This window comes from Acinetobacter sp. Ag2, assembly GCF_001005515.1.
In the GTDB taxonomy this organism is placed as follows: domain Bacteria; phylum Pseudomonadota; class Gammaproteobacteria; order Pseudomonadales; family Moraxellaceae; genus Acinetobacter; species Acinetobacter bereziniae.
Map to the genome: position 1 here is coordinate 1 of NZ_LBNA01000050.1, position 168,257 is coordinate 168,257.

General features: G+C 38.2%; 158 protein-coding genes, 7 tRNA genes, 2 pseudogenes and 1 riboswitch. Of the genes and pseudogenes, 56 read left to right on the plus strand and 111 right to left on the minus strand.

Translation table 11 applies throughout. From position 1 onward, the window contains the following. The 3 genes and pseudogenes from fadA to AAV97_RS11035 form a co-directional block, all read left to right on the plus strand. Window positions 1-125, plus strand: a pseudogene (gene fadA / locus AAV97_RS20895) (acetyl-CoA C-acyltransferase); the annotation flags it as partial. Window positions 126-465: 340 nt separating this feature from the next. Continuing rightward, a complete protein-coding gene (locus tag AAV97_RS11030) occupies window positions 466-834 on the plus strand; it encodes a hypothetical protein (RefSeq protein WP_046760598.1) in 369 nt (122 codons plus the stop codon). A 193-nt stretch (window positions 835-1,027) separates the two neighbouring features. Then, on the plus strand, window positions 1,028-1,915 hold the full coding sequence (locus tag AAV97_RS11035) for a hypothetical protein (RefSeq protein ID WP_046760599.1): 888 nt from the start codon (window positions 1,028-1,030) through the stop codon (window positions 1,913-1,915). A 163-nt stretch (window positions 1,916-2,078) separates the two neighbouring features. On the opposite strand, the gene AAV97_RS11040 is transcribed toward AAV97_RS11035, so the two are convergent. Then, complete coding sequence (locus AAV97_RS11040) at window positions 2,079-2,588, minus strand: hypothetical protein (protein WP_046760600.1); 510 nt, start codon at window positions 2,586-2,588, stop codon at window positions 2,079-2,081. 659 nt (window positions 2,589-3,247) lie between these two features. Here AAV97_RS11040 and AAV97_RS11045 point away from each other — a divergent pair. Further along, window positions 3,248-3,601 (plus strand): MerR family transcriptional regulator, encoded by a 354-nt coding sequence (locus AAV97_RS11045; protein WP_004826266.1) that lies wholly within the window; start codon window positions 3,248-3,250, stop codon window positions 3,599-3,601. Window positions 3,602-3,719: 118 nt separating this feature from the next. On the opposite strand, the gene AAV97_RS11050 is transcribed toward AAV97_RS11045, so the two are convergent. Both AAV97_RS11050 and AAV97_RS11055 read right to left on the minus strand, forming a co-directional pair. Further along, window positions 3,720-4,571 (minus strand): DKNYY domain-containing protein, encoded by an 852-nt coding sequence (locus tag AAV97_RS11050; RefSeq protein WP_228136541.1) that lies wholly within the window; start codon window positions 4,569-4,571, stop codon window positions 3,720-3,722. Window positions 4,572-4,594: 23 nt separating this feature from the next. Further along, complete coding sequence (locus tag AAV97_RS11055) at window positions 4,595-5,344, minus strand: hypothetical protein (RefSeq protein WP_046760602.1); 750 nt, start codon at window positions 5,342-5,344, stop codon at window positions 4,595-4,597. 177 nt (window positions 5,345-5,521) lie between these two features. Between AAV97_RS11055 and AAV97_RS11060 the strand changes: the two genes are divergently transcribed. Continuing rightward, window positions 5,522-6,223, plus strand: a complete 702-nt coding sequence (locus AAV97_RS11060) for a DsbA family oxidoreductase (RefSeq protein WP_004826262.1) — start codon at window positions 5,522-5,524, stop codon at window positions 6,221-6,223. Between the two features lie 642 nt (window positions 6,224-6,865). Next, complete coding sequence (locus AAV97_RS11065) at window positions 6,866-8,017, plus strand: hypothetical protein (RefSeq protein ID WP_081409741.1); 1,152 nt, start codon at window positions 6,866-6,868, stop codon at window positions 8,015-8,017. Window positions 8,018-8,097: 80 nt separating this feature from the next. On the opposite strand, the gene AAV97_RS11070 is transcribed toward AAV97_RS11065, so the two are convergent. The 4 genes from AAV97_RS11070 to AAV97_RS11085 all read right to left on the minus strand — a co-directional run bounded on the left by AAV97_RS11070 (window position 8,098) and on the right by AAV97_RS11085 (window position 11,705). Continuing rightward, window positions 8,098-8,502 carry a hypothetical protein gene (locus AAV97_RS11070; RefSeq protein WP_009584432.1) on the minus strand — a complete coding sequence of 135 codons (405 nt, stop codon included), beginning with the start codon at window positions 8,500-8,502 and terminating at the stop codon, window positions 8,098-8,100. Between the two features lie 61 nt (window positions 8,503-8,563). Next, window positions 8,564-10,495: a molecular chaperone HtpG gene (htpG, locus tag AAV97_RS11075; RefSeq protein ID WP_046760604.1), complete on the minus strand. Its 1,932-nt coding sequence runs from the start codon at window positions 10,493-10,495 to the stop codon at window positions 8,564-8,566. A gap of 94 nt (window positions 10,496-10,589) precedes the next feature. Beyond that, on the minus strand, window positions 10,590-10,931 hold the full coding sequence (locus AAV97_RS11080; RefSeq protein WP_009584443.1) for a lysozyme inhibitor LprI family protein: 342 nt from the start codon (window positions 10,929-10,931) through the stop codon (window positions 10,590-10,592). Window positions 10,932-11,093: 162 nt separating this feature from the next. Next, window positions 11,094-11,705, minus strand: coding sequence for an OmpW/AlkL family protein (locus AAV97_RS11085; RefSeq protein ID WP_009584462.1), 612 nt, complete (start codon window positions 11,703-11,705; stop codon window positions 11,094-11,096). A 584-nt stretch (window positions 11,706-12,289) separates the two neighbouring features. Here AAV97_RS11085 and AAV97_RS11090 point away from each other — a divergent pair. Beyond that, window positions 12,290-12,493, plus strand: a complete 204-nt coding sequence (locus AAV97_RS11090; protein ID WP_227510919.1) for a hypothetical protein — start codon at window positions 12,290-12,292, stop codon at window positions 12,491-12,493. A 77-nt stretch (window positions 12,494-12,570) separates the two neighbouring features. Here AAV97_RS11090 and AAV97_RS11095 read toward each other — a convergent pair whose 3' ends face one another. The 3 genes from AAV97_RS11095 to AAV97_RS11105 all read right to left on the minus strand — a co-directional run bounded on the left by AAV97_RS11095 (window position 12,571) and on the right by AAV97_RS11105 (window position 15,697). Next, on the minus strand, window positions 12,571-12,966 hold the full coding sequence (locus AAV97_RS11095) for a hypothetical protein (protein WP_009584457.1): 396 nt from the start codon (window positions 12,964-12,966) through the stop codon (window positions 12,571-12,573). 315 nt (window positions 12,967-13,281) lie between these two features. Then, window positions 13,282-14,697: a Na+/H+ antiporter family protein gene (locus AAV97_RS11100; RefSeq protein WP_046760605.1), complete on the minus strand. Its 1,416-nt coding sequence runs from the start codon at window positions 14,695-14,697 to the stop codon at window positions 13,282-13,284. Between the two features lie 130 nt (window positions 14,698-14,827). Then, on the minus strand, window positions 14,828-15,697 hold the full coding sequence (locus tag AAV97_RS11105; RefSeq protein ID WP_004826252.1) for an alpha/beta fold hydrolase: 870 nt from the start codon (window positions 15,695-15,697) through the stop codon (window positions 14,828-14,830). Window positions 15,698-15,817: 120 nt separating this feature from the next. Here AAV97_RS11105 and AAV97_RS11110 point away from each other — a divergent pair, with 120 nt between their 5' ends. After that, window positions 15,818-16,306 (plus strand): PaaI family thioesterase, encoded by a 489-nt coding sequence (locus AAV97_RS11110; protein WP_046760606.1) that lies wholly within the window; start codon window positions 15,818-15,820, stop codon window positions 16,304-16,306. 138 nt (window positions 16,307-16,444) lie between these two features. Here AAV97_RS11110 and AAV97_RS11115 read toward each other — a convergent pair whose 3' ends face one another. Then, entirely contained in the window at window positions 16,445-16,801 is a 357-nt protein-coding gene (locus AAV97_RS11115) for a hypothetical protein (protein WP_009584442.1), read from the minus strand. Window positions 16,802-17,067: 266 nt separating this feature from the next. Between AAV97_RS11115 and AAV97_RS11120 the strand changes: the two genes are divergently transcribed. After that, window positions 17,068-18,432, plus strand: coding sequence for an amino acid permease (locus AAV97_RS11120; RefSeq protein ID WP_009584433.1), 1,365 nt, complete (start codon window positions 17,068-17,070; stop codon window positions 18,430-18,432). A gap of 87 nt (window positions 18,433-18,519) precedes the next feature. Here the strand turns inward: AAV97_RS11120 and AAV97_RS11125 are convergent, their stop codons facing one another. The 29 genes from AAV97_RS11125 to AAV97_RS11265 all read right to left on the minus strand — a co-directional run bounded on the left by AAV97_RS11125 (window position 18,520) and on the right by AAV97_RS11265 (window position 47,506). Then, entirely contained in the window at window positions 18,520-19,077 is a 558-nt protein-coding gene (locus AAV97_RS11125; RefSeq protein WP_046760607.1) for a hypothetical protein, read from the minus strand. Between the two features lie 84 nt (window positions 19,078-19,161). Beyond that, the gene (gene rpoC, locus AAV97_RS11130) at window positions 19,162-23,355 is read right to left on the minus strand and encodes a DNA-directed RNA polymerase subunit beta' (RefSeq protein ID WP_004826243.1); all 4,194 of its coding nucleotides are present in this window, start codon (window positions 23,353-23,355) and stop codon (window positions 19,162-19,164) included. A gap of 143 nt (window positions 23,356-23,498) precedes the next feature. Further along, window positions 23,499-27,587, minus strand: a complete 4,089-nt coding sequence (gene rpoB, locus AAV97_RS11135; RefSeq protein WP_004826241.1) for a DNA-directed RNA polymerase subunit beta — start codon at window positions 27,585-27,587, stop codon at window positions 23,499-23,501. A gap of 307 nt (window positions 27,588-27,894) precedes the next feature. Beyond that, window positions 27,895-28,266, minus strand: coding sequence for a 50S ribosomal protein L7/L12 (gene rplL, locus AAV97_RS11140; RefSeq protein WP_004826239.1), 372 nt, complete (start codon window positions 28,264-28,266; stop codon window positions 27,895-27,897). 48 nt (window positions 28,267-28,314) lie between these two features. Then, window positions 28,315-28,821, minus strand: coding sequence for a 50S ribosomal protein L10 (gene rplJ / locus AAV97_RS11145; RefSeq protein WP_004826238.1), 507 nt, complete (start codon window positions 28,819-28,821; stop codon window positions 28,315-28,317). Between the two features lie 363 nt (window positions 28,822-29,184). Then, window positions 29,185-29,880 (minus strand): 50S ribosomal protein L1, encoded by a 696-nt coding sequence (gene rplA, locus AAV97_RS11150; RefSeq protein WP_004826236.1) that lies wholly within the window; start codon window positions 29,878-29,880, stop codon window positions 29,185-29,187. Window positions 29,881-29,883: 3 nt separating this feature from the next. Then, complete coding sequence (gene rplK / locus AAV97_RS11155) at window positions 29,884-30,312, minus strand: 50S ribosomal protein L11 (RefSeq protein ID WP_001074682.1); 429 nt, start codon at window positions 30,310-30,312, stop codon at window positions 29,884-29,886. Between the two features lie 117 nt (window positions 30,313-30,429). Next, entirely contained in the window at window positions 30,430-30,963 is a 534-nt protein-coding gene (gene nusG, locus AAV97_RS11160) for a transcription termination/antitermination protein NusG (protein WP_004718486.1), read from the minus strand. Between the two features lie 7 nt (window positions 30,964-30,970). Continuing rightward, the gene (gene secE, locus AAV97_RS11165) at window positions 30,971-31,411 is read right to left on the minus strand and encodes a preprotein translocase subunit SecE (protein WP_004826233.1); all 441 of its coding nucleotides are present in this window, start codon (window positions 31,409-31,411) and stop codon (window positions 30,971-30,973) included. Window positions 31,412-31,485: 74 nt separating this feature from the next. Continuing rightward, window positions 31,486-31,561: transfer RNA gene (locus AAV97_RS11170), tRNA-Trp, on the minus strand. Window positions 31,562-31,612: 51 nt separating this feature from the next. Beyond that, on the minus strand, window positions 31,613-32,803 hold the full coding sequence (gene tuf / locus AAV97_RS11175; RefSeq protein ID WP_004718491.1) for an elongation factor Tu: 1,191 nt from the start codon (window positions 32,801-32,803) through the stop codon (window positions 31,613-31,615). 144 nt (window positions 32,804-32,947) lie between these two features. After that, a tRNA-Thr gene (locus AAV97_RS11180) sits at window positions 32,948-33,022 on the minus strand. A gap of 12 nt (window positions 33,023-33,034) precedes the next feature. Next, window positions 33,035-33,110: transfer RNA gene (locus AAV97_RS11185), tRNA-Gly, on the minus strand. A 34-nt stretch (window positions 33,111-33,144) separates the two neighbouring features. Continuing rightward, window positions 33,145-33,228 (minus strand) — tRNA-Tyr (locus tag AAV97_RS11190). Window positions 33,229-33,282: 54 nt separating this feature from the next. Next, a tRNA-Thr gene (locus tag AAV97_RS11195) sits at window positions 33,283-33,358 on the minus strand. A gap of 98 nt (window positions 33,359-33,456) precedes the next feature. Next, entirely contained in the window at window positions 33,457-34,950 is a 1,494-nt protein-coding gene (gene trpE, locus AAV97_RS11200) for an anthranilate synthase component I (RefSeq protein WP_046760608.1), read from the minus strand. A gap of 129 nt (window positions 34,951-35,079) precedes the next feature. Next, window positions 35,080-35,748 (minus strand): HAD-IA family hydrolase, encoded by a 669-nt coding sequence (locus tag AAV97_RS11205; RefSeq protein ID WP_005035275.1) that lies wholly within the window; start codon window positions 35,746-35,748, stop codon window positions 35,080-35,082. 128 nt (window positions 35,749-35,876) lie between these two features. Beyond that, complete coding sequence (locus AAV97_RS11210) at window positions 35,877-36,635, minus strand: FHA domain-containing protein (protein ID WP_046760658.1); 759 nt, start codon at window positions 36,633-36,635, stop codon at window positions 35,877-35,879. A gap of 174 nt (window positions 36,636-36,809) precedes the next feature. Beyond that, on the minus strand, window positions 36,810-39,059 hold the full coding sequence (gene gspD, locus AAV97_RS11215; RefSeq protein ID WP_046760609.1) for a type II secretion system secretin GspD: 2,250 nt from the start codon (window positions 39,057-39,059) through the stop codon (window positions 36,810-36,812). Window positions 39,060-39,100: 41 nt separating this feature from the next. Next, complete coding sequence (locus tag AAV97_RS11220) at window positions 39,101-39,952, minus strand: type II secretion system protein N (RefSeq protein ID WP_046760610.1); 852 nt, start codon at window positions 39,950-39,952, stop codon at window positions 39,101-39,103. Further along, window positions 39,952-40,695 carry a type II secretion system protein N gene (gene gspN / locus AAV97_RS11225; protein WP_046760611.1) on the minus strand — a complete coding sequence of 248 codons (744 nt, stop codon included), beginning with the start codon at window positions 40,693-40,695 and terminating at the stop codon, window positions 39,952-39,954. Before gspN ends, AAV97_RS11220 begins: the two co-directional genes overlap by 1 nt. Before the next feature lie 163 nt (window positions 40,696-40,858). Beyond that, the gene (locus AAV97_RS11230; protein WP_004826222.1) at window positions 40,859-41,185 is read right to left on the minus strand and encodes an H-NS family nucleoid-associated regulatory protein; all 327 of its coding nucleotides are present in this window, start codon (window positions 41,183-41,185) and stop codon (window positions 40,859-40,861) included. A gap of 226 nt (window positions 41,186-41,411) precedes the next feature. Beyond that, window positions 41,412-41,849 carry an acyl-CoA thioesterase gene (locus AAV97_RS11235; protein ID WP_004826221.1) on the minus strand — a complete coding sequence of 146 codons (438 nt, stop codon included), beginning with the start codon at window positions 41,847-41,849 and terminating at the stop codon, window positions 41,412-41,414. Between the two features lie 9 nt (window positions 41,850-41,858). Further along, a complete protein-coding gene (locus AAV97_RS11240; RefSeq protein WP_009585527.1) occupies window positions 41,859-43,052 on the minus strand; it encodes a hypothetical protein in 1,194 nt (397 codons plus the stop codon). Window positions 43,053-43,056: 4 nt separating this feature from the next. Next, on the minus strand, window positions 43,057-43,887 hold the full coding sequence (locus AAV97_RS11245; protein WP_009585525.1) for a hypothetical protein: 831 nt from the start codon (window positions 43,885-43,887) through the stop codon (window positions 43,057-43,059). Continuing rightward, complete coding sequence (locus AAV97_RS11250) at window positions 43,884-44,666, minus strand: uroporphyrinogen-III synthase (RefSeq protein WP_009585523.1); 783 nt, start codon at window positions 44,664-44,666, stop codon at window positions 43,884-43,886. Before AAV97_RS11250 ends, AAV97_RS11245 begins: the two co-directional genes overlap by 4 nt. 10 nt (window positions 44,667-44,676) lie before the next feature. Continuing rightward, window positions 44,677-45,603, minus strand: coding sequence for a hydroxymethylbilane synthase (gene hemC / locus AAV97_RS11255; protein WP_171064889.1), 927 nt, complete (start codon window positions 45,601-45,603; stop codon window positions 44,677-44,679). Window positions 45,604-45,699: 96 nt separating this feature from the next. Beyond that, window positions 45,700-46,437 (minus strand): LytR/AlgR family response regulator transcription factor, encoded by a 738-nt coding sequence (locus AAV97_RS11260; RefSeq protein WP_004826215.1) that lies wholly within the window; start codon window positions 46,435-46,437, stop codon window positions 45,700-45,702. Between the two features lie 52 nt (window positions 46,438-46,489). Continuing rightward, window positions 46,490-47,506: a sensor histidine kinase gene (locus AAV97_RS11265; RefSeq protein WP_009585473.1), complete on the minus strand. Its 1,017-nt coding sequence runs from the start codon at window positions 47,504-47,506 to the stop codon at window positions 46,490-46,492. 134 nt (window positions 47,507-47,640) lie between these two features. On the opposite strand from AAV97_RS11265, the gene argH reads away from it, so the two are divergent. Together argH and AAV97_RS11275 are read left to right on the plus strand one after the other, a co-directional pair. Continuing rightward, window positions 47,641-49,071 carry an argininosuccinate lyase gene (gene argH, locus AAV97_RS11270; RefSeq protein WP_004826213.1) on the plus strand — a complete coding sequence of 477 codons (1,431 nt, stop codon included), beginning with the start codon at window positions 47,641-47,643 and terminating at the stop codon, window positions 49,069-49,071. Between the two features lie 11 nt (window positions 49,072-49,082). Next, window positions 49,083-49,352: an oxidative damage protection protein gene (locus AAV97_RS11275; protein ID WP_004826212.1), complete on the plus strand. Its 270-nt coding sequence runs from the start codon at window positions 49,083-49,085 to the stop codon at window positions 49,350-49,352. A 653-nt stretch (window positions 49,353-50,005) separates the two neighbouring features. Here AAV97_RS11275 and AAV97_RS11280 read toward each other — a convergent pair. Next, window positions 50,006-50,644, minus strand: coding sequence for a sterol desaturase family protein (locus AAV97_RS11280; RefSeq protein ID WP_004826210.1), 639 nt, complete (start codon window positions 50,642-50,644; stop codon window positions 50,006-50,008). Between the two features lie 216 nt (window positions 50,645-50,860). Between AAV97_RS11280 and AAV97_RS11285 the strand changes: the two genes are divergently transcribed. Together AAV97_RS11285 and aqpZ are read left to right on the plus strand one after the other, a co-directional pair. After that, the gene (locus AAV97_RS11285; RefSeq protein ID WP_046760612.1) at window positions 50,861-51,865 is read left to right on the plus strand and encodes an AraC family transcriptional regulator; all 1,005 of its coding nucleotides are present in this window, start codon (window positions 50,861-50,863) and stop codon (window positions 51,863-51,865) included. Window positions 51,866-52,148: 283 nt separating this feature from the next. After that, window positions 52,149-52,841 (plus strand): aquaporin Z, encoded by a 693-nt coding sequence (gene aqpZ, locus AAV97_RS11290; protein WP_042087893.1) that lies wholly within the window; start codon window positions 52,149-52,151, stop codon window positions 52,839-52,841. Window positions 52,842-52,957: 116 nt separating this feature from the next. On the opposite strand, the gene AAV97_RS11295 is transcribed toward aqpZ, so the two are convergent. Next, complete coding sequence (locus AAV97_RS11295) at window positions 52,958-53,203, minus strand: hypothetical protein (RefSeq protein WP_004826204.1); 246 nt, start codon at window positions 53,201-53,203, stop codon at window positions 52,958-52,960. A gap of 190 nt (window positions 53,204-53,393) precedes the next feature. Next, entirely contained in the window at window positions 53,394-54,440 is a 1,047-nt protein-coding gene (locus AAV97_RS11300) for a DNA/RNA non-specific endonuclease (RefSeq protein WP_046760613.1), read from the minus strand. 521 nt (window positions 54,441-54,961) lie between these two features. On the opposite strand from AAV97_RS11300, the gene AAV97_RS21420 reads away from it, so the two are divergent. Further along, on the plus strand, window positions 54,962-55,123 hold the full coding sequence (locus AAV97_RS21420; RefSeq protein WP_228136542.1) for a hypothetical protein: 162 nt from the start codon (window positions 54,962-54,964) through the stop codon (window positions 55,121-55,123). A 49-nt stretch (window positions 55,124-55,172) separates the two neighbouring features. On the opposite strand, the gene AAV97_RS11305 is transcribed toward AAV97_RS21420, so the two are convergent. Beyond that, entirely contained in the window at window positions 55,173-57,053 is a 1,881-nt protein-coding gene (locus tag AAV97_RS11305) for a potassium transporter Kup (RefSeq protein ID WP_004826198.1), read from the minus strand. A gap of 120 nt (window positions 57,054-57,173) precedes the next feature. Here AAV97_RS11305 and AAV97_RS11310 point away from each other — a divergent pair. Both AAV97_RS11310 and AAV97_RS11315 read left to right on the plus strand, forming a co-directional pair. Further along, window positions 57,174-57,264, plus strand: a tRNA-Ser gene (locus AAV97_RS11310). Between the two features lie 229 nt (window positions 57,265-57,493). Beyond that, entirely contained in the window at window positions 57,494-58,321 is an 828-nt protein-coding gene (locus AAV97_RS11315; RefSeq protein ID WP_046760614.1) for a TIGR02391 family protein, read from the plus strand. A 41-nt stretch (window positions 58,322-58,362) separates the two neighbouring features. Here the strand turns inward: AAV97_RS11315 and AAV97_RS11320 are convergent, their stop codons facing one another. The 5 genes and pseudogenes from AAV97_RS11320 to AAV97_RS11340 all read right to left on the minus strand — a co-directional run bounded on the left by AAV97_RS11320 (window position 58,363) and on the right by AAV97_RS11340 (window position 68,461). Further along, window positions 58,363-61,500: a type I restriction endonuclease subunit R gene (locus tag AAV97_RS11320; protein ID WP_046760615.1), complete on the minus strand. Its 3,138-nt coding sequence runs from the start codon at window positions 61,498-61,500 to the stop codon at window positions 58,363-58,365. 78 nt (window positions 61,501-61,578) lie between these two features. Then, window positions 61,579-62,832: a restriction endonuclease subunit S gene (locus tag AAV97_RS11325; RefSeq protein WP_046760616.1), complete on the minus strand. Its 1,254-nt coding sequence runs from the start codon at window positions 62,830-62,832 to the stop codon at window positions 61,579-61,581. A gap of 1 nt (window position 62,833) precedes the next feature. Beyond that, window positions 62,834-65,590: pseudogene (locus AAV97_RS11330) on the minus strand (type I restriction-modification system subunit M). A 268-nt stretch (window positions 65,591-65,858) separates the two neighbouring features. Further along, entirely contained in the window at window positions 65,859-66,269 is a 411-nt protein-coding gene (locus AAV97_RS11335) for a hypothetical protein (protein ID WP_046760617.1), read from the minus strand. A 125-nt stretch (window positions 66,270-66,394) separates the two neighbouring features. Beyond that, a complete protein-coding gene (locus AAV97_RS11340; protein WP_046760618.1) occupies window positions 66,395-68,461 on the minus strand; it encodes a DUF262 domain-containing protein in 2,067 nt (688 codons plus the stop codon). A gap of 640 nt (window positions 68,462-69,101) precedes the next feature. Between AAV97_RS11340 and AAV97_RS20905 the strand changes: the two genes are divergently transcribed. The 4 genes from AAV97_RS20905 to AAV97_RS11350 are packed head-to-tail and all read left to right on the plus strand — an operon-like array spanning window position 69,102 to window position 70,347. Continuing rightward, on the plus strand, window positions 69,102-69,356 hold the full coding sequence (locus AAV97_RS20905; protein ID WP_081409744.1) for a hypothetical protein: 255 nt from the start codon (window positions 69,102-69,104) through the stop codon (window positions 69,354-69,356). 3 nt (window positions 69,357-69,359) lie between these two features. Next, window positions 69,360-69,488: a hypothetical protein gene (locus AAV97_RS21555; RefSeq protein ID WP_009585514.1), complete on the plus strand. Its 129-nt coding sequence runs from the start codon at window positions 69,360-69,362 to the stop codon at window positions 69,486-69,488. Further along, window positions 69,489-69,713: a hypothetical protein gene (locus AAV97_RS11345; protein WP_046760619.1), complete on the plus strand. Its 225-nt coding sequence runs from the start codon at window positions 69,489-69,491 to the stop codon at window positions 69,711-69,713. It abuts the gene before it with no gap. Between the two features lie 49 nt (window positions 69,714-69,762). Beyond that, entirely contained in the window at window positions 69,763-70,347 is a 585-nt protein-coding gene (locus tag AAV97_RS11350; protein ID WP_046760620.1) for a hypothetical protein, read from the plus strand. 161 nt (window positions 70,348-70,508) lie between these two features. Here AAV97_RS11350 and AAV97_RS11355 read toward each other — a convergent pair whose 3' ends face one another. After that, complete coding sequence (locus AAV97_RS11355) at window positions 70,509-70,856, minus strand: hypothetical protein (protein ID WP_171249371.1); 348 nt, start codon at window positions 70,854-70,856, stop codon at window positions 70,509-70,511. 255 nt (window positions 70,857-71,111) lie between these two features. On the opposite strand from AAV97_RS11355, the gene AAV97_RS11360 reads away from it, so the two are divergent. Next, complete coding sequence (locus tag AAV97_RS11360) at window positions 71,112-71,339, plus strand: hypothetical protein (protein WP_004826172.1); 228 nt, start codon at window positions 71,112-71,114, stop codon at window positions 71,337-71,339. Between the two features lie 666 nt (window positions 71,340-72,005). Continuing rightward, window positions 72,006-72,081: transfer RNA gene (locus AAV97_RS11365), tRNA-Thr, on the plus strand. Between the two features lie 112 nt (window positions 72,082-72,193). Here AAV97_RS11365 and AAV97_RS11370 read toward each other — a convergent pair. From AAV97_RS11370 to AAV97_RS11380, 3 genes are all read right to left on the minus strand, one after another. Further along, window positions 72,194-73,009 carry an SAM-dependent methyltransferase gene (locus tag AAV97_RS11370; RefSeq protein ID WP_046760622.1) on the minus strand — a complete coding sequence of 272 codons (816 nt, stop codon included), beginning with the start codon at window positions 73,007-73,009 and terminating at the stop codon, window positions 72,194-72,196. Between the two features lie 54 nt (window positions 73,010-73,063). Beyond that, window positions 73,064-74,362: an FAD-dependent oxidoreductase gene (locus AAV97_RS11375; RefSeq protein WP_009585502.1), complete on the minus strand. Its 1,299-nt coding sequence runs from the start codon at window positions 74,360-74,362 to the stop codon at window positions 73,064-73,066. A 719-nt stretch (window positions 74,363-75,081) separates the two neighbouring features. Then, the gene (locus AAV97_RS11380; RefSeq protein ID WP_046760623.1) at window positions 75,082-75,957 is read right to left on the minus strand and encodes a pirin family protein; all 876 of its coding nucleotides are present in this window, start codon (window positions 75,955-75,957) and stop codon (window positions 75,082-75,084) included. Window positions 75,958-76,233: 276 nt separating this feature from the next. On the opposite strand from AAV97_RS11380, the gene ycaC reads away from it, so the two are divergent. Beyond that, a complete protein-coding gene (ycaC, locus tag AAV97_RS11385) occupies window positions 76,234-76,860 on the plus strand; it encodes an isochorismate family cysteine hydrolase YcaC (protein WP_005035223.1) in 627 nt (208 codons plus the stop codon). A gap of 117 nt (window positions 76,861-76,977) precedes the next feature. Beyond that, window positions 76,978-77,901, plus strand: a complete 924-nt coding sequence (locus tag AAV97_RS11390; protein WP_046760624.1) for a LysR substrate-binding domain-containing protein — start codon at window positions 76,978-76,980, stop codon at window positions 77,899-77,901. Window positions 77,902-77,970: 69 nt separating this feature from the next. Here AAV97_RS11390 and ahpC read toward each other — a convergent pair whose 3' ends face one another. After that, window positions 77,971-78,534: an alkyl hydroperoxide reductase subunit C gene (gene ahpC, locus AAV97_RS11395; RefSeq protein WP_009585469.1), complete on the minus strand. Its 564-nt coding sequence runs from the start codon at window positions 78,532-78,534 to the stop codon at window positions 77,971-77,973. A 200-nt stretch (window positions 78,535-78,734) separates the two neighbouring features. On the opposite strand from ahpC, the gene AAV97_RS11400 reads away from it, so the two are divergent. Continuing rightward, entirely contained in the window at window positions 78,735-79,070 is a 336-nt protein-coding gene (locus AAV97_RS11400) for a hypothetical protein (RefSeq protein WP_004826157.1), read from the plus strand. Window positions 79,071-79,239: 169 nt separating this feature from the next. On the opposite strand, the gene AAV97_RS11405 is transcribed toward AAV97_RS11400, so the two are convergent. After that, window positions 79,240-80,115 carry an AraC family transcriptional regulator gene (locus AAV97_RS11405; protein WP_046760625.1) on the minus strand — a complete coding sequence of 292 codons (876 nt, stop codon included), beginning with the start codon at window positions 80,113-80,115 and terminating at the stop codon, window positions 79,240-79,242. Window positions 80,116-80,298: 183 nt separating this feature from the next. Between AAV97_RS11405 and AAV97_RS11410 the strand changes: the two genes are divergently transcribed. Further along, window positions 80,299-81,204, plus strand: coding sequence for a DMT family transporter (locus AAV97_RS11410; protein ID WP_046760626.1), 906 nt, complete (start codon window positions 80,299-80,301; stop codon window positions 81,202-81,204). Between the two features lie 147 nt (window positions 81,205-81,351). On the opposite strand, the gene ssb is transcribed toward AAV97_RS11410, so the two are convergent. The 3 genes from ssb to AAV97_RS11425 all read right to left on the minus strand — a co-directional run bounded on the left by ssb (window position 81,352) and on the right by AAV97_RS11425 (window position 84,574). Beyond that, window positions 81,352-81,936: a single-stranded DNA-binding protein gene (gene ssb, locus AAV97_RS11415; protein WP_004826134.1), complete on the minus strand. Its 585-nt coding sequence runs from the start codon at window positions 81,934-81,936 to the stop codon at window positions 81,352-81,354. A 51-nt stretch (window positions 81,937-81,987) separates the two neighbouring features. Beyond that, window positions 81,988-83,352: an MFS transporter gene (locus tag AAV97_RS11420; protein ID WP_009585507.1), complete on the minus strand. Its 1,365-nt coding sequence runs from the start codon at window positions 83,350-83,352 to the stop codon at window positions 81,988-81,990. Window positions 83,353-83,491: 139 nt separating this feature from the next. Further along, window positions 83,492-84,574, minus strand: coding sequence for a DUF475 domain-containing protein (locus AAV97_RS11425; protein ID WP_171249373.1), 1,083 nt, complete (start codon window positions 84,572-84,574; stop codon window positions 83,492-83,494). Between the two features lie 237 nt (window positions 84,575-84,811). Between AAV97_RS11425 and tenA the strand changes: the two genes are divergently transcribed. Then, window positions 84,812-85,483, plus strand: a complete 672-nt coding sequence (gene tenA, locus AAV97_RS11430) for a thiaminase II (RefSeq protein ID WP_004826128.1) — start codon at window positions 84,812-84,814, stop codon at window positions 85,481-85,483. A gap of 122 nt (window positions 85,484-85,605) precedes the next feature. Here tenA and AAV97_RS11435 read toward each other — a convergent pair whose 3' ends face one another. Further along, window positions 85,606-87,414 (minus strand): choice-of-anchor I family protein, encoded by a 1,809-nt coding sequence (locus tag AAV97_RS11435; RefSeq protein ID WP_046760628.1) that lies wholly within the window; start codon window positions 87,412-87,414, stop codon window positions 85,606-85,608. 324 nt (window positions 87,415-87,738) lie between these two features. On the opposite strand from AAV97_RS11435, the gene mdtD reads away from it, so the two are divergent. The 4 genes from mdtD to dinB all read left to right on the plus strand — a co-directional run bounded on the left by mdtD (window position 87,739) and on the right by dinB (window position 92,071). Continuing rightward, window positions 87,739-89,130, plus strand: coding sequence for a multidrug transporter subunit MdtD (gene mdtD / locus AAV97_RS11440; protein ID WP_046760629.1), 1,392 nt, complete (start codon window positions 87,739-87,741; stop codon window positions 89,128-89,130). A gap of 42 nt (window positions 89,131-89,172) precedes the next feature. Next, the gene (locus AAV97_RS11445; RefSeq protein ID WP_009585508.1) at window positions 89,173-90,141 is read left to right on the plus strand and encodes a hypothetical protein; all 969 of its coding nucleotides are present in this window, start codon (window positions 89,173-89,175) and stop codon (window positions 90,139-90,141) included. A 13-nt stretch (window positions 90,142-90,154) separates the two neighbouring features. Beyond that, complete coding sequence (locus AAV97_RS11450) at window positions 90,155-90,898, plus strand: GH25 family lysozyme (RefSeq protein WP_009585484.1); 744 nt, start codon at window positions 90,155-90,157, stop codon at window positions 90,896-90,898. 117 nt (window positions 90,899-91,015) lie between these two features. After that, window positions 91,016-92,071: a DNA polymerase IV gene (gene dinB / locus AAV97_RS11455; protein WP_046760630.1), complete on the plus strand. Its 1,056-nt coding sequence runs from the start codon at window positions 91,016-91,018 to the stop codon at window positions 92,069-92,071. Here dinB and AAV97_RS11460 read toward each other — a convergent pair. Both AAV97_RS11460 and AAV97_RS11465 read right to left on the minus strand, forming a co-directional pair. After that, window positions 92,060-92,674: an alpha/beta fold hydrolase gene (locus tag AAV97_RS11460; RefSeq protein ID WP_046760631.1), complete on the minus strand. Its 615-nt coding sequence runs from the start codon at window positions 92,672-92,674 to the stop codon at window positions 92,060-92,062. The genes dinB and AAV97_RS11460 overlap by 12 nt on opposite strands. Window positions 92,675-92,702: 28 nt before the next feature. Next, complete coding sequence (locus tag AAV97_RS11465; RefSeq protein WP_009585462.1) at window positions 92,703-93,344, minus strand: glutathione S-transferase family protein; 642 nt, start codon at window positions 93,342-93,344, stop codon at window positions 92,703-92,705. A 148-nt stretch (window positions 93,345-93,492) separates the two neighbouring features. Here AAV97_RS11465 and AAV97_RS11470 point away from each other — a divergent pair, with 148 nt between their 5' ends. Then, window positions 93,493-93,939 (plus strand): surface-adhesin E family protein, encoded by a 447-nt coding sequence (locus tag AAV97_RS11470; protein WP_046760632.1) that lies wholly within the window; start codon window positions 93,493-93,495, stop codon window positions 93,937-93,939. Window positions 93,940-94,027: 88 nt separating this feature from the next. On the opposite strand, the gene AAV97_RS11475 is transcribed toward AAV97_RS11470, so the two are convergent. From AAV97_RS11475 to AAV97_RS11550, 16 genes are all read right to left on the minus strand, one after another. Continuing rightward, window positions 94,028-94,426, minus strand: a complete 399-nt coding sequence (locus AAV97_RS11475; protein ID WP_046760633.1) for an OsmC family protein — start codon at window positions 94,424-94,426, stop codon at window positions 94,028-94,030. 149 nt (window positions 94,427-94,575) lie between these two features. Beyond that, window positions 94,576-95,523: a pirin family protein gene (locus AAV97_RS11480; protein ID WP_046760634.1), complete on the minus strand. Its 948-nt coding sequence runs from the start codon at window positions 95,521-95,523 to the stop codon at window positions 94,576-94,578. A 264-nt stretch (window positions 95,524-95,787) separates the two neighbouring features. Further along, window positions 95,788-96,069 (minus strand): DUF2798 domain-containing protein, encoded by a 282-nt coding sequence (locus AAV97_RS11485; RefSeq protein ID WP_046760635.1) that lies wholly within the window; start codon window positions 96,067-96,069, stop codon window positions 95,788-95,790. A gap of 34 nt (window positions 96,070-96,103) precedes the next feature. Next, window positions 96,104-96,406 (minus strand): DUF3861 domain-containing protein, encoded by a 303-nt coding sequence (locus tag AAV97_RS11490; RefSeq protein ID WP_004826114.1) that lies wholly within the window; start codon window positions 96,404-96,406, stop codon window positions 96,104-96,106. Between the two features lie 18 nt (window positions 96,407-96,424). Continuing rightward, complete coding sequence (locus tag AAV97_RS11495; RefSeq protein WP_004826112.1) at window positions 96,425-96,820, minus strand: Fur family transcriptional regulator; 396 nt, start codon at window positions 96,818-96,820, stop codon at window positions 96,425-96,427. A 22-nt stretch (window positions 96,821-96,842) separates the two neighbouring features. After that, window positions 96,843-97,385, minus strand: coding sequence for a PadR family transcriptional regulator (locus AAV97_RS11500; RefSeq protein WP_046760636.1), 543 nt, complete (start codon window positions 97,383-97,385; stop codon window positions 96,843-96,845). A gap of 320 nt (window positions 97,386-97,705) precedes the next feature. Then, window positions 97,706-99,409: a single-stranded-DNA-specific exonuclease RecJ gene (gene recJ, locus AAV97_RS11505; protein ID WP_046760637.1), complete on the minus strand. Its 1,704-nt coding sequence runs from the start codon at window positions 99,407-99,409 to the stop codon at window positions 97,706-97,708. Continuing rightward, window positions 99,410-100,066 (minus strand): pyridoxamine 5'-phosphate oxidase, encoded by a 657-nt coding sequence (pdxH, locus tag AAV97_RS11510; RefSeq protein WP_009585520.1) that lies wholly within the window; start codon window positions 100,064-100,066, stop codon window positions 99,410-99,412. A gap of 33 nt (window positions 100,067-100,099) precedes the next feature. Beyond that, a complete protein-coding gene (gene glmM / locus AAV97_RS11515; protein WP_004826105.1) occupies window positions 100,100-101,431 on the minus strand; it encodes a phosphoglucosamine mutase in 1,332 nt (443 codons plus the stop codon). A gap of 117 nt (window positions 101,432-101,548) precedes the next feature. Continuing rightward, window positions 101,549-103,015 carry an IMP dehydrogenase gene (gene guaB / locus AAV97_RS11520; RefSeq protein ID WP_004826103.1) on the minus strand — a complete coding sequence of 489 codons (1,467 nt, stop codon included), beginning with the start codon at window positions 103,013-103,015 and terminating at the stop codon, window positions 101,549-101,551. A 301-nt stretch (window positions 103,016-103,316) separates the two neighbouring features. Then, window positions 103,317-103,682 carry a YkgJ family cysteine cluster protein gene (locus AAV97_RS11525; RefSeq protein WP_026040289.1) on the minus strand — a complete coding sequence of 122 codons (366 nt, stop codon included), beginning with the start codon at window positions 103,680-103,682 and terminating at the stop codon, window positions 103,317-103,319. Window positions 103,683-103,772: 90 nt separating this feature from the next. Further along, window positions 103,773-104,570: an MBL fold metallo-hydrolase gene (locus AAV97_RS11530; protein ID WP_004826099.1), complete on the minus strand. Its 798-nt coding sequence runs from the start codon at window positions 104,568-104,570 to the stop codon at window positions 103,773-103,775. A gap of 216 nt (window positions 104,571-104,786) precedes the next feature. Next, window positions 104,787-105,365, minus strand: coding sequence for a TMEM165/GDT1 family protein (locus tag AAV97_RS11535; RefSeq protein ID WP_004826097.1), 579 nt, complete (start codon window positions 105,363-105,365; stop codon window positions 104,787-104,789). 89 nt (window positions 105,366-105,454) lie between these two features. Beyond that, a riboswitch (yybP-ykoY riboswitch) is annotated at window positions 105,455-105,611 on the minus strand. 133 nt (window positions 105,612-105,744) lie between these two features. Beyond that, window positions 105,745-107,733, minus strand: a complete 1,989-nt coding sequence (locus tag AAV97_RS11540; protein WP_171249374.1) for a 2-oxo acid dehydrogenase subunit E2 — start codon at window positions 107,731-107,733, stop codon at window positions 105,745-105,747. Window positions 107,734-107,735: 2 nt separating this feature from the next. Beyond that, window positions 107,736-110,444, minus strand: coding sequence for a pyruvate dehydrogenase (acetyl-transferring), homodimeric type (aceE, locus tag AAV97_RS11545; RefSeq protein ID WP_005035172.1), 2,709 nt, complete (start codon window positions 110,442-110,444; stop codon window positions 107,736-107,738). 282 nt (window positions 110,445-110,726) lie between these two features. Further along, window positions 110,727-111,404 (minus strand): M23 family metallopeptidase, encoded by a 678-nt coding sequence (locus AAV97_RS11550; RefSeq protein WP_004826089.1) that lies wholly within the window; start codon window positions 111,402-111,404, stop codon window positions 110,727-110,729. A gap of 105 nt (window positions 111,405-111,509) precedes the next feature. Here AAV97_RS11550 and AAV97_RS11555 point away from each other — a divergent pair, with 105 nt between their 5' ends. Then, window positions 111,510-111,959, plus strand: a complete 450-nt coding sequence (locus tag AAV97_RS11555) for a hypothetical protein (RefSeq protein WP_004826088.1) — start codon at window positions 111,510-111,512, stop codon at window positions 111,957-111,959. A 98-nt stretch (window positions 111,960-112,057) separates the two neighbouring features. Here AAV97_RS11555 and lpxC read toward each other — a convergent pair whose 3' ends face one another. The 8 genes from lpxC to gshB form a co-directional block, all read right to left on the minus strand. Then, window positions 112,058-112,960, minus strand: coding sequence for a UDP-3-O-acyl-N-acetylglucosamine deacetylase (gene lpxC, locus AAV97_RS11560; RefSeq protein WP_009585483.1), 903 nt, complete (start codon window positions 112,958-112,960; stop codon window positions 112,058-112,060). A 125-nt stretch (window positions 112,961-113,085) separates the two neighbouring features. Beyond that, entirely contained in the window at window positions 113,086-114,279 is a 1,194-nt protein-coding gene (gene ftsZ / locus AAV97_RS11565) for a cell division protein FtsZ (RefSeq protein WP_004826084.1), read from the minus strand. A gap of 163 nt (window positions 114,280-114,442) precedes the next feature. Continuing rightward, on the minus strand, window positions 114,443-115,705 hold the full coding sequence (gene ftsA, locus AAV97_RS11570) for a cell division protein FtsA (RefSeq protein WP_004826082.1): 1,263 nt from the start codon (window positions 115,703-115,705) through the stop codon (window positions 114,443-114,445). A gap of 63 nt (window positions 115,706-115,768) precedes the next feature. Further along, window positions 115,769-116,623 carry a cell division protein FtsQ/DivIB gene (locus tag AAV97_RS11575; protein ID WP_004826081.1) on the minus strand — a complete coding sequence of 285 codons (855 nt, stop codon included), beginning with the start codon at window positions 116,621-116,623 and terminating at the stop codon, window positions 115,769-115,771. A gap of 3 nt (window positions 116,624-116,626) precedes the next feature. Then, window positions 116,627-117,556, minus strand: coding sequence for a D-alanine--D-alanine ligase (locus AAV97_RS11580; RefSeq protein ID WP_004826080.1), 930 nt, complete (start codon window positions 117,554-117,556; stop codon window positions 116,627-116,629). An 83-nt stretch (window positions 117,557-117,639) separates the two neighbouring features. Then, window positions 117,640-119,088 (minus strand): UDP-N-acetylmuramate--L-alanine ligase, encoded by a 1,449-nt coding sequence (murC, locus tag AAV97_RS11585; protein WP_004826079.1) that lies wholly within the window; start codon window positions 119,086-119,088, stop codon window positions 117,640-117,642. Window positions 119,089-119,101: 13 nt separating this feature from the next. After that, the gene (murG, locus tag AAV97_RS11590; RefSeq protein WP_009585475.1) at window positions 119,102-120,199 is read right to left on the minus strand and encodes an undecaprenyldiphospho-muramoylpentapeptide beta-N-acetylglucosaminyltransferase; all 1,098 of its coding nucleotides are present in this window, start codon (window positions 120,197-120,199) and stop codon (window positions 119,102-119,104) included. A 323-nt stretch (window positions 120,200-120,522) separates the two neighbouring features. After that, window positions 120,523-121,467: a glutathione synthase gene (gshB, locus tag AAV97_RS11595; RefSeq protein WP_004826075.1), complete on the minus strand. Its 945-nt coding sequence runs from the start codon at window positions 121,465-121,467 to the stop codon at window positions 120,523-120,525. Between the two features lie 110 nt (window positions 121,468-121,577). On the opposite strand from gshB, the gene AAV97_RS11600 reads away from it, so the two are divergent. From AAV97_RS11600 to AAV97_RS11610, 3 genes are read left to right on the plus strand one after another with little or no spacing between them, the layout of a single operon-like run. Continuing rightward, window positions 121,578-121,778 (plus strand): DUF3565 domain-containing protein, encoded by a 201-nt coding sequence (locus AAV97_RS11600; protein ID WP_046760659.1) that lies wholly within the window; start codon window positions 121,578-121,580, stop codon window positions 121,776-121,778. A 33-nt stretch (window positions 121,779-121,811) separates the two neighbouring features. Further along, the gene (locus AAV97_RS11605) at window positions 121,812-122,507 is read left to right on the plus strand and encodes a class I SAM-dependent methyltransferase (protein WP_042087838.1); all 696 of its coding nucleotides are present in this window, start codon (window positions 121,812-121,814) and stop codon (window positions 122,505-122,507) included. A gap of 24 nt (window positions 122,508-122,531) precedes the next feature. After that, the gene (locus tag AAV97_RS11610; protein ID WP_004826070.1) at window positions 122,532-123,251 is read left to right on the plus strand and encodes a VanW family protein; all 720 of its coding nucleotides are present in this window, start codon (window positions 122,532-122,534) and stop codon (window positions 123,249-123,251) included. Window positions 123,252-123,440: 189 nt separating this feature from the next. Here the strand turns inward: AAV97_RS11610 and AAV97_RS11615 are convergent, their stop codons facing one another. Continuing rightward, complete coding sequence (locus tag AAV97_RS11615) at window positions 123,441-123,974, minus strand: hypothetical protein (protein WP_042087835.1); 534 nt, start codon at window positions 123,972-123,974, stop codon at window positions 123,441-123,443. Window positions 123,975-124,049: 75 nt separating this feature from the next. Further along, the gene (gene pyrE / locus AAV97_RS11620; RefSeq protein WP_004826066.1) at window positions 124,050-124,700 is read right to left on the minus strand and encodes an orotate phosphoribosyltransferase; all 651 of its coding nucleotides are present in this window, start codon (window positions 124,698-124,700) and stop codon (window positions 124,050-124,052) included. A gap of 40 nt (window positions 124,701-124,740) precedes the next feature. Between pyrE and AAV97_RS11625 the strand changes: the two genes are divergently transcribed. Both AAV97_RS11625 and AAV97_RS11630 read left to right on the plus strand, forming a co-directional pair. After that, on the plus strand, window positions 124,741-125,559 hold the full coding sequence (locus AAV97_RS11625; protein WP_004826064.1) for an exodeoxyribonuclease III: 819 nt from the start codon (window positions 124,741-124,743) through the stop codon (window positions 125,557-125,559). A gap of 493 nt (window positions 125,560-126,052) precedes the next feature. Further along, on the plus strand, window positions 126,053-126,409 hold the full coding sequence (locus AAV97_RS11630; RefSeq protein WP_004826062.1) for a Spx/MgsR family RNA polymerase-binding regulatory protein: 357 nt from the start codon (window positions 126,053-126,055) through the stop codon (window positions 126,407-126,409). A gap of 71 nt (window positions 126,410-126,480) precedes the next feature. Here the strand turns inward: AAV97_RS11630 and AAV97_RS11635 are convergent, their stop codons facing one another. Then, window positions 126,481-126,912 (minus strand): DUF2147 domain-containing protein, encoded by a 432-nt coding sequence (locus AAV97_RS11635; protein ID WP_004826060.1) that lies wholly within the window; start codon window positions 126,910-126,912, stop codon window positions 126,481-126,483. Window positions 126,913-127,071: 159 nt separating this feature from the next. Here AAV97_RS11635 and AAV97_RS11640 point away from each other — a divergent pair, with 159 nt between their 5' ends. The 3 genes from AAV97_RS11640 (at window position 127,072) to AAV97_RS11650 (ending at window position 130,621) form a co-directional block, all read left to right on the plus strand. Beyond that, window positions 127,072-127,980, plus strand: coding sequence for an alpha/beta hydrolase (locus AAV97_RS11640; RefSeq protein WP_046760639.1), 909 nt, complete (start codon window positions 127,072-127,074; stop codon window positions 127,978-127,980). A gap of 674 nt (window positions 127,981-128,654) precedes the next feature. After that, window positions 128,655-129,260 (plus strand): GGDEF domain-containing protein, encoded by a 606-nt coding sequence (locus AAV97_RS11645; RefSeq protein ID WP_046760640.1) that lies wholly within the window; start codon window positions 128,655-128,657, stop codon window positions 129,258-129,260. 173 nt (window positions 129,261-129,433) lie between these two features. After that, window positions 129,434-130,621, plus strand: a complete 1,188-nt coding sequence (locus AAV97_RS11650; RefSeq protein WP_046760641.1) for a GGDEF domain-containing protein — start codon at window positions 129,434-129,436, stop codon at window positions 130,619-130,621. 9 nt (window positions 130,622-130,630) lie between these two features. Here AAV97_RS11650 and AAV97_RS11655 read toward each other — a convergent pair whose 3' ends face one another. The 4 genes from AAV97_RS11655 to AAV97_RS11670 all read right to left on the minus strand — a co-directional run bounded on the left by AAV97_RS11655 (window position 130,631) and on the right by AAV97_RS11670 (window position 133,298). Then, window positions 130,631-131,314: a glutathione S-transferase family protein gene (locus AAV97_RS11655; RefSeq protein ID WP_046760642.1), complete on the minus strand. Its 684-nt coding sequence runs from the start codon at window positions 131,312-131,314 to the stop codon at window positions 130,631-130,633. Window positions 131,315-131,442: 128 nt separating this feature from the next. Further along, window positions 131,443-132,210 carry a transporter gene (locus AAV97_RS11660; RefSeq protein ID WP_009585528.1) on the minus strand — a complete coding sequence of 256 codons (768 nt, stop codon included), beginning with the start codon at window positions 132,208-132,210 and terminating at the stop codon, window positions 131,443-131,445. 15 nt (window positions 132,211-132,225) lie between these two features. Further along, entirely contained in the window at window positions 132,226-132,768 is a 543-nt protein-coding gene (locus AAV97_RS11665; RefSeq protein ID WP_005035149.1) for an ankyrin repeat domain-containing protein, read from the minus strand. 176 nt (window positions 132,769-132,944) lie between these two features. Continuing rightward, entirely contained in the window at window positions 132,945-133,298 is a 354-nt protein-coding gene (locus AAV97_RS11670; RefSeq protein WP_046760660.1) for an HPF/RaiA family ribosome-associated protein, read from the minus strand. A gap of 499 nt (window positions 133,299-133,797) precedes the next feature. Here AAV97_RS11670 and AAV97_RS11675 point away from each other — a divergent pair, with 499 nt between their 5' ends. From AAV97_RS11675 to AAV97_RS11685, 3 genes are all read left to right on the plus strand, one after another. Beyond that, window positions 133,798-134,520, plus strand: coding sequence for an outer membrane protein OmpK (locus AAV97_RS11675; RefSeq protein WP_046760643.1), 723 nt, complete (start codon window positions 133,798-133,800; stop codon window positions 134,518-134,520). 112 nt (window positions 134,521-134,632) lie between these two features. After that, complete coding sequence (locus AAV97_RS11680) at window positions 134,633-135,151, plus strand: GNAT family N-acetyltransferase (protein ID WP_009585467.1); 519 nt, start codon at window positions 134,633-134,635, stop codon at window positions 135,149-135,151. A gap of 162 nt (window positions 135,152-135,313) precedes the next feature. Further along, window positions 135,314-136,054 carry a hypothetical protein gene (locus tag AAV97_RS11685; protein ID WP_046760644.1) on the plus strand — a complete coding sequence of 247 codons (741 nt, stop codon included), beginning with the start codon at window positions 135,314-135,316 and terminating at the stop codon, window positions 136,052-136,054. 63 nt (window positions 136,055-136,117) lie between these two features. On the opposite strand, the gene urtE is transcribed toward AAV97_RS11685, so the two are convergent. The 7 genes from urtE to AAV97_RS11720 form a co-directional block, all read right to left on the minus strand. Beyond that, window positions 136,118-136,816, minus strand: coding sequence for an urea ABC transporter ATP-binding subunit UrtE (gene urtE / locus AAV97_RS11690; RefSeq protein WP_005035141.1), 699 nt, complete (start codon window positions 136,814-136,816; stop codon window positions 136,118-136,120). A gap of 13 nt (window positions 136,817-136,829) precedes the next feature. Further along, window positions 136,830-137,666 carry an urea ABC transporter ATP-binding protein UrtD gene (gene urtD, locus AAV97_RS11695; protein WP_004826035.1) on the minus strand — a complete coding sequence of 279 codons (837 nt, stop codon included), beginning with the start codon at window positions 137,664-137,666 and terminating at the stop codon, window positions 136,830-136,832. Next, a complete protein-coding gene (urtC, locus tag AAV97_RS11700; protein ID WP_005035138.1) occupies window positions 137,666-138,736 on the minus strand; it encodes an urea ABC transporter permease subunit UrtC in 1,071 nt (356 codons plus the stop codon). The genes urtD and urtC overlap by 1 nt, the downstream gene beginning before the upstream one ends. Before the next feature lie 4 nt (window positions 138,737-138,740). Further along, entirely contained in the window at window positions 138,741-140,390 is a 1,650-nt protein-coding gene (urtB, locus tag AAV97_RS11705) for an urea ABC transporter permease subunit UrtB (RefSeq protein WP_009585466.1), read from the minus strand. A 98-nt stretch (window positions 140,391-140,488) separates the two neighbouring features. Next, the gene (urtA, locus tag AAV97_RS11710; protein ID WP_046760645.1) at window positions 140,489-141,778 is read right to left on the minus strand and encodes an urea ABC transporter substrate-binding protein; all 1,290 of its coding nucleotides are present in this window, start codon (window positions 141,776-141,778) and stop codon (window positions 140,489-140,491) included. A 606-nt stretch (window positions 141,779-142,384) separates the two neighbouring features. Beyond that, window positions 142,385-144,265, minus strand: a complete 1,881-nt coding sequence (parE, locus tag AAV97_RS11715) for a DNA topoisomerase IV subunit B (protein WP_046760646.1) — start codon at window positions 144,263-144,265, stop codon at window positions 142,385-142,387. 16 nt (window positions 144,266-144,281) lie between these two features. After that, on the minus strand, window positions 144,282-144,866 hold the full coding sequence (locus tag AAV97_RS11720; protein ID WP_009585495.1) for a YqiA/YcfP family alpha/beta fold hydrolase: 585 nt from the start codon (window positions 144,864-144,866) through the stop codon (window positions 144,282-144,284). A 243-nt stretch (window positions 144,867-145,109) separates the two neighbouring features. On the opposite strand from AAV97_RS11720, the gene AAV97_RS11725 reads away from it, so the two are divergent. Continuing rightward, entirely contained in the window at window positions 145,110-146,441 is a 1,332-nt protein-coding gene (locus AAV97_RS11725; RefSeq protein ID WP_004826023.1) for an alpha/beta hydrolase, read from the plus strand. 55 nt (window positions 146,442-146,496) lie between these two features. Here the strand turns inward: AAV97_RS11725 and AAV97_RS11730 are convergent, their stop codons facing one another. From AAV97_RS11730 to gshA, 3 genes are all read right to left on the minus strand, one after another. Beyond that, window positions 146,497-147,012 (minus strand): hypothetical protein, encoded by a 516-nt coding sequence (locus AAV97_RS11730; protein WP_227604775.1) that lies wholly within the window; start codon window positions 147,010-147,012, stop codon window positions 146,497-146,499. Between the two features lie 401 nt (window positions 147,013-147,413). Further along, window positions 147,414-147,908, minus strand: coding sequence for a disulfide bond formation protein B (locus tag AAV97_RS11735; protein WP_042087820.1), 495 nt, complete (start codon window positions 147,906-147,908; stop codon window positions 147,414-147,416). A 29-nt stretch (window positions 147,909-147,937) separates the two neighbouring features. Then, window positions 147,938-149,515, minus strand: coding sequence for a glutamate--cysteine ligase (gene gshA / locus AAV97_RS11740; protein ID WP_046760647.1), 1,578 nt, complete (start codon window positions 149,513-149,515; stop codon window positions 147,938-147,940). A 211-nt stretch (window positions 149,516-149,726) separates the two neighbouring features. On the opposite strand from gshA, the gene AAV97_RS11745 reads away from it, so the two are divergent. The 4 genes from AAV97_RS11745 to AAV97_RS11760 all read left to right on the plus strand — a co-directional run bounded on the left by AAV97_RS11745 (window position 149,727) and on the right by AAV97_RS11760 (window position 153,574). Further along, on the plus strand, window positions 149,727-150,266 hold the full coding sequence (locus AAV97_RS11745) for a DUF924 family protein (RefSeq protein WP_046760648.1): 540 nt from the start codon (window positions 149,727-149,729) through the stop codon (window positions 150,264-150,266). Between the two features lie 315 nt (window positions 150,267-150,581). Further along, on the plus strand, window positions 150,582-151,265 hold the full coding sequence (locus AAV97_RS11750) for an alpha/beta hydrolase (protein WP_009585396.1): 684 nt from the start codon (window positions 150,582-150,584) through the stop codon (window positions 151,263-151,265). Between the two features lie 393 nt (window positions 151,266-151,658). Continuing rightward, on the plus strand, window positions 151,659-152,225 hold the full coding sequence (locus tag AAV97_RS11755; protein WP_046760649.1) for a CC0125/CC1285 family lipoprotein: 567 nt from the start codon (window positions 151,659-151,661) through the stop codon (window positions 152,223-152,225). Between the two features lie 29 nt (window positions 152,226-152,254). Beyond that, window positions 152,255-153,574: a DUF445 domain-containing protein gene (locus AAV97_RS11760; RefSeq protein ID WP_046760650.1), complete on the plus strand. Its 1,320-nt coding sequence runs from the start codon at window positions 152,255-152,257 to the stop codon at window positions 153,572-153,574. 139 nt (window positions 153,575-153,713) lie between these two features. Here AAV97_RS11760 and AAV97_RS11765 read toward each other — a convergent pair whose 3' ends face one another. Continuing rightward, complete coding sequence (locus AAV97_RS11765) at window positions 153,714-154,472, minus strand: SIMPL domain-containing protein (protein WP_004826006.1); 759 nt, start codon at window positions 154,470-154,472, stop codon at window positions 153,714-153,716. A 151-nt stretch (window positions 154,473-154,623) separates the two neighbouring features. Between AAV97_RS11765 and AAV97_RS11770 the strand changes: the two genes are divergently transcribed. Next, the gene (locus AAV97_RS11770; RefSeq protein ID WP_046760662.1) at window positions 154,624-155,061 is read left to right on the plus strand and encodes a GNAT family N-acetyltransferase; all 438 of its coding nucleotides are present in this window, start codon (window positions 154,624-154,626) and stop codon (window positions 155,059-155,061) included. Window positions 155,062-155,261: 200 nt separating this feature from the next. On the opposite strand, the gene AAV97_RS11775 is transcribed toward AAV97_RS11770, so the two are convergent. Further along, entirely contained in the window at window positions 155,262-155,699 is a 438-nt protein-coding gene (locus AAV97_RS11775) for a hypothetical protein (RefSeq protein WP_046760651.1), read from the minus strand. A gap of 541 nt (window positions 155,700-156,240) precedes the next feature. Between AAV97_RS11775 and AAV97_RS11780 the strand changes: the two genes are divergently transcribed. The 3 genes from AAV97_RS11780 (at window position 156,241) to AAV97_RS11790 (ending at window position 158,969) form a co-directional block, all read left to right on the plus strand. After that, window positions 156,241-157,221, plus strand: coding sequence for a DUF1852 domain-containing protein (locus AAV97_RS11780; protein WP_004826000.1), 981 nt, complete (start codon window positions 156,241-156,243; stop codon window positions 157,219-157,221). 23 nt (window positions 157,222-157,244) lie between these two features. Then, the gene (locus AAV97_RS11785; protein WP_005035105.1) at window positions 157,245-158,273 is read left to right on the plus strand and encodes a methionine synthase; all 1,029 of its coding nucleotides are present in this window, start codon (window positions 157,245-157,247) and stop codon (window positions 158,271-158,273) included. A 204-nt stretch (window positions 158,274-158,477) separates the two neighbouring features. Then, a complete protein-coding gene (locus tag AAV97_RS11790) occupies window positions 158,478-158,969 on the plus strand; it encodes a flavin reductase (protein ID WP_004825996.1) in 492 nt (163 codons plus the stop codon). Window positions 158,970-159,041: 72 nt separating this feature from the next. On the opposite strand, the gene AAV97_RS21425 is transcribed toward AAV97_RS11790, so the two are convergent. The 6 genes from AAV97_RS21425 to AAV97_RS11815 all read right to left on the minus strand — a co-directional run bounded on the left by AAV97_RS21425 (window position 159,042) and on the right by AAV97_RS11815 (window position 162,709). Further along, window positions 159,042-159,287, minus strand: coding sequence for a hypothetical protein (locus AAV97_RS21425; protein ID WP_228136543.1), 246 nt, complete (start codon window positions 159,285-159,287; stop codon window positions 159,042-159,044). A 111-nt stretch (window positions 159,288-159,398) separates the two neighbouring features. Continuing rightward, window positions 159,399-159,677, minus strand: coding sequence for a hypothetical protein (locus tag AAV97_RS21430; RefSeq protein WP_228136544.1), 279 nt, complete (start codon window positions 159,675-159,677; stop codon window positions 159,399-159,401). A gap of 18 nt (window positions 159,678-159,695) precedes the next feature. Next, the gene (locus AAV97_RS11800; protein WP_046760652.1) at window positions 159,696-160,211 is read right to left on the minus strand and encodes a hypothetical protein; all 516 of its coding nucleotides are present in this window, start codon (window positions 160,209-160,211) and stop codon (window positions 159,696-159,698) included. Between the two features lie 113 nt (window positions 160,212-160,324). Then, a complete protein-coding gene (locus AAV97_RS11805; RefSeq protein ID WP_046760653.1) occupies window positions 160,325-161,218 on the minus strand; it encodes a hypothetical protein in 894 nt (297 codons plus the stop codon). Further along, window positions 161,202-162,359, minus strand: a complete 1,158-nt coding sequence (locus AAV97_RS11810; protein WP_171248710.1) for a DUF2515 family protein — start codon at window positions 162,357-162,359, stop codon at window positions 161,202-161,204. The genes AAV97_RS11805 and AAV97_RS11810 overlap by 17 nt, the downstream gene beginning before the upstream one ends. A gap of 2 nt (window positions 162,360-162,361) precedes the next feature. Continuing rightward, on the minus strand, window positions 162,362-162,709 hold the full coding sequence (locus AAV97_RS11815) for a hypothetical protein (RefSeq protein ID WP_046760654.1): 348 nt from the start codon (window positions 162,707-162,709) through the stop codon (window positions 162,362-162,364). Between the two features lie 88 nt (window positions 162,710-162,797). Here AAV97_RS11815 and AAV97_RS11820 point away from each other — a divergent pair, with 88 nt between their 5' ends. From AAV97_RS11820 to AAV97_RS11830, 3 genes are all read left to right on the plus strand, one after another. Next, the gene (locus AAV97_RS11820) at window positions 162,798-163,487 is read left to right on the plus strand and encodes a hypothetical protein (protein WP_042087805.1); all 690 of its coding nucleotides are present in this window, start codon (window positions 162,798-162,800) and stop codon (window positions 163,485-163,487) included. Window positions 163,488-164,159: 672 nt separating this feature from the next. Beyond that, window positions 164,160-166,361 (plus strand): calcium-binding protein, encoded by a 2,202-nt coding sequence (locus AAV97_RS11825; RefSeq protein WP_046760655.1) that lies wholly within the window; start codon window positions 164,160-164,162, stop codon window positions 166,359-166,361. A 404-nt stretch (window positions 166,362-166,765) separates the two neighbouring features. Then, window positions 166,766-167,011: a hypothetical protein gene (locus AAV97_RS11830; RefSeq protein ID WP_046760656.1), complete on the plus strand. Its 246-nt coding sequence runs from the start codon at window positions 166,766-166,768 to the stop codon at window positions 167,009-167,011. A gap of 169 nt (window positions 167,012-167,180) precedes the next feature. Here AAV97_RS11830 and AAV97_RS11835 read toward each other — a convergent pair whose 3' ends face one another. Then, the gene (locus tag AAV97_RS11835; RefSeq protein WP_046760657.1) at window positions 167,181-168,005 is read right to left on the minus strand and encodes a hypothetical protein; all 825 of its coding nucleotides are present in this window, start codon (window positions 168,003-168,005) and stop codon (window positions 167,181-167,183) included. Between the last annotated feature and the right edge of the window lie 252 nt (window positions 168,006-168,257).

Consider the following 168,257-nt stretch of genomic DNA (forward strand, 5'->3'; position numbering starts at 1 on the left):
GTTCTGGTGCGCGTATCACTACAACATTGTTGAACGTGATGGAGCAACAAGATACACAAATCGGTCTTGCAACCATGTGTATCGGTCTTGGTCAAGGTATTGCGACCATTATCGAACGTGTTTAATTTTGAATTAAAACACTAGATAAAAAAATCCCCGCTTATTGCGGGGATTTTTTTATTAGAAATAGATGAGATTATTAATTTAAAATAATGAGAAAAGATTTGATTTCTATCAATCTCTATCAATCTCTATCAATCTCTATCAATCTCTATCAATCTCTATCAATCTCTATCAATCTCTAACAATCTTTATCAATCTCTATCAATCTCTATCAATCGAAAATCTCACACATTGAAATTCCTTTATCAACGTTTTTTTCACATTTTTCTTGATATCACACTTGACCTGTTACAAATTCAAGGTAAAATAAAGTGAGCAAAATAAATACAATGGTAGAGATGAATGACAAACTATATTGATGATATAAAAGACTCACCTCTTTACTTAAAACCTGAAGATTTAGAGGATTTACCACCAGAACTAATATCTCAATTAAATATCACAGAATCTGATAAAAAGGATATGTATTTAATTAAGTTAATTGAAAAATGTGGTGGAATCATTGGCTTAGATAAACTTCTGATTGCAATATATAAAGATTCAGGTGAGATTTACGAAAGAAATAAATTGATGGCGCGTTTATATAGAATGTCTTTAAAAGGATTAATTCACACACACCCATCAAAAAAAGGACAATATTCCATAACAAAATGGGAAATCAATGAAAATGACAGTGATTTAGAAGAGGAGGCAAAAGATGAAAATCTTTGACAAAATATTAAAAACGGCTTAAGTACTGCAATACTTAAGCCGTTAGATGATTTTTATAAAATCGTAAATATTTCAAATATCTAAAATTTAAAGTAAGACAAATGAAATAATTCTCTTTGGTAGGAGAAGTTCATAGTAGTCCAACTTTAGATTTTAGGCAATACACGCATCTAAATTTTAGAGGATTGCTATTATGCAATTTACAAAAAAATTCGGTATAACCGACCAAAATATAGAGTTTTTTGACATTAATATTTATGGAGATACAAAGAAATTTGTAGACCCATATTGTATTAGCCAAACCCCTAACCCAACAGGTATTGCCTCTCAGCAATGTATTAACTACTTCATGAGAGAGCTTTTAACATCAATTCAAAATCGTGCGGATAATAGATCAGTCTATCTATGTTCTAAGTTCAATGAGCCAAATGGGACAAGATTAGGTTATTCAAAAATTAGACTCGATGGTAGTGGTGCTGGCGAACATCTAGCGACATTATTTCTTCAAGAATTAAAAAGAGTACGCCATTTGATAAAAAATGGAATTTTTAATTATCTCGAAGAATGTTCTCTTCTATGTGATGAATTAAAATTTGATAGAATTTCTGATATTACTATTGATATTATTAAACTTCCATTGATTAAATTTACTCAGGAACAATGCCTAAAGCATGGTATTCCAATGAGAAAAACTAAATCAAAATTAAATTACTTCTGTATATCTAGTGGTCATTGGAATGAAGATTTTTTTGAATTACCTCATATCGACGATACAGACGAGTTCTTAATTCTTATCCCAAGAACATTTATTCCAAATGTGCCAACATACAATCCTATGTATTTTTACACAAATACAGCTCAAGAACATTTTAAAAAACAAGCAATTTTTAATAATGATTCCTGCGTAAGTAAAGATCGAAAAGGAAATATTCAAGTGTTAAGTAAAGATCTCAGAGGTTCTGAGCAGTACAAACCTAATAAAGGAAATATTAAAAGAGTTATTATTGAAAACCCTCAACTTTTAATTAAGTTTAGAAATGAAGTTGCAATGGATATTTATATGAGAAACTTTAAAAAGTAAGTGAGCGGAGATTTATAATTTTCTCTTGCTTATATAGATAGCATTTATTGATAAAGATTCAATAGGCACAAAATTATTTCAAAATATAGATTCAAGCTATAAACTCAAGTAAAGCCAATCAACAGATTGGCTTCAAAATATATTTAAAACACTGTTATATTGATTATTTAGGCAGACCACTTTGCCACTTATCACCTAACATCAAGTCTAAACGTGCTTTATCAAAATTCAACTGAAACGTTCCATTACGAACAGCCTCTAAAGCTTTATCACGGTTCATACCCATTGAAAGTGGTTCAATCATGGTAAATAAACCTGTAGTCGGGTCAGAAGACTGTAAACCATTTGCAACAGCTAACACATATTCTCTGAGTAATGCTGAAGGAATTTGATTAAAATTAGGTTCAGGCGCTTTAGGCTGAATATCCAATACACCGATATTATAGCCAATACTATAGTTTTGAATTTCGTTCTCTTTTTTAATAACTTGATGTTGCAATGCTCTACGCACGGCTTTGTCTTCTTGATAAGGCGTAACACCTACCGCTTCCTGACGAAGCTCAGAATCTGCCATCACTTTAATTGTCGGCAATGACGCAACTTCTTCCGCCTGTACAGTGGGTAACCAAACAGACAATGCCGTTGCAAGTATAGAAACTTTGATAAAGTTCATACATTTCACCTAAAAAAATAAATCAGATTATCAATGCAATAAAATGATTTTTATATGTTGAATATTGTCTATTAAATAGGCTATAACAATTTAAAGTTGGATTCACTAACGCTCAGATAAACGGTAACGAGGTTTAATTTTCTTATTAAAAAACATATATATTTTCTTATTGAACATTCTAAATAAAAAAACCATCATTTATATTTTACTGAGAGATTTTGTATTTTTTGGCATCTTTAAGATTTATAAATTTTCATTTTCAAGTGATCAATCAACTAAAATATTCAATAACCTTAGGCTTATAATTTTCATTCATCGACTTTTATAAACGTCTTGGCTTAGTCAAAAAACAGCATTCTAAGCCGATAAATATTATTGAAATATAGATGGTCTGCCTATCTTGGGCGATATGGATAATCATTCAACAAATATTTGAATTGATTCTTTTCCATGATGTCGTCCAAATTTAGGAAAAAATAATTCAATATCTTCTGTATATGGCTCAAGTACTCTTTAATCTAGGTCACCGATATTCAATATATTGAAAAGATTTTCAGATCAGTTGTTGCTTCTGTTCAAAGTCCATCATTGCTTCAGCTTGTTTGGTCAATGTATTGACGATAAACTCAAACAGTACTGTTACAGTCAAGAGGTATATGATGAACCTTGCTAAAGTTGCTGCACTGACTCAAATCAGTCCTCGTATGCTCCGTTATTATGAAGAATTAGGATTAATTCATCCTCTACGAACAGCAAATCATTATCGCTTTTATAGTCAAAAAGATATTGAAGATATTCATAAAATTAAAGTGCTCAACGATGCTGGAATGCATCTAAAAGACATTAAACTTTTACTGCCCTGTTTTGACTTGGGTGAGGAAAAATTTACTTTATGCCCAATTGCCAAACAAGCATTAAACATGGAGTTAAAGAATATTTCAGAGAAAATTTTCAAGCTAAAACAATCAGAAGACTTATTAAAATCTTTTCTAATCATGGGAAAGGTTGAGTAAGAATATAATTTTCTAAAACTCACTTTCACTCATTTTATTGCGCTCAGATCATTCGTTATTTGATTGAAATAAACTGATCAATACATCAATGACTGTATTGATCGGATTGCTTACACTTTCAATGTTCAAGCACGCTGACCCGTTCTCTTTCTCCAGAATCCAAATCATCCCAAGATTTTCGCTCATCCCAAAACCAATAACCATTTTTATCCTTTGCGACACATCCAACATCAGCGCCACTTTTAAAAGTGGCATAATCAGCATCCTTAAGCTGACCAAAACGTTCTTCGTAAATATGATGGCGATCTTTGGCATAGCAATCGCCTAATAACTTAAAGGTTTTTGGATCTGCATCTTCCAAAATAGAAAAATTACCACCATCAAGCATGTTGAAATAACCATAAACATGACGTTTATCTTGATAAAAGTTGGAAGGGTTTAATCTCTTAAATGTCGAGCTATCAATTGTTCCTGTCAATGAAAGCTCGTTATCCCCACCGAAACCGAAATGTGTATAAAAACGATCGCTAAACATAGACAGACTCTTGCTGGGCTGAACATGTTCAGAGAATAAATGGCTGCAACGATTTGCGTAGGGAAACTTTAATGCCAATTGATGATGAGCATTAACATATAAATTATCCCGTACATGGACCCATTGTTTATTTTCCTGCTCGGCATTCAAGGCTGCTTGCTTCTCTTCGCTAACACATTTGTCGTACTCAATTTGTTCAGCACAGAGAATGGCTGCTATACCTAAAAACTGTTTCCAGCCATAAACCTTTTTATAACGATCAAACCCAAGAATTGGATCACGATCAATTTGATAGATACCAAAATGATAACGATATAATGCAACACTTTTGCAGTCTTGTTTAACCAAAAATGGCGTCTGATAGACATAACTTATGCCACCAACCAATAGCAGTATAAATATTGCAATAGACATCCATCGTTTTATATTTCTCATTGATCCAATTCTATGTATTGAGTTCACAAAGCTTCTTGTAACACCTCAGCATTCTGTTCCTTTTTCTGATTGATCTGACTATTTAGTTTAAGGACGTCTTGATACAACTGGTTAAACTGTTTGACCTGGGCATCTTCTTTAAACAAAATTTGATTGCCTTGTTTCTGCCATTGATATTTTTTCAGCATGTCAAACATGGTCTCAGCTTTTCCTAAAATTTGTAATTCATTTAAAATCAACGCATTTTCAGGATCAAGTTGTGCACTTTGTTCAAGTTTATCTTGTAAAGGTTTTTTCAAATCTTTACGTAAAGTAGATTTTTTTAATTCAGCAAGCGCCTCGTTTTTATTTTTCATATTGTTCTGCTGATATTGTTGCATGGCTTGACGCACAGTCCCTAGCATCTGAGTGGTTTCAACATAATTTTGCTTACGGTCTGCATCCAAACGATTTACATCTAAAAAATGGTCCCACTTAGCCGCTGCAAGCTGATTTAAATAAGCATTTCGTGTATCAATATTTTTGATCCAATATTTGAGCAAGAACTCAGACAAAATTTTATAGTCACCTTTTAATCGAGCATCGTGAATATCAATATTAACAGGCTTAGCGCGATCTTGTGCTTGCTCCGAAAGTTGGCGCATCTTGTCGGTCATGACTAAATCAAATGCTTGGCGATTTGCTTCTTCATTTTTAATTGAAGTATGGTCGTAGTAGAAAAACCCAATAACTGCCAGAAAAATGATACCGAACACGATCAAAATTCGACGCATACCAGTCTCCAAACCATGTTATAGATATCTTAGAATATCCTAAGCAACTCATTTCTGTATATTATTTCTACAAAATTATGATAAATAACGTAGTCTACTTTTGATGATCAAAATTTGACTTTAAATTTTCCTTACTGAACCCCATCATAAGCAGTAATTAGATTGTAGAGATTTCCTATGCGCGTAGATATTTGGTCAGATGTAGTTTGCCCATTCTGTTATATCGGTAAAAAACGTTTAGAAGCAGCGGCAGAACAAGCAGGTATCGAACTTGAAGTCCATTGGCATAGTTTTGAACTTGATCCAGATGCGCCACCACGCCAAGAAGTTTCAAACTCAGAACGTCTTGCGCAAAAATATGGTCGTACTATTGCAGAAGTTGAAGACATGCAACGTAATATAGCAACCATGGCACTTGAGGAAGGCATTCAATTTAATTGGGAAAATGCCAACTCAGGCAATACATTTAACGCCCATCGCATCATCCATCTTGCACAAAGCAAAGGACTTGGTTCAGAAGCGGAAGAAGCATTTTTCTATAGTTATATGACACAAGGCTTACCGATCGGTGAACGTGAAACCATTGAAGATGTAGCATCACGTATAGGTTTGAACCCTGTAGAAGTCGATGATGTATTGGACTCTGAAGAATATGCCGACTTTGTAAAATTTGACGAGCAAGTTGCCCATGAGCAATTGAAAGTCACAGGTGTACCATTCTTTGTATTTGATCAACGTGTTGCTCTTGCAGGTGCTCAACCTCGTGAAGTATTTGTTCAGGTCTTACAAAAAGCACTGGAAACTGCAAGTGATGAAGATGTTGAACAACAAGATGCTCCTGTCTGCAATGATGACGCTTGTGATGTACCGAATAAATAAATAGCAATATTGAAGAACTCTTCAAATGGAGTTCTTCAATATATTTAGATGAAAGTTGAATATTCATTATTTGAAAAGTAAAATAAATTAGCATCTAAGAGCACAATATTATCAAACATTTCGATTACTTATTTTGAATTGACTTTTTAGATATATTTACGTGTCATTTTTGCAATACAGCGTTGCAAAAAAGCAACTATTCAGACTTTTTTTCTTAGATTATGATCAGCACATATTTTTCGTTTCCACGAAATTCTTGCGCTGTAGTTTCTTATTTTTTCTTATTTTATAAGACAGAAGAGCCTCCCTTTGGGAGGCTTTTTTGTATATCACCAGATAAAATATCACTTGAGGATAAAAACAAAGTTATCCACAATCCTGAATGATTTTTAGACATTGAAGTGATTTTTCATACTTTAAAATATATTCAAAATAAATCCTTCATTTTTAATTAATAATCAGTTTTACTGATGAAATGTACTTTTTGCATGGTTCTGCCCTTTGATTTATACACTTCATTTATCAATACTTTATGTTTTTTGTACCTATTCTCAGTATTGAATTGAAATTTACTGTTTTTTTCAGGCATAGTGATGTTGAAAATTAAAAACTGAATGACTCAACGTTTAAGAAAGTATGCATATGAAGAAAATTCCATCGTTAATTTTCTCAAAATTACCTTATGCCTTATTATTAGGTGGTCTTTTGGGGAATTCTGCTTTTGCAGAGCTAAATCATAGTCTCGATGCCAATGTCGATGCAAAGAAAGCTGACTCAAGCAAATCATTATCTTCGATTGAGGCAGAGGAAAAAGGCTTACTCAACTATATTCCAAAAATCGTTGACTCAACACCAACGATTTTTCCTGAACAATCTGATCAAGTAATTGTGCCTCCAACACAAGCCACAGAAGACCAGACATGGGCGGATAAAAAGCAGAAAAAACTCAGCGATTGGGTAGATCGTACAGCCAATAAAATGGATGGATGGTTTGGAGAAACTGACCCAACTCGCCCTGCAACTGCAACATTACGTATTCTGGTTGATAATCAGTGGAATAAGCATGATGGCTATGATGTAAATCCACGTATCCGAGGTAAGATTAAACTCCCTACCTTAGAAAATCGTTTAAGTGTGGTTTTTGGTGATGATTCATTAGATGATGAAATTGCCAACAATATTGCGATTTCAAATAATCATTCGGATGGTGATCCAAACAAAAGAATCGATGGTAAACAAATCAGAGATGATAATAGTTCGATTGCACTCCGTTGGTCACAACTGTCAAAGCGTTTGCCCTTTGATTTAGATGCAGACTTAGGTATCCGTTCAGGGGATGATGTTTATGCGCGCTTAAAAGCACAAAGAGACTGGTCTTTGGGAAATGATTTTACCTTCCACGCTGAACAGATTTATCGTTATGGGATCGACAGTGAGAACTACCTAAGAACCAACTTAGAATTGACTCACGCACGACCAAATCAGCCGTTTATTTCCAACCAATTTTATCTGACCTATGCCGATGAACAAGACGATGATCTAACTTGGGATAACCGCACCTATCGTCAACATCAATTCTTTAAAAACAATCGTTTTAACTACGGTATTTATACTGGAGGTTATTATAATAATAATGACCTTAAACTGAACAGTTGGGGACCGTTTATCTCTTGGCGACAACCTGTTTGGCGTGAATGGTTCTATGTCCAAGGTGATTTAAATTATTTTAATGACCGTCGCGAAAACCGTAGCCACTTTCCAAGTGCCTTGGTTCGTTTAGAAGCGTTATTTTAAGCATTAGATGAATATTTAAACGCAACTGTGGATAAGTTCTTACTTATCCACTTCGCTTGAGACAAGTCTGTTGATCCGCACTAGCGTATGGCTTCTATAGTATAAAGTTCTAATTTAAAACTATATAAAGTTCCAATTGAATTCGGCATCGACATCGTTTCATAAGTCATGCGTCCAATCGCTCGGACTTCTTTTCCCACTAAATCATCATCTATTTTAAGACTTGGATGCACAGCTATTGGAAATGAACCACCACGCTGACCATCCGAGCTCGCCAATTCATAGTTTTTCCCACTTTTTTTTAATATTCCCAATACAGAAGTTTCAGTGCCTTGTCTTAGAAACATCGCATTGTGTACAGATAAATCTGTAGTATTGGCACGGCGTTTTTCAACAGCAGGAAGTTCATATGCGGATACTGGGGTTATCAGGGTAGAACTCAAGACTAAACCGCTGATCAATTGAATTCTTTTAAGTTTGATCATTTTATATTTTTTCAACAAAAAGCCTATCTTAAAGATAGGCTTTCTGAAAAACAACAACGATTTATTTCAATAATAAATTATTGATACGTTTTACATACTCAGCAGGATCATCTGGTAAACCGCCTTCTGCGATTACCGCTTGATCGAAAATCACATTGGCTAGATCATCAAACTGCGCAGAACCATCCAATTTTTTCACCAAAGGATGTTCTGGGTTAATTTCCAAAATTGGTTTAGATTCTGGGACAGCTTGCCCTGCTTGCTTCAACATACGAATCAATTGTGGAGAAAGCTCACCTTCGCTCGTGACTAAACATGCAGGTGAATCGACTAAACGAGTCGTTACACGCACTTCTTTAGTTTTGGCTTTTAAAGAATCTGATAGTTTCTCAACCACTGGCTTGAATTGCTCAGCCGCGGCTTCAAGTGCCTTTTTCTCTTCAGCATCTTGTAAGTCACCGAGATCAACAGCTCCTTTTGCGACATTCTGCATCGGTGTGCCATCAAACTCATGTACAAATTCCATTGCCCATTCATCAACACGATCTGCCATCAATAGCACTTCAATGTCTTTTTTACGGAACAATTCTAATTGTGGTGAGTTTTTAGCAGCAGCAAGGCTATCCGCAGTCACATAATAAATCGCCTTTTGCCCTTCTTTCATACGTGCTTTATACACTTCCAATGAAGTTGAAACATCATCATTGGTCGATGTAGAGAAGCGTAAAAGTTTAAGAATTCTTTCGCGATTACCAAAGTCTTCACCCAGACCTTCTTTGATCACTGAGCCAAATTCAGCATAGAAAGTTTTGAACTTTTCTTGATCTGCTTCATCTTCAGATTTCGCCAAAGCATCTAATGTGGTTAAAACACGGCGTGTGTTGCCTTCACGAATGGTTTTCACATCACGACTTTCTTGTAGAAGTTCACGACTGACATTTAATGGAAGATCTGCACTATCTACAACACCTTGCACAAAACGGAGATAATTTGGAATCAAATTATCTGCATCATCCATAATAAACACGCGTTTTACATACAATTTAATGCCAGCTTTCGCTTCACGTGTGAAAATATTGCTTGGTGCTTTGCTTGGAATATAAAGTAGTTGGGTATACTCCGTACTTCCTTCAACACGATTGTGTGCCCATGCAAGTGGTGCTTCGAAATCATGTGTCAGGTTCTTATAAAACTCAACATACTGCTCTTCTGTGATGTCGCCTTTACTGCGTGTCCACAATGCGCTTGCAGAGTTAATGGCTTCCCATTCATCCGTTTTAACGTATTGACCAGGCTTTTTCTCTTCGCCTTCAACCGCTTCTTCTTCCTGCCATACCTCTTTCTGCATTTCGATTGGCAAACTGATATGATCAGAATATTTATTGATAATTTGTTTTACTTTATAGGTTTCTAAATAGTCCAGAGCATCATCACGTAAATGCAAGATGATATCTGTTCCACGTGAAGCCTTATCAATTTGAGCGACTTCAAAATCACCCGTTCCACCACTGATCCAACGGACACCTTCAGATTCATCCAGACCCGCACGGCGAGATTCAACTGTGATTTTGTCTGCAACAATAAAGCCTGAATAAAAACCAACACCGAATTGACCAATCAACTGTGCATCGGCTTTTTGATCACCAGACAGCTTAGACATAAAGTCTTTGGTTCCAGACTTGGCAATCGTACCCAAGTTATCAATCGCTTCTTGTTGGCTTAAACCAATGCCATTGTCTGAAATCGTAATGGTTTTCGCATCTTTGTCTAGACTGACACGTACGTGTAGGTTCGGATCATTTTCATAAAATTCTGGATGATTAATTCCTTCAAAACGCAATTTATCACATGCATCTGAGGCATTAGAAATCAATTCACGCAGGAAAATTTCAGGATTTGAATACAGTGAATGCGTCACTAAATGTAAAAGCTGAGCCACTTCTGCTTGGAAGCTGTGCTTTTTTGAATTTTGTTGTGCGTTCTGTTCGCTCATAAAATCACTCCGTAAATTCATAACGCTTTTTTATCGAATGCTGTATGAAATGGAGTGGTTTAAGCATATTTCAATAGTAAAACCAAATTTTTTTTTAAAATGGACCCTGTTCATAGACTCGATTCATATAAGTCTCAAGTTTTTGTTGTCGCATTTGATATGCATCAGTCAAACAACGCACATTATCCTGACATTGATTGCGCAGTTGTAACCATTTCACTTGTTGGTCTTGAATGACTCCACGTGTTCCCATAGGAACTAATTTTCGAATAATGTTGTAGGTTGTCGCCATTTTAACATCTGCATCATTTAGACTGCGTTGTTCGCAGATACGGTGCTCTGTTTTGGTTTGGGCATGATCACAGTTAAAACTGGCTGCATGAGTAATTGAAATGCCGCTGCTAAGTAAAAATATTATTGGAATTCGTAATTTCATATTCATTCAAAAAATAAAGTGATGAGTTTTAGATTAAATTGATTTTGTACATTGTTATATAGTCAAAAATGACTATTTTTTATGGTTTCTTGTTTCAAACAAAAAAAAGATCGGTTTAAAAATAAAAAGCTCGGTATGTACCGAGCTTTTTAATGTATCTACTTAGAATCTATAGCTATAACCTAAAGTGTAGATTACTGGATCAATATCTAAGTCAAATTTTGCAGCAGTTGCGCCACCCGCAGTCACTTTCACTTCTGGGCTAAGTTGCGCATAACGTGCATCAAAGAAAACACCCCAGTTTTTCGCATCGGCTGGTTGGAAATTAAAACCAATTTGACCAGCAAAACCAAAGTCATCTTTCACTTTTACTTTCGTGCCAGTTAGTGCGCCAGTTGATTCTTCATCCCACGCAACAAATGCTGTACCACCTACACCAATGTATGGTGTAAAACGTGTTGAGTTTTTAAAGTTATATTTAAAAGTAACAGTTGGTGGTAAATGTTTAAGTTTAACTGCTTTTTCACCATCCAAATTTACATCATGGCTGATCGGTGCAGCTAACAAAAGCTCAGCTGAAAATGGTGTTTCACCAAAGAAATATTCTACAGATGGTGTAAAAGCATATTCATGATCAGCTTTCACAGTACCAACACCTGCAACATTGGTGTCTTGAGTAGGTGAAATCACCGAACCACCAACTTTGACTTGCCAGTCTGCAAATGAAGCAGAAGAAATTCCCATTAATGTAATAAGAGCAAGTTGCTTTAACATTATAAATACCCCGCGTTGTTATTAATTAACATTAAACATAGGTATTAATTATTTTGCAACATCTATTTAAATACAAAAATAATCTTTATTTTTAAGTAATTGTTATATAAATAAATTTATTTTAATCATATTAAAATAGTTGGTTTTAAAAACCAACCAAATTAATCAAGATTATTGAGCAATTTTTCATAAAATAATCAGTTTATTATTATAAATTAATAATGCATACAAAATACATGTTATATTTAAAATATAAAATGTATTTGATCGGATTAAAAAACCAATCTGACCAATTATCCACCAACTTAATTTGACTCATTTTCACTCCATACAAAGCTAAAAGTGAAAGAACTTATCGTTATCATAAGTAGCGTTTTATTTTCTATCTTAACGATAATGCTGCCTCAAAATGATATTCTGATCTGTCAAAAATTGAGAGCAATCTCATTCCACTGGCGCCGATTAAAAGAGTTAAAATCTAAGCCCATTGCCTCAGTTCCATAACTAAGGCATATTGAAAGCATTAATAGTGTTGAAAACTACTGAAAAGTCTCACAATTACCTACTTTATGGTTTTACAAAATATGAATAGTTTAGAAAGTGAAAATTTAGAGTCACAAGAACAATCGGAACAAAAAGAATCTAGCACTGTAAGTGATATAATTAATTCTGCGGATCCTATCGACCTTGTCGATCTAGTGGTTGAAACGAGTAAAATTGTAGTCAATACCAGTAAGGATATTGTGTCTAACCTTGCAGATCACATTGATATTGATATCAGTTTTTAGAAAATTTAAAGATAGAAAACTCAGCAAAAAATCTAATTTAAAAGTGATTTGAAAATTAAAGAAAAAATCAGACTAAGCTATAAATTCATATAAATTTCACTATAACCCTGTGGAATCATCGTACCTTGTTGAATACCTGCAATTAAATCAGCCCATTTATCTTCAACAAAATCCACTAAAGGCTCTGGATAATTTCCCGTTCGATTATAATTTTCCCACTGATCTATTGAAAGCCCTAGAAATTGCTCAATTGATTGTATAGCTGTATCGAGTGACTCATATTGAAGTTTAATGTCCACACCAGTGTCATCATCACTTCCATCATAAAAATAGTAAGATATTAATATTTTATTGTCTTTTAAAAAACCAATAACCCTTATGTACCGCCCATACTCTGTTAATAAGGTTCGATCTACGACAACAGGCTGAGTCATACCTACTTCAATATAATTAACTAATTCTTCTATATTCATATTTATGATTTTCCAATGATAACAATTGATGTCTTATGGCATCTGAAAATCTTATATTAGATGTCTGACAAAAGTATATTTTAAGCCACTTCGATATGAGCTCAGATCTTTAAAATTATCGAATCGAACAATACCATAGAAATGATTGATTAGACTTAATCAAGAGCTACATCTTATTTTGAAACCGTTGACTCGGCTGTTATTCATAGATAGATATCTCACTTAACATGACAAAAATAGTTCTTTTGAATCAAACCAGCAAAAAAAGCTGTTTAGATTGCATCATAAACAGCCTCAAATATTCGCTATAACACTCTATAAAACCATAGCTGCAATCCAGCCAAAGACCAATAAAGGAATATTAAAATGGATAAATGTAGGTACAACAGTATCCCAAATATGATCATGCTGCCCATCCACTCCTAAACCTGCTGTAGGTCCGAGTGTAGAGTCTGAGGCAGGAGAACCCGCATCACCAAGCGCTGCCGCAGTACCGATGAGTGCGACCGTTGCCAGTGGCGAAAAACCAAATTGCACACACAATGGTACATAAATCACTGCAAGCACAGGTACGCTTGAGAAAGATGAACCGATTCCAATTGTCACAAATAAACCAATGAACAGCATCAAAAATGCCGCCAAAGCTTTATTATCACCGATCAGATGTACCACACCATTGACCAAATGATTGATATCTCCTGTATGCGTCATAACTGAGGCAAATCCAGCAGCAGAAATCATGATAAAACCGACCAATGCCATCATGCGCATACCTTGCACAAAAACATCATCCGCTTCTTGCCATTTAAAAATTCCTGCCGCAGACAATACAGCAAAACCAACCAATCCCCCAAGGATCATTGAACCTGAATACAGTTGCGAAATCAGCGTTAGACCAATTGCCAACAAAGCCATTAAAATTGTTTTCGTTGCAATTACAGGGGCTTGTTTGGCTTGCTGTTCTAAAGCAATACCATCTGCTTTGAGTTCTTCCACATTGACTGCACGAAGCGGTTTGTCTAAATCAATGGTGGTGATGGGCGCAACATCACGATCAACATATAGACGAGGTTTACGGTAACTGATAAATACTGCAACCAAAGTGCCGATCACCATACCAAGCACAGGAATTGCCATCCCGATAGGCATCATGCTTCGTTCTACATGAAGTTGATATGCTGCTCCGATTTTATTGATGTTCCCCATCAAAATTTGCTCTAAGAAAATGGCACCAAAACCAACAGGAAGGAAAATGTAAGTTCCAACTAACCCTAATGTCAGGACACATGCTGCCGCACGACGATCGAGCTTCAAGTGATTCATCACTTTTAATAATGGTGGAACCAGTACTGGAATAAAAGCAATATGGACAGGAATCAAGTTTTGCGAACAAATAGCGGCAATCAACAAAATTCCCAACAGTAAAAATTTTACTTTTGTTGCTTGTTTTTGAGTCGCTTCCATCCCCAACAGACCAATTAACTTGTGTGCCAATAAATCAGGTAATCCTGACTTGGACAATGCCAAAGCAAAAGCACCTAATACAGCGTATGCCAATGCCACTTCAGCACCATCACCCAAGCCCGCATTAAATGCTTGAACAGTGTCAGCTAAGCTTAAACCAGCGACCAAACCACCTATAATTGCTGAAATGACCAATGTTAAAACAACAGAAACTCGTGCCAGTGATAAAATAAACATCACGGCAATCGCAATAACGACAGCATTCATAGAGAAATTTACGAAAATTTGAAAGGCGATATTTTATCAGATTCATATCAGCGAAGCTGTAAATTCATCCAATTGATGGTGAAATAACGAGGTAACCAGTATTGATCACCTCGATTCAGGGTATCAGCTTTTAATTATTTTTCAGTGCAAATTCTTGAATATATTGTGCAATTTCTTGAGGTCGACTCAGTACCGCCCAGTGATTTGCATTAACCTCAACACGTTCAAATTCAGTTGCCCACTTTGGCACTTCATCAATCAACGCAGGACTGACAAATTTATCTTTTAAAAGAACCACTGCTTGCACAGGGCAGATCGCAAAACGCTGACGTGGACGTGCTAAACGTGGTAAAAAATTAGCGCGATATAACCCAATACCATGTTCACCATCTTTCGCAATATTTGAGTTTAAAGGTAGATCTTTCGTCTTCTCCAATTGCGCTAAAATTGCACCCCAACGCTGTGGACTGAAAAAATGCCAGACGGTAGGTGCAAGAATCGGAAGTTGAAAAGCAACAATGTACCAAGATTTCAATAATTGTTTAAAAAATTTAGGTTTTTCATGTAAGAACTGCTCACGCATCCAAAATGCGGCATGATCTAAACATGGTCCCGACATGGTGGTATAAGACAAAATACGATTTTTAAACTTTGTTTCAGTAACCGACTCCCAAGATTGAATTGACCCCCAGTCATGGGCAGCTAAATGAAACTGACGTTCGGGCAGTAATTCATTGACCACACATTCCAAATCTAGCGATAACCGTGGTAAAGCATAATCACGGATACGTTTTGGAATAGAGGATTGCCCTGCACCACGAACATCATAGGTCACAATATAAAATTGTGAAATCAATTGCTCTATAATCGGTTCCCAAACTTCCTGATTATCAGGATAACCATGCACCAAGACCAACGCGGGGTTTTCAGCATTCCCCCATGTTTTTGCATAAAGTTTTTGCTTATCCTGTGTCGAGATCCAATAAGTTTGCGCTTGCATTGAGTCACCTTTTATTGTTTTCACCATTGGCTATGATTTCGCTCTAGAGGGCATTTCGATCAATGCCACTTTGCCTTGAGTTCTTTATTATGGTTGAAAAATAGATAACTAGAATTGACCATGAATTTGCTAATCAAGAAACTACAGACAATCCCATTTGTATCTAGATTTATGTTGAATCATTTTTCTCCATACAAAGGTGCAGGAATTGAAATCGAAAAAATTGATCTGAAAAACTATCATATTCGGGTCAAAATGCCACTGACACGCAACAATCAAAACATTGTTGGGGTTCACTTTGGTGGCAGTTTATATTCGATGGTCGACCCATTTTATATGCTTCTTTTGATGCATCACCTTGGTCCTAAATACATGGTGTGGGACAAAGCTGCGAGCATTAATTTTCTATCACCCGGACGCAGTACGGTTTATGCCGATATTCGATTAGATGCTGCTGAAATCGAACATGTTAAAGATCTGGCACAGAACTATAAGCCTGTGTATCGTAACTACACATTAAATATTTTTGATGATTCAGGGTTACGAATTGCTGAAGTACAAAAAACCGTTTATATCCGTCGTAAGAATCCACATCCGTTAAAACGTTAATGACTTTAGTAGACGACATTCAATATCGTTTAAACCTGTTTTAATGGTCTACTAAATAAGTTAAATATAAACGATAGAAATAAAAAAACGCTATGCTGAATCAATACAACATAGCGTTTTTATCGTTCATTGAGTGACTTATTTGTTTTGCTCAATGGCTGCACCTGCGCCACCACCGATTGCACCACCAATTGCAGCACCAGCGTCACCGCCTAGAATACCTTTACCAATCACTGAACCAATACCTGCACCAACACCACTATAAGTTGCGTTGCGATTTGAACCATTACTTGCCTTGCTTCCTACAGCCGCGCCACCACCAGCACCGACAGCCGCACCAATACCATTACCTGCATGATTACCTAAGCCACCACCAACAGCACCACCAAGCGCTGCGGAACCGATACGCTTATCATTTGCAGACATGTTTTCACAACCTGTCAGCATCACGATAGGTAAAGCTACACACATTATGGTCATTATTTGCTTTTTCATGCTCTTATTCCTTCTGTTATTACAAAAAGTCAATCAAACAGCTCTTCCACTTGAAATTATCTCATGGAAAGTAAAGATAAATTCGTGAGGAAATGATTGCTTTATTGCATCCATTTGTAACTTTGTTTAACACTCGGCAATGACTTAAGCTTTGATCCAATCGCTACACATGGTGCATTCGTGGAAGGTAAATTGCTTATTTTACGGATAAAAGCATGAACTCGTTATCAAGCTCCTATAAACTATAGCTAAGACTGGAGCTTATCATGTCACAAACTTCCACTTTAAAACGGGGACTCAATACCCGCCACATCCGTTTCCTTGCTTTAGGTTCTGCTATTGGCACAGGTTTATTCTACGGTTCAGCCTCGGCTATACAGCAAGCAGGTCCATCTGTACTACTGGCTTATATGATTGCAGGCATTGCAATTTATATTGTGATGCGTGCACTAGGTGAAATGGCTGTCCATAATCCTGTTTCAGATTCTTTTAGTCATTACGCTTCTGAATATATCAGTCCATTTGCAGGTTTTACCACAGGTTGGACCTATGTCTTTGAGATGGTCATTGTTGCGATCGCCGATGTCACTGCCTTTGGAATTTACATGGGTTTTTGGTTTCCCGATGTTGCACGTTGGGTTTGGATTCTGTCTTTAATTTTCTTTTTGGGTGCGATTAACCTGATCCATGTCAAAGTCTATGGTGAGTTGGAATTTTGGTTATCCATCGTTAAGGTCACTGCCATTATTGCCATGATTTTGGGTGGTTTTGGCATCATGCTCTACGGTTTGCATATTCCACATACTGAATTTAGTTCAGGTATATCGAACCTTTGGACACATGGTGGTTTCTTTCCCAATGGTATTGCCGGTTTTATTGCCTGCTTTTCTGTGGTTGTATTTGCATTTGGTGGTATAGAAATCATTGGTGTGACTGCTGGAGAAACCAAAGATCCTAAAGTGGCAATACCTCAAGCCATCAATGCTGTTCCTTTTCGCATCATCCTATTCTATGTATTGACTATTTTCGTACTGATGTCGATTTTCCCTTGGAATCAAATCGGTTCTCATGGCAGTCCATTTGTGCAAATATTTGAAAGCCTAGGGATAAAATCAGCGGCTGCCGTTCTAAACATTGTGGTGATTACTGCTGCTGTTTCTGCAATTAACAGTGATGTTTTTGGTGCCGGGCGAATGATGTATGGCATGGCAATCAAAGGCAAAGCGCCAGCAAGTTTTGCCAAAACATCAAAAAATGGCGTACCGTTTATGACCGTAATCGTCATGGCAAGCGTGCTTTTGGTTGGGGTACTCTTAAATTACCTGATTCCTGAAAATGTGTTTGAAATCATTGCCTCAATTGCAACATTTGCAACTGTTTATGTGTGGTTAATGATTTTATTAGCCCAGTTTGGTATGCGGAAAAAACTCAGTGCTGAAGAAATTAAAAAGCTCGATTTCCCTGTAGTTGGATGGCCTGTTGCACCGATTTTAGCCACAGCATTTATGGTCTTTGTCATTGCCATGATTGGTTATTTCCCAGCCTCACGTCCTGCACTTTATGTTGGCGCGATTTGGCTTGCCTTATTGGCTGTTGCTTATCAACTTTGGGTGAAACCACGATCTTCATAAATAAAAATTTGGGTTTCACTGAACTTAAAACCGCTGAATTCCAGCGGTTTTTTTTGTTCCCTTAGTTCTGCGATTTATTAAAATTTATCATTCCGACTTGTACATTAATCGTTGTTTGATATTGATGATGATGGCAAAGATAACGCCTAAAATAGCGGTTAGTGCTAAAAGTAAAATGCCAAAGTAAAACAGTTCAGCCAAAATAATTCCCAATTTGTACTCATACAAAATTCTAAATAAATAACTGTTTTTAACACGGATAGACACCAATGAAGGATTTAAATGCCATAGGCTCAGTATCGTTGCAAAGCCAATGCAAAATGAGAAACAAGCAAAAATGATCACCGCATCTAAAGGTTTAAACTGATTGAGTTTAGGTTGCTCAACTTTATCGTCTTTATCTATCGCATAAATAATCAGTAACGCCCACAGTGGACACAGCAAGCTCAGGTAGGTCTTAACAAACAGGCTAAATTGTTCCAGCTCACCTGTGGTGGTACTTTGAATTTTTAAAAATTGATTGATCCATTGCATCATATCAATTTGCCAACCATGTTCCAGTGCAGGTGCAGGCAGCAACATCATGAACAATAATGGACAAATCGTCATCAAAGTTAAGGTCTTCACTACAGTATTTATTTTCATTCTAGATTGATTTTAATTTCCATTTTTTGATTATATAAAAAAAGACGCCCTAAGGCGTCTTCTTCATTTCAAAAGCTGTTTAACTTAGAAAGAATCTTCGTTTAAAGCCTGAGAGAATGCTTGATCAACTTCGGAGAAGTCATTTACAAGCTCATGCTCAGCAGCTTCTGCTTCTTGACGACGACGTTCTAAGTGGTATGCAAGACCAGTACCTGCTGGAATCAAGCGACCTACAACAACGTTTTCTTTCAAGCCACGTAAATCATCTTCTTTACCTGTTACAGCCGCTTCAGTTAACACACGTGTGGTTTCCTGGAACGATGCAGCAGAGATGAACGAGTCAGTAGAAAGCGATGCTTTGGTAATACCCATCAATTGACGTTCATACTTCGCAGGGAACTTGTTCTGAGCCAATACCGCTTGGTTTTCGCCCACAACGCGGATGTAATCCACTTGTTCGCCTTTGATGAAGCTTGTATCGCCGCCATCAGTAATGTCAACTTTACGCAACATTTGACGCACGATCACTTCGATATGCTTATCGTTGATTTTTACACCTTGTAAGCGGTAAACGTCTTGAACTTCGTTCACGATGTAGTTGGTTAATGCAACTTCACCTTTCAAACGTAAGATGTCATGTGGGTTCTGTGGACCATCAGAAATGGTTTCACCACGGTTCACATGCTCACCTTCAAACACGTTAATGGTACGCCATTTAGGAATCAACTCTTCATAAATTTCAGAGCCATCATCTGGTGTAATCACTAAGCGGTTCTTACCTTTGGTTTCTTTACCAAAGCTTACAACACCTGAAATTTCAGCAAGGATCGCATGCTCTTTTGGCTTACGTGCTTCGAACAAGTCAGCTACACGTGGCAGACCACCGGTAATATCACGAGTACGTGAAGTTTCTTGTGGTACACGACCAATGACATCACCCACACCAATCGTTTCGCCATCACGAACAGTCACGATTGTGTTTTGTGGCAAGAAGTAGAACTGTTCGCCACCATCGGTAGTATCCAACACGATTGCAGGACGTAAATCTTTACCAGAAGCAGGACGAGCTGTTACAGGTAAGATTTCAACAGTCGTCATACCTGTTGCATCATCAGTTTTCGATGTTGCAGTTACACCATCAGCAATTTGGCTGAAACGTGCTTTACCAGCAACTTCTGTTACCAATGGATGTGTATGCGGATCCCAAGTTGCAACAATACCGCCGCCTTCTACAGGTTGACCATCTTTGATTAAGATCGACGCACCGTATGGAAGTTTATAACGTTCACGCTCACGACCTAAGTCATCCGCAATACCGATTTCACCTGAACGTGAAACAGATACCAAATGACCTTTGGCATGTTGAACAGTTTTAACGTTATGGAAACGAACTGTACCTTTGTTACGTACTTGAACACTGTTTGCAGCAGAAGTTCGGCTTGCAGCACCACCCACGTGGAATGTACGCATGGTTAACTGTGTACCAGGTTCACCAATTGATTGTGCAGCCATAACCCCAACAGATTCACCTGGATTCACCAAGTGACCGCGAGCCAAGTCACGACCATAACATTTCGCACATACACCGAATGTTGAAGCACAGTTTACAACTGAACGTACTTTAACTTCGTCAACACCGTTATCTTCAAGGAACGTTGCAAGTTTCTCGTCGATCAATGTGTTACGTGGAAGAAGGACATCATCTGTACCTGGTTTCTTGACATCTTCAGCAAGTACACGACCCAATACTCGAGCACCTAAGTTCTCGATGACATCGCCACCTTGAATGAATGGAGTCATTACAAGACCGTCATAAGTACCACAATCTGGCTCAGTAATGACCAAATCTTGTGCTACGTCAACAAGACGACGTGTTAAGTAACCTGAGTTCGCAGTTTTAAGTGCTGTATCTGCCAAACCTTTACGCGCACCGTGTGTTGAAATGAAGTACTGAAGTACTGTCAAACCTTCACGGAAGTTTGCTTTAATCGGTGTTTCAATGATCGAACCATCTGGTTTAGCCATCAAACCACGCATACCTGCAAGCTGACGAATCTGAGCTGCCGAACCACGGGCACCAGAGTCAGACATCATGTAAATACTGTTGAATGATTTTTGCTTCTCATCTTCACCCTGTTTGTTTTTAACAGTTGTGAATGACAAGTTATCCATCATCGCTTTTGCAACTTGGTCGTTGGTACGCGCCCAAATGTCGACAACTTTGTTATAACGCTCACCAGCAGTTACGAAACCTTGCTCGAATTGTTGTTCAATTTCACGAACTTCAACTTCAGCTTTTTCAATAATTGCTTGTTTTTGTGGTGGAATCAACATGTCTTCCATACCCACAGAAACACCTGAACGTGTTGCTTGGCGGAAGCCCAAGTACATCAATTGGTCAGCAAAGATAACAGTATCTTTCAAACCTAATTTACGGTAGCAAGAGTTAATCAATTTAGAGATGTTTTTCTTGGTCATCTCTACGTTGATTTGTTGGAAATCCATACCTTCAGGAACAACTTCCCAAAGTAAGCAACGACCTGGTGTTGTATCTACAACAATAGTTTGATGTTCACGGTTACCGTTGTCATCAATCACTGTTTGGTGTACACGCGCTTTAACACGAGCATGTAAATCAACTTGACCTGTCGCAAGTGCACGGTTTACTTCATGTGTGTCCGCAAACACCATGCCTTCACCTTTGGCGTTTACAGCATCACGTGTGATGTAGTAAAGACCCAATACAACGTCCTGAGAAGGTACGATGATTGGCTCACCATTTGCAGGTGACAAGATGTTGTTTGTCGACATCATTAACGCACGAGCTTCTAACTGAGCTTCAAGTGTTAATGGTACGTGAACCGCCATTTGGTCACCATCGAAGTCGGCGTTAAACGCAGCACATACGAGTGGGTGTAAACGAATCGCTTTACCTTCAATCAAGATAGGTTCAAATGCTTGAAGACCTAAACGGTGAAGTGTTGGCGCACGGTTCAACATAACAGGATGTTGACGAATTACAGATGCAAGAACGTCCCATACTTCTGGTGTTTCACGCTCAACCATTTTCTTCGCAGCTTTAATGGTTGTTGCTTGACCTGAAGCTTGTAATTTCGCAAAAATGAATGGCTTGAATAATTCAAGTGCCATTTTCTTTGGAAGACCACATTGGTGCAAACGTAATGATGGACCTACAGTAATCACCGAACGACCTGAATAGTCAACACGCTTACCAAGTAAGTTTTGACGGAAACGACCTTGTTTACCTTTGATCATATCAGCCAAAGATTTAAGCGGACGTTTGTTCGAACCTGTAATCGCACGACCACGACGACCGTTGTCTAACAATGCATCGACAGACTCTTGTAACATACGTTTTTCGTTACGTACGATAATGTCTGGCGCAGCAAGGTCAAGAAGACGTTTTAAACGGTTATTACGGTTAATCACACGACGGTAAAGATCGTTCAAGTCAGAAGTCGCAAAACGACCACCTTCAAGCGGTACTAACGGACGAAGATCAGGTGGAAGTACTGGAAGTACATTCATCACCATCCATTCTGGCTTGTTGTTTGACTCTTTGAACGCTTCCATCAACTTCAAACGTTTAGACGCTTTTTTAAGCTTAGTTTCTGAAGTTGTGTTTGGAATTTCTTCACGTAAACGAGAAATTTCAGCTTCAAGATCGATATCTTTCAACAAGTCTTGAACTGCTTCAGCACCCATTTTAGCGCTGAATTCATCACCGTGTTCTTCTAACGCAGTAAAATATTCTTCATCATTAAGAAGTTGGTACTTCTCCATTGGCGTCATGCCTGGATCAGTCACCACATAAGATTCGAAATACAATACACGTTCGATATCACGCAAAGTCATATCAAGAAGTAAACCGATACGGCTTGGTAATGATTTCAAGAACCAAATATGAGCAACAGGAGAAGCCAATTCGATGTGACCCATACGCTCACGACGAACTTTCGCAGTTGTTACTTCAACGCCACATTTTTCACAAATGACGCCTTTGTATTTCATACGCTTGTATTTACCGCACAAGCATTCGTAATCTTTTACTGGACCAAAGATTTTGGCACAGAATAAACCATCACGTTCTGGCTTAAACGTACGATAGTTAATGGTTTCTGGTTTTTTAACTTCACCGTGAGACCATGACTTAATCATTTCTGGTGACGCAAGACCAATACGGATGCGATCAAACTCTACTGGAGCATGACCGTCTGAGTCCGTCTTTTTGCGCATGATATCGAGCAAGTCTTTCAATTTTTTTCTCCGTGTGCCGAAGAGGCATTTTCTCTACGGCTGGGTCACAAATATTGTTTTTTCACTGAGATTTGGAATCTCCCCTGCCCCTCTTTAAGAAAGAGGGGAAATCCCCCCTTTAACAAAGGGGGATCAAGGGGGATTTAGTCACCATTTTTCAGTTCAATGTTGATACCTAAAGAACGGATCTCTTTGGTCAATACGTTGAACGATTCAGGCATACCCGGATCCATATAGTGGTTACCATCTACAATGTTCTTATAGATGCGAGTACGACCTTCAACGTCATCCGATTTCACAGTTAACATTTCTTGAAGTGTATAAGCAGCACCATAAGCCTCAAGTGCCCAAACTTCCATCTCACCGAAACGCTGACCACCGAATTGTGCTTTACCACCAAGCGGTTGCTGAGTCACGAGTGAGTAAGAACCAGTAGAACGTGCATGCATCTTGTCGTCAACCAAGTGGTTCAACTTGAGCATGTACATATAACCTACTGTTACTGGGCGGTCAAAACGCTCACCTGTACGTCCATCATACAATACTGTTTGACCTGTACGTGAGATACCACCAAGTTCAAGTAACTCTTTGATTTGTCCTTCTTCTGCACCATCAAATACTGGTGTAGCTAAAGGAACACCTTTACGCAAGTTACCTGATAACACCAAGATTTCTTCATCGGTCAAGCTATCAAGATCTTCTTGCTCGCCACCAACTTTGTTATAAATCTTGTCTAAGAATTCACGAAGTTCAAGAACAGTACGTTGCTCTTTCATCATCTTGTCGATCTTATCGCCAAGACCTTTCGCTGCCATACCCAAGTGAGTTTCAAGAATCTGACCCACGTTCATACGTGATGGTACACCGAGTGGGTTAAGTACCACATCCACTGGAACACCATGGATGTCATGCGGCATATCTTCAACTGGTAAGATGTTTGATACAACACCCTTGTTACCGTGACGACCCGCCATCTTATCACCAGGCTGGATACGACGTTTAACAGCAAGATAAACTTTAACAACTTTCAACACACCAGTTGTCAGTTCATCACCCGTTGAAAGTTTACGTTTTTTCTCAGCAAACTTCTCATCGATCTCGTGGCTCTTCTCTTTCAAGAACACTTGAATCTGCGTTAAACGCTCAGCAATACCTTCGTCTGCTGGTTGAACTTCTAACAGATCAACAAGCTCTAAGTTAGACAATACGTCTTCAGTTAGCTTGTCACCACGTTTCGTTGTACCACCACCATTTGACTCTTGACCTTTCAATAAACGCACAATACGTTCACGAGCAGCTTCTTCGAAGATTTTGAATTCTTCTTTCAAGTCTTTACGGTAAGCATCAAGTTGCGCTTTTTCAATTGCTTGAGCACGCTCATCTTTCTCGATACCGTCACGTGTAAACACTTGAACGTCAATCACTGTACCTTTTACGCTTGAAGAAACACGTAAAGAAGAGTCTTTTACATCCGCAGCTTTTTCACCGAAAATTGCACGAAGTAATTTTTCTTCAGGTGTTAATTGTGTTTCACCTTTAGGCGTTACCTTACCAACAAGGATGTCACCTGCTGAAACTTCAGCACCGATATAAACAATACCTGATTCATCAAGTTTAGATAAAGCTGCTTCACCCACGTTAGGAATATCTGCAGTAATTTCTTCTGCACCTAACTTGGTATCACGCGCTACACATGACAACTCTTGGATGTGAATCGAAGTCAAACGGTCTTCTTGAAGTACACGCTCAGATAATAAGATCGAGTCTTCGTAGTTATAACCGTTCCACGTCATGAACGCGACACGCATGTTTTGACCAAGCGCTAATTCACCACCGTCAGTCGATGGACCATCAGCAAGAACGTCACCACGACCTACTTTATCGCCCAAGCTCACAAGAACTTTTTGGTTGATACAAGTGTTTTGGTTTGAACGTGTGTATTTGATCAAGTTGTAGATATCTACACCTGCTTCACCCGCGATCATTTCATCTTCGTTCACACGAATAACAACACGAGAAGCATCAACGAACTCAATACGTCCGCCACGTTTTGCGATTACACACACACCAGAGTCATGCGCTACGTTTGCTTCCATACCTGTACCAACAAGTGGCTTGTCAGCAAGCAATGTAGGAACAGCCTGACGTTGCATGTTTGAACCCATTAATGCACGGTTCGCATCATCGTGTTCAAGGAATGGAATAAGTGATGCAGCAACAGAAACAACCTGTTGAGCAGATACATCCATATGCGTCACTTTTTCAGGAGGCATACGAACGAATTCACCTTGATGACGTACAGAAACGAATTCTTCAGTCAAGTGACCGTCTTTATCTACACCAGAATCGGCTTGTGCAATTACAGTGCCTACTTCTTCAATCGCAGATAAATACTCAACATCATCCGTTACACGACCATCAACCACTTTACGGTATGGAGTTTCCAAGAAACCGAAGTTGTTGGCTTTTGCATATACAGAAAGTGAGTTGATCAAACCAATGTTTGGACCTTCAGGTGTCTCAATTGGACATACACGACCATAGTGAGTTTGATGTACGTCACGTACCTCAAAGCCTGCGCGTTCACGTGTCAAACCACCAGGACCAAGCGCTGAAACACGACGTTTGTGTGTAATTTCAGACAATGGATTGTTTTGATCCATAAACTGAGACAATTGGCTTGAACCAAAGAATTCTTTGATTGCAGCTGCAACTGGTTTCGCATTGATCAAATCTTGTGGAGACAAGTTATCTGTTTCAGCTTGGTTTAAACGCTCTTTTACAGCACGTTCAACACGAACTAGACCAACACGGAATTGGTTTTCTGTCATTTCACCAACAGAACGTACACGACGGTTACCTAAGTGATCGATATCGTCGACTTCACCTTTACCGTTACGGATTTCTACCAATGTTTTCAATACATCAATGATGTCATCGTTAGAAAGAATACCTTCTACTTCACGAGACTTCTGATCTGTACCGACTTCATAAGGACGACCCAAACGACGGTTAAACTTCATACGACCTACAGGAGACAAGTCATAACGCTCTGTAGAGAAGAATAAGTTATTGAATAAGTTTTCAGCCGCTTCTTTTGTTGGTGGCTCACCTGGACGCATGACTTTGTAGATTTCTACAAGTGCTTCTTCACGACCTGTTGTCGTATCTGCACGTAATGTATCTGCAACAAACGAACCACGATCGATATCATTGGTGAACAAGATGTTAAATTGTTTAACACCACCTTCAGCGATTTTAACCAATACTTCATGGCTTAAAATGGTATTGGCAGCAATCACTTCACCATCACGTAAAGTAATATCTTCAGCTGTAATACGCTCATACAAGTATTCATCAGGAACAGAAAGTTTAGTTAAACCGGCAGCTTCCATTTGACGCACATGACGTGCATTGATACGTTTACCTTGTTCAACAATCACTTTACCGTCATTGTCTGCAATATCGAACTGCGCCATTTCACCGCGAAGGCGTTCTGGAACAAGGTCAATCTGATAGCTACCCATATCAAGATATACAGGTACTTTCTCATAGAACATATTGAGAATTTGTTCATTGCTATAGTTCAATGCACGTAGAATGACAGTCGCCAACAATTTACGACGACGGTCAATACGAACAAATACTAAGTCTTTAGCATCAAATTCAAAATCCAACCATGACCCACGGTAAGGAATGATACGTGCTGAATAAAGCACTTTACCACTTGAATGAGTTTTACCCTTATCGTGATCAAAGAAGACGCCTGGAGAACGGTGTAATTGAGATACGATTACACGCTCAGTACCATTGATTACAAAAGTACCATTCTCAGTCATGAGTGGCATTTCACCCATGTACACTTCTTGTTCACGTACGTCTTTGATAGATTTCGTTTCACGATCTTTGATGATCAAACGAATTTTAACGCGCATTGGTGCCGCAAAGGTTGAACCGCGAAGAATACACTCGCGAACATCAAACTCTGGTTTACCAAGACTATACTCAACGAATTCTAAAGCAGCATTGCCCGAATAACTTTCAATAGGAAAAACTGAACGAAATGCAGCTTGGAGACCGATATCTTCGCGATTTTTTGGAGTTTTGCCATCTTGCAAGAATGTTCTGTACGAGTCGACTTGAATCGCGAGCAAGTACGGAGCATGCATGACTTGGGGCAATTTACCAAAATTCTTACGGATCCGTTTCTTTTCGGTATATGAGTATGCCATCTGGAGTCCTCGGAAAGTAAACTAAGCCCGCCTGCAGAACGAACTTAGAAGGAATTACGCAGGTCGATATGACCACCACTTTTATACAAATGCTGCAAATTTCAGTGGTACAAAACGCTTAACAATATTTTTAAAACTGAAAAATATTGGTAAGCGTTTGATTATGTTTATTTATTTTAAAAATTGATGATTTTTATATCAATCAATCTAAAATCGAGCCGATTATTGTAACGCAAAAAGGCTGATGACCCAAGAGCCATCAGCCAATTTGTGGAGCCGATTATAAAAAAATCGACTCCCCTTAAGATTACTTAAGTGTAACTGTAGCACCAGCTTCTTCAAGTTTCTTCTTAAGTTCTTCGCCTTCTTCTTTAGAAACCGCTTCTTTAACAACTGAAGGAGCGCCTTCAACAAGATCTTTAGCTTCTTTAAGACCAAGGCCAGTAGCTTCACGAACTGCTTTAATTACAGCAACTTTGTTAGCACCGAAAGAAGTCAACTCAACGTTGAATTCAGATTGCTCTTCAGCAGCAGCAGCGCCAGCACCTGGAGCAGCAGCTACAGCTACAGCAGCTGCAGATACGTTGAATTTTTCTTCGAAAGCAGAAATAAGTTCAACAAGTTCAAGAACAGTTTTTTCAGCAACTGCGTTTAAGATTTCTTCGTTAGTTAAAGCCATGAGAATAACTCCAAATGGATATTGAATGGTGTGTGAAAATTTTTAAGCTTAAGCTGCTTCTGACTCGTTTTTCTCTTTGAGTGCTGTAATAAGGCGACCCAATTTCGAAATAGGAGCTTGAAGAACATTGGCAAGCATAGTAAGTGCTTTTTCTTGGTTTGGAAGATTTGCGATAACGCTAACATCTGCACCTTGATAAACTTTGCCATCAAATGCAGCAGCTTTTAGTTCAAATGCTTTGTTAGTTTTAGCAAAATCTTCAAACAAGCGAGCAGCTGCGCCCATGTCGTCTTCAGAAGTTGAAAAAGCTAGAATAGTTGGACCAACAAGGTTCTCATCTAAAATAGAGAATTGAGTACCTTCAAGTGCACGCTTAGCCAAAGTGTTACGCACGATACGTGTCTTAACACCTAACTTACGAGCTTCTACGCGAAGTGTAGTCAATTGTTCTACTGTTAAACCTTGGTAGTCAGCAACAACAGCAGCAAACGCTACAGAAGCAACTTCATTTACTTCAGCAACGATCTGTTTTTTGTCTTCGATAAGAAGAGCCATTGTAAAACCTCCTAACGGTGATTTATGCAATCCACAAATGGACTGCACTCCCAATTCGCAAGTCAATTTCTCAACTTACACGCGGAGGAGGAATCAATCACACCACCGCGTCTACTCAGACTGGTATTTTAAGAAGCAAATCCTGAGACCTGCCTCGCCTGAGGTCTTTGACGCTGATAAACTTACATCTATCAATTCAAAGTCCGCCTGAGAACCCATCAGCAAGTAAACCTTGCCAACTCACAAGATGAGAAAAACCTCGAATGAAGCTTTCCTCATTTTGCGCAAAGTTTAAAAACCATGTTTTAAACTTCACTCAGGACTTTAAAATTCTTTTATTGCAAATAATTATCTATAAAATAATTATTTAGTAACGTTCTGTACGTCTACAACAAGACCAGGACCCATAGTTGAGCTCAAAGTGATCTTTTGGATGTAGATACCTTTAGAAGTCGCAGGTTTTGCTTTCTTAAGGTCAGCAATAAGTGCTTCAACGTTTGAACGAACAGCTTCAGCAGTAAAACCTACTTGACCGATCGCAGCGTGGATGATACCCGCTTTGTCAACACGGTAACGTGCTTGACCTGCTTTTGCATTTTTAACTGCAGTTGCAACGTCAGGAGTTACTGTACCCACTTTAGGGTTTGGCATTAAGCCACGTGGACCAAGGATCGTACCTAACTTACCTACAACGCGCATTGCATCTGGAGCAGCAATCACAACATCAAAGTCTAAGTTACCTGCTTGAATGCTTTCAGCAAGATCATCAAAACCAACAACGTCCGCGCCTTCAGCTTTAGCAGCTTCAGCAGCAGCGCCTTGAGCAAACACAGCTACACGTACAGTTTTACCAGTACCTGCAGGAAGTGTAGTCGCGCCACGAACAACTTGGTCAGATTTACGAGGATCAACACCTAGGTTTACCGCAACATCCAAAGATTCTTTGAATTTTGCAGCAGGAAGGCTGCTAAGAACTTGTACCGCTTCTTCCAAAGTATAAACTTTGTTTGCTTCTACAGCAGCAGCAATGGCTTTTTGACGTTTAGTTAACTTTGCCATGTCTTATAGCTCCACTTCCAAGCCCATAGAACGCGCAGAACCAGCAATGGTACGTACACGTGCGTCTAGATCAGCACCAGTTAAATCTGGTTCTTTAGTAGTCGCAATTTCTTCTAATTGAGCACGAGTCAACTTACCAACTTTAGTTTTGTTTGGTACAGATGAACCCTTTTGAATACCAGCAGCTTTCTTAAGAAGAATAGATGCAGGTGGAGTTTTCATGATGAATGTGAACGACTTATCGTTGTACACAGTGATCACTACAGGAATTGGAAGACCTGGTTCAACTTTTTGTGTAGCAGCATTGAATTCTTTACAGAATGCCATGATGTTCACACCACGTTGACCTAGTGCAGGACCGATTGGTGGAGATGGATTCGCTTTACCAGCTGGAACTTGCAGCTTGATATAGCCGTCAATCTTCTTAGCCATTTCAAATTACCTCTGGGTACAAACGCCTTTTAGAGCTCCCCAAGTTTTCAAGTAACGATACCGTTACAACAACAATGCCCGATCCATAACAAATCGGGCGCTTTTGAACAATTCAAATTAAATTGTTTTTTCGACTTGGCGAAATTCCAATTCAACTTGAGTTGGTCGATTAAATACGTTAATCGTCAACGTTAAACGTGATTTTTCGTACTGAACTTCTTCCACCACACCTTTAAAGTCTGTGAATGGACCGTCAGTAACAAGTAATTCTTCACCCGGCTCGAACATCGTCTTAGGACGAGGTGCTTCACCTTTGTTGTGCACACGTGCAAGAATCGCATCAGCTTCTTTTTGCGTAATTGGTGCTGGTTTTTCAGCTGTACCACCAATGAAACCCAATACTTTTGGACATTCTTTAACAATGTGCCAAGTTTCATCATTCATTTCCATTTCAACTAATACATAGCCTGGAAAGAATTTACGCTCTGATTTACGTTTCTTACCATCCTTCATTTCTACCACTTCTTCGGTAGGAACAAGGACTTCACCAAAACTATCAGCAACAGCGCTACGCTGGATTCGATCATTAAGTGAACGCATCACTTGTTTTTCATAGCCTGAATAGGCATGAATAATGTACCAACGTTTCATAGCTCTCTTACCCGATAATAAACTTCATAAACCAACCGATGATATAGTCAAAACACCACAAAATAATTGCGGCAACTACAACAACGAGGAGAACCTGCCATGAAGTGGTTACTGTTTCATGTTTCGTAGGCCAAGTGACTCGACGCAATTCGATACGCGAATCTTTAAGCAAACGAACAAAGCCTTTGCCTTGATGGGTGGCGTATAATAAACCTAAAGCTACGATGATACAAGCTATAATTACCCCAATACGCACCCAGATACTATTTGCTGGTGCCCAATACGCTGGAAGATATTGATTTGTCATCAAAGCACAGCCAAATAAAGCCAATGCAATGATCCACAAAATAAAATCAAATGGAGAACTTGTCTTCACCATTTCAGCTGAATTGTTGCTTTGAGGAATTGCCGCGCCGCCTGTTGCGTCACGTGATTTATCGTTCGACATTTTTGTACTCGTCGTAGGTTTCGCGACTTATTATATGACCAGTTTAGCCGACATCAAGTTTTTTATTTAAAAACTGGCAGGTCAGGAGGGACTCGAACCCCCAACATTCGGTTTTGGAGACCGACGCTCTACCAATTGAACTACTGACCTAATAAGCAAACCGAGAGCCGAAACTCTCGGTAAGAATAAACATTTTAGCGATTATGCAGTTACTTTAGCAACTACACCAGCACCAACTGTACGACCACCTTCACGGATCGCAAAACGTAGACCTGGGTCCATTGCGATTGGGTGGATCAATTCTACTGACATTTCAACGTTGTCGCCTGGCATTACCATTTCAACACCGTCTTGTAATTGGATTGCACCAGTTACGTCAGTTGTACGGAAGTAGAATTGTGGACGGTAACCGTTAAGGAACGGAGTATGACGACCACCTTCTTCTTTAGAAAGTACATATACTTCTGCATCGAATTTAGTGTGCGGCTTGATTGTACCTGGTTTAGCAAGTACTTGACCACGTTGTACGTCTTCACGCTTAGTACCACGTAAAAGTACACCACAGTTCTCGCCAGCACGACCTTCGTCTAGAAGTTTACGGAACATTTCTACGCCAGTTACAGTTGTTTTAACTGTATCTTTAATACCAACGATTTCAACTTCTTCGCCTACTTTAACGATACCAGATTCTACACGACCTGTTACCACTGTACCACGACCAGAAATTGAGAATACGTCTTCGATTGGCATCAAGAATGCTTTGTCGATTGCACGCTCTGGTTCTGGGATATAAGAGTCAAGCGCTTCAACAAGTGCAAGAACTGCAGATTCGCCATACTGACCAGCATCACCATTAAGTGCAGCAAGTGCTGAACCACGGATGATTGGAGTGTCATCACCTGGGAAGTCATAAGTAGAAAGAAGTTCACGAACTTCCATTTCTACTAATTCAAGTAATTCTTCATCATCAACAAGGTCACACTTGTTAAGGAATACAAGAATATAAGGTACACCTACTTGGCGAGAAAGAAGGATGTGTTCACGAGTTTGTGGCATTGGACCATCAGTCGCAGCACATACAAGGATCGCACCGTCCATCTGAGCAGCACCAGTGATCATGTTTTTAACATAATCGGCGTGTCCTGGGCAGTCTACGTGAGCGTAGTGACGGATTGGAGAATCGTATTCTACGTGTGAAGTATTAATTGTAATACCACGTGCTTTTTCTTCTGGTGCAGAATCGATTGCTGCGTAGTCTTTAGCTTCACCGCCGTAAGTTTTTGCACAGATAGTTGCAATTGCAGCAGTTAAAGTTGTTTTACCATGGTCAACGTGACCAATTGTACCCACGTTTACGTGTGGCTTATTACGTTCAAACTTAGCCTTAGCCATTTGCTCTTCCTCGTTTATGTCGAACACGAGTTAAACAACTCAGCATCGACAATCGTCTAAAAAACTAGACACCTAATACTTGAAAAGCAGACTAATAAGCCTGCTTTTTAAAAACTGGTGTAGAATAATCTACTAAATTGTATCTGGAGCTCTTATCGAGATTTGAACTCGAGACCTCTCCCTTACCAAGGGAGTGCTCTACCACTGAGCTATAAGAGCAATCATCTTCGATGGAGCGGGAGACGAGGGTCGAACTCGCGACATGTAGCTTGGAAGGCTACCGCTCTACCAACTGAGCTACTCCCGCTTAATGTTGGTAATTAACCACTTATCGAAGTTAATGGTGGTGAGAGAAGGATTCGAACCTTCGAAACTTTCGTGGCAGAGTTACAGTCTGCTCCCTTTGACCGCTCGGGAATCTCACCATTTACACTTACTTTCAGTGCCGTTCCTCTACATTATAACACAAAACTTTAAGATGGTGCCGGCACACGGATTCGAACTGTGGACCTACTGATTACAAGTCAGTTGCTCTACCAACTGAGCTATGCCGGCGTTTCTTAGTGTTTCGTACGTTTCGTATCGGAACGGTGTGCAGTTTAGCAAAACTCAGAATCCTTGCAAGTGTTTTTTTTAAAAAAAACCTCAAAAACTCATAAAATCAATCCGTTTGATGATAATTCAACCGCTTTGATCACTGCGCGAGCTTTTATTTGGGTTTCATTCCACTCTGATTCAGGATTTGAGTCCACAACAAGCCCTGCTCCAGCCTGTACATAGACTTTATTTTCACGAATTACACAGGTTCTAATCGCAATCGACATGTCCATTTCACCATGCCAGCCTAAATAACCAACAGCGCCACCAAAAATACCACGCTTTACTGGTTCCACTTCGTCAATAATTTCCATCGCGCGAATTTTTGGCGCGCCAGAAAGCGTCCCGGCTGGGAAAGTTGCTTTAAAAACATCCAAAGCGTCAACATCATCCAACACTTCACCCTGCACGTTAGAAACAATATGCATCACATGCGAGTAACGCTCGATCACCATTTGATCAGTCACTTGCACTTTACCGATTTTTGAAACGCGTCCAATATCGTTACGCCCCAAATCAATTAGCATTAGATGTTCTGCAATTTCTTTTTCATCAGAAAGCAAATCTTTTTCCAGTGCCAAGTCTTCTTCTTTGGTTTTTCCACGAGGGCGTGTTCCCGCAAGTGGTCGTACAGTCGCAATACCATTTTCAAGGCGGGAAAGAATCTCTGGTGACGAACCTACAATATGAAATGGTTTTTGGTCAGCAATGGTCTGTCCTTGTACTAGGAATAAATAAGGAGAAGGATTCAAATGACGTAACGCACGATAAACCTGTAATGGATCACCATCGAAATCCGAGACCATTCGATGCCCAGGTACAACCTGCATCACATCTCCAGCACGAATATATGCTTTGACTTTTTCAATCGACTCTAGAAAACGGTCATGCCCAGTTAAAGATTCAAAATGTGGTGCTGTATGTTTTTTTGCAACCAAACTGATCGGCGTTGCCAATATGGCTTCCAAAGCATCGAGTTGTTGTTGTGCCTTGTTATAAGCTTGTGGATCATTAACATCTGTATGTACGATCAAAAACAAAGTGTCTTTTAAGTTATCAAACACCACCACTGTCTTTGACAGCATCATCCATAAATCAGGTAACCCAACAGGGTCAGCTTCAGGCACATTGCTTAAGCGTGGTTCAATATAACGCACTGCGTCATAACCAAAATACCCAACCAAGCCGCCTGTAAAATTTGGCAACGCAGGTAAATCTTGTTGCGTAGGCACTTTAAACTGTGCCTGAAAGTCACGAATATATTGAAATGGATCAGTACACGTCTGTGTCTCAACTCGTCCATCTGGAAATTTAACTGTAAGTTGTCCAGCATTGCAGGAAAATACAGTTGACTCACCCAGACCAATAATCGAGTAACGTGCCCAGTTTTCGCCCCCCTCGACAGATTCAAATAAATATGCCTGTTGGTGCTGTTGTAACCGTGCAAATACAGACAATGGCGTATCCGTATCTGCTAAACGTTGGCGATAAACAGGAATCAGGTTATATCCCGCCGATGTTAATTGTTCAAATTGCGCTAAAGTTGTCATGAGGAATTCTCTCTATTTTCGATATTACTAAGTATTGATTTGCATACAGCTCACTTAGTGACGCCATCGAAAAGTACCTTTTCCATTCATTCCTCTTTCCTTTTCTCACAACAATTTCAAATATAGGGGTTAAGCCAAAAGCTCTGTTAAATCGTCGACCACCTGTTGCGGTTGACAAAGATGAATATCTTCACCGTGATTATAGCCATAGCTGACCACAATACAATCAACCTCTGCACGGCGGGCAGCTTCTACATCATTACTTGAGTCACCAATCATCAATGTTTTATCGACTGAAGATTGGTATGTTTCCACACAATACAACAATGGTTTTGGGTGTGGTTTTCGTACTTCAAAACGATCTCCACCAATCACATCAACAAAATAGTGATCCATTTTTAATTCTTCTAAGATTTTTCTGGCAGGCTGTTCAGGTTTATTGGTCACACAAATCAGCTTCTTGTTATTTTGTATTCCCCAATCTAAAAACGCTAAAATCCCAGAGAATGGCTGAGTATCTACACATGGTTCGGCATTGTAAATTTCCAAAAATGTATCAAGCAACTGCTGATGCAATACGGGATCAACCTCGCCTTTTAAATATTTTAAAGTACTTTCACAAAATAATGATGTGCCTTTGCCAATCCAAACGCGGACTTGTTGCTCAGTGACTAAAGGAAGATTTAAACGTGCCAAACTCAGATTCATAGCACGATATAAATCAAATGCTGAATCAACCAATGTTCCATCCAAATCAAATAAAATAAGTTCACGTTGGTCTAGCTTTGCCACATTCATGCTGTACACCTAAAATAATTTTTTAAAACTTATCGCACTAAAAATAAAATCCAACTTTAGTCTTTGTATAGACTTTACATAAAACAAAGGCATGCGATTGCATGCCTTGAGTGTATCGCATTCACAGATTATTTAAACAACAGCCATGCAATAATTGCCAAAATGATTAAGACAACCACCGTCATCAAGCCAACTTTGGCATTTTTCTGAGTTTCTATTTCTTTTTCAACGCGTGCTTCTGGCGCTTTAACTTGTTCAATGTCAGGTTTTATTGGCGTATGAATGTCAACACCATCAGGAATTGGAGCTGGCTTAGGTACAGCTACGCCTGATGGCATTCCTTCACGAGTGATTTGTACATTGCTATCTCGTGCCGAAAGCTCTGGCATGCCCTGTTCACTCATTTTTTCTGCCGCACTCGGTTCAATTGATACAGGTGTATCAAGTTCTGCGGTTGCAATAGCCTCAGCAGGTTGTTGTACTTGTTGTTCGGCGAGTTGTGAAACTGATGGCTCAACTTGTGCAATCGCTGGTTCAGCATCTGCAATGATAGATGTAGGCTCTACGATAGATTGCTCAGCCACTTCAACTGCTTTTACAGGTGCAAGTACATTGAATTTAATACTGGCAAATTGAACAATATCACCATCCATCAACATTTTATCCTGATCGATACGTATATCGTTCACAAAAGTTCCGTTTGATGACTTTAAGTCCTGTACCCATAATGCATCGTCTTTCAATAAAAATGCGGCATGGCGACGTGAGATTTCCGCAGACTGCAATAAAAGATCCGCATCTTGATGGCGACCCACCAACATGTCACGGTCAATCGTCACTTCCTGTCCTTCTAACTCACCCGAAATTGCTTGTAATTTCCAAGTCATCGTCATTCTCTCATTCCAATTTACATTTATTTTAACACGACATATCTAGAGTTCTAAATCAACTTAAAACCATACTTTAGCTCATGAATCAAACAAGCCATTGCAACAAATTAACTGTAAATCTTAAACATTCAATCAAACAGCTGATCTAATTTTAACACTCAAAAATATCCGCTACTGCTTACGGATATCATTTGGTTCCTCTGCAACAGGGGTTGTAACCGCATTGCTTTTGTTTGGATTTGTTGCTACGCCACCTGCGGGTACTTTCTGATATTGACTGGATGGCTGTGCCGTCGGCTGTGGTTGAATCAGTTTAGGCTGAGTATTTGGTGACGAGGTAATAGGCAAACGCTGTTGGAATACATCATCAACATTGGCAGGCAGTTTGGCAAAATTCCCATCTTTATCCATCGCCAATTGCAAGCTGTATAGCTGGTCATAACGTTGCTGAGATAAACGACGTATTTCTGTATCGCCACCCACAATTGTTGGATGAATAAACACTAAAAGATTACGTTTAACATTTGACTTTGCATCTGATCTAAATAAACGTCCCAAACCAGGAATATCTCCTAAGAATGGCACAGATTGACGACCAAGAACCGTATCATCAGAAATCAGCCCACCCAATACGACTGTTTGTCCATGATCAGCTGTTACTGTTGTTTTGATAGAGCGTTTACTGGTGACTAAGTCCTGAGCTTGCCCTTTACTAGATTTGACCCCTGAGACTTCTTGCTCGACTTCCAAACGAATTGAACCACCTTCACCAATATGTGGAACAACTTTTAAGGTGACCCCGACATCTTTACGTTCGATCGAAGTATAAGGATTGACCGTTCCGCCGGTACCTGTAGATACAGACCCTGTTACAAAAGGTACATTTTCCCCCACAACAATATACGCTTCTTCATTGTCCATGGTCAGAATAGACGGCGTAGAGAGCAGATTTGATTTAGTTCGTTCTTTTAATGCCTGAATCACTGCACCATAGAGCTTGCGTGAACCATCAGCGCCTTCTTTATAATCGCCTAAAATAAGTGAAGTTCCGGGTTTAACTGCATTACCCAAACCAGCCGCACCACCAGATAAATAACCCGCAGCTAGTGCCGCTAAACTACTGCCGATATTATCAAAATTAATCAGCCCCACACCACTACTAATATCGCCTAAAGCCCATTGCACACCCAATTGATCTGTATCATTCCCTGATACTTCAAGAATAGTCGCTTCAATCAACACTTGTTGACGACGTACATCCAATTGCTGGATTGCGGCTTCTATTTCTCGCATCAATTGTGGTTCGGCTTTGACCACCAAGGCATTTTGTGCACCATCAGCAATAATGCTGACACCATTGGCATTAAAGCTGGTGACATTGTTTTGATTATTGTTATTGGAATTGCTATTTAAATTAATCCCCGGCGTTGAAATACTGCTACTGCCTGAGCTGGAATTTGAAGAAGAGTTATTACTGTTATTATTTAAATTACTGCTATTACTAGAATTATTATTGGTCGAAGAATTATTTGAGTTTGAATTGACTGCTTGCCCAGTGACTAAGCCTTGTAAAATTTCAGAGAGATTTTTTGCACTGGCGTATTTGAGTTTAAATACTTTTAGTCCACCTAAACGATCTGCTGATGGCACATCAAGCATTTCAATCATATTACGAATACGTTTGCGTGTACCTGTATCGCCTTTAATTAAAATACGGTTGGTGCGTACATCTGCAATAATACGTACCCGTGCCCCTGCGAAATCTTTTGATGCGCCAGTCGCACTCATTGCATCCAATTGTTTAATGATTTCTTCAGCCTGACTTTGCTGCAAAGGTACAGCTTCAATATCATTTTGTCCTGTACCATCCAAATTACGAATGATGGTTTCAAGTTGATAAATATTTGCCGCTCGATCTGAAACAATTAACGCATTGGTGCCTTGTATGGCTGCCAAATGAGCAAATTGAGGCATTAACGGTCTAAGTGCAGGAATTAAATCATTTGGATTGGTATTTTCTAACCAAATTACCCGTGTGACCACCTGATCACCGCGTGCATTGTTGCGTGGATCATAAGGAACACCAGAGTTTTTAACATTACTGTCAGGCACTAAACGTATGGTATTGCCTGATGGAATCGCCACTACACCATTGACATTGAGCACACCTAAAAATAGGTCATAAACTTCGTTTTTATTGAGTGCTTTGTTTGAAATAACAGTTACATTGCCACGTACGCGCGGATCAACAGCAAAGTTTTTACCCGTAATATCTGCAACTTCATTGATAAAAGCCGTAAGATCAGCATCGCGTAAGTTAATCTTCCACGTCTGAGCATATGTTGCTGTACTAACTGCAACCATCATGGGTGCTGCTGCAACGATAGCCCAGAGTGGTCGATTGTGAGTCAAAAAAGCCATAACTTATTATCTATCCTAATTTTATTTGTAGTCCTAGCCACTTACAAACTTTGCTGAATGGTCATCACCTGATCACCACGCTTAATTTCAATTTTTACTTTTCCTTCACGCTTTGCTTGTTCTAGCAGTTGAACATCACTCTGTCCTTGACCGACTGACTGCCCATTGAGTGAAAGAATGCGATCCCCAGACCGAAGTCCTAATTTATTTCGAAGTGCTGCGGGGGTTTGTTCTGTCACCTCATAGCCTTGTCCGCTATTGGTGTTCACCCCCATGCTCTTTAGATATTGTTCTCGATTTTCATTCATTCGATCAATTGCCTGCCCCAACGCATTCTGACTGGTATTTTGTGGTGGCGGTACAGCTTGATCTGGATTACTGGTTGGTGTTGCCATATTCGAATCTGCAGGCTGCCCAGGTAAAGGCTGATATAAATTATCCAAACCTGTAAAACGTAACTCTTTACTATTATTGCCACCTTGGCTTAAAACAATATGATCCCAATATACTTCTGACAACTGATAACTGGTGCCTTCTATGGTTTCACCAACCACATAACGATCTGCCGTTTCCTTTACTTTAATCACAGCCGATGAAAAGCGTGCAGGATAACTCACCACAACACCCTGCAATACCATTGGAATGCTGTCATCTGCTGTTGCGCTTGAACCCACTTCATTAAACAAGGAAAAACTTGAAATATTAGGAACTTGTGCTTGTTGCGAGCCTAGACTCACTTGTTCAGGTTGCATCACTTGAGGCGGTGCGACCACCCACCAAAAAATAGAGGCTAATTTCCAACACAATGCCAAAATCAATATAAATAAGGCAACAGGTGCGAGATGTTCTGCTTTTTTCCAAGAAATGTTTTCAAACTGTTCTTTTATATTCATTAGAAACCACCTTGAATCAGTGGTTGTCTTGAACTGATCACAAATGTATCCAGTCCAGCTTTCCCATCATAAGATGGAACATTAAGTAACATTCTTTGGGTCAATTGTACATCCAACATCATACTTGGATCTAAACTGATATTCGCCATTTTTTGGCTGCGTTGATCTTGAATATCAAAAATCAGTTTACCTGCTTCATCTTTTAGCTGTGCATTTAAAGAAGGGATATTCATTTGATCTTGTCGTTGACCAAAAGTATAGCGAAGTTCACCACCAGCCCAATGCAGCTGACCATCAACATCACTAAATCCAGCATCTTTTTTAAAACGAAGGCTCATGTCCGAAATCTGTATGGCATTTGCAGGCCATTGCCAGTTGGCGATATTTTTCAATGTTTCAGGAGCAATCTGACCTTGCATTTGATTAACAATAATTTTTTTACCCAAGCCATAGCCCACAACCCCATTGAGTTGCGTTTGTCCACTATGAACTTCAACATTTGCCCCAACACGCAATAAGATTAAATCCCAAGGACGCGTACGCCATGAAACTGACCCACGTAAATTACCTTTATGCCAATCCGCTTGCCCTTGCCAAATATTGCCACTGACATTGTGTAAGGTTTGATTATTTTTATAAAATTTAGCAATTAACCATGTTGCAGGAACTTGTAAAAGTACAAAAATTAAAAAAGCGACAACTCCAGTAATCCACCAGGTCATCTGTTTTGATTTTTTATTCATCCAGCTTTACCATCATTGATTTATTCTTCCATGCAAGATGATGCCCTCTTGTTTATACATTATGCATAATTTTTTCATATCGCCAATTCACTCGTATAAAAAAACCAAGCAGTTTTGCTTGGTTCTTTTATTTTATCGTCATTGAATGACACTTAGATGAAGATTAGATCAAGAAATCTTCTAATTTAGCGCCTTTTTCAATTTCAGCAACCAACCAGCGAGGTTGCTTACCACGACCCGTCCAAGTTTCAGCCGTATTTTTCTTATTGCGGTAGCGTGGCTCAACAGCTTTACGTGTTGTCTTTTTACGTTTTTGAGCACCATACTCAATAAACTGCTCTAGGCTTAAACCCGCAGATTCTGCAATTTCAACAATCTTATTATAAGCATCTTCGATCGCTTGATCTTTTTTACTTTCAATTAAAGCTTCAGCTTCAGCTGTTAACTTTCTTAACTCTTCAACAGATAAATTACTAATATCAGGCATCATTAACACTCCACATTAAACTTCGCAAATATATTTAAAATAAATTCACAGCAATAGTATTTTTATTTATACCAATTGGCAATACATATATTCCCCAATAAATACATAAAACAACAAAAAATGATTATAACACGCCAAAAATGTTTATTTATCCCAGTCAAAATAAACATACAACAAAAAGTAATTTTTGATACACGTTTTAAATATAATGATGATAACTGTAGCGTTTTTATAAATTCAGCAAATTGTTTTGAACTGTTGCTTCGAGATCAATTATAACTTTTCTTAAATTTTCAGGTATTAATGCTTTTTTCATAGAATCTTTATCTACAAATACGATGACCGCTTCACCATCGGCAACAATCTCCTGTTGCTGTTCACTGAATAATACATAATGCATGCGTATTGCACTATTGCGCATTTCCGCTATACCTGCACCAATATGTAGCACATCTGGATAAAATACTGGTTTTAAATATTTACATTGACTTGAAGCAACCACAGTTAAAACATCTTGTTCAAATACATTTAAACGATCAAAATATGCAATACGCGCACTTTCTATATAACGATAATACTGCACATTATTCACATGACCAAAAGCATCCATATCTCCCCAAGCGACCTTTTGTTCATAAACGATAGGGAATTGTGCCAATAGATTCATAATGTGTTCTCAAATTTTAAACTGAATGTAGTTGCTGTCTTTTTCAAAAATTGAATTCAATTGCTGAATTAATTCATCATTGCCATTTAGAGTGGCTTTAATCCGTAAATAATTCATCAAAATATCATTTGGATATAATGCTAAGAGCTGATCCGCTTCTGTTTCACGTTGTGTCGCCGTATATATATGCCACTTTGCAAAACTAAATACAGGAATATTTATATACTTACTTTCCAGATGAATAATCTGTTGTTCCAGATATTCATAATCTGGATTTTGCCGAAGCAACTGTTGTTGAAACCATAAGTAGAAAACATCCTGATCGAATTTCTCATCCAGCAATTGAATGGCAAGTTGTTGCTGTTGCTGTGCCAGCTCAGGTAGACGAGTAATTAACTTCAACCATAATACTTTGGTGTCATAGGGCATTTGATCAAGTAAAGGTGCGATTTCAAAAAACTTGTGCTGTAATAACTCCAAGTCCTCAAATTGCGCTTGGTCATAGCAACCTAAAAGCTGAATCAACCATTGTTGTTTGGTCGCGACTTCCAACTGTCCAAATTGACTTGAATGTAAATAGTGCCAAGGTGACTGGATTGCAAACTGTCCCCATAATTTTTGTACTGATAATTTATAACTTTCTGAAAGTTGACTCAGCCATGGCGACAACTCATGACCATTTAAAAACTCAAGATGTGTCAAAGCTTGCTGACTGTCATGCTGCGCCAAATAAATTTCGATACGGAGAATTTCGGCTAATTCAAATGCTGAGGGTGGGCTATTTTCCAAAACTTGCAAAGCTGCTGCATAATCACCTTGCTTGAACAATATTCGGGATTGAATAATCGCTTTTAATAAACCCGATTGATCAAAAATATTTTGAATAACCTGTTCTTGCTCATCTTCACCATCTAATAACCACAACACGCCCAATTGCTCAAAGGGATGCAAATCACTAAAGTTTAAAACTTGTTCTAATTTTCTTTTTTCTCTACGCAGATAGCGATTCAAGGCATACCACATCACATGCATAAGAAAGCTGATGATAACGCCTAGAAATAACAATACCCATAAGTTCGTCTGGATTTGAATATTATGCCAAAGCACATAAACATAACCAGCCCCTGCGGCATAACTCAAGACACTCAAAATCGCAAAAATAATCAGGCTAATAAAGGCATAGATCAAGAAAATATGTTTCATCCCACTACCCCAACACTGCCAAGCTATTCAGCTTAGGAACAGGAGATTGTGAGCTCTGTTTAATTTTTAATAATTGTTGTTTGATGTTCTGACTTGCAGCATCAGGCAACAGATCAAGTTGTTGAATCGCCTGATTCAGCATGGCTTTATATTCAATATTTTGACCTTTAATCAGAAGTTGTTGAGCGAGCAAAAGTCTCAATTGAGTTTCTTTTAAAATAAAGCGGCGATTGCTCAATTCTGGTGCATCCGTACTAAGTACATCGACCTTGAACCATTTCTCCCAAAAGTGGGCGCTCTGACTGGTATTTAATTTAAGTTGATTATTTTTCAGTTCTGCAGTCAAACTTTGATCAACTTGTTTGATTAAGCTATCCAACTGATCTTGCTGTGCATTTCTTTCAATCACAAACTGTTGGATATTCTGCATATCTTGAACAATGCTTTGATGCAGACTTTGCTTGACTGCCTCTGCCAATGCGTATTGATCTAAAGATTGGTTAATTTGGGTTAAATGCTCCAGCGCATAGACAAATTGCTGTTGTTGTATCGCAAACTGGACCAACTCAAGTTGCTGTTTAATCAACACACTTGGGTTAATTCCCGTACTGGGTTCTTTGAGTACAGGAGGTTGCTTGCTTGTTTCTTGACTCGGTTCATCCGCTTGTCTTTTTACTGCCACCAATTGATCGTTCAAACTGGCATTTTTTTGTTCACTTTTATGCAGTGTTTGTTGAATCTCATCCAACTGTTGTGAAACATGATAGAAGTCATAACTCAACTTAATGAGCCATCCTAGAGCGATCAACAATAAGATATAAATAAACTTCTTCATAATTTCCTTTGCAACTGCACAATGCTGTGTAGAATTGCTTTTGGTTCTAGCGTTAAAATTTGAGTGATATTAAAACATTTTTGAGTCGTATTTTTATCATGCATTAATAATTGATACAAACGCTCACCCAAAACTAAATAATGACAGGCATTAACCAAATGAGAATGCTTTTCTGTCAACGCCAACCAATTCCGCCAGCTTGCTTCACTACTGATACAAGTCCAGTAAGGCGGCTCAAATTGATTTATTTGATTGAGCAAAGCAGAAAACTGTATTTGGGTTTCTGGTGGGCATAAACGCTCGTATAAAACAAAGTTTAAAACATCAATATGACGTTCTTGGCACTGTTGCATCATAAATTGGCGACCACCTTTACCGCGCCAAAATGCAATTTTCTGAATATTCTCTATGCTGTTAAATATCGGTAAACTCAGCATACCTTCGGAGCTTTCCACCTCGGGTACATGACTTGCTATCCCAAATTCAGCCAAGCATTGAGCAGTTTTTTTTCCAACAGCAATCCATTGAATATGCTGAATCTGTGTAAGACTCATCCCAGACTGTTGAAGATACTGCATTCCCATTTGTACAGCCATTGGACTGACTACAACGATGATTTGCGTCGTTAAAAGTTTTGAATACAGTGTAGCTAAAGTACTGTCATATGGACGGGGCTTTAACGCTAATAAAGGCAAATCAACCACAGTAAAACCTGATTGACGCAAGCATGCTGTTAAAGGCTCAGCTCGGTCAATCGGACGTGTATTGATAAACAGCATCGGAACCCGATTACTGTGTTTGATACAGTGCTTTGAGTAAATCTCCAGCACCAAGTTGCAATAAATCTTTTGCGAGTTTTACACCCAACTGCTCTGCTTGTTCGACAGTACCACTGACCTTGCTACACAGCAATGTCTGACCGTCCGTACTTCCAACACGGCCTTCTAAAGACAATACTTGATTGTCCAGTGTTGCAAAGCCTGCTATTGGAACCTGACAGCCGCCCTCAAGATAAGCATTGAAGGCGCGTTCAGCACGTACACACGCATTGGTTTCATTGTGCATCAAAGGCAGAATCAAATTCAAAGTTTCAGGGTCATTAGAACGACACTCTAAACCTAATGCACCTTGTCCCACAGCAGGCAAGCTGAGTTCTGGTGCGAGACTATGACGGATACGTTGTGCAAGCCCTAAACGCTTTAACCCAGCACTGGCGAGAATAATCGCATCATACTGACCTGCATCAAGCTTAGACAAGCGTGTACCGACATTGCCTCGTAAATCAATCACATCCAAATCAGGACGCTGTTTAAGAATTTGACATTTACGGCGTAGACTGGAAGTACCAAGTTTGGCACCTTGAGGTAAATCTTCAAACTTTGCATAATGATTTGAAACAAAGGCGTCAAATGGATCTTCACGCTCACAGATCACCGCCAGCTCTAAACCTTCAGGCAATTGCATAGGGACATCTTTCATAGAATGTACAGCTAAATCTGCACGTCCATCCATCAATGCTGCTTCAAGCTCTTTGACAAATAAACCCTTTCCACCAATCTTAGCCAAGGGCGTGTCTAAAATTTTGTCGCCTTGAGTGACAAAAGTCACCAACTCTACTTTGATATGCGGATGCAATTGTTCTAAACGATCACGAATATGTTCTGCCTGCCACAATGCAAGCGGGCTTTGTCGAGTTGCGATTTTCAAGGTTTTCATCATTTCAGTTTTGCCAAACTTTTAAACACTCTAAACTTACCCTGCAATCTTAAAAATGCAAGTAAATTATCAAAATGATTTATCTTTCACACAAAACTATAAATTCTGCATGCGTTCCCTAAGCAAAGGTAAATGTCGACGACTCACCGCCAGACGCTCCTCAAGCTCACGGCATCGCGCTTGATACTGTCCTGAAGCAACCATTTCCAGACCATCCAAATAATCTAAAGAAATGAGTGCATTACGATGTATTCGTATAAAACGATCTGAAAATTCAGTTTCCAAATCCTTTAAGGTTTCATCAATCAAAACGCTCCCATTTTTATGGCGAACGGTGACATATTTTTGATCTGCTAAAAAATAATAAATATTTTCAACAGGGATCAGTTCCAAACCTCGATAGGTTTTTGCAGCAATTTGCTGCCTTTGCACTTTTTCTTCCATGAGTTCTTTTTTTTCTATCTGAGTTAATTGAGCTTGCGTCAGTTTAGTCACATTCCCTAAAACTGTTTCCAATTCATCCTTGGCAATTGGCTTTAACAAATATCCTTTTGCTTGAGATTGAATCGCCTGTAAAGCGTGCTCATCAAACGCTGTACAAAATACGATTGCAGGCATCGGGTTAAAATGCGCCAAATGTTGCGCACAACTTAAGCCATCCATTTCTGGCATCTGAATATCCAGCAACACGACGTCAGGCTCAAACTGTTGAACCATCTCCAATGCTTGCTTTCCATGTTGTGCTGTGGCAATAACCTGATGCCCAAGTTGCGACACCAACCGTGATAAGCGTTCCACTGCAAGCGGTTCATCATCACAAATCAGGATGTCCATTGCTCCTCCTTACCCAAATACCTACATTATTTATTTTTAATACATGTCTCAATCATCTATTTTTATACTGATATTGAATGACCATCGTAAATAATCCATTCCCTGCATAATTCCGAAAATAAACAGAATCGCCAAAATGTGCTTTTAAACGCTGTTTTACATTTTCTAAAGCAATTCCATGCCCTTGTCTCACTTTTATTCTATCTTGTAAAAATGGGTTGGTAATGACTATATTGACTTGATTTTGCAATATTTCAACCAGTATCCCAATCTTGGCATCTTTCATTTGGTTTTCGACCCCATAAAAAATACTGTTTTCAATTAAGGGTTGCAGGGTTAATAATGGAATTTGCACATATTCCAATAATCCCGGCTGTGGAATATTCCACTCAACATTTAAACGCTCGCCCAAACGGATTTGTTCAATGGCAATATATTGTTTCGATAATTGTATTTCTTCTTTTAAGGTCACCAATTTTAATTCTTGAAAGCTTGCTCTAAACAATTTTGACAAGTCAATCAGCATTTGTTCTGCTTTATCTGGATCAATTGCAATTAAACTCACCACACTGTTTAAACTATTAAATAGAAAATGAGGATGAATTCGCGCCTGCATGGCTTGAACCCGTGCATTTAATTCACTGTGTTGTTGTAAAACGGCTTGCTCGCGAATATACATATAACGCAAACAAAATGCACCGAGTAATATCCCATAACTTAAATGCAAAATAAGATTATGACTGATATCGTTTGTCGAAATATTTTGTAAAGAAAAATGAACAGCCCAATAATGCACAATATTCAGCACCAAAGTTGTGCACATGACGATGACCTGTAAAAGTATAAAACTGAAAATCATCGCCGACAAATAAGTATATTGCGCTAACCTTTTGGCAAATAGATCTTGAAAGGCAGCAAATGCCAATAATATCCAGTTAATATATAAAATATATTCTAAAACATGCCAAACATTTAAATTACTCCACGACTGTGCTTCTGCCAGTGCCAATAAAAAAGCCAATACATTACTGGAAATAAATAATTCCAATAAATACTGACGATGCCCCATTTTGCTAAAAAAATACGAAGGCTGAAAATGCAAAGTAGATTTTCTTGATGAATGATTGTGCTTTACTTCGGCAAGTGAGGCTGAATTTGTTATACTGCGTTTAGTTCTACTGCTTTTTTTCCTACTGAGCCGATATGACCACATCTTCTAATTCCTCTAATCCGTCACAAGCCCAAACTTCAGGCATGTGGGGCGGTCGTTTCTCTGAAGCTACTGATGCCTTTGTTGCTGAATTTACTGCTTCTGTCCAGTTTGACCAACGCTTTTATAAACAAGATATTGCTGGCTCTATTGCACATGCAACTATGTTAGCAAAAGTTGGGGTGCTTACAGAACAAGAACGTGATGACATTATCAATGGTTTGAATACAATTAAAACTGAAATTGAAGCAGGTCAATTCGAATGGCGCATCGATCTTGAAGATGTGCATATGAATATCGAATCTCGCTTGACTCAGCGTATTGGTATCACAGGCAAAAAGCTACACACCGGGCGTAGCCGTAATGACCAAGTTGCGACAGATATTCGTCTCTATGTTCGCGATGAAATTGACGCAATTTTAAAATTACTGGAAAAACTACAAAAAGGTATTCTTCGCTTAGCCAGCAACAATACCCAAACCATCATGCCTGGGTTCACGCATTTACAAACTGCACAACCTGTGACTTTTGGTCATCATTTAATGGCTTGGTTTGAAATGTTGGTACGTGACTCTGAGCGTCTGATTGACTGTCGTAAACGTGTTAACCGTATGCCTTTGGGTTCAGCGGCATTGGCAGGTACGACCTATCCGATCGATCGTGCGTTCACTGCGGAATTATTAGGTTTTGAAGCAGTTGCTGAAAACTCGCTAGATGCTGTATCAGACCGTGACTTTGCCATTGAATTCAACGCAGCTGCTTCACTGATCATGATGCATTTATCACGTATGTCAGAAGAATTGATTCTTTGGACGTCTGCACAATTTAAATTTGTGAATATTCCAGACCGTTTCTGTACTGGTTCTTCGATCATGCCACAAAAGAAAAACCCAGATGTTCCAGAATTGGTTCGTGGTAAAACTGGTCGTGTCTATGGCGATCTTATGAGCCTGTTAACCTTGATGAAAGGTCAACCTTTGGCATATAACAAAGACAATCAAGAAGACAAAGAACCATTATTTGATGCCATTGATACCATCCGTGGTTCATTGATGGCTTTCGCAGACATGATTCCTGCACTGGTACCGAATGTTGATGTAATGCGTGAAGCAGCACTTCGTGGCTTCTCTACTGCAACAGATTTGGCAGATTATCTGGTTAAAAATGGAGTCGCTTTCCGTGATGCCCATGAAATCGTAGGTAAGGCAGTTGCATTGGGTGTTCAGGAATCTAAAGACCTTTCCGAATTAACACTTGAACAATTACAGCAGTTCTCTGATTTAATTCAGGCAGATGTATTTGAAAAAGCATTGACATTAGAAGCTTCAGTGAATGCCCGTAACCATATTGGTGGGACTGCACCTGCTCAAGTGGCAGCGGCGATTGAACGCGCTCATACACGTTTAGAAAAACTTTATGCATAAGGAGTTTTGATATGACTCGACAAGTATTTTGCCGTAAATATCAAAAAGAGTTAGAAGGTTTAGACTTTGCACCTTTCCCAGGCGCAAAAGGACAGGAATTATTTGACACTGTGTCTAAACAAGCTTGGCAAGAATGGTTAAAGCATCAAACCACATTGATTAATGAAAAACGTTTAAATGTATTTGAAGCGGATGCTAAGAAGTTTTTAGAAGAACAACGTGAAAAATTCTTCAATAATGATGAATCGTTGGAAAAAGCTGAAGGGCTTAAACCAGAGTAGTATTCAAAGATCTATACAATGGTCATTTGAAAGCAACCTGTGTATTGTGCTTCATAAAGAAATCCCCTGATGGGGATTTTTTATAGTCTATTGATGCTCAAAAGAACAAAGCACTTAAAACATTGCCAGAATCTAATCGCATTTCTCTAAATGAGATTAAATTAATATACGTTCAACTTAACGCTATTCTTTCAAATATTTTATATAGCGCTTAGGTTGTAGAAAGATTTTGTTTTCCCTTCTACCAATTTGACCGACATCTATCAATTTGACCAGCATCGCTATCGCGTTTGGCGACATGGATGCCATAGATTAAGCTGTACTAGCTTAGCTCTGATTTGATACTCATCAAACCCCATTAGCTACGCTGATCGTGCCATGTGAGAAGTGCGATTTTTGTTTTTGTAGACATAAAAAAAGGAGTCTTGGAGACTCCTATAAACTTCAGAAACGACAGCTATTTGCATTCTGAAACATATCTTGATGCTAGCCAGTATAATCATGAAAACATGTTATACATTGACCAAACATACATATTTTGTGACAAATCACGACAATCGAACTGATAATTCGCGCTTTCAGATCAATGGAGACAAGAATAGCGCTCCAAACCAATCAGATGAGTCAAAGCTAAACTTTAACAAAACACAAGATCAGGCGACTGAATCTACACGGTTCGCCGAATGTTCTTCAATCACTTGTGGTTTTTTCTCAACCCATTTTGCAGGAAAATACTTTTCAACGGTTGTTGAAACCCAGTGTGCAATCGGCTGAGGTAGCGTGATTCCCAACGGATTTTGCTCTTGTAAATCTGCGGATGAGATCACCCGTGTTCCCATCAGATAGTCAAACCACGGCTTGGTCACACACCAGTTTGCATCTTGATTTGCATTCATATGATGATCATAGTGCCAAGGAATTTTCTTCATCGCCCATGCTGGCTCTAAATGTGCACGGCGGTGAATATAATAATAATTACATGCACTATATAAAGATGCAGCCACCATGCCTTTTGAAATCGGATAAAAAATTAAACTCGCAGCACCTGCAACCACTGCCAATGAAACAATTTCATTTTTGGTGCGCCAATTCGATATACCTTGCACATAACCATCATCATGAAAATCCTGCTTACGGACTTCGCGGTGATGTTCCCAATGCGATTTCATACTTCTTGGAACAGGGCTAAAACGTGGCTTTCCAGGACGGTGCTGACCATGCAAAATATAATTATGTGCAATCCACTCAAAGCCGTTCGCAAAGACCAATCCAACTAAAAAGCCTTTTAACATGTTTTTTCTCCTCTGCTTATTTTTTAATATAAAACTGTGCTGAAAAAAGATATTGACATGGAAAAGTATTTTCATTGACAAATCACGACATGAACACTATAGAAAATCTATCACCAACCCCATAAAATGCGACTTGTTTGCTGGATTTAAACTCGCTTAAAATAGCGCCAAGTTTGATCTTACATGATGTAAATCGTACAACAACAAGATGTGTCAATGATGCTATTAAAGGATTATGCAGGCTCCGTTTATGGAGGGCTTGGGCAATTACTCTATACCTTTAGCGAAGCTAGAGGCTTAAACATTTCACCCAAGTTACAACAGGTTCAAAATCTTGAACGCTTTGACTATACCGTTTGGCGTGAAATTTTGGATGAGATACAGTCACAAGTACAAAGCCCTGCTTTAGGGTTAGAAATCGCACCTTATGTACAACCGAAGCATATAGGCATTATTGCCTATATTGCACAGTCCTGTGACAGTTTAGGAGAAGCCCTCAGCCGTTATCATGATTTTCATCGTTTAATTTATGATGGTAGCCCACTCAAAGTCGAATATTATGATGAACAACATATTTCGGTAGGTTGGGCAAATCTACCGGCTCACTTCACCACTCAAATCACGGATGAAATCGCGATTGCTGTGATGATTCAATTTTTACGTTTATTTGTTTCTGACAATATTCAACTTTATCAAGTCAATTTTATTCACCAAGTACCCAAAAATAGCATGGCATATGAAAGCTTTTTCAATTGTCCAGTAAAGTTCCAACAACCAAAAGTTGAGATGATCTTCCCTATTTCTGCTTTAACCATTCCAGTTAAACAAAGTGACCAAACCTTACAAAAGTTGCTGATGCAACAAGCACAAGCTCTACTGGACAGCTTGCCGAATACCACCCAATTAGATGAGCGCTTACAACAAAGTATTTTATTGGGACTACAAAAAAATAATTATCAAATTAAGGAAGTTGCCAAGCAGCTCAATATGTCTACACGCCAATTACAACGTCATTTACAAAGTCAAAATACCACCTACCAACAACGTGTCCAAGATGTTCGGCAACTACTCGCCTTTCAATATTTGCAGGATCGCTATTTAGGGCTACATGAAATTGCTTTGCTTTTGAGCTACTCAGAACAAAGTGCCTTTCAACGTGCTTTTAAACAATGGACCGGGCTCACACCGCAACAATGGCGACTTCAAAATCGAAATACTTAAACATCATCATGCCTGATTTAAATGATAAATATTTATTAAATTTCCTCTATTAATACTTTATTTAGATCATATTTTTGGCAAATCTTTGCAGTTTTTTCCACAATTAAATCAAAACATTAAGTGATAGTATTATCAAAAAATTATATTTGTGATTCAATTTTCATATTTTTAAACTATGATAATGATGCTGAAAATATAAAGTTGTACCTCATCGAAAGGTTATCAACTATTAAAAAAATAGCGACATAACCCATTCCGTTAAAAAAAATAAATAGGAATCAATATGAATAAATATCTTGCAGAATTTATCGGAACCTTTTGGCTGGTCTTTGGAGGATGTGGTAGCGCGGTACTTGCTGCTGCTTTCCCAGAATTAGGTATTGGTTTTGCTGGTGTAGCACTGGCATTCGGTCTTACAGTACTTACTGGTGCTTATGCACTCGGTCATATTTCAGGTGGACACTTCAATCCAGCAGTCAGTGTTGGTTTATGGGTGGGTGGTCGTTTTGATGCCAAAGACCTCGTTCCATATATCATTGCTCAAGTCGTCGGCGGTATTCTCGCGGCTTTTATCTTATATTTAATTGTTCAAGGACAGGCTGGGTTCGCTGGAACAGGTGGCTTTGCAACCAACGGTTATGGAGATTTGTCTCCTGGAAAATATTCTTTGGTTTCAGCATTGATCATTGAAATAGTTTTAACCGCAGTATTCTTAATCGTAATTTTAGGTGCAACGGATAAACGCGCACCAGCAGGCTTTGCACCGATTGCGATTGGTTTGGCGCTAACCCTAATCCATTTAATCAGTATTCCTGTAACCAACACTTCCGTCAATCCAGCACGCAGTACCGCGGTCGCTTTATTTGCAGAAACCGCTGCATTGAGCCAACTGTGGTTATTCTGGGTTGCACCGATCGTGGGTGCTATAATTGGTGCAATTATTTATAAAGTCGTTGGAAATGAAGCACGCAATTAAATGCTGTGGTTTAAACCATGCACATTGAACTTTAATTCAATCCGTTAAATTTTAAAAAACCTGCTTCAGCAGGTTTTTTTATCTCAATCTTTAAATAGAAATTAAATCAATAGCGCTTAAAGAAACGGATTTTCTATTTCACCTTCATTTTGACGAACAATCTGCGCGGGCAGATCACTTTGCTTCTCCAAAGTTGCCACAATGTCATTCAAATAACTTTGTAAAACTTTAGCAGCTTTTAAGCCTGCTTGATCCTTAGTAATCTGCAAATTACCATAGACATTGACACAATCCAGTTGATTTTCTAAGGTCAAATCATGAATTGCATGCGATTCCGTATCATTTTCAAAAGCTTTAAACATTTTAATTTTCTCTATTGTTAACGTTATAAACAAAAACCTGCTTGTATATACTCTTTTAAGCGCCATCATACCCAGCCTCTCGCAAAACGAGTAGCCACTTTCAATATCCATATGATTGAGCTTTGATCATCATTTTTTGCTGGATAAAACAGCTCTAGTATAGATAGATTCTCCTCTAATACTGCTTTAATTATTTCAAAATTTGTAAAATATAATGCAACAAAGCTTCAGCCAATTGTTTTACCAAGGCATCTTTGGTTTCTTCATCTACTTTAGGCAACTCAATATTGCTGGTCGATGTAGAACGACTGGCAGGCTGGAATTGCTTTTGTACCGTAGTAATCTGATCCTGTGGCACAGCTTCAGCACACTGACTTTCCGCATCCCAATGAGAATATTCGATTTCTTTATTGGCTTTTACTTGATTGGCATTTAAAGGCAATTTATAGGTATTGCGCTTTTGTTCTTCGGTGAGCTGTGGAAATAAGTTCATTCCTAGCTGCTCTTCCAAATAGCACACGCTGACCACTTTGACCTGCAATGAATTATTATTAGGCGCGTAATAAGCACCGATAATGCCATGTTTAGGCAAATAGATCGCTTTAAAGACAGCGGTTGGAACAATCACACCACGACCAATGGTTTTAAGTTTTTTGCCGCTAAATAATGGTCCCGTAACCACATAAACATCTTTCTTTTGTTTGGTCACAATCGCACGTGTTGCTTCTTCTAACTCTCGCCAGACTTGCTGATTATTTTTAGGCGCTTGGGGCACCATATTTGCCAAAGAAAAGCTATCAAACTGAGAGGCTTTGGTCGACATATCGGCATTGGGCGACATATGTCCACGGTCATAACCAGAACCACGATAATCAGACAGTAGTGCTCGATGCTGACTGCTGATTCGCTCCTCTTCATGGAAGCTGTCTTCACGTTTAATCTTTTGGCTTAACCGTTGTGGTGATAAATACTCCGCTGTCCATAGTGGTGTTTTGGAAACGCCCGAATACATCACATTAAAGCCATTGAAACACAAAGGATAACTGTTCTTTTTTAAACTGTCTTTCATCAAGATCGGCGGTTGATCTCGATAGAACTGATTTAAGCATTCAGAATTAAGAGAACTGCCTTGAGTAAAAGGCAATAACTGCAAAATTTTTTCTTGACCAAATGCAATCGCAAAGCTTCCAGTAGCCACTAGACCCAACACCAATTTAACTACTGAATTTTTCAACAAAAATCATCCTAAGCCACATAACAGACAAGATATTCAAAACCAATCCATACTTGGTTTTGAATTCAATAAAACAGCTTAACAAGCTCAGGCAACGAAAGATATTATGTGAATATTCAACTGAATAAAGCTTCTACAATTTTTACCTATTCAAACAATTTTTTAAATTTCTCAAGTATTGATTGCTTGCAAAAAAATTAAGAAATTAAATTACTTCCATCGTATGACTTGCTGCTGTCATCGAAATTATGGCATGTTAAAGTCAGATCTTCGACAGCTTTACGACACAATTTGTCGCAGGGTTTATATTCATCCATCATGTTTATGGAATAACAGACAGTGCAAATATTCCGACGATTCAAACTTCAAGCAAAATATGGAATGATACTGCTCTGTGCTTTGCTAAATTGCGCTGCTTTTGCTGCTTCACCAACGGCTAAGCAAAGTATTGAAAAGCAGTCTAAACTGACAACAAAACCTCATTTACAGAATAAAAGCCAACACCACCAGCACTTAAAACCACAGTGCCCCCAATTAAACCTGCTCCACGCATATTGGAAACCATCCCGAAAGATCCGAACTCAACTGAACCACGCCGAATTATCGATATTGCCCCACCTCCTCAACATCAAGACCTCTCGCAACACCCATCGTCCGCACCAACGTCAACGCAAGCCAATGATTGAAATAAAAAAAAGCCAGAATGATTTCTGGCTTTTCATATTGTGAGATTTTTTAAATCTCGATTTGACTACCCATTTCAACTACACGGTTCGGTGGAATTTGATAGAAATCACTCACAGGGCTGGTATTACGTTGCATTGAAATAAACAGTTTTTCACGCCATGGTGCCATACCCTCACCCACGGTATGAATTAAACGATCACGTGAAATAAAGAAGCTGATATGCATCATATCGAACTCAACTTCAAGTTGCTTATATGCCAATTCAAGTGCATTCGGAATATCTGGCTGATCTTTAAAACCATAATAAACAAAGACACGTTGGAAGCGATCATCTAAGACTTCAACACGAATCCGCTCTTGCTCAGGTACATAAGGTACATCACGGGTAATCACCGTCACCATGATGTTACGTTCATGAAGCACTTTATTATGTTTAATATTATGCAACATCGCATGCGGTACAATATTTGGATTACCTGTTAAGAATACTGCTTGTCCGGGTACAAACTGAGTTTCATCACTCAAGCTAACGCTTTTAATAAACAAGTCCAGTGGCAGTGCATCTTTTTCCAAACGGTTAAAGACAATTTCTCGTCCAGTTTTCCATGTCATCAGAATGGTAAACACGATTGCACCGATTAGGATCGGCACCCAGCCCCCAGAGATGATTTTTAATGAGGTTGAGCCAATAAAAACACTGTCTATCACTAAAAATGGCACAGCAAATAATGCCACTTTCCACTTTGGCCAACGCCAGAAACCATAAGCTAAAAATGCGATTAAAATCGTGTCACACAGCATAGTCATTGTGACCGCCACACCATAAGCATTGGCAAGGTTGGCACTGTTTTGGAAAATCACGATAAGCAATAGGATCGAAACAAATAGAATCCAGTTAATAAACGGCAAGTAAATTTGTCCCTGCTCAACATCAGAGGTGTGATGTACGGTTAAACGTGGTAAGTAGCGCAGTTGAATGGCTTGGTTTGCCATTGAAAATACGCCCGTAATCACCGCTTGCGAGGCAATCACTGCCGCTGCTGTTGCCAAGGCAATCATCGGATATAAACCCCACTCAGGCACCAATAAGTAGAATGGGTTTTCGATCGCACTTGGATCACGTAGCAACAGCGCCCCTTGCCCTGCATAGTTGAGTAAGAGGCACGGCAATACGATAATAAACCAACCTAAACGAATCGGCAGTCGCCCAAAATGTCCCATATCAGCATAGAGTGCTTCACCCCCAGTTACGGTTAGAATCACCGCTCCCATCGTTAAGAAAGCAACGAATGGCTGATGAAAAATAAAGTTCAATGCCCAATGTGGACTCAGCATAGTCAAGACATAAGGTGTTTGACTAATACTGTGAATACCAATTAAACCGATGGATGCAAACCAAGTCAGGGTGATTGGACCAAAGAATTTACCCATCGTCCCTGTACCATGTCGTTGTACAAGAAACAATGCGGTAAGGATACCAATCGCCAATGGCATTAACCATTTATTAAACATCGGTGTAGCAATACTTAGCCCTTCAATCGCAGAAAGCACTGAAATCGCTGGGGTAATGATACCATCGCCAAAAAACAACGATGCCCCGATAAAACCTAAAGCAATCAGAAAAATTTTTCGGTTATCTGGAATTCGGTTGGAACGCAAGTTGAGCGCCAGCAAAGACATGATCCCGCCTTCACCATTGTTGTCTGCCCGCATGATGACGGTGACGTATTTAAAGCTGATGGTGAGCATCATGCACCAGAAGATCAGCGATAAGATCCCCAGCACTGTTGCTTCAGTGATGGCGATGTGTGCGGTGAGAAAACATTGGCGTAGGGCGTACAAGGGACTGGTTCCGATGTCTCCAAATACCACCCCTAATGCTGCGAGTGTGATCGCAGGTAACGCGGCTTTTTTTGCAGTACTTTGCATAGATTCGTCTTCAAAAATTAGACACTATTTTTGCGCAATCATATCACTGTGAAATTTTTTTTGCTCTAACTCAATTGTTGCTTGGCAGAATTCTTTTTTTTGGTTATTATCCGTCGCCTTGGTGAAGTGTCCGAGTGGCTGAAGGAGCACGCCTGGAAAGTGTGTATACGTTTATAGCGTATCGAGGGTTCGAATCCCTCTTTCACCGCCAAATTTATTCCAACCTCATCCATTGGAAGCTGAAAAGCCTAAACTTTCGTGGTTTAGGCTTTTTTGTGTTTTAAAAAGATTTTAATGATGTGTCTCTATAAAAATATTGAGCAACTTCTAAATGCTTTTTTCCCCAAATATAATTATATCTTAATTATTCAAAATTATAGATTTTTACTTATTTATACTCCATCATTCACTCTACCACTGATAAAAAGAAATGGTAAACTATGTTTCAAACTAAAAATTATTATCACATTGAGTATTTAGGAGAGGTTGGTATAACACAAACCTGCTTGTTGAGCCTTTATAACCTACTACAAACTCATTCTGATCTTTCCTATGCTTTACTTCTGACTTCTGATCAAACCCACGCATTAATCCTCAAGGATCGGTTTGAAAGTTATTATATTATCCGTTCAGGATTTACATCTGGTTACTCAGGCGAAGGACCAAAAGGATTAGCAACAGCTTTAACTATATTAAATAGACATGAAATCGAAACTGAAGAAATTCTAATTGCATCAAAAATGATGAATAAGCTGAATAGTTCATCGCTAAGTGTTGGTGATATTGATTTTATTTTCAAACAAAAAATTATCCGTCCTATACGATTACATGACTATATCTATTCTTTTAGAAATGAAGTCTCAACAACGTTTAGTCTAAAACGTTATTATCCACTTGAACTTCCCTATTCAATCATTGATGACAGAATTTTTGATTTAGCATTGCTCTTTAAAAATGATCCAGATTCTGCACTGTTAAAAGCTTATAAACGCTTAGAAGATATTGTAAGAACAAGAACAGGACTAAGTGAACACAGTAGTAAATTATTCTCTCAAGCTTTTGCATCACTTAATGCTCCTCTTACTTGGAATTTACCAGACAAATCTGAAATCATAGGTCGTGCAAACTTATTTATTGGTACATACCAAGCTTTTAGAAATGCACGTACACACAGAGAAAAACCTCAAGAAAATTTAGTTCATCAATATCGAGAATTTTTATTGATTAATGAACTGTATTTGCTCGAAACAGAAGCAAAAAATATATAGCTCATAGAGAAAAGGTCTTTATGACCCTTTCTCTATTCTTATTAAGATAATTCTTTACCATTACTTAAAATAAATGTTCGTAAAAGCTTCTCAACTTTTACATTGACTTTAAAAGTAGGAATTTTAATTCCTTCTTCCTGCTCAAAATATTGTTTAGCCTTTACCTTATCAACAGAATTCAATAATTGCCCAAAGCGCCCAAATTCATCAATATTGCTTTCGTTTACATGTGCGTTAATCAACTGTCTAAGTTTGGACTCATTTAAACCAAAAGAAGTCGCAATAGCATATATTTCATCTTCTTTGGCTTTAAATTGATACTCTGTAATATAGTCTCTAAATGACTTAGCTTCTTGCAATTTCACGTCACCACGTTGAACGTCATGCAAAAAGATATTTGCAATTCTTTGCTCATCATGCGTTAAAGCTGCAAAACTCTTATGCAGTTCATTTAATGCGGCTTCAAGTGATATAGCTTTTTCACCATCATACAATGCTTTCAAATATTTGGTAAATCGACTGTTCATGTAATCTGAATCAATCTTATCAGTATCAATTTCAGTTAAATATCCCTCAACTTCAAATGGAACACTACCGCCACCACCACCGCTTCCAACTTCAGAAAATAACTCTTTGTATCGTAAAGCTAAAATTAAATAAGTCTGTTGGTCTATACTAACCTCAAATGGTGGCTCATTTGATTGTTTATCATCAAAGCAATAGGTAAGTTGCTTCCAATTAAAACCTTGAATTTTTGCAGCCTCAAGATGCTCATTGAACTGCTTAAATAGTTTTGCAAACTGACCACAATCATCTTTGTCTTCAGGTAACTTTTCAAAGTTTTCGATACCCGCACTTTTAAACAGTTGTTCTATATCAGTAAAAATCGCGTTTAATTTATTTAGGTTATCTTGCAGTTTATCTACAAATAAAGCCAAAGGCTTATCGCCTGAATACAACTTAACTGCTGCATCAATATTACGTTTCATCGTATGCGGACGTCGGTAATATCGAATGATACCGAATGGTTTATCTTTACCAAATAAGCGGTTGGTACGTGAGAATGCTTGAATCAAGTTTGCATACTCAAGCATCTTATCCAAATACAAAGTATTGACCCATTTAGAGTCAAAACCTGTCAGCATTTGATCAACAACAATCAATAGCTCAAGCTGTTTTTCAGGGGTATGTTCAACACGCTTATATAATTCTTTATGGGCTAAACGGTCAGCAATATCACGCTTCATTTTGGCGTGGGTGGCTAAACTGAACTCCATGCCATAACGATTATTATAGTCGCTTATGATCTCAACCAAGCCATCTTCTTTGAATTTAGCATTTTCATTATTATCAATATTTGGATCAAACAATGCCGTAATTTTTAGCTCAGGTTTTAATTTTTTAAATAAACGATAATATTCAATTGCTTCGGCAATACTACTGGTGGCAAACATGCCATGAAATTTATTATTTTGGCTATATTGAATCCAGTTCTCTAAAATATCTTCAACCACTTTATTTTGATGCTCAGGACGACGATACTGCTCTGTTGGCAAGTAATCTTCAATTCCTCTGATATAGTTGTTGGCTTTATCCCAATGACCTGCCATAGCAACCTGACTTTTATCCATAAAGCGTAAATAAATTTCTTTCTTTTTAGGATCAGCCATAGCCTCTCGAACAGTATTGGCTTTTGCTTCATCCAAAGCCACAGCTTCTCGTAATTTTGAATCTTTATAAGTTGAAATCAGGTAAGGATCAAAACCGAGTACGTTTTTATCTCGAATACCATCTGCAATACTGTAACGGTGCAACTCATGACCGAATACTGTTGCGGTGGTATTCATATTCTTTTCATTTTCGTCTTGAATCGGCGTCCCTGTAAAACCAAAGAAGACTGCCTGAGGAAAGGTTTCTTTAATGGTAATGAGCATATCGCCAAAGGTTGAACGGTGTGCTTCATCTACAATAATGACGATGCGCTTTTTCTGCATCTGCTCAATATCATGGGCTTTGAGACCACGCTCTTCTTGCTTGATATTACTCATTTTTTGAATTGAGCTAACAATCAGGACTTCGTTCGGATTGGTACTTTTGAGTTTGCTAATCAACGCATAAGTATTTTCAGTAGATTGTACAAAGTCGTCCGTGTCTGCAAAGTTATTGTATTGCTCTAATGACTGCGTGCCGAGTTCAATACGATCCATCAAGAAAATCACTTTATCTGCATCTTTCGAAGTTGCGATCAGATAAGCCGATTTAAAGCTGGTCATGGTTTTACCCGAACCAGTGGTATGCCAAATATAACCACCTAAACGGTCTCTTCCATCCCACTCTATACGAGCGACACGGTCGGAAATTGCACGAACTGCAAAATACTGGTAACTGCGCATGACCTTTAAAACGCCATCGGTTTTATCCGCTACGGTGTAAAATCCAATGAGCTGATGTGCCATTGGGATAGACAAAAGATCTGCTGCAATATCTTTCCAGTAATTTATTGGTTCGTTGTTAAAATCTGCCCAGTTAAAATAGTAATCTGAGTTAAATGATCCATCTGGACCGGGATTGGCAAAGTATTTAGTTTCTTCTGGATTCATGGCAACAAAGATTTGCACCAATGAAAACAGCCCCGAAAATATGCCTGAACGCGCATAGTTTTCGATTTGATATGCGGCTTGACTGACAGGTACACCTGAACGTTTAAGTTCAACATGAAATACGGGCATGCCATTAATGAGCAACATAATGTCACCACGTCGATCATTTAAAATCGTTGAAGACGTTGGGAATTTGGGCTGTTGTACGATTTGGTAACGGCTTTGCCCTGCGGCAATTTGTTGACGATCATAAATACTGAGACTGACTTCTTTACCCAAGTGTGATGGATCATTAGGGTTGTCTCGTTTAATTGCAACGGATTTACCATTAATGAAACCGTTCAAAGCCATAGGTGTACGCAACTCTTTGATTTGTTCTAATATCTGCGCCATTTCGGAGTCAGTAAGTGGCTGACCATTCAGCCGATCTATACCGCTATTATTTTCAAAAAGAATATTTGCCCAGTTGTTGATTAAATCCTGTTCCGTAGGATTTTTTAAAACAGTACTTTCCCAGCCCTTGTTAAAAAGAGTTTCAATAAATGCCTGTTCAAATTCTTTTTCGCTTTTAAATGTCATGGTCGATTTGCTTTTATCAAGTCAATTTATAAAAAGTCTCCCTTTTACAAAGGGAGACTTAGAGGGATTAATATAAATTCAAACAAACATCTTTTCTAAAAAAGCCTGTTTTAGATTTTTTAAGGTTTGAAGCTGTTGCTGTTGTAATACTAGAGTTTCATCGAGCTCTTTGAAAAAACTCGCAATAGCTTTTTGCTCATCATATTCAGGCACATCACAAACAAAAGCCAAAATTTTATTTGGGGAAGTATGTTTTACGGTTGTACCTGTGGCAGATAAAACAATATATTTATGATACGACTCAGTTTGTAACAAATAGAAAAGAAAACCTTTGTCTAATTCATCGTTCTCAAAAGTTATTAATCCTAACCGTTGATTATGGAGTAATATTTTTCCTCGAATTAAAGGAACCAAAGCAGGTAAACCCAAAGTGTCACTTTCTTTACTCAAATCAGTCATCGTTACTAACAGATCATTTTCTTGAAGTATATAATTTTTAGGTACTGCACCATTATAGTAAATGAACTTCTCAGCTTTGAAGCCACCACCAATCATAAAATTGCCAGGAGTCAATAAACATAAATTTGTCTCAGTTTCACTGAAATATGTCCCATCAAATGCAAAGCCATGTTTAATCGAAATAAAATTGGATAATTGAAAATTCCTCCACTTCTCACTAAACCCTTTTAAACGAATCTCAGGTTGCGTACTTCCTGCTTTTGGAAACATTTTTTCCAGCATGGCTTTTTTAAGATTTTGTGTTTGAGTCAGTTTCTTTTCGTTTAAGGCAATAGATTGGTCTAGATTTCGGAAAAAATTACCGATTTGGGTTTGTTCACCTGATTCAACTGATGGGGCAAAAAACTCCATTTGAGCAAGCTGATTTCTTGAAATTTCTAAAAAAGTAGACCCTGAAGCTTTACTCAAGGCAAACTTCTTGATTTTAGCTCCCATCGAATAGAGGAAATAAACATCAATACTATTGGCAATAAAAGATTGAAATCCTTGATTCGTTGCAGCTGGTTTACCCAATATTGCCATATCGCCAATGCCAGCTCTTGAACTGAATAACACTGTTTTCTTTGCAGGCAATACTTTTGCAGAACTATTTTTTAACCCTGATGCCGTGATCTTTTTTAGACTTCCATTAACATAAACATTCTCACCAATTTCAGTAGGCGAATACCAATCTATATCACCATTCCAAAATTCAGGCACGTTAGTATCAGGTGTTCCACCGCCTACAATATCAACAACTTCTCCTAATGTTGTTTCATTCCAATCATTTTTATATTGACTAAAACGAAGCTCAGGACACGTTTGCTTTTCCAAATTAAGCCCCTTTTAACAATGCTTGAAACTGTGCCAAACCTTGCATATCAAAATCATCACCTGTTAAATCATCTATCAAGTCAGCAAGACTATGCTCCGCTTCAATCAACTTTTGCGTGGTTTCAGTATAGGTTACGGCATACTTATCTGCCAAAGCCTGTACCACATCAGCCAAATGCTCAATCACTTCATTCGGCAACGCCAAAATTACAGATAGAATTGGTTGTACCCACTTCGCTTCCAACAACTCTAAAATTTGTGAATTTTCTAGTGCTTCAATCGTAGTTTTGGTCAACAAATGCAAGGTATTGGCATCGGCTTTAATCTCGGTTTTCAGCTCTTTTTCCTGTGCAAGCAAATCTTCCACTTGGAACAACTTCGCTTCCAGAGAGTCTTCCGCAAAAGTAAAATTAGCTTGTAACGTTTTTAAATACGCTTTCACTTTTCCTACTGCATAAGTACCGTTTTTATTGGCTTCAATCTTCGCCCACTGTACTTCAGGATGTGCCTGTACAAACTGTTCCTGTTCTGGCTTTTTCGCTTTATTGGCAAGCAATTCTAATAATTCATTAATCGCACGGATTTCTGGCGTTTCAATATATTCGAATGCCTGTTTCAATGCTTTAGAAATTTCTGCTGTAACAAACGCATCATTGGCATCGTTCAACAAAGTATCTTTATCTTCCTCAGACAACGAGTCCATGATCGCTTCAATTTCAGCACTGGCTTCAGTTAAAGCACGTTCTTTATTTTGCAACGCAGTGAGTTCATCAATCAGTAAATGTTGTTGTACCAAATCAAATGGCAACACATAACCCACCCAACCGTCTTGAACTTCCTGCTCTTTACCATCTTTCTTTTTTAAGACCATGTTAGGATTTACGACTTTGACTTTGTTCAAACCTTCTGTTTGGATAATTTCCAAATCTCCTATAATGGTTTGCCATTGATCATCCAAGGCTTGATAGGCTTGATATTTGTCAACTAAAGCAATATTTTCCAAACGCTTGAAAATATCCTGACTTAAAACATTTTCCTGCTGTGCAATATGCAAAGACTGCATCTTACCAATGAGTTCAGCTTTTAAATAATCATGGAAATTGGCAAAAGCCGTATTAAATTGCGTTTTAAATGTTTGAACATTGGCATGCTGATGAATAGCGTTACTGATTTCTGTCGTGGCTAAATCGACATAAGGTGTATCGCTGTCAGTAAATAAGTCTTGGCGTAACTGAGGGAACGCCTTCCAATACTCGGCATAAGCATCAATTTCTTTCTTTGGAATACCGCCAAACATGGTGGCATAAATATCCCAAGTTTCTGCTGTTGCAGACGAGTCTACATAACGAGGAATATTTAAGTTATAACCTTGCTCACGGATTTCTTCCAAGCTGACCAATTTAGAAAATTGCTCAATGTCTTCACGCTGTACAACGGCATCAACAATTTTCTTAATGTTGGATGCTTGTAGATGGTTATTTTTACCAACCTTGATAAAGCCTTTCGATGCATCAACAAAAAGCACATCACTGCTTTGTCGACGTTGTTTTAAAATTATGATTACAGTTGGAATACCTGTACCAAAGAAAATATTGGCAGGTAATCCAATGATTGCATCTATATGTTTATTTTCAAGCAAGTTTTTACGAATACGTTCTTCTTCACCACCACGGAACAATACGCCGTGTGGCAAAACAATCGCCATGATGCCATCAGGTTTTAAATGATATAGATCATGTAGTAGAAACGCATAGTCCGCCTTGGTTTTTGGTGCTAAACCAAAACGAGCATAACGTGGATCAGATTCTTTATTCGCTGAATCCCATGCTTGAGAATAAGGCGGATTAGACACCACAGCATCGACATACAACGGTGTATAAGTACTGATTGGATCATGGTCTTCAAAATACGGCCAATCATCCTCTAAAGTATCGGCATTTCGAGCCACAATGTTCGCAGGCAAAATACCACGCATCACCAAATTCATACGGGTTAAGTTATAGGTATTTTCCTTTAACTCTTGTGCGTAATATTTGATTTTATTTTCATCGTTGACGTGCTAGGCAACTGAACTACCAATATTAATCAATAGCGACCCAGAACCACTAGTTGGATCGTAAATTTTGATTTCTTGCTGATCTTTTAAGTGATGCGCAATGATTTCAGACATCAACACAGATACTTCATGTGGAGTATAAAACTCACCTGCTTTTTTACCTGCATTAGCAGCAAATGAACCAATCAAATATTCATAAATAAAACCAAGTACATCGTAGTCTTGCTTGTTATTCATCGGAATAACTTTGATCAATTGCAATAAATCACTGATTGCTTTGGTTTGATCGTTAGAACTGTTACCTAACTTGCTTAACCCCGTTTCTAGCGTTTTAAAAATGCCATCAAATACTTTTTTATGCGAGGGGCTGATTAAACGAGAAAAGGCAGACAATGCATCACGAACATTGGCAACATTGAAATCATTACCCTTTTTCAACCATGTTGAAAATAAATTATCATAGGCAATGAAATAACCAACACCATTTTTTATAAATTCAACTGTTTCAGTATCTTCTTCAGTAAGTGCTTCAATATCAGTCGGACGAAAGTCATTGGCTTCCAAAAAAGCTTGTTCTTTATCCGACAAAAATTTGTAGAACATGAACCCCAAGATATAGTCTTTATATTCATTTGCCTCAATTTTTGAGCGCATTTTGTTTGCGGATTCCCAAATTTTGGACGCGAGTTGTTGCTTGTTCATAGGTTATCTACAGTTGTTTAATCAGATTAAAACTTATTTCATTTCTTTGTGCATTTTGAGCACGCAAAGAAATTCTTATTCTTAAGCATTCTCGCTAATTTAAAGGAGGTTCTCAACTTATAGTTTTTTATTTTTAATCAATCAACACAAAAAGCGCTTCACAATATGAATATCGAAGCAACAATGCCGTAGATGATCAGGATTACCTAACTTGCGATGAATATATTGAAAACAACTCTTTAACCAAACTTTCATATATCAATAGAATTCAATGATCGAGCCTAAATTCAATTTCAAAATGAATACCATCCCAAACTTTTAACTCTCCTACCCAATCTATTTTTGCATTGAATCTTTTAGGATATTGACTGGCATCTTTGCCGTCTAAAATATACTGAAAGTCACTTGAGTTATTGAGCATTGATATAATTGGTCTTATCTTTAATTTTTGAAAAAAAGTAAGATCAAGGTTTTTTTTAAGCTCATTACATCCATTACCTGACCATCTATCAATACAATCACGGTAAATTTGTTTTCTTTCAGTTGGATGTCGAGTGAGTAATGGTTTATGTCCCCATAAGCTTACAATTAGTTCATTATTGGAGCTAATTGAAGATACAGACCAATTTGGGTTCTTTAATTCTGCATTAAACTTTTTAAACTCATCGACAATTCCCAAAAGACAATCCTCATTTAAATAAATATTGTTGAAAAACGGTCAATATTTTTAATTACCATAAATTTATTATAAAAAAATTAAGTGAGATTTGTTTAAATCTCACTTTAAGATACACATCACCAACTTTAAATATTACCATCCTTTTTTATTAAAAAACTTAACTCAGACTCTTCAACATTACATTGCTCGAATACTTTTTTAAGAATATTTATCTTGGTTTTAGTTGAACAATTTGTATATAAAAAAACAGACCTACTGATTTCAGTAAAACTATTTGTCGTTTCTTGTAAGGAAAGATCATAAAAGGTTTGATCAGCACATAAACTCATAATCTTCGTCGTGTTCTGCTCTAATAAATATTTTACAACATCTATCTGCATTTCTTTCCATGATTGTACTTTAGATTCAAAATCATATAACGTATAAGAAACCAAAGTGTATCCTGTAAAATCAAAGTCATCTTCCAATAGATATTCATTCGTCTCCTCTACAGGTGGAGCATAACTTGTTGTTGGGTAATACCAGAGTTTAAGTGAATTTTTAGACAGATGATTTTGTCGTTCAATCAGCTCATCTTCTGTCCACTTTAAGCATTCTCTTACATATTGATTTAAACGTAAATTACTGTCTTTAAATCCATTTTCAATATCTAATTTATCTTTAAAAGGTCTATTGCTATATTTACTGTTATAACCCGTTAGTGTCAAATTAGGCAAAGTATGTAACCATTTCTCATGAATCTGTTGTGATTTTTCACCCAGTTCTTTTTGCCAAATCTGCGAAAGCGTTTGGGGCATAATATGCTCTATGGTGTATATACCATCTTTAATTCTTTCGATTACATTAACTTGTTCTTTGCTTTCCCCGTTTTCGAGAAAACTAAATAAATATGCTTTATTTTTTGAACTCATGGCATAAATATTACGACCAAAAAGAGCCTGCTCAAATTCTTCATCATTAGGAAAACGACTAGATTCCTCTTTATTCAACAGTACATATTTATAAATTTCAGTATAAGTAGCTCGTGGATTGGATTGTACTTTCTTAGTCACATCTTTATCTAAAGTTGCAAAAATTTTAGACAAAGCATTTGTTGCCAAGCCAACAATCAAACGTCTGAATAAAAATATTTCCGTAACTCTTAGAATTTCAGTGACCTCTTGATCGGTCAGATTTTTTTCAGTCCAACGTTTTAAAATTGCCAATAATATTGGATAGATAACTGTAAACTCTAACTGACCAAGTCGTATCAACACAGAAGTGAAATTGTTTTGATATTGTATAGGATTTAAAATAATTGCATAAAGCTTTGAATAATCTAATAAATCTTTTAACAGAGCCTCAATATCATGATTATTTTTTTTCACATAATCCTTAAAAATAAAATATATGTCTTTAATAACAACAGTACGATTTAATTTTAAGGTTAAATAATCTTTAAAAAAGTCACTCACTTTGAAATTGGTATTTTTTTCGATTTTGTTCCAAAAAGCCTCATAATATTTTTCTTGTAAATCTGGAGAAAGTCCCATCAAAATAAAATTTCGAATTTTATCTCCCTCTTCAAGTTCAAGTCCCGTCGAATTTAAACTTTCAAATATTAGTTGGGGATCGTCATCCTTTTCTAAGAAAATATCAATAATGTGTAATCTTGAAATTGCGTCATACAAATCATCAATGTCGATATTTTCATTGACTATCCTATCTCGAAAATACCTAAAATTTGAAGTTACATTAGAACCATCCACAAAATCAGACTCATCACCAAACAATGCATCAAAGGCTTTACAGTCATCTTTGATTGGTTTTAGCCTTATTTTTCGTTGATCTCCTTGATATTCATCCACTAGATGTTTTTTAGTAATTTTATCAATTAAACGATTATCTTTAGGAATAACTTTTTTATGCTTCAGTAAATCTACAATAGCAATCAATAAAATTGAAATTGTTGTTAAACGTTGTTGCCCATCAATAATTAAAAAATCTTCTTTTTTCCCGCCCTGCATATGGCTTGAAACAATACTACCAAAAAAATGAGGAGCATCAGCTTTTTTAATTAACCCTTTCAAATCATTAAGTAGCTGAGCACAATGTTTATTCTGCCAATTATAGTTACGTTGGTATACAGGTATAATAAATCTCTTATCTGAACCATCAATAAATTTCACAAATTGTTTTGCTTCACCCTTCATCCTTCCCCCACTCTTTTAAATATAGACTTTAATAATCATAAAATAATAAGGCTAATTCTATAACAATTAGAATGATTTAATACATCTTCATACTTTTTTATTAATTTTTCAAAAAATGTTTCATAATGCATTTCAATTTTAATTTTACTTATTCTTTGCATTCATGTTTGATTGACTAAACCCACCCCAAAACTTATCATTCAACTGCTGACCTACATTGTCAGTCGGTTTTAGCAGACCGTTCTACAAAAGGCGCACAACAACGCGATATTGGTTTTGTGCGTTCTCCTAAGTCACGCCTTTATGGTGAGGCTAGGAGGGGCACGCTTGCGTGCGCTGGTTTCCTTTTGTACCAGTCTGCTAACCCTTCTAGTCTTGCCTCCATTATTTAGCAGTAAGTTGGTAAGACTCTTTCTAATCAAAAGGAGTCAACCATGACTAAACATTTCTTATTTTTATTCCTTTCTCAAAAACGTTTTAGGCATATCCCGTGCCTTTGGCAAAATTTATAGATTTTATTTCAGCTTAGATTGATCTAAAGGCATAACTGCTCTTTGGACAGGCAAGCTACGCCTTGAATTTGATCAAATTGCTGAATCTAAATTTAAAAAATAACCACAACAATAAAAGAGAGAGAATGATGAACATTCACACTTCAATTTTAATCATCACCTGTTCACTCCTGACACTCGGTTGCGCCAGTAAATCAGAACGTGAGTTTATCAGTGGCTGTCAGTCTACAGGTATGGACCGCAGCGCATGCAAATGTGCCTATAAAAAACTCGAAAGCAAATACGGAGAAGATAGTTTAAAGAACAACCTCTACACACTGCCCCAGAGCGAATCATTTCAATACGACTTGATGCAAAGCGGTCTGCAATGCTTGAGGGAGTAAGTCATGAGAACGATAGCAGCAATCGTTTGTGTGATCGTGATCATCTGTTTTCTAGGGCTTCCCTTTATCGGCTTGATGATCATGTTTGGACTGTTTTACCTACTTCTTAAATTTGCACTTGGGGGAAAATAAATGAATACATCCATTACATCTTGGCTCATCCGTGGTTACTTCATCATTGGCTTACTATTTGCCCTCTACCAAAACTATTGGGGATCACAAAGCTATAAATCATTTGCCTATCATTTAGGGCAAGGCATTGTTTGGCCTGCGGTGATGTTTCCTTCTGTGGGTAAATTTATTGGTGGTGTACTGATTCTTTTGATTGTGGGCGGATTACTACTCAAGCCTAAATAAACTTTAGCGTTGATCAGCTATTAATAAAAAACTAAAAAAGGAGAATGACATGAAACTTCAGCCACAAATCATCATCAATCTAATTATGATCGTCGCACTGATCGCGATTATTTATATTTTATTCAATCAATCCAAGTCAAACCCACAAGAAAATGATCATGAGACAACCATCCAATCTGAACCAACACAAAAGTCAGCGTCAGAAGCCGCAATAGATAAGGTATCTGCACAGCCTTCCGCTAGCCTTACTTCATCAGCTCAACCAATACAAAGCGTTAAAAAGTCATCAAACTCAGTGATTAAAATGCAGCATTGTGGAGCAAATGAATACAGTGTTGATTGTTCTAACACTGCATATCCACTGATTTGGTTTATGTATAGCGCTGACCCTAGACCCAATGTTGATCAGATCATCAGTATTGAATTTATGAAAGCCAATCAATTCAAAGATCTGTGGATCGACGAATTAAAAATTTCGACTCAAGATAACAAATCATGTCAAGTGGTTACGTGGGGAGCGGATGGTGAAAATTTAACTGATGAAGGCTTAAGTATTATTTTAGATCACTGCCCGATGAAACAAATCAAATCTGTAGACCTTAAAATAGAAGGTCAGGTTTATCGGTTCACTTAACTGTGATTGATCTGCTTAAAACATCAAGCACAAGTAACCTGTAATTTTTAATGAGACCGATCTGTTTTAGACACATCGGTTTTATTTCAATCTGATCGAATGGGATAATCTGAAATTGTCTGACTTCAACAAACTTCTTAGCTTGATCGAAAAATAAGAGCTTATCTCGTTTCAGTCGGCGTCACTACATCTGCTGACTGACATACTTCTTGCCACTTGAGTTTAAAATCATCAATGGCTTTTTGACGGGTTAAAGGAATTTGATAGATCGGAACAACCTTTGCATCGTCAATCATACCTTGTAACAATACCTGTTCTTTTGCAGACAAGGCTTCAGGATTAAAATCCACATCATCCAGCGACAAACCACTTTGACGTAACTGCATTAACATTGCGGAGGTTTCTTCAACCAACTGACATTCGTTCGAAACTTCAGCATGTGCAACCGAAACCAAAAATAATAAAATACTGAATCTTTTCATTCTCAATTGTTCTGTTTTTGACTTCATTGAGTTATACGATATTTAAACTGTTTTTTGAAGCAAATAGATACATATCCACTGAATGAATCAGACAATTCCCTATTTCAATTCATACTTTCTTGAATTAGTATCAAGTGAAAAGAACTTCTCGATATATGCAAAGGAGGTGAAATACAAAATAAAAATCATATAGATGTAATATTCTCTTTAGATAATGATGATGCAGTACCTATTAGCGATTCAAACAAGTTTATGACATAAAACTGCTATTCGGGAGCAACAATGAATAACAGCGCCAATTATGTAAGACAAGTCAAAAATGCTAAACGTGGTGGATACACCCCAACTATTGCCAAGGATGTAAATAAACATAAAATTCAGAAAGCTATCCAGTTGATTGAGCAATGGAGAAAACTCGCAAACGAATTGAAACCCCAAATGCAATTTGATATGGCAATCACTCTAGAAGAATGCGCACAAGATTTAGATCATATTTTGAGGAGAAAATAAGTCTATATTTTTAAATCGGATAAAGATTTATTCAAATTCACTAAAAACCATAAGGCTTACATTTCAGTAAGCCTTTTTGCCAGTACACAACCATTTCATCTCTATCGTATACATCCACTTTAACTCATTTTGGCTGAGTGATTGATCCAACGAGACCATCCTAGAAGATGTTTGATACACAACCAACAATTCTAAGGAAAATCAAATCATTCAAGATCAAAAAATATGTTTTGGATTTAAAAATACTTAAAAAATAATATGTTTTTTTGAAATAATAAATGCTTCACTATTTACTTATCAATTCAACTTTGATAAAAATAATGCATATTATTTCACACTAAAAAATAAATACTATGAAAAACTTCCAAATCGTTTTATTTGCAATTTTATTGCTTGCCAATAGTGTGGTTTTTTCAATGACAATTTTTGGTTAAGTTTCTAAAATCAGCACAATTCTAAAATTAGATGACCGATTGCTTAAAAAACCAATCTATACTGTACAAACTGGCATTTACTAGTTTAATTCTTTTAACCTCTCTTTCAATATTACAGCTTTCCCAAACATTTTAAAAATCTTTGATTTTAAATAAGAAAACTTTAACTCACTCAAGTGCTTATTTTTTGGCTTGCATTCTTATCATTTTTCTGTAGAATTCTCGCCACGTTGCCGGCATAGCTCAGTTGGTAGAGCAACTGACTTGTAATCAGTAGGTCCACAGTTCGAATCCGTGTGCCGGCACCATTTTTTACTTAGCCTCGCTTTTTAGTGAGGCTTTGTTGTTTCTGAATGATGCTTTTTGCATCGTCATATTCGGTCTTCTTTTGCTGATTTCTTCAATTGAAAAATCTTATCTTTATACTTTTATCGCACTGATCTGTATATAGCGCACGACGCCCTCGTTAAATAGTGTTTCGCAGAGCTTGGCGGTCATCTGTATTTTGAATTGATCCAACCCTCGACCCATGTCTTTTCTAGCAGCAATATATTGACTAAACCCAGCAAATACCGCTGTAGAAATATCTTGAATCTCAATCTGGTTAAAATGATGTTGTGCTAGTACTTGATGAATTTGCTGTTCTGTCTTTAAAGTTTTGAATCGAACATCTGCTGCTTTGAGTAAGTATTGATATTTGAGTTTTTGTTTTGAATTTAAATGGACATCTGACAGCATCAAATAATGAAAAGCTAAACGTCCTTTTGAATTTAAAAGTGGTGCAACTGAAGTCAGAAATGAATTTAAATCACTATGGTAGGCTGCATCAATACACATCACCACATCAAAAGCTTGAGAGAAAAGATTTTTATTTAAATTCAAAAAGGATTGGCAATGAACTGCTTTAACACGGGGAAGTTGCTTTTGAATTTGTTTGACGCAGTGTGGTTGTAGCTCTACTGCTTCAAGATGCTGAATCTGATAATGCGTTAACCAATATTTTAAACTCGCACCTTGCCCACAACCCAAATCTAGTACACGATCATGCGATTGAAGTTGCACGGCGTCTGCAAGTCCTTGTGCAAGCTGTTGGCAGGCTTGGGGGTAGGAAGACGTTGTTACTGTCCACAAGCCGAGATTGGTCCAAGCACATTCAGCGGTATCGCCCAACATCTTTGCATTGATTGCATATTTATGTTTGGGAAGTTGTTGCTGAATTGCTTGAATCCATTTCATGTTTAAATGCTCAATCTGAAAGTGATGCTGACACACCACCCATCTGATTTAGCATTAATAACCGAGTTGTGGTGCGACCTCAACATTAGGCTTTAAACCTTTAAATGGCAATGGTGCATTAAATATCTCTGCAATATGCATTGCCGAAGTGACCGCTGACTCAAGGATAGGTAAGCCATCACATGACCATGAACCACAATAAAAGACTTTGCGATTTGCCACTTTATGGCGCGCTTGCAACTCTTTATTCAATGCAACAGTTTCAGAGTCTACCACAGCGCGCGTTAAGGTCACTGTTGAAATAATTTTCTTAGGATCAATTGTCGTAACTGGACGCCAAGTTTGGAAGACTGGAGACTTGCCCACCAGACTCGGTTCAATCGAGTTGAGCCAAACCGTGAACTGTTGCTTGGTAAATTTACGGTCCATCATATAGCTCAACACGGACCAGTCTTTACGGTTTGGAGGCATCACCGTTGGATCGGTGTGCATGACCAATTCACCCTGCTCAAATTTAAACTTTTTCAAAAGTTCAATATCATCAGCAAACTGTTCAACATTTAAAAAACTGTCCAATTTGTTGGTCGGGGTTGCAACCACAACACGATCAAACTGGAATTGCTCGCCTTGGGCATTTTTAACCAAAACACCTTCGCCCTGTTCTTCAACCAGCGTAATTTCAGAACTGCTATGTATATCAATGCCTTCGATTAATTTATCGACAAAAGCAGGTGTACCGCCATGTAAACGAAGCAATGCATCGCCATCAGTTAATTGCTTTAAAAAGATTAACAACGGCTTTGCTGGCCATTCACCAATCGTTTTAGGGTCACAGGTACAAATTGTATAGAGCACTGGCATTACCGCACCATGCCAAAATACTTCTTCGATTTCATTCTGATTGATAAAATCTGCGAGGGTAATCTCTTGATTTTTAGATTTAAAAAACTGAGAAATTGCTGTTTTAAGTTGCAACATCCCTTTCACCAAACGCCATCCGTACTGCTTAATGCCTTTGCGGTTATTGATAATCGGAAAATTACCAATCCGAGTACGAGAGGTGGTCAACCATGTTTCTGTTTTATCTTCAAATAACCAACTGCACGCCATAAAAGTGCGTACAGGAAATGTTTTTATACCCAAATGTGTCGCTAGGCTAAGCGTGTTTTTCCATAAATGTGGATTCATCACACGTAATGGCGCATCAATTAAGCCACCTTCAAACTCAATACTGTGACTATCCATCCCACGACCAGGTAATGCTTCAAAGATGGTAATGTGATGACCTGCATCTTTAAGAATTCTTGCGGTAGCTAGGCCAGCCATACCACTACCAATCACTGCAATATCCAAAGTTATTATCCGTGCGTAACCATTTTTTTTATTATGAGCTATAGCGGATTAAATCACGGTATTAAAAAGTTCCACATTTAACTTTTTTTGTTGGAATTTTTTTAGAAAAAAATGCCCATTTTAAGCTTACCATTCATCGGAATCCTAAATATTGCGAATGTATGCGATCTACATGATTTATATTTCATTTTTATTTTCATATATTGAAAAATTCTGTTAAAAACATAAAGATAATTTAACTATTTATTAAAAAATCGTTTACAAACCGTATTTTCTTATTTAAAATTTACAGCATAAAAATGATAAGCAAATCACATTTATAATAAAAACAAATAATTATGACTATATCGACAATAAAAGAAACTACAGCACAAAAAGGATCTCTATAGTGTGGAATAGAGATCCTTTTTTTTCACTTTGAAATTTACCTATAGGATGAAAATTTTTGCTGTTGTTCGCATAATAAGCCTTGATCAATTTTTATCATTATGCTCAGAATTTAGGCAAACAACCCAATATGTGCTTTACTTCACATTTTTCATTTATTATGATGCATGCAACACATTAAAACCATCATATAAGAATAGCGATTTCGAATACAAGAAAACTACAGCGTAAAGAGCTTTTGATTGATGAGATCAAAGCTCTTTTTTCTTTTTCAGACCCGAACTTCATACAATTTCGAGTATAAAAAAGCGGATTTTACAATCCGCCTTTGTTTAAGCTTCTGCTGCAATTTCGCCGAATTTACCTTGATTGAAATCGTTAAAAGCTTGCACGATCTCTTCCTTGGTATTCATCACAAATGGACCATAACCCTGAATAGGTTCATTCAACGGTTTACCAGTCAACACCAAAAACTTAGCATCTTGCATCGCTTCAAGTTGAATTGCTACATCGCCATCTTGATCAAACATGACGATCGAACTGTCGAGTACTTTTTGCGTACCGTTGAGTAGCATTTCACCTTCAAGGACAACCACCAACGCATTATGGTCAACAGGAACATGAACAATTTGCGTATGGTCTGCTTTTAATTGACCATCCCATACATTCACAGGGCTAAATGTTGAAGCAGCGCCTTGTTGTTCAGCATATTTTCCAGCAATCACACGCAAATGCCCTGCATCATCATCAAAATGAATCACAGGAATATCTTGTGCAGAAATGGCTTGGTACTTCGGTTGAGTCATTTTATCTGCCGCAGGTAAGTTTACCCAAAGCTGAACCATTTCAAACAGACCGCCTTTTTCGGTAAACTCATGTGAATGGAATTCTTCATGAACCAAACCAGCGCCCGCAGTCATCCATTGCACATCGCCAGTTTTAATCGTTCCACCACCGCCATGTGAATCCTTATGAGTCACTTCACCTTGATATGCAATAGTTACGGTTTCAAAACCACGATGAGGATGCGAACCCACACCATGCTGTTCATGACTCGGTGCAAATGTATAAGGTGCGGCATAGTCTAAAAGTAAAAACGGGCTGATTGCCTGACCTAAACGATCATAAGAAAACAAGCTTTTTACTGGAAAGCCATCACCCACCCAATGCATATTTTGATTGCGGTATACACCGATAATTCTTTTCATCTCAATTCTCCTATCTCTAGGCTTTAATATGATTGTATTTTATGTTTTTTAAAGTGCTGAATACAGCAACCCATCAACACACTGTATCTCAAATATAGGACATTAAAGCTCAATACTCCCCCTTACATGCCCGATAATAATCTTATATATGGGATTATTTATCTCATTTTTTAGACTTATTTGTTCAATATAAACACCCTAAGATAAAGTCCATACAAAGCAATTTGTTTTGTTTTTAAGCACAATTTAAACTTTTTTAAATTCAGGATATAAAAAATGGGCAAACCTTACGTTCGTTTAAATAAAGAAGATGCAGCCGTATTATTAGTCGATCATCAAACAGGATTGTTGTCTTTAGTACGTGATATTGATCCAGATAAATTTAAGAACAATGTATTGGCACTCGCAGCAGCAGCTAAATATTTTAACCTTCCAACCATTTTAACCACCAGTTTTGAAGATGGTCCAAATGGTCCGCTTGTACCAGAGTTAAAACAACTCTTTCCAGATGCGCCTTATATCGCTCGCCCTGGTCAAATCAATGCTTGGGACAATGAAGACTTTGTGAAAGCTGTAAAAGCAACTGGCAAAAAGCAATTGATTATTGCAGGGGTTGTGACTGAAGTTTGTGTGGCTTTTCCTGCCCTTTCAGCCCTTGAAGAAGACTTTGATGTGTTTGTGATTACCGATGCTTCTGGCACTTTCAATCCACTCACTCGTGATTCAGCTTGGGATCGTATGAGCAGTGCAGGGGCACAGTTAATGACTTGGTTTGGTGCTGCCTGTGAATTACATCGTGACTGGCGCAATGATATCGAAGGTTTAGGTACATTATTTGCCAACCATATACCTGACTACCGTAACCTGATCAACAGTTACAATCAGAATACTTCTCAAAAATAAGACAATCTGCTCTCAAATAGAAATGTAAGCGCTTACATTTCTATTTTGAGTGGATATGATTGAGTGTATTTTCCTATCAGTGATATGATCTAAACAACCCAATTTAGAGATATAGCTGTGCATTCTTTTGACGACTACTATTATTTTTATTTGGTTGTAAAGCATGGCGGATTTAGTGCTGCAAGTGAAGCCAGTAACATTACCAAGTCAAAACTTAGCCGACGTATTTTGGATTTGGAAGCAAAATTCAATGTCACTTTAATTCAACGTTCGACACGGCATTTTAAAGTCACACCTTTAGGGCAAGAATTTTTTGAAGAATGCTCCAAGATTATTGATCAAGCTGATACTGCACAGAATGTATTATTAAAACAAAAAGTTGAATTGCAGGGACTGATTAAAATTAGTTGCCCTCCCGTGATGTTAGAACACCAAGTTCGTCCTATTTTAAATCAGTTTTTAAAAAAATATCCCAAGGTCAATGTTGAATTAGCATTGACCAGTCGACGTATCGATGTTTTGCATGATGATATTGATTTGGCGATTCGTACCAATTTCACCATGAATGAAGACTCTAGTATCATTGTGCGTGACATTATTAAAACCACGCATTGCTTAGTCATTAGTCCTGAACTTTTAGGCGACCGTGAAATTCAGCATGTCACCGAGTTATGTGAATTTCCAAGCATTGTTTTAGGTACAGACAAACAGCATTATCATTGGCATTTACATCATAACGAGCAACAAGAGGAAATCGATATTCCTCTGCAACCGCGTATCAAGAGCAATGACTTGATGGGTGCCTATTATGCAGTTTTGGATGGTTTAGGCATTGCCGATCTGCCTTATTTAACCGTAGAACAAGATATTCTTTCGGGTCGTTTGATTCATATTTTACCTGAATGGTGTTCCAATATCGGGACTGTACAATTGGTTTATGCATCCAGAAAAGGACAACGCTTAGTGATGGAAAAACTCATTGAGGACCTTGTTGAAGGCATCCGCGCTTATGCCCCTCAACAAGAGGGTTATGTTCTCTAAAGCCAATTTAAAAATAAAAAACCAGAAGTTGAACTTCTGGTTTTATTGAGACTCAAAATGATTAAACAATTAGATTTTACCAATCAGGTCAATTGATGGTGCAAGTGTCGCATCACCTTCTTTCCATTTTGCTGGGCAAACTTCACCTGGGTGAGTATGGACATATTGTGCAGCTTTGACCTTACGCAATAGCTCTTGTGCATCACGACCAATACCGCCGGCATTGATTTCTACGATTTGAATCTTACCTTCAGGATCAATGACAAATGTACCACGGTCTGCAAGACCTTCAGCTTCAATCAGCACTTCAAAGTTTTTTGCCAATGCCCAAGTTGGATCACCAATCATTGGATATTGAATCTTTTTGATTTCGTCTGAATTGTCATGCCAAGCTTTATGGGTAAAGTGAGTATCTGTAGAGACTGAATAAATTTCGACACCCATTTTCTGGAATTCTGCATAGTTATCGGCGAGATCACCTAACTCTGTCGGACAAACAAAGGTGAAATCCGCAGGATAGAAAAATACAACTGACCATTTACCAAAGAAATCTTTTTCAGACACTTCAATAAATTCACCGTTTTTATATGCTGTTGCGTTGAATGCTTTAATTTCAGTATTGATTAAACTCATGTGATCTTCCTTCAATTTGTTTCAGGGATTGCTTATCTGTGAAGCCACTATACGAAAAATATTTAAATCGGTAAAACTGTAGTTTTTAATAAAATAAATCGGTTTTATGAATTAAAAAGGCTTTTCATGTTGTTCTTGCAAAGTGACTTGACCTCGCAAGAATTAATCTGTAGATTTTCTTTTTGCGTGGACTTTAAAAAATGACGTTCTCAGCTATTTTGGAGCAATTCCAAAACCTTCCTTTTGGTACAGATGCCTTTAAACAACTGAAAATAAACTGTGAAGATCAAATTCTTGATTGCGAATCAGACTTTGAGAAAACAGCATTGTTTATCATTTATGGCTTTGCCAAAAACTATGTTTTACTCTATGAAGATCAAGCCATCACTGCTGAGTTTGCAACCAAAGCAAAATCACAATTACTCGATTATATGCATCAATTTAATTCAGCACTGAGCAGTAATAATAGCCAACAGATCATGCAAAGCTATAATCAAGTGAGCAATCACTATATGCACAGCTCACGTATTTTCTAAGCCGCTTTCAAAATACTGCCTTTTAGTTTTAGTGTCATCCCATACAACAAGGTTGATCATTCGACCTTGTTGTAATATCCGTAACGCCTCAGAATAGAAAACCCGTGATGATTGAAAACTACAAAATAAGTAAATTACCCAAAGCTTCTATTTCAAAGCCTCGATCATATTAATAACGACTTTTTTCAGCTTTTCTCATTTGAGATGGAGAATACCCAAATTGCTTTTTAAAACGATTGCTAAAATGACTACTTGAGCTGAATCCGTATTGTTCTGAAATGTCCATCATACTCGCTTTGGTTTGTTGTAAAGCTTGATGAGCCAATTCCAGACGACGTTGCATCACATATTGATGTGGTGGGATCTGCATGGATTGCTTAAACATATGTGCAAAATGATATTCGCTCAGTTGAGCTTGTTGAGCCAAATCAGATAGGGTCAAGCTTTGCTGAATATGCTGATCAATCCATTCCAATACGTGTTTGAGTGTATAAGGCGACAAGCCCCCTTTGATCTCTGGCGCCTGCCACTGAGCAGCACTATAATTTTTAATCAAATGATTGAGCAGTAGTGTCGTGGCTGTACTCATTTGCAAGTGGTTTTCACTGTCCTGCCAAGCCGTATTTAATAAAAAATGACGATAGATCATGGCAATCTGTGGATCAGCAACAAAAATTTGCGGATCTAATATAATTTGACTCGGCTCACGATCCCACACTTGTTCTGCTACACGTTGTAAGTGTTGCTTGGTATAGTAAAGATGCGCAAAAGTGAGCAGATCTCGTAGATCCCAAGTTGACTCAAAATCTTGAGGCATTAAGCACATATGGTCAGGTCCACCACCATTGTGCCAACCCTGTGCTGTCTTTTGATAACTGTGATACCCACCTTGAACATACATACTCAGGGTATGGTGGTTACTGCATACACTTACACGATCTTGGTTATTTTGCCACATGGCTAATTGCATACCAGAACCCAACTCGACCGAATCCAGCAGTTGAGCTTTATGCTGTTGCAATTGATCGAAAATCTGATATTTCATCTTCTATACGCAGTACCAAATTTGAATATTGAGTGTAAGACTATAAATTTATTTTATCATTGATATAAAAATGTGAGTAGAAAAAAACCACAAGCTTATGATAGGCACCGCAAGCAGGTGCAAGAAATAGGTGGCTTAAATCAAGCACAATAGTGCTGATCGTTTGAGTTTGGTTGAAAGAATATGAATGCACTCCTATATGTATTGGTCGTGGTGATTTGGGGAACGACTTGGATTGCAATTACTCTGCAACAACAAAGTGGCATATCGGTCAATGTTGCGGTGTTTTGGCGCTTCTTTATTTCAGCAATGTTCTTATTTGCATTGATTATGTTGTGCCGAAAAAAGCAAAAGTTAGCTTTAAACGACCATTTATTTTGTATGCTGCAAGCTTGCTGTATTTTTGGTTTTAACTTTGTTTGCTTTTATTATGCAGTTCAATATATCAGTAGTGGTTTGGAAGCTGTCATTTTTTCGATGGCAGTGATTTTTAACACACTGAATGCCAAAATTTTCTTTAAACAGCAGGTTTCTACATATTTTTATCCTGCGGCTTTGCTCGGTGGATTAGGTATTATTGCCTTGTTTTGGCATGATGTCGTGGGAAACAGTTTAAATCAATATACGCTGATAGGAATAGGTCTGTGTATATTGGGAACCTACGGCTTTTCTCTGGGGAATATGATCAGTGCACGCCATCAAAAAAAGGGATTGGATATTTTTACCACCAATGCTTATAGCATGTTGTACGGTTCAATCTTAATGGCACTGATCGCGGTGATCAAGCAAGATGAGTTTTTCCCAAATATGCAATTCAGTGCAGTGAGTGCTTTACTATATTTGGCTATTTTTGGCTCAGTGATTGGCTTTACTGCTTATTTCTATTTAGTTGGGCGGATTGGTGCAGCTAAAGCGGCGTATAGTACCTTGTTATTTCCATTGGTCGCTTTGCTGATTTCGACCTTTTGGGAAGGGTATCAATGGCATATCAATGCTGTGATCGGAGTAATTTTAATTTTATCTGGTAATGCAATTTTCTTTATTAAATTGCCAAATTTTAGACTACCTCGAATACTCAACCGAAGCTAAGTGAAAAAACGATAGCTTACGCTCTGCATGAAATAAAAATAGCCTCTCTTATTTACAAAATAACAGAGGCTATTTGTTGCATTAAATATTTGAGTTTAAATAAATTTAAATTAAATCAACTTCAAATAAATAATTGAGATATTTGATCTAGAACGGCAGATCATCATCTAAATCTGCTGGAGCAGTTGCAGGCGCTTGTTGTGGTTTAGGCGACTGGAAACCCTGATTAACATTGTTTCCACCATTGCCATAACCACCTTGTGGAGCTGCATTACCATAGCCACCTTGGTTGCCTTGATTATAACCACCACCTTGGTTGTTATTAAAACCACCTTGTTGATTGTTATTGAAACGTGGTTGGTTATAGCCCCCGTTTTCACCTGCTTCACCTTGCTGACGGTTGTTATCCAACATCTGCATTTGCTCACCACGGATTTCCGTTGTGTAGCGTTCTTGACCATTTTGATCTGTCCACTGACGTGTACGTAAAGAGCCCTCAATATAAACTTTCGAGCCTTTACGTAAATATTGCTGTGCAATTTCACCTAAGCGGTTATGCAACACAATACGATGCCATTCCGTTTGTTCTTTTCTTTCTCCGGAATTTTTATCTGTCCAAGATTCACTGGTCGCTATTGAAAATTGAGTGAGAGACCCCCCATTTGGGAATGTTTTCGTCTCAGGATCACGACCCAAAGTACCAACTAAAATAACTTTATTTACACCACGCATTAGATGTTATCTTCCTATTCGATTCTATGTTTTACTTTATAAGAGTTATGTTTAAATGGCTACCTCTTTCCCAAACAACTGCGTTAAATGTTGTCGCGCAGCATCATCAATCTGCTGTTTATCAACCTTTATATACGCCACTTGCTGGTCAGACATCACCACGACCTCTTCAATACCACGAATTGACAATAACTGAGAAGTCCAATTATCGGTTTGTTTATCCTCAGGTAATCGCAAAACGATTGATGTCAAATATCGTGGTTGAGCCAGCCCAAAACTAATGAGCAACCAAAGTATAGCAATAGCTGCTAAAACACTCCAACCCATTGTTGTATTATTGAGCAAAATTAATTGCCCACCGAGTGTACCACCAAAAAAAGCACCTAAAAATTGAGCACTTGCGTTGACACCCATTGCTGTTGCTTTGGACTGAATCGGTGCAGCTTTGGACAACCATGAAGGTAATAAGGCTTCCATCACATTAAAAGCAATAAAGAATAAGCCCAGACCGAGCAATAAAATATATTTGGATTCATAACCAAATATAAGAATAACCAGACCAGCAATAATGCCTGCAATCGCTGTCAGAAAAATACTGCGCATCTTGCGATATTTTTCAGCAAGAATAATGCTTGGAAAAGCAAAAAATAAGCTAATCACCAACAGTGGTAAATACACAATGCCATGTTTGGCTAAAGGAATACCTGCAAAGTTAATCAACTGTGAAGGCACATAAATAAACATAGCAGTGAGCAATAAATGCAACGCGAAGACTGAAACATGCAAACGATTCAGATCACCCATTTTTAACACTTGTTTGAGCTGATTGAGATAGCCTTGTTTAAAGTTCTTATGATGACGAGTAGTTTTTGGCACCAAAAACAACATTGAAATTGCCAACAACCCCATCACGGTCGTGACCCAAAAAAGTCCTGAAATACCGACTAAACTGGTTAGCCAAGGTCCAAGGCTAAACGCGACTACAAAAGATAAGCCGATACTCATGCCCATCACAGCCATGGCTTTGGTGCGATTTTCTTCGCGAGTCACATCTGCAAGCAATGCCATGACAACCGCTGATACAGCGCCAGCCCCTGCAATCGCCCGTCCAAGGATCACACCATAAATGCTTTCAGACATGGCTGCAATTGCGCCACCTAAAGCAAATAGCAGTAACCCAAATACAATCAATGGTTTTCGACTAAAACGGTCTGCCCATAAACTGAAAGGAATTTGCAGAATTGCCTGACTTAAACCATAGACACCCACCGCCAAACCAATCAAGGCTGGTGTCGCATATTGATAAGACTGCCCCACCACCGAAAACACAGGGATAATCATGAACAGCCCCAACATGCGTAAAGCAAAAATACTACTTAATGCAAAAGTCGAGCGGCGTTCTAAAGGATTCATCATATCTACTGGCTTATCAAAACTGGCGAGCTAATTTTCAAACACATCATCGCATATTGTGGCAACTTTGTGGAAACATTGCGCATAAAAAAGAGCACTTTCAAAGTGCTCTCCCATTGTAATCTTTTTTATTAAAAAAGGATTAATCTTGTTGTTCAATTCGCTTGTTATATTGGATTGATGCGATCACAGCCCAGACAATAAAGGCAACACCGATCAATCCTGTCACCACTTCAGGTACATGGAGTCCAGTACCGCTTGCAATCATAATAAAAGCTAAAGCACCAATCGCATAATGTGCGCCATGCTCAAGGTAGACATAAGCATCAAGTGTACCTTTATCAACAAGATAAATCGTCATTGATCGAACGAACATTGCGCCGATGGCCAAGCCCAACATGATGATGACCACATCAGAGGTAATTGCAAAAGCACCAATCACACCATCAAAACTGAAGGAGGCATCAAGGACTTCTAAATAAATAAAACCACCGATACCTGCTTTGATGACGCCTGTTGGAGCACCATTGGCATCGTGTCCTACGGCATTGCCCTCTTCATCAACTTCAGGTTCACCACCCAATAAATGACTCAGCACTTGTACACCAATATAAATGACAATACCCCAAATACCTGCCATGGTCACTACAAGACGTTTTGCCTCTTCAACATTGGCTGCCATCACCAACAAAGCAATGAGTGCGAGGAAAACCGACATCGCAGGCACATTGGCTAAATTTGCTAAACGCTTTTCAACCCACTTAAACCAGTGCGTGTCTTTACCTTCATCCAAGAAGAAGTTTAAGAAAACCAACAATAAGAATGCTCCACCAAAAGCAGCAATTTCTGCATGATGCGCTAATAATTTTGCTGAATATTGGATTGGATCATTTAAAGCCATTTTTACAACTTCAATCATGCCCATATCTGCGGTCACTGCAACGATCACAACAGGGAAAACCAGTCGCATACCAAATACGGCAATCAAGATCCCAACTGTTAAAAAGATCATTTTCCAAAAATGATCCCAATTGCGTAATACAGAGGCATTGACCACAGCATTGTCAAAAGACAAAGACACTTCCATCACAGCCAAAATCGCTGTAATCGTCAGTGCAGACAGCATGGCTTGGACACCTGCATTGGGACCATGGGTAAAGCCCCAATATGCAGATATAGCCAAACACACAACCGTAAAAAAAATTGAGAAACCAAAATGTTTCATCATGAGAATACGACCTACGGAGAATAGTTTTTTAATCAGAACACTGAAATAAAAATTGGGTTTTTAATGCGCACATTATGACGACTTTTTTAGGTTTCTCCAAAAGTTCTTTGTCATATTTTTATGCAAACTCAGTTGAATTTTCTGCATTCAAATACCTAAACCAACCTAGAGTTGTTATAGTCTTGCCAGTTCAAAATGACTTTAATTGCTTGAATGATCGCATAGGAAAATAACATGAGTTTTTCTCAACAGCTTTGGCAACGTAATCTTGCCTTATATAACAAAACATTAGCTTTACCATTTAATCAAGAACTTGCTACAGGCACATTAAGCAAAGACGTTTTTTGTCATTATGTGATCCAAGATGCCCATTATTTAGTGGCGTATGGACGTGCGTTGGCTATATGTGGTGCAAAAGCCTTTGATGCTGACGATATCATTCAATTTACACAAGGTGCGAAAGAAGCCATTGTGGTTGAACGCAGTTTGCATGATGGATTTATGCAAAACTTCGGCATCAGCAAAGTTGATTTTGAAAACACACCACTGACGCTTGCTTGCCATCACTATACCTCTTTCTTAACAGCGACAGCGTGGTCAGAAAGCTATCCTGTTGTATTGGCATCATTACTGCCTTGTTTCTGGATTTATGCTGAAGTCGGTAAAGATATTGTCAACAAATCTGTCGCCAATAATCCTTATCAAGCATGGATTGATACTTATTCTGGTGAAGAGTTTAATGAAGCGGTTAAAAATGTTTTGGCAACTATTGACCGTATTGCTGAACATTGTGATGCCGCAACACTTGAGAAAATGCATAAGGCCTATACCAAAGGTGCTGAGTTAGAATGGTTATTTTGGGATGGTGCTTATCATCAAAGACAATGGTTAGGCTTAGATCAGTAATTTATAGATATATGCTTCCCACTCTCCCTTATACATATTAAGTTTTGGGGCAGTGGGCGTTGAAAATGTAATAAAAAAGAGTGCCAAAGCACTCTTTAAAACGAAGGGATTAATTTAAAATTCTACTTTAAATTAATCTGATAAATTGCTGTACTACCGCTCACCTCGTTACCCACAATCAACATTGGTTTAGCATTCGGTGAATCTTTCGCAGAAACAAACGTCAGTCCTTCAGGTCCTAGATCACTCTTTTCAATTAAAATAGATTCACCTTTGGAATTGACATAAGTTTGATCTTGTTTAAAAGTACGGTTGTTAAAATACTGCACAAAAGCAGGTTTTTGAGGGTTACTAATATCATAAACCATAATCCCACTTTGACGCTCTAAGCCAATAAAGGCAAAGGTTTTCTTACCAATCGTCCCTAAAGCCAAACCTTCGGGTTCAGGTCCTTTATTATCACTACGGTCATCAAAAGCAGCCGCTTCATGATCACTGTTAAAGTAATTTGGAAATAACTCAGCGACTTTACGTTCAAATTCACTGCCTGAGTCCCAAACCAATTTACCTTGTGTGTCCCAAATGCTAAATGAACGTGCGCCATAGCTATACAGTTTGTTATAAGTCAATAATCCATTGGCATCCAGTTTTGGAGAACCATCGATATTGGTTTCATACCCCATATTCCATGCAATATTTAAACGCCCCAATTGATCGTCCTCACGGCATAAACCTGGACCAGTTGCTGTTGCTCCACAATATGCAAAGACTGTGGCATCCAATTTGGCTCCTTTTACCCCAGCAACAAGATGAGTCAAATGTGCAGGATAATCCCCTTTATTATTAAAACCTTTGACATTGAATAAATGCTTCATTCGAATTGCTTCTGCAAAACCTTTACTTTGGTCTCCAGCATAATATGCAGTTGTGTCATTTAACCATTCACGTGAGTCACCCTCATTTGCGGTCACTAAGTAACTGGTACCATTGGCTTGATAGTGGGCAATTGAATCTGGTTGATACATTCCCATCAAACCTGGCCAAGCTTGAATATTAATTTTTTTATCTTTATCACTGACATCTAAAGCATTATTTGCCAGACCATGATCTTTATAACCCAATGGTAAAATATCAGTCACTTTTTTCGCAACAATATCAATTTTTGCAATGGCATTATTTTCTTGTAAGCTTGCCCAAGCAGTTTTTCCATCTTGGCTAACTGTAATGTATTCAGGTTCTAAGTCTTGAGCGACTGTCGCTTTTGGACCAAAAATTCGTACACCTGATTTAATCAACTCTGCTTTTTTATCATTAAATGCTTTGAAGTCTGCAACAGTTGCGGTTGGCTGACGAATATTCGTGATATCAATAATGCTGATTGAGCCTTCAGGATCAATACTATAATCATCATTAGGTTCAGCCTCATTGGCAACCAAAACTGTTTTACCATCTGGGGTAAAAGTCAGCATATCTGGTAAAGCACCCACTTCAACTTTACTGATGAGTTTTAAATCCTTAGCATCAAAAAATGCCACCATCCCTTTGTCAGTTTTTTGCTTGGCTTGAACGGCAAGCGCAACAATACCATTTTTGATCGCCACAGAATTTACTTCTGACTCTGCCAAGGCTTCACGTGCAGAGAGCTCGCCAATATGCACAGGTGCATCTGGCTTAGACACATCAAGTACATCGACCAAACCTTTTTTGGCGTTGACTACAAATACTCGTTTGGTGCTTGCATCATAAGCAGGAATTTCTGCTGCGCTTTCAGCAAAAACACCTGTCTCATAACGACCTAATAGACTTAGGCTAATACTTTCAGGTGTTGCCTCCTCAACCACTGGTGGTGTTGATTGATCATTGTCATCATTACATGCCACCAGTCCCACAGAAAGCATTGCTAAACACAATGCAGAAATCTTTAAGTTCATGCGCCAATCCGTTGTAGTTTAAATTTTCACCACTATAAGGATTAGGGGTGTAAATTTCATGACCAACACATTACACTTTTATTGCAGTTTCTTGACCTTTGACACAGTATCTTTGGCAAAAGCATTTTAAATGTGGATAAACTTACTCAGTGATCAAATTTTAACTTTGCACAGAAATCAGTGCATTCAGATCAACTGTACAATGCCTCATTTTTTGACTCATGTACCAAAGCTCATTTATCTCGCTGGTTCAACAACGATTTCATACAGATTTAAGCTGAGCATTGTTTTAAACTATTCACAAAATTGACTTATTTCAGTTCTATGACTGCAACGCCATCGCACAGCAAATTACAGCCTAAATTTTATTTATTGGTTTTTTTAGTTTCGATCGGCTTTTTCATGCAAGGCTTGGATACCACCATTATCAATACTGCCTTGCCTGCAATGGCAGAAAGTTTGCAAGAAAATCCATTAAAAATGCATGGTATTGTCATCAGCTATGTATTGGCTGTTGCCGCCTGTATTCCTTTGAGTGGCTGGTTGGCTGATCGCTTTGGAGTACGTAATACTTTTTTTATCGCGATTGTGATTTTTACCAGTGCCTCTTTGGGTTGTGCGCTATCCAACAATTTCAATTTGCTGATCGCATTCCGAGTCATTCAAGGCATAGGTGGTGCACTACTGGTTCCAGTAGGTCGTTTAGCCATGTTAAAAATTATTCCTCGTGAACAATTTCTTTCAGCAATGAGTCTGATGAGTTTGGCAGGGCTACTCGGACCATTGATGGGTCCTGTTTTAGGAGGGTGGCTGGTTGAATATGCCTCGTGGCATTGGATTTTTTTGATCAATTTACCGATCGGAATCTTAGGGACATTTGTCACCTTTAAAGCCATGCCCAATGTCAAAGAAGCTTCAGTGAAATCTTTCGATTTCAGCGGTTTTGTTCTTTTAGCCATCGCGATGGTGGGTATGGCTCTCGGTATTGAAAATATTGCCAGTAAAGATATCTCTCGAAACTTGAGTATCGGCTTACTTTCTATCGGCATCATTGCAGCATGTATTTATGCTTATCATGCCCATACGCATCAGAATGCACTATTTCGTAGCCGTTTATTTAAAAATAAAATTTATGCCATCGGTGTATTGGGAAATTTCTTTGCTCGTTTTGGTGGCAACGCAGTGCCTTTCATTTTACCGCTCATGTTACAAGTGGCTTTTAAAATGGAGCCTTTGATGACAGGGATCATGATGACACCAATTGTATTAGGCTCATTATTTTCCAAACCCATCATCCGCCCTATTTTACAACGCACAGGCTATCGTCCATTTTTATTGGTCAATACCTTGTTGATTGGTGCATGTATTGCCAGCTTTGCCTTGCATACCGTCGATACGCCACTTTGGCTGCGCACTCTACACTTCTTTGTTTTTGGTGTACTCAATTCATTGCAGTTTGTGACCATGAATACGTTAACGCTGAAAGATTTAACTCAACAAGACGCCAGTAGTGGTAACAGTTTCTTATCGATGATTATGATGCTTTCAATGAGTATTGGTATTGCCTTAGCAGGCACATTGTTGAATACTTTTACCGTATATTTTACAGAGACACATATTACTCAAGCTTTTCACTATACGCTGATCTGCTTAGGTGCGATCAATATTATCACTGCTTTAATTTTCTTTCAGATCCCAAAAGATACCCGAGATTAAACTGTTCAAAATAAAACTGAATAAAGAATAAGGACACATCATATGATCATTCCAAGATATTGGGCGGAAGCAAAAATAACAACACAGTACGAAAAACGCCAAGTCACCATCAAACGATTTGGTTGGTCAGATTTGAGTATGCATGATGCACTAATACATGCAGAAACACGTGTTAAAGAGGCACTTGAGCAACTTAGATCAGGACAGAACATTCGCAAACTTGACCATAAAATTCCTTATAATGGCAGTGAAGGTTTGCCCATTCGTGAAGAAATTATTCAACAACACGATGATGTGGTGATCACACGTAATTCTTATGGTGCACTCTGTCTCAATACGCCCGATGTTTTATTTGCAGATATTGATTTTAATTACGCGCCGAATAGTCGACTGTATTTTTTTAGTTTTATATTGCTCTTTTTCATCAGTATCGTCTGTACTGTATTACTTAAAACATGGTGGATATTGCTACTCGGCGTGTTTTTTTCCATTGTACTCAGCAAACAAACTGCCGAAATATTGTTGAGTATTCAAAATAAATGGAAGGGTTCACCAGAACAACAAGCCTTAAAATCCATTCGTCAATTTTCTATGCAACATCCAACTTGGCATTTACGTGTCTATCAAACCCCAAAAGGCTATCGGGTCTTGGTCATGCATCAGCTCTTTGAACCTCGCAGTGAAGAAACTCAACAGTTTTTTATTGCACTACAAGCCGATCCAAACTATGTGCGTATGTGTAAGAACCAAAACTGTTTCCGAGCAAGGATTAGTCCGAAACCGTGGAGAATTGGTATAGATGCCTTACGTTTAGGGGTTTGGCCAGTTCAAGAAAACCGTATGCTTGACCGAGACAGATGGATTACTGAATATCAAGCACGTGCCAAAAAATATGCGTCATGTAAATTTATTGAACAATTGGGTAGTCAAATGACGCACCCTAAAGCGAAACGCGTACAATCAACACATGATCAATACTGCAACGCGACGATTAATCTAGAAATTGCATAACATTGGCAACAGGATGATTTTTGTGAAACACCAACCTAAATATCGTTCTATCTTCACCAGTATCGGATGTATCAGTTTATTGGGTATCGCCAGTTACTTGGCTGTGTTTTATCCACAAAATGCTGGTGCTCAAGATTATGTTATTCGTGGTTTCGATGTATCACATCATCAAGGTGAGATCGATTGGAAAAAAATCTCTCCTCAGCAGTATCAATTTGTTTATCTCAAAGCCACTGAAGGCGGAGATTATCAAGATGATAAATTTCAGGATTACTGGTTAGAAGCACGTGAACGTGGTATGCGTGTAGGTGCATATCACTTTTTCCGTTTGTGTCGAGACGGCGCAATTCAAGCACAAAACTTTATCAAAACAGTACCCAACAAAAGTAATGCCTTGCCCCCTGTCATCGATTTGGAATATGACAGTGCCTGTATCAACACTTACACCAAAGAGCAATTACTGAAACAAATCAAAATCATACATGATCAGTTGCATCAACATTATGCTAAACAACCCATTTTTTACACGTCCAAAGTATTTTATAACATGGTTCTTACAGGCGAATTTAAGGACACACCGATTTGGATTCGTGAGTATAAAGATAAGCCTGATTTAAAAGATGGTCGTGAATGGACTTTTTGGCAAAATACCAATCAGGGAACAATTCAAGGCATTGCTAAAAATGTTGATTTAAATGTTTTTTATGGAGATGCTGAACAGTGGAAACAGTTTTTACAACAGAATAAGTTAAATTAGCCAACCATCATCTCGACACAGACTGTCGCAGATTCGCTACCAAACACCAAATTCACCACTTACAACAAATCAAGATCGGTTAGAATAAACACACAGCGCTGTAACACTGTGTCATTCATGAGAAAAATCATCCATATCGACATGGATGCATTCTATGCATCTGTGGAACTACTTGAACGTCCTGAATTAAGGCATTTACCTGTGGTGATTTCTTCACATCACCCTCGGGCGGTGATTGCTGCGGCATCTTACCCTGCCCGTGAGTTCGGCTTACGCTCTGCCATGTCGATGTCACAAGCGAAAAAACGTTGCCCACAAGTCTATGTGATTGAACCTAATTTTGAAAAATACCGTGATGTTTCTCGTCAAATTCATGAAATTTTTCAAAAATATACATCACTCATTGAACCTTTGTCTTTAGATGAAGCTTATCTTGATGTGACTGAAAACTTACTCAATATTCCCAGTGCCACAGAAGTCGCTGAACGAATTCGTGCTGATATTTTCCAACAAACGGGTCTTACTGCATCCGCAGGCGTTGCACCAAATAAATTCCTTGCCAAAGTCGCTTCAGATTGGAACAAGCCCAATGGGATTTGCATCATTAAACCCAGCCAAGTGCAAAACTTTATTCAAGGTTTAGCCCTGAAAAAAATTCCTGGCGTGGGTAAAGTTACTCAAGAAAAACTCAAAAGTTTAAATTTAGAAACATTGGGCGACTTGCAAAAAATTGAAGAAAACATCTTAATTCACCATTTCGGTAAATATGGCAAACAGTTGTTTTTATATGCTCAAGGCATAGATGATCGACCTGTACAAGCAGAACGGCAACGTCAGCAAATTTCAAAAGAAACCACATTTGATGACGATTTTAATCTCGAACAATGTGCAATCTATTGGGACAATTTAATCTCACGGGTTTGGCTCAGTTTAGAAAAGAAACAGATGCAAGCACGAGGTGTGACCGTCAAACTAAAATTAAAGAATTTTCAGGTACTACAACACAGTAAGAGTTTTAAGACTGCACTTAAATCACCACAAGAAATGACTCAAGTGGTTCAAATCTTATTGAATGAAATGCAGATTCCTGAGCATTTTCAATTCCGTTTAATTGGCGTGGGTCTATACCAACTCACAGATCTACAAGACGAGTCACAATTGTCATTGTGGTAAAGTACATTCATGTTCGGAAAGAAAATCTTCAACCCATCCTGCCACTTGATCTGCAAAAACATGGGCTAAATCATGCTCACCCTGTGGAATGACATGCAATATTGAATTTTTGATTTTGTCCTGCAAATATTCACCGACTTTAACTGGACTGATTGGATCTGAATCACCCCAGATTAATAGAACAGGGCAAGAAATCTGGGTTAATACATCATCCAAATAAGATCGATGATCCATAAACCAACTTGGAACAGCAAAAGTTTGGCGATAGTCTTCTCGCCAATCCGCCACATGAAATGGAGCTAAATTGATTCCTCCTGAAGTTGCAACCAATACCAGTCCCTTAACCCATTCTGGTTTTTGTAATGCTGCTTGGACAGCAAAGATGCCTCCCATAGACTGCGCAATCAATATCGATGGTTGTTCAATCTGATTGAGGACATAAGTTTGTAGATCTTCAAAACTATGAATTTGAGGATGATCTGGGCATCCCCCAAAGCTTGGATAGGCAATCACGGTTTTTGCATAATTCATCGACAAGCTTTGCATCACAGGTTGCCAAAATTCAGTACTTCCAGATGCACCCGGTAAAAAGATCAAATTCATTTAGACTTCACTTTGAGCTCTCAAATAATTAATCTCCGCTTTTTGCTTTAGCACGTTGATAAGCAGGTCGCTGTTGAATGCGTTCCGCATAAGCTGCAATTTGAGGCATCTTATTTTGAGTACGTTGCTGCATTGCTATCACAGGGAAGCTCATCTGAATATCAGCAAAAGAGAACTCCCCTGCCGCATAATCATGCTGGCTAAAATAGTCTTCCAAGAATGCAGAATGCTCTTTTAAACGTGGATTGATAAAACCACCACGTACCCCTTCGGAGATTTTTTTTGCTATCGGTCGAATCAAAAACGGTACATGTTTCGGCATATTGGTCATCACCAAAGTCATCACCAAATAAGGCATTAAAGAACCTTCTGCATAATGCATCCAATAGTTATATTGCATCAGATCTTGAGGATTCTGAGGTTTAAACTGATTTTTGCTATCATAGGTCGTTTGAAGATAGTCTAAAATTACCGCAGATTCAGCAATTGTTAAATCACCATCCGTCAACACAGGAGACTTTCCAAGTGGATGAACAGCTTTTAACTCTGGCGGTGCAGCTAAGGTAGGCAAACGCTTATAATGCTTAATTTGGTATTCAAGCCCCAACTCCTCCAAAGCCCAAATAATCCGTAACGAGCGTGATTGATCCAGATGATGTAATGTAATCATTTTTATTGCCTCAATTATTGTGTTCTGACTATAGATTGATCTTGGCTTTTCAACAATTGAATTACTCTATTTTTAACACTTTTTTAAGTGTGCTCTGGAATGACTGTGTTTATAATCTGTCTGAATATCAGCCATACTGAAAATAAAAATGAAGCATTTACTCGGTTTAACTCTATTATTGACATGCGCCAATGCATATTCCTATCAGCCCAAACTTATTTTGCTTGGAGCTATTGAGCCTCAAGGTCAAGCCTTTATTGACAGTAAGGCAAATAAAGTGATTCGTGATTCATTTAAACAAGCGGTGATCTACGAAAAATATACTGCGCCAATCAAACGAAACACTGATCTGCCTTATCAATCTGTGATTAAACAACTTATTGTCGACTGTAAAGGGAAAACTATTGCCCTTCGAGGTGCTGATTACTTTGCAGGACAAACCTCAAACAGCAAACTCGTAAAAAAATTTGATGACATTACCTTGAGTCATGACGGCGAAACTGGTGCTGCGTTTTATTCTTTTGATGATTTAGATTTTAAGCCCTTAAACCAAGCTCAGTTTTATACACAAATTTATAACATCAGTTGTAAATAAGTCATCAGCAATATTGACCATATAAAAAAAGACACTTTGTTGCTCAACAAAATGTCTTTTCCAAATCAAATTATTTTTTCAATATCACTCAAAGAATCGAAGTATTGATTTCTACACTACGTAACAAGGTTTTGGTGACAGGTGTTTTTTGGCAAATGTCTAATACCTTTTGGTGCAATTCTTCTGATAAAGCATTGGCAAATGATAAACGGCGTTCAATCCATTCTTTACCTTCTTTGTTGACATTAAAATCTGCTTCTACTGTAAACTCGCCCAAATCAAAGCCTTTATGTTGCGCATACATCCGTAACGTAATCATCGTACAGGAAATCAAACCCGAACAAACAAAATCATAAGGTGCTAAACCTTTGTCTTGCCCACCAAAAGATTCAGGTTTATCAGTAATCAGTTGGTGCTTACCACTGAGCACTTCACCTGACCATGGTTCTGGATAAGTTTTTACTTTTGCATTTGCAATAATTGCCATTTTATTTTCCTATAATATTGAAATTTTTATTTAACCTTCGTTTAGATGAAACTTTGTAAGCTCAGTATTTGCGCTAAGGGATGAGCCTTTAACGCAAATTGTTTAATTTAAGCTCCTGTCTCAAGATCAGCAATCAATCATGGCACCGATTACTTCGATGGTCGCATCTTATCTGGAAATGCTGGGGCTTCTAAACGTGGACCATCATAATCAGGAATTGTTCCAAAACGGGCATCTTGATTGATCCATTGCTCTGTCGCTGTTTTCAGTTCCTCTTGAGTACGCCCCACAAGGTTCCACCACAATAAAATAGGTGACTCAAAGGGTTCTCCACCAATCAACAACAAACGAGAACCTTTCGGAAGTTCCACTTCAATCTGGGAGATTCCTGGTTCCAGCACCACCATATTGTCACTATTTAAATCATGACCATTGACGATTGCATCACCCTCTAAAGCCATAAATCCATACTCAAATTTAGGATTGAGCGGAATACGGGTTTTGGTCTGTTCTTTGGCAAAAAAATCAATGCCCAATAATTCTGTATGAACTTGGACTGGAGACACGGTATTCATAAATTCACCAACTAATACAGTGAATTCAATATTGTCCTTTTCGACCACAGGCAATACAGGATAATGGTCAAATTGAGGTGCCATATTGATTTTATCATCAGGCAAGGCGATCCACAGTTGTGCCGCATGCATTCGGGTTTCGGTATCAGGTGCAACTTCTGTATGAGAAATTCCGTAACCTGCCGTCATCAAATTAACTTGCTTTGGGCGAATCAATTGTTTTGAGCCAATGCTGTCTGTATGCATCATTGTGCCTTCAATCATCCACGTAAAAGTCTGTAGCCCGATATGTGGATGTGGTCCAACATCCAATCCATCTCCTTGAGGAAATGTCACTGGTCCTGCGTGATCTAAAAAGCACCATGCTCCTATCATACGTTTCTGACGACTTGGTAATGCACGTTTAATGACGGTGCCTCTGCCTATTTCTGCTGAGCGAATTGGAAAATCTTGAATAAATTGATTCACGTATTTTTCACAATCGTCAGAATTAGAAATCTCGGTATAGTTGGTATTGGTCATTTTGTTATCCTAAAGTTGTTCATCAGCTCAGGATGTTCTTTCAACATCTGCCATTTCAATATATCTAGCCTAGCGGTTTTATATCCATCAACCTATAGCTATCTTAATACGCTGAATACTATGAATAGGACAATAATAGTGTGGTTTTTGTTATGAGGATGGTGATGCTCAACTGATGATGTTGTATTTTCTGATATTGGCTTGCGCTTAAAATGCTCTACACCTAATCTCCATCCAACACCATCCATTTTCAGAACTTTTTGTTTAAGGTGCTGGCGGCGGTGTGAGATTTACAAATAGTCCAGTAAATCGACGGACGATCGGTAAAAATATCAATACCGTTGGAAAGGCAATCATCCATGAAAATAGCCAGACATCGAACCATTTTGTAAAAAATGCATCAAACCATCCCACATTTTTCCATAAATTAATCATAGAAATAGTGGCACTCATTAATCCTGAAAGGAAAAATGGCATCAACCAAGTGGCATATTTTGCGGGTAATTTGGGAATTTTACCCACGATCATTGTAGATTTTGCTTGCATTATACCAACACTCTAAATGTATCTGTTTTAATCATCATGCCTCTTTCTTTACATTTTGCTTTAAATTTTTCATAAATTGTTTTACTGCGGGTTCAAAGTCTTTAAATAAAATATGATCACGATGGGTAATCATCACTTCTAAAAACAATTTGAGTCCTACTGCAAATGCCTTTGTTGTCTCATCATCAAAAAACTCAGCTTTTTTTAAACGTTCAACAATTTCAAAAATATCGTCGTGGTTTCCCACATTAAATTCGATATTTTCACTGTAGTTTGATGGTTGACCTTTGGCATCTGCAAGATGCTGTACACTCACGTGGTATTGATGTTGTTTCATACTATTTCTCTAAACCTTCTAGTGTAATGTGTTGTTAAATTCAATCTCTAAAATATCGATATTGAATTGTTGGAAAACCTTTTCCAGTGATTCAATCAAAGAAGATTTATTGATCTGTTTCAGATCAGCACAATGAATGTTGAGAAATTCAGCTTCGGACTTGTTAATCAAGGCATAGCGTGCTTCATCTCTACCATTCAATTTTTGACTCACCAAACCCGCCCTTTCTAAGTCACTCACTACACGATAGATGGTGGATAAGCTAATCTGCTGATTGTTCAGATATAACTGCTGATAAATTTGTTTAGCCGTCAGTTGTGCTTTTTGATCTGATAAGGCTTTGAATACAATCACTCGTGCCTGAGTAATTTTTAAGTTTGCGTGACGTAATTTCTGTTGGATTTCAATATTCATGTCTCACCTTTTGGATGTCATGCTATAAACGCCCAATCTTTACAGCTGCTTGATCAATGATCTCAGCAACTTGTCTGACCTGTTCTGCATTAAAATCTTTACCTTTGAGCTTTAAACGCAACGCCGTTTTTAAATTTTCCATGGCGCGATGCACATCCAGATATTGGTCATTTTCATGAATTTCACGACGCGTTTCTAAACGTGCTAATAAATGTTGAATGTGTTGTTGTTGCTCTTTTAAGTGTAACTTTCCAGCGTCAGTAATATGATATTGCTTGCGATCATCCGCCGTACTCTCTACCTGAACAAAGCCTATTTCTTCAAGATAGGTCAGTGTGGGATAAATAGTGCCTGAACTGGGTGTATAGCCGCCACCCACCAGTTCACTAATGTCCTTGATAATTTCATAACCGTGTTTGGCTTGCTCTTCAATCAAATGAAGTACCAAAAGCTTCATTTTTCCCGATTCAAATAAGCGACCTCTACGTCCAGCATAGCCTTTTTCTGGATGATGACCACGATGTTCAAAGTCATGCTGTGAATGATCATGCTGAGCTGATTTCATCTTTATTTTTCTCAAATTGATTAATTTATACATATTAAGATATATCTTAATGTATCTTAACTCAATAAAATATTTATGATAAATAATAATCAATTGATTTATATTAAATTAATTATATAAGGAGATATTGCTTAAGATATGAAAAATACATTCTTTTCAATTTTTAAAGTGGACATGATCAATTCAGAAATTTCAGCAGATTTGAATCCCTTTGCCGATTGAATCAGCACATGGCTTGTTTTTATTCGTATAGTTAACTCATTGTTTTTTAATCATATGCCAATAAAAAAGCGCCTACATCAGCGCTTTTTCATTTGAAATTACTGTTCCAAATGCAACATTCGCAATTGCAAACTCACATTGCCATTGAATTGATTTTTATCTAACTCATAGACGATACGAACACGATCCTGCATTGGATCAAAATTAAATTTATCACGAACATTAAATGCAATAGCATCCACAGCCTGCCCATCTGCTAAAGCCAAACGCAATTTTAAATGAGCATCTTTCAGCCAGCGGTAGTCAATCACCTTAAACTGCCCTTCGAACACAGGGGCAGGAAACTTTTGTCCCCAAGGACCCAATTGTTCGAGTGTATCAACCGTTTGCAGTTGAAAGGCTTGAGCAGGTAATTCACCGTCTGTCCATAATACCGCTTGAAACAGAGATTCATCTGATTGAGCAACCAGTTCAGTAAAACGCTGCTTAAATGCTTCAAAATCTTGCTTTTGAATGGTCAAACCTGCCGCAGCAGCATGACCACCAAAATGGCTAATTAAATCAGGATACTGTTCTGCCACTTTTTCAATCATATCTCGAATATGGATACCCTCTATCGAGCGAGCAGATCCTTTGATATGAATGCCATCTTTATCGGCAGCAAATACAATACTCGGACGATGAAACTGCTCTTTTAAACGCCCCGCAACAATACCAATCACACCTTGATGCCAATGCTCTTCAAACATCACCAACGCAGCGGGTAAATTGTCTTGGTCTAATTCAAGTTGTTCTAGCTCAGTCAGTGCTTCTTGCTTTATTTGTGATTCAACTTGACGGCGCTCCAAATTTAAATCGTTCAACTGACGCGCCAATGCATAGGCAGTTTGCATATCAGTTGCCAATAGACATTCAATCCCAATATCCATGGTTTCCATACGTCCTGCCGCATTAATTCGAGGACCTAAGACAAACCCTAAATCAGAAGCTTTTAACTCAGCTGGATCACGCCCTGCGATATCCAACAATGCACTGATTCCAGCACGACACTGATTTTGCTGAATTCGCTTCACACCTGCATCGACCAAAATCCGATTGTTATAATCCAGACTTGCCACATCGGCATAAGTGCCTAAAGCAACCAAATCTAAATATTGCTGCATTTTTGCAGTCGATTTAGCAAGTTTTGCACGATGACTACTTAAATTCGCCAATAAATAAAAAGCAACCCCCACACCCGCCAATGCCTTGCTTGGAAACTCACATCCCAGTTGATTCGGATTCACCACAGCTTCAGCTTGAGGTGTTTGCTTGGTAGTCAAATGGTGGTCGGTAATAATGACCTGCATACCCAGTAAATGAGATTGATCAACTCCTGCATGACTAGAAATTCCATTATCTACAGTGACCAATAAATCGGGTTGAAATTTTTCAAAAGCTAAATCGGCAATCTTAGGGGTGAGACCATAACCATATTTAAAACGATCAGGCACTAGATATTGAACATTTGCTCCCATTTCATTTAAAGCCAATATCATCAGTGCTGTACTGGTCGCACCATCGGCATCATAATCCCCCACAATGACGATTTTTTTCTGTTCATCTATGGCTTGGTCGATAATCTGAATCGCCTGCTCCAAACCTTTCATTTTGGGTGCAAGTAAATATTTCAGTTTTAAATCAAGTTCTTGTTCCGACTGTACTCCACGTCTTGCCAAAAGTTCAGCAATAAACGGTGATACGCCCTGAAAATGATCAGGGCGTGTCAACAGTGGTCGTTGTTTAATTTGTATTTTTTGCATTTATGGCATCAAACGTTGTAATTTCCAAAATCCATCTGTTTTTTCATACGTTAAACGATCATGTAAACGATTTGGACGACCTTGCCAAAACTCATAATAGTCGGGTTGCAAACGATAGCCTCCCCAAAACTCAGGTTTTACCAGTTGGTCTTTCTCCGCAACTTGATCATACAGTGCTTGAAAGCGTTGTTGAAGTTGTTCACGATTCGCAATCACCCCACTTTGAGGTGTACTGATATGCGCTGCAATTTGGCTATCGCGTGGACGCTTGTGATAATAATCAGTAGACTCTTGCTCAGATATTTTCTCGACTTGACCACTAACACGGACTTGGCGCTCCAACTCAGGCCAGTAAAAGAGAAGTTCTGCAAAAGGATTTTCAGCTAAATCCAAACCTTTTTGACTGTCATAGTTGGTATAAAAGTCATAACCAGCTTCGGTTGCACCACGCAATAACACTGTCCTCACATGCGGGCGACCTTGTGCATTTGCCGTCGCTAGGGACATTGCATAAGGTTCATGAAGTTTGGCTTCTAAAGCCAAATTAAACCAATTGAGAAACTGTTGGTGTGGATGGGCATCCACCTGTTCCTCATGCAGTTCACCTTTCTGATAGGTTAAACGAAGCTCGCTTAAATCTTTAATCACATCACTCATGAACCCAAACCTTCTACAGATTAGATACTATTTTTAGGCAGCATTTTTGCGTACAGCATCTGCTAAATGATTTGCTAAATCAGTGACTTCTTGCAAATCATCACCTTCTACCATAACACGGATAATCGGTTCAGTCCCAGATTTACGAATTAAAATTCGACCACGCCCTTTGAGTAATGTTTCTGCTTTATCAAATTCAGCAACCAAGGCAGGCACTGCATATGGGTCAAACATTTGTTCAAGGCGCACATTGACCAACACATTGGGCAAAGTTTTAAACTCGGCGACCAATTCATCCAAAGCTTTATTTTGCTCAACCAACACCGTCAATACTTGCAGTGCCGCGATAATGGCATCACCTGTGGTGCTCTTGTCTAAAGTCAAAATATGACCTGATGGCTCACCGCCAATGACCCAGTTGTTTTCTTCTAGATTTTGTAAAACATAGCGGTCACCCACTTTAGCACGTACAAAAGGTACTTTTGCCTTTTCCAATGCCAATTCCAAAGCCATGTTACTCATCACTGTACCCACTACACCTGCTGGTTTCTGTGAGGACTGTGTGGCTAAGATATAAAGAATATGGTCACCATCTACCAGCTTTCCATGACGATCAACCAAAACAACACGGTCAGCGTCGCCATCAAAAGCAATGCCTAAATCTGCTTGATGCTCCACTACAGCTTTTTGTAAGTTTTCAGGATGTGTTGACCCACAATCTTTATTGATATTTAAACCATCAGGATCATTATAAAGTGCAATCACTTTAGCACCCAATTCACGGAACACCGCAGGACCCACGCTGTAAGCTGCACCATTGGCGCAATCCACAACAATTTTTAAATGGCGTAAATTGAAATGATACGGGAACGTCGATTTACAAAATTCAATATATCGCCCATTGGCATCTTTAACACGTACACTTTTACCCAAGTTGGCGGTGTCTTCAATGACTATATCTTTTTCTAATTCACGGTTAATCGCTTCTTGAATCGTATCAGGTAGTTTCTTGCCTTCATCTGAGAAAAATTTAATGCCATTATCAAAATAAGGATTGTGTGATGCAGAAATGACGATCCCTAAATTGGCATGCAATGCACGCGTTAAATGGGCAATCGCTGGGGTAGGTAACGGTCCTAACAAGTGCACATAAACACCTGCTGCATTTAAGCCTGCCTGTAATGCTGCTTCAAGAATATAACCAGATAAACGTGTATCTTTACCTAAAACCACAATAGGTTTTGTTTTTGGGCTAATTTGCTTTAATACTTTACCCGCGGCAAACCCCAATTTAAGTGCAAATTCAGGGGTAATTGGGAGTTCACCAAATTTTCCACGAATCCCATCTGTACCGAAATAACTCATTTTTTACCCACTTATTATGCGTTGTATAACAATCAATTTTTCACGTTTATACTTTACACCAAAATAAAAAAGCCGTCATAAACTGACGGCTTTTTTCAATCAAAATATTACAAAAGATTAACCCACTCGATAGTTCGGTGCTTCTTTAGTAATCGTGACATCATGCACATGCGACTCTTGCATACCTGCTGCAGTAATTTTCACAAATTTTGCATTTTGGCGAAGATCTTCAATGGTTGCGGAACCTGTATAGCCCATTGATGAACGTAAACCGCCCATCATTTGATGTACGATGTTACCCATTGGTCCTTTGTAAGGTACACGACCTTCAATACCTTCTGGAACTAACTTTTCAGCACCTGCTTTAGAGTCTTGGAAATAACGGTCTGCAGAACCTGTTGCACCTGCCATTGCACCCAAAGAACCCATACCACGGTAAGCTTTGTAGTAACGACCTTGGAAGAATTCAACTTCACCAGGTGCTTCTTCAGTACCTGCCATGAGTGAACCCACCATAATGGTACTTGCACCAGCACCAATCGCTTTCGCCATATCGCCAGAGAAGCGAATACCACCATCAGCAATTAACGGAATTTGATCTTTCAGTGCATTTGCAACACTATCAATTGCTGAAATTTGCGGCATACCAATACCCGCAACAATACGTGTTGTACAGATTGAACCAGGACCAATCCCGACTTTTACAGCATCTGCACCCGCGTCAAGCAATGCCAATGCCGCATCACCTGTTGCGATATTTCCGCCAATGACTTGAACTTGTGGGAAATTGGCTTTGACCCAACGTACACGCTCAATCACGCCTGCAGAGTGACCATGCGCAGTATCTACCACTATCGCATCGACACCTGCCTCTACTAAAGCTTCAACACGGCTTGGCGTTTCTGCACCAGTACCCACCGCAGCACCAACACGTAAACGACCTAATTCGTCTTTACAACTATTTGGATAAGATTCTGCTTTGCGGAAATCAGTGACAGTAATCAAACCTTTTAAGGCATGGTTATCATCCACCACCAACACTTTTTCAATGCGATGTTGTTGTAACAATGCTTGAATATTTTCTTTAGACTCATTTTCACGAACAGTCACAAGACGATCTTGCCCGGTCATGATGTTACTTACAGGTTGCTCTAAATTGGTCACAAAACGAGTATCTCGTCCTGTCACAATTCCAACAACCTTGCCGTCTTTAACAACAGGTACACCACTGATATTGTTGGCTTGAGTAATCGCAATCAAGTCACGAATCGTCGTTTCAGGAGTCACGGTGATAGGATCTTTCACCATGCCTGCTTCAAATTTTTTCACACGGCGAACTTCTGCAGCTTGCGCAGAAATATCCATGTTTTTATGTAAAATACCGATACCACCATTTTGCGCCATTGCAATCGCCATACGTGACTCAGTCACTGTATCCATTGCTGCTGAAACCATAGGTATGTTCAGTTGAATGCCGCGTGTGAGGCGTGTCTTTAGAGAGACATCTTTTGGGAGGATAGTAGAATAGGCAGGGAGTAATAAGACATCATCGAAGGTTAACGCTTCTTGAACGATGGTCAACATAACAGTCTCGCTGGTAATTTCCGTGAGCTATTATATACAAATTTCCGTTCAATTTTCATTTTTTATTGTGCGGATTTATCTTATTCTCGATCACCCTTTATTTTTCAGTATCTTATTGATATAAAAATGGGCTTTGAATATAAAATTATAGTAGATTTAACACCACAGCAAACTGTCAGTTGACAGTCTCTGCTTTTTAAACAACTCTAGGCTACTGTCAAAAAACGACTCAATATATGATTAGAGCTTGTATCTCTTGTAAAAAAAATCTTCTCATATCCTAAACTTCCCCATTGCAGCATTAGCACACCTGATCAAAATCTTCATCATTACTGGGTGTCATAACATCAATATCAATCAAGGGAATTAAATTATGTGCCTGCCTTGCTTTGGCACATTGTGCATCCCCAGCCTGCACCTCTTTACAAGATGAACTGCGTTGTTCATACATGGTACAACTGACCTGCTGTCCAACAACACCATCCAATGCAATACAACGGGGTTGTTTTTGATTGGTCCCTTGCATGCATGAATATACTGCAGTTAACGGTTCTACATAATCTGAAGGCATTGCTTCTCCCTCCGCCCAATAAAATGAGACTCGGAAAAAGGCGCAACACGCCCCACAGTTTAAGCACGCATCCTGTGCTGAGATTTGTGACAACATTTTTTTAAGATTCTCGTTATCAGTTTAAGATTTTGGCAAGAAAATCCTAAAAAAAGTCGTATCCAAACACAATAGATTTTTTGAGTTTTTTTATTGAGGACAGGTAAACACGGTCTCATCCATCAAATCAACACCACACTGTAAATTTTCAATCCAATCTAAAAATTGATTGATCATTTCCTTTCCAATAAAAGGTTTGCCATGCTGAGGTACGATCATCTCAATATCCATCTGACGCACCATTTTCACCCATAAGCGAATGATTCTGTTGGTACACATATATCGTTGATGAAAACCACGCATACTTGGAATATGACTATTAAAATCATCTATCGGTGTAGATGCATCATCAACAATAGATGCCCCCATATCCCCAGAAAATAAAATTTTAGAGATGGGATCGTAAAACTGAAAATTCCCTACTGAATGTAAGAAATGTGCAGGAACGACAATAATTCGAGTTTCACCCAAAGGAATTGAACCCCCTTGATCAGGTAACTCAATCAAACGCTCTAGCCAACCGCCTTTCATACGGTCACTCATAAAAGCGGAATTTAAGTGAGGTAAAAAGCGCGCCCACAACTTAGAAGCGACCACTTTAGCATCGGTATACACTAACCAACGTGGCATTGAGGTAATAATGTCAGGGTCTTGATGAGATGCCATCACATAGTCTAGGTTTTGCAAACGTGTGTATTTATTTAATTCCATAGTTAAAGGCACATAAGTTAAATCACCACCTGGATCCAAAACTGCTGCACGTTCATTATTGAGAATCAAAAATTGATTGGCTTGTACACCTTCGCCTTTCACCAAACTGGTAAAACTAATACATTTATGTGTGCCATTATCAAACAAAACTTGCGATGTGGTGCGATCTAAAGCCATACCCAGAACCCCAAAACCTTTTTTAAAATAAATCTTTATTTATCCCATACAACATATAAGGTTTTCTTCAAAGTTACAATAAATATACAACCTAAGTTTTATGATTATTTGTGTGATTATTCTCAAAATAATAAAAAACCCAACACTAGGTTGAGTTTTTTATCTTGAAAAGGTGCTGATCCAATCACAGCTTAAAGCTGCATCGACAAAACAGCCTTAAAAAAAGTAATGTTGTACCAATGCGGCAACACCGATGATAAAGAATATCGCTGCACCAATTTTATGAATTAAAGAAATTGGTAATTTATCTGCCAACTTATTACCAATAAATACAGCAGGTGCATTGACCAACATAATGCCCAGTGTAGTCCCTAGAGTGACCCATCCGATACTGTCAAAACGTGCAGCAAGTGCTACTGTCGCAATTTGAGTTTTATCACCGATTTCAGCCAGGAAGAACAACACAAATGTTGCACCAAAGACACCATATTTCTGCCATTTATTGATGCTTTCAGATTCATCATCCAGTTCGTCTGGAATCAGCATCCAACCTGCCATGGCGATAAAGCCGAGTGAAACGATCCATAACAGAACAGTTGGACTGAGTACTGTGGTAATCCATTGCCCCAGCACAGCTGACACGCCATGATTGACCAATGTCGCAATCAGAATCGCGAATAAAATCGGAATAGGTTTACGGAAACGTGCAGCAAGAAGTAATGCGAGTAGTTGCGTTTTATCGCCCATTTCGGATAAAGCAACAACCACCAAAGAGATGAGGAAGGCATTTAACATGTCAAAGTCTCTGGCTAGCAATATTTACCGATGACTTACCCCTCCTGCTAGCCAATATGAATAGTCACCTATCCAACGCGGAGTGATAAATCAAAGGTCTTGCCAACAAAAGATAGCTGAGTACATGCCTTCAGCTAAATTGGTTCTTTGCTATGATGACCATACTCTGTTGAGTAATTATGTTGATCATCACCCATTTATTATCGTATTGATAACAAACAGCGGCTACTCCCCAATGAAGTACAACTATTCTACAATGCTTTTCAGTTTATTTTCAATTTTTACTATTCAATATCTTAAACACCAATCAAAGCAAAAGATTTGATCGGCTTAAATATAAAAAACCCCGCATAAAGCGAGGTTTTCTTAAATTTAAAACTTAAAGCAAGATGTTACGAATGTCCGATAACAACTTGGTCAATTTATTGGTAAATCGAGCCGCATCCGCACCATTAATCACACGATGGTCATAAGACAATGACAGTGGCAACATCAATTTCGGTTCAAAACCTGAACCATTCCAAACTGGCTGCATGGTGGCAGGTGAAATTCCCAAGATTGCAACTTGTGGCCAGTTGACCAAAGGTGTAAACGCTGTACCACCAATTGAACCTAAGCTGGTAATTGTAAAGTTGGCACCTTGCAGATCTTTCGGAGAAAGTTTCTTATCACGTGCTTTTTTACTTAACTCACCCAATTCAATCGCAATTTGCTTAATTGATTTTTGGTCAGGATTGCGTAATACAGGAACGGTTAATCCATCTGGTGTCGCCACTGCGATACCCATATGAATTTCCTTACGTAACACCACTGACTTTTGATCGTCAGCAAGATGACCTGCAAAATAAGGTTCTTCTTTCAACAAGAACGCTACAGCTTTCGCAATAAAAGCAAGAATGGTTAAGCTTATACCGTCTTGCTTAAACTTACCTTTGAGTTCACCACGCCAAGCTTCAAGCTCAGTAATATCCGCCAAATCAAATTGTGTCACTTGCGGAATAAAATTGTTCAATGACAACTGCGGTACAGACACTTGTTGTAAACGTGTCATTGGCGCAATTTCACTACCACCAAATGCGCTGAAGTCTGGTAAAGCCGGTAAACCTGAAGCAACCTGAGCAACTGTAGTTTGTGGCGCTGCTTGTGGTGCAGTCAGTTTCGCTTTAACAAAAGCAAAAACATCGTCTTTCATCACACGTGCATGTGGACCAGAAGCTTGAACTTGAGAAAGTATAACGCCCAATTCACGTGCAAGTTTACGCACAGCTGGACCCGCATAGACTTTGGCATTTTCAGCTTGCTGTGCTTTTGATAATTTCTCACCCGAGTCTACAGCAGTAATCGTCTCAACTTTTGCAGATGCAGTAGTCGATGCTTGAGCTGCGACTGGTGCTGTTTCTTGCGATGATTGAGTCGCAGGCTTCGCTTGAGAAGCTGATGCTGCTTGACCTTCAGCTTCAATGGTCACCAAAGCGGTACCTTGAGCCACAGACTGATTCAATTCCACATGAATAGCGCTGACCACACCTGCAACTGTGCTTGGCACTTCTACAGATGCTTTATCAGATTCCGCAACACAAAGACTTTGATCTTTTTCAACACGGTCACCCACATTGACCAAGATTTCAGAAATAGTCGCTTTGTCCACGCCCAAATCTGGCACAGTGACCTCAACTTTACCTGATTGAGTCACAGCGGACTGTTCTTGTGCAGCAGCTTGAGGTACTGGCGTTGGTTGCTGTGGCGCTGTCTCAACGGACGATGCTGTTGATGCTGCTGCCCCACCTATAGTTTTCACTGTAATGAGTACTACACCCTCTTTAACACTGTCACCTTCTTTCACCACAACACTTTCAACTGTACCTGCGACTGTACTTGGAACTTCAACTGTTGCTTTATCTGATTCGACAACAACAATGCTATCGTCCACAGCAATTTCATCACCAACTTTTACTAACACTTCGCCTACTAAAGCTTTTTCCACACCAATATCTGGAACTTTCACTTCAACTGTTTGTGATGTCGTATTTGTAGATGCTGAATTTGCCACAGGCGCCGCAGACTCAGTTTTAACTTCTACAACAGCTTCTGCTTTTGCTGGCTCTTGAGCAGGTGCTTCAGCGGCTTCTGTCACAGTTGCATCAGCAGATTCAACTTCAATCAATACTGCACCTTCTGAAACTTCATCACCTTCAGCAACCGCAATACGTTTTACTACACCTGCTGAAGTGCTAGGCACTTCAACAGAGGCTTTATCAGATTCCAGCAAAACGATACTGTCATCTACAGCAATGGTATCGCCGACCTTGACGAGGATTTCGGCAACAGTCGCCTTATCTACACCAATATCAGGAGTTGTAATTTGCATCATTATTTCTCCTCAGTAGATTCAGTATAAGCTGCAACTTCTTGCACAGATGGATGTGCTTGAGGTAACCATGCAACTGGACGGTCAACATCAAGTTCAAACGAAGAAATCGCATCTTTCACTAAACGTGCGTCCACTTCACCTTCATCGGCAAGTTTTTTCAATGTTGCAACCACGATATGAGCAGCATCTACACCGAAATAGCTACGCAAGTTGCCACGTGTATCTGAACGACCATAACCATCTGTACCTAAAGTTACATATGGACGGCTATCTGGAAGGTAAGCTCGGATCTGTTCGCTATATGCGCGCATATGATCTGTTGCTGAAACGACAATACCATCGGTATCACGTAACTGCTGAGACACCCAAGATTCTTTACCATCTTCAAGTGGGTGCAAGCGATTGTATTCTTCAACAGCCATACCATCACGTGCTAACTCATTGAAGCTTGTTACGCTCCACACATTAGAATGAATTTGGTATTCATCACGTAAAATTTGTGCCGCTTTGATAACTTCACGTAAAATTACACCTGAGCCCAACAACTGAACTGTGGCTTTTTCATCTTGGTTGAATAAATACATACCACGCTTGATGCCTTCTTCAGCACCTTCAGGCAATGCAGGTTGATCATAGTTTTCATTCATGAGTGTCAAGTAATAGAACACACGTTCTTGATTGACATACATGCGTTGTAAACCATCATGCACAATCACAGCCAACTCATAACCAAAGCAAGGATCATAAGCCACGCAGTTTGGAATAGTTGCTGCCAAGATATGTGAATGACCATCTTGGTGTTGTAAGCCTTCACCATTCAAAGTTGTACGACCTGCTGTTGCACCACACAAGAAACCTTGTGCTTGAGAGTCACCTGCAGCCCATGCAATATCACCAATACGTTGGAAACCAAACATAGAGTAGTACATATACATTGGAATCATTGGCAAGTTATTGGTGGAATAACTGGTACCCAATGCTGACCAAGCACTCATCGCACCTGCTTCATTGATCCCTTCTTGTAACATGTGACCATCTTTTGCTTCACGATAGTTCATGAGCTGTTCTTGGTCTTCAGGCGTATAGTTTTGTCCGTGTGCAGCGTAGATACCCAACTGACGGAACATCCCTTCTAAACCGAAAGTACGAGCTTCATCAGGTACAATTGGAACAACACGGTCTTTAATGGCTTTTTCTTTTAACAATGCTGCAATCAAGCGCACCATCACCATCGTCGTAGATTGTTCTTTACCACCACTGCCTTTCAATACACCATCAAATACTGAAAGTTCAGGAATCGCCAAAGCTTCGCTTTCTTTACGACGTGCAGGTAGATAACCACCTAAAGCTTCACGACGAGCTTTCATATATTTCAATTCAGGCGAGTTTTCACCAGGACGATAGAATGGTAATTCTTCAAGCTGTTCGTCATTGAATGGTAAATTGAAGCGATCACGCACATATTTTAATGAATCAAGTTGCATTTTCTTGATTTGATGCGTTTTGTTGACTGCTTCGATTTCATCAGACAAACCATAACCTTTTACAGTTTTCGCCAAGATCACTGTAGGTTGACCGTTACTGGTCATTGCTGCTGCATAAGCCGCATAAACTTTATATGGGTCATGACCACCACGATTTAGATTATCAATATCTTCATCGCTCAAGCCTTTCACTAATTCCGCAGCTTCAGGATATCTGCCAAAGAATTTTTCGCGAGTATACGCACCGCCTTTTACTTGGTAACGTTGATATTCGCCATCTAAAGTTTCATCCATTAATGCTTTTAAAGCACCAGAAGTATCTTTATCAAGTAGAGGGTCCCAATGACGTCCCCAAACCACTTTAATCACACGCCAGCCAGCGCCACGGAATAACGATTCAAGCTCTTGAATAATTTTACCATTACCACGAACAGGACCATCTAAGCGTTGTAAGTTACAGTTAACCACCCAGATTAAATTATCGAGTTTTTCACGACCTGCCAGCGAAATCGCACCCAAGCTTTCTGGCTCATCCATTTCACCATCGCCAAGATAAGCCCAAACCTTACGGTTTTCTTCCTTGATCAAACCACGATTCATTAAATATTTTTGAATGTGTGCTTGATAGATCGACATGATTGGACCAAGACCCATCGAAACCGTTGGGAACTGCCAATAATCAGGCATTAAATAAGGATGCGGATAGCTTGAAAGACCTTGACCACCCACTTCACGACGGAAGTTACTCAATTGATCTTCAGTTAAGCGACCTTCCAAGAATGAACGCGCATAAATCCCAGGCGCACAGTGCCCTTGGTAATAAATCATATCGCCGCCAAAGCTATCACTATTGGCGCGGAAGAAATGGTTAAAACCAACATCATATAAAGTTGCAGATGAAGCGAAACTTGCCAAGTGACCACCTAAGTCATCACCTGTTTTATTGGCACGCAATACCATTGCCAAGGCGTTCCAACGGATCAATGCACGAATGCGGCGTTCCATATCTTGGTCGCCCGGCATTGCTGGAGACTCTTCTACAGGAATGGTATTTAAGTAAGGAGTATTTAGACGCTGAATGGGAACATGCTTTGAAATGGCTTGCTGATATAATTTTTCTAATAAAAACGCAGCACGTTCAGTCCCCATATGCTGGAGCACTGAATCAAAGGCATCTTGCCATTCTTGTGTTTCCTGAGCGTCGCTATCACCGTAATACGCCATTTTCCACTTACTCCTTGAATAATTTTCTATATATTATATGTATCATGTTTTAGCCCTGTTAAGTTATCGTTACAGACGAATGCAGATTGTAGGTATTATTTAGGAACTAAATAGTTGTTGACTAAATGACACTTAAAATAACAAAAAACCGCCAATAATGGCGGTTTTTTATACAATATAAATTCAATTTAATGCTAGTCTGAATACAGGATTTAATTCAACGCGACACTGAATATCATCCTCAATATCCAACAAAGACACTCAATGAATTACGTGATTGTTTTATGGCAACATCGCTAAGTAAGAAGAAGGGTTCTTGCGTTGACCATCTTTTACAACTTCATAATGTAAATGTGGACCTGTGCAACGACCTGTACAGCCTACATTGGCAATATGCTCACCTGCTTTGACTTGATCACCTACACGCGCAATCAGACGTGAGGCATGTGCATAACGTGTGATATAGCCATTGCCATGGTTGATTTCAACATATTGACCATAGCCTGTACCCCAACCTGATTTGGTTACAATACCAGGACCTGTAGCATAGATTGGTGTACCACTTGGTGCAGAAAGGTCTAAACCTGAATGATGTTCAGCGCGACCACCCATGGTACGACCACCGAAATCAGAACTCACACGCTTCATGTCTGGAAGAGGATGCGTGACTAACCATGAATATGGAGAACTTGCTGAATAACGAGAAGTGGAATTTGAGCTAGAACCGTATTTTTTAGCAATGCTTGCGTTGTTTAACTCGATTGGAGCATCTGAACTGCGTAGCGTGACATTCATCTTTGCTGAAGCAGGAAGGTCTAAATCATCTGGATTGTAAGAACCTTGAGAAAGTGTCTTGGATAATTTTTCTAAACGATCTGGAGTTTGAATCAAGTCTGCAAATGTCGCAGTAGCAGCTGAAGCAGCTAGTGTAAAAGCTAATAAAATACGTCGCGTGTGCATAAAAACCTCTTTAACTGTTCTTAGTCAAGTTTCTTGTGTGATCTCATCCTTGATATCTGGTGAAACGAGCGCTTAAGATAGGACATAAATATGTAGGAACAATGTATGTCTGAACCCAAAAACGTCTTCCAACCAACAAGACAACACTTAAAAACAGGAAACTTATCGTTTCTTACAAAGCAAGTTGCTGAATGGCAAAAACTTACTAAATTAATTCAACCGCTACTTCCTCAACCTGAGAATTGGCGAGTTGTCTGTTATCAATACGGTATTTTGACGATTACCGGTGAAAATCAAGCCATGATTAGTCAACTCGGTTATCTTCAAAAGCAGTATATTTCTCAATTATCACAAATCAATGAACTACGTGATTTACAAAAACTACAAGTCCGATTACATATTGAAAATACCAATACTGAAACGTCCTTACAACCCCATAAAACGGTAAGCTCGATGCAACCCGCAACATCCGAAATGTTACAAAATGCCGCTAGTTTTGTGAACGACCCTAAGCTTAGCCAAGCTCTACTACGTTTGGCAAGCAATAAAAAGTAAACAGAATAGATAAAATTAAGATTTGAAACTGTTTAAAATATGACTCAATTCACACTTATTAATGTTACAATATAACACAATCTAGAGAACACAATGACTTATGTCACATTGACGAAATGAATTGGACACAATTTCTCGTCATCAAATGTTACAATTTCATAGCTGCTTGGATCACTTTTCACATTGCGTAAAAGTTGATTATTTAGTGCATGACCCGATTTGTAACCATCAAATTTGGCAATAATTTGATGTCCAAGCAAATATAAATCACCAACGGCATCTAAAATTTTATGACGCACGAACTCGTCAGCAAAACGTAAACCTTCTTCATTGACGACGCCAGTATCATCTAAACCCACAGCATTATCCAAACTTGCCCCCAATGCTAGATTGTTGGCTTTTAAATAATCTAAATCCTTCATAAAGCCAAAGGTACGCGCACCACTAACTTCATATACAAATGTTTCAGTTGAAAAATCAATGGTTGCGGATTGATATTCTTTAGCAAAGGCTGGATGATCAAAGTCGATGGTAAAGTTGATTTGGAACCCATCATGAGGAGAAAAAATTGCACGCTTATCGTCTATCAGTGCTTCAACAGGTTTTAAAATTCGGATAAATTTCTTTGGTGCATCTTGTTCAACCAACTCACCTTGCATGAGTAAGTAAATAAATGGACCTGCACTTCCATCCATAATCGGAATTTCAGACGCTGAGACTTCGATAATCAGGTTATCAATCCCCAATCCCGCAATCGCACTGGTGACATGCTCAATCGTGCCCACCTTAGTTTCTTTACTGACCAAGTTTGAACACATAAATGCTTCTTGGATCAGCATGGCATCCGCAGGGATATCGACAGGTGGATTTAAATCGATGCGTCGAAATACAATACCCCCATCCGCCACATGAGGCAAAAAGTTAATCATGACTTTTTGTCCACTATGTAGTCCGATGCCACTCGCTTTAACGACTCGCTTCAGGGTACGTTGTTTCAACATGCTAATTCGGTCTTCGTTCTCAAATCCGCTATACGTTAGCACATTTAGCCATTGATAAAAAACAAAAAAGGTAATGAATCTCACTACCTTTTTCGACAATATTAAATATTATTAATATTTATCAATTACTTACGCTGTTGATTTTTCAAATAATCTTGAATACTCATTGGCGTAGAACGACCATTTGAACTCGGTGCCGTCACAGGTGCACCCTCTTCCTGACGCTGTTTATTGATCGCAGGAATATCATCTTCATCTACAGCATGATGTTGTGCTTGTTGTAAATGAGCTTGAGCAGCACTATTTACATGTGTTCTACGTTTCGCTTCAGTCGCGTCACTTGCGTTACGCGTCAAACCTGTAGCTATCACTGTCACACGAATTTCATCACGCGCATCGGGATCAAACACAGTACCAAAGAACACTTCACCTTCTTCAAGGTCAACGATCTGGTTGACAACATCCGTGATCACTTCTGTTTCACGTAATGTTACATCTGCACCGCCAGTGATATTAATCAACACACCTTTAGCGTTCATGATGTTGACGTTATCAAGCAATGGGCTACGAATCGCCAAACGTGCAGCTTCTTCAGCACGATCTGGACCACTGCTTTTGCCTTCACCCATCATGGCATAACCGCGGGTACTCATTGCAGTTTTTAAGTCAGCAAAGTCAAGGTTAATATGACCTGGACGTACCACTAAATCAAAAATACTACGAACCGCATTCAACAATACATCATCAGCTTTACGGTAAGCATCTTGCATCGAGATGTCACCATATACGCTGAGAAGACGTTGGTTCGGAATAATAATTAAAGAATCAACATGCTGCTCTAATGCTTCGATGCCTTTTTCAGCTGAACGCTGACGGCGACGACCTTCAAAATTGAATGGCGTAGTCACAACACCTACAGTTAAAATTCCCATTTCCTGAGCAATTTCAGCAACAACTGGTGCAGCGCCTGTGCCCGTACCACCACCCATACCGGCAGTGACAAACACCATATCTGCACCTTCAAGGTGCTGACGAATTTGCTCGCGGCTTTCTTCAGCAGCAATTTGACCTACATCTGGATTCGCACCTGCACCTAGACCTCGCGTACTTTGCTCACCAAGTTGCATTTTAAAAGGTGCATTCATACGATCCAGGGCTTGTTTATCTGTATTTGCACAGACAAATTTCACCCCTTTAATGTCAGATTGCACCATGTGTTGTACAGCATTACCACCGCCGCCGCCAACACCAAACACAGTAAAACGGGCTTGACCGTTGTTATCGGTTTGTCCATCGTCTAAAAATTCAAATGAGGCCATGACCTTTAGATTTCCTAATATAATGTGGCAGTCACTTAAGCCCGTATACTGCCTTGATCTTCAATAATAAAAATTGTTTTTAGGATGCTGTTCATTACAGAGCTTGTCAAGTATTGGATAGAACACTTACAACTTCCTAACAATATTCCCAAAAAAAATACACCTAAAAAATACCTTTTAATTTGTTATTCAAGGCATTCCAACCATTCACAATTCGGTCAAAGAATGGTCTTCCCCCTTGAACTTCAGGCTCCTCAATCGCCTCTTGCATGTCACTTTGACTAAATAAAAGTAAGCCTGCCGCTGTAGCATACATTGAACGACGTAATGAAGGTAAGTTCTGATCGTCAGTGACCACCTGTAAAGGTGGATTGCCTAGATGTGCAGAAACGCCCAACATACGACGCGCCAAAGTCACCATGCCTTCAATTTGACAAACATCACCTGTCAGTACAACACCATGATACAAGCTTTGCAAGGCACCACGCTGCTCTAGTTCGTAGCGCACTTTAGTTAAAATATCTTCATAACGTGCAATAATGATTTCAGCAAGTTCTATGCGACTGATGGTTTGCGGACCATCAATTGCCTCAAACTGGATCATGTGATCAGGTTTGACTTGATGGATATCGACACAGCCATGAAGCAACTTAATCCGTTCAGCTTCTTCAGTGGTGGTCTGCAACACTGTCGCAATATCACGTGTGACATTTTCACCACCACATTGAATGGTGCTGGCTAGAGCCAAATGACCTTCTATATAAACAGCAATATTGGTGGTACCTGCACCAATATCGAGTAGGCAAACACCATATTCTTTTTCATCTTTCAGCAAACTGCCCTCAGCAGTTGCCAAACACGAAACCACCATTTTCTCAACAGAAATATTGGCACCTTTCATAGCGCGATCTAAGTTCTGCATGGTACTGATCGGCATCATCATCAATTGATAATGTGCAGTCATACTATTGGCAGATAAGTTAATCGGATTTTGTACCCATTCAGTTGAGTCATCCAACTCAAATCCTAAAGGTACAGCACTCGCCAAATAGTGATCAGCTGCCATATGACTGGCTTTTGCCAACTCTAGAGCACGTACCACCTCAGTTGTGGTAATCGTACGTTCTGCGTTTGAAATCGGGGTACGTCCAATTGCATAATGGCTTTGTAATTCAGTACTTGGAATCGACACCCATGCTGAATGTATACGACATTCAGCCATATCTTCAGCTTCTTGAACGGCTTGTTTAATTGCATTTGTGACTTTATCAAGGCTCACAATTTTGCCTTTATTCATTCCTTTATTACGTGCGCTTGCCATGCCAATAACCTGAATATTATCAGGGGCATGTACTTTACCAATCAGTACTGAAACTTTATGTGTCCCAATGTCAATTGCAACAACTGAGGGAACAGCTTCATTCATCGCTTTGCTACCATTATCTTCATTGTTTATGTTTGGCTCTACGCCTCTTTTTCAAGCCACATATTATGGCTGTGCAACCATCCCACCTGCAACGCCTATGTCATTACTGGTTACAACAAACTGACCGTTGGTAATTTTGGGTGAAACTGAATTTTTCCACTGAATTGCCAGACCATTTCGGTAACGCAAATCAATTGCAGAAATATTCGACCACACGGGTTTTAAGTCTGTTTGTGCCAAGTGACTGAGACGTTGTAGCTTACTCATCGTTTGATCTTGATCGACAATCACACGTAGACCTGAATCAAACTGCATAAACCAAGTCATCCGTTCAGTGAGATAAAGCTCTTTTAAACGTAAATTGACTGGGTGAAATAATTGGTTAATTTCATTATAGCGACGCATCATGACTTTGGATTGGCTGAGTGGTCCATGAAGCAATGGCAAATTGGAATGATTGGTCACCACTGCTTCACTGTAGACATCTCCAGCATCACTGAGTAATCGCCCTGTTCCCCAACGTGCGATTGCATGACGCGGCATAACGCGCACTCGAATACCATTTGGCCATGCGCGTGATACCACAACACGGTCTACCCATGATACTTCCAGTGCTTTATCTCGAATTTGCTCCAAATCCGAGGTGAAATAATTATCTTTCACAACAGGTTTTAGGTGTTGTGTAATCGCTTGCGATTCGACCGATGAACTCGTCCCCACCACTTCAAGTGTTGCAACTCGCGCATCGGTGATCACTTTATAAAGACCATAGATTCCTGCAAATAATACAGCTATAGCAACAACCATAAGCAACCAGCTACCCACGTTCAGAAGCTTATCCTGACGTGTCGGTGGCTTATCGTGTATTGATGTAATCGCCGCACGTTTGCGACGCATCGAAGCAGGAAGTTGAGCCATAAATTAGTGAGCTTGTTCCGTGAGTGTTTGCGCTAAGATCGCAACACACAATTCATCAAAACTATAACCAACTGCTTTTGCCGCTTTAGGTACAAGAGAGTGGCTGGTCATCCCTGGAACAGTATTCACCTCTAATAACCAAAAATTACCCTGCTCATCCAACATCGCATCAATACGCCCCCATCCGCTAGCACCTACAGCTTGGAAAGCACGCAAACAGAGCGCTTGAAGATTCTTTTCTTCAGCTTCGCTTAAACCACATGGAATACCATATTCCACGTCATTACGATTGTATTTGGCTTCGTAATCATAGAATGCTACATCTGCTGGAGGTTGTAAACGAATCACTGGTAATGGCAAACCATTTAGAAATGAAATGGTATATTCACGCCCTGTAATCCATTTTTCAGCCATCACGACTGCGTCATGTACAGTGGCTTTTTCAATTGCGGCAATAAGGTCTTCTGCTTTTTCAACCTTACTCATTCCCACGCTTGAACCTTCGTGAACGGGCTTAATGATCAAAGGTAATCCAAGACTCTCAATCACTTCATTGAGATCAGAATCCTTTGAAATAATACGATAAGGTGCGGTCGGCAAGTCTGAACCTTGCCAGATCTGTTTGGTCTTGACTTTATCCATACCAATCGCAGAACCTTGTACGCCTGTCCCTGTATAAGGTACATTCATCCATTCCAAGGCACCTTGGATTTGACCATCTTCACCACCGCGACCATGCAATACAATAAATGCACGATCATAGTCCACAAGTTCCGTCACACTACGCTCTTGCGGGTCGAAAGCCTCTGCATTCACACCTGAACGTAATAATGCTTCTAAAACAGCTTTACCACTATCTAATGACACCTCACGCTCAGCAGATTTACCACCAAGCAACACCGCTACTTTGCCGAATTTAGAAGCATTTGACACGTTTAAATCCTTAAACTTATAAGTTAGTCAATTTCAATTTTTAAGGCTTTATTCAAATCCAAATTTAAACAAAGCCAAATCAATTATTTTAAATACAGTTGGTTTTGAGCCAATTCTACAGAAATTGCTCCCACGTTACCTGCACCTTGTGTTAATAACAAGTCATTCGCTTGTAACACTTTTTGTATCACGTTCTGCAAATTACCTTCTACAGGGTCAATTAAAATCGGTTCAACTTCACCACGCAAACGAATACTACGTGCCAAAGAGCGACTATCTGCCCCAACAATTGGCTTCTCACCTGCAGGATATACTTCTAATAATAACAATTGGTCGACTTGTGACAACACATCGACAAAATCATCAAAACAATCACGGGTACGACTAAAACGATGCGGTTGGAACATCATAACTAAACGGCGATCTGGATGACTCGCTCGAGCGGCTTTAATCGTTGCCTCTACTTCTTTTGGATGATGACCATAATCATCTACCAGTTTCACGGTGCCTTCATCGAGTGGATATTCGCCTTGAACTTGAAAACGGCGACCTACCCCACTGAAGCTTTCTAATGCGCGTGCAATCGCCGCATCTGATACACCTTCATCAGTGGCAATACCAATCGCAGCCAATGCATTGAGAATATTGTGTAAACCAGGAAGGTTAATTGTTAGTCGTAAAGGTTCACGCCCTTTACGCAATACGGTGAAGCTTGACTGCATACCCGTTTGGTCAATGTCAATCGCACGGATATCATTATCTTCATTGAAACCATAGGTCACCACAGGGCGACCAATCCGTGGCATGATTTCACGAATATTGGCATCATCGCCACACACCACAGCCAAACCATAGAACGGCATTTTTTGTAAGAACTTCACGAAAGTATCTTTCAATACATCAAAACTACCGCCATAAGTGTCCATATGGTCTGCATCGATATTGGTGACAATCGCAGCCATTGGTTCTAAATGAAGGAATGAAGCATCTGATTCATCGGCTTCAGCAACGATAAAACGACTTGCTCCCAATGCAGCATTCACACCTGTGCGATTTAACAAACCACCAATCACATAGGTTGGGTCCATGTTTTCTTCTGCCAACATACAAGTGACCAAACTTGTCGTTGTAGTTTTACCATGTGTACCAGCAACAGCAATACCATGACGATAGCGCATTAACTCACCCAGCATTTCAGCACGACGCACCACAGGGATGCGATTTTCAATTGCTGCTTTGACTTCTAGGTTTTCAGGATCAATTGCTGTGGATACCACCAGTACATTTGCACCTTTGATATTGTCTTCTGCATGCCCAATAAAAACTTTAATACCATTCTCTTCAAGCTGTACTGTCGTTTTGGATGCTTTAATGTCAGAACCAGAAACTTTATAACCTTGGTTTTTTAATACTTCTGCAATACCACACATACCTGCACCCCCAATACCCACAAAATGGATATGCTTAATACGGCGCATTTCTGGAATTTTAATCAGGTTCTTTGCTTTATCAGCTGGGCTTGTTGGAGACATAATCAACTCTAACTTACAAATCTTGAATTAAACCAACCACACGTTGTGTCGCATCTGGTTGAGCTTGTTGACGGGCTTTAACTGCCATTTCCATCAATAACTGACGGTTCATCAACGGCGTGAGTAAATCTTTTAGGGAATCTGGTGTCATGGTACTTTGCGGACAAATTTTCGCAGCACCCGTTTTTTCCAAAAATTTGGCATTGGCAGTTTGGTGATCGTCCACGGCACTTGGCAATGGAACAAATATCGCTGCCACACCTGCTGTTGCTACCTCAGTCACTGTTAGCGCTCCTGCACGGCAGATAATTAAATCTGCATTGCTGTAAGCCTGTGCCATATCCTCGATAAATTGTTGCACCTCAACCTGCATATTATCGGGGGCATTGGCATATAACGCTTGGGTAGTATCTTGTTTATTTTGACCACATTGATGAAATATGTTTAATGGCACATTGAGCTGTTTCAAAGCTTCAGGCACACATTCATTTAATGCCTGCGCTCCCAAAGAGCCACCGACAATTAAAATATGTAATGGTTCATGCGCATTTTCTCGTTCTTTATAACGAAAAGATGGATTGTAAATCCCCGTAATCTCTGCACGTACAGGATTTCCAGTCGTCACAATCTTCGCACTCTGGGGGAATGTATTTGGGAAAGCTTCACATACCGTCGTAGCAATTCGTGATAATTGGGTATTGGTAAACCCTGCAACAGCATTTTGTTCGTGGATCAGAATTGGAATCCCCAATAAGCGTGCAGCTAAACCGCCTGGACCTGCCACATAACCACCGAAACCGGCAACAGCATCAACTTTGAGCTGTTTCATATAGCGCATCGCGCTTAAGGTTGCTTTTAAAATTTTAAAGGGCGCAGCCAGTTTACGTACAATTCCGTTGCCGCGTACACCTTGAATATCAATTTGATAAATTGGAATATCGTGTTGTTTTAAAAGTCGGTTTTCCATACCTGTTGGTGTTGCCAACCAAGACACTTGGCTGCCTTGTTGCTGCAATTCTTTTGCAACTGCCAGCGCAGGAAATACATGTCCGCCTGTACCCGCCGCCATCATCATGACGTGTTTCGGTGTGCTTTGCTGAGGTTTGGTCACGGTCTAATTCTTCAATGCAAAAATAAATGTTTAACGAATATTTTAAACAACCAATTGTAATCACAATCCGCTATGGGGAAAAGTTTATTTACTTTTTTTCACCAAGCCTTTCATTGTTTTTTTCTACTGTTTTGAAAGTTTAAACTACTTTTGTCATTAATCTGCTAAAAAAAGTAGAATTCAATGTTATTTTTTTTATTTTTGCATGATTTATCCAGTTCAACCCCAAAAAAATAGAGTCTGTCTAGACTCTATTTTTTAGCATCATTTAAAAATAAATCGATCATCTCACTATAAAATGTCATTCCACTAATATATGATGTTTAAGCAGATTTACCCGCCTCCAGTACATCAAACAGATCATCTGCGATTGAAGTACCAAATTGAGTATCGATCTCACGGATACAGGTTGGGCTGGTCACATTGATCTCAGTCACATAATTACCAATCACATCCAAGCCAACAAAGACTAGACCTTTTGCTTTTAAAAATGGACCAACTTTTGCAGCAATGGCTTTATCATTTTCTGTTAATGGACGCGCTTCACCTAAACCGCCAGCAGCTAAATTTCCGCGTACTTCGCCATTTTGTGGAATACGTGCCAAACAATAAGGTACTGGTTCACCATTGATCATTAAAATGCGTTTATCGCCCTCTACAATTTCAGGAATGTAGCGTTGTGCCATAATCGGTTGTGTACCATTTTCAGTTAAAATTTCGATGGTTGAACCAATGTTTACCCCATCTTGGTATAAACGAAAAATCCCCATTCCCCCCATACCATCTAAAGGCTTAACGATCACATCACCATGTTCCTTTAAGAATTCACGAATTAAACGCTGTTGTGAGCTGACTAAGGTTGGTACTTGTAAATCAGGAAATTGTGTTGCGAAAAGTTTTTCATTGCAGTCACGTAAACTTTGTGGTTTGTTGATGATCCACGCACCTTCCCGTTCTGCCTGCTCTAAAATATACGTGGTATAAACAAAGTTCATGTCAAAAGGTGGGTCTTTACGCATCAACACCACATCATAAGCAGCGATAGACTCTTTGGTTTTTTCACCCAACTCATAATAATGATTGTAGTCTTCAAAAACCTTAAGGGGTGAAATCAAACCAAATGCTTTGCCTTGATCAATATATAAATCTTGTTGCAATGCATAACCCAATTCATGTCCACGACGTGCTGCAGCCCACAGCATCGCCATAGTTGAGTCTTTTTTGAGGTTTACACTTTCGATGGGATCCATCACAACAAGTACACGCATTTTGATACTCTGATAAATTTTTGGATTGCATGCAGTATAGCGGAGATTATGCCGTTCTTTTTCGAAATTTCGCTAAACTATTGGCAATAATTGTGAATAAGACCATCAAAATGTTGCAAACTATCCTTGGGTTTGAAATAGATGAAGAATATCATTATGTTGCTTTGCTTTCTTGTGGGCACCGCCAACATATGCGCCATCTTCCGCCTTGGCAAAATCAACCTTGGGTAATGAGTACACAAGGTCGTCAGGAAAAAATTGCAACGCCTATAGATTGTAAACAGTGTGATTTCCCCAAAAATAGTTTATAAATTTATTTATTCGCCAAATAAAAAGAGCTACCCATGTCGAATCATTCTGAATTAGAAATAAAAACCTACTACAACAAACTCGCTGAAGACTATGACAACAATCGTTTTAACAACAGTTATGGGCAGTATTTAGACCAACAGGAACGAGATTTTCTCAATCGAATACTTAAAACCACACCACCTGAACAATGTATGGATCTGGGATGTGGTACAGGTCGTTTATTGGATTATGCCCATTATGGCGTGGATTTTAGCCCTGAAATGCTTAAAGTTGCTAAAGCAAAATATCCAAACAAAGACTTGCTCGAAGGTCGTTTAACTGAAATACCTATAGCTAACCACAGCTTAAACGCCATCTATAGCTTTCATGTGATCATGCATCAAGATCATGCAACCACCATCCAATTCTTAAATGAGGCACATCAAAAATTAAAATCAAAAGGTCAGCTTATTTTCGACTTCCCTTCCGCCAAGCGTAGACAAGTGGTCAAGCATCAACAAGAAAACTGGCATGCAGGACATCAAATGACTTTGTCGGAAATAAAAAAAATTGCAGGCACCCAGTGGAAACTGATTGCCAGTCAAGGGTTCTTATTCTTCCCCATTCATCGTATTCCCAAACGCTTGCGTCCACTATTCAGAAGCTTGGATAATCTATTCTGCCGTTCATTTTTAAAAGAATATGCGTCTTACTTGGTTGTTGTTTTAGAAAAACAATCCTCTCTTTAACCTCATCCAATAGCATAACTCTACATGAAAAAATATTTACCTAAATCATGGAAATTACGTTATCAGCAGTTGCGAAGGTATAGCCGAGAACATCTATTTTCCTCAGCAAATTTTGCGTTGACACAACAAAATTTATGGCTATCGGAATACCAAATTTCAACATCGCAGGAAATCAAATCGAATGCTTATTTCGCAAATAAAATCCACAATATTGATCTTGCCATCCAAACTTTAAATGGCGTGATCATTCAGCCACAACAGATTTTTTCATTTTGGCATTTGGTGAAAGCACCCACCTTAAAAAATGGCTATAAAGCAGGACGCAATCTAGTGAATGGAATCATTTCAGAAGATCTTGGGGGTGGAATTTGCCAAATTTCGTCTTCACTCTATATCAGTGCATTAAAAGCTGGTTTAGTGATTGTAGAAAGGCATTCACATTCTATAGATATTTATCAAGAACATGAACGTTTTACACCTTTAGGCAGTGATGCCACTGTGGTCTATGGATACAAGGATTTGCAGTTCCAAAACAATCTCAACATTCCTCTTCAAATCCAAGTTTTAAGACAACACAATCAATTGATCACGCACTTGGTGAGTTTAGACGCTATTCAAGAATACACATTAAACTTCACCATTGAAGAGTTTCAGACACACCGTGTCGCCCATACCTTTCAAAATCAGAAACATATTGTTCAAAGTATTTATTTGCTCAATTCACATATGGATGATGAGAGATAATCTCTCTAGCTCATGCCAACACTTTATCTGTGCGAAATAGAGCCTTACAAGCAGTGAAAGGCTATGTGCGAGCTTAATCATACAGATAGAAATCCTTGCATTAATCAAAAAATCTTGTTTCAAATTAAAGAGCGTGATGCAGGACTGTCGTGGTCACAGCCCGATGCTTCTTTTCCTCTGTTTTTATTTTTAATTTTTTTCTTTAAATTGTTGTTGGTTATTTTCAATTAAATATTGATATGCAGTTTTTGGATTACGTGGCAAATCTAGTTTTACACGACAGGAAACTTCATTATCCCTTTCAAAAACAATAATTTCAGCATTTAATTCAATTGGGCGACCAATTTCAAAATCCGTTTGCTCGAGACTCGCTCCGAATAATTCAGCGTATTTTGTTTCTAAATAGCCAATCGTGAAATCTTGTACCATCACTTTGATCGTATAATGTTGTCTTGGATATTCTGGTTCACGCTGTATGGATGATTTTCTGATATAGCTGTCATTTGACGGTCTTAACATCAGTTGGTTGATCAATTTTTTTTGCGCTTGCGCATTGATATTTAGAACCAGCTCAAACTGTTCTAAACCTTTCCACTGAAAAGGATATTGTCGAAAATAAATATCTCTTTCAAATTGGTATCGTTGCCAGCGTCGTTGGTCGATCTGTTTGGCAAAAATAATGCCTAATACAGCCACAACAACGATTATCACAAGAATTAACATTGAATATGGTACCTAATCCTTCATTGACCATAAAAATAAGGAGCTGATGCTCCTTATCTTATCTAATTTTTCAGCTTATATGCCATATTTCACACGGTAAGCTTCCATTTTCGCTAAAGCATCTTTGTCGCCTTTCGCATCCAGATAATCCATCAAGTCTTTCATGGTAATTAAAGCATGAACTGGGATCTCAAGCTCTTTCTGAACTTCTTGAATCGCAGACAACTGACCTTGACCTTTTTCTTGGCGATCAAGTGCAACCAATACACCTGCAATTGTTGCACCTGCATTTTTAAGAATCGTGACAACTTCACGAATCGCAGTACCTGCGGTAATCACATCATCAATAATCCAAACTTTTTTGCCTTCAACTGAAGCACCCACCAAAACACCACCTTCACCATGATCTTTTGCTTCTTTGCGATTGAATCCCCAAGGTACACTCTGATTGTGAACTTGAGATAGCGCTACAGCAGTCGCAGCAACGAAAGGAATCCCCTTATACGCTGGTCCAAAAATTACTTCGACGTTGTTACATTGTGTTAATTTATCTGCATAACCTTGAGCTAAAAGCGATAATGCTTCACCATCGTTGAGTAAACCTGCATTAAAAAAATAAGGGCTCACACGACCTGATTTTAAAGTAAACTCACCAAATTTAAGCACACCACGTGATAATGCGAGTTCGATAAAAGCTTGTGGGTTAAACTGAGCTGGCGTTGACATGAGGTGCTCCAAAATTCATACATTGAGGTTATGACTGCGCATGATACCAAAGAGTAGCTATCCAAGTGATCAAAAAATTTTAAGAGTTGTCTCAATTAACGTAAATGGCTTACGTTCATCCGTCACCAAAGGCTTACTCGAATGGATGGAAAAGTCGGATGCCGACGTAATCTGTATCCAAGAAAGCCGCATTACACACGAGCAATGGACAGATAAATTTAAACCAGAGGGTTGGTTTACCCATCTATTTCCTGCGCAAAAATCAGGTTATGCAGGTACTGCAATCTATAGTCGTTTGCCTTTTAAATCGATCAGCAATGGTCTAGGTTTTGAGCTTGCAGACAGTCAAGGTCGCTTTATCCAAGCTGAATTTGATCTTGGTTTAGATAAACCAGTACAAATTTGCTCATTGTATCTCCCTTCAGGTTCATCTGGTGATGAAGCTCAGGCGCGTAAAGACCATTTCTTAGAAGAATATGCAAAAATTTTAAAACAATGGCGTGATGAAGACAGATCAATCATTGTTTGTGGTGATTACAATATTGTGCATAAACGTATCGACATTAAAAATTGGTCGGGTAATCAAAAATCTTCGGGATGCTTACCTCATGAACGTGCTTGGCTTGATCATATTTATGATGATTTAGGTTATGTCGACACCTTCCGAGAAGTACGTAAAGAAGCTGAACTATATTCTTGGTGGTCCAATCGCGGACAAGCTCGGGCAAAAAATGTCGGGTGGCGAATTGATTATCATGCTTGCTCACCTGACTGGAAAGAGCGTACCGTGAATGCTTGGGTGTATAAAGATGAATGGTATAGCGACCATGCTCCAGTGGTGATTGACTACAAAATTTAAGCCAATTTGAGTGGTTTTTCTTCAAAATCCACTCAATAAGTTTACAATTGTGCACTGAATATGCGGTAAAAACCTACAAAATTTGTCGTGTTATCGTATATTTTCTTCACTGCAATAAGCGCATTATACCTTCCACGGCACAGGGACATTGTCAGGATGACAGCAAAGGGATAGGACGCCGTAGGACGAAAAGAAATAAATATGTTGAATATTTATTTTGCAAGGATGTGACATTGGACGTTGTAATGAGACCCGCATAATCAGGATGATTAGATGCGGGTTTTCTCTTTTTTATTTTTGCTTTTGAGTTATTTTAAAAATCCTTTATCTCAGTCGATCTCATGCCAACTTAATTAAAAGATTAATCCTACTATATTAATTTTTTATGACAGAACACCCCTGTTTTAAAATATTTTATCTATTCTATACAGTCTAGATCGACAATTTTGTTACTCTTTCAGTTAAATCACACAATTGTAAATTAGGTTAAGACATGTTGAAAATTTACGGGATCAAAAATTGTAACTCAATGAAGAAAGCTTTTGATTTGCTCACAACACTTGGATTGAGTTATGAGTTTCATGATTATAAGAAGCAAGGTATCGACAAAGATACGGTTCAGTTATGGCTCGATCGCTTAGGAAAAGATGTGGTGCTGAATAAAAAGGGAACAACATGGAAAAAACTCAGTGAACAAGAGCAACAGCTTGCCTTATCCAGTGATCAAAATTTAATTGATGCACTCACAACCCATACCAGTTTAATTAAGCGTCCTGTGATTGAACAGAATGGTCAATTTGTAGTGGGTTATGATGAAGACCAAATTAGAGCCTTAAAAACTGCTGTATAAACGTTCTACGCTAAACTATAAAAAAGCCTGATCGATTGATCAGGCTTTTTTAGATGATAGAAACGTCCGTCTTAGTTTGCACGTACCCATGTTTGGTTACGACCTAAAGCCGAGATGCCCATATAGCCACGTAACTTTAATTGATTCCCAGCGAGTTCGCCTTTCAGTTTATAGGTTTTGCCATTTTTAGGATCAAGAATCGTACCATTGTCATAACTCTTACCACCGACATTTTGTAGTCCGTGAACAATGGTCACGCCTTTCAATGATTTATTGTGATAAGGTCCTTCACATTTGCTGCACGAGTTTTCCTCACCTGGTGTTAAAACACTTTGGATCGTTGCCGTCAATGTTCCATTTTTTTGTTCAGTGAATTTTACAATTGCCTTTGGTTGTTTCGTCGTATCATCAATTGTTTTCCAAACTGTTCCATTGAGTGGATCTGCAGCGTTTGCAAGAACTGTTGCCGATAATACGCCTAATGCGAGTACAATTTTTTTCATTGTTTTGTTTTCCCTAGTCTAATTGACAATCTATAGTATCAAAAACTTGCGTCAATTAAGCAATTCTTCTATGTGACTATATAGTGTACCCTTGTAACAAATGTTGGTAAATCAACAAAAATAAAGTCGAAAATTTAACAATATGGAATAAACGTGAAGATGAACTCAGCCCTGAAACAATATCTTACAGAATCTATTCTTAAATCCAGCTTCAAATTTCCAAGTCGCTTTAATCTTCCTCCAGCTACAGCGCGCTTTGCGATAGAACAACTTGCACGCGTTTTCCCGCAACGTAAAGATGTACAAATACGTCCTTTGCGGATTGCAGGGATTCGAGCAGAAGAGATCAAACCTCAAGCACAATCAACTCAAATGATTCTACATATCCATGGTGGCGCTTTTTTTGTAGGATCGCTTAAAACGCATCGTGCTTTTCTTTCCGAAGTTGCAGCACGAACACAAATGCAAGTGCTACATCTGGATTATCCTCTCGCACCTGAGAATAAGTTCCCTGAAGCGGGTGACGCCATTTATGATGTTTATCAACAACTTTTGGATCAAGGCATTCAACCCAAAGACATCATCATTTCAGGTGATTCTTGTGGTGCAAATTTAGCTCTGGCATTAGCGTTAAGAATTAAAGTAGAAAATAAACAACAACTTCCAAGCGCATTAATCCTGATGTCTCCATTTCTAGACTTAACGCTCACAGGAGAGTCTTTGCGTTATAACCAAAAGCATGATGCACTGCTGTCTATAGAAGCGCTTGAATCTGGCATTGATTTTTATGTTCCGAAACATCTAGATCGTTCTTTGCCAGCGCTATCCCCAATTTTTGGCGATTTTGAAGGTCTTCCTCCAACACTTGTACAAATTGGTTCCAAAGAAATTTTGCTTTCGGATGCACAACGTTTTGAAGAAAAAGCCAAAGAAGCAAATGTTCAGGTTAATTACAAACTCTATACCGGCATGTGGCACAATTTTCAGATGTTTAGCCCATGGTTTGAGGAAGCGAAGCAATCTTTAGCAGATCTCGCAGAATTTGCACATAAAATTGATCACGATTAACCCTTAAAAACACTGCCTCAGACCAAAAACAACAGAGAATATGCAGAATTCACTGTTGTTTTTTATTTATATCAATCACGAAATTTAAGTCTTATTCAAATAGCTTCAACACTATTTTTATCGTCAATCTGCTTAAAAATGTATACAGTAAAAAAATGATTTCTATTGATCAATACAATCAATGCGATGAATATATTTTTGAATAATTTAAAGTTTTCATTGCCATGCTTTATATTTAGAGTTTAAATAGATTTGCGTAGGTAATGATACTCATTGCTCAACCATTTTTTGTTTAACCATATTCTTGCGCTGCAAACAAAGCAGTGCTTTGTTTTTTTTATATCCCCCACACAACATCGCGATATCCATGCCTTCTCTCGATAGAAAGACCATCTATGATTCAAAAATACAAAATTAAATGAATCTCTAAACGCTTCTAATAATTTTTATAAAAGCCTGAAATATATTGAATATGCATGATTGAAATCAAATTACTCGTATCAATAATCAGATGGTTTGAATATATTGTTAAATTTTACTGCAAAATTAGTCACCCTTTTATAAATTATGTTTATATTCATCAATTATTTACATCAACTTAAATTTGAGTTTGGCTGAATAAATTGCTACATTCTCAGAATCACACAATAAAAATCCAAGCACGGATGGATTAAATGATGCGTAATAAAATTTATTCTGAAAGACGGCGTAAAATTCACTCATTATTCAATCAAGTGTTGAAACACTCTTTTATTGCCAAGCTTATTCACAAAAACCAAGTCAATCATGATTTAGAAATTGACTCACAAACAGGCATATATAACCAATTTGCCATTAATAGCTATTTAAAAGAATTGCACCCACAAAGTGAATCTTATTATGGGATTATTTTGCTGAGCGTCGATAATTTAAATACGATTAAAACTCAATATAATTTAAAGACAGCAAATAAAGCTTTGGCTGCGATTGCTAATGAACTATCACAAAATATCCGTGAAACAGACTTGATCGGTCGCTATAGTGAATCCGAATTTATTTTAATTTTAAGTGATGTCAATCAAACGCAGGCGCAACAAATTGCATTGCGTTTAACAGATTTGATTAACAATCATGAGTTTAAAATTAACAACAAAGTCCTGTCACTTAAAACCAGTTGTGGTGTTTCCGTCTCGGGACGAGACAGTATGAGCAGTACAGTCTTACAACAGGCTGATGAAGCACTCTACATGGCAAAAACCAATCGCCATCAATTTTATTCAAGTACAGGAGTTCGATCTTAACAAAAGGTTTTTAAATCATCGAAACACTGTTTTTAATGTATGTGTTTTATAAAAAATTTTTAACAAATCATGCATAATAATGTTTTGTTAACCTAGATTTTAGTCATTATAATTTAGAAAATATGATCAATATACAATGATGACTGACTAACAAAATAGAGGAATAAATATGGATGGCAGAATCAAATTTAGGCATTAATCTTTTTTTTAAAAAACTGAAAACACAATTTGATTCAAACATCATTATGAATTGGAGCAGTTTGCATAAGTGTATTCTGATTCTCATCCTCACTATGGCGCTGCATCTTTTCTGGATTGCATGGAAAGTTTTTATCCTTTTAACCCCAGAAACTTGGCAATGGGTCAATATCAGCTTGATTCAATTGCAGTTGATGGTCAATCTTGGTTCAACACTACTGCTTTTTTTACTGATCCTATTTTGTCATTTTTTCCAACATAAAACATGGGCGAACACCATCTTGCCCCATATCGTCATCAGTATTTTTATTATGTTAATGCTCACTGATGGTTTTTTAGTCGGAATTTATAGCCCTGCAACGATATTTGCATTCGTGTGTATTTCAGGTGTAGGGCTCATTTTATTTAATCGAAAAATTATATATATTCAACTCATCACGGCACTAGTGATTTATATTTCAATGATGTTATTTACTTATTGGCACATCATTCCTTATGCACCCATCTTTAGCATACGCATATTAGAGAATAATCGTCATGACAATCTGTTCTGGGTAGGAACGATGGTATATTTTATTGTTCCCATTTTAATGGCGTGTTTAATTTTATGTGAAATTTTATTGTCACAGTGGCGACATAGAGAGTCTTTAATCAAAAAACTCAGCGAAACGGATCCACTCACCAATTTATATAATCGTCGTTTTTTTAATGAAAAACTCGATGCAATGCAAAGCAAAAAAACCCACTATGCCATTATTTTAATTGATATTGATCATTTTAAAGATATCAATGACTTATATGGGCACCACTTTGGTGATGAAGCATTATGTCAAGTTGCCAAACTGCTCTCTTCACAAATTCGCCATTCCGATATCGTGGCGCGGTATGGTGGAGAAGAATTTATTATTGCTTTACCTGACACCACATTGGACAGCGCTCAAGCATTTGCTGAACGTTGTCGATTGGCGATCCAAAATCAAGTCATTGAGTCACTTGATCATCATTATGTGCAACTGACTGCAAGTTTCGGGATTGCCACCTCTATAGATGATGACAATATCAGTAAAATTATTCATCTGGCAGACAAAGCATTATATCGCGCAAAACAATCTGGGCGTAATCAAGTGCACTTGTATCACGCGCCGATCAATGAAATCGCTTAACTTTGGTATTTAGTCAGACAATGTTCGATATTGTTCTTCACATGCCACAAATCTAAACTCAGCCCGCGCTTCAGCAATCCATTGTTGCACCGCTGGTATAGTCAACATTTTTTGAATATAGCGTTCACTGTTGTCTGTTACAGGAATTCCATAGGTCATAAAACGCATCACTACTGGCGCATAAAATGCATCCACAATACTAAAACTCTCCCCACATAAGAAACCATCCAACTGTGGACGTTCCGACCACAGTTGTACAATACGATGCACATCTTGCTGTAGCGCTGGATGATCTTGCCAAAGTTTTAAACCAATATCTTTTAAATCCGCATCAATATTCATACCACATGTACTGCGTAGCGCAGTAAAGCTACTGTGCATCTCCGCAGACATCGACCGAGCCCGTGCGCGCTGTTTGATCTCTTGTGGCCATAACTGTTTTTCAGGAAACTTCTCAGCAAGATATTCACAAATCGCCAAGGAGTCCCAAATTAAAAAGCCATCATCAACCAGAGCAGGCACTTTGCCTGTAGGATTAATTTTTAAAATACTTTGTTTAAATTGACTGTCCATGTCGAAGTGATCAAATGGGATTAAACGCTCCTTGAACGGAATGTTAAAATGTTGAATCACAAGCCAAGGACGCATAGACCAAGTTGAATAGTTTTTATCACCAATAAAGAGTTCTAACATTTTTATCCTCCTCTATTTATTTACATTTTAAAAAGAGCATAACCAAGTTTTTGCCTATCTAAAAGCATAAAAACTCAGCAACAAAAAAAGGAGCAGTTTAACTGCTCCTTTTTTCTGAACGGTCTGGTTTAGAATAAATAGGAAATACCAAAACCTGCTTTATAGCTACGATCGCGACCGTTTAAATCAACACCGACACTACCATCAAGCTGAGTGCGTTCATTCACAGCATAGATCAAACCTGAACCTAGACCATATTCATAATTTTTGCTTTCAGTTTTTGAATAAACGAATTCAGAAAAACCTGAAAGATTGCCTGCAATTTTATAGCCTACTGTAGGAATAGCTGTGACTGACCAATGACCATCTTGCACCGCATAGTCCATAGTGATACCCGTATTAACCAAATCGTTATACTGGTAAGCTAAAGATGTTCCAATACTGTAAATATCGTCTTCTTCAGAAAAACCTTCATTGCCCGTTGCAATCAATGCTTTTGCCAAGATCGCCATAGACAACTTATCATCTTTTAAATCAATGGCTTTTTTAATCCCAATAGAAACATCACCCAAACCGGAGTCATCGTCTTTAACGCCTCTATACTTGGTTTGTGTCCAAGCTGGACCTTGCCAACCTAACTGCAATTCCATACTTGAGGTTAAACCTGTACGAAGTAGCATATCGCCATTGAGGGTTACAGTTTTTGCTTTTGCGCCATCTACTCGGGTTTCAGTGTAGGTTGCAGTTGGTAAACCTTGCTCCCAAGCCAACTGACCTACTGGAGTAATTCCTGTTCCAAAACCTGATCCAGGACGATCAAAAGAAAATTCTGCTGCCATTGCGCTTATACTTAGGCTCGAAGCAAGGGCTAATGTGATTCTATTTAAAATTGCCATATGAAGACTCAAAATTTAAGGTAATTCTTTGGACATTTTCGCACCGCGACTACGTAGTAACTCTAAAGATTCTTTCTCTTCAGGTAAAGCCTGAGACCAATCTATTTGATCAAATTCACAATCAAAAAACAAATCACTGATCGATGACAAAATGGTTTTACCTTCATCATCTTTGGTATTAGGATCAACTTTATGATCTAACAGCTTTTGAATTACCGGCACACACGCTGCGCTTGCTGCATCCCATAAAGGACCATAACACTCTTCTGCATCCCACAAATAAAAATTTGCTTTAGCATCAATCAAAGCATTTAAAATGTCTAAATGTGGTTGTAAATCTTGAGCTTTTTGTTCCGCACTTAGGGGCTGCCCTGCTTCATAAGCATCACAGATTTTTTCCCACCATTTAAATAATCCATCTGACCAGATAGATACTGCTGGACCTTTTTCTGGCTCCATAAAGTTAGGGTCAAACCCATCTGCGAGCAAACGTTTCACTTGAGCAAGGTCTAAATCTTCTAAAGCCTGTATAAAGACTTGTTGTTGTGCTGATAACATTTTGATCTCACTATTCTATTCCTATCAACATTATGACGAATATTTTAAAAATAGCTTTGAAAAAATTTAATACTTCATTTTTTTGGTTTAAATGGCATTTATTGTTAACTTATGACAAAGTGCATCGCATTTTTTGTTTTGATTCATAAAAAAAGGCCCTAAGGCCTTTTTTCTACTCATGCTTCATCCGCATCTGCAAGTTCTAACTTACCACCACGTGGATTTTCAGTTTTCTCCAAAACATGCTCTAAACTACGTTTTACGCGATCGATCGCACCATGTAATGAGATATCTATATTTTTAGCTCGATGTTTTACCACCACCGGTTTTAGACCTGCTGCTTTCACTTCGATCATGCATTGAATATCATCATCCCCACCTTTGTCCCCATTTTCATCACTGATATGAACTGAAAATTGGGTAATACGCTCACTATGACGTTGGAATTCTTGATTTAGCTCGTCGCGTACATAAGTAATTAAACGATCACTATTTCTAATATTTTTATCTGTACGGATTTCAATATTCATAAAAAAACCTCTTTTTTCATCTAAAACAGTGCAAAACTTATATTTTTGGCTCATTCAAAGCCTACTGTTTAAAACAGCTTTTCACCTTCAATAAATTGGAACCTTAACTCCTCTATTGCAAAGATGAACACTTTTAATGATCTGCAGATAGGTGTTCTTATATCTTCAATATCAGGCTATATTGAAAAATATGCAAGCGGATTTTTAACTTTTTTATGAAAACAATATGAAAAATGACATCTTGTTACTTTACTTTATAATTTAATGATTTTTTTAAATTTTTTAGCATTAATCCTGAGTAAATCAATCAACTCTATATAAAAGGATGATGATTACGTGAATATAAAAGTTCATTTTCTAATTTATTTTTAGATTCACTTTTTCAACACACTTCCCTACTTGATGTTTACATATTTATTTACATTCCATCTATTTTTAGCTTTATTTTTATCGCGGAATCTGTATCCTTGAAGCGCTTTTCTTGGGGGAAAGATTTTTCATGAAACTTACACATCTCGCTGCGATTTGTGCAATCGCTTCAACTACAACTATGGCTCAAGCTGCGCCAGTTTGGCAAGATTTTAGTATTACCGGTCTTTATGGTGAAAACTATGAATTAACGCCAGATGAAAAACAATCTACAATCACGTTTGAGTATGCAGCAAAGCTAAAATACGGCGATTTTTTTGCATTTGCAGACCGTACTAACAGTGGTGGTCAATCAGACACTTATTTTGAAGTTTCACCACGCCTCAGTTTAGGTGCAGTTTCAGGGAAAAAACTTGAACTTGGTCCAATTAAAGATGTATTGATCGCAACCACTTGGGAAGGTGGTAAAGATATGAACAACTACCTCTATGGTGTTGGCGTAGATTTAGCGATTCCATATTTCCAATATGCACAATTAAACTTCTACCGTGCCAATAACGAAATCCAAGAAGATGACTATCAATTGACATTCACTTATGGAATTCCATTCAAAATTGCTTCTGAAGAATTCTTAGTAGATGGTTTCCTAGATTGGTCAACTGCAGAAAAAGATCAAGTTGCTCACTCAAGTGAATTAAACTGGACAACACAATGGAAATGGAACGCTGGTAAACACATTTCTCCAGATACTCGCCTATATCTTGGTGTTGAACATTCTGTATGGCATAACAAATATGGCGTTCCTGGCAAAGATGAAAATAACGTCAGTGCACTTGTGAAATATCACTTTTAATTGATATTGAATAGATAGATGAAAAAGCAAGGTTTCAACCTTGCTTTTTTATTGCCCTTAAAAATAAATCTTTCTAAAATAAACAGACAAATTTGCCTCTGACCTAAGATTCATGAATTTTCAGATCCGCCCTGCGAAAACCTCAGACCTGACTGAGATCATGCATATTTATAATCAAGAAATTAAAACAGGTCTAGCCACTTGGAATAGTCAATTAAAAACCTTAGAAGATTATCAACAATGGTTTTTAGAACTGGAACAAAATCGATTCCCCGTGTTTGTGGCAGAAGAAACCTCTACTCACGCGATTGCAGGTTATGCCGATTATGCAAGTTTCAGAGCAATCAATGGCTATAAACAAACTGTAGAGCATTCTGTTTATATTGATCCAAGCTATGCACGGCAAGGACTGGGTAAACGCCTGATGATCAAACTCATTGAACATGCGCAACAACAAGGCATACATGTCATGGTTGCTGCAATCGATCACGAAAATGCAGCATCAATCTATCTACATCAACAACTCGGATTCATCCAAACTGGCTATATGCCTCAGGTTGGTCAGAAATTTGGCATGTGGCGTGATTTGGTGTGGATGCAACTTAATTTTGATGAAGCATTAAGCGGGTGAAATTAAAAAATAAGTTTCTTGCAAACTAAATATATCTCTATAGTCAAAGCGCTTGATTAGAATTGGATGTTAATTCAAGATGAAAAATCACACATTTTGTTTTTGGCTTTTCCAAAATCTGTTGTATAACAATGAATAATATTGCCTACTTTCCGAGCATTTATGAATAAAATTATAATCAGCCTACTGGCACCATTGGCTCTGATCCTGCATACATCAAGCTACGCTGCTGATTATGTTGACCCAAATGTCAAACAAGGGTGTGCCAAACTTAGTCAATATCGTAAATTAGGACAAAAATTTTACGACCAGAAAAATTATAAAAAAGCACTTGATCAGTTTCAAAAGCAAGCATCTTGGAGCGATTTTTGTCAGTCGGTTGGTCAAGAAGAAACTGGCATCCAAGTTTCAGACAATGACATCGACATTGCCAATAATAATGTGGGTTTAACCTATAGCAAACTCAATCAACCCTTATGGGCAAGAGCATGGTTTCAAATTAAACCCACAAAAACCAGTCAATTTAATTTAAAAAAGTTAGCAGTCCCTCAAGCAAATAGTGACTTTACCGGAGAATATGTCAGTTATGCTGGTTTTGGTGAGTGGAATCGGGTTAATGTTAAAAAGCGTGATCAGAAATATCACATCGAATTCACTGGTTTATGGATGGGACCTCGAAGCCTAATTTATGGTCCTAATATTGGTGAGTTTGAAACAGAAATGCCACTTCAAGCGAAGAAAGCAAGCTATCGTTATAAAAATTGTCGAATTGCCATCAATTTTACTTATAGCCCGTCTTTAGGAAATTTTATTGAAGTGGAACAATTAACTGAACAGACCGATTGTGGCTTTGGGATGAATGTTTCATCAACGGGCTATTATCAGAAAGTTGAACCTCGATAATATAGGGTTTAATCCCCACCTCTCTTCACTTAGGGAGGTGGGGAAAATGTTTTCTAGATTTTGTTAAATGGCAACTAAATCTCGAATCCCCTTTTCAGGCATTTCTTCCCCAATACCTTGTGCCACCACCTGACCACGTGCCATCACCGTATAATTATCCGCCAGCTCCTCAGCAAAATCATAAAATTGCTCGACCAATACAATCGCCATTTCTCCACGATCCGCTAATTTTCGAATCACTCGTCCAATGTCTTTGATAATTGAGGGTTGAATACCTTCCGTAGGCTCATCTAAGATCAACACTTTAGGTTCGGAAGCCAAAGCACGTGCAATGGCTAATTGTTGTTGCTGTCCTCCTGATAAATCGCCTCCACGGCGATGTTTCATTTCATCGAGAACTGGAAAAATTTCATATAAGTGCTCAGGAACTTTACGGGTTTTTGCGCCAGAAAATTTTGCCATGCCGATCAAAATATTTTCCTCCACAGTCAGTGTAGAAAAAATATCCCGCCCTTGTGGAACATAAGCCAACCCTGCTCTCACCCGTTGTTCAGGATTCATTTTGGCAATATCTTGACCATCTAGAAGAATCTGTCCTGACTTAATTGGTAAGATCCCCATCAAACATTTTAATAAGGTGGTTTTTCCTACACCATTTCTGCCCAAAACCACCGAGCATTCACCGATTGGCGCATTGAGGCTAACATCACGGAGAATATGACTTCCGCCATAAAATTGATTGATGTTTTTAACTTCCAACATAATACGTCCCCCCTTAGCGCCCTAAATACTTTTCAATCACGTCTTCATTCGCCTGAACTTCTGCCAATGTGCCTTCGGCGAGTATTGCACCTTGTGCAAGCACGGTGACTTTTTCACTGATGGTATCGATAAAGCTCATATCGTGTTCAACCACCAACAAAGTATGATTCTTTTTTAACTCCAAACATAATTCAGCAGTACGTTCAGTTTCTGCATCGGTCATACCTGCAACAGGCTCATCTAGCAGAATCAGTTTTGGGCGTTGCATTAATAGCATCCCGATTTCAAGCCACTGCTTTTGCCCATGTGACAATAAACCTGCTGGCTTTTGAATAAACTCTTGTAAACGAATTTGCTGCAAAGATTCATCTAATGCCAACTGTGCATCAGGGCTTAGTTTGCTGAAGAAACTTTTTTTCACCGTTTTATCTTTAGGTGCAGCAAGGAGCAGATTTTCCATGACCGTAAAATTTTCAAATACAGTCGGTTTTTGAAACTTACGACCAATCCCAGCTTCAGCAATTTGCTCGGTACTCATTTTGGCTAAATCATAGTTTTGACCAAAAAAAGCCGAACCCTCTGTTGGACGTGTTTTGCCTGTGATGACATCCATCAAGGTGGTTTTGCCAGCACCATTTGGACCAATGATGCAGCGTAATTCACCTTCTTCAATATAAAGAGACAAATCATTTAAGGCACGAAAGGAATCAAACCACACACTGACTTTTTCTAAATACAGTGCAATACCATGGCTAAAATCGGCGCCTTCGGCTTTAGGGCGACCGTAACCTTCACCAATTTGACCACCATGTTGAGCATTTAAACCTAAATCTGATAAGAGCGCTGACATTAGTGATCTCCTTTTTTAAAGCGTTCAAATAATCCGATCACACCTTTCGGGAGGAAAATAGTCACAACAATAAACAATGCACCTAGAATCAATAACCATGCTTCTGGATAGGCAACTGTAAAATAGGTTTTTACCCCATTAATTAATCCTGCACCGAGAATCGGACCAATCAGAGTACCCCGTCCACCTGCGGCAACCCAGACTGCCATTTCAATTGAATTGACAGGGTTCATTTCGCTTGGATTAATAATGCCTGCTTGCGGTACATACAATGCACCTGCAATTCCAGCAATAACTGCTGAAATGACCCATGCAGACAATTTATACCAAAGTGTTCGATAACCTAGATATTGCAAACGGTTTTCACTGTCACGAATCGCACCCAGTACTCGACCATAAGGTTTATTCATTAAACTGCGTAAACCTATAAAACTCAGGAGTAATACCACAGCCGTCAGGAAGCATAAGCTAGCTCGCATAGAAGCGGAGGTAATATCCATTCCGAGAATCGTTTTGAAACCAGTAAAACCATTGTTGCCACCAAACCCTGTCTCATTGCGGAAAAATAACAATGCTGCTGCAAAGGTCATGGCTTGGGTAATAATTGAAAAATACACCCCTTTGATTTTGGAACGGAAAGCAAAAAATCCGAAAATAAAGGCAATTACACCCGGGACTAAAACAACCAACACCAAGGCCCAAACAAAATGTTGAGTCCCAACCCAATACCAAGGCAATTCAGTCCAACTGAGAAACCGCATAAAATCGGGAAGTTGATCCCCTGCCGACTCTCGCATCAAGTACATACCAAAAGCATATCCGCCCAAAGCAAAGTAAAGCCCATGCCCCAGACTTAGAATGCCGGCATAACCCCACACCAGATCCAATGCAAGTGCGACCAAAGCCAAGCACATGATTTTGCCAATCAAAGTGACCCAATACGCTGAAAGATGTAGACTTGAATCCTGTGGCAGTACATGGAACCACGGTAAAATCAACATCACTGCAAAGCATATTGCGATCGCGATTGCACTGTAGGGTTTATCTGAAAGTAATGCAGTGATTTTCATATATTTACTCCACAAAACGACCTTTGATGGCAAATAAACCTTGTGGACGTTTTTGAATAAACAAAATCACAAGCACCAAGAGAATAATTTTAGCCAGCACAGCACCCATGCCGATTTCGAGAATTGTTCCACTGACACCAAGTCCCAGCGCCGCCAAAACCGCTCCCCAAACCTGCCCGACGCCACCAACCACAACGACAAGGAAAGCATCAATAATGTAGTTTTGCCCCAAATCTGGACCAACATTACCTACTTGTGCCAAAGCACAGCCTGCAAGTCCTGCAAGCCCTGAACCTAAGCCAAATGCCATCATGTCGATACGTGCCGAGCGAATCCCGACAGCCCGTGCCATTTGACGATTTTGCGTGACTGCACGAACAAATAAGCCAAACCGAGTTTTATTGAGTAGATAGACCAGTAACAGCAGTACAGCAATGGTAAAGACGATAATCGCAATACGGTTGTATGGCAGCATTAAACTTGGTGTGATTGAAATACCGCCTGAAAGCCATGAAATATTTGATACTTCAACATTCTGAGCACCAAAGATCATTCGGACCAATTGCATCAAGATGAGACTTACACCAAAAGTTGCCAATAATGTTTCCAGTTGACGACCATATAAGGGGCGAATCACGGTTCGTTCTATCAACATGCCAATCAAGGCACTAACAAGGAAAGCCGCAGGAATGGCAGCAATCAAATACCAATCCAGATATGCACCTAAATGTGTTTTAAAAAAGCTTTGCACCACATAAGTGGTGTAAGCACCGATCATGATCAACTCACCATGCGCCATGTTGATGACACCCAGTAAGCCATAGGTAATCGCAAGCCCAAGAGCAGCAAGCAGTAAAATACTTGCGGTACTTAAACCTGAAAAAACATGTCCAGTCCATTCACTGACCTGGATTCGTGTTTTGATACTGCTTTGTGCACTGACTAATACTGATTTTAATTCTGGGTTTAAGTTTGGTTGTGTCAGCGCTTGTTCAACGATGGCTAAAACATCAGGGCGATTAGAATCTTTTAAGGTTTTTGCAGCTTGAATTTTGGTCAAAGTATCAGGGCTATTAAAATCCATTCTGGCCTTTAGCTGTGCTAAACGTGCTTTGACTTTATTATTGTTTTCATCTAGATAAAGCTGATTGATCATTTTTATATCCAGCTCATCTAAGTTGTTTTCTAGAATATCAATCGCGGCAAGACGCTGTGAAACATCTGTAGACTGTAATTTGATTTTTGCTTGAGCAAAGCTCAAGGCTTTGTGTAGGGTATTGACCAAAGTCACTTGATTTAAATCACCCGGCCAATCCGTTATTGCTTGCTCATCGGGATAACTGAATAATTTATCCCCCTCTTTCATCAAATAAGTATTGCCTGAACTATCGGTGTAGAGTTGATCTTTTTCAACATAAGCAACCAACTGGTCCAGTTGTTCAATACTGGCAGGCCATTGATTGAGCATTGCACGGCGACTGGCGAAATCTCCGCGTACAAATTGCTGAATTGCATCATCATGAGATGCAGCTTTTTGTGTGGTTAATGCAGCTCCCGTTGGCGCTGTATGTGAGGATTCAGCAGAAATAGTTTGAATCAGGAACAACTGGGAAATCATAAAAAAAAGTGTTGCAAAACTTAGTCTGATCGACATACGCAACTCCCCCTATTCTTGTTGAAATACAATGACGCTTGATCTTGGTCATGGGTTAAGCTTGCTGAAACACAGCAAGCTTTGGGGTTGTAAAATGCCTATTTAGGAATATACGGACTCCACGGCTCCGCTTTGATCGGTTGAGGGCTCTTATACACCACATCAAACTGCCCATCGGCGCGAATTTGCCCAATCATGACGGGCTTATGTAAGTGATGATTGGTGGCATCCATGCTTAATGTATAACCAGAAGGTGCTTTGAAAGTTTGACCTGCCATTGCATCACGCACTTTATCCACGTCCGTTGTTCCAGCCTTTTCAACGGCTTGTTTCCACATATGGATACCGACATAAGTTGCTTCCATTGGATCATTGGTGACTAATTTGCTTGCATTCGGTAGTTTGTATTCCACTGCGTACTGTTTCATTTTATTGATAAATTCTGCATTTACTGGATTCTTCACCGACATGAAGTAGTTCCACGATGCCAGATGCCCGACCAAAGGTTTGGTATCAATACCTCGTAATTCCTCTTCTCCGACTGAGAATGCCATCACTGGAATATCCGAAGCTTTGATTCCCTGATTGCCCAATTCACGATAAAACGGTACATTGGAATCGCCATTGATGGTTGAGATCACAGCGGTTTTTTTACCCGCAGCAAATTTTTTGATATTTCCAACAATGGTTTGATAGTTACTATGACCAAAAGGTGTGTATTCTTCCATAATGTCTGCATCGGCGACGCCTTTAGACTTTAAGAATGCACGCAAGATTTTGTTGGTGGTGCGTGGATAAACATAGTCAGTACCTAACAGAACAAAACGTTGCGCCTTTCCACCTTCATCACTCATCAAATACTCAACCGCTGGAATCGCTTGTTGATTCGGTGCGGCGCCTGTATAGAAAATATTTTTAGATTGCTCTTGACCCTCATACTGCACAGGATAGAACAACAAACCATTGAGCTCTTCAACAACAGGTAATACCGACTTACGTGAAACGGATGTCCAACATCCAAAGATCACCGCCACCTTATCTTGGGTAATCAACTGACGCGCTTTCTCAGCAAATAGTGGCCAATCTGATGCTGGGTCAACCACGACAGGTTCAAGTTTTTTCCCCATCACACCACCGCTTGCATTGATTTCATTGATTGCCATCAATGCCGTGTCTTTAAGCGAAGTTTCTGAGATCGCCATAGTTCCTGACAGTGAATGTAAAATACCCACTTTGATCGTATCGCCACTTGCAGCAGGTGCCTTGCTTTCAGCGGTAGTTGGTTTCGCGTCAGTTTTATCAGCAGGCTTTGAACATCCCGTCAATACCATGCTCCCCACCATTGCAGCAACTAACAGTGTTTTTGAAAACATTTTTTGTTGGAACATGATTTTTTCTCCAAACCTTTTGGTGCATTTTTAAATGCATGATTTTGTTTATACCTAACAGGCTGGATTCAATTTCTATGCCAAGTGGAAAATTTAATTTTTTTGAATAGCTTTCTTAAAGCAATAACATATTGAAAATTAATAAAACTATCAGTGCTATTTTTTTCTCTAAAGCGGATGAATTATGCTCTACAAATACCTATCCAATAGGATAGAAAAGGAGAGGTAGTGAATCTAAAAATGCGAGATTAAAGTCCACACTGATCAAATTAAGTGCGATTTTTCCGCTTAAAAATGAGCAAAGAGAGTGCAGATTGAGTGTGATAAGCTAGGATAAAAACGGACAATTCCTGTACTTTTAAAAAGTCAATATCGTCAATCTGTTGAAAACTCATACCGTAAAATAGAACCTCTCTTGATCAATAAAATCAATGCGATGAATTTATTGTTGAATGATCTAAAGCTTTTATTGCCACGCTTTAGCGCTTATGAATAATCAAGCAGTTTGACTATAGGTTGGGCAATATGGATTTAAAAGCGGATAAAAAAGATGAGGTCTTCTAGACCTCATCTTTTTACAAGAACTTTTATCAAAGCATATGCTGTTTAAACAGTTAAATCTGCGAGATTACCTTTTTGCTCTAACCAGTCTTTGCGATCACTGGCACGTTTTTTTGCCAGTAATTTGTCCAATAAGCCTGCGGTATGATGTGCATCATCTAAATCCAACTGAACCAAACGTCGAGTGTTTGGGTCTAAAGTTGTTTCACGCAATTGGCTTGCGTTCATCTCTCCCAATCCTTTAAATCGGGTGATCTGCGGGTTCTTAGACTTTACTCTCTTTAAGATAGCTTCTAACTCATCATCATCCAATGCATAATAAACATCTTTAGCATCATCGATTCGATACAAAGGCGGCATCGCTACATATAAATGCCCTGCATCCACCATTGCTGGGAAATGTTTCACGAATAAAGCACACAACAATGTTGCGATGTGTAAACCATCAGAATCCGCATCGGCAAGAATACAGATTTTGCCATAACGTAATTCTGAAAGATCGTCACTTCCCGGATCCACACCAATCGCGATCGCAATATTGTGAACTTCTTGAGAAGCTAAAACCTCATCCGAAGACACTTCCCATGTATTTAAGATTTTGCCACGAATCGGCATAATGGCTTGGAAGTTTTTATCACGCGCCTGTTTGGCAGAACCGCCAGCTGAATCCCCTTCCACAATAAAAAGTTCTGATTCTTCAAGTGTATGTCCAACACAATCTGATAATTTCCCAGGTAGTGTAGGTCCAGCAACGATTTTTTTACGTTCAACTTTCTTTGCTGCTTTTAAACGTCGACCAGCTTTGGCAATCACGATTTCAGCCAATTGCATGGCAACTTCGGCATTCTGATTGAGCCACAGGGCAAAAGCATCTTTGGCAATATTCAAGACAATATTGGATGCTTCACGACTAGAAAGACGTTCTTTGGTTTGACCTGAGAATTGTGGTTCTTGGAATTTAAGTGAGAGAATGAAATTCACACCATCCCAAACATCTTCTGCTGACAATTTCATATTACGTGGCAATAAGTTACGCAATTCACAAAATTCACGCATCGCATCGGTAACACCTGAACGTAAACCGTTCACATGTGTACCGCCTTGTGCTGTTGGAATCAAGTTGACATAACTTTCTTGAATCTGCTCTCCACCTTCGATATTCCAGCAAATTGCAAATTCAGCACTGGCACGCTCAGCTTCGCCTGTTGCAACAAAAGCAGGTTCAGGAATAATTTCACGGTCTTGCAATTCATCCATCAAATAGTCGACTAAACCATTTTCAAATTGCCATTCGATTTTCTCGTCATTGATCTGATCAATATAATTAATCTGCAAACCTGCAGCCAAAACAGCTTTAGCTTTTAAATTATGCTTTAACGCTTTAAGCGCAAATTTAGGCGAATCAAAATACTTAGCTTCAGGCCAAAAACGTACTGTTGTGCCTGTTGCACGTTTAGCAACTTTACCTTCTAACACTTCTAAAGGTGCGACAGGTTCACCTCGCTCAAAAGCCATTTTATAGAGATTGCCTTGGCGCTGAACCTCAACCTCAACACGATCAGACAAGGCATTTACCACAGAAATCCCGACCCCATGTAAGCCGCCAGAAAACTGATAATTGTCTGTACTGAACTTACCACCTGCATGTAGTTTGGTCAGAATAATTTCGATGCCACTTTGTCCATACTCAGGGTGAATATCGACTGGCATACCACGACCATTGTCTTCAACAGATAAAGAACCGTCTTTATATACCGTGACAGTGATTTTGTTGGCATGCCCTGCAAGTGCCTCATCGACCGCATTATCAATAACTTCTTGCGCCAAATGGTTTGGACGCGTGGTATCTGTATACATGCCTGGACGACGACGCACAGGGTCTAAGCCAGATAATACTTCAAGTGATTGAGCCGTATATTGAGACACGTTTAAGTTTTTCCTTTTATTTTACGGAGTAAGATAAAAACTCCACAATCATGGGAATTTTATCTGCAAAATCTTCCATCGCATGATTACCATGCATTTCTGTCATGATCAAGGATGTGTGTGGAGCTGTACTATAATACCGTTCAGCCTCACGATAATCCAAAACTTCATCACCTTGTTGCAATAAAACCATTATTTTGTCTGCATCTTGCACAAACGGTACAGCAATATCTTCCAAATACACCAATTGAGCATGATCCAGTGTCCATTGTTCTGTCACCTGATAAGGCATATGCTCAGTTCCAAAAAGACGACGAAACAATTCCCATGGTCGCATAGCTGGATTAATTAAAACAGCGGGTATACCGTATTTTGCGACCAACTGTGTCGCATAAAAGCCCCCTAGACTGCTCCCAACCAAGACTACATCTGACCATTGTTCAATATATGCTGAAATTTTCATCAACACATCTTTTGGATGTTGATTTAAATCAGGTAAATGCACATTATGCGATGAATGGCATCGACAGTAATCATTCAGTTGTTGCCCTTTAATAGACAACGAGCTACTTTTAAAACCATGTAAATAAATAATATTCATTGAAAATAGATTGCTTTTTCACCACTAATGTTTTAATTTTTAATGTGACTCAAATCACAGAATTGTTTTAATTTGTATGTTTGGGGATCTTGTCCGACAAAAAATTAAAACTTTAATGCAATTATCGGTATTTTAAATAGTGTTCAGGATGAACAAGATAAGATGATTGCCTAAGAATTTATACATGGATCTAGAGCAAAAATAAAGTCTTTGTTCCAGATCAATATGGATGAGGAAATAACAATGCCAAGTTTAACCCCTTTACACGAAACCTATTGTAAGTGGGATCGCTCGCCTCCGAGTCAGGCAGACGTATTAGAAGGCTTAGCACAGTTAGTGAGTACACCGCTTAGTGGTGTCGTTCAGGACTTCATCCAGTCGATTCAGCGTGAAATGTTACTGAGTATTTTTGGTTTAAGTAAGCAAAAAGCTAAACGTTTTCAGTCACGTCCAATCGTCGATAAATTCTATAAATTCGGTTATAACGCTTTACAAAATTATGGTAGTCACCTGTTGGCGCCTGTACTTCGTAAAACCATTGAACGTTTCCCAAATCTACATGATAAACCACTTAATGCGCATATGACTTTTTTAGTCAGTGCTTTAAATGGTGTACTGGGCGATTACCTTTTGGCGACACATAATCCATTGGCACTTTCACCTGTACTTTATGATCATTACGGTGCATTACAACAAGGTGATCTGGCTGGTCGTGTAGTGATTTTCGCACACGGTTTGTGTATGACTTATCAGGATTGGAGCAACCGTGGCAATGGCGGTATTGGTGAAAAATTACTGGCACAACGTGATAACAACACCATGCTCTATTTTCACTACAATACTGGGCGCAGAATTTCAGCCAATGGACGCTCTTTAGCCAATCTGTTAGAAGACCTCATCAAACGTAATCCACGTATTACCAGTATTGATTTGATTGGACACAGTATGGGAGGTTTGGTTTGTCGTAGTGCCTTATTCTATGGCAAGCAGAATATGCACCAATGGTTTCATATGGTTGAAAACCTAGTATGTATTGGTTCTCCGCATCATGGCGCGGTGTTGGAACGCTTTGGTTTTGCAATCCAAGAAAAGATTGGACATTTCCCCATCGTCAAAATCATCAGCCATGTTGTGAATATTCGCAGTAATGGGATTTTGGACTTGCGCTATGGTAGTGTTCGTGATGATGATTGGGAACATAATAATGCGCGTATCGGTTTAATGGACGATAACCGTAAACCTGCGCCACTGCCCTCACACATCAATACCTTTTTAATTGCTGGCACCTTAGAGTTTGAGAATCGAAAAAATCGAACCTTAAAAGTAATTGGCGATTATTTGGTCAGTGTAAAGAGTGCTTTAGGCGAACACCCTAATCCACGCTTTCAATTAAAACTGCCAGAATCGCACAAAGCCGTGTTCTATGGTCTTAACCATTTTGATATTCAATATCACCCTTTGGTTTCAGAACAGATCGCCAAGTGGTTCTACCCACGCCATGATGAATTGGCGGAAGAACAAATCCGTAAATATTTGATTAAATTAGAAAGCATGCAGGGCATTGTAGAAACATAAAGGTAAAAAGCCTAGCCCTAAAAAAAAGCTGATGTTTAATCAGCTTTTTTTTAGATTATTTAATTTCGACTCGATAGGACTTGTTTTTCTTAGGATCAAGCATTTCACCATATTCATCAAAATTTGATTTTTCTGTACATTGTGTATCAATGAATAATTTTTGATTTTTTGCAATCAAGCCTTGTGTTAACTCACAGGTCCAACCTTGATTATAAAATTTCTGATCAACTTTTTTGCCGTTTAAGTCGAATTGTGTCACTTCAATCAAAGACTGTGCCAATGTTCTTGCTGGATGGCTCTGAGATACAGACAACACATAGTATCGACCATGATGTAATTGGCAGTCTTCAACATGACTCGAAAAATAATCAGGATTGGTCTTAAACACTTTAAAAGGTTGGGCGCCAAATTTGACATAAGAAACATCTGCTGGGATGGTGTCGTCAAATTCGGATTTAAAGTGACAGGATACATCTTGACTAGCAAGTGGTGGCGTCTTGGCTAAAACGGGTGTAGATACCCAAAGCGCAATTGCGCCAAGACAACTTAAATATATTTTAGACTTCATCATTTTAATAACTAATGTTACGCAGTAACTCTAAAATTAAATTTTGGAGTTAGAAGAATGTGGATACGCGGAAACGTCATCCGCAATTGCTTGAGGCAGAACTCCTTCTAATAAGTAAAGTTTCTGCGAAACTTTGAATATTTTGACGATAGTGAACGAGTTCTGCGAATGACAATGGTTTTGGGTACTTTTGCCAAAACAAAAGTACCTCGAGCCGAAGGCTATTCCATAAATTTAAACTTTGGATGTAAGACTCCGTCGTGTAAATTTAGCTTTTTCTTTTTCACCTACTTAATTTCAATCAAGTGCGTAACATCAGTTAATAAGACGATATTGACTGTGATTGTAATGAAATAAGATCATAAAAAAGAGCTGAGCAATACCAACTCTTTTTTATAGTGCTTTTAGTACTTTCTAAACAACTGCCATAAGCTAATCAGTGCCAAAACACTAAAGAACAATAATGACCATACAGGTAAAGACTGACCTAAAAAGGTCCAATCCACCATTGCACACTCACCAGAACCTTTTAAAACATTTTCAAAAACAGCTTTTAAAGGCAAAGTATCTACCCAGTAGTCCAAACCAGGACCACAACTTGGCACTTGATCCTTAGGTAAGTTTTGCAGCCACACATGGCGAGCAGCAACACCGACTGACCAAGAGATTGTCACTAAGCCCAAGAAACTATAAATGCGTTTCAATACATTATTTTTAGGATGATGTAAAAATGCGATTAAAGAGATCAGTCCAAGACCGATCAACCCAATACGTTGAAAAACACAAAGTGGACATGGTTCAAGCCCTTGCACATGCTCTAAATAGAGTGCAAAAGACATCCCGACCACACTTGCTAAAAATAAAAGACCACTTACGAAGCGATAACTACGCCATTGCATGGAGCTTCCTCGTTAATATAATCAATGCCTTATCTAAATTTACTCAGATAATCTTCAAAACTTATACTTGTATCTTGTTCAAGTTGCTGTTGTTCTGCGAGAGAAGTTTGAGTAAGACCCTCAAAATACGCTAAAGTTTCAGGACTTAATACATGTTGTTCGTAACTTTCGATATGCTGATTTGCCATATAACTGCCAAAACTCCATGTCCCACCTTGCTCCATGGTATCGGCAATAACTTGTGCCGATAAAGTCTCATCAACATCATCAATCCGTGTTTGCATCACATTGAGCGCTTGACGATACAAATCGGTTGAATAGCTTTGATTCAGTAAAGTTGCAAGCGGTTGCATGGCATTGAGATGATGTTGTAACCATTCTAACAATGGATATTCAGCACCTGCCTCAATAATTTTGGCATTCGGCGCACGTCCACGATTGACTACCTCAGTTTGGTTTTGTTCAATCACATCTTGCTCTTCATCCCATAAATCTGGGCTGTCTTGCAGTAAACAATATAAGGCAACCACTTCCAAGAAGCCTGCGGTATCTTCATTGATCCCGATTGCGCTGTACGGATTGACATCTACAGCACGTAATTCAACATAACCAATACCCCGATCTGCCAATGCTTGAGATGGGGTTTCCCCTGCTCGTGGAACTTGCTTAGGTCGAACAAGACTATAGTATTCATTTTCAATCTGTAAGACATGATCATTGATTTGGATCGGCTCACCTTCGGCATTGTTTAGCCCCAAATGACTAAACTGCGCATAAGGTGAATTCACCGCTTTCTGTAATTCAGCCACATAACTGTCTAAATTGTTATAGTGAATGCCTAATTGTTTTTGAGCAGAATTTTGATAACCAAAACGTCCCATACGCAATGCAGTCGCATAAGGTAAAAATAAAGTGCCTTTGATTAATGGCAATAACTGATGCTCACGCCCAGTCATAAAACATTTACATACTGACGGGCTCGCCCCCACCAAATACATCACTAACGGCGTTAAACGAATAAAATTACGAATTAAACCCAAGTAACGATGGCTTCGATAGTCTTGTAAACTCAATGCTTTTAATGCATCGTCTTGTTCATGTTGTTGTAATTGTTCAAATAAAGCATCAGGAAACGAGACATTATAATGCACGCCTGAAATCGTCTGCATCCGGCGACCGTAGCGAATACCTAAACCATGACGATACAGGGTTTTAAATTTACCAATATTGGATGTGCCGTATTGTGCCAAACGAATATTTTCTTCTTTTTCATCCAACATGCATGGCATAGACAATGTCCAAAGCTTTTCACCATTTTCTAAATGGCGATGTACCACGGCATGTATATCCGTTAAAAAATTTAGCGCTTCAGCAATACTTTCTTTTGGAGGCGTAATAAATTCCATCAACGCTTCCGAATAATCTGTTGTGATATGCGGATGCGTCAAAGCAGAACCTAAAGACAGCGGATGATCGGCTTGTGATAAAAAGCCATTATTTTGCATACGCAGGCTTTCCCGCTCAATGCCACGTAACATCCCTTTGAATAAGGTAGAATCCACCCAATCTGGCACGATAAATTGGGAAATCATTTCGGGTTGACTCATACTTACTCACTTATCTTAAAGAATTTTTTAAAATAAAATATTTGGATGCGCGCAGTATAACGTTATTTATCGATATACACGTATAACCATCGTTGTTTTAAATCAATTATTCACTTTATTTCGAAAAAAGTTTTTATCACAAAGTTCGACTACAAGACATCAAAAATTTGTGTTTGTATAGAAAAATCACCATTAAAGAATTGTAAACATTATGAATTATCAAGAAATTATCGATTTTTGGTTTAGTGCAGAAACGCAACCTTTTTGGTTCGCTAAAAGTGACACATTTGATCAAACCTTAGATGAGCGCTTTGCACATACCTTAGATCAAGCCAAACAGTGTGAATTATGGACATGGCGAGCAACAGCCGAAGGTCGCCTTGCTGAAATTATTGTTCTAGATCAATTCTCTCGTAATTTATATCGAGATCAAGCCAATGCATTTGCTCAGGATGCTTTGGCACTTGCATTGGCACAAGAAGCGATTCAGCTTAAATTAGATCAAGCGTTAAAGCCTGAACAACGTTCATTCTTATATATGCCATTTATGCACAGTGAATCGAAAATCATTCATGCTCAGGCTTTACAGCTTTTTGAAACGTTGGGTAATCCAATCAATTTGGACTTCGAGAAAAAGCATAAACTGATTATTGACCGTTTTGGACGTTACCCACATCGTAATCAAATTTTGGGAAGAACCTCAACTGCTGAAGAAATTGAGTTTTTAAAACAACCGAATAGCAGTTTTTAATCGCTGTGGCTGATGTAAAATTCATATTGCATCAGCCACTAAAAGTATCGCTTTGATTCATGTCCAGCTTAGGTAAAAGTAAGCAAAGTATTAAATGACGGATAAACAGCTAAACGCATTCTAATCCTCCTCTTAATCAAAGATGTTAGAAACAAAAATATCTTTTAAACAAGATGATACTTTTTAAATCAATCAATGATTCAAGCACTAAGCTTGCATTGTTTAATAAAAATACAAAATCACAATATATCCACTAAAAATGCTCAGATATTGTCATTAAATAAAAAATACTTTTCCATCAAAGCGAGCAGAAAAATGACACAACCTACAATTGTATTGGTCCATGGTTTTTGGGGAAACTCATTACATTGGCAACATGTGATTCCATTATTAATTCAAAAAAATTTAAAAGTTAAAGCTGTCGAAATTCCATTAACGTCTTTAGCTGACGATGTGGAAAGAACCCATAAAATGATTAATCAGATTGAAGGTCCAGTATTACTTGTAGGACATTCCTATGGAGGGGCTGTGATTACAGAAGCTGGCAATAATGAAAAAGTCGTAGGCTTAGTTTACATTGCTGCATTTGCCCCAGATACATCTGAAAGCCCGGGATTGATTACACAACAGCATCCACCTGAAGCTGCTGCTAATCTTTTCCCTGATAGTGATGGATATTTGTGGGTAAAAGAAGAAAAATACCATGAAAGTTTTTGTCAGGATCTTGATGCATCAGAATCAATTGCAATGGCGATCGCGCAAAAAGCTCCACTTGTAAGTACTTTTGGAGATGAAATCAAAACACCTGCATGGAAAAATAAACCATCGTGGTATCAAATTTCAACCCAAGACAGAATGATTGCGCCAGAAAATCAACGAAAAATGTCAGCAAGATTAAAGGCAAAAGAGATTATTGAACTTGATGCAAGCCATGCTTCTCTTGCATCAAAATCTGATGAGATTGCTAACTTTATCATTAAAGCACTCTCTTCTTTTTAAGCATTCAACTTAAGTATTCAACATCTCTAGCGAAGTCATCCCTTGAACAGCCCAATCTGGGGAAATTTTGATTAAAATATTAGATTTCACATAAGTTAGCGCCAAAAAATCCACTACGATAAAGTGATGATAAATTTTTCATCACTTTATTCATTTTTACTTAGGCTTGATTTAGAGTTATTTTCTTTCTATGTAGAATTAAAATTTATGGCTTATACAAACCAACCCTTTGTCTGAGTCACGCTTTTACCATGTCAATTTTGTTTAGCATTTTTAACTCAGATGATTTAACAAAAATCTTCTTGAAATTCATTGTCAGTCCATCAACTTAGAACACTATAGCATATAGAAATTTATTCACTTCCATCCCACAAAATGGACAAGGAGCAACAGATGAAAAAAACACTGATTGGTCTGACAATTGTAGCTGTAATCACCATTACGGGTTGTGCCACTACACCAAGCAAACCACGCACCTTTGACCAACTTGGACAATACACCACAGTTCCACTCAATGATCATAGCTATCGCATTAGTTTTCAAGGCAATAGTAATATGAGTTTTGGAACTGCTGAAGAAATTAATCTCGTCAAAGCTGCTCAAACCACCCTATTAAATGGTTTTACATACTTTAAAGTTCTAGATGATCCGAGCAATCGAAGTCAGCAACCTCCTCGTAAAGCTGTGGTCTATCCATCCACAAACTACTATCCATATGGTTGGGGGTATCGTCGCCACCCAATGTTCTGGAATGACCCATTTTACGATATGCCACAAGTCGTCAATATTGATCCCGTACAGATTTCCTATACGATTGAATGTTATAAAGATAAGAAATCATCACCCAACGATGCTTTTGACGCTCGTCTGATTTTGCAATCTTTAGGACCTAAATATGGGGTTAGTCCGACAGGACAGGTACTACAACCACAACCTGATACGGTAACATCAAAGCAATAAAGATAAAGACACTTGTTTTAGGAAAATGAATGAGCGGAATTGAACACAGTGAAATCGCCAACAGTATTCCCAGCCTAGATCGAAGCAAACGCTTTGCCACAATTGCATTGATTGTGGCAGTCGTGGCGTGGATTGCTTTAATCATTTCTGCCAAGTTGCTCCCTGAATATGCATGGTTTATTCATATCCTCATGTTAGGTGCTGAAGCTGGAGTTGTTGGTGGTCTAGCCGACTGGTATGCAATTACGGTCTTGTTCCGCAATCCCTTTGGGAAAATCCCTATTCCTAAGTTTTTAAAAGATCACACTGAAATTATTCCACGTAATAAGGCACGTATTGCGGAATCGATGGGTAAATTTGTTCAGGAAAACTTCCTTTCTCCCCAAATCGTTGAACGGAGTTTAAAAAATACTGACCTGAGTTTAGCCGTAGGTCAATGGTTGGCACATCCAAAAAATAACGGTCAAGTGGTGGATGTGATTCAACAAACAGTACCGAAAATTTTTGAATTTGTTGGTCAAGATCAAATTGGACGTTTTATCCAAAATAACAGCGTGCAATGGGTTCGCAATACCCGTATGAACCAACTTGCCAGTGAAATGCTTCGTGCAGTTTTAGACAATGATTTCCATCAAGATGTGTTGCAACGTGGACTCGACATTGCCCATGAATGGATGATGACCCATCCTGAAAGAACACGTGAACTCACTCAAACTCTGTTTAAAGAGCTGGGCGTTTCACGCCTTGCCAAAGGTGCAAGCTGGATCGGGATTGATGTTGAGCAACGCACCATTGATTCAATTATTGAAAAAGTTGAGTCGATGCTGGCAGATGAAGAGCATCCAATCCGCCAAAAAATAGAACAAGCAGCACATCAACTGATGGTGCAATTGGCAGATAATAATAGCAATGCCAGCATACGTTTAAACGAAACCAAAAATGCCCTTTTAGACAGTGAACCTGTTTTGAATTTTATTACTGGCGCAGTAGTCATTTTATGTGATGCGATTAAATCTGACCTACTTAAAGCAGACTCAGGTATTGCGATGAACCTTCGTGTTGCAATTCAACAAGTGGGAGAAAACCTCGTACAAAACCACTCGGTTCGTGACCTGCTCAACGACCGAATCAGCGGTATTGCTGTTAATCTAAGCGATCAATATAGTGAAAAAGTGATTACGTTCATTAGTCAACGAATTCATGAATGGGACTCTACAGAGATGATTGCCAAAATTGAAAATGAAGTCGGTGGCGACTTACACATGATACGCGTGAATGGTGTAGTCGTAGGTGCATTTATTGGTTTGAGTTTAGGTGTTATTCGCGCTGTCATTGATTTTGCGATCTAACGATGACAATGCATACGATGAAATCCATTCAATCACACGTATAAAATGAATTAAAAATGGGAGCTGAGCTCCCATTCTTTTTACTTAAACATTGATGATGTTAAGACATAATTTGCTCAAATTGAGCTTTAAGGGTTGGTTAATCAATTGAATAATTAATCGTGACGACGACACGAGCAATTTTATTGATGGTATTTTTGTCATATGCACCGCCATAGTCACTGTCATCGTCTGAGCCACTTTCAGGCAAGATATAAAACGCACCTTGGCTTGCAGAGCGCATTGCACCCACTTTCACACCACCCACTTTTGCAAATTCATTGGCACGGCTATGAGCATTCTTTGTGGCATTGGCAATCAATGACATCTTTATTTCTTCTAGATTCGAAACCAAATACTGTGGTTTTTGTTCAATTGAAATACCTTTTTCATCCAGTAGGTATGCATCTTTTGCAGCTTTTTCAATTTTTTGAATATCGCGGGTATTGATCACCAACGACTGCATCGCAACATAACCTCTAAATTCACGAATTGTTTTTCCATCACCCTGATCCACATCCTGATAATAGGGTTGCGAACTTTTATTGCCTAATTTCATTTCTGTGGCTTTAAAACCATGTTCAACAAAGAACGATTGTAAGGTCTTTATTTCTTGATCAAGTAATTGATAGGACGCTGTCACACTGTCCGTCGCACGACTGGTTTGAAGGTTGATTTCCCAACGTGCAGAATCTGCTTGGATAGGTTTTTCTGCCAAACCTTTCACAATAATTGAATTTTTTTCACCACCAAATTGCTTAAAAGCATATCCCAATACACTTGCCGAAATAATAAAACCTAAACTCAGAATCAGTGCAAAAACCCATAAGGTTTTATATGTAATTGATTTATTTTCCATTATTCTAATTTCATCAAAATTATCATATAGATTTTATAATAATAAATGAGCACTAAGTCAACCATATATGATACTGAATAAGATGCTAAATAAATCGTCTTCTTGTATCCTAGCTAAAATAAATGCTTATTTAAATTCGGAGAGAAAATTAGTGAGTTTAATTAATATAAGAAAAGCCGATATTGAAGATTTTAATATTTTATCCGAAATCTGGCTTGAAGCATCATTAATCGCTCACCATTTTATTCCAGAAACATATTGGAAAGCGCATAAGCTCAAAATGCAGCATGTTTATCTTCCTATGTCCGAAGTTTATCTTGCAGAACATAACCAACAAATCTGTGGATTTATTGCTTTACTAGACAACCAAATAGCCGCAATTTTTGTCTCACCGCAACATCAGGAAAAAGGTATAGGTACAAGGCTGATCCAATACGCTCAAGCCATACGGACAGAACTAAAATTAAATGTCTATCAAGAAAATCCCAAAAGTGTACAATTTTATAAGTCTTTAGGTTTTGAGATTTTAGAAGAAGGCATCGATTTAGAAACCAATTCAAAAGAATTTTTAATGCATTGGATAAAATAATTTAATTGTATTGATTTATACATGAATCTGACGTTTATTCTAAAAATCAGATTCAGCTTGGATTAAAGAATCTTAAACATCAATGGCTGTATATAATTAACACCTTCATCATCAATATAAGCAATAACAAATAAATTATGACTATATTTTTCTTTAAGGTAATGGATTGGATAGATTAAATTCTTTATTCAAATCATCAACTATTTACATACACCTTCTCGTTTATATTCATGAATTAATGTTGTATTGGATGGCATTTTCGCTTCAACAATTAAATGATTTGCTGAAACACGCTGTACTCGATAATTGACTTTAAATCCACTGAAAGCACCTGAACATTGTAAAGCCATACGCCCCTCATTCGGCTGATCACTGGTAATTTGAGTTTTACATTCTTGAGGAATGCTTTCTCGCATCTCATCTGTTTGTTGTTTGATGAAATCTTTAATCTTGATACAACCACGTTCAGAATGGTCTGCTGCTGTAGACTTATGTGGTCGCATGGTTGATTTCCAGCTCCAAATTCCATCTTGAAGATTTTGTGCAGCTTTGAGCTGATAGATTGGAAAATCCGCAGCTACAGCAAGATTACCTAAGATAAAAACGAAACAGCCCATCAATAGCTTAACGAGATGCATGAAGCAACCCTCCTTTTATAAGTATATGTTTTCTATTTCAGTTCTCATTTTACAGAGACAAAATGTCATTATTATTGACTTAGATCCTGAGCATCAATCGTCTTAAATTATTATCCCCTAATCAACCGTTCAATCGCTCAGCAAAGAAAGCTCTCAAATATCATTGTATACATATTCAGTCACCCAGTTCAGTATATGACTCATTTGTAATGATTCCATTGTTTTAAGCTGTGAAAATATTCAAATGTGATAAGACTATTTGATCACGCAAGTCTTTCTTAATTGAATAAAATTACCAATCATGAATTTCATTCAACTTTTTATGAATTAATATCATTTTTATTCATGTCTGGTTTGGGGTATAAATTACACCATGCTCCTCGCTACAGACCATATCAGCATTGATTTTCAATTTTTCATGCAGTTCAGATAAGAAAATATTGAAAAACTATGGATGAATAAGTTTCAACAATACTTTGAGGTCGTCGACAAGAGCATGAAATAAATTCAGGTTTTTATCTCAGAAATTAGGGTTATCACAATGAGTAAAGAGTTTACATTTACGATTAAGCGCATTAGTTTCGATGAAAACTATCATCCAGCTGACAGTACTCGCATTACAACCAACTTTGCAAATTTGGCAAGAGGTGAGAGTCGTCAAGACAACTTGCGCAATACTCTGAAGATGATCAACAATCGTTTCAATGCTTTGGCACATTGGGATAACCCGAAAGCAGACCGTTATGCTGTCGAACTTGAAATTATTTCAGTGGATATTGATATTGAGGGCAATGGTGAAACTTTCCCAACAATAGAAATTTTGAAAACCAATATTGTGGATCACAAAAACAATCAACGTATTGAAGGTATTGTTGGAAATAATTTTTCCTCTTATGTGCGAGACTATGATTTTAGTGTACTTCTGTTAGAACATAATAAAGATAAAGCTGAATTTAGCCTTCCAGACAACTATGGTGAGCTTCACGGTAACATTTTTAATTCATTCGTTCATTCGAATACTTATAAAGATAATTTTAGTAAAGCACCAGTAATTTGTTTGAGTGTTTCTAGCAGCAAAACCTATCACCAAACTGCAAATCAACATCCTGTTTTAGGCGTTGAATATCAACAAGATGAATACTCTCTAACAGATGAGTATTTTGCAAAAATGGGTTTGCAGGTTCGCTATTTTATGCCGCCGAATAGTGTTGCGCCATTAGCATTCTATTTCCGTGGTGATTTACTCAGTGATTACACCAACCTTGAGTTGATCAGTACCATCAGCACCATGGAAACTTTCCAAAAAATTTATCGCCCAGAAATTTACAATGCGAACTCTGTTGCTGGAAAGACTTATCAACCAAGCTTAAAGCATCAGGATTATTCACTGACCCGTATTGTGTATGACCGAGAAGAGCGCAGCCAGTTGGCCATTAAGCAAGGCAAATTTACTGAAGAACAATTCATCAAGCCATACAAAAGCATCCTTGAGCAGTGGTCTTCAAACTACGTTGCTGTATAACCTAAATAGACAAGATATCGATTATGAAAATTTTATTACCGACTTCAACTGCTGGTAGCTTACCAAAACCGTCTTGGCTTGCAGAACCTGAAAAACTTTGGTCACCTTGGAAATTACAAGATGAGCAATTAATTGAAGGTAAACAAGATGCTTTGCGTTTGTCATTGCAAGAGCAACAACACGCGGGTATTGATATCGTCAGTGATGGTGAACAAACTCGTCAGCATTTCGTAACGACTTTTATTGAACACCTTAATGGTGTCGATTTTGAGAAACGTGAAACTGTTCGCATCCGTAATCGTTATGATGCGAGTGTCCCTACAGTCGTAGGTGAAGTGTCTCGTCAAAAACCAGTTTTCGTTGAAGATGCGAAGTTTTTACGTCAACAAACCTCGCAACCGATTAAATGGGCGTTGCCTGGTCCAATGACCATGATTGATACGCTTTATGATGCGCATTATAAAAGCCGTGAAAAACTGGCTTGGGAATTTGCCAAGATTCTTAATGAAGAAGCGAAAGAGTTAGAAGCCGCAGGTGTAGATATTATTCAGTTTGATGAGCCTGCATTTAATGTATTCTTCGATGAAGTTAACGACTGGGGTGTTGCAACTTTAGAGCGAGCGCTTGAAGGACTTAAATGTGAAACTGCGGTGCACATTTGCTATGGTTATGGTATCAAAGCCAATACCGATTGGAAAAAGACGTTGGGTTCAGAATGGCGCCAATATGAAGAGGCATTCCCTAAACTTCAACAGTCTAAAATCGATATTGTCTCTTTAGAATGTCAAAACTCTCGTGTACCCATGGATTTGATTGAATTGATCCGTGGTAAAAAAGTGATGGTGGGTGCGATTGATGTTGCGACCAACAACATAGAAACGCCAGAAGAAGTTGCCAATACACTGCGTAAAGCACTGCAGTTTGTCGATGCGGATAAGCTTTATCCTTCAACCAACTGTGGAATGGCACCACTCTCTCGTCAAGTCGCACGAGGTAAACTGAATGCCCTAAGTGCAGGTGCAGAAATTGTGCGTAAAGAGCTTTCTCGCTAGTTTTCATTCGTAGTATTCGGTATAAAGGGGAACCATTTCAGTTTGTTTGGATATATATTTCTACGCAAACTGATAACCCCCATTTTTAATCCTGTGTAATTATCCGCCCTACGCATATCTGATCCAGTTAAAATGGTCGACAAGACGCAATAGCAAGGTATCGCTAAATCTAAAAGTGGTACGGTTCAATTTAGGAATGATGTAATGATTGAAGCAAAAAACTATAGAGATGCAATGTCTTTGCTCACCAGTGCGGTCAGTGTGATTACAACAACGGGCTTGTCGGGTCGTTACGGATTCACTGCATCAGCTGTATGTAGCGTGACTGATACACCACCAACCTTACTGGTATGTATGAACAAGGCATCTAGTTCACACGCACATTTTATTGAAAATAAAATTTTAACTGTCAATGTACTCAGCGCACATCATCAGCATATTTCTAAAGCTTTTTCGTCTAAGTTAAGCCCAGAAGAAAGATTTAAACATGGTGTTTGGACCGAGTTAGAAACTGGTGCACCTGTTTTAAAAGATGCTTTGGTGAATTTCGATTGTGAAATTGAGCAAATGCAAGAAGTTGGCACGCATACGATCTTGATTTGTCGTATTGTTGCGATTCAACAGAGCCAACATGATCAAAGCTTGGTTTATTTTAATCGTGCTTATCATCATGTGGGACAGACGGAAATTGCTTAGTGTGTTTGCTGATTTGTAGTGTGATATTAAAATGATTAAAGACTTCTGTGTTATATAAATGCAGTTAAGATGTTAATTTTCAAATTTTTTCAAACTATGCACTTCTATTAACTTCTTCTTTTCATTCATAGATATATTTTTTAATTTTAAAATATCTTTATTTAATAGCTTGTCTGTTTCTAACAACTCTTCAAATGTCATAGATTCTAGAGTCGCAATTGTCTCAGGCTCTAATTGTGTAAGTTCAAACTTTGCTTTGTTCGGATCATAGTAAGTAAATTTTTTTACTCCAGAGTTTTCAAAGTTTTTGTAATACAAAATACCATCGCTAAATAACTCTTTATTTTTATAAACTTTAAAACTTAAATGATCTTTTGCAAAAACATAGTCATTTTCGACATTTACGTCTTTAAAAATATTTTCTGTATGCTAAATTTTATTAAATTCAGGTGTAAATATATAAAACTCATAATAAAAAATATTTGAATTTAGTGAAGAATTTTTTACCAATTTTCCTTGGTTAATAATGGTTTCTTTCTTAACCAAGCCATACCACCTTGAATTTAAATAGTTTTTATACGTATATAAATTTATATTTAAGTTTTCTGAACTTGCTTGATCTTCCACGTTAAAATTTAAGCGAGTAGATTCTTTGATATCTTCTGAACATCCTAATAAGAATATGACTATCAAAATTAATATTTTCATACAACTTAAATACCTTTCTTAATTTAAATCATCCAAAATTTTTAAAAATTTTGTATCAACTTGATCAAAATCTTGTTTATTTTTAAATGAATTTTGATGAATAGCTTCGGGGCTTAAAACAGTTTCACTTGAAGATAAATACACTAGGTTATCAAAGATATTAATAAAAATTCTTATATCAGTTTGATTACTTCCCATTACCAAACTATTGGTATATTTCATTTTTGCATACTGATTTTTATATTTTGCGCAGATATAATAATCACTAAAAGTATTTATATCTTCTTTTTTATAATTTTGCATTCTTCCTTCTTTAAATAAAACAGTATAATTGTTAGTTTTTCCTATATATTTTTTTAACTCATATCCATCCAAGAGATATCCATACGGATTCACCACAATTTTTAAATCTTTATTATCTATGGATTTATCAAAGATAACATCTACTTTTATTTCATAATTCTGTGAAGATATTTTTGAGCATGAATTTATTACAACTACTATGATAAGAACGATAAGAATTTTAAAAAACATGATTAAATCCTTATTCGTTTAGGGGTTTATTATACTAGACCTACAAACGATTCTGACCAATACATTAATATAAAGACAACATAAATAAATCTTTTTAACACAAATAAAATCAACTATTTAACATACAACCAAACATCAGGATCTATATAGTTTTCATCTATATGATAACCTTTAGATCTCATATCTTTTTCATCTATTCCTCTTGACCGTTTATCTTTAATTAAACTTTGTTTGAATGCATTCTCTAATTCTTGAGGTGTCATCTTATCGGTATCAGACATTAGGTTTCTTTCATTATAACGGACTGTTTGAAAGCTATAACGTACAATATATTGTTCTTTACCTTCTTCATTTTTTTTAGTTTGTTTTAGGCTAATATCTAGTAGAATACCATTTGCGTATAAACGGTAACCTATCGTTTTACCTGCTATAGAGTTTATAATTTTTTTCCACTCTTCAAAATTAAATATATAACTCATATCAACGATGTCATGCCCTTCCATTAAATATCTAATATTGTCCTCTTTTGCTACTCTTGGGTTATATCTAGCAAAATAAGTATTCCATCCTGCTTGATTTAAGCGTTTCATTAACTCAACATAACCGTGATAAGCTTGCTCAGGGCTTACAAATTCTTCCTTATTTAAACCAGCATCAATATCAAATATTTGAATTCCATCAGTTGTATTCCATTGTGTCCCTAGTACGGAAAAAACATGGTCAATGACTAGGCTATTTGTTCCATTTTCTATTTTAATTTGACCTAGACTTGGAGGAGAAAAAACTAATTCTCTAAAGCTCGCGCCTGCTGGTTGATGATCTACCTGTCCATCATTATATTTCAAAAAATCTTGAACACCTTGTTGACCAAAATGCAAAATGTAAGTCTGTTGATTCATTGCGTTATTCTCGATGTCTTTTGCCTTTGGTTGGCATGCCGTGAGTAAGTACCCACATATAAAAATAATAATTATGGAATAAGTAGAATGTTTAAATTTTCCCATCATTACTGTCTCTTTTAACGATGAAGTCAGCCTTACTATCGCCCCATCCCGCAATAATTCCTAATTCTTTTTCTAAAAAAGTACGTCCTTTATCATCTAGCATCAAACGATGATATTTCCTTGCTGCAGTTTTAATCCATTCTATACGACTATCATAATTTGCAACTTTAGTGTTCGCCGAAGGTTCGCTATATACCGTTTCAGCTAATTTATCAAGTACACCTGAATGTCGTCCTCGATATTCTTTTTCCATACTTTGTTTATTGTATGCACTAGGTAGAATAGACTGTGATTTTCTAATTGGTTTAACGGCATCAACAAAATAATCACTTGATAACACCAAGGTACTGTCAGGTACATTTGTATAACGTTGTAAAGTTGCTTGTGCCTCAACTTTCCAATCTTTCCATACCAACTCTTGTAAAATATTACGTTGCTCTTGTACAGCAATTGCTAAAAGGTGTTCAAAAAGAGTTTTTGAAGAATCATTAAAATTTTGCTTTCTAGTTTTTCCTTTTCTTTTGAAATTATTCTCAATACTGGATAAATATCCAAAAGCCTCTCTAATTTCATCGGTACACTTTAAATTCTGAATAATAGGCAAACAATTTGACCAAGGAATATTTAGAACCTCTTCTTTGATATGAGTAAACTTCGCCACATCTCTCTTTTCTTTACAATCATCAAATGATTTTGAAGACATACTCCATGCATAATGCCAAGGCGCAATATCCATGAACAACCACAAATTGCCTTTTGCAAATGAATGCACTGGATCACGAATAAGACCTATAGGAACCCATTTATAGCCCCATGTTGTCAAGCCATGTTTAAATACAGCGGCAACAGTTTTTGAAGCGAACGCGCCAAGCCCCATCCAATAGTACCGACCAGTCAATTGTTTATTTCCATGATTTTCTTGTTCTAAATATATCTTGGCATAAACAGAAGCTATACGCCTTGCCCTTGCCTCATAACCTGGCTCTATTTTATATGAATTTCTTTTGCCATTTTGTAAATTAGAAACACGTTTCATTGCTTCTTGTTGGTGTATTTCCCAGAACGTTAAGCAATCACACTGTAGTGTCTTACAACTATTTTCTTCTGTATTTGTATTTCCTTCCCACCCAAGGCTTCCCATTATATTTAGCCCTCTTCATCTTCTTTTTCTAAAGAAATCCAATTTAAATCTACGTCCAAACTCTGCTCAGATGTTGTGTTTACACGTTTGGAAAAACCTTTACGATCGGTTATTGATGTAAAATTTTGATCATTACTCGAAACTTTATATTCAACATTAGACATCTCTTCACCAGAAGGTGTAAGTATTTTAAACTTTTCGTTATATACCTCATGTGCAGGTAAGCCTTGAATATTTACCCCAACCTCAGCCCCACTCTTAAAAACATGCTGTCCAGCTTTTACTTCAAACTTTGCTGGAGTAATGATTGTGACGCCATTTTTATTGATAATAATTTGTGAACCACCTGCCATAAACCCACCATTTATTAAGTTTTTATAAAATAATTTATAATTTTAGTTTAATATAAAAAATCAATAATTCAAAATTTAGGGTAAAAGTATGACTTTTATCGTCGCAATACAATTAAATGACAGTGTGGTCATTGCTGCTGATAATAAAAAAGTTATTTTGAAAGAATCTATGGAAAATCAATTGAATATAGAAATGTCTTCAAAAATTTATTCGTGGGATAACGGTATCATTACAGGTACAGGCGAAGCTCATGTTGTTCATAGGTCTGTAGAGCTATTTAAAAAATTAGCTCAATCCGATATTCATAAACTTCCTCAATGCCTTAAAACATCAAGACAGATGAGAGAGTTAGAAATTGGTACAAATTATTACCAAGTGGAAAATACGAAATTATTATGTTCAAGTTATAGTAATAATGGCGCTCAACTTTATAAAGTCGAACGATTTGACCCATTACAACCATACAAATTAGTTGCCGTTGAACCACTAGATATATCTGTTTGGCTGTTTCACCCTAATATTGAAAACATATCAACTGACTTACAGGATCTCTATAGAGATCTCAAAGATTACTCAGCTTTTAACAATGAAACGGAGTGGATCAATCATTATATTAATCGAATAGCAGTGATTTATCAGAAACAAAGCCTGTGTGATCCACTCATGAGTCAAAGCTTTGATATTTTCTTTCAAAGTAAGGAGAAATATTTCTTTGGGCATGTGCCCAATACTCAAGATGAGCCTTTAGAAGTAAAAAGACTGGTCACTAAGCCATAAGTACGAACGTTATACAGTTCGATGTTTTGAAATCGTATGTTTGAAAAATATTTAGTAACAAAAGAATTTATGAATTTTTAGAAATTCTAAGAATTCAAATAAAAAATCAACTAATAATCCGATTCAATTTACTAAATACTATAAAGAAATTTTTTAAAAATCAATTAATATACAAAATAAAATTAAAAAAATCACATGAAACATATTATACTAATTCTATAAAAAATCTTTTTATCCGTAATAGATTGTAGATTTTGTATTGAAAAATTTTTACTATAATAAGATGATATTAAACAACTGAAAAATAACTTCTGATTTTTATCACCAAGCTTTTTTTTCAAATAGCATCCAATTTTTTAGATGTTTTTTATAAATAAAACTCCAAATTAATAAATAACTTATGAACTTCTTTAACTATTTTAATGCTTCAACCTTAAAGATATATTATTTTAAAATACATTTATGTCTATTATTTTTAAAATAAAATATTAGTTCAATAACTATGTTATATATCATATAAAAAATTAAAATTCTTACGATTTATAATTTTTCATCTATATAAATTTATATCCAAATTGTCTTACAGAAATAAAACACCTTTTTGAGATGTATGTGAATATCGTGCTGCTTTATTTTTTTGTTTATTAGTTAAAATTAATAAAAGGAAATCACATGAAATTATTTAATACATATCAATACTTACCAAACTTCAAATTTAGTTCAGTATTTACTATCCCACTTCAATTAGTAGCCAATGGGTTAGTCACTGCTGCAAATACCATTAATACTATTCTTGATATTACATCTCCAATTGGTTTAGCAGGAAATAAAATTTTCGGTGCTCCATTTGAAATTGCTCATGTAGTGGGTGATAAAGTTATTGGTTCAATTTCTAATGCTGTATCAAATATTGGTGTTTCTTTAGGTGCAACAGTAAAACCTACTGATACACATTTCAAAAATGAATGGATAGATAAAGAGCTTACAACTAAAGGTTTGTTAAATGTTCCTAGCGAAGTAATTGGTAATGCCTTAATTGGTGGAACTAATCTTGCGAATGATTTGTTGAATACAGTCGCTCCATTAGGTCTTGCAGGTAATAATATATTTGGTAAAGGTTTCGAAACCATACATAAGGCTGGTGATGCTTTTATTAATCAAATTTCAAATATTATTGTTAATACTGGAAAAGCTATTGGAGGAACTTTACCTGCTCAAAACAACCATTATGAAAATGAATGGGGAAATCAAAGCCAAGCTGAACATGTACTAATATACGAAAAAAATGGACAAACAAGTTATCAAGTAAGCTCCAATGTTTTAAACAAAGTGGCTGAACTCTATCAGCAATTTGAGCAAGCTCCTTCGCAATATGTTAATAATTTATGGCGCCCAATTTATTCATTAATTGCTAATGACCTAAAAGGCAAAGAAGGCATCGATCCCGGCACTCTCAATTGGTTCCATGTGGCTGAGGCTGTTGCAACAGCAGATCCGACAAATATTCTTTACCAATATGTACGCTTAGGCACTGAAAAGGCTTTAGGGGATAAAGGGATTTATTTTGCGGATGGTGAATTTTATAAAGCATCGAATATTTTAGTTAAAACGCTTGCTGATAATTTACTGTATGGCGTGAATGATACAGATGGCAATCTTATAATTCCTGCTGGTTATGTTCCAAGTGCAGCAGGAACATTTGGTCTTGTACATATGGATGCAACTCAAGCACTTCAAAATTTAGGTGGCACACTTTCAGATTGGTCTGGGATTACACCTTTTGGTCTGTTAGATCATATCTTAGGTGTTGATACTTCAGAACTAAATGGTGGAGATAGTCGTCCCATATCATGGTATTTAGAATTATTAGGTGATGTGGTTAAGGAAACACTAAAAAGTGGAGCAAGTTTAATTGATGTAATCAGTCAATTCACAAAAGAAGGTCTGAATTATATTGATTTATTAATACAAGGAGAAGTATTTCAAAACGGTTTTTCTTCTAAAGATCAATTGGTCAATACACTTACTCAAATTGCTTATGCATATGCGGGTGATTTAGCTGGACCAGTTGCTGTAGTGACTAATTTCCTTAATCCTAATACCAATGTGATTTCTACATTATCTCCTTTCGGTGCAACATTAACTGGAAAAAATGGTAATGATGTCATAAATGGTGGAATAGGCAATGATAAGTTATACGGTGGTAAAGGAGATGACTTATTATTTGGTGGTTGGGGTAATGACATTCTAGATGGGGGATCAGGAGTTAATGTTTTGGTTGGGGGTAAGGGTAATGATACCTATTATGTTCAATCAAACTCTGATTTTGTTTTAGAACATAATAATGAAGGTATTGATACTGTCATTAGTTCAGCTAAGCATTTTTTTCTAACAAAAAATGTGGAAAATCTTACATTAGCAGGCAATACAGACATTTCTGGCTCAGGTAACGAATTGAATAACATAATTAAAGGAAATACTGGAAGCAATCATCTTTATGGATTTGGAGGAGATGATACTCTAGAAGCTACTGGAGGTTTATTTAATGTTCTAAATGGTGGAACAGGCAATGATAAATTGATTGGTAGTGCAGGTAACGAAACCTACGAATTTGAAAGAGGTTTTGGTAAGGATATTATTCAGGAGACTGGAGGTAACGATACTATTAAATTCGGTAAAGATATTAATATAGATGATTTAATTGTTTCGTATATTGGCTCAAATCAAGTGATTTCAGTAAAAGGATCTACAGATCAAATTACGATTAAAGATGCTGCTAAGGGTAGTCAGTATCAGGTTGAATCTATTCAATTTAGTAGTGGTGATCGTTTAGATTTACAAACTTTAGAGTATCAACAACACTATTACTTCTAATTTATCCTAAAGTAAATTTACCAACTTCTTGTTGGTTGATATTGACTCAATTTGAAAATAATTTTTCGTGTATTCAGAATCTTCAAGCAAGGTCGTAGAAACTAAACTGTCCTGTAAATCTTATTATTTTGGATACACGCTTAAGTCTTGTTTCAAATAAAAAATGGAAGTTTTAAGCTTCCATTTTTTCGACTTGAGTAGCCACTAATTTTGTAAACACCGTTAATTTAGACTTTGGGCAGTCACCTCCCGCCACAAACCATAACAGCCTATTTTGTTGTTAAAAATCACCTGCTAACTCAGCTCTACGAACTTCATTAAAATAGTCTGGTCATGATCGAAATCCACTCCAAACGCCCTGCTCAAGGCGTCACCATTTTCAGTATCATGACCGCAATGGCACAATGACTGACTTACAACATCTTAATAGAGACTTCAAAGACTACTCAGCTTTTAGTAATGAAGCGGATTGGATCAATCATTACATCAATCGATTAGCAGTGATTTATCAGAAACAAAGCCAGTGTGATTCATTTATGAGCCAAAGCTTTGATGTTTTCTTTCAAAGTAAAGAGAAATATTTCTTTGGACATGTGCCTAATACTCAGGACAAGCCTTTAGAAGTAAAAAGACTGGTCACTAAGTTATAAGTATGGCCGTCATACAGTTATATCTTTTGATGTAAAATCTTTAAAAAATTGTTCTAGAAGAGAGTCCTCTAGAACAAAATATATGTAGACAATGATAGAGAATAATTTCATAAATGAAATTTGATTTAAAAGAATTTTCCAATCAATGATTATTGTTTATTTTTTGAAATTAGCTTTTCCGAGGAACAATAATATTAAAATCTTTTTTAAGGCTATCTAATATTCTATTATGATTTAAACTGTTTGACTCCACAACTTGAAAATCTCCTAACTCATTTAAATCACTTAAATTATTTACTTCAAGTGGTTGTGATAACTTTTGAAAAGGCACAAATTGGGTATATGTACATTTACCTCTGTTTGTTCCTTCAGTCATAGGGTTAATCGGTCTATATGCGATTTTAAAATTATGGCTAAGCTCAAAAATAGTTGACGAATTGATTGGCTTTAAGATGTCAAAGAATTGCCCGATTGAACTTGGCAAATTTGATGTGCTGTATAAGCAATTAGCTGTTTCATTTCCAGTACCTGTTCCAGCTACAATTTTAATAATATCGCTAGGGCTAAAAACTTCTGAAAAATCTCTTGAAGTGTTTCCAGACCTTTTCCCAAAACAAATGCTTACACCAACAAATAAAGCGGCATTTGAATGTTTAATCCAATTATTAGCCCATTTTGTACAATCTCGAGTAAGTTTTTGGAAACAATCTGAGCCAAACTCCTCAATCAATCGTTTGTGAGAATACCAATTACCAAAATAGTCAGCACTGCTCATTTTTGCTGAAATTTTTAAAACTTTATGATTATCAAAATAAACAATTATATCTGTTTTATAACCTGAGCTTCCTATTCTTTCTGCTTTTACGATTTTATTAGAGCTTGAAATACCTAAGTCCTTAACCCATTGAGGTAAATTCTGTGGTAAAGCTTGATTAGAATAATTGGAAATAATCGTTTTTAATTGGCTTTCAAAATTATCAGTATAAGCTGACATATGCATTCTCTTTGTAGTTGTAGAAGACATATAATCGATAAAAATGAGTGAAATTGAAAGTTATTTTAACCACTTTATATTTTTTATATGAGTGATTCTGTAAGAAATTTTTCTAAAAGTTTAGTAAAATCAATATTCATAATCTTTGCTATCATCTTGTAACTAAGATTTAAATCCAAGTCGTTTGAGATAAAATAATCAAGAAAACTTGTATCAAACTTATAATCTCAACGGTAATCCCCCCTCAAAATA

Excerpts from the sequence above, each read along its gene's own strand:
- urtA (WP_046760645.1), bottom strand. The coding sequence starts at position 141,778 with ATGTTCCAACAAAAAATGTTTTCAAAAACACTGTTAGTTGCTGCAATG.
- AAV97_RS11420 (WP_009585507.1), bottom strand. The coding sequence starts at position 83,352 with ATGATGAATCCTTTAGAACGCCGCTCGACTTTTGCATTAAGTAGTATT.
- AAV97_RS11825 (WP_046760655.1), top strand. The coding sequence starts at position 164,160 with ATGAAATTATTTAATACATATCAATACTTACCAAACTTCAAATTTAGT.
- AAV97_RS11380 (WP_046760623.1), bottom strand. The coding sequence starts at position 75,957 with ATGAAAAGAATTATCGGTGTATACCGCAATCAAAATATGCATTGGGTG.
- AAV97_RS11665 (WP_005035149.1), bottom strand. The coding sequence starts at position 132,768 with ATGTTATCAGCACAACAACAAGTCTTTATACAGGCTTTAGAAGATTTA.
- AAV97_RS11650 (WP_046760641.1), top strand. The coding sequence starts at position 129,434 with ATGGCAGAATCAAATTTAGGCATTAATCTTTTTTTTAAAAAACTGAAA.
- pdxH (WP_009585520.1), bottom strand. The coding sequence starts at position 100,066 with ATGAGTGATGTGATTAAAGATTTAAGCGAGCTTCGTTTAACCTATCAG.
- AAV97_RS11575 (WP_004826081.1), bottom strand. The coding sequence starts at position 116,623 with ATGGCTCAACTTCCTGCTTCGATGCGTCGCAAACGTGCGGCGATTACA.
- AAV97_RS11465 (WP_009585462.1), bottom strand. The coding sequence starts at position 93,344 with ATGATTACATTACATCATCTGGATCAATCACGCTCGTTACGGATTATT.
- AAV97_RS11265 (WP_009585473.1), bottom strand. The coding sequence starts at position 47,506 with ATGGGGCATCGTCAGTATTTATTGGAATTATTTATTTCCAGTAATGTA.
- AAV97_RS11125 (WP_046760607.1), bottom strand. The coding sequence starts at position 19,077 with ATGAAAATAAATACTGTAGTGAAGACCTTAACTTTGATGACGATTTGT.
- urtD (WP_004826035.1), bottom strand. The coding sequence starts at position 137,666 with ATGTCAGCGCTCTTATCAGATTTAGGTTTAAATGCTCAACATGGTGGT.
- AAV97_RS21555 (WP_009585514.1), top strand. The coding sequence starts at position 69,360 with ATGAGAACGATAGCAGCAATCGTTTGTGTGATCGTGATCATCTGTTTT.
- AAV97_RS11765 (WP_004826006.1), bottom strand. The coding sequence starts at position 154,472 with ATGGAAAATAAATCAATTACATATAAAACCTTATGGGTTTTTGCACTG.
- AAV97_RS11045 (WP_004826266.1), top strand. The coding sequence starts at position 3,248 with ATGAACCTTGCTAAAGTTGCTGCACTGACTCAAATCAGTCCTCGTATG.
- AAV97_RS11550 (WP_004826089.1), bottom strand. The coding sequence starts at position 111,404 with ATGCACACGCGACGTATTTTATTAGCTTTTACACTAGCTGCTTCAGCT.
- AAV97_RS11675 (WP_046760643.1), top strand. The coding sequence starts at position 133,798 with ATGAAACTTACACATCTCGCTGCGATTTGTGCAATCGCTTCAACTACA.
- rplK (WP_001074682.1), bottom strand. The coding sequence starts at position 30,312 with ATGGCTAAGAAGATTGACGGCTATATCAAGCTGCAAGTTCCAGCTGGT.
- AAV97_RS11835 (WP_046760657.1), bottom strand. The coding sequence starts at position 168,005 with ATGTCAGCTTATACTGATAATTTTGAAAGCCAATTAAAAACGATTATT.
- AAV97_RS11785 (WP_005035105.1), top strand. The coding sequence starts at position 157,245 with ATGAAAATTTTATTACCGACTTCAACTGCTGGTAGCTTACCAAAACCG.
- AAV97_RS11640 (WP_046760639.1), top strand. The coding sequence starts at position 127,072 with ATGAACTCAGCCCTGAAACAATATCTTACAGAATCTATTCTTAAATCC.
- AAV97_RS11320 (WP_046760615.1), bottom strand. The coding sequence starts at position 61,500 with ATGACATTTAAAAGCGAAAAAGAATTTGAACAGGCATTTATTGAAACT.
- AAV97_RS11630 (WP_004826062.1), top strand. The coding sequence starts at position 126,053 with ATGTTGAAAATTTACGGGATCAAAAATTGTAACTCAATGAAGAAAGCT.
- gshA (WP_046760647.1), bottom strand. The coding sequence starts at position 149,515 with ATGAGTCAACCCGAAATGATTTCCCAATTTATCGTGCCAGATTGGGTG.
- nusG (WP_004718486.1), bottom strand. The coding sequence starts at position 30,963 with ATGAAACGTTGGTACATTATTCATGCCTATTCAGGCTATGAAAAACAA.
- AAV97_RS11350 (WP_046760620.1), top strand. The coding sequence starts at position 69,763 with ATGAAACTTCAGCCACAAATCATCATCAATCTAATTATGATCGTCGCA.
- AAV97_RS11110 (WP_046760606.1), top strand. The coding sequence starts at position 15,818 with ATGAATTTGCTAATCAAGAAACTACAGACAATCCCATTTGTATCTAGA.
- aceE (WP_005035172.1), bottom strand. The coding sequence starts at position 110,444 with ATGGCGTATTACGGTGATAGCGACGCTCAGGAAACACAAGAATGGCAA.
- gspD (WP_046760609.1), bottom strand. The coding sequence starts at position 39,059 with ATGGCTTTTTTGACTCACAATCGACCACTCTGGGCTATCGTTGCAGCA.
- AAV97_RS11725 (WP_004826023.1), top strand. The coding sequence starts at position 145,110 with ATGCCAAGTTTAACCCCTTTACACGAAACCTATTGTAAGTGGGATCGC.
- AAV97_RS11435 (WP_046760628.1), bottom strand. The coding sequence starts at position 87,414 with ATGAACTTAAAGATTTCTGCATTGTGTTTAGCAATGCTTTCTGTGGGA.
- trpE (WP_046760608.1), bottom strand. The coding sequence starts at position 34,950 with ATGACAACTTTAGCGCAATTTGAACAATTAACATCGGCGGGATATAAC.
- AAV97_RS11645 (WP_046760640.1), top strand. The coding sequence starts at position 128,655 with ATGATGCGTAATAAAATTTATTCTGAAAGACGGCGTAAAATTCACTCA.
- guaB (WP_004826103.1), bottom strand. The coding sequence starts at position 103,015 with ATGTTGACCATCGTTCAAGAAGCGTTAACCTTCGATGATGTCTTATTA.
- rplA (WP_004826236.1), bottom strand. The coding sequence starts at position 29,880 with ATGGCAAAGTTAACTAAACGTCAAAAAGCCATTGCTGCTGCTGTAGAA.
- AAV97_RS11345 (WP_046760619.1), top strand. The coding sequence starts at position 69,489 with ATGAATACATCCATTACATCTTGGCTCATCCGTGGTTACTTCATCATT.
- AAV97_RS11820 (WP_042087805.1), top strand. The coding sequence starts at position 162,798 with ATGACTTTTATCGTCGCAATACAATTAAATGACAGTGTGGTCATTGCT.
- AAV97_RS11085 (WP_009584462.1), bottom strand. The coding sequence starts at position 11,705 with ATGTTAAAGCAACTTGCTCTTATTACATTAATGGGAATTTCTTCTGCT.
- lpxC (WP_009585483.1), bottom strand. The coding sequence starts at position 112,960 with ATGTTGAAACAACGTACCCTGAAGCGAGTCGTTAAAGCGAGTGGCATC.
- recJ (WP_046760637.1), bottom strand. The coding sequence starts at position 99,409 with ATGCAAAAAATACAAATTAAACAACGACCACTGTTGACACGCCCTGAT.
- AAV97_RS11275 (WP_004826212.1), top strand. The coding sequence starts at position 49,083 with ATGACTCGACAAGTATTTTGCCGTAAATATCAAAAAGAGTTAGAAGGT.
- AAV97_RS11635 (WP_004826060.1), bottom strand. The coding sequence starts at position 126,912 with ATGAAAAAAATTGTACTCGCATTAGGCGTATTATCGGCAACAGTTCTT.
- AAV97_RS11250 (WP_009585523.1), bottom strand. The coding sequence starts at position 44,666 with ATGCTGTTTATCAATACACGTCCGATTGACCGAGCTGAGCCTTTAACA.
- AAV97_RS11260 (WP_004826215.1), bottom strand. The coding sequence starts at position 46,437 with ATGGACATCCTGATTTGTGATGATGAACCGCTTGCAGTGGAACGCTTA.
- AAV97_RS11095 (WP_009584457.1), bottom strand. The coding sequence starts at position 12,966 with ATGAATATAGAAGAATTAGTTAATTATATTGAAGTAGGTATGACTCAG.
- AAV97_RS11830 (WP_046760656.1), top strand. The coding sequence starts at position 166,766 with ATGACTGACTTACAACATCTTAATAGAGACTTCAAAGACTACTCAGCT.
- AAV97_RS11470 (WP_046760632.1), top strand. The coding sequence starts at position 93,493 with ATGAAGCATTTACTCGGTTTAACTCTATTATTGACATGCGCCAATGCA.
- hemC (WP_171064889.1), bottom strand. The coding sequence starts at position 45,603 with ATGAAAACCTTGAAAATCGCAACTCGACAAAGCCCGCTTGCATTGTGG.
- mdtD (WP_046760629.1), top strand. The coding sequence starts at position 87,739 with ATGACTGCAACGCCATCGCACAGCAAATTACAGCCTAAATTTTATTTA.
- AAV97_RS11295 (WP_004826204.1), bottom strand. The coding sequence starts at position 53,203 with ATGTTTAAAGCTTTTGAAAATGATACGGAATCGCATGCAATTCATGAT.
- AAV97_RS11340 (WP_046760618.1), bottom strand. The coding sequence starts at position 68,461 with ATGAAGGGTGAAGCAAAACAATTTGTGAAATTTATTGATGGTTCAGAT.
- AAV97_RS11735 (WP_042087820.1), bottom strand. The coding sequence starts at position 147,908 with ATGCAATGGCGTAGTTATCGCTTCGTAAGTGGTCTTTTATTTTTAGCA.
- AAV97_RS11815 (WP_046760654.1), bottom strand. The coding sequence starts at position 162,709 with ATGGCAGGTGGTTCACAAATTATTATCAATAAAAATGGCGTCACAATC.
- AAV97_RS11685 (WP_046760644.1), top strand. The coding sequence starts at position 135,314 with ATGAATAAAATTATAATCAGCCTACTGGCACCATTGGCTCTGATCCTG.
- AAV97_RS11500 (WP_046760636.1), bottom strand. The coding sequence starts at position 97,385 with ATGAAATCAGCTCAGCATGATCATTCACAGCATGACTTTGAACATCGT.
- AAV97_RS11755 (WP_046760649.1), top strand. The coding sequence starts at position 151,659 with ATGAAAAAAACACTGATTGGTCTGACAATTGTAGCTGTAATCACCATT.
- urtE (WP_005035141.1), bottom strand. The coding sequence starts at position 136,816 with ATGTTGGAAGTTAAAAACATCAATCAATTTTATGGCGGAAGTCATATT.
- AAV97_RS11400 (WP_004826157.1), top strand. The coding sequence starts at position 78,735 with ATGACGTTCTCAGCTATTTTGGAGCAATTCCAAAACCTTCCTTTTGGT.
- rplL (WP_004826239.1), bottom strand. The coding sequence starts at position 28,266 with ATGGCTTTAACTAACGAAGAAATCTTAAACGCAGTTGCTGAAAAAACT.
- AAV97_RS11660 (WP_009585528.1), bottom strand. The coding sequence starts at position 132,210 with ATGGCAATTTTAAATAGAATCACATTAGCCCTTGCTTCGAGCCTAAGT.
- AAV97_RS11070 (WP_009584432.1), bottom strand. The coding sequence starts at position 8,502 with ATGATCAAACTTAAAAGAATTCAATTGATCAGCGGTTTAGTCTTGAGT.
- AAV97_RS11525 (WP_026040289.1), bottom strand. The coding sequence starts at position 103,682 with ATGTTGTCACAAATCTCAGCACAGGATGCGTGCTTAAACTGTGGGGCG.
- AAV97_RS11780 (WP_004826000.1), top strand. The coding sequence starts at position 156,241 with ATGAGTAAAGAGTTTACATTTACGATTAAGCGCATTAGTTTCGATGAA.
- AAV97_RS11370 (WP_046760622.1), bottom strand. The coding sequence starts at position 73,009 with ATGAAATGGATTCAAGCAATTCAGCAACAACTTCCCAAACATAAATAT.
- AAV97_RS11540 (WP_171249374.1), bottom strand. The coding sequence starts at position 107,733 with ATGCAAATTACAACTCCTGATATTGGTGTAGATAAGGCGACTGTTGCC.
- pyrE (WP_004826066.1), bottom strand. The coding sequence starts at position 124,700 with ATGTCAACGCCAGCTCAGTTTAACCCACAAGCTTTTATCGAACTCGCA.
- AAV97_RS11410 (WP_046760626.1), top strand. The coding sequence starts at position 80,299 with ATGAATGCACTCCTATATGTATTGGTCGTGGTGATTTGGGGAACGACT.
- AAV97_RS11775 (WP_046760651.1), bottom strand. The coding sequence starts at position 155,699 with ATGCATCTCGTTAAGCTATTGATGGGCTGTTTCGTTTTTATCTTAGGT.
- AAV97_RS11100 (WP_046760605.1), bottom strand. The coding sequence starts at position 14,697 with ATGAATGCTGTCGTTATTGCGATTGCCGTGATGTTTATTTTATCACTG.
- AAV97_RS11355 (WP_171249371.1), bottom strand. The coding sequence starts at position 70,856 with ATGAAGTCAAAAACAGAACAATTGAGAATGAAAAGATTCAGTATTTTA.
- gspN (WP_046760611.1), bottom strand. The coding sequence starts at position 40,695 with ATGAATAAAAAATCAAAACAGATGACCTGGTGGATTACTGGAGTTGTC.
- AAV97_RS11120 (WP_009584433.1), top strand. The coding sequence starts at position 17,068 with ATGTCACAAACTTCCACTTTAAAACGGGGACTCAATACCCGCCACATC.
- ftsZ (WP_004826084.1), bottom strand. The coding sequence starts at position 114,279 with ATGGCCTCATTTGAATTTTTAGACGATGGACAAACCGATAACAACGGT.
- AAV97_RS11230 (WP_004826222.1), bottom strand. The coding sequence starts at position 41,185 with ATGATGCCTGATATTAGTAATTTATCTGTTGAAGAGTTAAGAAAGTTA.
- AAV97_RS11425 (WP_171249373.1), bottom strand. The coding sequence starts at position 84,574 with ATGAAACATTTTGGTTTCTCAATTTTTTTTACGGTTGTGTGTTTGGCT.
- AAV97_RS11360 (WP_004826172.1), top strand. The coding sequence starts at position 71,112 with ATGAATAACAGCGCCAATTATGTAAGACAAGTCAAAAATGCTAAACGT.
- AAV97_RS11530 (WP_004826099.1), bottom strand. The coding sequence starts at position 104,570 with ATGGCTTTAGATCGCACCACATCGCAAGTTTTGTTTGATAATGGCACA.
- AAV97_RS11475 (WP_046760633.1), bottom strand. The coding sequence starts at position 94,426 with ATGGCAATTATTGCAAATGCAAAAGTAAAAACTTATCCAGAACCATGG.
- AAV97_RS11480 (WP_046760634.1), bottom strand. The coding sequence starts at position 95,523 with ATGACCAATACCAACTATACCGAGATTTCTAATTCTGACGATTGTGAA.
- AAV97_RS11720 (WP_009585495.1), bottom strand. The coding sequence starts at position 144,866 with ATGAATATTATTTATTTACATGGTTTTAAAAGTAGCTCGTTGTCTATT.
- AAV97_RS11625 (WP_004826064.1), top strand. The coding sequence starts at position 124,741 with ATGATACCAAAGAGTAGCTATCCAAGTGATCAAAAAATTTTAAGAGTT.
- rplJ (WP_004826238.1), bottom strand. The coding sequence starts at position 28,821 with ATGGCTCTTCTTATCGAAGACAAAAAACAGATCGTTGCTGAAGTAAAT.
- AAV97_RS11280 (WP_004826210.1), bottom strand. The coding sequence starts at position 50,644 with ATGTTAAAAGGCTTTTTAGTTGGATTGGTCTTTGCGAACGGCTTTGAG.
- AAV97_RS11615 (WP_042087835.1), bottom strand. The coding sequence starts at position 123,974 with ATGTTAATTCTTGTGATAATCGTTGTTGTGGCTGTATTAGGCATTATT.
- AAV97_RS11490 (WP_004826114.1), bottom strand. The coding sequence starts at position 96,406 with ATGAAACAACATCAATACCACGTGAGTGTACAGCATCTTGCAGATGCC.
- tenA (WP_004826128.1), top strand. The coding sequence starts at position 84,812 with ATGAGTTTTTCTCAACAGCTTTGGCAACGTAATCTTGCCTTATATAAC.
- AAV97_RS11050 (WP_228136541.1), bottom strand. The coding sequence starts at position 4,571 with ATGAGAAATATAAAACGATGGATGTCTATTGCAATATTTATACTGCTA.
- AAV97_RS11405 (WP_046760625.1), bottom strand. The coding sequence starts at position 80,115 with ATGAAATATCAGATTTTCGATCAATTGCAACAGCATAAAGCTCAACTG.
- argH (WP_004826213.1), top strand. The coding sequence starts at position 47,641 with ATGACCACATCTTCTAATTCCTCTAATCCGTCACAAGCCCAAACTTCA.
- AAV97_RS11460 (WP_046760631.1), bottom strand. The coding sequence starts at position 92,674 with ATGAATTTGATCTTTTTACCGGGTGCATCTGGAAGTACTGAATTTTGG.
- AAV97_RS11670 (WP_046760660.1), bottom strand. The coding sequence starts at position 133,298 with ATGAATATTGAAATCCGTACAGATAAAAATATTAGAAATAGTGATCGT.
- AAV97_RS11040 (WP_046760600.1), bottom strand. The coding sequence starts at position 2,588 with ATGAACTTTATCAAAGTTTCTATACTTGCAACGGCATTGTCTGTTTGG.
- AAV97_RS11065 (WP_081409741.1), top strand. The coding sequence starts at position 6,866 with ATGAAGAAAATTCCATCGTTAATTTTCTCAAAATTACCTTATGCCTTA.
- gshB (WP_004826075.1), bottom strand. The coding sequence starts at position 121,467 with ATGCGTGTACTTGTTGTGATGGATCCCATCGAAAGTGTAAACCTCAAA.
- ahpC (WP_009585469.1), bottom strand. The coding sequence starts at position 78,534 with ATGAGTTTAATCAATACTGAAATTAAAGCATTCAACGCAACAGCATAT.
- AAV97_RS11760 (WP_046760650.1), top strand. The coding sequence starts at position 152,255 with ATGAGCGGAATTGAACACAGTGAAATCGCCAACAGTATTCCCAGCCTA.
- AAV97_RS11210 (WP_046760658.1), bottom strand. The coding sequence starts at position 36,635 with ATGACTTGGAAATTACAAGCAATTTCGGGTGAGTTAGAAGGACAGGAA.
- AAV97_RS21430 (WP_228136544.1), bottom strand. The coding sequence starts at position 159,677 with ATGAAAATATTAATTTTGATAGTCATATTCTTATTAGGATGTTCAGAA.
- AAV97_RS11055 (WP_046760602.1), bottom strand. The coding sequence starts at position 5,344 with ATGCGTCGAATTTTGATCGTGTTCGGTATCATTTTTCTGGCAGTTATT.
- AAV97_RS11105 (WP_004826252.1), bottom strand. The coding sequence starts at position 15,697 with ATGCAAGCGCAAACTTATTGGATCTCGACACAGGATAAGCAAAAACTT.
- murC (WP_004826079.1), bottom strand. The coding sequence starts at position 119,088 with ATGTCTCCAACAAGCCCAGCTGATAAAGCAAAGAACCTGATTAAAATT.
- AAV97_RS11060 (WP_004826262.1), top strand. The coding sequence starts at position 5,522 with ATGCGCGTAGATATTTGGTCAGATGTAGTTTGCCCATTCTGTTATATC.
- AAV97_RS11445 (WP_009585508.1), top strand. The coding sequence starts at position 89,173 with ATGATCATTCCAAGATATTGGGCGGAAGCAAAAATAACAACACAGTAC.
- AAV97_RS11750 (WP_009585396.1), top strand. The coding sequence starts at position 150,582 with ATGACACAACCTACAATTGTATTGGTCCATGGTTTTTGGGGAAACTCA.
- ssb (WP_004826134.1), bottom strand. The coding sequence starts at position 81,936 with ATGCGTGGTGTAAATAAAGTTATTTTAGTTGGTACTTTGGGTCGTGAT.
- urtB (WP_009585466.1), bottom strand. The coding sequence starts at position 140,390 with ATGTCGATCAGACTAAGTTTTGCAACACTTTTTTTTATGATTTCCCAG.
- AAV97_RS11315 (WP_046760614.1), top strand. The coding sequence starts at position 57,494 with ATGTTTCAAACTAAAAATTATTATCACATTGAGTATTTAGGAGAGGTT.
- AAV97_RS11305 (WP_004826198.1), bottom strand. The coding sequence starts at position 57,053 with ATGCAAAGTACTGCAAAAAAAGCCGCGTTACCTGCGATCACACTCGCA.
- AAV97_RS11605 (WP_042087838.1), top strand. The coding sequence starts at position 121,812 with ATGTCGAATCATTCTGAATTAGAAATAAAAACCTACTACAACAAACTC.
- AAV97_RS11090 (WP_227510919.1), top strand. The coding sequence starts at position 12,290 with ATGAATAGTTTAGAAAGTGAAAATTTAGAGTCACAAGAACAATCGGAA.
- AAV97_RS11610 (WP_004826070.1), top strand. The coding sequence starts at position 122,532 with ATGAAAAAATATTTACCTAAATCATGGAAATTACGTTATCAGCAGTTG.
- rpoB (WP_004826241.1), bottom strand. The coding sequence starts at position 27,587 with ATGGCATACTCATATACCGAAAAGAAACGGATCCGTAAGAATTTTGGT.
- AAV97_RS11555 (WP_004826088.1), top strand. The coding sequence starts at position 111,510 with ATGTCTGAACCCAAAAACGTCTTCCAACCAACAAGACAACACTTAAAA.
- AAV97_RS11495 (WP_004826112.1), bottom strand. The coding sequence starts at position 96,820 with ATGAATATTGAAATCCAACAGAAATTACGTCACGCAAACTTAAAAATT.
- AAV97_RS11790 (WP_004825996.1), top strand. The coding sequence starts at position 158,478 with ATGATTGAAGCAAAAAACTATAGAGATGCAATGTCTTTGCTCACCAGT.
- AAV97_RS11220 (WP_046760610.1), bottom strand. The coding sequence starts at position 39,952 with ATGAATATAAAAGAACAGTTTGAAAACATTTCTTGGAAAAAAGCAGAA.
- AAV97_RS11655 (WP_046760642.1), bottom strand. The coding sequence starts at position 131,314 with ATGTTAGAACTCTTTATTGGTGATAAAAACTATTCAACTTGGTCTATG.
- AAV97_RS11805 (WP_046760653.1), bottom strand. The coding sequence starts at position 161,218 with ATGATGGGAAAATTTAAACATTCTACTTATTCCATAATTATTATTTTT.
- AAV97_RS11485 (WP_046760635.1), bottom strand. The coding sequence starts at position 96,069 with ATGCAAGCAAAATCTACAATGATCGTGGGTAAAATTCCCAAATTACCC.
- secE (WP_004826233.1), bottom strand. The coding sequence starts at position 31,411 with ATGTCGAACGATAAATCACGTGACGCAACAGGCGGCGCGGCAATTCCT.
- AAV97_RS11035 (WP_046760599.1), top strand. The coding sequence starts at position 1,028 with ATGCAATTTACAAAAAAATTCGGTATAACCGACCAAAATATAGAGTTT.
- AAV97_RS11800 (WP_046760652.1), bottom strand. The coding sequence starts at position 160,211 with ATGTTTTTTAAAATTCTTATCGTTCTTATCATAGTAGTTGTAATAAAT.
- AAV97_RS11115 (WP_009584442.1), bottom strand. The coding sequence starts at position 16,801 with ATGAAAAAGCAAATAATGACCATAATGTGTGTAGCTTTACCTATCGTG.
- AAV97_RS11730 (WP_227604775.1), bottom strand. The coding sequence starts at position 147,012 with ATGATGAAGTCTAAAATATATTTAAGTTGTCTTGGCGCAATTGCGCTT.
- tuf (WP_004718491.1), bottom strand. The coding sequence starts at position 32,803 with ATGGCTAAGGCTAAGTTTGAACGTAATAAGCCACACGTAAACGTGGGT.
- AAV97_RS11535 (WP_004826097.1), bottom strand. The coding sequence starts at position 105,365 with ATGTTAAATGCCTTCCTCATCTCTTTGGTGGTTGTTGCTTTATCCGAA.
- AAV97_RS11285 (WP_046760612.1), top strand. The coding sequence starts at position 50,861 with ATGATGCTATTAAAGGATTATGCAGGCTCCGTTTATGGAGGGCTTGGG.
- AAV97_RS11235 (WP_004826221.1), bottom strand. The coding sequence starts at position 41,849 with ATGAATCTATTGGCACAATTCCCTATCGTTTATGAACAAAAGGTCGCT.
- urtC (WP_005035138.1), bottom strand. The coding sequence starts at position 138,736 with ATGAAAATCACTGCATTACTTTCAGATAAACCCTACAGTGCAATCGCG.
- aqpZ (WP_042087893.1), top strand. The coding sequence starts at position 52,149 with ATGAATAAATATCTTGCAGAATTTATCGGAACCTTTTGGCTGGTCTTT.
- AAV97_RS20905 (WP_081409744.1), top strand. The coding sequence starts at position 69,102 with ATGAACATTCACACTTCAATTTTAATCATCACCTGTTCACTCCTGACA.
- AAV97_RS11745 (WP_046760648.1), top strand. The coding sequence starts at position 149,727 with ATGAATTATCAAGAAATTATCGATTTTTGGTTTAGTGCAGAAACGCAA.
- AAV97_RS11600 (WP_046760659.1), top strand. The coding sequence starts at position 121,578 with ATGTTGCAAACTATCCTTGGGTTTGAAATAGATGAAGAATATCATTAT.
- dinB (WP_046760630.1), top strand. The coding sequence starts at position 91,016 with ATGAGAAAAATCATCCATATCGACATGGATGCATTCTATGCATCTGTG.
- AAV97_RS11450 (WP_009585484.1), top strand. The coding sequence starts at position 90,155 with ATGATTTTTGTGAAACACCAACCTAAATATCGTTCTATCTTCACCAGT.
- AAV97_RS11080 (WP_009584443.1), bottom strand. The coding sequence starts at position 10,931 with ATGAAATTACGAATTCCAATAATATTTTTACTTAGCAGCGGCATTTCA.
- ftsA (WP_004826082.1), bottom strand. The coding sequence starts at position 115,705 with ATGAATGAAGCTGTTCCCTCAGTTGTTGCAATTGACATTGGGACACAT.
- htpG (WP_046760604.1), bottom strand. The coding sequence starts at position 10,495 with ATGAGCGAACAGAACGCACAACAAAATTCAAAAAAGCACAGCTTCCAA.
- glmM (WP_004826105.1), bottom strand. The coding sequence starts at position 101,431 with ATGAGTTATTTCGGTACAGATGGGATTCGTGGAAAATTTGGTGAACTC.
- AAV97_RS11240 (WP_009585527.1), bottom strand. The coding sequence starts at position 43,052 with ATGAAACATATTTTCTTGATCTATGCCTTTATTAGCCTGATTATTTTT.
- AAV97_RS11680 (WP_009585467.1), top strand. The coding sequence starts at position 134,633 with ATGAATTTTCAGATCCGCCCTGCGAAAACCTCAGACCTGACTGAGATC.
- AAV97_RS11245 (WP_009585525.1), bottom strand. The coding sequence starts at position 43,887 with ATGAAGAAGTTTATTTATATCTTATTGTTGATCGCTCTAGGATGGCTC.
- ycaC (WP_005035223.1), top strand. The coding sequence starts at position 76,234 with ATGGGCAAACCTTACGTTCGTTTAAATAAAGAAGATGCAGCCGTATTA.
- AAV97_RS11030 (WP_046760598.1), top strand. The coding sequence starts at position 466 with ATGACAAACTATATTGATGATATAAAAGACTCACCTCTTTACTTAAAA.
- AAV97_RS11205 (WP_005035275.1), bottom strand. The coding sequence starts at position 35,748 with ATGAATGTGGCAAAGCTAGACCAACGTGAACTTATTTTATTTGATTTG.